The sequence below is a fragment of the Achromobacter spanius genome (assembly GCF_039673305.1).
Lineage (GTDB): Bacteria > Pseudomonadota > Gammaproteobacteria > Burkholderiales > Burkholderiaceae_B > Achromobacter > Achromobacter spanius_F.
The window spans coordinates 1-223,665 of the sequence record NZ_JBDJLJ010000005.1; the positions used below are offsets into that span (position 1 = coordinate 1).

Genomic DNA, 223,665 nt, shown 5'->3' on the forward strand with positions numbered 1-223,665 from the left:
GGGCCCGGATGCCGGCCCCGCCCGCCGGGGCGGCACGCTCGTCGCCACCTGGGGCGGCCTGGAGCCGCAGGCCCTGTTCGTGCCCGGCGGCGGCGGCTCCAGCCCGTTCCAGACGTCGACCAAGATCCTGGAACGCCTGCTCAAGCTGGACGCGGACCTGAAATTCCAGCCCGCGCTGGCCCTGTCCGTCACGCCGTCAGCCGACTTCCGCAGCTACACCATCAAGCTGCGCGAAGGCGTCACCTGGCACGACGGCGCGCCGTTCACGTCGGCGGACGTGGTCTACAACGTGTTGCAGCACTGGAAGCCGATCTCGGCCGGCATCGCGCTGAAGTCGCTGACGGACGCCGCCGCACCGGACGCGCACACCGTCGTGCTGACCTTCAATGCGCCGGTGCCCGAATTCTTCCTGAAATCGACGCTGTCCGGCCAGTATCAGCTGCTGGTGCCCAAGCACCTCTACGACGGCAAGGACCTCATCACCAATCCGCTGAACAACACGCCGGTCGGCACGGGCCCCTGGAAATACGGCAAGTGGGTGCGCGGCAGCCATGTCGAATACCTGCGCAACGACAAGTACTGGAATCCGGCCCAGCCCAACCTGGACAAGCTGGTGATCCGCTGGTGGGCGGACCCCGCCTCGCGCGGCGCCGCGCTCGAAACCGGCGAACTGGGACTGGCCTATTCCAACCCGGTGCCCGCGCGCGACATCGACCGCCTGGTCAAGACCGGCAAGGTCGTGGTGGACACGCGCGGCTACCAGAACACGGCCTGGACGGTCACGGCGGAATTCAATCAGCGGCGCGACATCGTCAACCGCCGCGAGGTGCGCCAGGCCATCCTGCACGCGATCGACCGCCAGTTCATCGTCGACACCATCTACTACGGCCGCGGCAAGCCGGCCATCGCGCCGATCTTCAGCAGCAATCCGCTGTTCTTCACCGAGGACGTGCCGCGCTATCCCTTCGATCCCAAGAAGGCTGCCGCCCTGCTGGACGCGGCCGGCCTGCCGGTCAAGGACGGCAAGCGCTTCACTGTCAACCTGCTGGCCGCCGCCTGGTTCGAGGAAAACGCCAAGCTGGGCCAATACCTGAAGCAGGCGCTGGAAGACGTGGGCATCGCCGTCAAGCTGGATTCCGTGGACCGGGCCACCGCGCTCAAGCGCATCTATGGCGACTATGACTACGACATCGCCGTCTCCAACTTCACGTCGCCGCTGGAGCTGGTGCCCACCGTGACCCAGTTCTTCACCACCGACGGCATCGTGCGCGGCGCCGCCTTCCGCAACGCCACCGGCTATTCCAGCCCCGAGATGGACGCCATCGTCGGCAAGCTCGCGGTCGAGACCGAGCCCGAGGCGCGCCGCAAGCTGGCCACGCAGTTCGCGCGCCTGGCGTCCACCGACGTGCCGATCGTGCCGCTGGTCGAGATCCAGTCGTTCACGCTGGCCGGCAAGAACGTGCGCAACTTCACCACCGGCGCCAACGTGCAGGGCGAAACCCTGGCCGACGTCTGGCTGCAGGCCTGAGGCCGCCATGCCGATCCGCCTGATCTCGCGCCGGCTGCTCCAGGCCATCCCGCTGCTGCTGGGCGTGGTGGTGCTGAACTTCGCCCTGATCCAGTCCGTGCCGGGGACGTTCCTGGACGTCATGACGGCCGAACAGCAGGTCACCGATCCGGCGCTGATCGAACGCCTGCGCGTCACCTACGGCCTGGACCAGCCTCCCGCGGTGCAGCTTCTGAAGTACATCGGATCGGTGGCGCGGCTGGATTTCGGCTATTCGTACCGGCACAACCTGCCGGTGCTGGACGTGATCCTGGCCCACCTGCCGGCGACGCTGGTGCTGATGCTGGCCAGCATCGCCATCGCGGTGCTGGTGGGGGTGGCGGCCGGCATCGTGTCGGCCGTCAAGGTCAACACCTGGTGGGACAGCGCCGTGTCGGCGTTCGCCGTGCTGTGCTTTGCCGCGCCGAGCTTCTGGCTGGGCATCATGCTGATCATCATGTTCTCGGTGAAGCTGGGCTGGTTTCCGGTGGGAGGCATGGTCACCATCGGCCTGGACGGCGGGCTCTGGCGCCAGGCGCTGGACGTGCTGCACCACCTGGCGCTGCCGGCCGTGGCGCTGGGGCTGTTCTATTCGGCGGCCTACGCCCGCGTGATGCGCGCATCGATGCTGGAAGTCAGCCGCATGGACTACGTGCGCACGGCCTACGCCAAGGGCCTGACGCGCGCCACGGTGGTGCTGCGCCACATCCTGCGCAACGCCGTCCTGCCCATTGCCACCCTGCTGGGCCTGCAGCTGGGCGCCGTGCTGGGCGGCAGCATCGTGATCGAGTCCGTGTTCAGCTGGCCCGGCATCGGCGCCGTGCTGTTCGACAGCGTCATGAGCCGCAACTACCCCGTCGTGCTGGGCATCCTGGTGCTCAGCTCGGTCGTGGTCATCATCGCCAACATCATCGTGGACCTCGCCTATACGCGGCTGGATCCGCGCATCAAGGCCGCCTGACATGTCCGCTACCCCCGCCATCCTGTCCCCCGGGGCCGCGGCCCCGGCCCGCCGTCCCGATTCCTTCGCGGCGCGCTTTGCCCGCAACCGCGGCGCGGTGGCGGGCGCCGCGGTCCTGCTGCTGGTGGCGCTGGTGGCCGCCGGCGCCGACTGGCTCTACCCGGTCAACCCGCTGCGCATCGTCGGCGCGCCCGAGATCTGGCCCTTCGAGTCCTGGCGCTTTCCGCTGGGCACGGACTCCATGGGCCGCGACATCGCCGCGCTGATCGCGCACGGCGCGCGCGCCACCCTGCTGATCGGCCTGGTGGCCGCCGCCACCGCCACGCTGATCGGCGTAAGCGTCGGCGCGGCCGCCGCCTGGGCCGGCGGCTGGATCGACGAAGCGCTCATGCGCCTGACCGAGCTGTTCCAGATCATCCCCAACGTCGTCTTCGTGCTGACCGTCGTGTCGGTGCTGGGCCCCCGGATCGAAAACATCACCTTGGCCGTCGGCCTGGTGTCCTGGCCGCCGATCGCGCGCCTGACCCGCGCCGAGTTCCTGTCCTTCAAGGAACGCGAGTTCGTGCAGGCCTGCCGCGCCGTGGGCATGAGCCCGCTGCGCATCGTCGCGGCCGAAGTCCTGCCCAACGCGCTGCCGCCCGTCATCGTGATGTCGTCGCTGGTGGTGGCCGGCGCGATCCTGTACGAATCGGTGGTGTCCTTCCTGGGCCTGGGCGATCCCAACATCGCCAGCTGGGGCCGACTGGTGGGCGAAGGACGCAGCCTGATCCGATCCTCCTGGTACATCTGCGCCGTGCCCGGCGTGGCCATCATGCTTACCGTGCTGTCGCTGAACCTGGTCGGCGACGGCCTGAACGACGCGCTCAATCCCAAGCTGCAAAAGCGCTGAGCCGCAGCCTTTTCGGAAATCCTCTCCATGACGCATTCCCTCAAGAACCTGGGCGACCTGGCCGATCCGCGATTGCCGGCCGACCTGCCCGCCATCGTCGACCTGCGCCAGCCCGACGCGCCCCTGCGCCTGACGCATGGCCAGGCCGACCGCCTGGCGGGCGGCGTGGCCGCGTGGCTGGTCGCACGCGGCCTGGAACCCGGCGCCCGCATCGCCATCGCCGCCCTGAACCGCGCCGAATACCTCATCGCCTATTTCGGCATCATGCGCGCCGGTTTCGTCGCCGTGCCCATCAACATCAAGCAGTCGCAGGAGAACATCGACTACGTGCTGCGCGATGCCGGCATCGCCCTGGCCTTTGTGGACGGCCCGCGCCGCGCCGGGTTCGAGGCCACCGTGCCGGTCCTGGACTTCGACGACGCCGGCCCGCAGGGCTTTGCCGCCCAGATCGCGCCCGCGGACTTCGCGGCCGTCACGCCGGCCCCGCAGGCCATCGCGCAGATGCTGTATACGTCCGGCTCCACCGGCAAGCCCAAGGGCGTGCCGCTGACCCACGCCGGCCAGCTCTGGGCGCTGACGACCACGGCCGGCCCCGCCGCGCCCGCGGACAACCAGGCGCGCTACCTGCTGGCGCAGCCGCTGTTCCACATGAACGGCCTGTTCATGGCCAAGCGCGCCTTCGCCAGCAACAGCCTGCTGGTGATCCAGCCCGCGTTCGACGTCGCCGCCTACGCGGACGCGCTGGAACGCTACCGCATCACCATCCTGACGGCCGTCCCGACCATGTTCGCGCGGCTGGTCAAGGACCCCGCGCTGCTGCAGGGCCGCGACCTGTCGGCGCTGGAACGCGTCATGCTGGGGTCCGCCCCGATGACCGTGGCCCTGTACGAACGCATCCAGCAGGCGCTGCCGCAGGTGCGCATCACGCACGGCTACGGCACCACGGAAGCCGGCCCCGCGGTATTCGGCCCGCATCCCGACGGCCTGCCCACGCCGCCGCTGGCCGTCGGCTACCCGCTGCACAAGGACCAGGTCCGGCTGACGGGCGGAAGCGGTCCCGACGAAGGCGTGCTGCTGATGAAGAATCCGGCGGTGCTTGCCGGCTATCACAACCTGCCCGAGAAAAGCGCCCAGGTGCTGGACGACGGCTGGTACTACAGCGGCGATGTGATGCGCCGCGACCCCGACGGCTTCTATTACTTCGTGGGGCGCGCCGACGACATGTTCGTGTGCTCCGGCGAAAACATCTATCCGGTCGAGGTCGAAAAGCTGCTGGAGTCGCATCCCGACGTGCGCCAGAGCTGCGTCGTGCCGCTGGCCGACGAAGAGCGCGGCAACATCCCCGTCGCCTTCGTGGTGCGGCGCGACGGCAGCACGCTGGACGCCGAAACGCTCAAGCGCCATGCGCTGGCCCATGGTCCGGCCTATCAGCATCCGCGCCGCATCCGCTTCCTGGACGACCTGCCCTGGGCGGGCACCAACAAGGTCGACCGCAACGCCCTGCTGCTATTGGCGCGCGACCTGGAAGCGCGGCAGGACTGGACACAACCCGAGAAGGAGGCCGCATGAGCGCCGCACCCGATACCCTGGCGGGCAAGACCGCCCTCGTCACCGGCGGCAGCCGCGGCATCGGCCGCGCCATTGCGCTGGCCCTGGGCCGGCGCGGCGCGCGCGTCGCCGTGCACTACCACGCGGCGACCGGCGCCGCCGCCGAGGTCGTCGGCCAGATCGAGGCGGCCGGCGGACAGGCCTGGGCCTTGCAGGCCGACCTGGCCGACCCGGACGCAGCAGCCGGCCTTGCTGCGGCCGCCCTCGCATCCCTGCGCGAACGCACGGGAGAAGACGGCCTGGACATCCTGGTCAACAACGCCGGCGTCGGCCTGCGCGCGCGCCTGCCGCAAGTGACGCCCCAGGACTTCGACCGCGTGCTGCAGGTCAACCTGAAAACGCCGTTCTTCCTGATCCAGCACTGCCTGCCTTTCCTGCGCGACGGCGGGCGCATCATCAATATCTCGTCCATGGGCACGCGCGCCGCCTATCCCGAAATGAGCGTGTACGCGCCGGCCAAGGCCGGCCTGGAAGCCCTGACCCTGCTGCTGGCCAGCGAGCTCGGCGCTCGTGGCATCACCGTGAACGCCGTGCTGCCGGGCGCCACCGCGACCGACCTCAACGCGCGCGCGCGGGACCCCGAGCTCAGCCGCGCCATCGCGCAGACCATCGCGCTGGGCCGCGTGGGCCAGCCCGAGGACATCGCCGACATCGTCGCGTTCCTGGCTTCGCACGAAGGACGCTGGGTGACCGGTCAAAGCATCGATGCCACGGGAGGACAGCGCCTGTAGCGCAACGATCTGCCGCGCCCGCCGATGCCCGTGCCGCCCGGGCATACCCATATACATATGTGATATCGGTATTTTTCATGCGGCCCGGGGTCTTTTAGGATTCGAGCGTTGTTGTCCCCTTACGCTGGAATTGCCTTGTCACGCCTGACTCCCCTGGATCCCGCCAAGCTGGATCCCGCCACCGCCGCCCTGTTCAACCAACTGCTGCAGGACTACGGCCCCTATGCCAACATGCTGAGCGCCTTCGCGCCGCGGCCGCCGGCGCTCAAGCATTTCTTCTCGTACCTGGTGCAGTCGCGCGAGGACGGCCTGATCTCGCCGCGCCATCTGGAAATCGCGCTGCTGACGGCCTCCAAGGCCCACGCCTGCCACTACTGCGTCACGCTGCACACGCCCAAGCTGGCCGCGCACGGCATCTCGCAAGAGGCCATCGACCGCCTGCTGGAACCGCAGGTGCCGGGCCTGGACGAGAAGGACCTGGTGGTGCGCGACTACGCGGTCCTTGTCACGCTGACCCCGTCGCAGGTCAGCGACGAGTTCTACCGCAAGCTGCAATCGTTCTTCAGCGAGGAACAGATCGTCGAGCTGACCATCCGCATCGCCCTGTGCAGCTTCTTCAAGCGCTTCAACGAAGCCCTGGAGGTGCCGCACGAAGACGTCGTGGCACTTGAACTGGAGCATGGCGCGGCTTGAGGCGGCGTGCAGTCGTTCCGCCATGAGTCCCACCCCTGCCCTCAAGCTGGAGATCCGCAATCTCTCCAAGCGCTTTCACACCGACACCGGCCCGGTCCAGGTCCTGGACGACATCAGCCTGAACGCGGCCAGCGGCGAATTCGTCAGCATCATCGGCCCGTCGGGCTGCGGCAAGTCCACGCTGTTCAACATCCTGACCGGCCTCCTGGAGCATGACGCCGGCACGATCGCGCTGGATGGCGCGGCCCTGCCCAACCTGCGCGGACGCGTCGGCTACATGCTGCAGCGCGACCTGCTGATGCCCTGGCGCACCGTGCTGGACAACGTCCTGGTCGGCCTGGAGATCCGCGGCGCGCCCAAGGCCGAATCCGTGGAACGGGCGCGCGAATACCTGCACACCTTCGGCCTGCTGCCGTTCCAGGACAGCTATCCCAAGGCGCTGTCCGGCGGCATGCGCCAGCGCGTGGCGCTGGCCCGCACGCTGTTGCCCGACCCGGACGTGCTGCTGCTGGACGAACCGTTCTCGGCGCTGGACTACCAGACCCGCCTGTTCCTGGAATCCATGCTGGCCGACACCGTAAGCAAGCAGGGCAAGACCGTGGTGCTCGTGACCCCCGACATCGACGAGGCCATCGCCTTGTCAGAGCGCATCTTCGTGCTGAGCGCGCGTCCCGGGCGACTCAAGAGCGTACACGAGATCGAACTGGGCACCCGTTCGCCGCTGGAAGCGCGCCACGACAGCCGCTTTCCCGGCTACTTCGACCTGCTCTGCCAGGAACTCGACATACAGACCGCCCGCAAGGACGGCGTCCCCGCATGACCCAGACCACCGCTTCAACACTGCAGGGCGCGCCTGCGTCCAAGCCTGCAACGACCCCGGCCACGGCCCGCAAACCGGGCTTTCGCATCCCCGTCCTGGCGACCCAACTGCTGATTCTTGCCGTGCTGTTCGGCGCCTGGGAAGCCGGCGTGCGGTCCGGCGCCGTGTCGGGCTTCCTGTTCGGCTCGCCCGCGGGCATCGTGCAGGCCGCCTGGAAAATGATTCTGTCCGGCGAACTCTGGGAGCACGCCAACTACACGCTGTGGGCGTCCGCGGCCGGCTTTGTCGTGGGCACCGTCCTGGGCACCGTGCCCGGGCTGGCGCTCTGGTATTCGCCGTACGGCGCCAAGGTGGTCGAGCCCTTCCTGGTGGCGATCAACAGCGTGCCCAAGATCGCGTTCGCGCCGCTGGTGATCCTGTGGTTCGGCACGGGCGTGATCTCGAAGGTGGCGCTGTCGATTTCGCTGACTTCCATCGTCGCCCTGCTGGCCGCCTTCCAGGCCGCGAAGGACACCGATCCCGACATCCAGAAGATGCTGGTGTCGCTGGGCGCGACCAAGCGGCAGATCTTCGCCAAGGTCGTGGTGCCGTCCGCCCTGCCCGCCATCATCGCCACGTTCCGCATCAACATCGGCTTCGCGCTGGTGGGCACGGTCGTGGGCGAGTTCATTTCCTCCAAGTACGGCCTGGGCCACGTCATCTTCGTCGCCTCGTCGCTGTATGACCTGAACACCGTCTGGGTGGGGATCTTCTCGCTGATGCTGCTGGGCTTTGTCCTGTACGCCGGCGTGGACATTGCCGAAAAGCGCCTCCTGCGCTGGAAAGACCAGACCTACGCCACTCAATTCAAACTGTGAAGCGCGCATCCGCGCCGCTGCAAACCATCATGAAAACCCGATTCCCCCTCCGCCTTGCCGCCGCCGCGGCCGTCTCCCTGCTGTCCGTGTCCGCCATGGCCGCCAACGACAAGGCCGTCGTATCCGCCGCCTTCAAGTCCGTGTTCTACCTGCCGGTGTACTTTGCCGAGGAACACGGTTACTTCAAGGACGAAGGCCTGGACGTGCGCATCGACGTGGCCTCGTCGTCGACCAACGCGCTGGCCGCCGTCATCTCCCGAAGCGCCGACTTCTCGCTGCACGGCCCCGAATGGACCGCGATTTCGTTCGGCCGCGGCGCGCCGGTGAAAGTCGTGGGCGGCACGCTGAACCGCCTGGGCGTGTGGCTGACCTGCAAGCAGGACTTCAAGTTCGACGGCTTCAAGAGCCTGAAGGGCGCCACCATCGCCACGGGCGCCATGCCCACCACCAGTTCGTCGGCCTTCATCAAGCTGGTCAAGAACGCCGGCCTGGATCCCAAGCGCGACGTGAACCTGCTGGAAGTGCCGCTGGGCAACGAGATCGGTCCACTGAGTTCGGGCCAGGCCGACTGCGCGGTGCTCTATGAGCCGGGCGCGTCGCAGGCCCAGGCCCAGGGCTACAAGGTCGTGTCCGCGTTCTCGCGCGAGATCGGCCCGTACACGTTCTCGGCCATCTCCACCCGCCAGGACATCGCCCCGCAGGTCTCGCAGAAGTTCGTGGCCGGCATCGACCGCGCGCTCAAGGCCATCCACAAGGATCCGGCGGCGGCGGTGGCCAGCGGCCTGAAGCTCTTCCCCAACCTGGACCCGGCGGTGGTGCGCGCATCGGTGCAGCGCCTGATCGACGACGGCGTGTTCGCGGATTCCGTGGCCGTGCCGGAACAGGCCTTGAAAGACGCCCTGCAGACCCAGATCGACCTGGGCAACCTGGACCGCATTCCGCAGGACGACAAGTGGCTGGACCTGAAGTACGCCGACCAGATTTCCGGCAAGACGTACTGATCGCCCCTCAGTACCGGTGGCGCATCCCCACCGCGTACTGCGACTGGTGCCAGGACGGGTCGTCCCAGGCGCCCCGCATGTAGCCGTAGACGGCGTACAGGTTGGTGCGCTTGGACAGGTCGTACACGTAGCCCGCCGAATAGACCTGCTGGGAATGCGTGGCGCCGTCGCGCTCGAGGACGCCGCCGCCCGGCAGGCTGGCCTGCCACGACGCCATCACCGTTCCCGCGCCCGCCCGCCAGGCGGCGCCGGCCATCACACCATGGACCGTGCTGTCCGGGAAATAGACGCGCTGCCCCGGCGACGGCACGGCCGGTATGGTCGATCCGTTGCGCATCACGGACCAGCCCGCGTACAGCGTGAACGCATCCACCGTCGCACGCGCGGCCAGGGTGTAGGCATCGGGCTGGCGCGCGCCGCCTGCCCGGACCATGGCGGCGGACTGGACCGTGCCGTCCGCCCAGCGCGCGCCTTCGTAGGTGGCGGCGATCGAATAGCCCGCCTGCTCGTACACCAGCGCGGCGCTGTAGAGCTTGTTGGTGGAGGCAGTCTGAAAGCCCCCGCCGCCGTCATAGTCCAGGCTGGCGTCGACACCCACCCGCAGGCCGCCCACGGAAGGACTCCAGTAGGCCACGGTGTTGTCGGCGCGGTTGGCGTTGTAGGGCAGCAGCGTCGTCTGCGCGCCCGTGATGAGGTATGACGCCAGGAAGGCGTCGTAGTCCGCGAGCGTGGCCGACGACGCCGAGGTCTGGCGGCCCAGCCGCAGGTCGCCGAACCCGCCCGATACCCCGACCCAGGCGGCGCGGCCGAACAGGCGCCCGCCCTGCGCGGACCTGCCGTTGTTGGCCAGGATGCCGCTTTCCAGCTGGAAATTTGCCCGCAGGCCATTGCCCAGATCCTCGCTGCCGCGCAGCCCCCAGCGCGAACCGGACTGCACGCCCGACTGCATGTTGATCGCCGTGCCGCGCTCCTGTGTGGAGAAGCCTGCCAGGCTCAGGTCCACGACCCCGTACAGGGTGACGGGGCTTTGCTGCGCGTCGGCGGCCCACGGCGCCATCACCGCCGCGACGCCCGCGGAAAACTTGCGTAACGCCATCGCCGGCCTCACAGGTACTTGAGCCAGGCGATGTCGCGGCGCGCGGCCTTCAGGCGCCCGAACCAGCGCACCGGCAGGTAGAGGGCGGCCGCCAGCAGCACCGAGATCAGCCATACCGAGGCCATGCCGTCCACGCCAAAGTACTTGCCCTGGTTCAGGCCCCAGATGCCCTCGCCCGCCAGGTACAGCGCCTTCAGCACGTACAGGTGCAGCAGGTAGAAGAACATCGGCGCCGCGCCGTACACGCACAGCACGCGCACCCACGTCGCGGACTGGGCGCGCTCGATCAGGACCAGCAGGCACAGGCCCAGGCCGAGCGTCAGCAGCAGGAACATCAGCGACGGCGGGTATTTCGTAATGTTCAGGAAGCTCATCGCCGTGTGCAGCGCGTCGGCCTGCACGGACCACTGCTGGGCCTGGCCATAGCCGTTCAGCGCCCGCAGGGCGACAAAGCCGGCGACCAGGGCAAGGCCCGCCGTCCAGAGCCGGCGCTGGCGCACGGCGGGCTGCACGCCCGCCTGGAACCACGGGCCCGCCGCGAAGCCCAGCGCGATCACGCCGATCCAGGGCAGCAAGGGATACGAGGTCCGCAGGCGCAGCGTCTCGCCCATGTCGATCCAGCCGCGGTCGTGCAGCACCGCCCACGGCACGTGCATGGCGTGGCCCGCCACGAAATGCACGCCGTCCAGCGCATTGTGGCCGGCCACCAGCGCCACCCCCACCACGACCAGCGCCCAGCGCGGCAACCACAGCAGGGCCGCCAGCGACAGCATGGACAGGCCGATCACCCAGATCACCTGCAGGTACACGACCGACGGCGGAAACTGGAACGTCCACGCAAAATTCACGACGATGACTTCCAGCGCGATGAGAAACGCGCCGCGCTTGGCCAGGAACGCCGCCGTGGCGCCGCGGCTGCCCGCCTTCGCGCCATACAGCCAGGCCGACAGGCCCGTCAGGAACACGAACACCGGGGCGCACAGGTGTGCCAGCAGGCGCGAGAAAAACAGATCGGGCGGCGTGGCCGCCACGTCCATCGGGTCGCCGACCTGATGGTGCAGGAAGAAGGTCTCGCGCACGTGGTCCAGCAGCATGATCACGATGACCAGGCCGCGCAGGGCGTCGATGGAACGCAGCCGGGTGCTGCCGGCGGGATTGGGAATGGGAGAAGCCATGTAGGGATACAGGGAGCAATGCCGGCCGGCGCCTGGGCGCCGCGTCGCGTGAAAAAAGGCAGAATAGTAATGTAATAACATTACTATTCCAAGACAAAATTGGAGCCGGATTGATCGGGCGCAGGGCCGCCTTCCGGACGGCAGAAGGGCCGTCAAGCAGCGACGGCCCTCGATGCGCATCAAAGATTGCCGCGGCGGGCGGCATCCCCGAGCCGCGCGGTTGCGCCGCCCCCTACTCGGCCTGGATGCCCGCCTGCCGGACCTTGTCGCCCCACACTTTTTCCTGCTGCACGACGAACGGCCCGAACGCCGAGGCCGGCGCCGGCGTGGGCTCCGCGCCCATCTGCGTCAGCTTCTGCTTGATGTCGTCGGACGAGACGATCTTGTAGAGTTCGTCCCCCAGCCGCTTCGCGATCGGCGCGGGCAGTTTCGCGGGGCCGAAGATCCCGACCCAGGCCGCCAGGTCGAAGCCCGGCTGTCCCAGCGCCTCGGACACGCTCGGCAGGTTCGGCGCCAGCGCGCTGCGCTTCTCGGTGGATACCGCAAGCGCCTTGAGCGTGCCCGCCTGGATGTGCGCCGCCGCCGACGCCAGGTCCACGAACATGAAGGTGGCGCGTCCGCCGATGATGTCCGTCATCGCCTGCGGCGTGCTCTTGTAGGGAATCGCCGCGGCGCCCAGCCCGGTCATCTTGTCGAAGGACGCGGCCGATATCTGGCCGGTGCTGTTGCCGTAGGCGTAGTTCAGGCTGCCCGGATTGGCCTTGCCGTAACGCAGCAGGTCATCCACGCTGCTGATGGGCAATTTGGCGCTGACCGCCAGCACGAAGGGAAAATTGCACACCTGCACCAGCGGCGTGAAATCCTTGACCGGGTTGTAGCGCAGGCTCTTGTACAGGTGCGGGTTCGAGGAATGGGTGGTGTTCGTCGCCAGCATGATCGTGTAGCCGTCGGGCTGGGCGCGCGCGACGAGGTCGGTGGCGACCTGCCCCGACGCGCCGGGGCGATTCTCGACGATCACCGGCTGCCCGAGCGCGGACTGCAGGCGTTCGGCGATCAGCCGGGCGACGATGTCGCTGGCGCTGCCCGCCCCGAACGCCGTGACCAGTTTCACGGGCTGGGCAGGATAGTCCGCCGCCTGCGCAGCGGGCCCGGCCAGGCCGCACGCGAGCAACGCGGCCGCGCATAGCGGCTTGAAGAAAGTACGCATCATGTCTGTCTCCTTGGTGGGACGCCGTCCCTGTGCCGGGCGGTCGATCGGTGGGGGCCTGTGCGGCCAGTCACGGGTAGGTTTTCCGGTCTTCAGCCGCCAGCCGGAACACTGGCAAGAATGCGCAAAGCCTGCTTCACGTGCGCGCGGCGCGGCCCGGGGACGACATGTCAGGCCGCCGCGCCGACCGCCGGCGCCAGCGCGTCCAGATAGCGCCGGATGGCGGCCTCGTCGTAGCCGAGTTCGGCAAGCACCTGCCGCGTATGCTCGCCCACCCGCGGCGGCGGCGACGCGGGCTTCGGGCGCTGGCCGTCAAAGCGCAGCGGCTGCGATACCACGTTCAATTCGCCATGCGCCGAATCGGCGAAGCGATAGATCATTTCGCTGGCGTCCATGTGCGCGTGCGCCAGCACCTCGCCGACGCCCTGGATCGGCGCGCACGGAATGCCGGCGCGCCCCAGCCGGTCGATCCAGGCATCGCGGCTGTCTTCACGCAGCGCATCCGCCACCAGCGCCAGCACCTCGGGGCGGTTGCGCACGCGGTCCGCGTTGGTGGCATAGCGCGGGTCGTCCGCCAGCGACGGCTTGCCCACTTCGTTGCAGAAGGTGCGCCAGAGGGAGTCGTTGGCCACGCCCAGCAGCAAGGGCCGGTCGCTGGCGTCAAACACCTGGTAGGGGCACAGGGATTCGTGGGCCGAGCCCCAGCGCCGCGGCTCGCTGCCCCGTTCCCAGTAGCTCTGCATCACATAGCCCATGAAGCCGACCGAGGTGTCAAAGAGCGACGCCTCGACCTGGCAGCCCTTGCCGGTGCGCAGCCGGCGCACGACGGCGGCCAGGATGCCGGTGGCGGCGTGCATGCCGGTCGCCTGGTCGATGGGCGAGATCGGACTGCGGATCGCCGGCCCGTCCTCTTCGCCGGTGATGGACATCATGCCGCAGAAGGCCTGCAGGATCACGTCATAGCCCTTGCCCCGGTTCAGGGGCCCCTTGCTGCCGAAGCCGGAAATGCTGCAATAGACCACGTCGGGCCGCAGTGCGGCGGCGCTGGCGTAGTCGATGCCCAGCCGAGCCGCCACGCCGGGGCCGAAGCTTTCGACCACGATGTCGGCAGTGGCGATCAGCCGCTGCGCCGCCTCGCGCCCTTGCGGCGATTTCAGGTCCAGCGCCACGCTGCGCTTGTTCCGGTTCACGCTCAGGAACACCGTGCCGTCGTCCTGGCGGAACGGCGGCCAGCGGCGCGTATCGTCGCCCTTGAGCGGCTCGACCTTGATGACCTCCGCCCCCATGTCGCCCAGGTACTGCGTGCACAACGGCCCGGCCAGCACCTTGGAAAAATCCACCACCCGCAATCCCTGCAACGCATCCATCGCGTCTGTCTCCTGGTTGTGTCGGGTCCCGACGACGCGGAACGCGACGTCGGAGTTCCCGCGGCGCAGCTACGTTCAGTACGACTTCGGCAGCCCCAGCACCTTCTCGGCGATGAAGCACAGGATCAGTTGCGGCGACACGGGCGCGATGCGCGGCAGCATGGCTTCGCGGAAGTAGCGCTCCACGTGATACTCCTTCGCGTAGCCCATGCCGCCATGCGTCAGGACCGCGGTTTCGCAGGCGCGAAAGCCGGCCTCGGCGCAAAAGAACTTCGCCGCGTTCGCTTCCGCGCCGCACGGCATGCCCTGGTCGTACATCCACGCGGCGCGGCGGTACAGCAGCTCGGCCGCTTCCAGTTCCACCCAGCGCTCGGCCAGCGGGTGCTGCACGCCCTGGTTCTGGCCGATCGGCCTGTCGAACACCACGCGCTCGCCCGCGTAGGCCGCCGCGCGCCGCAACGCCGCGCGCCCCAGGCCGGTGGCCTCGGCCGCCAGCAGGACGCGCTCGGGATTCAGGCCGTGCAGGATGTACGAAAAGCCCTTGCCCTCTTCCCCGATGCGGTCCTCGACCGGAACTTCCAGGCCGTCGATGAACAGTTCATTGGAATCCACCGCCTTGCGCCCCAGTTTTTCGATCTCGCGCACGCTGATGCGGCTGCGGTCCAGGTCGGTGTAGAACAGGCTCAGGCCCTGGGTCGGCTCCCTGACCTGGTCCAGCGGCGTGGTGCGCGCCAGCAGCAGGATCTTGTTGGCCACCTGCGCCGTCGAAATCCAGATCTTCTGGCCGTTGACCACGTAGCGGTCGCCCTGGCGCACCGCCAGCGTGCGCAGCTTCAGGGTATTCAAGCCCGTGTTCGGCTCCGTCACGCCAAAGCATGCCTTCTGTTCGCCGCTGATGATGGGCGGCAGCCAGCGCGCGCGCTGCGCGTCGCTGCCGTGCACCACCACCGGATGCAGGCCGAACACATTCATGTGGATGGCGGACGCGCCCGACAGGCCGGCCCCGGACGCCGCCACGGTCTCCATCATCAGGGCCGCTTCCAGGATGCCCAGCCCGGCGCCGCCGTACTCGGCGGGCATCGCCACGCCCAGCCAGCCGGCCCCGGCCATCGCGCGATAGAAGTCCTCGGGAAATCCGCCCTCTTTGTCCTTGCGGGTCCAGTAATCGTCGTCGAACCCCGCGCACAGGTCCTGCACGGCGCGGCGGATGGCGTTCTGCTCGTCGGTCAGCGCGAAATCCATGGGCGGCCTCCGGCGTTCAGGCCGCGCGCGCGGCGGGCTGGCGCAGCATCAGCGCCACGCGCCGGCAGGTCGCCACCAGTTCGTCGCGCTGGTTGTAGGCGCGATGGCCGAACACGACGATGCCGTTCCCGGGCCGCGACCGGCTTTCGCGCAGTTCCAGCACGTCGGACTCGACCCGCAGCGTGTCGCCCGCGAACACCGGCGCGGGAAAGCGCACGTCGTCCCAGCCCAGGTTGCCCACGGTCGTGCCCAGCGTGGTGTCGCCCACCGAAATCCCCACCATCAGCCCCAGCGTGAAGGCGCTGTTGACCAGCGGACGGCCGAACTCGGTGGTCTTGGCGTATTCCGCATCCAGGTGGATCGCGGCGGGATTCAGCGTCATGGTGGTGAACAGCACGTTGTCGGTCTCGGTGACCGTGCGGCGCACGTCATGCGTGAACCGCTGCCCGACGTGGAATTGCTCGAAATACAACCCGGCCATCGTTGTCTCCTTTGGCGCTCGCGGGATACTGTTCCCGTCTGGGCATGGGCATCCATGCCTGTTGCGTTAAACTGAACGCTAACATACGGTATGCATGCATACAATATTGGGAACAACCCGAGGAGACGCCCATGCAAGCCCGCAATCCGATCAACCGGCAGGTCGTCCTGAAGGCCCGGCCGATGGGCATTCCGCAGGCCGAACATTTTGAAATCCAGACCGGGCCGGTGCCCGAGCCCGGGAACGGCGAGGTGCTGGTGCGCAATCTGTTCCTGTCGGTGGATCCGGCGATGCGCGGCTGGGTGAACGCCGCCGCCAACTATTCGGAACCCGTCGCCATCGGCGAAGTCATGCGCGCCTTCTCCGCCGGCCGCGTCGTGGCCTCGCGCAATCCGCGCTATCCGGAAGGGAGCCTAGTCATGGGCCTGCTTGGCTGGCAGGACTACGCCATCACGGACGGCAAGGCCATCCGCCGCCAGGTGCTGGAGACCGACCTGCCGTTGTCGCTGTCGCTGGGCGTCCTGGGCCTGAATGGCGTCACCGCCTACTTTGCGCTGAACCACTGCGGCGAGCCCAAGGCCGGCGAGACCGTCGTGGTGTCCACCGCCGCGGGCGCCGTCGGATCCGTCGTGGGCCAGCTCGCGCGCCACCTCGGCTGCCGCGCCGTCGGCATCGCGGGCGGCGCGGACAAGGCGCGCCTGTGCGTGGAATCATTCGGCTTCGACGCCGCGCTGGACTACCATGCGCCCGACATGGCGCAGACGCTGGCGCAGGCCTGCCCCGACGGCGTCGACGTGTACTTCGACAATACCGCCGGGCGCATCAGCGACACCGTGATTCCGCTGATCAACCGGCACGCCCGCATCGTGATCTGCGGCACCGCCTCGGTCAGCAGCTGGGATCCCTGGCCCACCGGCCCGCGCGTCGAACGGCATCTGCTCAACAAGGCGGCGCGCATGCAGGGCTTTCTGGTCTGGGACTACGAGCACCGCTACGAGGAAGCCATCGCCGCGCTCGCGCCGCTGGTGCGGCAGGGCAAGCTGCGCTACCGCGAGGAAATCCTGGACGGCATCGAGGCCGCGCCGGGATCGATCGCCGATCTCTACCAGGGCAAGAACATGGGCAAACGCCTGATCCGGCTGGAGGATGCTTGAATGGCCAAGAAGGTTGCAGCAGATTCGGACGCCCGCGTGCACGACGCGCAGGACATCGAGGTGTCGCCGAAGGGCTCCGCCCAGGAAAACTGGGACCAGCGCCTTGGATTCCTGATGCATGACGTGTCGCGGCTGCGCCGCAAGGTCTTCGATGAAGTCATGAGGCCCGAGGGCATCACGCGCTCGCAGTGGTGGGTCATGGCGCACCTGTCGCGCCATGACGGCATGTCGCAAAGCGACCTGGCCGACGTCCTGGACCTGGGACGCGCGGCGCTCGGCGGGCTGGTCGACCGCCTGGAAGCCCTGGGCTTCGTGCGCCGCGGCGCCGACGAACAGGACCGGCGCACCAAGCTCGTCCTGCTGACGCCGGAGGGCCGCGCCATGATCGAGCGCATGCGGGTCAAGAGCGACGCCATGAGCGAAGCCATCCTGCAGGGCCTGGACGCCGCGCAGCGCCACGAACTCGCCGACATGCTGGGCATCGTCAAGCGCAACCTGCTGGCGTTCGACACGTCCCGCGCCTGATTCGGCCTGCCGCGCCATGCCTTAACAAGATCTTGAGACCCGCCTCGCCAGAATCGCAACGATTCTCACTGAGGCACTCAAGATCACCATGGCGCAATACAGAACACACGGACCGGGCGCGCTCGCCCTGAAGACATTGGGGATGGCGCTGGGCGCCGCCACCGCCCAGGCCCACGGCCAGGCCGCGCCCGCCGAGGGCGCCGTCCTGCTGGCGCCCGTCACGGTGCAGGCCGACGCCCCGCCCTACAAGGCCGACCGCGTGCAGTCGGGCAAATTCACCGAGCCCCTGCTGGACACGCCGCAAAGCATCACGGTCGTGCCGCGCGCGGTGCTCGAGGAGCAGCAGGCCAAGAGCCTGCAGGACGTGCTGCGCAACGTGCCCGGCATCACCTTCAGCTCCGGCGAGGGCAACCTGGGCTGGGGCGACATGTTCACGATCCGCGGGTTTTCCGCGGAGCAAAGCATCACCGTCGACGGCATCCGCGATGCGGGCCTGTCCAGCCGCACCGACATCTTCAACCTGGAACAGGCGGAAGTCTTCAAGGGCACGGGCTCCATCGAATCCGGCGTGTCCGCGGTCGGCGGCAGCGTCAACCTGGCCAGCAAGGAAGCACGCCTGGGCTCGTTCTACCAGATGTCCGGCGGCCTGGGCACGGACCATTACCGGCGCATCACGGCCGACCTGAACCAGGAACTGACCGACAGCTCGGCCCTGCGCGTGAATCTCATGCGCCATCACAACGGCGTGGCCGAACGCGAGGTCACCGAATTCGACCGCTCCGGCATGGCGGCGTCGCTGGCCATGGGGCTGGGTTCGCCCACCCGCGTCACGCTCAACTATCTGCACCAGGAAGACGACAACATCCCGGACGGCGGCGTGCCGATACAGCGCGGCACCGGCGGCCGGCGCATGCCGAACGTGGCGCGCAACGCGTGGTACGGGGACCCCGACCTGTACACGGAACAGACGCGCACGGACCAGGCCACGATGAAGGTCGAGCACGACTTCACGCAGGCCGCGCGCCTGACCAACATCAGCCGCTGGCAGCAGACCGACCGCATCGGCGTGCTGGCGCCGGCGCGCTTCAATTCGACGTCGCGCACCTCGTACGGCTATGCCGGCACGGGCCCGCTGGTCTACAGCGCCGACGGCATCCTGTCGTACAGCGGCGTCGAACCGCTGTCCAACCCGTCGCCCTATGCGCAGCTGCGCGGCAATGACTTCGGCACGTCCAAGCGCTACACCATCCTGGCCAACCAGACCAACCTGAACCTGGATTTCCAGACCGGCGCCGTCAAGCACGCGGTGATCGCCGGCGTGGAGTTCTACAAGGAAACCTACGGCGACCACGCGCGCACGATCCGCGCGCCCTCCTTCAACCCGGTCATCGACCTGCGCGACACCGGCGGCGCGGACATGGGCGGCGTGGACACGCGCAAGGGCGACTCGGGCAACAAGGCCGAGATCTTCAACGCCGGGCTGTACGCCGGCGACACGGTCACCTTCAATCCGCAGTGGATGCTGCAGGGCGCGCTGCGCTATGACCGCTACCGGGTCACGCAGACGACCGGCGCGGCCACGCAGCGCGTGACGGACGGCGCCTGGAGCGGCCGCATCGGCCTGACCTACAAGCCCGTGGAATACGGCAGCGTCTACGTGTCCTACAGCCAGGCGGCGCAGCCGTCGGCCATGGGCGCCTCCACCAACAACAACATCTACGGCGCCACCGGGTCCGACACCTACAAGCCGGCCGTGTCCAGGACCTGGGAACTGGGCACCAAGTGGGACGTGGCGGGCGGCGACCTGTCCTTGACCGGCGCCTTCTTCCGCACGGAACTGACGGATTCCTGGGAATACGGCGACGATGCCACCGACGTGGTGCGCGCCCTGCCCGCCAAGCGCGTGGACGGCATCGAACTGGGACTGTCGGGCAACATCACGCCGCGATGGTCGGCCTTTGCCGGCGCCAGCGCCATGAAAAGCCGCATCACCAAGGGCGCGAACCAGGGCGAAGAGGCCAAGAACGTCCCCGACCTGACCTTCAACCTGTGGACCACCTACGCCGCCACGCAAGACCTGTCGCTGAGCTATGGCGCGCAGTACGTGGGCAAGCGCCGCTATACCGACAACAAGTACGTCGGGGGCAAGAACAACAACAGCGCCACGGTGTCGGGCCCCTACGGCACGCATCCGGTCTGGGTCCGCGACCACGAAAAGGCGCCGTCCTACTGGCTGCATTCGGTCGCCGCGCGCTACCGGCTGAACAAGAACGTGACGCTTGGCGTGAACGTGGACAACCTGTTCAACAAGTTCTACTACAGCCGCGTGGGCGCCTCGCTGGACGGCTTCCAGCTCTATGGCGTGCCCGGCGCGGGCCGCACGGCCACCTTCACCGCCGACGTGTCGTTCTAGGGCGCAGTCGCGCCCAGGCCTGCGTCGCGCGGGCCTGGCCCCGCCGCGGCCAGGTCCACGCGGAACCGGCTGCCCTCGCCCGGCCGCGACGCCAGCGATACGCGCCAGCCCTGGTGTTCGCAGATGCGCTGCACCAGCGACAGGCCCAGTCCCAGGTTGCCGGCGTCGGGTTGTTCGCCGCGCACGAAGGGATTGAAGATCGACGCCTGGCGCTCGACGGGGATGCCGGGCCCGTCGTCTTCCACCTGCATGAAATCCGGCCCGGCCGTGATGACGACCCGCGCCCGCGGACCGGCGTACTGCAGCGAATTGCGGATCAGGTTGGACAGCACGGCGCGCAGCAGCGGCGCGGGAAACAGCAGCGCCGGGGCCGGCTGCCCGGCCGCTTCCGGCGTCGCCAGCGTCAAACGCATGCCGCGGCGCCGGGCGACGGGCGTCCAGGCGGCCAGCTGGCCCTGCGCCGCCGCCACGGCGCTCTCGCGCGCGAACAGGTCGGCGGCGTCGCCGCCCCGGGCCAGCATCAGGTAGGTGTCCAGCCGTTCGCGCATGTCGGACGCCGCCGCCTCAATGCGCGCCAGCCGAGCCAGCCCGGCCTCGTCCAGCGCCTGTTCCTCGCGCAGCAGTTCGCACGAACTGGAGATCACCATCAGCGGGGTGCGCAGCTCATGGCCCACGTCCGCGGTGAAGAGCTGCTCGCGCCGCAGCGCCTGCTCAAGCTGGTTGTAGGTGGAATCGAACGCCGCGGCCAGCTGGCCGATCTCGTCCGGTGGATAGTCCGGGGCCAGCCGGGTCTGCGGCGGCTGCGCCGCGCGCGCATTGACCTGCGCCGCCAGCCGCGCCAGCGGCCGCAGCATGCGCCGCGTGGCCAGGATGCCCAGGATGAAGGCGAGCGCCAGGCTGCCCGCCAGCCCGCTCACGGCGGTCCAGTGCGAGCCCGCCTGGTTCTGTTCGTATTCGGTGTAGTCGCGCAGCAGCATGTAGCGCTGGCCCTTCAGGTCATCGACCATCACATGCCACACGCGGCCGTCGCGCTCGATCTTGTGGAAGCCCGGCGCCAGCGGCCGCAGCCAGGCGGGGAACGCCGCGCTGCCCGGATCGCCGTGAAAGAAGCGGTTCGGCCTGCCCGGATCGATGCCCGCCAGAAAGTCGCCGCGCACCCGCTCCACCGCCATGCCCATGTCGATGCGCTGCAGGTGGGCCTCCAGCTTGCCCACGCTCCAGACCGACAGCCAGGTCAACAGCCCGGCCACCAGCAGCGCCAGCGCCACGTAGGTCAGCACCAGGCGCCGCGCCAGCCCGCGCCGCGCCGCCTGCCTGGCCCGCCTAGCCATCGACGGCCGCCCGCAACTGGTAGCCGATGCCATGCACGGTGTGCAGCAGCGGCGTGGCGTAAGGCTTGTCGACCACGTGGCGGATCTGGTGGATGTGCGTGCGCAGGCTGTCGCTGTCGGGCGGCGAATCGCGCCACAGCGCCTCTTCCAGCCGGGCGCGGTGGACCACGGCGGGACTGGCGCGCATCAGCAGCGTCAGCAGTTGCAGCGGCGACGGCGGCAGGCGCAGCGGCTGGCCCGCCCGGGCCAGTTCCAGCGTGCCGGTGTCCAGCGTCAGGTCGCCCACGCGCAGCACCCGGGCCGCGCCCGCGCCGCTGGCCCGGTGCAGCAGCGCCTTGGCGCGCGCCGCCAGTTCGGCCAGCGCGAACGGCTTGACCAGGTAATCGTCCGCGCCCGCGTCGAAGCCGGCCAGGCGGTTGTCCAGCGTGTCGCGCGCCGTGACCATGATGACGGGCGTGTTGCAGGCGGCCTCGGTGCGCAGGCGGCCGCAGAGCTCGTAGCCGTCCAGGCGCGGCAGCATCAGGTCCAGCACGATCAGGTCGAATTCGCCCGACGCGGCCATGGCGTAGCCGCGCTGGCCGTCCTCCGCGCAGTCCACGATGTAGCCGCGGCGCGTCAGGTGATGGGTGATGTTGGCGAGGATGTCGGGGTCGTCTTCGATGACGAGTACGCGCATGGGGGAGCGATCAGAGAATGGAAATCAATCTCACATTGTATGAGCCACCGGCCGTCCAGGCCCGGCTTGCGGCCTTTGCGCCACAGCTGGCGGCGTCTTAACGAATTCTTGAGACGGGTTGGCGGACACTGCGCGGCGATAGGAATGGTTCGCGTTCCCTGCACCCCTCGCGAGCACCGCCCAAAGGATCCCCCATGCGTACACTTGCCCTTTTCCGCGCGGCCGCAGCCGCGGCCGCCCTGTCGTGCGCCCTGCCCGCCGCGCAGGCCCGGCAGGTCACCGACCTGGCCGGCCGCAGCGTCACGGTGCCCGACCACCCGCGCCGAGTGCTGCTGGGCGAAGGCCGCTTCGTCTTCGCAATGGCGCTGCTGGACCGCCAGGATCCGGTTGCCCGCGTGGTCGGCTGGCAAGGCGAGCTGAAGCAGCAGGATCCGTATTCCTGGAACCAGCTGGTCGGGCGCTACCCCAAGGCGGCCGACGTGCCGCTGATCGGCAAGACCTCCGAAGCCAGCGTCAGCCCCGAGAAGATCGTGTCGCTCAAGCCGGACGTGGCGGTGTTCAGCCTGAGCGGCCACGGCCCGGGGCGCAACAACCCCATGATTTCGGCCTTGCAGGATGCCGGCATCCCCATCGTGTTCATCGACTTCCGCCAGCACCCCGTGCGCAACACCGTGCCCAGCATGCGCATCCTGGGCCAGGCGCTGGACCGCGAGGCCCAGGCCGAAGCCTACATCGCGTTCTACGAATCGCGCCTGGCCCGGGTGCGCAAGGTGGTCGATCCCGTGCCGCAGGCGCAGCGCCCCCGCGTCTTCGTGGAAATGCTGGCGGGCGTCTGGCCGGCCTGCTGCCACACCACGGGCAACGGCAGCTTCGGCGACCTGCTGGAAGCGGCCGGCGGCGTCAATGTGGCGGCGCCCGTGCTGCCGGGCGCGATCGGCGACGTCAGCCTGGAGTTCCTGCTGGACGCCAGGCCGGACGTCTACATCGCCACCGGCAGCCGTTCCGAGCCCGGCCGGCCCGGCCTGCTGGCCGGCCCCGGCGCCGATGCGCAGGTTGCCGCCGGCAGCCTGGCCACGCTGCTCGCGCGCGACGGCATCCGCGACCTGGACGCCGTCCGCAAGCAGCGCGCATTCGGCATCTGGCACGCCTTCTACAACTCGCCCTACAACATCGCCGCCATCGAGGCGATGGCGAAATGGCTGTATCCGGAACGCGCGGTCGCGCTGGACCCGCAGGCCACGCTGGATGCGCTGTACCGCCAGTTCCTGGACGTGGACAACGCCGGCGCCTACTGGACGGCCCCCGCCGCCGCGCCGAAGTAAGCCGCCATGACCGGTATCGCCACGGCCGCCCCCTGCGCCACCACGGCAGCCCCCGAGGACGCCATCGCCGCCTATCGGCGCGCGGTGCGCAAGCGCCTGCTCATCGGCGCCGCACTGGCGCTGGCCATCGTGGCCAGCCTGCTGGCCGACATCGCCACCGGCCCGGCGTCGCTTTCCCTTGCCAACCTGATGGACACGCTGCTGCATCCCGACGCGGCCAGCGCGGGCACCCGCGTCATCGTCTGGCAGTTCCGGCTGCCCTATGCGCTGATGGCGCTGCTGGTGGGCGTGGCGCTGGGCCTGGGCGGCGCCGAGATGCAGACCATGCTGGACAATCCGCTGGCCAGCCCCTATACGCTGGGCGTGTCCGCCGCCGCCGCCTTCGGCGCGTCGCTGGCCATCACGCTGGACTGGCACCTGCCGGCCGTGCCCGCCGGCATGACGGTGTCGGTCTCGGCCTTTGCCTGCACCCTGCTGTCCGTGCTGATCCTGGAGCGCGTGGCGCGCTGGCGCGGCGGATCGACGCTCGGCGTCGTGCTGTTCGGCATCGCGCTGGTCTATTCGTTCCAGGCGCTGGTGATGCTGCTGCAGTTCGTGGCCAGCGAGGAAGCCCTGCAAGGCATCGTGTTTTGGACCATGGGCAGCCTGGCGCGCGCCAACTGGACCACGGTATCGGTCATGGCCGCGGCCCTTGCCCTGGCCGTTCCGTTCTCGATGCGCGACGCCTGGAAGCTCACCGCGGTGCGCCTGGGCGAGGAACGCGCCGCCAGCTTCGGCATCGACGTCAGGCGGCTGCGTCTCGTCAGCCTGCTGCGCGTCAGCGCGCTGGCGGCGCTGGCGGTGTCCTTCGTCGGCACCATCGGCTTCGTCGGCCTGGTGGCGCCGCACATCGCCCGCCTGCTGCTCGGCGAGGACCACCGCTATTACCTGCCCGGCAGCGCGCTGGCCGGCGCGCTGATCCTGTCGCTCGCGTCCGTCGCCTCCAAGACGGTGCTGCCGGGCGCGCTCATCCCGGTGGGCATCGTGACCTCGCTGGTCGGCATTCCCTTCTTTCTCACCATCGTCGTGCGCACGCTCAGGCGCGCCTGACGGCCCTCATTCCAACAAGGAGATATTCCCGATGACCTTCCGCCCGACGCTCACGCTTGCCGCCCTGCTGATGGCTGGCGCGGCCCATGCAGCCCCCGGCGCCGAGTGCGCCATCGACGTCGAGGGACGCCCCGGCAAGCAGTTCAGCCCCGACCACATCGTCGTGCCCGCGACCTGCCAGGACTTCACCGTGCGCCTCATCCACACCGGCAAGAACAGCAAGGAAAAGGCCGGCCACAACTGGGTGCTGACTCGCACGGAGGACATCGACGCCGTGATGGTGGACGGCATCAAGGCCGGAGCCGGCCATGATTTCCTGGCGCCCGGCGATGGCCGCATCCTGGCCAGGACGCCCATGCTGGGCGGCGGAGAGACCGCCACCGTGACCTTCCCGGTCAGCCGCCTGCGCGCGGGCCAGTCGTACACCTACTACTGCTCGTTCCCGGCCCACGCGCAGCACATGCGCGGCACGCTGGTGCTGCAGCCCTGACGATGACGCCGCTTCGCATCCAGGATCTGTCCGCCGGCTATGGCGGGCGGCCGGTGCTGCGCGACGCCAGCGCCGGGCCTATGGCCGCCGGCTCGGTGACCGCGCTGCTGGGCCCGAACGGCAGCGGCAAGTCGACGCTGCTCAAGACCCTGGCCGGCCTGCATCCCGTGATGGGCGGAGCCATCCTGCTCGACGGCGAGGACCTGGCGCGCGCCAGTCCGGCGCGCCGCGCCGAATGCGCCATGTACATGCCGCAGGCCCTGCCGAAGGGCGTGCACATGACCGTCTTCGAATCGGTGCTCGTGGCGGCCCGCTCGGGTCGCCAAGGACATTCGGGGCACACGCTGATGCGGGACGCCATGGCGGTCATCGCGGACCTGGGCATCGCGCCGCTCGCCAGCCGCCACCTGGACGAACTGTCCGGCGGACAGAAGCAGCTTGCCTCGCTGGCCCAGGCGCTCGTGCGGCGCCCGCGCCTGCTGCTGCTGGACGAACCGCTGTCCGCGCTGGACCTGAACTACCAGTTCCACGTGATGGACGTGCTGCGCCGCCAGACGCGCGAGCACGGCCTCATCACGCTGGTGGTGCTGCACGACCTGAACATCGCCCTGCGCCACACGGACCATGCGCTGCTGCTGCACGCGGGCGCCATCGAGGCCGAGGGCCTGCCCGCGGACGTGGTCACGCCCGACACGCTGCGCCGGGTCTATCGCGTACGGGCGCGGGTGGAGCGCTGTCCGCGGGGACAGGCACAGATCCACGTGGACGGACTCGCGGAGCTGTAAGCGACGGAGTTGGCGCGCAAGGTTGGCGCGCAAGCACCGGTATATATTCACCCTTGTACGCCATTCCAGGGAGTCCGCCGATGACGAGCCGCCGCGCCGTGGCATTTCTGCTGAGCCTGCTTGCCGCCCCCGCGGGCGCCGCCGCGATCTACGACAGCCATGGCCTGGTGGTCGACGTCGCGAGCGGCAGCCGCAACGACTGGAACACCGGCCAGCGCCAGAACACCCGCGCCACGACCATCACGTTCCAGGGCAAGGCGCTGTGCGGCAAGGACGTCGGCGCCCTGCTCTATCCCGACGGCAAGGAACCCCAGGCCCGCGCCTTCTTCTGCCCGGGCCCGGCCATCGCGCTGGACACGGACGCGGTGCTGGCCTTCTTCACCAGTTCCAGCGCCAACACCGTGCTTGCGCACCTGCAGGTCGTCAACGGCGCCCTGCGCGTGCAGCGCCTGGCGCTGTCCGGCAAGCCCGACCGCGACCGGATCCACGGCACCCTGTTCCAGGATGCCCGCCTGCCCGGCTGGACGCGCGTCGATACGGCCTGGAACGAAACCGTGATGATCCGCCACGCGCCGCTGGACGCGCTGAACCTGGGGCCGGGCAGACTGCTGGACGTGGCGGGCGACGTGGCTTACCTGGCGGTCCCGCCCGGCCGGGACGTGGTGGTGGTCCAGCCGGCCACCCGCGTCAAGGACGCGCACGGCTATCTGCAATACGTCCCGGAAATCACCAAGTTCGTCGACGCTCCGCTGGCGTTCCGCGCCGTGCGCATGCGCGACGGGCGCGAGCTGGCGCGGCTGGACTTCAAGGACACCTGCCTGCGCCTGCCGGCCATCGCGTTCGACCGGCCCGCCCCGGCGCGCGCCGTCAGCGCCACACCGGACGTCGCGTTCGACGACGTGCCGGCGTGGCGCGCAAGCACATTGGAACTGGTGCAGGCGTCGGGCCGCGCGACGCTGCGCCTGCGTCCCGGCGTCGAACTGCCGCGCAAGCCCGGCTGCGCGCCGGGCTGAGGGGACTTAGATCAGGAACTGCCGGTAGGCCTCGTTGGCGGTTTCCTCCGAGTGCGCGTAGCCAAGCTGACGCAGGAAGGCATCCAGCGCCGCGTCGTCGGCCACCGGCGCCTGGATGCCCACCAGCGCGGAGCTGAAGTCGGCCCCCTGGTTGCGGTAATGGAAGAGGCTGATGTTCCAGTTGGGCGCCATCGCCGACAGGAATTTCATCAGCGCGCCCGGGCGCTCCGGAAACTCGAAGCGGAACAGGCGTTCGCCGCCCGCCAGCGGCGAGCGTCCGCCCACCATGTAGCGGATGTGCTGCTTGGACACTTCATTGTGGGTCAGGTCGCTGGCCGAGAAGCCTTGCTCCTGCAGCGCGGCCATGATGTCGGCGGCCTCTCCGCGGCGCGAGATCTGCACGCTCACGAAGATGTGCGCGGTGCGCGCGTCCGCGATGCGATAGTTGAACTCGGTCACGCTGCGCTGCCCGATCACGCCGCAGAAGCGCCGGAAGCTGCCGCGCTCTTCGGGCACGGTCACGGCGAACACCGCTTCGCGCGCCTCGCCCACCTCGGCCCGGTCGGCCACGAAGCGCATGCGATCGAAGTTCATGTTGGCGCCCGACGTGATCGCCACCAGCGACTGCCCCCGCGCGCCTTCGCGCTCCACGTATTTCTTCATCCCGGCCACCGCCAGCGCGCCCGCCGGCTCCAGCACGCTGCGCGTGTCCAGGAACACGTCCTTGATGGCCGCGCATACCGCGTCCGTGTCCACCAGGATCACTTCATCCAGGTACTCGCGGCACAGGCGGAACGTTTCCTCGCCCACCAGCTTGACGGCGGTGCCGTCCGAGAACAGGCCGACTTCGGCCAGGATGACGCGCTCGCCCACCCGCAGCGACTGCGCCATCGCGCAGGAGTCCTCCGTCTGCACGCCGATGACCTTGACCCCCGGATTGACCGCCTTCACATAGGCAGACACGCCCGCCGCCAGGCTGCCGCCGCCAATCGGCACGAAGATGGCGTGCAGGGGCTCGGGATGCTGGCGCAGGATTTCCATGCCCACCGTGCCCTGGCCCGCGATCACGTACGGATCGTCGAACGCCGGGATGAAGGTCAGGCTCTGTTCCTGGGCCAGCTTTTGCGCGTGGGTGTAGGCGTCGGTGTAGGAGTCGCCGGCCTGCACCACCGTGACGGTCGGGCCGCCGTGCGCGCGCACCGCGTCCACCTTCACCTGCGGCGCCGTCTGCGGCACCACGATGATGGCGCGCACGCCCAGCTTGGCCGCCGAAATGGCGACGCCCTGCGCATGGTTGCCGGCCGACGCGGTGATCACGCCGCGGTCGCGCGCGGCCTGCGGCGTATTGCGCATCTTGTTGTAGGCGCCGCGCACCTTGAACGAAAACACCGGCTGGTTGTCTTCGCGCTTGAGGTGAATGGTGTTGCCCAACCGGGCGGACAGGCCGCGCGCCAGATCCAGTTCGGTCTCGCGGGCGATGTCATAGACCCGGGCGGTCAGGATCTGCCTCAGGTATTCCATGGGCGAGGCGTTGCCGGCCTGGAAATCGGGCGTGTCGGTGCGGGGTGTAGCGGACATGGTTTCTCTGCTTGGGTAGGCTTGCCCGGCAGAGGCGGCCACAAAAAACCCGCCTCGTGGGGCGGGTGGCTGTGACTGTTGTTGCGGTCGCGCGCTAACCCACCATTCCAGGAATGATGGTAATAATCAGCGAAATGCGGACGGCGCGGGAATTCATGGGGGCAAAGCTTGCGCCAAGCGCGGCGCTTTGTCAAACCGGACCTGTGCGCGCGATGTCCGCCGCGCCCGGCGCCGAAGCCAGCACCTCGGGCGGCAGCCCGTCGGCGGCGCGATGCCGGGCCATCTGCGTCGCAATGCCCCGGAACATGCGCTCGCGTCCGGCCGCATCGGGCACGCGCCGCACGAACAGGTAGTCGTAATGGGCCAGCATCCGCCGCAGCAGCGCGGCATCCAGGCCCAAGAGCGCCTGGCGAAGGTCCTCCGGCAACGCCTCGTCCGGATGCGACAGGAACAGCCCGAGCTGCATGCGCGTCAGCGGCTTGGTGCGGTAGAGCTCGGCGTTGGCCGATTCGGACGCGGCGCGGTCGCCCAGCGCCACCAGCGTCGTGCATTTGAGCACCATCAGGAACACCTGAAACTCCGAGCCCGGTTCGGCCAGCTCGATGCCCTGGTCGAAGTCCTCGACCGCCCCGGCCAGCAGGCCGCGGTTCAGCTTGAGCTGCCCCAGCACCGCGAAGGCCGACGCATAGGCGGTGCCCTGCGCGAACGCGTCATCGGCCAGCGCCTGCGCCAGTTCCAGATGATCGCGGCTGACGAAACACAGCAGCTTGGCCGCCGCCAGCATCAGCATGGGGTTGTCGCGGATGTGCGGCAGCGCCTGGAACACCAGGGCCTCAATCCGCGGCTCCAGTTCCGCCGGCAGGCTGGAGATGTCCAGCACCAGCCGCGCGTACAGAAGGGACGCCTCCATCAGCGCGGTCTGCGGATCGTCCGGGTGCTCGGCGCGCAGCTTGTCCAGTTCGTGCGCGGATTCCAGCCAGCTCTGCGGCGTGCGCGACAGCAGCGTGGCGGCCCGGTGCATGCGCAGTTCGAAGGGCTCGTCGGTCGGTCCCGCGTGCCCGCCGCGGGCCCGCGTCAGGCTGCGCCAGATTTCGCTCTTGATCGACGCGGCGCACGCGGCGGCGGCGCGTCCCAGGTCGGGCGTTTCGCCCGGACGGATCACCAGGCGGTCGGCGCGCAGGGCCTGCCCGCCGCCGGCCTCGCGCAATGCGACCGCGCAATGGACGCCCGCGTCGTCCTGGCGCAGGCCGATTTCCACCTGGAACGCCGCCTCGGCGCGCGCGCCCGGCTCCAAGCTGACGGCCCGTTCGCTGGGCAGCCGCTCGCGCAAGGCCTCGGCCAGGGCGGCAAGAAAATCGCCGACCGAGGCATCTTCCCGCAGGCGTTCGGGCCCGGCCACCGGGCCGATGGCCACGTAGACCGCGTCGGGCAGTTCAGGCGCGGCGGCCGCGATCCAGCTGTAGCCTTCGCCGTAGCTGGTGGCGATGTAGCGCGGCGCCCGGGCCGAATCGCCCAGCTTGGCGCGCAGGCGATTGACCAGCAGGTCCACGCTGCGCTCCAGGGCGTCGGCCTCGCCGCGCTGGGTGGCGTCCAGCAGCCGCTGGCGCGGCAGGATCGCCCCGGCCTGTCCGACCAGCAGCGCCAGCGCCGCCGATTCGGCCGGCGTGAACGGCACCACGCGGCCCTGCCCGTCCGTGGCGTAACGGAACCGCTCGTCGAATGTCAGGTCTCCGAATCGCATCTGCCCTCCCTGCCCGTGGCGCCCGGCGGCACGCGCCATCCGCGCGTCTGCCGGCGCGCCGCCAAGACTGCCGGAAAGCCGCAATGCTATTCGATACGCGCCGCAAGAGGCCAGCGCTCCAAGGCCGCGCGCACGGCGATTCAGCCCCGCATTGATACGTCCCTTTTATATTTGGGATAAGCATATGCCTGGGTTGGCATCAAATAGGAAACGTTTCGCGGCGCAATGCGTAGCACGGTATTACAATGGAAGGTTCGTGGCAGCCGCACTTCCCAAGGCGGACCAGGATACGGTTGAGCATCGGACTGATGCATCGCCGGCCGGTCCAGTCAAAAAATAGGGCGGGCGGCGGTCATGTTGGGGGGACGCTCGGCCTGTCGCGTCCGCCCATACGAACCCACTCTCGACAACATCTACCGGCGTACGCCGCTTAGCATGTTCGGGTTTGCGCGATGAGCGCCTGAGCCGAACAGATTCAAGGATCATGTCTCTTACTCCGAAGATTATCTATACCCTCACCGACGAAGCTCCGGCGCTTGCAACCCGTTCGCTGCTGCCCATCGTCCAGGCATTCGCCAAACCCGCAGGCATCACGGTCGAGACCCGCGACATTTCGCTGGCAGGCCGCATCATCGCCCTGTTCCCCGACTACCTCGAAGACAGCCAGAAGCTGTCCGACGCCCTGGCTGAGCTGGGCGCCCTGGCGGTCAAGCCCGAAGCCAACATCATCAAGCTGCCCAACATCAGCGCCTCGATGCCCCAGTTGAAGGCGGCCATCAAGGAACTGCAGGAACAGGGCTACAAGCTGCCGGACTACCCGGACGCCCCCGCCAACGACACCGAGCGCGACGTCAAGGCCCGCTACGACAAGGTCAAGGGCAGCGCCGTGAACCCGGTCCTGCGCGAAGGCAACTCCGACCGCCGCGCCCCGCTGTCGGTCAAGAACTACGCCCGCAAGCACCCCCACAAGATGGGCGCCTGGACCTCTGACTCCAAGTCGCACGTCGCCCACATGAGCGAAGGCGACTTCTACGGCACCGAGAAGTCCGCTCTCATCGCCGCGGCCGGCGACGTCAAGATCGAACTGACCGCCGCCGACGGCAGCAAGACCGTCCTGAAGGAAAAGACCCCCGTCAAGGCCGGCGAAATCATCGACGCCGCCGTGCTGTCGACCGCCAAGCTGAAGTCCTTCCTGCAGGCGCAGATCGACGACGCGCGCGCCACCGGCGTGCTGTTCTCGGTCCACCTGAAGGCCACGATGATGAAGGTCTCCGACCCCGTCATCTTCGGCCACGTCGTGTCCGTGTTCTACAAGGACGTGCTGGCCAAGCACGCCGACGTCCTCAAGCAGGCCGGTTTCGACCCCAACAACGGCATTGGCGACCTGTACGCCAAGATCCAGTCGCTGCCCGCCGACCAGCAGGCCGCCATCACCGCCGACATCGACGCCGCCTACAAGACGCTGCCGCAGCTGGCCATGGTGAACTCCGACAAGGGCATCACCAACCTGCACGTGCCCAGCGACGTCATCGTCGACGCGTCCATGCCCGCCATGATCCGCGACTCCGGCAAGATGTGGAACGCCGAAGGCAAGCTGCAGGACACCAAGGCCGTCATTCCGGACCGCAGCTACGCCGGCGTCTACCAGGCCGTCATCGACGACTGCAAGCGCAATGGCGCCTTCAACCCGGTCACGATGGGCAGCGTGCCCAACGTCGGCCTGATGGCCCAGGCCGCCGAGGAATACGGCTCGCACAACAAGACCTTCGTCATCCCCGCCGCCGGCACCGTGCGCGTCACCGACGCCGCTGGCGCCGTGCTGCTGGAGCAGGCCGTGGAAGCCGGCGACCTCTGGCGCATGTGCCAGACCAAGGACGCCGCGATCCAGGACTGGGTCAAGCTGGCCGTCTCGCGCGCCCGCGCCACCAAGACGCCCGCCGTCTTCTGGCTGGACGAAAAGCGCGCCCACGACGCCCAGGTCATCGCCAAGGTCAAGCAGTACCTGAAGGACCACGACACCAGCGGCCTGGACCTGCGCATCCTCGACCCCGTCGAAGCCACCAAGTTCTCGGTCAAGCGCATCCGCGAAGGCCTGGACACCATCTCGGTCACCGGCAACGTGCTGCGCGACTACCTGACCGACCTGTTCCCCATCATGGAACTGGGCACCAGCGCCAAGATGCTGTCGATCGTGCCGCTGGTCGCCGGCGGCGGCCTGTTCGAAACGGGCGCCGGCGGTTCGGCGCCCAAGCACGTGCAGCAGTTCCTGGAAGAAGGCTTCCTGCGCTGGGATTCGCTGGGTGAATTCATGGCGCTGGCCGAGTCCCTGGACCACCTGGGCCGCACGTACAAGAACCCGACCGCCCAGATCCTGGCCAAGACGCTGGACCTGGCCACCGCCAAGTTCCTGGACGAAAACAAGTCGCCCGAGCGCAAGGTCGGCGGCTTGGACAACCGCGGCAGCCACTTCTACCTGGCCATGTACTGGGCCCAGGCCCTGGCCGCCCAGACCGAAGACCGCGCGCTGGCAGCCCAGTTCGCGGCCCCGGCGGGCGCGTTCTCGGAAGGCGAAGGTAAGATCCTGGACGAACTCAAGGCCGCCCAGGGCAAGCCCGTCGACATCGGCGGCTACTACCAGCCCAACGAAGCCAAGGCCAGCCAGGCCATGCGCCCCAGCGCCACGCTGAACAAGGTGCTGGCCTCGATCGGCTAAGCGCACATCTCGCTGGCCGGCACAACCGGCCTAGCCACAAGCCGGCAGTCCCCATGGGACTGCCGGTTTTTTTTGTTCGTCGCCTCGGCGTCCGCGCACAGCCAAAATCCCGTCCATCCACTGCGGCGCCCTGCGGCAACAAGCCTTTTGACGCGCCGCATCATCGCAAATCCTTGAACCTACCGCGGCGCAGTAGTCCCCTGCCCGCCCGGCCGTTCCTCTGGGCCGCGCCGAATTATCTTCAAAACATATCAACCAAAACTATATTGCTTCAGGGATTCGCGAGATCCAAACTTCTGTCCATGGGCGCAGCATGCCAACCAAGGACAGGAAATGGATGCGAAGAATTCCACGAATCAAAGACAGCTTACGGTCCGCATCGCGCGGGGAACCGAGGACGGAAGCTTCTCCACCTACTCGGTGCCCTGGCGCGAAAACCAGACGGTGCTGGACGTGGTCACCGAAGTCCAGCGCACGCAAGAGCCCACGCTCTCGTACCGCTACGCCTGCCGCGTCGGCGTGTGCGGATCCTGTGCGATGACGGTCAACGGCAAACCGCGCTGGACGTGCCGCACCCACGTCAGCCGCGTCGAAGAAGATGGCGTGATCGTGATCGAGCCCTTGCGCAATATGCCGCGGATCAAGGACCTTGTGGTCGACATGCGCGAATTCTTCCAGAAGTGGGCACGCGCCGGAAACACTTTTGTCGGGACCGCCACACGCAATGATCCGCCGGCACGGGTGTCGCCCCAAAGCAAGAAACGCAAACTCGCGGATGCGGCCATCGAATGCATCAACTGCGGCGTGTGCTACGCAGCCTGTGACGTGGTGTCCTGGGACAAGGACTACCTGGGCCCTGCCGCGCTGAACCGGGCATGGACGCTCTACAACGACGAACGCCATGCCGACCCCAAGGACGTGCTGCACAAGTCCACGTCAGGCAGCGGCTGCAACTCCTGTCACTCGCAGGGCAGCTGCATGAAGCACTGCCCGGTCAGCCTGAGCCCCACTGGCAGCATCGCCGGATTGAAGCGCAGTGCCATCTTCAGCCTGCTCAAGGGAGGCTGACATGGAGGCACGCCTGTTTGCCCTCCAGCGCCTGACGGCAATGGTGATGGCCCCCTTCGTCTTCGTGCATGTCGGACTGGTCATCTATGCCGTCCGCGGCGGCCTGACCGCCGGCGAGATCCTTTCCCGCACACAGGGGAACTGGCTCTGGATCGCCTTCTACGGCCTGTTCGTAATCAGCGTGTCCATCCACGTTCCGATCGGCGTGCGCAACATCCTGATCGAGTGGGTGCGCGTCGGCCGACCGGCGGCGTCCGCCATCGGACTGGCCTTCGGCGCCGCGCTGCTCATCCTGGGCATGCGCGCCGTCGCCGCGGTGGGAGGACTGGCGCCATGAAGTCCGCGCGCAACCACCAGGCCTATTGGGCCTTCCTGGGGCATCGCTTATCCGGCCTTGCGCTGGCCCTTTTCCTGCCCGCCCACTTCTATGTGCTGGCAATGGCGCTGGACCAGGCCAGGCTCGACGCATTCCTGAAGCTTGCCGAAATGCCGGCGATGAAATTTGGCGAATGGGGTCTGGTTCTGCTCCTGACGCTGCACATGTTCTTCGGGCTGCGCCTTCTCGCGCTCGAACTCCTGCCCTGGAATACGCCGCGCGACGCGCGCGTCGCCTGGATCGGCTGGGGCTTTGCGATCTCGATGGCCACCGGCCTGGCATTCCTCGCGGGAGTGATCTGACATGCAAATCGACAACCACAAGACGGACATCCTCGTGATCGGAACCGGAGGCGCCGGCCTGTTCGCGGCGCTGCACGCCAAGAAGGCGAACCCCTCTTTGCGGGTGACGGTGACCGTGAAAGGCCTGCTCGGCAAGTGCGGCTGTACGCGCATGGTGCAAGGCGGCTACAACGTCGCGCTTGCCGCCGGCGATTCGGTCGAGCGCCACTTCATGGATACGATCGAGGGCGGAAAATGGCTGCCGCGCCAGGATCTGGCGTGGCGGCTGGTCGAAGGCGCGGTGGAGCGGGTGCGAGAGCTGGAAAACGAAATCGGCTGCTTTTTCGACCGCAATCCCGACGGATCGCTGCATTCCAAGGCGTTTGCCGGCCAGAGCTTCGATCGCACGGTGCACAAGGCGGATCTGACGGGCATCGAGATCATCAATCGGCTGATGGAGCAGGTCCGCGCGCTGGATGTCGACGAACTCGAGGAACACCGCGCCATCGAGCTCATTCCCGCCGCCGACGGTTCGGGCATCTCCGGCGTCCTGTTCGTCGATATGCGGACGGGCGCGTATCGGTTCATCCAGGCCAAGGCCGTGCTCCTGGCCACCGGAGCCGGTCCGACGATGTACCGGTACCACACGCCCTCGGGCGACAAGACCTGCGACGGCCTGGCCATGGCGTTGCGCTACGGGCTGGCGCTGCGAGACATGGAGATGGTCCAGTTCCACCCGACCGGCCTCCTGGGCGGGCCGGATACGCGGATGACGGGCACGGTCCTGGAAGAAGGACTGCGGGGCGCCGGCGGTTATCTGCTCAACGGCGACGGCGAACGCTTCATGGCCAATTACGACAAGCGCGGCGAACGGGCCACGCGCGACGTCGTCAGCCGGGGCATCTATGCCGAAATGCGCGCCGGGCGCACGGGACCGATGGGCGGAGTCTATATCCAGATGAGCCACCTTGGGCCGGAGAAGGTGGCCAAGACGTTTCCCGGCATGGTCAATCGATGCAAAGACTGTGGATTCGACCTGGCCGGCGGCAAGGTCGAGGTGGTTCCGACTGCCCATTACCTTATGGGCGGCCTGGAGTTCAACGTGGATGGCTCGACCGCATCGCCAGGCCTTTATGCCGCCGGAGAAGACTGCGGCGGCGTGCATGGCGCGAACCGCCTGGGCGGCAACGGCGTGGCCAATTCCACGGTGTTCGGCGGCATCGCGGGAGACTCGATGGCCGCCCATGTCGCCAAAGCCGGCCAATGGCGCGACCCGGACCAGCGCGTCATTGCGCGTGGCGTCGAACGCGCCGAGTTCCCATTTTCCAGGCCGCCCGGACGCATCCATGAACTGCGCGATGCGCTTTCACAGACGATGTGGAACGACGTCGGCGTGTTGCGCACCCGGGGCGCCATGGAACATGGACTTGACGACGTAGCCAGGCATCGCGAGGCCCTTCGGGGCATCGGCCTGGCGGACGGCGACCGGCGCTACAACCTCACGTGGCATGACTGGCTCAACCTCGAAAGCCTGATCGACATCTCGAAGGTCATCACCGTGTCGGCGCTTGCGCGCGAAAACAGCCGCGGCGCGCATTTCCGCGAAGACTTTCCCGAGCCGGGCGACCTGCAAACCAGCCGCTACACGCGCGCGAGCGCGCAGGACGGCGAGGTGCGCCTGGAGATGGTTCCGGTTTCCTTTGACATCGTAAAGCCCGGCGAATCGCTCATCGAAGGCGAAGCGGGCATCCCCCAGAGCTGAGGCACACACCACCATGAGAATCCCCGTTCAGAAAGTTGAAGAGGCAGCGCTGGAAATCATGCGACGCGCGGCAATCGAGATCCCCGCCGACTACAAGCAAGGCATCCAGGCCTTGCAGAAGAAGGAGACCGGAAAGCTCCCGCGATTTGTCATTCACGCCATGGTGGACAACTGGGAGGCTGCCGACCAGGACCGGCGTCCCATGTGCGCCGATACCGGCCTGCCCCGGTATTACGTCAAGGTCGGCAACAACGCCTCCGTGGACGCTGGCTTTGTCGCGGTGGAGCGCGCGCTGCGCCACGCCACCGCCGAGGGCACGGTCACCATTCCGTTGCGCCCGAATCGCGTACACCCGCTCTGGCGCACCGACCACAACAACAATGTGGGCATCAATGCGCCGGAGATCGAATGGTCGTTCGAACCGGATGCGGACTGGATGGAAATCACCACGGTCCACAAGGGCGGGCTGTTCGGCACGGACTACCGGATGCTCTTCCCGGGCGACGGCATCGACGGCATCAAGCGCTTTGTGCTGGACACCCTGATCGCATTTGGCAAGCGCGGGCTGGCGTGCCAGCCGGCCATCGTCGGCATCGGCCTTGGCGGCTCGAAGGACACGTGCATGCAGCTTGGCAAGCAGGCCGCCTGTCTGCGGACGGTGGGCGACCGGAATCCCGATCCCAAGGTGGCGGAGCTGGAGCTCGAGCTGATGCAGCTGGGCAACGCCATCGGCATGGGCGCCATGGGCTTCGTCGGCTCGGGCATGGTGGTCGACTGCCACATCGAGTGCGGCTACACGCATACGGGCGGCATGCCCATCAGCCTGCACACATTCTGCCTGTCTTCGCGCCGCGCAACGGCGCGGATTCATGCCAACGGGGAGATCCAGTACCGCACGGATCCCCAGTGGTTCACGCCCTACATGCGCCGGGAGACGGTCGAATGGTAAACAACGACGACGACATCAAGGTCTTTCACCTGGACTTGCCGGCCAGGAAGGAAGACATCGCCAGGCTCGAACTCGGTTCGGCCGTCTATCTCAATGGCTTGGTGTACACGGCGCGGGAAGGCGTCTACAAGAAGGTGCTGGACGAGGGCCTGCCGCTGCCGCTGGACCTGCGATCCCTCAGCAATGTCAACTTCCATTGTTCGCCGGCTGCCGCGCCGGACGGCCACGGCGGCTTCAACGTAGGCGCCGTCACCGCCACCGCGTCATTCCGGTTCTCGAAATGGATCCCTCGATGGCTGGATGAGACGGGGTGCCGAATCCTGATCGGCAAGGGCGGCATGCCCGCGGACGACTACAAAAAAGTGCTTGCGCCCGGCGGCGCGATCTATCTGACGACGGTCGGCTACGGCACGGGCGCCCTGCTGGGGCGCGGCATAAAGCAGGTGCGCGAGGTGCATTGGCTGGATGAGTTGGGCATCGCGCAGGCGATGTGGCTGTTCGACGTAGAGAACTTCGGGCCTTTCATCGTCGAGAGCGACCTCGAAGGCAACTCGCTCTTCGCGCAACATGCGGAAGTCATCAATGCGGGCATCGAGAAGCTCTACGCCGGGTTGAAACCTCCTGCGCTGCACCGCTATGGCGAAACAGACGACCGCAAGGACGAAGTGATGTAGGGGCGGCGACGCGCCGCGCCCCGCAACCCATACCATTTTGAGAGACTGCAATGATCATCGACTTCCGGCTTCGGCCGCCCGTGGGCGGCTTCCTGAACACCCTGATGTACTCGGCGGGAGAGCGGCGCGACGGCTTCACCCGGACCGTGGGATTCGAGCCGTCCGCGGCGGCGCGGCAGCAGTCGATGGACCTGCTGCTGGAAGAAATGGACGCCGCGAGAATCGATCGTGGCGTGGTCGTCGGGCGGCTGGCGGGGGTGCTGGGAAGCGTGTCCAACGACGAGGTGCGCGGCATTGTGGCCGGCCACCCGAATCGGTTCATCGGCGCCGCCTCGATCGATCCCACCGACCGGCGCAGGGCTTGCCGGACCATCAGCCAAGCCGTCGAAGCGGGATTCCGCCTCATCAACATCGAACCCGGCTCGTATCCGGTTCCGATGTACGCCGATGACCGGCGCCTTTACCCGATCTACGGCCATTGCGAGGACATCGGCGTGCCGGTGATCATGATGGTGGGCGGCACGGCGGGTCCCGACCTGAGCTATTCGGACCCGGTCCGGACCGACCGGGTACTGGCGGACTTTCCCGACCTTAATGTCGTTGTCGCGCACGGCGGCTGGCCATGGGTCAACGAAATCCTGCACCTGGGCTTCCGGCGACCGAATCTGTGGCTGTCGCCCGACATGTACTTTTCGCGCATGCCCGGCTGGGAAGAATACGTGAAGGCCGCCGACGGCTTTCTCTCGGACCGGATGCTCTACGCCAGCTCATTCCCATTCTGCCCCGTGCAAGGGTACAAAGAGTGGTTCGAGCGCTTGCCGATCAGGGAAGAAAACCTGAAAAAGGTCATGGGCGGAAATGCCCGGCGGCTGCTTGGGCTCTAGCGGCCCGCAACGCGCGTTTCGAAACGCCAACCTCTACCAGGACATATCTTGCATGGACATCCGGACACTCTACACGCTGATCGCGATTGCGGACCATGGCAGCTTTGCCGAGGCCGGCAACACCATCGGCCTGTCGCTGTCGGCCGTGAGCATGCAGGTCCGCGCACTCGAGGATGAGCTCGGCATCACGATCTTCGACCGCAGCCGGCGCCCGCCGCTCCTGACCGACACCGGCCTTGCGCTGGTGCACCGTGCGCGCGACCTGATCTCGCATTGGGAAAGCATGAGCGCCTCCCTCAAGAAAGGGACGTCCGCGGGACTGCTCAAGCTGGGCAGCGTCCATACCTGTGTGTCCGGCGTGTTGCCGCTTGCCTTGCGCCACCTGCAGAAGCAGGGGCATGGACTGGAGGTTCACGTCACGACGGGATTGACGCACGACCTGGAGCGGGCCATTTACCATCGCCAGCTGGACGTGGCCATCGTGACGGAACCCGATGCGCCGCGGTCCGGCCTGGACTTCCTGCCGTTCGTCGAGGAAGAGCTGGTCGTCATCGCCCACCGGTCGGTAAAAGGCGCCAGCGATCAGGAGATCCTGGAGCAGACCCCCTACGTCCGCTTCAACCGCTCCGCCCGCGTGGGGCACCTGGTGCAGGAAGAAATGGTGCGCAGGCGCATCACCGTGCGCTCGACCATGGAAATCGACAACCTCGAAGGCGTCATCGCCATGGTGGCCAATGGACTTGGCGCATCCGTGGTGCCGGCCCGGCGCGGCGGCAACGAGTTTCCGCCCGGCATCCGCGTCATCCCATTCGGCTCGCCGACCATCACCCGCCGCCTGGGCATCCTGGCGCCGAAGGAAAACCCCAGGTCCCATCTGTCGCAGTTGTTGCTTGATGCCTTGAAGTCAGTCTGCGCCGGCCAGCACGACATCGCGTAGCAGGCCGGCATCACCCCGTAGTCCGCAGCCCAGCAGTCCTGTAGTCCAGTAGTCCGCACAGACCCAACGCAACGTTCCGAGAAATCGAGCCGATCGGCCCGAGGGGCAGTTGCTGCCTGGCGATCTGCCCGCCGGCCGCAAACCGGCAGGCAGCGCCATCCGCGAACTGAAGGAGACAAAGCCTTGAAAGACGCAAAACAACCTGTCAATGCACGCCGCCGTATCGTCAAAGCCATGGGGTACGGACTGGCGCTTTCCCCCTTTCTGGCGAGGTCCGCGCGCGCGGACTGGCCATCCGACCGAGTCATCCGTATGGTCGTGCCGTTTTCGGCGGGCGGCGCGACGGATCTGCTGGGCCGCGCACTCGCCTCCGAACTGGGCAAGGGCCTGAAGCAAAGCGTCATCGTCGAAAACCGCGCGGGCGCCGGCGGCAGCGTGGGGGCGCAGGCCGTCGCCAGTTCGCCCGCGGACGGCTATACGCTGCTGCTCGCCTCGGGCAGCATGTTCACCGTCAATCAGTTCATCTACAGCAAGCTGCCCTACTCGCTCGACGACTTCACCCTCATCGGCAAAGTCGCGAACGGGCCGATGGTGATCACCGTCAACGCCAGCCTGCCCGTGACCAACACGCGGGAACTCATCGCATACGCCAAGGCCAGGCCAGGGAAACTCAGTTTCTCGTCCGCCGGCGTCGGCAGCCAGACCCATATGGCCGGCGAGGCGTTCACCGATGCCGCGGGGATCGAACTCATGCACGTCCCGTACAAGGGCGAGGGACCCGCCTACACGGACCTCATGGCGGGTGTCATCGAGGTTGCCGTCGGCAACATCAACGCGATCGCGCCGCTGCTCAAGGGGGGCCGGCTGCGCGCGCTTTCCGTCACAGGCAAGGAACGCGCGGCCTTGCTGCCCGACGTGCCGACGACCGCCGAGGACGGCGTGCCAGGCTTCGAGTTCACCGGCTGGTTCGCGTTGCTGGCGCCGGCGGGGACGCCGCAATCCTCGATCGACCGACTCCTGGCGGACGCCACGCGGGCCGTTGAGCAACCGAGCCTGAAGCGCTACCTCGAGGACCAGGGCATGACTGCCACCATCGTGCCGCCCGCGGCGCTCAGGGAGGAAATCGCCAGGGAGTCCGCCAAGTGGAAGGCGTTGGTGCAGAAGAAGAACATCACCACCAGCTGAGCCCGCTCCCAGGCTCTGGGGATCCGCAAGCCCTTTTTCGCCGACCAAGGTTACCCTCTCCCGCATGATGCCCGCCGAATCGCTCGCCATTGTCGCCCCCGTCGTTTTTGTCGCCTACACGGTCTTCGGAATGACGGGATTCGGCGCGGCCATGGTCGCCGTGCCCGTCCTGGTCCAGTTCATTCCGCTGCAGTTCGCCGTGCCGCTCGTCGTCCTGTTTGACCTGGCCTGCACCGCGCTGGTGGGCGGACGAAACTGGCGGCGCGTCTCGCTGGCCGAACTCAGGCGGCTGTTCCCCTGGATGATGCTGGGGATCGCGCTGGGCGTTACGCTGCTGCACGACGCGGGCGCGCGGTGGCCATTGATGCTGCTGGGCGGATTCGTGCTGGTGGTCTGCCTGCGGGGCCTGCGGGGCTCGGCCGGCAACGCCGGGGCGCCGCTGACGGGTTATTGGGCATTGCCATACGGCGTCTTCGGCGGCGTTTTCAGCGCGCTGTTCGGTACCGGGGGCCCCATCTACACCATCTACCTTTCCCGCCGGCTCGACGCGCTGGACCAGTTCCGGGCGACCATCTCGGTCGTGATCCTGCTGAGCGCCGTCGTGCGGACAGCCGCCTTCGCCGCCGCCGGCCTGTATGCGCAACCGGAGATCCTGACGGCCGCCGCCCTGCTGCTGCCCGTCTCCCTTGCCGGCCTGTACGCGGGCTCCCGCCTCCGGACACGCGTTTCTCCCGACTTGCTGAAGCGGGCCATCTTCGTGCTGCTTGCGATTGCCGGCGCGGGCGCCATCTACCGCGGGTGGATGTCGCCCGCCTGAGCCAGACAGCTCAATGCCGTCATGGCTGATCTTGGGATGTCTCCAGTCGTGCTACGGGACGAAACCGGACAGCGGCGGCGCTCGAGGCCTCGAGTTCAATGCCCGGTCGTGGACCGCAATGATGCGCTGAAAACCGGGGCGGCCTCGCCGGCCAGGGAAACATTGATGCAGGCGGGCAGCCCGCTGCCGGCCGCCTGGGTCAGCGCAGTGGCAAGACCCGGGGCGTCGTGCGCCGCGAACCCCGCCCCGCCCAACGCCGAGGCGACGTCGTGATAGCGCGCCGTCGGTGACAGTTCGCAACCGATCAGCCGCTGTGGACCGTAGGTGCGCACCTGGATCAGGTGTACCGCGTTCCAGCGCAGATCGTTGCCGATCACGGCGATGACCGCCGCATTTTCACGCACGGCGGTGTCGAGCTCCATCATGTGAAAGCCGGCGGTGCCGTCGCCCATGAGGACGACCACCGTCGCGTCGGGCCGTGCGATCTTTGCAGCGATTGCGTAGCAGACCCCGGCGCCAATCGCCCCGGACATGCCGTTGATGATGCGTACCGGCGCCCGGCAGAAAGCCTGCGCCCACTGGCCGAATTCACCGCCATCGCAGACCAGGACAGGATCGGGCGCGGACGCCAGGAAGGCCTGTACCGTCTCGCAAAGCGCGCGAGGGTCCATTGCACCGTCGGCGGACGAGGACGGCCCCTTGGCGGAGCGGTTCTTCAGGGCGTCATCCACCTGCGCGCGCCACGACAGGCGTTCCGACGTCGGCTGCGCGGCCCGTATCTGTGCAAGCGCCGCAAATGGGTCTGCCTGGAACGCGAGGATAAGCCGTTCGCCCAGGAGACGTCTCGCGCGCTCGAGCATGGGGCCATCCGGGTCGATGACCACAACCCGCGCATCCTTTCCAAGCGCGCCCGCGCCGCCGAATCCCAGCGTGAAGTCCAGCCGCTTGCCCGCCAGCACGATCAGATCCGCCTGCGGCATGAGTTCGGCCAACGCCCCCAGCGAAGGATCCTTCATGCCGCGCGGGCTTTCCATTGGAATGATGCGCAGCCCCAGCGCCGCCTCGGCCGCAGTCCGGGCCGCAAGCCTGTGCGGCCGCGCGGCGGTCGGCCCCGCCAGCACGAGCGGGCGCCGCGCCGAATTCAACCATTCACCGAGTTTTTCCAGGTCGCCCGCCTGGAGCGGGAGCGCCAGCCGATCCGGCGACATTTCGGGCAGGTCCGCCCTGCCCGTTTCGGCCGTCAGCAAGTCGAAGGGAAGCGCCAGGTGAACCGGACCGCGGCGCGGCGACATCGCCTGCGTGACCGCGTCTTCGAGGGCGGGATAGAGTTCCCCGATGGAGCGCGGCCGGACGGACAGCTTGGTCAACGGGGTGGTGATGGCGATCTGGTCCAGCTCTTGAAACGCGCCCGCGCCGTCTTCAGAGACAGCGGAATCACCCGAGATGACCAGGACTGGGCTTTCGCCTGCGAAGCCGAATACAGCGGCGCGAGGCCGTTGGCGATGCCCGGCGCCGCCGTGAGCATTGCAACCCCGAGCTCTCCTGTGATCTGGGACCACGCATCCGCCATGAAGACCGCGGCCGCTTCATGCCGCACGTGGATGATCCGGATGCCGGCATCGAAGCACGCATCGTAAAGCGGCATGATCTGGTTGCCGGACAGGCTGAAAAGGGTCTTGACGCCCAGCCGGTGCAGCGAACGGATAATCAACTCGGAACCCAGCACGTTTGTCTCCGTTATGGTCGCGCTTGGCTGCGCCGCGACTTTGATTGACCTGCCCTGTGCGATGCAGTTTATCGAGTATCGGCGGCCTTCGAATGGGGCACCGGCGAGCCTCGCCCCGATATGAGCGCCGGCCACACCCGGAATCAGACCAAGGAACATACCCGCGTCCCAACATCGGCGGTACTGCCGACGGTACGCTAGATCCCAGGTTGTCGATAGCAGACACAACTATACCCGTTTCGGGTACACTTTTGGGAACCCCTGACATGGTCGTGCTAAAGCGCAAGGATTTCGCCCGATGGCAGGTTGGAGAAAGACTCTCCGATGCCGCGCTATGCAAAGCCATCCGGCAAATGGAATGCGGACTTATCGACGCAGACCTGGGCGGCTTTCTGTACAAGCTGCGAGTTGCTCGTCCGGGCAGCGGCAAACGCGGCGGATACCGGACGCTGTTATCGGCGCGTATTGGAAGCGGCTATGTGTTTTTGCACGGCTTCCCGAAGAGCGACAAGGCGAACGTCACTTCCGACGAAATAAAAGCCCTGCAATTCGCCGGCAAGGTCTTTCTGGGCTTGACAGCGCATGCCCTGTCGAAGGCTTTGCAGGCCGGCGTATTACTGGAGGTGCTCTGTGAGCAAGATCATTGAATCATTGCGCGGCGACCTCGCTGCGCTTCACAAAGCTGGATCTATCGACAAGATCACGATGCGCGAGTTCGATGCCATCTGTCCGCCCCCCGTGCGCAAATTCAGCCCCACCGACATCAAGCGGCTACGCGAAGGATTGCGATTCAGCCAGCCGGTCTTCGCCCTGCATTTGCACACCACGCCATCCACCGTAAGGAAATGGGAACAAGGCGACACCCACCCCACCGGACCGGCCCTCAAGCTGCTGAACATTCTTGCGGACAAGGGCCTGCAGGCCCTTCTCTGACGCCTCATGTCGGACGCTTGGCCGTCGCCCCTGATTTCAGCCTGTCCAGCCGCAGCCTCCCGCGCTCATCGGTCAGCCGGCGCATGGCGCCATAGGCCGCGCCCATCGCCGCCATGCCGCTGGCCCCGCACAGCAGGAACATCAGCAGGATCTGATACTTGGCGGCGTCCACCGGATCCATGCCGGCGATGATCTGGCCGGTCATGATGCCGGGCAAGGTGATGATGCCCGCGGCCGACATCTGGTTGATGCTGGGCACGATGCCGCGCCGCACGGATTCGCGCAGCAGGGACGAAAACGCCTGGTGCACGGGCGCGCCCAGCGCCAGCCGGGCCTCGATGCCCGATCTTTCCCGGCGTACGCCCGACAGCATGTTGTCCAGCGCCAGGCTGGCGGCGTTCAGCACGCTGCCCAGCACGATGCCGACCAGCGCAATCGTGTAGCGCGGGTCGTACCAGGGATCCGGCCGCAGCGCCGTATTCAGGATGAAGAGCGCCGTGATCAGCGTGGTGGACGCCACCGCCAGCGTGCCGACCCAGCCGTTGCCGTGCCCGGCCAGTCGCGCCTTGGGACGCGCCGCCACCTCGCGCGCGGCCAGCGCCATCATGACCGCCACCACCAGGGCCGTCAGCCATGGCGCGGCATGGGCGAAGACGATGCGCAGGATCTGCCCCACCAGCAGCAGCTGCACCACCGTGCGCACCGCCGCCCACAGCACCTGGCGCTGCAGATTCAGGCGCAGCGCAAACGAGATGCCGGCGCTTAGCAGCACCAGCAGCGAGGCGATCACCAGATCCAGCGCCTGCAGCCTGATTACGTCCATAGCGGCTCCAGGTGGCCTTGCGTCATCCGCCAGCGCCGGCGCGCCAGGCGCGCGGCCTGCTCCGGGCTGTGCGTGACCAGGAGAATGCCGGCCCCGCCGGCCAGGAAGCGCGACAGTTCGGCTTCGACCAGCGCCGTGGCGGCCTGGTCCAGCGCGGCGGTGGGTTCGTCCAGCAGCAGCACGCGCGGGCGTTGCAGCAGCGCCCGCACCAGCCCCATCCGCTGGCGCTCGCCCGTGGACAGCTCATGCACCAGCGCGTCAAGCTTGGCCTCGGGCAGCCCCAGCCGGTTCATGATGGCGAGCGCCGCGGCGCGGTCCCCGTAGTGCGCGGACACGTGATCATCCCACCAGCCGGCTTCGGCCTGGCAATACACCACCAAACGGCGCCACTCGAAGCCGCGCATGGCTGAACGGCGCCGGCCGTCGAGTTCGGCCTCGCCGTGTCCGGGGTCCAGGTCGGCGATCTGGCGCAGCAGCAACGACTTGCCCGTCCCCGATGCGCCGACCACGGCCGCGCACTCCCCAGCCGCCAGGTCCAGGCTTACGGGCGCCAGGCGCTCGCTGTACAGGCCACGCAGCCTGAGCAGCGGCGAAGCGTCAGAAGTGGTTTGCATGGATACGCATCATATAGAAAAGCCCGCGGCTAGGCGGGCTTTGGCGGGCAGAGGCGGCGCGGCTCAGAGCATGTGCGCCAGGAACTCCCGGCTTCGCGCATGCCGCGGCGCGGCGAAGAATTCGGCCGACGGCGCTTCCTCGACGATGCGGCCGTCGTCCATGAAGATGACCCGGTGCGCCACTTCGCGCGCAAAACCCATTTCGTGGGTGACGACCAGCATGGTCATGCGTTCGTCGGCCAGCTGCTTCATGGTGCGCAGGACTTCGCCGGTCAGCTCGGGATCGAGCGCGGAGGTCGGTTCGTCGAACAGCATGATGTCCGGCTCCATGGCCAGCGCGCGGGCGATGGCCACGCGCTGCTTCTGGCCACCTGACAGGCGGGTCGGATAGTTGTCCCGCTTGTTCAGCAGGCCGACCTTGCGCAGCAACTCTTCCGCCTTCGGCACGATCTCGGCCCGCGTCATGCCCTTGACGGTGATGGGGGCCTCGATGATGTTCTGCAGCACGGTCATGTGCGGGAACAGGTTGAACGACTGGAACACCATGCCCATCTTGCGGCAGATGCGGCGCACGTCGGCGTCGCTGGCGTACTGGCTGCGCCCGCCGGCAACGGCGGCGGCCATGGTTTCGCCCTCGATCCGGATGCTGCCTTCGTCGATGGTTTCCAGGTGGTTCAGGCAGCGCAGGAACGTGCTCTTGCCCGAGCCCGACGGTCCGATCACGGCAACCACTTCGCCCTGTCCCAGGGTCAGCGACACGTCGTCCAGCACGCGGTTGTTGCCGAAGGACTTGATGATGTTGCGGGCTTCGATCATGACGGGACGGTCGACCTGCCCGGCCGCGGGATTACTGGTCATATTTGGCATAGCGCTTTTCCATGTGCTGGAAGAACCACGTCAGGAGCAGCGTCATCAACAGATAGAAGGCGGCGGCGACGAGGAACGGCGTGGTCGTGAAGTCGCGCTGCACGATGCCGCGCGCCGTGCGCAGAATGTCGTTGAGCGCCAGCACGTAGATGAGCGAGGTGTCCTTGACCAGCGTGATGGTCTCGTTGCTCATGGGCGGCAGGACGCGCTGCACCATCTGCGGCAGCACGATGCGGCGCAGCGTCTGCAGGTAGGTCATGCCCAGGACCTTGCTGCCTTCGTATTGGCCGCGGTCCACCGACTGGATGCCTGCCCGGAAGATCTCGGCGAAATACGCCGCGTAGTTCAGGGCGAACGCCACCACGGCGGCCGGGAAGTCGGGCAGCCGGATGCCGACCACGGGCACGAACGGCAGCGCGAAGTAGATGAACAGCATCTGCAGCATGAGCGGCGTGCCGCGCATCAGCCAGATATAGCCATTGACCAGCCGGCTCAGCAGCGGCCACTTGGAGATGCGCGCCAGGGCTAGCACCAGCCCCAGCGGCACCGCCAGCGCCAGCGTGATGAAGAACAGCGTCAAGGTGACTTGCGCGCCTTGAGCCAAGGGTCCCAGAAGGGAGAGTACGTAGTCCATGCAGTGGGTTCGCGCCGCGCGGGCAAGAGGGAATCATGGGCAAGCCCGCCTGGCCTTGCGGCGCCGCGGCGGGCTGCGGACTGCAACGGGCGGGCGCCCCGGCCGGCGGGCCGCGGGCGCCTGGCCGCTTACTTGATGATGTTGGCGCCGAACCACTGGGTGGCGATGCGGCCGGCGGTGCCGTCCTGCTTCATCGAATCCAGCGTCTTGTCCAGCTTGCCCAGGAGTTCGGTGTCGTCCTTGCGCACGCCGACGCCGTAGTCTTCCGTGCCGAAGTTCTCGTCCAGCACGCGGTATTCGCCCGGGCGCTTGCTGATCAGGTAGCGGCCCACCACTTCGTCGACCACGATGGCGTCAAGGCGGCCGGCGGCCAGGTCCATCAGGGCGGTGACGTTGTCGCCGAACTTCTTCACTTCCTTGATCTGGGCGGCAACCGGGTCCTTGGCGATGGCGTCGGTGGCGCTGCTGCCGTCCTGCGCGCCGACGACCTTGCCGGCCAGGTCGTTCTTGGCCTTCACGGGCGAGTTGACGCCCACGATGATGATCTGGTGGTTGGCCATGTAGGGCGCGGTGAAGCTGATGTTCTTCTTGCGCTCTTCGGTGATGGTCAGGCCGTTCCACAGCACGTCGACGCGCTTGCCGTTCAGTTCGGCTTCCTTGGCGCTCCAGTCGATCGGCTTGAATTCCACTTCCAGGCCCAGGCGCTTGCTGGCTTCCTTGGCCATGTCGATGTCAAAGCCGACGATCTGGTTGCTGGCGTCGCGGAAACCCATGGGCGGGAAATTGTCGTCCAGGCCGACCACGACCTTCTTGGCGGCGGCCGGCGCCTGGGCGCCCGCGGCGGGCGCGTTGTCGCCGGGACCGCAAGCGGTGAGCATCGTGGTTGCGGACACAAGAAGAACAGCAGTCAGTTTTTTCATCGTTGTGGGTGCGCCGGGCGCAGAATGAAGAATGCCGGAAAGGCTGGGCATTTAGCCGCGAGCCGGTATTTTAGCGTTCTTGCCGGGAAGTGCCGGCGCGGCGCCCGCCTGGACGCCGCGCGCCGCCTGCCGGCCGGGCGCGACATGCTAGGCTGGGGCCCCCCTTCCGAATGGATCCCGCATGCCCCCTGCCATCCGCATTGGCCCCCTGGTGTTTCCCGCCGAACTCGCGGTGCTGGCCGTCGCGGCCGCCCTTGCGCTGCTTGCCGCGCGCGTCCTGGACCGCAGGCCCCGGGCCGAACGCCGCGCCGACGTTTCCGGCGTCCTGTGGGGCGCCCTGATCGCCGGGCTGGCGGCGGCGCGGCTGGGCTTTGTCTGGGAATACCGCGACCAGTTCGCGCAGCATCCGCTGGGCATCCTGGACGTGCGCGATGGCGGCTGGTCCGGCACGCTGGGGCTGGCGGCGGCCTGGCTCTATGGCGTGACCGCCATGCTGCGGCGCACCGTGCCCCGGCCGGCCCTCTTGGGCGCCCTGGCCCTGGCCAGCGCGGCGTGGCTGGTCGGCGGACGGCTGCTCGCGCCCGCGGGAGAGCCCGCGCCTGCGCTGGCCGAACTGCAACTGCAGGCGCTGGACGGCACGCCGGCAGCCCTGTCCGCCTTTCATGGCAAACCGGCCGTGATCAATCTCTGGGCGAGCTGGTGTCCGCCCTGCCGCCGCGAAATGCCCGCCTTCGCCCGGGCGCAGGCCGCCCACCCGGACGTGCACTTCGTGTTCCTGAACCAGGGTGAAACGGCGCCGGAGATCGCCCGGTATCTGCAGGAACACGCCCCCGGGCTGCGCAACGTGCTGCGCGACCCTGCTGGCGCCGCCTCGCTCGACTTGAGCAACCGCGGCCTGCCCGCGACCCTGTTCCTGGACGCAGAGGGGCGGCTAGTCGATCTGCGGGTAGGCGAGCTGTCCGCAGCCACGCTGGCCCAGCGCCTGGTTACGCTGCGGGCGGCGGCGAGCGCTCCTTAGTCCGCAACAGCGGGCGAAGCGCATCCTCGCCCACGCGCCGCAGAAAGTCCGCATCCAGCTCCTGCAGATCCACCACGCCGAGCAGGCCCATATTGCGCCTGACCTCTTCGGCAATCAGCGCAATGGCGTGCGCCACGCCGCGCTGGCCGGCCACCGTCGCCGCATAATTGAACGGACGGCCGACGAACACGCACCGCGCTCCCAGCGCCATCGCCTTCAGCACGTCCGTTCCCCGCCGCACGCCGCTATCCAACATGACTTCCATGTCCCCCGCCGCGTCCACGATGGCAGGCAGGGCGTGCAGGGGCGACATGCTGCCATCCAGCTGCCGGCCGCCATGGTTGGACACGATGACAGCATCCATGCCCAGCGCGCGCGCGGCCCGCGCATCGTCCGGATGCAGGATGCCCTTCAACACCATCGGCCCCTTCCATCGCCGCCGGATGGCCGCCACGTGCTGCCAGTTCAGGTGGCCACGATCCGAGAAGTCGCGCAGCACGTTGGCGGACAGGATGGGGGCGCCGCGCGTCGCATAGTTGTTCTCGAAATGCGGCATGCCATGTCGCGCCAGCGTGCGCAGAAAGGTCCCGGCCAGCCATCGAGGATGCGTCAGCCCCTGCCACGCCAGGCCAAGGCTAGGCCGCAGCGGCGTCGAAAAGCCCGCCCGCACGTTGTTCTCGCGGTTGGCGGCGACCGGCGTGTCGACCGTCAGCACCAGCGTGTCCACCCCAGCCGCGGCGACCCGATCGATCAGCGCGTCGATCTGCGCCTGGTCGCCCGGCAGGTAGGCCTGGAACCAAGTGCCGGGCGCGGCCTCCATCACGGTTTCCAGGCGGATCAGGGAAGAGCCGCTCATGATGCAAGGCACGCCGGCATCGAATGCCGCGCGCGCCAGCACGACGTCGCCGCGATAGCTCGACAGCGCCGAAATTCCCATGGGCGCCACGCCCACGGGCGCGGCATATTCCCGGCCAAGCACCGTGCAGCGGGTGCTGCGGCCGGACACGTCCACCAACACCTTGGGACGGAATTCGTACTCGGCATAGGCGTCGCGGTTGGCGCGCTCGGACTGGCCGTCTTCGACCGCGCCCGACACATAGGCGTAGATGGGCCTGGGCAGCAGTTTTCTGGCGGCGGCTTCAAAGTCGTGCAGGCTGAGCATGCGGCGCAGCGGGTCTGACATGATGTGGCTCCTGGCAGCGCCCGGCGGCGGGGCCGCCGCGCGCAAGACGTCAGTAGAGGCGGATGACTATAGGCGCGGTTGAAGTTTGAATAAAGTGACTTTATTGATCCTGTTCACTACACTTTTATTCGCCCTCAACATCGGTTGGTCGATCCAGCCCGCCCACGCATGACGCTCAAACAGCTCGAGGCCTTCTACTGGGCCGCCACTTGCAAGAACTTTGCCATCGCGGCGAACCGGCTCAATATTTCGGTGTCGTCGCTGTCCAAGCGGATTGGCGAACTGGAATCCTCCATCGGCGCCGAACTCTTCAGCCGCAGCGCCCGCAGCGCCACGTTGACCGCGCTGGGCGAGCAACTCGTGCCGCACGCCAAGGACCTGCTTCGCAATGCCGACCAGTTCATGCAACAGGCCAGCAACAACCTCAGCTATTCCGGCCGCTGCCGCTTCGGAGCAGGCGAGCTGACCTCCCTGACCTGGATGGCCCGACTGATCGAAGTGATTCAGCAAGCGCACCCGAATCTTCTCGTCGAGCCCTTCGTGGGCGTGGGCGAACTGGTGGAGCGCGGACTCGAGGAAGGCGAGCTCGACTTCGCCGTGATCGCCGGCCCCTCGTCCCGGCCGTCGCTCGCTTCACGCGTGATCGGGAACGCACATTTCGAATGGGTGGCCTCGGCGCGGGCCGTGCCCGATCCCACGGCGCTCACGCCCGCCGACCTGCCCCGCCTGACGCTCATCACCCTGCCGCAAAGCTCCGGCGCGATCCGCATCCTGGACGACTGGCTGACCGAACAGCACGTGTCGCCGGGACGAAATCAATGCTGCAACAGCTGGGGCGGGATAGCGGCCATGCTGCGCCAGGGCCTTGGCCTTGGCTTCCTGCCTGCTGCCTGGGCGCGCATCCTGATCCAGCGCGGCGACTTGCAGCCGCTGCCGGGCTTCCCGCCGTTGCGGCCCCTGCTCTATACCTTCCAATGGCGACGCGACGATACGCGCCCCATGCTCGAAAGCCTGCGCGCGCACGCCGAAGCCTGCCTGGATTTCCACGCTCCCGCCGGGATGGTCTAGATCCCGGCAGGAAGCGCCCATTGATTTCCAAAAAGCGAACTTTTTGGCCGAAAATTATTCGCTTTATCTCCGAAAACACCCAGCGTAGAGTCGCCTCGAATCATCACCCAGGAGACAAAGCGCCATGCCGGAGTTCGGATTTACCCTGCAGGACTGCCCCGATGGTCCCAGCCGCGAGACCCTCGCGGCCTATCAAGGACTGGCAGTGGCCAACATCAGCGATGCCATGAGCCGCGGCACGGGCACATCGGCCCTGCGCCCCATGCACCGCACCCGCCGCATCCTGGGCCGCGCCTACACGGTGCGCACGCGGCCGGGCGACAACCTGATGGTGCACAAGGCCATCGATTCCGCACAACCCGGCGACGTGATCGTGGTCGACGCGGGTGGCGACATGAGCAATGCCATCATCGGTGAAATCATGGTTGGATGGGCTGCCAAACGCAGGCTGGGCGGCTTCGTGATCGACGGCGCCATCCGCGACAGCGAAACGATCGGCCAAGGCGATTTTCCCGTCTACGCGCGCGGTGTTGCACACCGCGGCCCGTACAAAGATGGCCCGGGCGCCATCAACGTGCCGGTAACAATCGACGGCATGGTGGTACTGCCCGGCGACCTGCTGGTGGGCGATGCCGACGGACTGCTGGCCATCCGGCCCGACGAGGCGCCCGCCATCGCGGCCCGCGTGCGCGCCATCGCCGAATCCGAAGCCCGCGTGCTGCAGGACATCGAGCGCGGAACGCTGGACCGCGCCTGGGTCGACGCCACGCTCAAGGCGCGGGGCGTACTGTGAGCGCGGCCGCGCCCCACCCGCCAGCCAGGCTCTGCCGCCTGGACCTGTGGCTCAATCCGGTGTTCGACGAGATCATCGGCGGCACGGCGGGTATCTCGCTGTCGGTGCTGCCGGCCAGGGGCGACGATGCCCGCACGCTGGCCGGCTTGAAATCGGCCCATGCCTACCATGTGTCTGCCGCCAAGGACGAGCTCCCGCGTCAGTGGTTCGTCAACGCCGACCTCATCGCGCAGTGCCCCGACCTGGTGTGCGTGTCGTCGGGCGGCGCGGGCTACGACACGATCGACGTGGCGGCGTGCACCGCGGCCGGCATCGCGGTGGTCAATCAGGCAGGCGGCAACGCGGAGTCCGTGGCCGAGCACACATACGCGCTGCTTCTGGCCGTGCAGCGGCGCGTGGTGGAATCGCATGACCGCCTGCGTCACGACACGGGCTTCACGCGCGAGGACCTGATGGGCCATGAAATCCATGGCGGCGTCATCGGTCTGGTGGGCATCGGAAAGATCGGCACGTGCGTCGCCCGCATCGCGCGAGGCTTCGGCCTGCGCGTGATCGCGCATGATCCGCTGCTGGACGCCGACACCATCCGCAGCCGTGGTGCAGAGCCCGTGACGCTGGATGAACTGCTGGCGCAGTCCGACGTCGTGTCGCTGCATTGCCCGCTGGACGCCTCCACGCGCGGCCTGGTCGGCGCGCGGGCCTTCGCGGCCATGAAACGCGGCGCGGTGTTCATTTCGACGGCGCGCGGCGGCATCCACGACGAAGCCGCGCTGTACGACGCCCTGCGCGGCGGGCATCTGCGCGGCGCGGGGCTGGACGTATGGGAACAGGAGCCGCCCGACCGCGCCGCCCCCCTGCTGGGTCTGGCCAACGTCGTCGCCACCTTCCACACCGCCGGCGTAACGCACGAAGCTCGACGCAATGTGGCCCGCTCGTCGGCCACGCAACTGGCCGCGATGCTGCGCGGCGAACGCCCGCCCCAACTCGTGAATCCGGAAGTCTGGCCCCTGGCCGCCAAGCGCATCGCCAACCTGAAATAACAGTGCGGAATGCGCGTCTGTTCGTGCCGAAAGGCCCGACAAACGCCAAGCCGCCAAAACTTACATAGGAGACAACCATGCAACAACAAAACAAGCGCCGGACGCTGCGCGCCCTGGCCACCCTGCTGGCAGGCGCCGCCCTGTTTACCGGCGCCGCGCAGGCGGCCGGCTATCCCGACCGTCCAATCAACCTGATCGTGTCCTACGGCCCGGGCGGCGGCACGGACCTGGTGGCGCGGATGATGGCGCCCTACCTGCAAAAGTACCTGGGCGGCGATGCGCGCATCGTCGTGCTGAACCGCCCCGGCGCGGGCGGCGCCATCGGGTTTGCCGAATTGGCCCGCGCCCAGCCCGACGGCTACACCATCGGCTTCATCAACACGCCCAACCTGTTGACGATCCCCATCGAACGCAAGACCAGCTTCACCTGGCAGAGCTTCGACCTGCTTGGCAATTTGATCGACGATCCCGGCGCCTTCTCGGTCCTGAACGACAACCCGCTCAAGAACTTGGCCGACCTGTCCGCCTTTGCCAAAAAGAATCCTGGCAAGGTCACCGTGGGCACCACGGGCACCGGTTCGGACGATCACCTGGCCATGCTGCGCTTTGAACGCGCATCCGGCACGAAGCTCAGCCATATCCCCTATAAGGGCGCGGGCGAAGTGCGCGGCGCATTGGCGGGCGGTGAAATCACGATCGGCGCCATCAACGTGGGCGAAGCGCTCCAGTACCAGAAAGGCGGCACGCCCCTGCGCTTCCTGGGCCAGATGGGCAAGACGCGTTCGGCGGCGCTGCCGGACGTGCCCACCTTCAAGGAGCAGGGATACGATTTCGAGTTGGCATCACTGCGCGGCCTGGCCGCGCCCAAGGGCCTGCCCGACGACGTGCGCACGAAGCTTGTCTCCGCGCTAAAGCGCACGGTGGACGATCCCGAGTTCCAGGCCAAGGCCAAGGACATGTTCGCCCCGCTACGGTATTTGCCGCCCGCGGATTACGCCAAGGAACTGGCCGCCGGCGAAGCGGCGTTCCAGCAGCTTTGGAAGGAAGCGCCGTGGCTGGACAAGTGATCGTCCGAAGCTGGCCCGGCGCACGCTGACCATGACGCGGGCCGTCCTTGGGCCCGCGCCATGCATCCCTAGCCGATCGCGGCCAGCATCAGATCCAGGTTCTGCACCGCCGCACCGGACGCGCCCTTGCCCAGGTTGTCGAACACGGCCGTCAGCAGCACTTGCCCGTGCTCTTCATTGCCGTAGACGCCCAGGCGCAGGTCATTGGTGCCGTTGAGCGCCTGCGGATCCAGGTGCGTGTGCTGTGCTGCGTCCTCGCGGCCGACCACCTGCACATGGTGCGCGCCGGCGTAGTGCCGCAGCAGGCAATCGTGCAGCGCCGCGGCGTCCACGCCTGCGGGCAGCAGACGCAGATGCAGGGGCACGGTCAGGACGATGCCCTGGCGGAAGGCGCCGTAGGACGGCACGAACACCGGACGCTGCGTAAGGCCCGCATGCCGCTCGATCTCGGGCGTGTGCTTGTGGGCCAGGCCCAGTCCATACAGCTGGAAGGCCGGACCCCGCGCGCCTTCCGGCGCTTCATAGGCGTCCACGCTGGCGCGGCCGCCGCCCGAGTACCCGGACACCGCATGCACGACCAGGGGATAGTCCGCCGGCACCAGTCCGGCCTGCACCAGGGGCCGCAGCAGGGCGATCGCGCCGGTGGGGTAGCAGCCGGGATTGCTTACGCGCCGGGCGTTGGCGATGCGTTCGGACTGTCCTTCGCTCATCTCCGGAAAGCCATACACCCAGCCCGCGTCGGTGCGGTGGGCGGAACTGGCGTCGATGACGCGCACCTTCGGGTTGACCACGGACGCGGCGGCCTGCCGGGCCGGCTCGTCGGGCAGGCACAGGATCGCGATATCGCTCGCATTGATGGCCTCGGCGCGCCGTTCGGGATTCTTGCGGTCGGCGTCGGGCAGCGTCAGCAGGCGCAGGTCGCCGCGCCCATGCAGGCGTTCATGGATCTGCAGGCCGGTCGTGCCCTGGTCGCCGTCGATGAATACTAGGGGTTTGGTCATGATGCTGTCCGCAAAGGTCGGAGTTGCCTGATCCGCTCAGGAAGGCCTTCATCATCGATCCGGCATCCTGATAAGAAAAGTCGAATATCATGACCATCCAGTTCAGCTTTTCTGAATAATGGCGTCTTTTGGCCAAAACGGGGGCACGCTCAGGCCGGTCGGCCCGCCGCCGCTCTGCCCAAGACCGCAGATCCAACCGGAAATTCCCATGCGAGAAATCAGCCTGGACCGCCTGCGCACCCTGGTCGCGATCGCCGACCTCGGCTCGTTCGCCGACGCCGCGCGCGCCCTGCACCTGGCGCCGCCCACCGTCAGCCTGCACGTATCGGACCTGGAATCCCGCGTGGGCGCGCCGCTGCTCACGCGCAGGCGCGGCCAGGTCAGGCCCACCGCCATCGGCGACACGCTGCTGGAACGCGCCCGGCGGCTGCTCGCCGAGGCCGACCAAGCCCTGGACGACGTGCAGCGGCAGGTGCAGGGCCTGGCCGGCCGCGTGCGGCTTGGGGCGTCCACGGGCGCCATCGCGCACCTGCTGCCTCAGGCGCTGGAGACGCTCGGCAGGGACCACCCCGGCATCGACGTGCAGGTGGCGGTGCTGACTTCCCAGGAAACCTTGTTGCGGCTGGCCGATGGCACGCTGGACGTGGGGCTGGTGGCCCTGCCCCAGCCGCCGCTTGACGGCCTGGTGCTGCGCCAGTGGCGGCGGGATCCGGTGATGGCCTTCCTGCCCGCGGCCTGGAAAGCGCCCGCGCGCCTGACGCCGGCCTGGCTGGCGGAACGGCCGCTGATCCTGAACGATGCGAGCACACGGCTGTCGCGCCTGACGGCCGAATGGTTCGCGGCCGCCGGGCTCAATCCCCGCGCCCGCATTCAGCTCAACTACAACGACGCCATCAAGAGCCTGGTGGCCGCCGGCTACGGCGCCACCCTGCTTCCGCACGAAGCCACCGCGCCGCAGCCGGATCCGCGCATCGTCATGCGGCCGGTGCGGCCCGCGCTGTGGCGCCCGCTCGGCATCGCGCACCGCGCCGGACAGGTCGAACGGGCCACGCAGCACGTGCTGGATGTGCTTTGGGAGCTGCGGGCGGCGTCGGCGGGGAATTGACGCGGATTGTTGCGGCATCTGGTGTCTCGATCGGAGTCTGACACCAGATCTTGGCTACCCTGCCTTGCCCACCCGCTTCGCCGCCGGCGCGCCCATGCGGAAGTACGCCGCGCGCTGGCTTTCCTCGCGCAGCCGCCGAGCGCGGGACCGGAACAGGTCCTTGCGGCCCACGATGCCCAGCAGGCGTCCGCTGGCGCGATCCACGATGGGCACCCTGCCCGCGCCGGACAGGGCCATGCGGTCCGCGATCTGGCTGGCCAGCTCGTCGGGATGGCCCTGCACCAGTTCCCGGCCGGCCAGCGCGTCGGCCAGCGTGCGTTCGTCGTGCTCGCTGTCCAGCGCCCACGCCAGAGTGTCGGCACGCGTAACCTCGCCCACCACGACGCCCTGCGCGTCCAGCACCGGGTAGCTCGTGTGCACGGGCTGCGCGGTCGTGAAATGCGCGATGGCCTGCGCCACCGTCAACGTGTCGGGCAAGGTCTGCACGGGCGTCGTCATCACGTCGGCCACGCGCAGCAGATCGAAAGGATCGACCCGATACTCGCGGCTGATATGGTGGCCGCGCCGCGCGATCTTCTCGGTCAGGATGGAACGCTTGAGCAGCAGCACCGTCACGCCGTAGGCGAAGACGCAGGCCGACAGCACCGGCAGCAGCGCGCCGATGTTGCCGGTGAGCTCCACCGCGAACAGCGTGGCGGTCAGCGGGGCGCGCATCGTGCCGCCCATCATCGCGGCCATGCCCACCAGGGCCCAGAATCCCGGATCGGCCTGCGGCAGCCAGGGCGACGCCAGCGCGCCCAGCGCGCCGCCGAAGATCAGCAGCGGCGCCAGCACGCCGCCCGACGTGCCCGAGCCCAGCGCGATCGACCAGATCGCAACCTTGACCACCAGCAGCACCAGCACCGCCTGCAGGGCCAGGTCTCCCGCCAGCATGTGGCGGATGTTGTCGTAGCCCACGCCCAGCGCGGCCGGTTCGATCAGCCCGCCGATGCCGATGGCCAGGCCGCCGATCGCCGGCCACCACATCCAGTGGATGGGCAGTTTTTCAAAGAGGTCTTCGGCCGCGTACACCAGCGACGTCAGCACGCCCGAGCCCAGCCCCGCCAGCACGCCTACCGCCGCGCACGCCGCCAGGTGCCAGGGCGTGAAGGACAGCGCCCCCGCATACGCGAAGATCGGGCCGGGCTCCATGATGAATGCGCGCGTCGCGGCCGCCACCAGCGCCGCCATCGCCACCGGCAGAAAGCTGCGCGGCTTCCATTCGAACAGCAGCAGTTCCACCGCCAGCAGCACCGCCGCCAGCGGCGTCCCGAAAATGGCCGTCATGCCGGCCGCAGCGCCGGCCACCAGCAGCGTCTTGCGCTCGCCGTCGTCCAGGTGGATGGTTTGCGCCAGCAGCGATCCGATGGCGCCGCCCGTCATGATGATGGGCCCTTCCGCGCCGAACGGCCCGCCGGTGCCGATCGACACGGCCGACGACACCGGCTTCAGGACCGCCACCTTGGGCTGGATGCGGCTCTTGCCGATGAGGATCGCTTCCATGGCTTCGGGAATGCCGTGGCCGCGGATCTTCTCGGACCCGTAGCGCGCCATCAGGCCGATGATGAGACAGCCGACGACCGGGATGGCGACCGATCCCGGTCCCAGTTGGCCCGTCGTGATCGGCATGTCCGCGAAGGAAAACACGGCGTGATAGGCCACATTGGTGCACAGCGCGATCAGACGCAGCAGCAGCCAGGCGGCCGCGACGCTGGCCAGTCCGACCGGAATGGCCAGGCCCATCAGCAATACGACGCGGCGGTCGGTGGTGAAGTCGCCCAGCCGCAGGCCGGGACGGCCGGAGGAAGAATTGGAAGGCATGTTCGGGGAAAGGCGGGATCAACCGCGGGAAGTTTGAGAAATGTCATTTATATCGTATCACGACATATATTAGAATCGCGCGGTGACTCCCTCCCGCCCCCCTGCCCGCCCGTCTCCCGCCGACTATGAACTGTTGGCGGACTTCCGCTATGCACTGCGCAAGTTCGCGGCCTTCAGCGAAGGCGCGGCGGCGGAACTGGACCTGATGCCGCAGCAGCATCAGGCGCTGCTTGCCATCAAGGGCACCCGCAAGAGCGCGACCGGACGCCGCGGCCTTTATGTCGGAGAGATCGCCGAGCGCCTGCTGATCCGCCCGCACACGGCGGCGGAACTGGTGGGGCGCCTGGCGCGGCTGGACCTCGTCAGCCGCGAAGCCGATCCCGAAGACGGCCGCCGCGTCGAGGTCGTCCTGACGCCCAAGGCGGAACGCCTGCTGGAAAACCTGTCCGCGTCGCACCTGGAGGAACTGCAGGCCATGCGTCCGCTCCTGACGCGCCTGCTGGCCCGCATGGGCGACGACTCGGACCCGGCCTGACCCCTTTTTTGCGCATAAGCAAATACCTGGAAGCGATTAGCCTCGTGATAAATTGTCGTCCCGCGACATATTTGAGAGCGCGAGGAGAGACGGTTTTGGGAGTTGCAATCAAGCGCTGGCTGGGTTCGTTCGCGCCAGCGCCGGTGGGCGTCAACGGACGCGAAAAGCTTTATGGCGCGGTGGGCGCCCTGCTCGGGCTGTTCTGCACCGAATGGGTGGGCCGCCATGCGCTGGGCTCGGCCAACCCCTGGTTCATCGCCCCGATGGGCGCGTCCGCCGTGCTGCTGTTCGCCGCGCCCGCCAGCCCGCTCGCGCAGCCCTGGTCGCTGATGGCGGGCAACCTCGTTTCCGCGCTGATCGGCGTCTTCTGCGCCCAGTTCATTCCCGTGCCGGGCATTGCCGCGGCCGTCGCCGTGTCGCTGGCGATCGGCGCCATGTTCTCGCTGCGCTGCCTGCATCCGCCCAGTGGCGCGGTGGCGCTGACCGCGGTGCTGGGCGGGCCGTCGGTGGCCAGCCTGGGCTATGGCTTCGCACTGTGGCCGGTGGCCTTGAATTCCCTCATCCTGCTGTGCATCGCCGTGGTGTTCAACGGTGCGCTCAAGCGCAACTATCCGCGCCGCCACGCGGAACCGGCGGCCGGCCACAAGACGCGCGACCCCGTTCCCAGCGCGCGGCTGGGCTTTTCCCGCGCCGACCTGGACGAGGCGCTGAGCCAGCGCGGCGAATTGCTGGACATCAGCAAGGAAGACCTGGAAGAGATCGTGCTTGACGCCGAACTGCGCGCCAGCGTGCGGCGCTTTGGCGACGTGCGCTGCGCCGACATTATGTCGCGCGATGTGGTGTCGGTCATGGAAAAGGATCCGCTGGACTACGCGGTCCGGCTGTTCGACAAGCACCGCCTGCAGGCCCTGCCCGTGCTGGACTCGGCGGGCCGCTACGCCGGCATGGTCGCCCAGGGCGACGTGCTGGCGCGCAAGAGCCGGCTGGCGCCGGTGGCGGCCGCGGGCGAATCCGCGCCGGACCTGCTGGTGGGCGACTGCATGCGCAGCGAAGTGCCCTTCGCCACGCCGGGCCTGCCCGTCATCGAGCTGGCCCGCCCCATGTCCGACAGCCTGCATTGCGTGCCGGTGCTGGACGAGGCCCGCAACCTGCACGGCCTGGTGACGCAGTCGGACCTGGTGGCCGCGCTGTACCAGATGGCGGTGTCCGCCAGTTCCCAGCCGGCCGGCGACGCGCCGTCCCGCAAACTGGCGGCCTGACCCCTCCGTAGCCCTACGGATTCCGGCGCGCGCCGGCCGCAAGGCATAATTTCAGGCGTGAATCCCCTATCGCGCGCGCGCGCCTTTCTCTGCTGGCTGGTCCTGTTCGTTGTCGGCGCCCTATGGATCGGCCGGCAGGAATACGTGGACCAGCACGAGCGCTTTTTCCAGAGCACCAGCGTGGCCCAGCGCATGCTGAGCCAGAAGACGGTGCAGCACGAAGCCGTGCTGGCCACCCTGGCCGCGCTTTCGCACCCCCCGGCTCCCGAACGCCTCTATCCCAGCCTGCAGCCCGCCATGCCGCAGCTGCTGGGCCTGGGCCATCTGCCCGATGGCGTCTGGTCCGGCAGCGTGGCGCAGCCGCAAGGCCTGCCGGCCGCCGTCGAGCGCGCGCGCCAGCTCGGCCGGCCGGTCACCCTGCCCATCGACGACGCGCAGTATTGGCTGGTCGCGCCATCCGGCTGGAGCCTGCTGCTGGACGCGCGCCAACTGGTGCCGGCGGCGGACTTCCCGCCCGGGCTGGCCAACCTGACGCTTACGGTCGACCAGTCGCCCCTGACCTTGCTTGAAAAACAGCCGGACGACGCCGTGCCGGGCTGGACGCTGGCCCTGCAGAAGCCGCTGGGCGCGGCGAGCCAGCCTTTCCAGATGCGCAGCACGCGCACGCTGACGCCCCAGGCCTGGCCCTGGACCGCATGGCTGGCCTGGGCCGCGGCCAGCGCGCTGCTGGTGGCGGGCGCCGCAGCCTGGCAACGCTCGCGCGCCGTGGCGCGCCGCCAGCAGGAGCAGGTGCGCCTGGCGGCCATGGCGCGCCTGAGCACGCTGGGCGAAATGGCCGCCGGCATCGCGCACGAACTCAACCAGCCGCTGACCGCCATCCTGGCGCATACCCGCGCCGCGGAGCGCCTGCTCGACGACGAGGAAGAGCGCCCCACCGTGCGCCATGCCCTCCTGGCCAGCGCCGAACAGGCCCGGCGCGCCGCCGACATCATCAGCCGCATGCGCGCACTGGTGCAGCCCAGTTCCCCCGCGCGGCGCGAGGCCCTGGACCCCGACGCGCTCGTCGCATCGCTGCGCTTCCTGCGCGAGCCCGAACTGGCCCGGCAGGGAATCCGGCTGTCCTGGCACAACGCCAGTCCCGGCGCCCGCCCGCTGGGCGACCGCGTGGCGCTTGAGCAGATCCTGCACAACCTGGTGCAGAACGCCGCCGACGCGCTGGCCGGCGTCCAAGGGGTCCGCCAGATCTCGCTCGAGGGCCGTGCCGTGGACGGGAACTACCAATTCAACGTCAGCGACACGGGTCCCGGCATCGCGGCCGATGCGATGCCGCGCCTGTTCGCCCCCTTCTACACCACCCGCGCGCAAGGCATGGGCCTGGGCCTGGCGCTGTGCGACACGCTGGCCGGCTCCATGGACGGCCGCATCGCCGCGCGCAACCTCAGCCCGGCGGGCGCCTGCTTCACCGTCAGCCTGCCGCGCGCCGGAGCCGCCGCATGAATCCCAACGATCATTCCCCGCTGGTCTACCTGGTGGACGACGACGACGCGGTGCGCGACGGCCTGGCGCTGCTGCTGCGCAGCGTCGGCCTGCGCAGCGCGGGCTTTGCCGACCCCATGGAATTCCTGGACGCCCTGACGCAGTCCGCGATCGGCTGCGTCGTGCTGGACATCCGCATGCCCGGCATCAGCGGCCTGGACGTGCTGGCGCAGTTGGCCGAACGCTCGGACCTGCCGGTCGTCATGCTGACGGGCCACGCCAACGTGGACCTGTGCCGCCGCGCCTTCAAAGGCGGCGCCATGGAGTTCCTGCAGAAGCCGGTGGACGACGACGTCTTCCTGGACGCCGTGCAGGCAGCCGTGCGCACGCACATCGCCAGCCGCGAACGGCTGGCCGTCACGCAGGCGGCGGCCGACCGCCTGGCGCGTCTGTCCGGGCGCGAGCACGAGGTCCTGGAACGCATCGTCCAGGGCATGAGCAACAAGGAAATCGCCCGCGAATTCGACCTGTCGCCGCGCACCGTCGAAACCTACCGGGCCAACGTGTTCGCCAAGCTGGAAGCGGAGTCGCTCGCGCAGCTCATTCGCCAGTACGCGACCCTGCTCGACTGAACCGGCCTCCGTAACGCTACGGAGGCGCGCGCGTAGTCGGGCGTATACCGCCCGGACGGCCTTTTGGCCACACTGTCTGTTCCTATCGCACCACCCCAACAAGGATGCAGACCATGAACAAATTCGCGCTCGCCGCCCTGACCTCCACCCTGGCCTTCGCCGGCGCCGCCCACGCCGCCGTGCTGAGCGAAAGCAATCTGTCGATGGCCGACGCGCAGAAGCTCGCCACCGCTACCGTCGCGGCCTGCCAGGCCAAGGGCTACAACGTCAGCGCGTCGGTCGTTGACCGCGCCGGCCTGCTCAAGGCCTTCGCGCGCGCCGACAACGCCGGCCCGCACACCATCGAGGCCAGCCGCGCCAAGGCCTTTACCGCCGTGTCGGCCAAGACGCCCACGCTGACCATGATGGAAAACGCGCAGAAGAATCCGGGCGCGGCCAACCTGACCGACATCCCGGGCTTCCTGCTGCTGGGCGGCGGCGTGCCCGTCAAGGCGGGCAACAGCGTGATCGGCGCCATCGGCGTGGCCGGCGCGCCCGGCGGCAACCTGGACGCCCAGTGCGCTGACACCGTGCTGGAAGAAAACGCCGCGCTGTTCAAGTAAATCGCCGCGCCGGGGCAAAAAAATAATTGCCCCGGCCTGCATCCAACAGCGGCTCCCGCGTGTAGTACCTGCAACGGCGCGCATTCCGTGCGCCGTTGCCTCAGATTCCTACTCCGCAGGAGACCGCTCATGACGACTCGCCCCACCCCCGCCACCGGCCTTTTCGCCGCCGCCCTGCTGGCCACTTGCGGCATGCTGCAAGCCTCGCCGGCCAAGGCAGCCTCGCAAGATGCCCTGCCCGCCCCCGTCCAGGTACCCGCCGGCCACAAAGTTGCCTGGGAAACCGTGGGCACGGGCGACATCACCTATGAATGCCGCGCCAAGGCCGACGCCAAGGACCAGGTGGAATGGGTCTTCGCCGGTCCGAAGGCGGTCCTGAAAGACCGCCAGGGAAAGCAAGTCGGCACCTACTATGGCCCGCCCGCCACCTGGGAAGCCGCTGACGGCTCCAAGCTGACCGGCACGCAGGTCGCCGTGGCGCCCGCCGGCGCGGGCAACCTGCCCTATCAACTGGTCAAGGCCAACCCCGCCATGGGCGCCGGCGCCTTGACCGGCGTCGCCTACATCCAGCGCACGGCGCTCAAGGGCGGCGTGGCGCCCCAGACGCCTTGCACCAAGGCCGGCCAACGCAGCCAGGTGTCGTACCAGGCCGACTACATCTTCTGGAAGGCTGACTGACACTCGGCGAGTAGCGGCGGCGCTGGTCCGGTGACAATCCCGGATCCGCCGCCGCCCGACGCTTGCCTGCCCGGTCCGTGCCCACCTTCCCTTGCCACGCGCGCATGCCGAACCGAACTGTTCCGGATTTCGATTACGAAGCGGCCCTCGAGCAGTGCGCCGCGGGGCGCCGCTCGGCGCTGGAAGCCCTGTACCGCCATGAAGGTCCACGGCTGCTGGGCGTGGCCCAGCGCATCGTGCGTGACCGCGCCCGCGCCGAAGACATCGTGCACGACACCTTCGTCAATATCTGGAACCGGGCTGGCAGCTTCAACGCCGCACGCGGCTCTGCCCGCGGCTGGCTCTACAGCGTCGCGCGCAACCTGGCGCTGAACGCCGTGCGAGACAGTCGCCACGAAACCGCCGTCGACGACGATACCGCCGCCGCGCTGGATGCCCGCGACGCGATCGACGCCTGGCACGACACGCGCGACGCCTTCGACTGGCGCGACAGCGCCGGGCGCATCGGCCCCTGCCTGGAACAACTGGAACCCGTGCGCCGCAACTGCGTGCTGCACGCCTACGTGGAAGGTCTGTCGCACAGCGAAATCGCACAGCGCGTGGGCGCCCCTCTGGGCACCGTCAAAGCCTGGATCAAGCGCAGCCTGAAAGCGCTGAAGGAATGCCTCGCATGAGCGCCCCGTCTGACCTCCCCGAAAACCTGGACGAACTGGCCGGCGAATACGTGCTGGGCACCTTGTCCGACGCGCGCCGTCGCGACGTCAATGACCGCCTGCCACACGATGCCGCGCTGCGCGCCGCCGTAGACCGCTGGGAAGACCGCCTGCTGCCGCTGACCAGCCTGGCCGTGTCGGTTGAGCCCTCGCCCGGCCTGTGGCCACGCATCGCGCATACGCTGGATCGCCAACATGCTGCCCGGCAAGCCGGGCGGCCGACGCGTCCAGGTTGGTGGGACAGCCTGTTCTTCTGGCGCGGCGTGGCCGCCAGCGGCCTGGCCGCCGCACTGGTTCTGGCGGGCGCCCTGGTGCTACGGCCGGCGCCAACGCCGGGCCCTGTGCAGTACATGGTAGTGCTGGTCGCGCCGCAGTCGCAGACGCCAGGCTGGGTGGTGCAGGCCCAGGCCGGTCAGCGCGAGGTGCAACTGGTGCCGATCGCAGCCATGCAGGTGCCGCCCGATCGTGCGCTGGAATTCTGGACCAAGGCCGATGGCTGGGCCGGCCCGGTGTCGCTGGGCCTGGTCAAGCCGGGCGAGCCGGTGCGCATCCCGCTGGACAAGCTACCCCCACTGGAACCGAACCAGTTATTTGAATTGACGCTGGAACCCGCCACCGGCTCGCCCATCGGCAAGCCCACCGGCCCGATCCAGTTCATCGGCCGGGCGGTAAAAGTGATGTAACCCCGGCGCGACCGCGCCGGCCGGCCGACGTCTGCGGAATGACCTGCGCTTGCCGCAAATCGGATCTGGCGGACGCCAACCGCTCGACGCCCGCGCAACGATCAGCCCTGGCGCTCGCGCGCCACCGAACGGGCCAGCGCCACATGCTTGTCCAGCAGGATCGCATCCGCCACGGCCGGATCGCGGCGCAGCAGGCGGTCGTTCTCGCGCGGTTCCAGGTCCGCGGCCCGCACCAGCGACAGCAGGTCGCGCGTCTTGGTGTCGGACACGGGGATGTTGGTGTCTTCGATCAGCTCGCCCTTCACGTAGGCCTGCATCCGCATGTTCAGGTTGCGCGTGTTGGTCAGCGTCGCCGACGCCAGCGAACCCGCCTCGTAGCGGATGTCGGTCTTGCTGCTGACCTCGTCGTTGATCTGGTAGTAGCGGTAGTTCTGCGAGTCCTTGTCGTTGGTCAGGTCCAGCTGCTGCTGCGGCGTCAGCGCGGTATGGAAGCTGGCGGTCAGGTTGGCGCGCTGCTCCTGCTTGACGGCCAGGTCGAAGAGCGGCCGGCCGCTCACGCTGCTGCTCTGCGAGACCTGATAGGTGAACTGGTCGAATTCGCGGGTCTTGTACGGGTTGCTCGCCTGCATGGTCTGCGAGACCGACGCCGAGAAATCCGCCACACCCGACAGCAGGCTGCGATAGGTATAGCCGGCGGCCACGCGGCTGGGGGCCTGGCTCGACGGCGCGGCGCCCGCCTCGTAGGTCTGGTGCAATTCGGTGAACGCGTCCTTGAACAGCCCCATCAGCGCTTCGTCGCCGCGGCCGCGGGTGCGCGCCGCCTCGAACTGCTGCAGGTAGTCGCTGACGGCCGCGTCGCGCTGCCGCGCGTTGCCGTAGACGGCGGTCTTGCTGATGTCGACATCGACCTTCACCACGCCATCGGCGTTCTTGATCGTGAGCGACCGCTGCTTGCTGTCGGCGGAAAAATCCACGGACTGGGAAATCACGCCATTGGCGCTGGTGGTGGCCTGCAGCGACACCGACGACAGCACCGCGGTGTCGAACTTGGCCAGGCCGGACCAGGCCATGCGCGGCGGCACCGAGGCCAGGCCGTCGACCGCATCCTGGAACGACTTGGACAGGCCGGCGATCGCATTGCGTTCGCTTTCGGACAGTTCACCCTCGGTCACTTCGACCTGCACGCCCAGCCCGTCGGCGCTGTTGCTCAGCGTCACGGCGACCTTCACGCCGCTGGCGGTGGTGATGCGCAGCGTATAGGCGTCATCGCCTTGCGCGGACGCCGGGGCCAGCGTGGCGCCCGTCAGTTCGTCAACCTGCCCTGCCGCGGCCGGCAGCTTCGCGGACTGCGAATAATTGCCGCCGTCGGTCTTGAACCGGTCGAGCAGCGCGGAAGCGACGCCTTCCAAACGGCCGGCAACCGAGCGCGACGAAATGGTGGCCGCGATGGCCGTGGACACCGCATCCACGGCATCCCTTTCCCACGTCACGCCCGCGGCGCCAGCCGCCGACGCGGATTGCGGCGTGTAGGTCAACGGCGTGGTGACGCTCTGTCCCAGGGTGACCGTCGTGGAGGACGGCGTGGTCACCGCGGACACGGGAGCCGCGCGGACGACGCCGGTCGCGGGCTGAACCTGACCGATGGTGGTCGCGGCGCCAATTGGGGCTAAAGATGTCATTGCCTCTATCCCTTCCGGGGGGCCTTGAGCAAGGATTGCCCGTCCATGGCCCCGTCTGTTATGGAATATGTAACGGCAAGACAGGGCCGAACTTAAGCCGGGACCGGTGCGCCCGCGGCAGGCCGCGACGGCGCACCGGCCGGATCATGCATGCGCCGACGCGCCCAGGGCCGCCCGGTTCAGCGCCTGGACCAGGCTTTGCGCGTCCCGCGCGCCGTCGTGCCGCACGCCGTTGATGAAGAGCGTGGGCGTGCCGTTCACGCCGCTGCGCACCCCGCCGCTGAAGTCCACTTCGATCTTGGAATCGAAGGCGCCATCGAAGGCGCGGCGCAGGACCTGCGGGGAAAGCCCGATTTCCTCGCCATAGCGCAGCAGGTCGCGTTCGGCCAGCGCATCCTGGCGTTCGTACAGCAGGTCATGGGCGACCCAGAACTTGCCGGCCTGGGCCGCGGCTTCGGCGAACTCGGCCGCGCGGACGGCATCGGGATGCAGTTCCGAGATCGGAAAGTTGCGGAACACGAAGCGCAGCCGGTCGCCCATGGCGCGCTGCACCGCCTTCAGGACGGGATAGGCCTCCCCGCAATACGGACATTCGTAGTCGCCATATTCCACCAGCGTCACGGGGGCAAGCTCCGGTCCCTCGGCATGGTCCTGGGCGTTCACGGGAATGAAGAGACGGCTCATGCTCGGACTCCTGATGTCGTGGCGGGCGCGGCAAGCCTGTCGAGCGCGTCGAGGATGCCGTCGGCGCCGGGATTGATGCCCAGCGGCGACACGTAGCTCCACCGGATGACGCCTTCGGCGTCGATGACGAACAGCGCGCGATCGGCGATCCCGTCCTGCGCGCGGTAGACCCCGTAGCGGCGGGCCACCTCGCCCTTGGGTTCGAAGTCCGCCAGCAGCGGGAAATGCAGCCTGCGATCGGCGGCGAACGCCGCGTGGCACCAGACGCCGTCCACCGAGATGCCGACGAGCTGTGCGCCCGCCTTGTGGAACTCGGGCAGGATCTCGTTGTACAGCGCCATCTGGTCGCCGCAGACCGGGCTCCAGTCGGCGGGAAAGAACGCCAGGATCAGCGGGCGGCCGCGCAGTTCTTCAAGCCGGACTGTCTGGTCCGGCGTCGCCGGCAGGGCAAATGACGGGGCGGTCGCGCCTGCAGGCAGGGCCGCCGCGGGGTAGTCGTGTGACATGGAAACATCTCCTGGAAGCGCCGGACGGCGCAAGGGACAGGCAGGCCGATGCGCGCGCCTCAGCGGTCGGCGCGGGTGGATTCGTACAGGAACCAGGTGCGGCGCTCGGCCTCGTCGATCCAGTTCTCGATCAGGCTGGTGGACGCCACATCGTTGTGGCTGTCGCACACGGCATGGGTCGCGCGCAGAAAGCCCGTCAGCCGACGGTTGTCGTCGGCAAGCTCGGCCAGCATGTCCTGCGGCGTCACGTAGTCGGCGTCGTTGTCCAGCAGGCGCTGGATGCGGTGGATGTGGCCGATCGAACGCAGCGTGGTGCCGCCCACTTTGCGGGCGCGCTCGGCGATGACGTCGGTGGTGGCATAGATCTGGTCGCCCTGCTCGTCCAGCATCAGGTGGTAGTCGCGGAAGTTCGGGCCCGACAGGTGCCAGTGGAAATTCTTGGTCTTCAGGTACAGCGCGAACATGTCCGCCAGCAGGCCCGTGAGCGCGGCGGCGATATCGACGCGGGCCTCGGCGCCCAGGTCGGAGGGGGTGCGCAGCGGAGCGGTCATGCGGGTTTGAAGCGTAAGGTCGTTCATGGAATTTCTCCTGGTTCGGCTTGCGTGTCGGGCGTCGTTGCCCGATGGAAACCAGAATAGCCACGGCCGCCCGCCAGCAAAATCGGCGGATCGTTTCCTGGCGTCATACCAAGGTTTACCCAGGAAATACGGGTGTTTTCTTTCAAAGATGCCTGATAATGTGCGGGTCTCATTGCGCGCCCGCGTCTTTCCACGCCCGTCCGGGCGCGCCCCTTACCGGAGGTGGAACTTGCTCACGTCTACACTCGGCCGCGCGCCGGGCCAGCCGCCGCGGCAGGCGCGCCCCGAAGCCCTGGAGACGTCCGGCCCGCGCCGCATGCAGCTGGTGTTTCGCCTGGCCGCCCTGCTGCTCGCGCTGGCCATCGCGCTGGTGGACACCTTCACCGCCTTCGACGGCGCGGTCGCGGTGCTGTACGTGGTCGTCGTGCTGCTCGCCGCGCGGACCTCGCGGCGCGCGGACATCATCGTGGCGGGCGCGGGCGGGCTGGTGCTCACCATCGCGGCGTACCTCAATTCACACGGCCTGAACCACGTGGGGTCGCCCACGGCGCGCGCGCTGGTCAGCCTGGCCGCCATCGGCATCACCGCGCTGCTTGCGCTGCAGAACCAGAGCGCAACCCGCCGGCTCGCCTCCCAGGCCCGGCTGCTCAACCTGTCGCACGACATGATCTTCGTGCGCGACCATCCCGGCGTCATCACGTTCTGGAACCGCACCGCCGAAGAAACCTATGGATGGCCGGCGCGCGAGGCCATCGGCCGCGTCGCCGACGACCTGCTGCACACCCGCTACCCCGACCGCCGCGAAACCATCGAGGCCGAACTGCTGGCCACGGGCAGCTGGGACGGCACGCTGGAACAGCAAACCCGATCCGGCGCCACGCTTGTCCTGGAAAGCCGCTGGGTGCTCCAGCGCGACCACCACGGACGCATCACGGGCGTCATGGAAACGCACCGCGACGTCACCGACCGCAAGGCGGCCTACGCCGCGCTGGTCAGCAGCGAACGGCGCTATCGGCGCATGTTCGACGCCAGCCGCATCGGCGTCATCCAGGAGGACTGGCGCGCCGTGCGCGCGGCGCTCGCCGCCCAGGGGCTCATGGACGGCCCCGCGCTCAGCGCCCACCTGGCGCGCCATCCCGAATTCATCGGCCACGCCCGCAAGCTCGCCAAGGTGGACGACGTGAACCCGGCATTCCTGGCGATGGTGGGCCGGCAGGATTCGGCGCAGGCGCTGGACTCCGTCGACGACATCCTTTGCGACGACGACCGCATGTACGCACGTTCGCTCCTGGCCTTTGCGCAGGGCGACGCCTTCCACGAAGGCGAAACCGAGATCGTCCGCGCCGACGGCAGCCGCATCCCCGTGCTCTTCACGATCACCTTTCCCGTCGCGGACGACGTGGACGGCCCCGTGCTGGTGTTCGTGGTGGACAACACCGAACGCAGACAGGCGCAGGACGCGCTGCTGCTGGCCCAGACCGAGCTTGCGCACGCCGCCCGGGTCGCGACGCTGGGCGAGCTCACCGCCTCGATCGCGCACGAGGTCAACCAGCCGCTGATGGCGGTCGTCACCAGCGGCGACGCGGGCATGCGCTGGCTGCGGCGCGAGCAGCCCGACCTGCACGAGGTCGGGTTGGCGATGGAACGCATCGTCTCCGAAGGCCGGCGCGCCAGCGAGATCGTCAAGCGCATCCGGGCCTTCCTGAGCAAGGCGCCGGTGCAGCAGGCGGAGCTGGACGTCGCAACCGTCGTCGACGAGGCCACCCGGCTGGTCGCGCACGAGCTCACGCGCGAACGCGTGGCGCTCCAGGTCGATATCGAGCCCGGCCTGCCGTCCGTCACCGGCGACCGGATCCAGCTCCAGCAGGTGCTGGTCAACCTGATGATCAATGCCAGCCAGGCCATGGCCGGCCAGTCGCAGCCGCGCCGGCTGTCGGTCAGCGCCGCCCGCCACGACGGCGGCATGGTGGCGGTCACCGTGAGCGACACCGGCCCCGGCATCGCGCCGGCAGACCTTGAACGTCTGTTCGACCCCTTCTTCACCACCAAGCCGCAAGGCATGGGCATGGGACTGCCGATCTGCCGGACCACGGCGCAAGCCCATGGCGGCACCCTCACCGTCGACAACACGCCAGGCGCGGGGGCCGCATTCCGGCTCACCCTTGCCGCCACGAACGGGAACACTCCAGCATGAACCTTCGCCCCTCCACGACCGCCGCGCCCGCGGCGCCACAATCCCAGGTCATCATCGTCGACGACGAGGCCGCCGTCCGGGAATCGCTGGACAGCCTGTTCCGGTCTGTCGGGCTGCGCACCACCCTGTGCGCCTCGCCCGCTGAACTGCTGCAGGCGCAGATCCCCGATGCACCGGGCTGCATCGTGCTGGACGTGCGGCTGCCGGGCATCAGCGGGCTCGATTTCCAGGACCAATTGGCCCGCCAGGGCATCGACCTGCCCATCGTGTTCATCACCGGCCACGGCGACATCCCCATGACCGTGCGCGCGATGAAGGCCGGCGCGGTCGATTTCCTGTCCAAGCCATTCCGCGAGCAGGACATGCTGGACGCGGTCTCGGCCGCCATCGAGCGCGACACGCAGCGGCGTTCCCGGGACGCCGCGATGGGCGGCCTGCGCGCCCGCTACGACACCCTGACGCCGCGCGAACGCGAAGTCATGGCGCACGTGGTGTCGGGCCTGATGAACAAGCAGGTCGCGGGGCTGATCGGGCTGAGCGAGATCACGGTCAAGATCCATCGGGGCCACGTCATGCGCAAGATGGGCGTGCGTTCGCTGGCCGACCTGGTCCGCCACGCCGAGGCCCTGGGCATTTCCGCGCCATGACCGGGGTCGGCACCAAACCTCTGTATGATTTTCCTGGCAGCCGCAAAGGTTCATAAGGAAACATGCCGCGCATCGGATGCGCATCGTGATCCGCCCGGCCCGAAGGATTTTCTTACATGAACCACACTCCCACTATTGCTGTCGTCGACGATGACAATGGGGTCAGAATGTCGCTGTCCAGCCTGCTGCGTTCGCTCGGCTACGAGGTCCGGGCCTACGGCTCGGGCCCCGAATTCCTGGACGACCAGGCCGCGGGCGACCCCGACTGCATGATCACCGACGTCCAGATGGCCCCCATGACGGGCGACCAGCTCCAGGGCGCGCTGATCGCCGCCGGGCGCAGATTCCCGCTGATCTTCATGACGGCCTTCCCCACGGAAGCGGCGCGCCAGCGGCTGCTTGGCCTGGGCGCCTGTGCCTACCTGGACAAGCCCGTGGACGGCGAGGCCATGGCCCGCTGCGTGGCCGAGGCGCTGCGGCGCGGACAGGCGGCCCGGTAGCGGTCGATGGCGGGAGGTGGCGCATTGGCCACATCCGCCGCCACGGGGCGCCTATACCTTTGTATGACGCGCCAAGCCCAGCGTAGGATGTCTTTGCTGCACAGAAGGCCCTAGTCTATCCCTGCGGTTCACCTAACCCCCCCGGAGAAACAGACCATGAGCTTCATCACCACCCCCGACGGCGTTGACATCTACTACAAGGACTGGGGCCCCAAGACCGCCCAGCCCATCGTCTTCCACCATGGCTGGCCGCTGTCCAGCGACGACTGGGACGCGCAGATGCTGTTCTTCGTCGCCCAGGGCTACCGCGTCGTCGCCCACGACCGGCGCGGCCACGGGCGCTCCAGCCAAGTCAGCGACGGCCACGACATGGACCATTACGCCGCCGACGCCTCGGCGGTGGCCGAGCACCTGGACCTGCGCAATGCCGTGCACATCGGCCATTCCACCGGCGGCGGCGAAGTCGCCCGCTACGTGGCGCGCCATGGCGAACCGCAGGGCCGCGTCGCCAAGGCGGTCCTGGTCAGCGCAGTTCCGCCGCTCATGGTCAAGACCGACGCCAACCCGGGCGGCACGCCCATCGAGGTCTTCGACGGCTTCCGCAAGGCGCTGGCCGACAACCGCGCGCAGTTCTTCCTGGACGTCGCCGCCGGCCCGTTCTACGGCTTCAACCGCGACGGCGCCAAGGTTTCGCAGGGCGTGATCAACAACTGGTGGCGCCAGGGCATGATCGGCAGCGCCAAGGCGCACTACGAAGGCATCAAGGCCTTCTCCGAAACCGACCAGACCGAAGACCTGAAGGCCATCACCGTGCCCACGCTGGTCATGCATGGCGACGACGACCAGATCGTGCCGATCGACGACGCCTCGCGCCTGTCGGTCAAGCTGCTCAAGAACGGCACGCTGAAGGTGTATGCCGGATTCCCCCACGGCATGCTCACCACCCACGCCGACGTGCTGAACGCGGACCTGCTCGCCTTCATCAAGGGATAACGGGCACGGAACGGCAAAGGAAGGCGCCACGCGCCTTCCTTTTTTTTCGCCCCGGCGCCTGGCGTCAGCCTGCGGCCAGCAGGCGGATGTCCGCGCTGCCGTCGCGCTCCAGCTGCGCCACCAAGCCCAGCTCCCAATCCAGATATTCGCGGAACCCGCGGTCGCGCGCCGATGTGTCGTCGAACAGGTACGGACTGATGCTCTGGTCGTCATCGCCGGTCAGCACCCCTGCCGCACCCGTGCCCACGTCCAGCCCCAGCGCTTTCCAGGCCCGCGTGCCGCCCAGCAGATACTGCACCGGCCGCTTTGCCCGCCAGGCCAGTTCCGCCGCCGCCACGCTGGCCAGCACGCCGTCCGATGATGTCAGCACGATGGTCCGGTCCGCCTGGGCCGGCAGGAACTCCACCAGCCGGTCCGGCGCGGCGAAGCGCGCGCCCGGCACGTGGCCGCGCTCGTAGGCGGCGCGAGAATCCACGTCGAACACCACGGCTGGCCCCGCGTCCAGCGCGGCACGCAGCGCGGACGCGCGCAGCCCTGGGGCATCGGGCCGATGGCGCAGGACGCGCCGCGGCTCCGCACCGCTCTGCAGCGGCGCCAGCGCGGGCGGCTGGTACAGATAGACCTCGACCACGCCCAGTTGCGCCAGCCAGGCGCCGGTCGTCAGCGCACGCACTCCGTCCCAGTCCGCCAGCACCACGCGCGACCTGCGCGTGGCCAGGTATTCGTCCGTGGCCTGCACCAATTGCCCGCCGGGCGCCCAGCGCCAACCCTCCAGGTGCCCGGTCTCGTATTCCTCGCGGGTCCGCACGTCGAACTTGTACAGCGTGCGCGCGTCCTGCTGCGCTTCGAACGCCCGCAGCGTCGCCGTGTCGATGTAGGCGATGCCGGCGCGCCGCGCCACGTCGCGCGCCTGCGCACGCGCGGCGGCCAGCGTGTCCGCGCCCGGTTCCGGCAAAGCCGCATGGCGGCCATAGGCCAGTTCCCGGCCCGACAGCAGCCATTCCATTGTGCCGTTGCGCAGCGAAGCGACCCGGTTGGGAATGCCCGCGTCGATCAGGGTCTGCGCCCCCACGATGCTGCGCGTGCGTCCGGCGCAATTCACCACCACGAAGGTCTTGGGATCGGGCGCAAGCTCGCGAATGCGATAGACCAGCTCCGCGCCCGGCAGGCTGTGCGAGAACGGCAGCGTGAAATTGTGGAATTCCTCGGGCGTGCGGCTGTCGACCACCACGATGTCGTCGCCGCGCGCCACGCGCTCGTGCAGTTCATCCACGTCGATCCAAGGGGTGTGCTTCTCGTGCTCGATGACTTCACCGAACGCCTTGCTATGGACGTTGGTGCCCGAGAACAGCTCGAGGCCCGCGCGTTCCCAGCCGTCCGTCCCGCCCGCCAGCACGGCAATGTCGGTCCACCCCAGCCGCGTGAGCTTGGCCGCGGCCTCGTGCGCCAGGGTCTCGTCGTCGTCGACCAGCACGATGCGCGTGTCGCGGCGCGGCACCAGGCGGTCGGCCAGCAGTTCCAGGCGCCATAGCGGCGCCGGCGCGGCATGCAGCAGGTGCCGGCGGGCATAGCGGCCGGCTTCGCGCACGTCGAGAACGGCGATTTCCTCGTCCCCGCGCAGCGCGTCCCGCAGCGCCCGGGCTGACAGGCGCGTGGCGTGAGCGTGTTCGGTGGGCTTGCTGTCCACCGCGGTGGCAAAGGAGAAGTTGTCCATGATCTGACCCGGCATCGGTGATTGATGAACGGATCAGCCTACGGCGCCGGCAGCGCCCCGCACAACGTAAATATGCATCTATGGATATGCGGCCGACGTTGCGGGCCGGCTTGCATCAGGCGTCGCCCTTCAGTTCACGCTCGACGACCTCGCGCGTCAGCGTGGGCACGAACATCTCGATAAAGTGGAAGGCATAGCCGCGCAGCCAGGCGCCACGGCGGATGGCCAGGCGCGTCAGGTTGATCTCGAACAGGTGGCGCGCGTCGATCGCGCACAGCCGGCTGTCGCGTTCGGCGTCCCAGGCGACGGCTGCCACGATGCCCACGCCCAATTCCAGTTCCACATAGGTCTTGATCACGTCGGCGTCCATGGCGGTCATGACGATGTCGGGCGTGATGCCGGCCCGCGCGAACGCCTCGTCGATGTGCGCCCTGCCCGTGTATCCGCGGCCATAGGTGATGATGGGATAGCGCGACAGCTGCGACAGGCTGACGCCGTCGTGCTGGCGTTCCAGCGGATGGCCACGCGGCACGATGATGCTGTGGCTCCACCGATAGCACGGCAGATTCACCAGGCCTGGATAATCGGCCACCGCCTCGGTGGCCACGCCGATGTCGGCCTCGCCTTCAAGCAGCATCTCGGACACCTGCTTGGGCGAACCCTGGTGCAGATGCAGCACCACCTCGGGATAGCGCTGGCGGAATTCCTTGATGACGGGCGGCAAGGCATAGCGCGCCTGCGAATGCGTGGCGGCGATGGACAGGACGCCGGTGCGGCTGTCGGCGTACTCCGCGCCCGCGTGGCGGATGTTGTCGGCGCATTGCAGGATCTGCTCCACCAGCGGCAGGATCAGTTCGCCGGGCGGCGTCAGGCCGATCAGCCGCTTGCCCGAGCGCACGAAGATGTCCACGCCCACCTCTTCCTCCAGCTCACGGATCTGCCGGCTGACGCCCGGCTGCGAGGTATGGAGGCTTTCGGAAACGTCGGTCAGGTTGAAGTCCTGGCGTACGGCTTCGCGCACGGAACGCAGTTGCTGGAAGTTCATCGCGCGTTCCTCAATCCAGGATGGCCAGTTGGTTTCCCGAGGGATCCTTCACGTACATGACGCGCGGCAGCGCGTCCGGCAGCGAGCAGACGGGATGATGGCCGGCCGTTTGCAGGCGCGCGAGGATGTCGTCGTAATCGCTGGCCTTGATCGCCAGGTAGTCGGGCTTGACCGTGCGGCTGACCTGTTCCACCGGCGACAATGACAGGGTGGCCTCGCCCAGGGCGAAACGCAGCCTGCCGTCGTCGGCGGCGGAGACATCTTGCAGGCCGATCACGCGCTGGTAGAACTCGCGGACCGCATCCTGCCGGTGCGACAGGAATGGAAGTTGTACCGATTCGATGGAAAGAGTTGAAGACATGCCCTGCCGCCAGCAATGGAACCAGGCAAATTCTATTGTGCGCAGCTACAACCGGACAAAGAGGTTGTAATTGCTTCTACATAGCCAGAAACCCTAAAGAGAACGGCTCATTTGCATATGCCCCAGGCCGCCGCTATTTCAGCTTGACGTCCGCCGACGCGATCACCTTGCGGTACGTGGCGATGTCCTCGCGCACGGTCTGGTCCACGGCCTCGGGCGCCGTGGCCGCGATCGTGAAGCCCAGGTTCTCGAGCAGTGCCGCGGTATCGGGCTCTCGCAACACCGCCACCACGTCGCGGTTGATGCGATCCACGATGGCGCGCGGCGTGGACGCGGGCGCGGCGAAGCCCTGCCAGCTTTCCACCACGTAGTCCGGCAGGCCGGACTCCTGGATGGTGGGCACGTCCGGCAAGGCCTTGGACCGGTACGGCGTGGTGACGGCCAGCGCCACCAGCTTGCCGTTGCGCACGTTCTCGGTGGCGGCGGCCAGGGTGATCAGCATCGCGTCCACATGCCCGCCCAGCACGTCCAGCGTGGCGGGACCGCCGCCCGGATACGGAATCTGGTTGGTCTTGGCGCCGATGCGTTCGTTCAGCAGTTCAACGGCCAGATGCTGCAGGCTGCCGGTGCCGCCCGGCAGCGCCATCGAAATCTCGCCCGGCCGCTGCTTCACCAGGGCGACAAATTCCTGGAAGGTCTTGACGCCCAGGCCGGGCCGCACCACCAGCAGCTGCGGATTGACGACGGCCTTGGTCACGCCCTGCAGGTCCCGCACCGGGTCATAGGGCAGTTTTCCCGGCTGCAGCGCATTGAGCGACAGCGCATCGCCGCCCAGCAGCAAGGTGTAGCCGTCGCCCCTCGCATGCGCCACGGCCGCGTTGCCGATGGCGCTGCTGGCGCCCGGCTGGTTTTCCACCACCACGCTCTGCTGCCACTTTTCGCCCAGTTTCTGCGCCACGGTGCGCGCCAGCTTGTCGGCGCTGCCGCCCGCGGACACGGGCACCACGATCTTCACCGGACGGTTCGGGTAGCGGTTGGCGTCTTCGCCCGGCACCGGCGCCGACCCCGCGAAGTTGCTCAGCAGGCCCGCGCCCAGCACCACGCCAACGATCAATCCCAATCCGGCGCGCACGGCCGATTTACGCTTGATGCTCATGCCGCTACTCCGGTTTGCGCGCCGCTTTCGACGCCGAATGCCTCAAAGGGCTTGCCCAGCACGGCGGTCGAATGCCGGCCGTCCACGCCGACTGGCACGTCGCCTTCGAGCGTGATGCGGTACAGCACCCGCTCATCGTCCAGGTAGGCGAAATCGCCCGGCCCCTGGTGCGCGGTCGCACGGTTGTCCCAGAACGCGATGCTGCCCGGCTGCCAGCGGAAACGCGCGGTGTATTCGGGCCGCGTGATCTCATCGAAGAACAGGTTCAGCAGATGCCGGCTTTCCTCTTCGCTCACGTCCTTGATGCGCCGCGTGAATCCGGGGTTGACGAACAAGGCGCGTTCGCCCGTCTCTGGTATCACCCGCACCACGGGATGCTCGGACACCAGCGGGCTGGCCTGCACGCGCTGCGCGTAGACGGTCTGGTTGTCGAAGTCGCCGTTGTAGCCGCCGAACTGGTGCCTGGCCCAGAGGCCGTCGGCCAGCGCGCGCACCGCGGGCGACAAGTGCTCGTAGGCAGCCACGAGATTGGTGAAGATGGTGTCGCCGCCATAGGCGGGAACCTGACGGCCCGCCCGCAGAATGGATCCGGCCGGCGGATTGACCACGCCGGTCACATCGGTGTGCCAGCGTTCGCCGCGGCGGCCCGTGGTCGACTTGGACGAGATGGTGCGTATCTGCGGATAGCCCTCGGGCGGATTCGCGTCATAGGGGTGCGCGGACGTCGGACGGCCGAAAAGCCGCGCGAATGCCAGATGCTGTGCGTGGTCGATATGCTGGTCGCGGAAGAACACGACCTTCCAGCGCAGCAATGCGGCCTTGATCTGTTCGACCTCGGCGCTGCTCAATGGCTGGGTCAGGTCCACGCCGTGGATCTCCGCGCCCGTGAAGACGGAAAGCGGCCGGATGTCCAGGCCCGTGCTTGCGATTGTGGTCATGTGCTGCCCCGTTCTGTGTTGTGTAAAAACAGAATAGGTGCGCCGCGCATGCCCAACAAATACCGATACGCAATGTGAAAATAGCCCGCTACGCGCGCTTTTCCGTCAGGAAGGCCAGCATGCGCCGCGCCAGTTCGCGCGGCTGTTCCTCGGGCAGATAGTGGCCGCAGTCCCGCAGCACGCCGCCCTGCAGGTCGCGCGCCAGGGGCCGCAGCGCCTCGTGCAGATCGGGCGCGCTGCCGCGGTCTCCGCCCAGCGCAAGCACCGGCACCGTCAGCGGCGTGTCGCGCAGGGCGCGGTTCTGTTCAGCGTCCTGCACGGCCGCGCGGTAATAGCCCAGCATGCCGCGCAGGCCCCCAAGCGTCTGGTAGACGCGCTCGTATTCGTCGATGTCCGCGCGGCTGAACACGCCCGGCTTGTTGGCCGTCTTGCGCGAGAAGAACCATTCGATCAGGATGCGCTCGCGCCCTGCCAGCAAGGCTTCGGGCAGGTCCGGCACGCTGTTGAAGAGGAAGTGCCAGCTCTTCCAGTTGTCGGGTCCCAGCTCGATCGCGGGCTTGAGCGTCACGCCGGGAATGTTCGCGTCCAGCAGCACCACGCGCTCGACTTCGTCGGCGTAGCGAGCCGCAAACGGATAGGCGATCCAGGCGCCGATATCGTGCCCGGCCAGCGCATAGCGCGTCAGCCCCAGCGTGTGGAACAACGCACGCAGCCGTTCCCCCGCCGTGCGCGTGTCGTAGCCGTCCAGCGGCTTGTCCGAATCTCCCTGCCCGGGGAGGTCCACCGCAAACACCCGGAAGTGCGAGGCCAGCAACGGCATCACGCGGCGCCATGCGTACCAGCTCTGCGGAAACCCTGCCAGCAGGATCAGCGCCGGGCCCGCGCCGCCCTCCACCACGTGATAGCCCAGGCCGTCGACCGACACGCGGCGGTGCCGGAAAGCCCCATTGTCCAGCGCGAAGGCGCCGACGTCCGAAAGTGCATCCATCGCTGCTTCTCCTTGGTTCAATGCAGCGCGCCGCCGCCCAGCTTGACGTCCTGCGCGACCGCCAGCGACGTGCCCACGATGATCTTCACGCCCTGCACCAGCACGTCCAGCGCCAGGCTGGGCTGGCCAGGGTGCTTTGCGGCCATCTCCGGCAGGTAGGGCACATGAACGAAGCCGCCTCGCAGGCCGGGCTGCTCCGTGGCGATGTAATGGGACAGGCCGTAGAAGATGGTGTTGCAGTTGTAGGTGCCCGCGGTCAGCGACACCGAGGCCGGCACGCCGCCGGCGCGCAGGTCGCGCACGATCGCCTTGATGGGCAGCGTGGAAAAGTAGGCGGCCGGCCCGCCCTGCACCACCGGTTCGTCGATGGGCTGGCGTCCTTCGTTGTCCGGAATGCGCGCGTCGACCACATTGATCGCCACCCGTTCCACCGACACGTCGCTGCGTCCGCCCGCCTGCCCCAGGCAGATCACCAGATCGGGCCGGGTTTCCTCGATGGCCTGGCGCAGTACGCCCACCACCTTGCCGATCACGCACGGCAACTGGCGGGCCGCAATGCGCGCGCCTGCCACGGTTTCTCCGTCCAGGATCCTGGCGGCTTCCCAGGAAGGGTTCAGTGTTTCGCCGTCAAAAGGTTCTATTCCGGTGACCAGCACGGTGCGCATTGCGGCTTCCTTGTCGTGTTCCATGCGGACCATGGTAGAAGCGCAGGCGATGATTCTTGAAATCGATAATCGCTATTCGTATTATTGACGGCATGAATCTGTCATCCGTCGATCTGAATCTGCTGGTCGCCTTCGAGGCGCTGTACGACACCCGCAACGTCACCCTGGCCGGCCAGCGTATCCATCGCGCCCAGCCGTCGGTCAGCAGCGCGTTGAACCGGCTGCGCCGCGTGTTCAAGGACGAACTGTTCCTGCGCACCGCCGACGGCATGCAGCCCACCGCAAGGGCCACGGCGCTGATGCCCACCATTTCGGCCGCGCTGGACCAGATACGGCGCGCGCTCGAACAGGGCGCGGGCTTCGACCCGAAGGCGGCGCAGGGCCAGCGGTTCACCATTGCGGCCAGCGACTACGCCGACGTGGTGCTCATTCCCCACATCGTGGCCCGCCTGCGGCGCGAGGCGCCCGGCGCGAACCTGCGCGTCGCGCGGCTGGACCGCGCGGCCGTCTACGAACAACTGGACAATGGCTGCGTGGACATCGCCATCGGCGGCCACCTGGCGCCGCCCAAGCGCATGCGCGCGACCCGCCTGTATGAAGAAAATTTCGTCTGCATCGCGGACAAGCTGCACCCCGCCCTGCGCGGACGCAAGCTCGATCTTGAACGCTACACCGCGCTGCCGCACGCCTTGTTCGTGCCCAGCGACGACGGTTCGGCGCGGGGCGTGGTGGACGCCAGCCTGGCGCGGTTGGGCCGCAAGCGGCGCGTGGCCTGCACGTTCGCGCATATCGTCGCCCTGCCCCACACGGTGCTTGGCACGGACCTGATCGCCACGCTGGCGCGGCGCGCCGCGCTGCGGCTGGCGGGCAAGGAATTGAGTTTGCGGCCCCTGCCGCCCGAGATCGATCCCGGCCCCTTCGGCATCGACATGATCAGCAGCCGCCGCGCGCCCGCGGATCCGGCGCTGGCGTGGCTGCAGGGGCTGATCGAAAGCGCGGCGCGGGACCTGGCCGGCTAGCCGGCCTGTTCGACGTCCCAGCCGTCAAAGAGCGCGCCGTATGCGTCGGCCAATTCATTGAAGGCCACGCAGCGGCGGAACAGCTTGTCCGACGGCAGGACCTCGACCTTGCTCACGAACAGCGTCCAGCCACCGTCTTCGCCTTCATTCTGGTGGACGCTTTCCACGCGGTAGTCGTGGTCGGCCAGTTCGCCGTAGACGAGCCTGAGCGCGTCCTCCGACGGGGCCATGAAGAAGAAGCCCCACTTCAACGGTCCCGACGTATCCCAACCGTCCTGCGCCATCTTGTTGTACATGCCGTCTATCGACGCCTGGCTGGTTTCCATTGCTGCCTCTGCTCGCCTGGTTTTCAAGGGGCGCGATGGTATCAGAAGGCGCCGTCGGCCTTGCGCCGCCGGCTTTGCTGAAGGCGCGCCCTAATTGGCCTTTTCGTCCTCGCCGGCATAGCCGTCGATATAGGCGCGGCCCGAGCAGCGCACCATGGCCACGCAAGCGGGATTGCCGGTCTTGGCGGTGCAGGCGTTGCGCGATTCGTCGCGCGCCGCCTTCGGATCGGGGTTCAGCGCGGTGAAGCTGGTGCCGCGCCCCTTCGTGCCCTTGGCCCAGGCCAGTCCGACGCAGCTGTCGGTGTAGGTCAGCACCTTCTTGCAGCCCTTGCAGTCGTCCCATTCCAGCAACTGCGACAGCGCGTCCTTTTCGTTGGGGTAGCCGTCCGAATACACCAGGTCGCCCGTGTCCTTTTCGGCGATGGCGCCCCAGTATTCGCGCTGGTTCAGCTTGGCGGACAAGGCTTCCAGTTCACCCGGCCTGACCTTGACCGCCGCCTGCATGTCCCGGTCGCTGTAGCCCGGGCCCACGCACAGCGGCATCGTGGTCAGGCGGCACTTGCCGTCCGGGCTGCCCGCCTCGCAGCGGCGCATGGCCTTCTTGGCGGCCATTTCGGGGGACACGCTATTGCCCGGGAACAGGTCCTGCACCGAATTGCGGGCGTAGACCATGCAGCTGTCCGAGAACCAGCTCAGCTTCTTGCAATCGGCGCCGCCGGCCTTGCGGCATTCCGCCACCGCCGCGGCCTCGGCCTCTTTGCCGTTGGTCTCGGGGAGCACCCAGTAGATTTTCGAATGCTTGCCGTCGGTGGCGATGCCGCCGTAGAGCTTTTCGGCGGCATGCGCGGCGGGCGACGCCAGACCGGCAACCAGGGCTAGTGCGGCGAATGCGGCGCGGATCAGGGGAAGAAAGCGGGCAGGCATCATCGTCGGTGACCGAGTCCAGTGGATTGAGCGGGGACGATCTTAGCAAAGGGCGTCCTCGTTCCGTCCCTCTATGCAAAGGCCGGCCGGGCATATTAAGTAACAAATTTCACATCTGCCTGGACGGACTCCGACCCCGTTTATCGGTAAAAATGGCGAACTTTCTGAAGCGGGCCGTAATAGGCAAGCCTGCCTGCCCACGGACTCGGGACGCCCTGGGACGCCATCGATGTCACGAAGAGAAACAAATCACGTCGAGGCCGCCCAATGCGCTCTCCTCCAGGCGAAGCGCGGGTCCGACCAACAACGGAACACGGACAGCAAACCATGAAGTCGCAACAGCATTCCCACGGTTTCCGCAGGTCGATCCTCCTGCCGGCCTGCGTAATCGTCGCGCTTGGTTTGGCCGGCTGCGCCCCGATGCCGACCGGCGGCAGTTCCACCATGCCGTCGCTGGGTCAGATCTTCAAATCGGGCCTGTCGTTCTCGCCTAGCGTGAACGTGGCCAAGAACATGGAAGGCCGCTCCATCAACGACGCCATCGCGGCGCTGGGCGAGCCGTCCAAGATACGCGCGGTCGGCAACACGATGGAGCTGGAATGGTCCGACTTCCAGACTGCGCCCTATACCGAATGGGTGGTCGACAGCTCCAGCCAGCAGGTGGTGGGCATGATCCCCGCGACCGCCACCACGGCCGCCACCCCCGTGTTCCAGACCAGCAGCAGCGGCCACTATGCGAACCGCAGCCGGGTGTACGAGTGCAAGGTCCTGATGCGAATGAAGGACAGCGTGATCGTCGACACCAGCGTCGACGGCAACGTGTGCCCGGAATTCATTTCGGCGCTGCGCAAGTGGGCCGGCGAGGCCGAGGCCAAGAATTACGTTGTGAAATGAGGAACGGGCGCATGTGCCGCGCCCTTTCTGTCCTGCCCTGACCCAACGCACCACCGGCGCGCCGATCGCGCGCGACGCCGCGGTGATCGAGCTGGGCGTGGGCATCGACGTCAGCAAGCGCACCACGGTGGGCGTGGTCTACGGCGGGCAGTTCGGCGACGGCAACCGCCAGAACTCGGGCACCCTGGACGTGCGCTACCGGTTCTGACGGGCCGCCGTCACGCCCCGGATGCGAGCGTCCGGGGCGCCCATGCGCTGTCCGCGCCGCCGCGCGCCAGCCGGCGGCGGGTGACCCTGGCCATCCAGGCAAAGCCCAGCCCCAGCGCCAGCGCGGTCGCATCCACGCCCAACGCGGCAGGCGACGTGTGCGCCCACAATCCGCTTGCGGGCAACAACGCGCCCAGCAGCGACGTCGCCGGGATCGCCAGCGTCAGGGCGGCGGCCATCCACAGCAGGTGCACGCCCGCCGCCGCGCCGCCACGCAGAAAGGCCCAGGCGATGGCCGCGAAGAACGCCGCGTAGTACAGCCCCTGCAGCCAGCCGTCCAGGTCCCCGACCCGGCCGCTCAGTCCCTTGGCGGCGATCATCATCAGCGAGATGCCGCACACGCTGCCCAGGCACACGCCCACGGTCGCCGACGCCATCAGCCGCGTATCCAGCCGCTGCACCGGCGCCTCGCCCGTGCGCCGGTCCGCGCGCTTGCGGCGCGATTCGATCCAGAGCAGGTTGCCGCTGTAGAACAGCCAGGCGCCGGCCAGCCCCAGCACGAAGTAGAGCCATTGCACGGCCGCGCCGCCGAAGGACGCCATGTGCAGCGCAAAGAAGCTGCTGACCCACAGGTTGGCCGCGTCCTGCTTGCCGGGCAGATAGTCGGTGTTCAGCACCTTGCCGCTGTAGGGGTCGATCGCCACGAAGCCGCCGCGAGCCCGCGGCGACACGGCGGCCGGATCCTTGCCCCAGATGCGCACGATGGCCCTGGGGCCCGTCACCTGCGTGTACTGCAGGGCGAAGGGTTCGAACGACGGCGACAGGCCGCGCGCCCGCGCCAGCAAGTCCTCCGGCGTCAGCATGGCCGAAGGGTCACGCGGCGCGGCGTCCGGCGCCGCCCCGCCCGACCGCTGGAACACCGAGGCCAGCTTGCCGTCGTACATCAGCCGGTCCTGCAGGTCGTAGATGCCGTCATGGAAGGCGAAGACGACGGAACTGAGCGCCATGACGATGTGGAACGGCAGCGAGATGATGCCCACCACGTTGTGCGCGTCCAGCCACATGCGCTTGAGGTTCTTGCCCACGCGCAGCGCAAAGAAGTCCTTGACCAGCGACGGCAGCAGCACGATGACGCCCGACACCAGCGCGATCGCGTACAGCGACGCGACCACGCCCATGAACCAGCGGTTGGGATCGCTGTCCGCCGGCAGTCCCACGACGCGATGGAGCACGTCGATGAAGGCGGCCAGGCCGCTGGGCCGGGTCTCTTCGACCTGCACCGCGCCGTCCGCGTCCAGGCGCGCCAGATAGTGCCGCACCGACGATTCGTCATGGTCGTCGGCCTGCGGGTCGCGTACTTCCCAACCCATGCGTGCGGGGACGTTCTCGGCGTCCTGCAAGTGGATGCTGAACCCCTTGGCCACTTCCGGCCGCGCGGCCAGCGTCCGGGCGATCAGGTCGGGCGCCGTTTCCAGCGGGGCCAGCGCGGCGGCCGGTTGCGGCGAGGCCCAGCGGGCGATCGGCTCCTTGAACACCGTCAGCGCGCCCGCGTAGAAAGCGATGAACAACGCCATGCCCGTCAGGATGCCCGTCCAGGTATGGACCGATTTATAGATGCGGATATAGTCGGCTCGCATGATGGCGGCCCTCCTGCTTAAAGCGCGCCGGCGGCGTACAGCCCGCCGTAGAGCGCCAGGCAGACCCCGCCCAGCCAGCCCCAGGCGCGCAAGCCGCTGCCGAAGAAATAGACGGTGGACAGGATGCCGAGCCACACGGGCGGCACCAGCCACATGGCGAGCTGCGAGCGCGTCGCGAGCGGCACCGCGGACGTCAGCGCCGCCAGGAGCGCGCTGGCTCCCATGGCAATGGCGAAGCCCAGCAGGCCGCCGGCCAGGCTCTTGGACACCCAGTCGCGGCGGATGGGCGCGGGCTTAGCGGGCTTCATCGGGATCTCCCCTGCGCAGCCCCAACAGCACGCCCACGTACGGGATGAGGCAAAAGAACAGCATCAACGCCGTCGCGAACACGAACACAGCCGCAACCGCGGTGAATCCGTGCAGGCAGCCCCAGCCGCCCAGCGCCAGCAGCGCAAAGCCTGTGGTTCGCGCGGGCGCCGTCGGCCAGGGCGCTCTGCCCCAGCGCTGGTTGGGCGACGCGCGATAAATACAGAAACAGCCCAGGAAAAGCGCGATCAGGCTGGAAAGAATCAGCATTGGCATGATCGTCCCTCAGTGAATGGAAGTCGGAACGTTCCGCCCTGCCCTTCGCCCGGCGCCAAGGCGCCGGACAAAGAGCGGGCGGAACGCTGGCTGCAGATCAGAAGCTGATCGTGGCCGACGCCATGACGCTGCGGGCCGGTCCGAGGGTCGCGATCGGGGTCGTGTCGCTGAAGATGCCGGCGTAGTAGTACTTGTTGAACACGTTGTTGACGTTCAGCCTCAGCACCACATCCTTGCCGTTGACCTTGGTGGCGTAGCGCGCGCCCAGGTCGACCTGGCCCCAGCCCGGGATCTCGATGTTGTTGGCCGAATCGGCATACTGGCGCGAGGTCGCCTGCAGGCGGGTGCTCAGCGTCAGGCCGGGCACCCAGGGCGTGTCCCATTCAAGCCCGGTGTTGACCTGCCAGCGCGGCGCGCCAACCGCGGTGTTGCCGTCATAGCGGCCGTACGAGGTCTTGACCTGCGTGCCCTGCGTATAGGTCACGCCGCCCAGCACACGCACGCCCTGCGTGATCTCGCCGAACGTATTCCACTCCACGCCGCGCACGCGCTTTTCGCCGCCGTCCGCGTAGGTGGGGCGCGCCGTCGTGCCTTCGGTCACCAGCATGGGCTTTTCGATCTCGAAGAGCGCCAGCGTGTTGGTGAAGGTGCCGGCGTTCCACTTCACGCCCAGTTCCTTCTGCTTGGTCTTGTACGGCGCGAAGACCTCGCCGAAGTTGGTCGCGGTAGTGTCGGTGACGCTGTCGCCCTTGCTCAGGCCTTCGACGTAGTTGGCGTAGAACGACAGGTCCGGACCCCACGGCTTCACGACGATGGCGACGGCCGGCGTCACGGCGTCTTCGTCGTAGCGCGCCGTCGTCTTGCCCGTCTTGTCGAAGTTGCTGGTCTTCACGCGCTGGTTGCGCACGCCGGCGGTCAGCAGCAGCTTGTCGTCCAGGAACGACATGGTGTCCACCAGGGCCAGGCTGGACAGCGTGTTCTCGCTGGTCTTGGGCGCGCTGCCCGGCACGGCCGGCATGACCGGCGTGATCGGATCGTAGATGTTGGACTTGAAGACCGACGCCGGCCCCGTGGCCGAGCCGTCCTCGAGCTTCAGGTACGAGGCCTGCAGCACCAGTTCATGCCCCACGCTGCCCGTCTTGAAGCGCGAACGCAGGCCGCCTTCGGCGGTGGTGGCGTCCGTGTAGGCGCGCTGGCCGACGATCTGGCCGGTGAAATTGCCGTTGGCGTCGATCTGGCGCGCGTGGGTGCCGTTGATCAGGCCCGATTGGTGGCTGTCGCGCCGGCCCACGCCCGCGAAGGCCGAGATGTGCTCGTTGAACCGGTACTCGGCCTGGCCCATCACGGCGTTGCTCTGGATGTTGCCGTAGGCGGTGCTGAACTGGTTGATGCGGGGATCGGGCGCCACCGGCACCACCGGACCGGCGAACCAGAACATGGCCGGCGTGCCGCCCGTGAACGATTCCTGGCTATGGTAGGCGTCGATGGACGCCGTCAGCGCGCTGCCGCGGTAGTCCAGGCCGGCAGAAAGGAACTCGCGCTTTCTGGACTGGCCGTCCAGCGTGGTGGCGCCGTCGCTGAACGAGCCGTTGACGCGCGCGCCCCATTCGTTGTTGGCCCCGTAGCGCCGCCCGGCGTCGATCGTGGTGCCGAGCTGACCGTCGGACAGCCAGTTCACGCCGAACGTGGCGGTGGGCGTGTCGGTTGCCCGCTTGGTCACGAGATTCACCGTGCCGCCCACCGCGCCGCTGGGCGCCATGCCGCTGAACAGGGAGTTGGGCCCCTTCAAGACCTCCACCCGCTCGACGAATTCCACCGGCGTGCGACCCATGGGCGCCAGGCCGTACATGCCGTTGACGGCCACGTCGTTCTGGTTGACGTCAAAGCCGCGGATGCGGAAGTTCTCGTACGCGTGCCCGCTGGACGTCGTGAACCGCACGGACGGGTCGTTCGCCATCACGTCCGCCAGCGTGCGCGCCTGCTGGTTCTGGATGAGTTCGGAGGTATAGCTGGTGATGTTGAACGGCGTATCCATCACGGACTGGTTGCCCATCAGGCCCAGCCGGGCGCCCTCCGCAACCTGTCCGCCCGCATAGGCAGGCGGCAAGTCCCCACTGCCGATGCCGCCCGCGGTGACGGTCACCGGCTGCAGCGTGGTCGTCTGCTGCGCATCCTGGGCCCAGGCGGCCGGCAGGGGCAGCAACATGCTGAACGCGAGGCATGGCGCCATCCGCCGCGCCCGCGACTCCGTTGAAAAAGGCCGTTCCACAGTCATTTTCCCTATCCCTCATAGCTAATGCAAATGAGAATGATAGTCGGTTATATTGCCTGACATGTAGCTGAAACCGGGGTCGTCGCGTGGCAGCAACATGCCATCGGCTTGCGTTTGGACAAATGCGGGCGCCTCTAGGCGAGCCCCTCTAGCCGAGCGCCTCTAGGCGAGCCCCCCCAATTCCCTCGCCAGGAAATCGATGAACAGACGGGCGCGCGCGGGCGCCTGGCGGCCGAACGCGTGGAGGACCGTAACGGGCACCCGAGGCAGGGGCGCATCCGGCAGGAGCGCGACCAATCGTCCGGCGACGATGTCGTCCCGCACCGCCAGCCCGAGGATCTGGATGATTCCCAGCCCGCCAAGCGCCGCCGCGCGCAGCGCCGTCCCGTCGTCCGTATCGAACACGCCCGGCGGATCCACGACCTGGCCCGAGGCGAAGGTGATGGGAAACGCCCTGCCCGCCAACAGATAGCGCACGTGCCGATGCGCGGACAGATCGTCGATGCCGCGCGGAACCCCGTGACGTTCCAGATAGGCGGGCGACGCCGCCAGCACCAGCGGCAGTTGCGCCAGCTGGCGCGCGTTCAGCTCCGAATCGGCCACGCGTCCCGCGCGTATCGCCAGATCGAAGCCTTCGCGGATCAGGTCCACATGCCGGTCGGCCAGGCTCATTTCCAGCTTCAGGGCCGGATGCGCCGGCAGGAACCGGCTCACGATGGAAGCCATCAGCAGTCGCCCCAGGTCGCCGGGCGCGGTCACGCGCAGGCTGCCCTGGGCAGTCGCTTCCGGCTGCATCACGTCGCCGGCGTCGCCCAGCGCGCGCAGCAGCGGCGCCACGCGTTCGTAGTAGGCCTCCCCTTCGCGCGTCAGCGACAGGACCCGGGTGGACCGCTGGAACAGCCGGATGCCGAAACGCAGCTCCAGGCGCGCAATGGCCTTCGACACGGCGGATGGCGAGGTGCCCAGGATCCTGCCCGCCGCGCTGAACGAGCCCGCTTCCACCGCCGTGGCAAAGGCGACCAGCGCGGAGGCGTCGGGTAGCGCTTCGATCTTTGACATTGAGGAACAGGTGATTGAATCAAGACCATCTATTTAACGCCAATTGGAATAGATAGAGTGGAATTTCCTCATTTACCAGGGAAAAATCATGAACTCACTCTCGGGCAAGGTCGCGCTGGTCACGGGCGGCAACAGCGGCATCGGCCTGGCTTCGGCCACGGCGTTTGCGCGGGCCGGTGCGCAGGTCGTCATCGTGGGCCGGCGACAGGACGCGGTCGACGCGGCCGTGCGGTCCATCGGCCATGGCGCCGTGGGCATCACCGGCGACGTGGCCGACCTGCAGACGCATGATCGCGTCGTGGACGACGTGCTGCGGCGCTTCGGCGGCCTGGACATCTACATGGCGAACGCGGGCATCGCCATCCTGGAGCCGTCGTCCCAGGTGTCCGTGGACCACTACGACCGCCAGTTCTCCACCAACACGCGCGGCGTCTTCTTCGGCGTGACAAAAGCCCTGCCCGCGATGCACGACGGCGCCTCCATCATCCTGGTCAGTTCGATCGCCAGCGCCAAGGTGCTGGAGGGACACGCGGTCTACGCGGCCAGCAAGGCCGCCGTCGAAGCCTTCGCCCGCAGCTGGGCGCTGGAACTGAAAGACCGCCGGATCCGCGTCAACGTGATCAGCCCCGGGCCGGTGGAGACGCCGATCCTGGACAAGCTGGGCATCGGCGCCGACGCGCGCGCCGGCCTGGACGACGCCATGGCCGCCGCCATTCCGTTGGGCCGCATGGGCCAGGCCGACGAACTGGCCCGCGCCGCGCTGTACCTGGCCAGCGACGAAAGCAGCTTCGTCACGGGCGCCAATCTGCGGCTGGATGGCGGCATGGCGCTGACCTAGAGCGCGGTTGGATCGCGCCTGCACGGCAGGGTCAGGCGGCCTCGCCCCCCAGGGTCAGGGCATAGTGCTCGGCCACGTCCACCGCCTTGCGCGAACTCGTCGCCGGCGATCCCTCGCGGGTCCACAGGAACGGATAGAACGAGAAGCACTGGTCCGGCCCCAGCGCCTGCACGTCCGCCTGCCATTGCGGCCAGCGCAGCGACGCATAGAAGTCTTCGATGCGTCCGTCCAGCATCGCCTGCAGAAAACCGGAATAGCCCATCTCCAGGGCCTCCCACGCCAGGCTGTCCGGGGCGCGGTAATAGAGCATGCCCGGGTCGTCCCCCAGCGCCCCGCCGTTCAGGGCGAAGAAGCCGCCGGCCGCGTCATCGGCCACCAGCAGGAAGCCGTCGGCCCTGCCCGCGTTCCAGCCGGCGATGTCGCGGGGCAGCCTGGGATGCCCCGATCCCAATATCCGCAGCCAGCCGCCGTCCAGCAGCAGGCCGCCCGTGCCATGGGCGATGGCGCCCATCGGCGAACGCGTCGTCACCTGCAGCGCCAGCAGGACGTCGTCGCGGCGGGCGGACGGCGGGAGGATTTCGCAGGGAACGGACGCGGCGGCGATCCATTCATGGACCAGCGGCAGGGCCGGGTCCGTATCGTTGATGAGTTCGTTCAAAGGTCGCATGGGGCCGGATGCTGACCGCTTCCGCCGGATCTGGCAAGTTCGGGGGGCCGCCTTCGGGGCGCCAGAGCGGCGCCGGGCGGTCCCGCAATCGGCGCTACAATCCGCGCCGGATTCCCACCGCCGCCGCGCCCGCGCGCGCAGCCCGGCCCGCGCCCAAGCGCATGGCATTGCCCCCTCAAGCCAGGCGAACCATGACGCATTCCCCCCCCAACCCATTGATCGTTTGTCCGGTCGCACCGGATGCTTTTGCTGTTCTGGAAATCGAGGATTTCATGTCTCGGCAGTTGTTGGGCCTGGTGCTCGGGCCCCTTCTCGGCTTGTTCGTTGTCTGCATCGGCAACGCTTTCATCTCTTCCCTTACCACCCTGCAGCTGGACGCGGCCGGAGAATCGGCCACCGTCATCGGCGTCATTTCGTCGTCTTACTTCATCGGCCTGACGCTGGGCGCCATCTTCAACGACCGCCTGATCCTGCGCATCGGCCACATCCGCGCCTACAGCAGCTTTGCCTCGCTCATCGCCGTCACGGTGCTGCTGCAGGGCCTGATCTTCAGCAGCGAAGCCTGGTTCGTGCTGCGCCTGATCAACGGCTGGGCCAGCGTCGGCGTGTTCCTTGTGGTCGAAAGCTGGCTGCTGCTGGCCGGCGATCCCAAGATGCGCGGCCGCCTGCTGGCGCTCTACATGATCGCCCTGTACGGCTCGGGCATGCTGGGCCAGGTCGAACTGGGCGCCATCACCCGGCTGGGCGACATGGCGCCGTTCATGGTGGCCGGACTGCTGGCGTCGCTGTCGGTGCTGCCCATGGTCATCATCCCGCGCGTGTCGCCGCTGGTGGAACGCGTGGAGCCGCTGCTGCCCCAGCATTTGGCGCGCATGACGCCGACCGGCGTGATGGGCTGCTTCGGATCCGGCGTGGCCATCGCCGCCGTCTACACCCTGCTGCCGCTCTACCTGCAGCGCATCGGCCTGGACGTCGCGCAGGTGGGCAAGATGATGGGCGCCGTCATCCTGGGCGCCATGGTGCTGCAGTATCCGGTCGGGCGCTGGTCGGACCTGCGCGACCGCCAGGTGGTGCTGATCGCGCTGGCCGTGTTCTGCGCGGTGCTGAGCCTGCTGATCCTGGCGCTGCCGCCCGCGTCGCCGCTGCTGATGGCGCTGCTGTTCCTGCTGGGCGGCGGCGTGTTCGCGATCTACCCCGTGGCCGTCAGCCACGCCGCCGACCGCGCCCCCGCCGATGCGCTGGTGCGCATGATCCAGGGCCTGCTGCTGATCAATTCGCTGGGATCGGCGCTGAGCCCGCTGGCGATCTCGCCCGTCATGGCGAAGTTCGGTGAGGCCGGCCTGTTCTGGTGCTTTGCCCTGCTGAACCTGGGCCTGGTCAGCTTCTTCGTCTGGCGCCGCAACGAACGTCCGGCGCCGGCCCCTGTCGCCCCGTTTGCCGCCGCCGCGCAGATGTCGCCGGTGGGCGTGGAGCTGCGCGTGACGGAAGACCTGATCCAGGGCGCGCTGGATCACGAGATGACCGAGGACCTGACGAATGCGGTGCCGGGCGCCGAGGCGGCGGAGCCGGTGCTGTCGACGGTGCAGGACGCGTCGCCAACGACCTGAAGGGCCGGATCACGCAGGAGAATCCGCGGTGCCGTCGCCTGGAGGGCGGGCATTGGTACCGGCATGTATCTGCCCCGCCCGCCGCATAGAGTACGACACGAAATTGCGCGTGCCCGGGCGCCGGTTCGGCGGGATGATGCAAGCACCTCCTCAACCTGGTGCAATTCATGCAACACATCCCAACGCTCGACTCCCCCGCCGCGCTCGTATTCGGCGGTTCCCGCGGCATCGGCGCCGCCATTGCCGCCAGACTGGCGCAAACGGGACACGCGGTGGCCCTGACCTACGCCAGCCGCTCAGATAGCGCGAACCAGGTCGTGGCATCCATCGAATCCAGCGGCGGACGCGCGCTCGCCATCGAAGCCGACAGCGCCGACCCGGACGCCATCGCTCGCGCCGTCGAAACCACCGTGCAACGATTCGGCCCCCTCGGCGTGGCGGTCGTCAACGCGGGCATCTACCGCGCCAATCCGCTCAGTGCGGTGCCGCTTGGCGAACTCGACCAGATGCTGGCGGTGAACGTGCGCGGCGTGTTCCTGGCCATCCAGGCGTCAGCCGCCAACATGCTCGACGGCGGACGGATCATCACTATCGGCAGCAACACCGCCATCAGAACCGGCACGCCGGGAAGCAGCGTCTACGCCATGACCAAGGCGGCAGTCGCCGCAATGGTCAGCGGCGCGGCCCTGGACCTTGCCCCGCGGGGGATCACCGTCAACAACATCCAGCCCGGCCCCATACAAACCGACCTTACGGCGGAGTGGACGGCGCAGCTCATCCCGCGAATTCCGCTTGGACGCATGGGGCGATCCAGCGAAATCGCGGGTCTTGCCGCATTCCTGGCGGGCGCCGATGCCGGCTATATCACGGGCGCCAGCCTGACCGCGGATGGCGGATTCGTGCTGTAGCGCCGCGTCGGATGAAGACCGGCTAGCCGCGCTGGCTCAGCGCGCGCCCGATCCGGTTGCGCGCCACCGTCGTGCGCGGCACCTTGAACGGGAACCAGCTGCGCACGTCCTCGTCCAGGCCGATGCCGTGCATGTAGTTGTAGATGGCCTTCTTCAGCCCCTTGCCCAGCGCGTCGTGGTCCACGCCCGTGGGGTCGTGGAAGCCGACGTCGTTCTTGGCGAACGTGACCTCGGGCAAGGGCTTGAGCCGGATGCCGTACTCGTCGGGATTCTGGCCCACCGGCGAATGCACCGTACAGGCGAAGCGGTGAAAGAACCCGCTCTGGATGCAATCGTTCTCGAAGAGCTGGCGCACGTATTCCAGCGCGTCCACGGTGTCCTGCACCGTCTGCGTCGGAAAGCCGTACATCAGGTAGGCATGCACCAGCACGCCGGCATCGGTGAAGGCCCGCGTCACGCGCGCCACCTGGTCGATCGACACGCCCTTCTTCATCAGGTTCAGCAGACGGTCCGACGCCACTTCCAGGCCCCCCGACACGGCGATGCAGCCGCTGTCGGCCAGCAGTTCGCACAGTTCGGGGCTGAAGGTCTTTTCGAAGCGGATGTTGCCCCACCACGAAATGCCGGCGTTGCGTTCGATGAGTTCGGCCGCCAGCGCCTTCAGCGCCTTGGGCGGCGCGGCCTCGTCGACGAAGTGAAAGCCGGTCTGGCCGGTTTCGCGCACGATGGCTTCGATGCGGTCGGCCAGCACCGTCGCCGACGCGCCCTCGTAGCGGCCGATGTAGTCCAGGCCCACGTCGCAGAAGCTGCACTTCTTCCAATAGCAGCCGTGCGCCACGGTCAGCTTGTTCCAGCGGCCGTCGCTCCACAGCCGATGCATGGGGTTCAGCATGTCCAGCAGCGACAGGTAGCGGTCCAGCGGCAGGCCGTCCCAGGTGGGGGTGCCGACTTCCGCGAACGCCACGTCGGGCTCGACCATGTTCACATAGCGCACCGCGCCGGGCTCGCCGTCGCGCAGGAAGGTGCGCACCAGGCGCTGGCGCGAACGCTTGCCCTGCACATGTTCCAGCAGCGCCAGCAAGGGGCGCTCGCCCGCATCGAGCGTGACGTAGTCGAAGTAATCGAACACGCGCGGGTCTTTCAGTTCGCGCAGTTCGGTATTGACGAAGCCGCCGCCCAGCACCGTGACGATGCCGGGGTCACGCGCCTTGATGGCCTGGGCGATCCGGAAAGCCGCGTACACGGCCCCCGGAAACGGCACCGAGATCAGCACCATCGTCGGCTGGTGCCGCTCCAGCGCTTCCATCGTCAGTTCTCGCAGCGTGTCGTCGACCAGGTTCAAGGGCGCCGCCAGCGCCTGCGCCAGCGGATCGAAGGTGGGTTGGCTGCCCGCCAGCGATTCGGCGTAGCGCACGAATTCGAAGCGCGGATCGATGGCGTCGCGCAGCACGTCGGCCAGATCGTTCAGATACAGCGTGGCCAGGTGCTTGGCCCGGTCGTGCAGGCCCAGTGCGCCGAACGCCCAGCCCAGGGGATCGCCGCCGTCCTCGTCCATGTAGACGTCCAGCGAGCTGAACCGCGGCCCCTCGGGCAGGAAATTGCGCCCGACGATGCGGTGCGCCAGCGTGGGATCGCGGCCCTGCAGGAACGCGATGGCCGGGCCGATGGTGGCCAGATAACGGGGCTGCATGGCCACGAAGGCCTGGATCGCCTGTGAGTGCTTCTCGAGCGGCAGCGCGTCGATGCGCTGCGCGACGGCGCGCAGGCCGTCGGCTGACAGCAGGCGCAGCACCAGGGCAAGCGCCAGGTCTTCCTGGAACGACGTGACGTCGCGCGAACGCAGGAAGCCGGTCAGGTAGGCGGTGGAAGGATAAGGCGTATTCAGCTGCGTCATCGGCGGAATCACCGACAGCACGCGCAGGGGCAAGGTGGACATGAGGCACGACGGCAAGGCTGCCGTCAAAAAAAGCGGGGATCGGCGCAATTATAGGCAGCCGGACGAGGGACGGGTCGGCAGACCGGCGGATCGAGCCTCCGCCCGGCACTCCGGGGACAATCAAGGCGTAATACAACCGACTTTGCTGGGCACGCCATGCGCGCGACGATGCCTTCAGCCGTCGAAGACATGGCCGCGAAGACATACCCAATTTGGTGTATCGCGCGCCATGAAAAGTTCAGCAAGGATACGATTTCCGGCTATCGAAGCTCCAGATGGAGCAGATCCGTTCATTGCCACGACAATGACGCGCCCAATGACGCGCCGTCTGGAGTTCCTCGGTAGGGACGTTGTTCAAGCGCCAACCCAGAACTGTACGATGGAGGCAAAGCTTGCGGATGGTGCGATGGACATGCATTGCCGGCTCGATCGCTTTCATGGGCATCGGGCTGCTCATTGCGGGGGCGTCGTCGGCGGCTGTTACGACCGACGCATCGCTTGCGTTCGCGACACCATCAAGCCTGCAATTGCCCGGCGCCCGATTGCAGTTGACACCAGCTGAGGCAGATAAGCTGGCAGACGCCTGGCTCAGGCTACTTGATGAACCCGATCCACGACTTACGGCCGGCGCCCTTACTCTCTTGACAGACGCGCCTGCAGCAGTCATCGACTCCATCGGCAGAAAGCTGTCCGGCACGGACCGTCTCGCACGAGCGTGGGCACGCGCCGATCCGGAGATCCAAGGCCGGATTCGGAACTCCACCGCGATCAGGACCGCGAAGCTTCTGGACTTCGCGGCGGCGGAATTCATCTCAGAGCTCGACGCAGCCCTGGCCACCGGAGACGTGATTTCAGTCGCGAGTGCAGCCTCCACCGCCGGCGGCTTCCGACATCTTCCGGCTGAGGTGGTGAGCAAAATCATGGTCGCCCTAGATGCCGGCAAGCTCGAAGACCAGCAACGACGCGAGCTAGCGGCCGTACTTCGCAACCACCCCGAGGATCTTAAGCCTGTCCAGTCGCAACTTCACGGCTGGCTGAACAACCCATCTTCCGACGCCGTCACGACACAGCAGCGCGATCTCGCACTGATGGTCTTGCTTTCGCTGCGAATTCCGCTTTCCGACAAGCAGGTCGTGACAGCGCTGAAGTCCGGTGACCTCGGCACCTCCAGAGCGGGAATTTCATACCTTCGCGCTGTGGGTGCGGACGCGACGCCATTGCCGCTTCTGACGCCTGCCATATTGGACGAGGTTATCCGCTTGTTTCGCGATGCGGCCCAACTTGGCGACTGGTCGGATATCTATGAGCTGCTGAGGGAACGCAGTCCAGACCTTCTAGAGAACCTGTACAAGACAACGTCGCCAGCCGACATTGCCAAAATCTGGCCGGCCGAGTTGACGGCAGAATGGCTCAAACGATCTCCCGCTGCCGTTTGGACATCGTTGGCCACCGACTTCCCGCTCGATTTATATGCCCCCCCAGCAGGACAACTGGCCGACTGCAACAACCTGCGCTATGAGCTTGCTCTGCTGACCCTGCGAAGCAGCCTGGGGCAACCCACACTGAAGGATTTTTGGATAAATTCCTTCACCAGAACGCACAACTGTCGCGAACGCTTTGGCGATGAAATCAACACCTACTTGGAACAGGCCGGCAAGGATAAAGACATCGGCCCAGACCTGGCTTTGTTGGCTAATAGTGCCGGTGTCGGACAGATGCCCGACTGGCCACTGCGCTCCACGAGCCTGTCACGGCTTCTCGCCCCCGAATTGACGCGCCGGCTGCTGGAGTCCGACTGGAGTGGGGCCAAGCAAATGTTGCGCGCCGGGGTGCGCCCATCATCGACCTCGCTTGAGCAAAATGGGTTCTGGACGAGAACCAAGCCGTCGCCGTCTGGCTTGAACCATGAGTGGTTCTTTCGCATCTTACAGGCCGCTGGATCAGCTCCCGCGCCTATCATGCAGTTTGCTGCCCAAGCTGCTAATGACCCGGGGCTGCAACCCGCCGCACGCGCCACCGCGCTGATCGCCTTAGCTTCGGCGGGCCGTGTCGCCTCGCACCAGGACATTTTCAATACCGCACTCAACGATACCAATGAGCTCGTCAGTCGCGCTGCCTTGGTGCTCTTGGGCCAGGCTTACGACGAGGGACTGCCCAAGAGCGAATTCAAGGGTCCTGACACGGATCTGGTGGAAAATGCCCTCATTCGGCGTGAACTCGCCGACACTGCGGCCAACCTGTTGCCACGCTTGACACGATTCGGTCCCGCCTACGCACAGCTGCACGCAAGACACGCAAATTGGTCTAGTGCCCCGTCCAAGAATTGCTTTTCGCTGGCCCCTGCGAGGCCGTTGGGAACTGCGGCAGGTGTCTCTATTCTCAACGCGATCACGACAAACCCTTCGACCGACGTGCAGCGGGCCTGTGTTGGTCTGCTCTTCGATGCTGACAGCCCAATGGCGCTCGTGGCACGTTCATGGGGCGCTGCGTCCGTAGCAAATCCCGTCGAAGTCACGACCGCGCTTAGAACGCTTTGGCAGTCGCCAGAGTTCAAAGACGCTGGCGCTCCTCTCAAAAAGGTCGTAGGCGAACTGGCGGCGGCGGCCGGGCCGGCCTTGCCATACGAGCTTGAATCCCAAACCGCGCTGTCGTGGTGGAAGAACGCCCTTCTCAACGACCAACCCCAGCTGGCTTCGCAGCTACAGTCCGAGCATCGAAGGCGCATGATATTAAGTGTAATTGTTGGCGTTCCCGCGGTGATACTGCTGCATCTGAGCGTCTGGGCAATCCTGCTCGCGGGATATCCCAGGTCGGCGACGCTGCAGGCGGTGGTCTTCTGGAATCCATTCGTGCGCAAGGTGACCGGTTTTGGCTACATCGATCTGGTATTGCTGTATACCCCTTTCGCGAGGCGAAGATTATTCGCGCCCTTTGCATCGGAATTTTTGCGGGATGTATTGGACACTCGGGCGACGTCCTCACCGGCGCAGGGCTACTTCGATGGAAGCCTGGTTCGACACTGGCCCGCGCACGCGGGCGCTGCTCAGGAATTCCAGGCCCAAGTGCGTCCCCTCAAATCGGCTCTCGCGATCCATCGCGGGCGCATTCTGCTCCTGGGCAAATCAGGACTTGGCAAATCAAGCTTTCTCAAGTTCTGGCTAGGAAAACGAGCCGCCCAAGGCAAGGACATCATGGTCTATCTTCGCGCCGACCAATGCCGCAGCGGCGTCGAGGTGGAGATCGGCAGGCGCATGAAGGGCTTCGGGGCGGACCAGAATCTGCTGCGCTCGGTTCTCTACGCGGGACGAATGTCTGTCTACATCGATGGCTACAACGAAGTGGATTTGACGACCCAGGACTCAATTACGTCTTTCGTCGGTGATTATCCGCGAGGCAATATCCTGGTTACAAGCCAAATCCCGCTGCGCGGCTTCACAGGAATCGAAACCTTTGAACTTTTGCCCCTGGATCGCGTTCAAGTGCGGGATTTCCTGGTGACGCGTTCTGAGGTTCTGCCCGCGGATGCCGTGGTTCGCGATGGGGCATTTCGCCAAGCGGCGAGCGCGTTCCTTGACGATGTCTGGGCCAAGCCAGCTACCGAGGAGGAGCTGCAGGCCTTCGAGGAAGTTCTGGCGAACCCGATGGACCTCACCTCTGTCGCCATGCTCCTGTCGCAAGGAGGGGTTCCAGACTTGTTTGCGCTGGAAAAACAACAGTTCGAGGTCGTACTGCAGCGTCTGCGGGCGAAAGAACTCGCGTTCCGCACGCTAGGATTCTCACGCGCGCTGCTTACCCAAAGGCTCGCCGACCAGGAAGACCTGGGCGTATTGCCCTTCAAACCGGAAGTTTCTGAATTGATCCATGCGAAGCTGGCGCAGGTCCGGACGTTCAGCGAGCCAGCCGGAAAGATATGGGCGCAGGAGATTCGATTCAGGCATGATCGAATAAGGGACTTCTTCAACCATTTCGTCTTCATGGAGATGACTCCGGAAGAGCAAGCCGCCCATGCCAAGGACGCACGGTTTGCCGGTGTTTTTCCATACCTTGCGCGTTCGATGTCACGAAAGAATGCGGAAGATCTGCGCGAACAGCTGATAACCCTTGCAGCGCAGATTGAAGACCACCGGATCAGCGATAGCTTCGTTCGAGAGTTCAGTTGGCGACAACGCTTTGCCTCCCAAGATCCCGATTGGATGCTTTCTCACGACCTGCCGGCTGCGAAGGTCGCCGATCAGGAGTATGCCGAACTGGCACGAACTCGAAGTGACCTGGACCTATCCATGGGACGCTTGCGCGATAAGATCGCTTCTTCGCGCCGGATGACCCGTGTACTGACGACGGCGGATTCCTTGGAAGTGGCGTCGATCGCGCGCGAGATGCTGCTTGCCATCGGCGCAAGCGAAGCCGCAATCCCACATCCGGTTGGCGCAACATTAACGGATCCCGGTGGTCGAGATTTCCTGCTGGTGGCGCTGGCCCAAAGGGAGTTTATCCGTCCTTTCCACATCGATCTGCTGGTCGCTCGGCTCGAACACTGCGAAATGCCCAAGCTCGTCATACTGAACTCGCAAGTGGCGATAGAGCCAGAAGCGCGGGTGGCCAATCTCGCCCCCGACCAGCACGCCGCACTGTACGCCAAATGCGCGGCGACAATGGATAGCGTCGAGCTGTACAGCGCCTACCGGGCCGCCTGGGAAGGCAATCATGACAAAGATATATGGGCGCACTTGGCGAGATGTTGGTCCGTGGCGGCGCAGTCTTCCGGCCCCCGCACCGAGGAGCCTGCATGAATCACATCATCAAGTGGTTAGCTGGCTGCCTTGTTGGCCTGCCTGCCTGCGCCGTAGCGGAGACATTCGAGAACGCCTATATCTCGTTCGACCTTCCTGATGGATGGGAGTGCCAACAGGAAGGCACTGAGTTTGTCTGTCACGCTCCGAGCCCGTCTGGTAAAGACCGCCCTGCGATCATGATCATGACCGCGAAGGAGCCGGGACCGGAAGACACCCTGGCGGCATACATGGAACATCTCAGCAAGGTTCCGCCGGGAACGAACTCCAGCCTCTTCAAGACACCGACCCAGGTAAATGTGGACGGTACCCTGTGGATCGACGCTACGTGGTTCAGTTCGGAGGTCCTGAACTATTACACGCGATACATGGCCACGGTAAAGGACAATCTCGCGGTGCTGTACACCTTCTCGGTACACAAGAGTCACTATCAGGACTTTGCGGGTGTGTCCACGCTCGCCGTGCAGACGCTTCAAGTCAAACCTCAGGCGACACGACACTGAGCCCGCATTGTCCGATTCAAGATGAGCTTCCATCCGCCGTGGTGAATGTTCGCTGATCGTCTCAGGCAGACAACCGCATTGGTCCGCTTGTCCGGAAATGAGAGACAGCATGTGCAAAGACACGTTGGAAATGCTGTCTCGCCACGTCCTCACAACACCCCGTCCAGCCAGTCCAGCACGCGCCGGTTCAGGAGCGACCGGTTGCCCGATTCGCAATGCTCCCCCGCCCCCTCGTCCGCCGAAAACCGCAGCAGTTCCTTGGGGCAGCGCAACTGGTCAAAGAGCGCCTGGACGCCGCCCGCCAGGGGATCATGCTGCGCCTGGGTCAACAGCGTCGGGCACGCGATGTCCTGGACACGACCGTCCAGGGTGAACCGCTCGATGGCGCGCAGGCAATCGCGCAGGTTGTCTACGCCATGGACCCAGAAGCCGCGCTGGACGATTTTCCACCGGAGTCCGGGATCGGCCATCACGAACTGCTCCAGCCGGTCCATCACCGGTGCCTCTAGCTCTCCCAGGTTGCCTGCGGCGGCGGGCGTGGCACCCAGCTTGACGGCCAGGGGACGGAACAGCCCCGCCATGCTCCACTGCCCCGGGTCCGCGATGCAGGCGGCCAGGCGATGCTCGCCGGACGCCGCCCGCGGGGCCAGATGGCCGCCCAGGCTCCAGCCGCTGAGCGCAATGCGGGCCGGATCGACGATCGGAAGCTGCACGGCGCAGTCGATCACCGCCCCCACGACGGTCTCCCAGTCGGGGCGCAGGGGGATGTTCTGTTCATACAGCATCCCGCCCTGGCCCGGGCCGTCGAACACCAAACTGTGGTAACCCCTGCGCGCCGCGGCCACGGCGGACGCGAAGTACATGTCGGTCACGGTCGCGTCATACCCGTTGGTGAAGATGATGAGTGGCCGGACCTCGGTCTCGCGCCCGGCGGCGGGAATCAGGTATGCCGGCATCACGGCGCGCTCGAACGGGATGCCCAGCGGCGCGACCGGATGATCCGCCAGCGCCAGCCCCTGGTCGAACGCCGCGATCTGCTGGCGGAAGGCGGCCACCAGCCGCGGATCCGCCGGCGCGCCGTAGAGCGGCCGGTAGGACGTGGCATAACACGCGCTGGCAAGCAGATACTGTTCGCTGGCGCTGGCGCGCAGCCCGCGCCGGTTGGCGGCGTCGGCCTGTGCCGCGTGCCGGTCGCCCGCGGCCACCCAGGCCTGCAGGAAGGCGGCGTCTTCGCCGTCCCCCACGGCCCGCCCCACGGCCAGGATCTCGCCCAGGTCGGCCCCGCCATAGGGCAGATACGCGACGGGCCGCGTGCCGAAATCATCGTGCAGGGGGTTCTTGAAGGCCAGGCCCATGATGACGCTCCGCAACAAAGGGGTTAGCGCAACGCAGCGGGATTGCCCACGGGGAGCCATCCCGGCCAGGGCAGCCTACCCGACAGGCGACGCCGTGGCGATCCCGTCTATCCCTGATCCCGCAACGCGCGACAGCGCGATCACAATCTTCAAACCGGCGGACTATCGTTCAATACGCCGCGCCGGCCCGCTGGCACATTGGCGGGGTCCCTCACCCCGGCATCCGAAGGAGCCATCCCATGCCCATCACCGCGACCCCCACCCCCGGCGCCAAGCTGCTGTCCCCCAAGGACCACACGCTCATCATGATCGACTTCCAGTCGCAGATGGCGTTCGCCACGCATTCCATCGACGCCGTCACGCTGCGCAACAACGCCGCGCTGGTGGCGCATGCCGCCGCCGGCTTCGGCGCGTCCACCATCCTGACGACCGTCGCCGAAAAAAGCTTCTCGGGCCCCATGTTCGAGGAAGTCACCGCCCCCTTCCCCGGCCAGGCGCTGCTGGACCGCACGTCCATGAACACCTGGGAAGACGCCGCCGTCATCAAGCAGGTCAACGAAATCGGCAAGAAGCGCATCGTGCTGGCCGGCCTGTGGACCAGCGTGTGCATCGTGGGCCCGGCCCTGTCGGCGCTGGACCAGGGTTTTGAAGTCTATGTGATCACCGACGCCTGCGGCGACGTGTCGCTGGAAGCGCACAACCGCGCCGTCGAGCGTATCGTGCAAGCTGGCGGCCAGCCGATCACTGCCCTGCAGTACCTGCTGGAAATGCAGCGCGACTGGGCCCGCACGGACACCTACGACATGACGACCGGCATCGCCAAGAAGTTCGGCGGCGCCTATGGCCTGGGCATCATCTACGCCAAGTCCATGTTCAACGCCCACGAAGGCTGATCGGAGAACGCCGATGAAGGTCTACCTGGTTTCGCTAGGGCTCGGCCTGCTGGTCGGGATCATCTATGCGCTCTTCAACGTGCGTTCGCCGGCGCCGCCGGTGATCGCCCTGGTAGGCCTGCTCGGCATCCTGGCGGGGGAACAGATTCCCCCGCTGGTCAAGCGCCTGCTTGCGGACGAGCCCACCCGCACGTCCTTTATCCACGAGCAGGTCAAACCCCATATGTTCGGCGAACTGCCCAGCTGCCCCAAGCCGGCCGCCGACGCCGCCCGTCAACCCGCCGATGCATGTGGAGACAAGCGCAATGGCTGACACCCCCGACCGCGCGCAACCTGGCGCCCCCGACCTTATCCTGCACCAGGGCCGCTTCACCACCCTGGACCCGGCCAATCCCGTCGCCGACGCCGTGGCCATCAAGGACGGCCGCTTCACGCGCGTGGGCGCGGCCGCCGACATCCTGCCCCTGGCCGGCCCCGGCACGCGCGTGATCGCGCTGAACGGCCGCGGCGTGCTGCCCGGCCTGATCGACAACCACCTGCACATCATCCGCGGCGGCTTGAACTACAACATGGAGCTGCGCTGGGACGGCGTGACCAGCCTGGCCGACGCCATGGCCATGCTGCGCCGTCAGGTCGCCATCACGCCCGCGCCGCAGTGGGTGCGCGTGGTGGGCGGCTTCACCGAGCACCAGTTTGCCGAAAAGCGCCTGCCAACCATCGAGGAACTGAACGCCGCGGCGCCCGACACGCCCGTGTTCATCCTGCACCTGTACGACCGCGCCCTGCTCAACGCCGCCGCCCTGCGCGCCGTCGGCTACGACAAGACCACGCCCGCGCCCCCCGGCGGCGAGATCGTGCGCGACGCCGCCGGCAACCCGACCGGCCTGCTGCTGGCCAAGCCCAACGCGTCCATCCTGTACGCCACGCTGGCCAAGGGCCCCAAGCTGCCGTTCGAGTACCAGGTGAACTCCACGCGCCACTTCATGCGCGAACTGAACCGCCTGGGCGTGACCGGCGCGATCGACGCCGGCGGCGGCTTCCAGAACTACCCCGAGGATTACCAGGTCATCCAGCAACTGGCCGACGCCGACCAGCTGACGATCCGCCTCGCCTACAACCTTTTCACGCAAAAGCCCAAGCAGGAAAAGGAAGACTTCCTGAATTGGACGGCCACCTCGCAATACAAGCAAGGCACCGATTACTTCCGCCACAACGGCGCGGGCGAGATGCTGGTGTTCTCGGCCGCCGACTTCGAAGACTTCCGCCAGCCGCGTCCCGAGATGGGCCCGGAAATGGAAGGCGAACTGGAAGAAGTGGTGCGCATCCTGGCGCAGAACCGCTGGCCGTGGCGCATGCACGCCACCTATGACGAAACCATCTCGCGTTCGCTGGATGTGTTCGAACGCGTGAACAAGGACGTGCCGCTGGCCGGCCTGAACTGGTTCTTCGACCACGCGGAAACCATCTCCGAACGCTCCATCGACCGTATCGCCGCCTTGGGCGGCGGCGTGGCGGTGCAGCACCGCATGGCGTACCAGGGCGAATACTTCGTCGAACGCTACGGCGCGGGCGCCGCCGAGGCCACCCCGCCCGTCAAGCGCATGCTGGAAAAAGGCGTGAACGTATCGGCGGGCACGGACGCGACCCGCGTGGCCTCGTACAACCCCTGGGTCTCGCTGTCGTGGCTGATCACCGGCAAGACGGTGGGCGGCCTGCGCATCACGCCACAGCGCAACTGCCTGGACCGCGACGCCGCCCTGCGCATGTGGACCGAGAACGTCACCTGGTTTTCCAACGAACAGGGCAAGAAGGGCCGCATCGCCGCGGGACAGCTCGCCGACCTGGTCGTGCCTGACCGCGACTTTTTCTCCTGCCCGGAATCGGACATCGCCGACACCAGCAGCCTGCTCACCATCGTGGGCGGCAAGGTGGTGTGGGGCGCGGGCGAATTCGCCGCGCACGACGACGCCGCCCCGCCGCCGGCCATGCCGGACTGGTCGCCCACCCGCCTATTCGGCGGCTACGGCGCCTGGGGCGACAGCGAAGGCAAGCCCCTGCAGGCCACGCTGCGCGAAGCGGCCGCCGCCTGCGCCTGCGCCAACCACTGCAACGTCCACGGCCACCAGCACGCCGGCGCGTGGGCCAGCAAGCTGCCCGTATCCGACCTGAAGGGGTTCTGGGGCGCGCTGGGTTGCGCGTGCTGGGCCGTATGACGGCGCGCCGGCTGTTGACCTCGCCGGCGGTGCGCTGGCTCGCCCTGCTGGCGCTTTGCGGCGCCTACATCCAGGGCGGGCTGGTCAAGCTGCTGGACTTCGGCGGCGCGCAGGCCGAGATGGCGCATTTCGGGCTGCAACCCGCGCCGCTGGCGGCCGCCGCCGTTATTCTTCTTGAACTCGGGGCAAGCGCGCTGGTCCTGTCCGGCCGCCTGCGGTGGCTGGGCGCGCTGGCGCTGGCCGCCTTCACCGCCGCGGCGGCGTTGATGGCCAACCGCTACTGGGAATCTCCCCCCGAGGCGCGTTTCATGAACATGAACGCGTTCTACGAGCATTTCGGGCTGGCCGGGGCGTGGGTCCTGGTCGCCTGGCACGATCTTACGGAGCGCCCGCATGGCCGGAGCTGACCGCACTACCCCCCCGCCCGCCGCCGGCGGCATGGCCCCGCTCAAGCACACGCTGTTCGCGGTGCTGTGGGGCGCCACCATCCTGGGCAACATCGGCAGCTTCATGCGCGACGTGGCCAGCGCCTGGCTCGTCACGGACCTGTCGTCCAACCCCGCCGCGGTCGCCATGATGCAGACCGCCGCCACCCTGCCCGTCTTCCTGCTGGCGATCCCGGCCGGCGTACTGTCCGATATCCTGGATCGTCGCCGCTTCCTGATCATCATCCAGGTGCTGCTGGCCTGCGTCAGCTTCACGCTGCTGATGATGGCCAAGACCAACACGCTGACCGTGGAATACCTGATCGCGCTGACCTTCCTGGGCGGCGTGGGCTCGGCGCTGATGGGCCCGACCTGGCAGGCCATCGTCCCGGAACTGGTGCCCAAGCCCGAACTGAAAGCCGCCGTCGGCCTCAATTCCCTGGGCATCAACATCGCCCGCGCGCTGGGCCCGGCCCTGGGCGGCCTGCTGCTGGCCGCCTTCGGGGCCGCGGCCGCGTACGGCGCCGACGTGCTCAGCTATGTGTTCGTCATTGCCGCGCTGCTGTGGTGGAAGCGCCCGAAGAAAGTCGACGACGGATTGTCCGAGCAGTTCTTCGGCGCCTTCCGCGCCGGCGTGCGCTATGCCCGCGCCAGCCACGACCTGCATGTGGTGCTGCTGCGCGCGGCGGTGTTCTTCATCTTCGCCAGCTCGGTCTGGGCGCTGCTGCCGCTGGTGGCGCGCCAGATGCTGGGCGGCACGGCCGGCTTCTACGGCCTGCTGCTGGGTGCGGTGGGCGTGGGCGCCATCCTGGGCGCGCTGGTGCTGCCCAAGCTGCGCCAGAAGCTGAGCACCGACGGCCTGGTGCTGGCCGCGGCCGTCGCGGCGGCGGTCGTCATGGCCGCCCTGTCGCTCGCCCCGCCCCAGTGGGCGGCCGTGCTGCTGCTGTTGCTGCTGGGCATGGGCTGGATCGTCGCCCTCACCACCTTCAACGGCGTGGCCCAGGCCATCCTGCCCAACTGGGTGCGCGGCCGCGGGCTGGCGATCTACCTGATGGTGTTCAACGGCGCGATGGCCGCCGGCAGCCTGGGCTGGGGCCTGCTGGCGCGCCAGATCGGCGTGCCAGCCACGCTGCTGGCGGGCGCCGTCGGCCTGCTGGTCGCCGGCGTCCTGCTGCACCGCATGCGCCTGCCGCAAGGCGAAGCCAACCTGGACCCGTCCAACCACTGGCCCGAACCGCTGCTGGACGCGCCGGTGGCGCACGACCGCGGTCCCGTCATGGTGCAGATCGAGTACCGCATCCGCATCCAGGACCGTCCGGCGTTCCTGCAGGCGCTCAAGGCCGTGGCCGAAGAGCGCCGCCGCGACGGCGCGTATGCCTGGGGCATCGCCGAACACACGGGCGATCCGGAACGGGTGCAGGAATGGTTCCTGGTGGAATCCTGGGCCGAACATCTGCGCCAGCACCACCGCGTGTCGCAGGCCGACGCCGACCTGCAGGGCGAAGCGCAGCGCTTCCACGTCGGGCCGGACAAGCCCGTCGTGCATCACTTCCTGGCTTTGGATATGAAAGCGCCCGGCTCAGGGAATCCCGGCTCAGGGGCGCCCGGTTGAGGGGCATCCGGTTCAGATTCGGCCACGGCGGAAACCTCCCCGCCGCCTTCCCTGCCTGAGCGACGCCGGCGCTCAGTGCGCCGAGGCGTCCAGGAAGCGGTGCACCACCTGCACCGCGGCCGCGCCCTCGGCGATGCTGGCCAGCACGTGCTTGACCGAGCCGGCGCGCACCGCGCCGACCGCGAAGACGCCCGGCTGCGAACTTTCGTAGGCGCGGGCCTGCATCGAACCCGCGGCGGCGCGACCGGTGTGGATGTAGCCCTGGTCGTCCGTGTCCAGCCAGCCGTCCAGCCACGCCGTGTTCGCTTCCAGGGGCGCGCCCCCCGCCGCGGCTTCCTGCATGCCGGTCGCCACGATCAGGCTGCGCGTCTCGACCATCTGGCCGTCATCCAGCCACACGCGATACGGATAGCAGTCGCCGTCGAACCCGCTGACGGTGCGGCGCGGCAGCACGTGCGCGCCGAATCGGCTGCTCTGGTCCTCCGCGCGGCGCAGCAGGCCGCCGTCGCACAGGCCCGAGATCGTCCCCGGAAATCCCGACAAGGCGCCCAGGCCGGGCGCCTCGCCACAGGACATCGAACCGCCCACCAGCAGCGTCTGCAGCCCCTCGGACGCGGCATAGGCTGCGGCCGCCAGGCCTGCCGGGCCGCCGCCGATGACGGCAAGGTCCATCACCGGATCTTCCCGGCCGTCGCGGGCGGCGCAACGCAGGATGGCCCCGCCATACGGCCGCTGCCGCAGGTAGCCGATGCGCCGCAGGATGAACGCGCGCAGAAGGATCTCGGCCAGCGCGCGCTCGGCCAGGATCAGGTGCTCCAGCGCCGCGCGGCTGATGCGCAAGAGGCGGCTGGCGGAATCGGCGCGCACCGTGACCGCGTTGGGGCGGTCGGTGAACAGATCCAGGCTGCCCGTAAACTCCCCGTCACGATGCACGAGCAGACTGTGCATGGCGCGGTCGCTCTCGCATTCCAGCACCTCGATGTAGCCTTCCAGCACGATGTAGAAGGCCGCCTCGCGGTCGCCGCTGTTGAGCAGCACGCTGCCCGGCGCAACCGAGATCTCCATGCCGTAGGGCGCGGCCCGGTCGATCATGGCGCGGTCGAGCATCGGAAACGCCTGCGCATGCAGGACGGACAGGCTGGGCGGCGGGTTGGACGGCGCGACGCCGGCCGCACGATGGTTCATAAGGGCACTCCCGGATCTCCCGAGGAAAGCGGCAGGATAGCGGACAAGTTAGCGCCGGGCGCGCGGGCAAGTCTTGCGCACTTGCATCCTGGTTTGTATGAAAGAGTAATGATCGCACTATTGCGAAGCCGGCTTCCTGTAGCCTGTTTCCAGGCCCGCAGCGCGCTTTTGTCCAAACCAGCGCACTTGCGTCCAAGCCTTCGAGCGTGTGCGCCCCTAGCATGACGCCGCCCTGCAAACCGCGCCTTGCGCAAACGTAAGCCCACCAGGACACCCTCCCTCGGACCATGCCTGCCCTGCTCGACGCGCCCTCCAGCCTGCACGACGCCTATCCCGGCGCATCGATCCAGGCCATCCGCACCAGCCCTGGCTGCAAGGCCGCGATGGAGATCGCGCGCGTGGGCTATGCGCATCCGGGCTTCGGCACGGCGCGTTCCGACGGGGACGGCGACGGCTTCCTGCTCAGCGTCGCGCTCACTGGCGCCCGGCGCGTCCTGTACGGCGCGGCCCCGCCCCGCGCCCTGCCGCTCGCGCCCGACGAGATCACCATCCGGCCCGCGGACGCGCCCTATCGCGCCGACCTGGACACGCCCTTCGACTTCCTCTATTTCCGGGTGGCTCCTGAATCGCTTCACCGCCTGTCCGAAGACCTGGGCGTCTCCAGCGTCCAGACGCTCTCCTGCGAGCCCGGCAGCGCCGATCCCGTCCTGGCCCGGTTGGGCAATGCGCTCCTGCCGGCGCTGGCCGACCCCGCGCATGCCGACCCGCTGTTCGTGGATCAGCTGGCATTGGCCGCGCAGGTCCACATGATCCAGGCCTACGGCGGCGGCGCGACAGCCTCGCAGGCCGACCCCGCGCCCGCGCGCGGCGGCTTGGCGGTCTGGCAGCAGAAGCTGGCCAGGGACATGCTGGCGGCCGACCTGCTGGCCGACGTGTCGATCTCGGATGTCGCCCAGGGCTGCGGCCTGTCGCGCAGCTACTTCATCAAGGCCTTTCGCCAGACGATGGGCACCACGCCGCATCGCTGGCTTCTGGAATGCCGCGTCGAACGCGCCAAGCTGCTGCTGTTGAATTCGGAAGCGCCGGTGTCGGACGTGGCCCGCGACTGCGGATTCTCGGATCAGGCCCATCTGACGCGGGTCTTCGCTAGCGTAATGGGCGCCCCGCCGGCAGCCTGGCGGCGGCAGAACCGCAACTGATGATGCGCCGCCTCAGGCGGCGTTTTCCCTGCGCCACGCGCCCGGCGACACGCCCACCACGCTGGTGAACACCCGCGTCATGTGCGCCTGGTCGGCAAAGCCGCACAGCAGCGCGACATCGGTGATGGAACGGCCAGGCGCGCGCAGGAGTTCCTGCGCCTTGTGCACGCGCTGCTCAAGCAACCAGCGATGCGGCGTCGTCCCCACCGTCTGCCGGAAGGCCTTGATGAAATAGCTGCGCGACAGATTGCAGGCTTCGGCGATGTCGGCGATGGACGCGTCCTCGCGCAGCGTGGCCAGCAGCATGTCCTTGGCGCGCGCCTCCAGCTTGCGCGACAGGACCCGCGCGCCGCCCGAGTCGGCCCACCCGGAGGTGGCGCCGGCCCCGTAGTGGCCCAGCAGGTGCGTGCCGATGGCCAGGCTCAGGTGGTCCACGAACAGGCTGCTGCTGGTGGCGGGATCGGCCACCACACCCGCCAGCACCTGCGACAGATGCGCCAGCACGGGGTCGCCCTGGCCGTTGCGCGGCAGCAGGCTGCTGACGCGCGGACCGCCCTTTTCGTCATTCACGCGTTCGATGAAAGCGCGCGACAGCTCGATCAGCATGAAGTCGAAGCCGCCCTGCAGGTCCGCCCTGTAGTCGTCGGTGAAATCGCGGATGTAGATCGAGCCCTGGTCGAAATCGTGCGTCGACGCGTGATTGCCCTGCAGGATGCGGCGGCGGTGACCGCCGCGCATCGCCACGCCCACCAGGAACCCGCGATCCGACGCGGGCGTTTCCACATTGCCGAAGCGTTCGTTGTCGGTGCTCTTGCGGTAGAAAGTCAGCCCGCCGCCGTGAAACTCCTGATTCAACACCAGCTTGCTGGCGGAGCAGCCCAACGCATCGGTCGATGGCGCGGGCAATGTTGCAGGAGATAGGCGCTGGTGGGCAGGCATGGAGAGAGTCCGGATCGCGGCGACCGCGTTTCGGACTCGAAGATAGCAGGCCATGCTGCTTCGCAACAAGCAACAATTCGCAAAAATGGCGGGCGCCGGCAGGTCTGCGCCGGCGCCGCCCGCACGACCTCAGCGCCCGTTCGCCGCGTCCACGAACGCCGACAGATCCCGGTTGAAGCGGTTCGCCTCCTCCAGGAACGGCGCATGGCCGGATTGCGCGTAGATCGCGCTGCGAATGCGCGGATTCAAGCCCGTCGCCCGGTCGATCGAAGGACCCGGATTCACCAGCGCGTCCCGTGCGCCATAAATGAGCAGCATCGGCTTGCGCGCGGCGCCCAGGCCTTGCGCGGCGGCGATCGTCATCGACGGAACGGCCGCCTGCATCTCGAACGACGCGAGCGCGGCGTTGGCCAGCAGGCGCTGTAACGTGGCGGCGTCGGGCTGCTGCGCGAAGCACAAACCCAGGAACTCCCGCTCGGCGTCCAGGTGGGTCTTCAGATCCGCCGACGCCATGCCCCGGTACACCTCGGGATGCGCGGCGATCTGCGCGGCATCCAGCTCGATCACCCCGCCCGCATACACCGCCCCGGCGATGGCGCCGTCTCCGTAGGCCGCCAGATAGTTGGTCGTCACGGCCGCGCCCAGCGACCAGCCGACCACCACCGGCGCACGTGCCCCCGTCGCCGCGATCACGGCCGCCAGGTCGTCGGCCCAGCGCCGGCCGTCGGTATAGGCATCCGCGGCCGCCGGCTTGCCGGACAGGCCGTGGCCGCGCAGGTCGTAGGTGATGAGCCGGTAGCGCTGCAGCGCCGGGCTAGCGACCTGCGCCGCCCAGCTCAGATGGCTGCCCAGCAGGCCGTGGACAAAGACCACGGCCGGGCCGTCCGGGTCTCCCGCCTCCTGGACCGCCAGCGCGACGCCGTCGGGCGCGGTCACCGTGTACTGCCTGGCCTGCGCCGACGCCGCCGCCGCGGCCGCCATGAGGATGGCGCCGGCCGCCAGCCGGCGCAGCCGGGAAAGAAAAGGATTGCGTTGCATGTCTGGGTATCCGTTAGTATGGGAAGCGGCAGTTTCAACCCTCACACCAATGTCAGGGTCAAGCGCCATCCTGATATGCGGTTCCCCATGCAAAAAAACACGCCTCCCAGCCCGATGTCCATCGGCCAGCTTGCCCGCGAAACCGGCGCCAGCCTGCGCTCGATCCGCCATTACGACGAGCACGGCCTGCTGGCGTCGGCGCGCGCCGACAACGGCTACCGGTCCTTCCCGGCCACGGCAACCGTGCAGGTGCGGCAGATCCAGCGCCTGATCGCATCGGGCTTCAGCCTGGCGGAAATCCGCGGGTTTCCCGACTGCATGCGCCTGATCGAAGGCGCGGCCGCCTGCCCCGAGACGTCCGAAGTCCAGCGCAAGCGGCTGGCCTCGGTGGAGCGGCAGATCGCCGACCTGGAGCGACGCCGCGCGCGCCTGCGAAAAATGCTGGAACAGACCGACACGCCGCCGCCGGACTAGTCTGCGGGGCAATTCAGCAACCTGCACGGTCACACCACCAAAAGATCCCATGGCCACCGCTACGCCCCGCTCCATCGACAAGCATGCGCCGACCTGGCTGCGCTGGCTTCCCGGCCTTGCGGTCCTGAAGTCCTACCAGGCCGCCTGGCTGCCCAAGGACATTGCCGCCGGCCTGGTGTTGACCACGATGCTGGTGCCGGTCGGCATCGCCTACGCCGAGGCATCCGGCGTGCCGGGCGTCTACGGCCTGTACGCCACCATCATTCCGATGCTGGCCTATGCGCTGTTCGGCCCCAGCCGCATCCTGGTGCTGGGGCCCGACTCCGCGCTCGCGGCGCCCATTCTTGCGGTGGTGCTCAGCGTCTCCAACGGCGACCCCATGCGGGCGGTGGCCGCGGCCGGCATGATGGCCGTCGTCTCCGGCCTTTTCTGCATCGTGCTGGGGCTGATGCGCCTGGGCTTCATCACGGAACTGCTGTCCAAGCCTATCCGCTACGGCTACATGAACGGCATCGCGCTGACGGTGCTGGTCAGCCAGCTGCCCAAGCTCTTTGCCATCTCCATCGACGATGCCGGCCCGCTGCGGGAACTGCAGCAACTGGCGCGGGCCGTGATGGACGGCCAGACGCACTGGTACAGCTTCGCCGTGGGCGCGGGAAGCCTGGCGGTGATCCTGCTGCTCAAGCGTTTCGACCGCGTGCCCGGCATCCTGATCGCCGTCATCCTGGCCACCGCGGCGGTCAGCCTGCTGCGCCTGGACGAGCAAGGCGTGAGCGTCCTGGGCGAAATCCCGCAGGGCCTGCCGTCGCTTGCCTGGCCCTGGCTCAGCAATGCGGACCTGGTCAAGATCGTCCTGGGCGGCTGCGCCGTGGCGCTGATCGCCTTTGCGGACACCAGCGTGCTGTCGCGCACCTACGCCGCGCGCACCAACACGCGCGTCGACCCCAACCAGGAAATGGTGGGACTGGGCGTAGCCAATCTGGCCGCCGGCTTTTTCCAGGGCTTCCCGATCAGCAGCAGCGCGTCGCGCACGCCGGTGGCCGAGGCCGCCGGCTCGCGCACTCAGCTTACGGGCGTCGTCGGCGCGCTCGCCGTGGCCGCGCTGCTGGTGGCGGCGCCCAATCTCCTGCGTTATCTGCCCAACAGCGCGCTGGCCGCCGTCGTGATCGCGGCCGCCATCGGCCTGTTCGAATTCAAGGACCTGCGCCGCATCTACCGCATCCAGCAATGGGAATTCTGGCTGTCCATGCTGTGCTTCGCCGCAGTGGCGGTGTTCGGCGCGATACCAGGCATCTGCCTGGCCGTGGTCATTGCCGTCATCGAATTCCTGTGGGATGGCTGGCGGCCGCACTTCGCGGTGCTGGGCCGCGTCCCCAACCTGCGCGGCTACCACGACCTGAAGCGCTACCCGCATGCGGCGCTGATCGACGGCCTGGTGCTGTTCCGCTGGGACGCGCCGCTGTTCTTCGCCAACGCCGAACTGTTCCAGCAGCGGCTCATGGAAGCCGTGGAGGCGTCTCCCACGCCCGTGCGGCGCGTGGTGGTGGCGGCCGAACCGGTCACCAGCGTCGACGTCACCTCGGCCGACATGCTGCGCGAGCTCTGCCAGAACCTGGCGCAACAGGGCATCGCCCTGCACTTCGCGGAAATGAAGGATCCGGTGCGCGACAAGCTCAAGCGCTTTGAGCTGGCGCGCCTGTTCCCGGACGACCACTTCCATCCCACGGTGGGAAGCGCGGTGGATGCCTATCTGGGTCACGCAGACTTGCGAGACCCCGGCGCCTGAGGCATTCAGCCCGGCGCCATCGCCTTCGCGTGCTCTTTCAGCACCCGCACGAAGCGCTGCACATGCCGGCTGGGGGTGTCGAAGCGGGACCGCACCAGGCTCAACGCCAGCGGGATCGATTCGCGCAGCGGCCGCACCACCACGCCCGGCCACCCGGCCCCGCCAACCGAGAACTCGTCGACGATCGCCACGCCCGCCCCCGCGCGCACCAGCGCGCAGGCAAGTTCCGCGCGCACGATGTCCACCGACGGATTCCAGTCCACGCCCGCCCGCTGGAAGGCCGCGGCGACCAGCCGGCCGAACGGGATATTGCGGCTGTACAGCACCAGCGGCCAGGCCGCCAGCTCGGCCAGTCCCACGTCCGCCTGCGCGGTCAGCGGGTGCCCCTCGGGCAGGATGCAGACCATCTCGCCGGTGGCGAAGGGTTCGACCACCAGGTTGGGATGGTCGATGGGCAGCACCGACACGGCCAATTCCGCCTTGCGCCCCAGCAGTTCGTGCGCCATGTCCGCCAGCAGCGTCGTGTGGAACTTCACCCGCACGTTCGGGTAGCGCTCCAGGTAGCCCGCCATCACGGGCGGCAGAAAATTCAGCGCCAGGCTGGGGCTGGAACACAGCGTCAGCGCGCCTTCGGGCTTGGCCGCCAGGTCGCGCGCGAACTCGTCGATGCGCAGCGCTTCCTCGAACAGGGGGCCCACTTCCTCGAACAGCCGGTGCGCTTCCTGCGTGGGCGTGAGCTTGCCCTTGTCGCGGTCGAACAGCTGCAGCCCCAGGCTTTGTTCCGTGTGCGCGATCAGCCGGCTGACGGCGGGCTGCGACACGAACAGCAGCTTGGCCGCCCCGTTCATGGACCCGGTAATCATCACCGCCCGGAAGACCTCCATCTGCCTCAGCTTGAACCGCATCGTCTCCATCCGATAATCGTTTGTTATATCCCCGAGCCAACTTAGCATAAGAGAAAAGCCAGCCACATCGGTAGCATCCCAGGGTGTCGCCGGGCATTTATCCGGCCGTTTCGATAAAGGAACTGCATGATGTTGAAGCTGGGATTCGTCGGCCTGGGAATGATGGGTCTGCCGATGCTTGAAAACCTGGCGGGTGCGCCCGACATCGCCATCCTGGCCCATGACCGGGATCCGGGGCGGCTGGACCGCCTGAAGGCGCACCCGGCCTGGGGCGTCACGCTGCGCCCCGCCGCCGCCCTGGCCGACCTGGCCGATTGCACCGTGGTCATCACCATGCTGCCCAACAGCGCCGTCACCAACGCGGTCATCGAAGGGCATGGCGACGAACCCGGGCTGGCCGCGCTGCTGCCGCGCGGCGCCACCCTCATCGACATGGGCTCGTCCAACCCCGCCGAAACGCTGCGCCTGGCGCCCCTGCTGCGCGAGGCCGGCATCACCCTGATCGATGCGCCGGTGTCCGGCGCGGTCGCCAAGGCCGCCAATGGCACCCTGGCCATCATGGCAGGCGGCGACGCGGCCGACCTGGACCGCGTGCGGCCCGTCCTGTCGCGCATGGGCGCGACGCTGATCCACACGGGCGCCGTGGGCTCGGCCCACGCCATGAAGGCGCTGAACAACTACGTCTATGCGGCCGGCCTGCTTGCCGCCAGCGAGGCCATGCTGATCGCCCGCGGCATGGACCTGGACCCGGACATCTTCACGCAAGTGCTCAACGCGTCCAGCGGCCGCAATGTCGCCACCGAAACCAAGCTGGCCCAGTTCATCGTGCCGCGCACCTTCAATGGCGGGTTCGCGCTGGCGCTGATGGCCAAGGACCTGCGCACGGCGGACAGCCTGCAGCAGTTGACCGGCACGCCCGCGCCGCTGCTGTCCCTGTGCACCGGCACCTGGCAGCAGGCGCAGCAGACGCTGCCCGCCACGGCCGACAACACCGAGATCTACCGCTACCTGGAGGCGCGGCGCGACGCCGCCTGACACCGCCCGGCCAGCAGGACCACGGATGGACCGGCCGCAAGCCACGCGGACCGCGACACCGATAACGACACCCATCCAGGGGAGACAACCCATGCACAGAACCACCACCTCCATCGCCCTGGCGCTCGCCGCGGCCCTGACGGCCGCCGCCCCCGCGCAGGCGGCCCCTTATCCCGAGCATCCGATACGGATGGTGGTGCCTTTCCCGCCGGGCAGCATCACCGACGTCGTCGCGCGCAGCCTGGGCAAGCACATGGCCACGGACCTGGGCCAGCCCGTCGTCGTGGAGAACAAGCCGGGCGCCAACGGCATCATCGGCACCCACGACGTCGCCCGCAGCAAGGCGGACGGCTACACGCTGGTCGTGGTCGGCGTGTCCACGGCCGCCAGCGGCGTCAGCCTGTTCAAGGACCTGCCCTACAACCCCGCCAAGGACCTGTCGCCCATCGGCGCCGTCGCGGAAACGCCCTACCTGCTGGTGGGCACGCCCAAGGTCGCCGGCGCCAACGTGGGCGAACTCTTTGCCTGGGGTCGCCAGCACCCGGGCAAGCTGACGTATGCCTACGGCTCGGGCAGCGCCCAGGTCTTCGGCGCCAAGCTGGCGGCAATGGGCGACATCAACGTCACCCCGGTGCCGTACCGCGGCGGTCCGCAGGCGTTGACCGACGTCATCGGCGGCACGGTCGACCTGACCTTCACCGACATGGCCAACGGCCTGCAGCAGGCCCGCGCCGGCAAGGTCAAGGCCTACGGCGTCAGCACGCCCGAACGCTTCGCGCTGGCGCCCGACATTCCCACGCTGAACGAAAGCGGCGCGCCCGGCTTCAACCTGACGGTCTGGTTCGGCCTGATGGGCCCCGCCGGCCTGCCGCAGCCCATCACGGACCGCCTGGCCAGATCGCTGAACCTGGCATTGGCCGACAAGGAACTGCAGGAAACCTATGCCCGCCAGGGCCTCACCGTAAAGACCCAAAGCCCGGCCGAGTTCGGCGCATTCATCGGCGCCGAGATCGACAAGTGGGCCGCCATCGTCAAGGAAACCGGCATCCCGCCGCAATGACCCCATAGAAGGAACCGCAATGTCGTTGATCGATATCCGCAAACGCTGCCTGATCGTCGAGACCAGCTTTCACGAAAACGGCCCCGCCCCCGCCCGGCCGCTGAAGCTGGCCGCGTCCTGCGCCGTCATCAAGAACCCGTACGCCGGCCGCTACGAGCCGGACCTGATGCCGTTCATGGCGGAACTGCGCGAACTGGGCACGCTGCTGGCCACGGAACTGGTGGACACGCTGGGCAAGGACAACGTCGAGGTCTACAGCAAGGCCGCCATCGTCGGCCTGGACGGCGAAATGGAGCATGGCGCGGTGTGGCACGAGGCCGGCGGCTGGGCCATGCGCAGCGTGCTGGGCGAACCGAAGGCCATGGTGCCGGCGGTCAAGGCCGTGGCCGTGGCCGGCTACCGGATGATGGTCCCGGTTCACTACATCCACGCCTCTTACGTGCGCAGCCACTTCAACAGCATCGAGATCGGCATCCAGGATTCGCCGCGCGCCAACGAGATCCTGTTCGCCCTGGTGATGGGCACCGGCGGCCGGGTGCATTCCCGGCTGGGCGGCCTGACCAAGGAAGCCGTGTCGGTACACGACGGCCAGCGCTGACGAGGCGGCTGGCCGGACGCGTCACGCGTCGCGCAGATAGGTCTCGGCCAGCCGGCTCCAGAACGCCGCGCCCACGCACAGGTTGTCGTCGTTGAAGTCGTAATTGGCGTTATGCAGCGCGCGCCCGCCGTCGGCGGGCCCGTTGCCAAGCCGCACCAGCGCGCCCGGGACGGCCTGCTGCATGTACGCGAAGTCCTCGCTGCCCATCAGCGCGGGCATGTCGCCCACCACCTGTTCGACGCCCACCAGCTCGCGCGCCACCTGCAGCGCCAGCGCGGTCGGCGCCTGGGCGTTGTCCACGACCGGATAGCCCTCCACGTAGTCGATCTTCACGCTGGCCTCGTGGCTGTCCGCGGTGGATTCGCAGATCTGCACGATGCGCTCGCGCAGCCGCGCCCGCACCTGCGGGCTGAACGACCGCACCGAAATGCCGATCTCGGCCTCGCCCGGAATCACGTTCAGCGCATCGCCGGCCCGCAGCCGGCCCACGGACACCACGGCGGCCTGCGACGGATCGATATTGCGCGACACGACCGTCTGCAGCGCCATCACGATGGCCGCGGCCGCGACCACCGGATCGGTCGCCAGATGCGGCCGCGCGGCATGTCCGCCGTTGCCGATGACCTTCACGAACACCCGGTCGCCCGCGGCCATGAACGGCCCGGTACGCGAGAGGAACTGGCCCACGGGCGCCCCCGGATGGTTGTGCATGGCCAGCACCATGTCGCACGGAAAGCGCTTGAAAAGCCCCTCCGCGACCATGCGCTTGGCGCCGCTGTCGAAGCCGCGCTCTTCGGCGGGCTGGAAGATCAGGTGCAGCACGCCCGAGAAATTGCGCGTGCGCGCCAGATGGCGGGCCGCGCCCAGCAGCATGGCCATGTGGCCGTCGTGCCCGCACGCATGCATGCGTCCTTCCGCCTGGCTGGCATAGGGAAGCCCCGTCGTCTCGGCGATGGGCAGCGCGTCCATGTCGGCGCGCAGGCCCAATCGCCGGGGTGCGGTCCCAAACCCGGAACCGGCACGCAACGTGGCCACCAGCCCCGTGCCCGCCAGGCCCGTGACGACCTCGTAGCCCCATTCCGCCAGCAGCCCGGCCACGCGGGCCGACGTGGCGTGCTCCTGGAACGCCAGCTCGGGCCGCTGGTGCAGCGCGCGGCGCAGCGCGGTAAGCTCGGGCTTCAGGTCCTGCAGGTCGCCGAGCGTGGTGCGCGGGGCGGCGTCGCGGGCGGTCATCAGGCGATCCCGGTGGCGCCGACCAGCTTCACCAGCGCGCCCCACTTCTCGTACTCGCGCTTGAAGAACGCGGCGAGCTCGGCCTGGGACATGGGCGCATACGGCGGCACGCCTTCGTTTTCCAGGCGCGACCGGATCGCGGGATCCTCCATCGTGCCCTGCACCGCCTCGCGCAGCTTCGCGACGATCTCCGCGGGCACGCCGCTGGGCAGGCAGAACGCGTTCCAGGTCACGATGTCGTAGTCCGTCTCCAGGACCTCGGCGACCGTCGGGATCTCGGGCGCGGCCTTGAGCCGCTCCGTGCCCGACACGGCCAGCGCCACCAGCCGCCCGGCCTTGACCTGCGGACCCAGCACCGACCATGCGTCGAAGGCGAACGTGAGCTGGCCGCCCGTCAGGTCGGTCAGCACCTGCGGCCCCTGCTTGTAGGGCACGTGCAGCAGATTGGGCACGCCCATCTTCTGCGCCAGCACGTGGCACGCGATATGGCTGGACGTGCCGTTCCCGTTGGAGCCGTAGCTGGCCTTGTCCGGATTGGCATTGACGTGCGCCATCAGCTCCTTGAGCGTCTTGATTCCCGAGCTGGCCGAGACGACCAGCACCACGGGCACCTGGATGGTGACGGCCAGCGGCTCGAACGCCTTGACCGGGTCAAACGGCAGGTTCGCGTAGATGTGCGGATTGATCGCGTAGGTGCTGGCCGTGCTGTAGAGCACGGTATAGCCGTCGGGCCTGGCCCGCGCCACGGTGGCCGCGCCGATGTTGCCGCCGGCGCCGGCCTTGTTCTCCACCACGATGTTGGCGTCCAGCCGCTTGGCCAGCCCGGTGCCGATCATGCGCGCCACGATGTCGGTGTTCCCGCCCGGCGCGAACGGCACCACGACGGACACCGGCTTGTCCGGATAGCCGGGCGCGGCCTGCGCGCTGCGCCAGGGCAAGGCGCCCGCGCCGGCCAGCGACAGCAGCGGCAGCCCGGCCAGATGTGCGCACAGGGCGCGACGTTTTTCGTTCATGATTTCCCCTTGTCGGTTTATTTGGTGGAATCCGGCGCAAACCGGCCCACGTGCGCGCTGACCTCGAACCGGCCGGCGTTGGCCGATGCGCGGTGATTGTCGTGCAATTGCATCGGCGTCGCCCACCACACGCCTTCGGCGTTGGCGATATGGGCGAAGAACTTGTCCAGCAGGCGCAGGCGCTGCGCCCGGCCCGAGATCCAGTCATGGACGGTGATCATGCACAGTCCGCCCCACTCGCGCACGCCCTCGAATTCCTCGATCCAGCTTTCAAGCACCGCGTTCGGATTGGCCGGATGCGTCTTGTCGCGCGGCCCGTTGGTGTAGCGGAAATACAGCGCGTCGTCGATGGTCCAGGTCACGGGCACCTGCACCAGACCGTCAATCGAGTACGGATGGTCAAAGCCCATCAGCGAACTGTCGTAGGCCACACCCGCCCGGCGCAGCGCCGCCAGGCTGGCGGGCGAATGCTCGAACGACGGCGCGCGATATCCGCGGCACGCCTTCCCGGTCTGCTGCTGGAAGACCTCGATGCTGCGGCCCAGGTAATCGTCCAGCGTGGCGTCGTCCAGCGTATCCAGCCGCTCGTGAAAATACCCGTGGTAGCCGACCTCGTGCCCCGCCTTCAGCAGCGTGGGCAGCAGGTCGGGATAGGTCGCGGCCACCACGCCCGGCACATAGAACGCGCCCTTGATCCCCCACTTGTCCAGCAGCGCCAGGATCCGCGCCACGCCTTGCCGCGGGCCATAGCGGCGCTGCTCCAGCTCGCCCAGCGCCAGGGGCTGCTTGTCGCGCGCGGTCCAGAAATACGGGGATTCGGCGTCCAGGTCCAGCGTGAACGCCACCGCGCAGCGCTTGCCCTCGGGCCATGCGTACGCCGGAAACGAAATGCGGCTGTCTTCATGCATCGTGATTGCGCGCATGGAGGTATCCATCTGTTTTCTCCTTGATGATTCGTCTTCGTTGTTCAGGTCGGAGCGCGCCGGTTGATGCCGCCCCCGCCGTCCACCGACAGCACCTGGCCCGTCGTGAAGGAGGCGGCGTCGCCCGCAAGAAACAGCACCGCCCGCGCCAGTTCCCCGGGCTGGATCATGCGTCCCAGCGGGATCGCGGCCGCGATGCTTTCCAGATGGGCCGGCGGCAGCACGGGGCTGTTTTCGCCTTGCGCCAGGCCCGGCCGGACCGCGTTCACCCGGATGCCATGCGGGGCAAGCCTTACCGCGAGAATGCGCGTCGTCTGCTCCAGCGCCGCCTTGGACGGCCCGTAGATCGCGCCATTGCCTCGGGCCACCTCGGCCGACGCCGAGCTCACATTGACCACCGACCCGCGGATGCCCGCGGCGATCCAGCGCCGGGCCAGCGCCTGGATCAACTGCAGCGGACCCAGCAGATTCACTTCCAGGATGGCGCGGCACAATTCCGGCGGCGCATCCAGGATGTCCGCGAAGGGAAAGATCGCCGCGTTGTTCACCAGCACGCGCGGCAGGGATTGATCGTCCCAGCCCGCGACCAGGCGTTCGATGGCCGCGCAGTCGGTGACGTCCAGGTCGATGTGGCGCCCTGCCCCGGCGTGCGCGCCGTCCCCGGCGCGGTCAGCGCCGGTCACCGTGGCGCCCGCCAGCGCAAAGGCCTGCACCAGCTCGCGCCCGAAGTGCCCGTTGCTGCCCGTCACCAGCACGTGGCGGTCCGAAAAATCGGCTGCGCTCATGCCGCGGTCTCCATCAGCGCATCCAGGTTCGCGTTGCCGAAATCGCGCGTGCCCGCCTCCATCTCGCGGATCATCGCGATCAGGCGCGACACCGTCGGCGTCTCGATGCCGGCCGCCTGCCCATGGGCCACGATGTCCGTGATCTGCGGATCCACCTCGGTCGGGCGTTTGCGCACCGCCAGGTCGCGCCACACGCCGCTGCGCGGCTTGCCCACCCAGCGGCGGCAATGATCCGTGATCTGCTGCATCTGCGCCCAGGCGTCGTCCACGCTGGCCGACGCGGTGAAGGCGTCCGGCGCAAAACCGTCAAACGGCGCCGGGTCCACGCCGCTGGCGCGGGCCACCGTCACCACCTCGCGGCACAGCGCGCGCCACAGCGGCAGATAGCGCCGGTTGCCAAGCTGCTCCACGATCGTGTCGTTCGACATCGCGGTCGTGAACAGCAGCGACCCGATGGCCACCTTGCTCCACTTGTAGCCCATCAGGCGGTCCGTCCAGCCCGACTGCGGATCCACCTGGCGCAGCAGCGCCTCCACCTGGCGCGAGCGGGCCGTATCGGCACCGTCGATCTCGCCCACCCGCAGGCTGCCCAGGCCGCCGAACTGGATGCGGCCCGGCCCCACGTAGTCCGACGCAAAATTCACCAGCGCGCCCAGCGTGCGCTCCTGCCCCACCACGCCGGCGATCGTCGCCTCGGTCAGGCCGTTCTGCAGCGCCAGCACCCAGCCGTCCGCGGCCAGGCGCGGCGCGATCGACGCCATCGCCGGGCGGGTGTGCTGCCCTTTCACCGACAGCATGATCCGGGAATATGTCCCGTCCACCTCGGACGCCAGGCAGGCTTTCATCCGCGAAAACGTGCTCCTGCCGTCCGGACCGACAATCTCCAGCCCGTGCGCGCGCACCGCCTCCACATGCTCGGGCACCACGTCCACCAGCAGCACATCCTGGCCGGCATCCGCCAGCTTTGCCGCCACCACGCCGCCAATGGCGCCGCCGCCCCACACAACAATCGGATCCTGACTCACCGCCTACCACTCCCTTGTTACCCGCGCGCCTTCAACGACGGCGTCAGGGAGAAATTCTGAAAGCAGCGGACATATAATTCAATTTCGAAATTTGATCGAATACTTGCGCCAAACGCATGTATTTCCGCAAGGGGAAACCGGCATGAACTACCGCGCCTACGAAGCGCTGCACGCCTTCGTCGAAGGCGGCAGCGTCGCCCAGGCCGCGCTGCGCCTGCACCGCACCCAGCCCCAGGTCAGCCGCCTTCTGGCCCAGCTTGAAGAAGAAGCCGGCTTCGAAATCCTGCGCAAGACCGGCCGCCGCCTGGAACTGACCGACGACGGCCACGAGTTCTACAAGCGCGTCTACGGCCTGCTGCGCGCCCAGGACGCCGTGGCCGACTATGCCGAAGACATGCGCCAGGGCCGGCGCGACCGCGTCCGCGTCCTGGCCGCCAACCACATCATCGACGGCCTGGCCATCGAGGCCCTGGGCCGCTGCCGCCTGAAGACCCCCGACTTCACCGCCGCGCTCAACGCGCGCATGCCCGCAGAGCTGCAATGGTGGCTGGCGCAGCAGCAATTCGACCTGGCCCTGGTCCAGCTTCCGCTGGAGCACCCCGCCATCGAAACCGAACTGCTGTGCCAGAGCGAAATCGTCGCCGTCATGCATCCCGGCCACCCGTACGCCAGCCGCGCGCAGATCGGCCCCGAAGACCTGCAGACCGAGCCCTACATCAGCCTGGGCCGCCGCAGCATTCTTGAACAGCGCTGCCTGGCCGCCTTCGAAGCCACCAACGCCGCCGCGCACAGCGAACTCGAAGTCTCCTTCAGTACCATGGCCATCCAGCTGGCGGCGATGAACTGCGGCATTGCGCTGGCCGATCCCATGGCTACACTGGCCCAACGGCATCTGGACATCGCCGTCCGACGATTCCGCCCCGCCGTCAAACTGCACTACGGCCTGGTCTTTCCCAAAGGCAAGCGCCGCAGTCCCGCCACCGAGCAGCTGGTCGACGAACTGCGCCACGTCGCCAAGGCCAAGATCGCCGACCTGAAGCGGCTCCTGGACGGGCCCTCACAGGACGAGACATGAGCGAACAGACCCGCAAGGCAGCCTCCCCCCGCAACAAGCCCCCCGCCCCGGCCGGCGACGTCGTCCTGCTGTCCGGCGGCAACCCCCAGATCGCCAAGGGCGACGGCAACGGGCCGGTGCAGGCCTACATCGCGGCCATGCCCGGCTGGAAATCCCACATCGGCCAACGCATCGACGCCCTGGTCGAACAGGCCGTGCCCGGCGTCGCCAAAGCCGTCAAATGGAACTCCCCCTTCTACGGCAACGCCGGCGACGGCTGGTTTCTCAGCGTCCATTGCTTCAACAAATACGTCAAAGTGACCTTCTTCCAGGGCGCCTCGCTCCAGCCGCCGCCCGCGGGAAAATCCAAGTATCCCCAAGTGCGCTACCTGGACATCCACGAAGGCGAATTCGACGAAGCCCGCTTCGCCGAATGGGTCAGCCAGGCCAGCAAACTACCCGGCGAAAAAATGTAGACCGCGCGCCTGCCCGGCGCATGAATCCCACACAAGGCATACCCACGCATGCAATCAGGCAACCTGGAAAAGCAACTGTACTTCCTGCGGGAAATCGACCGTCTCAAGACCGTCATGCGGCAATCCCCCTTGCTGGACCAAAGCCGCAAGGAAAACTCCGCTGAACATTCCTGGCACCTGGCGATGTACGCCCTGGTGCTGAGCGACTACGCCTGTGGCGCCGTGGACGCAACGCGCGTCATCCAGATGCTGCTGCTGCACGACATCGTCGAAATCGACGCCGGCGACGTGCCGATTCACGGCGCGTCCGGCCAGGACCTGCAGGCGCAAAAAGAAGCCGATGCGGCAGCACGCCTCTTCGGCCTGCTGCCGTCGCCGCAGGGCCAGGAATTTTTGCGCTTGTGGCAGGAGTTCGAGCAGGCCGAAACCGACGACGCGAAATTCGCCAAGGCGCTGGACCGGTTCCAGCCTTTGCTGATCAACGTGTTCACGGATGGGGGGACGTGGACGGAGAACGGCGTGTCGATGGAACAGGTGCTGTCGCGTTATGGGCCTGCGATTCAAAAAGGTGCGCCGCAGTTGTGGGCTGTTTGCGAGGAATGGGTCAGGCGGCATTTTTCGGGCGTGGCGTCCGGCGCCGGCGAGTCACGCTGATCACACTGGCGTCGTCAGCGCATTGCGGCGCCCGCAGACCGGTGGCCGCCACCAGACAGGCGGTTGGAGCAGCCTGACAGACGATTGGCGCCGCCACGCCAACCGCTGCCGGCCACGCGCCAGTTAGCCCCCTTCACGGCGTGACTTGATAGCCCTTCTGCTGCATGCAACTGCTGTAGGCTGATGACGCTGCGGCATTCTGCTGCGACTGGTTCGCGCGATCCTGACGCCGATCCTGCCGCTGCCGCGAAGCGCCCACCACCGCCCCGGCCGCAGCGGCATCCTTCGCCTGGTTCTGCCGATACTGCTGCTTGGTGTCGTCGTCCAAGCGGTCATACACCTCTTCATGCTGCTGCCCACGCGCGCCGGCAACCACGGCCCCGGCCGTCGCCCCGGCAGCGGCGCCGCGGGCGCGGCCGCCTACATTCGGACTGTTTGTGCTGGCGCTGCTGGTGCTGCCCGCCTGCGCCTGGCAGGCGGCGATGTCTTGTTGAGTGGTTTCCGGCGACTGGCCTTTGAGCGGCGTCACCGTCTGCGCCGCGGCGGACAGGCAGAATCCGGAAAGGAGAAACGCTGCACAGGGGAAGATGGACTTTTTCATGAAAAGCTCCATTGGTTTTTGGAGACCCTGGAACTTTCAGATTAGCGCTGGGGTGGCGGGTGGGCAAGGTTGGAGGGGGATCGATCCCGTCCATACGCACGGGAATCGCCTTTAGACTTGCCATACACCCGGGGTGCGTCCCCGGCTTTACATCGACTTTGGGCTTGCCCGCCTGACAAACATCATGCCGCTGGCGTGCCTCCCCGAGCTTAGTTAAATATCAAAGCAAACCATGAACGACGGACGCGAACTGGAAAGACATGTTCAGCAGGTTTACTCATTCCTTCTAAACATGAGGGATGAAGGGATAGTTGTCGGGCAAGACGTCCAAATTGTTGATAAGTTTGGTCGATCACATCAGGTGGATGTTTATTATCAATTTGAAAAAGCGGGAATTACCCATAAAGTTGCAATTGAATGCAAAGACCATGGTCGCCCAGTCGACAATGGGCAAGTTGCGAAATTTTTTGGAAAGTTAACGAACGCTGGAAATATACAGAAAGTTATGATTTCCCGGCTTGGCTATCAACAGCTTGCCAAAGACATAGCCCAGGATAATGATGTCCTTCTGTTAACGATTGAGGATCTTCCTAAGTTGAATCAGTTGCTAGCAGCGCGCCTTAAGTCGGTGGCCTTGCCAGATGAAACAACGGTCGGCGAGCCATTTTGGACGATCATGGAAAAACGGAATGGTTCCGTTACAGGCAGCTTCTTTGCCTACCCTCATCCAACCACAAAACGACCTGAAATGCTCTTATTTTACTCGCAGGAGCATGCGCAGAGAGTTTTCAAAGAGGCTGAGTTGGATAGCAATCGCTGGTGCGTTAGAGGCATGCCTCAATATGTCTTTAGAGCTTTTCTTATTCAGCTGGAATGGGCTGAAATGAGAGGATATGGAGCTGCTGTTTTGTTTGCCCCTCCTGGCGCGCTAAAAAGCAAACCGTTTATTACGCTTCCCGCGTCAAGAGAAGATCTCATCGCGGAATACTATAAGGGTAAAATACCAAGCATTTTGGGACAGAAATCCTGAATCGACCGACAGCACCATCAAAAAAATAAGCGGCAGACCACAAATATGCAAGCCAACGTATTTGTACGAAAGTAGGTGTCAGACTGCAATTTCTCAGCCCTCAGGTAACGAAATCGTAGTTTCACACCCATTTTCGCGCGGCGCACGACACCCGAGCGGGTGTAGTTCAATGGCAGGACCGCGGCTTCCAACGCTTCATGCGAAGGTTCGATTCCCTTCACCCGCTCCAATCCCTCTCTTATCACGCCACTTCCCACAATGCCGCTGTCAGACCCAGCAACAGCAGTATCGCCGACGCGATGAACCATCGAACGGTTTTCCGATATTCATCCTCGGTTTCATCCTCCAAACGCAAGGCTCGGTAAAGAGCAATTATCTGCAGCAGGATGGCGACCAACAAGGACAGGCCCGGCAGCACGGACAGCGCGCTCCAATTGCCCGGCGCGTCAAAGCCCCAGTAGCGCAGGAAACCCAGCGAAAAGCCCAGCAATACCGTGATGGCCGTAATCAACCCAGCCCGAAAGCCCTGGGGCAGATCGCGTGACCTGTGGCTGCGGGTCCGTACCAAGTTGTCGTCTGGCGTTTCCGGATTCATCATTGAGATATTCCGCACTGTGTACGCTACGGTCCGCCCGCTGCCGGTTTATGTGGGAGCGAAAACTGAGCTCCTGCCGTCGCGCGGGGCCAGGTTGAATTGATTATGGCTAATATCGCGGCACACAGGGCTGCTGCCCCGTCGTGCTGCAGCCCTGTGCCTTGTCGCCTTGCTTGCCGGCTGCTCATCGACCATTTCCACCAACGATGCTGGGCCCGGGTGGGCGCGGATCTGTCCGCGGGGTTGCTCTCCGTGCAAGAAAAGGTGTCAGGCTACGATTTCGCTACCTCGATGCTGAGAAATTGTAGTCTGAAACTTTATCTCTTGAGGCATCTAACGCCCCAGACAGGGGATTTTGCCTCCTCACCTTCGTGGTACACCTTCATCAACCATCCTCGACGAGTGTGCATTTGCTGCCGGCTCGTTGCACTTCCATGCTTGAGGACGGAAGCCACCGACTACTTACGCAATTTATTGCGCGTCGCCAGAAATACTCAATTTTAAGTATTCCATCTCCACCCCCCCCTCCATAGAATTCTTTACAAAGCGACACCGCGAAAGACCAATTTTTGCACACCACAAGCCCATCAAAAAGTTGACTACAACTGAACTCTTCCCAATAAAAATGGGGTTGTATTTCACCATTTTATGTCGCAAAAATACAAAAAAATGGAAAACAATAGCTCCGAAGTTTCCGAAAGGGAAAAATGGGAAACTGAGAAGAGTTTTCGGCAACGGGAGATGCTACTTCGCGAAGTCCAAATTGAAATTTCTAGGCGAGAAAGTATGCAATCCCAATGGAAAAATCCATTGGTCCTCGCAATACTCGCCGCGTCAATAGCCGCAGCTGGCAATGCCGTTGTGGCGGTTGTCAATGGGAATCTTCAACGAGATTTGGAAGAGCTAAAGTCCGAGCAAACACGCATACTGGAAGTTATAAAAGTGGGAGGCAACCCGGACAAAGCTGCTGAGAATCTCGACTTCTTGCTGAAATCCGGGCTGATTCGGAACCCAGTCCAAGTCAGCTCCCTTGGCAAATTCCTCTCTCAACGAGTGCCAGGAACCGGCCCTTCTCTTCCAAGCGCCGGAGTAACAAATACATCAAGCACTGAAACAGCGAACAAAAATGCTGCCGAGAAAAGTGCAACGATCATAATATCTATGCTTGAAAAAGCACAATATTCAGATTTGTGGGACTTCAACACCAGTGATTGGTTCAAAAAGCTAACGACTAAGGACGCATTCATAGCCAACATGACATTGAGTCGGGCGAGATTAGGTCGTCTAATTGAAAGCAAGGTCGTAAGTAACGACTTCTCAAATTTCGATCCGAGCAGCGGCTACACGGGCCCTATTTACGCCATCACATTTGTAAATGCGTACGCCGGCAGCAGAATCTTCGAGCGCATTGTTGTGATCCAAGAAAAGGATGGCAATTTTCGTCTCAGCGGGATATGGACTGACCAAGCAGACAAGAGACGTTAGTTAGATTTAGGTATCTGGGCATGAGGAACTAATCGCGTGAGAACTTGCCGCACGGCCGCAGGTTCGAAAGAGACCTCCACACAGGGAAAGCGGCTATGTTTACTTTCTTTAAAAGCACCCCCTTACTAGCCCTCTCGATTTATCTGCTGGCTGGCCCGAGCAATGCACAGCAATACAATCCCCCCAGTTTCGATTACAGCAGATATCCACCGATTCACCATGCCGTGCCATTTCACCAGCAGCAAACTATGGTTTGGTGCTGGGTTGCCGCTGCGAAAATGGTGGCAGAGTATTATGGACGCCGGCCCGTCCCAGATCAGTGTTCAATGCTCCAAATGCAATATGGTGCACCTTGCTGCCAAAATCCACAGTTGTGTTCCCGCCCGGGGCACATAACCGAAGTGCAAGCTTTAATTGGCAGATTTGGCGGACGGTTTTCGACTATTTCTCCGCCGGCCAACGGTTTCGCGCTATATGACATATTAAAACATGGCCCCATAGTGATGCATACTAGACAAGGCGCCGGGCATTTCGTGATTGCGACCGGGATGAGAGTGGTTCCATCCTCCATCGGGCCGCTTGGACGGGTGTCGATCAACGACCCTTTTTTTGGCCAATACGAGGTTGATTTTCCGAGCCTAATGCAAGCATGGACCGCTGCATTGGTTGTCTATTGAAGCGGTCACCAAATCAGTGAGCCGTACAGTGCATTACCTGCTTCTTGCACCGATTTCCAACACATAAAATTGTGCACTTATTGATTCACCGATCTACCAACAGTAAGCTCATAATGGATCGCGGGAAACCAATGCCGTGATGTTCCTTTCCTTGTATTTTCCTGCGACTATTTCGCCACCGAGGAAGACTGCCGTGGATGAGGATGAAGCAAGAGATTTAGTCTCGACTGCAATCATTTCTGGGCTTCGCCCCCTTGACCTGAAGTTGCCCAAAGCACAAATCGAGGATCTCGCTGCGGAGTTGCTCCCCCTTTGGATGGAGCAACCTTCGGCAGCACCTGGGCCTGGCACCCTCGGGGCCCTCCTCCCGTGCAGATATGTCATACGAAATCAAGATATCAACGTCGTAGAGACTTGCTATTCTGTGTTGATGGCTGCGGCAAACGCTGGCTTTTTTTTCCTGCACGCCGGTGGTTCCGTCAGAGAGCTATTAGTGCCAGTCACGGGCATCATCGGGGCGGCGCTTAAGCTTGTATACAGCTTACGACTAGCAGCTCGGCTAGATCCACGCGATTACGCTGTCATTGCATTGCTGTCGAAGGCTCGGACTGATGGTATGCCGATCGCAGCGCTTCTTGAAGCTCTTCGCCCTTCCTATCCCGATCTATCCCAGCAGGAGCTCGAAAGCAGCTTAAAGGCAATGACCGCCTGCGTGACGGTGTCTGGAACAAAGACCTCGCTTGTATGGAAGGATGAGGCCGGCATCTGGCGCACGGATGGAGTTTGATGATGTTCTACCGGAGACAACTTGCCGCACCACGGTCGGCTCTGCGGCTGGCAATCGACCCAATTTCGAACGCCGTCGCCATCAGCGCGGCGAATCCGGCTTATCCGCCCAAACAGCCAAATACTACGCTCCAAACGCCCGACATGTGGGCCGCTGCTCTTGCCGAAGGCGTACTTGCTGATGACTTGTTGTGGCCAATTGTCCATGAACTTACGCATCACGCGAGCCTAAACACTCCCGTTGGGGTCAGTCTATCGGCGCTCGCTGTCTCGCATACCAGTTTATTGGGTGTTCAGAGTGAGAAAAGTGGCGTCTCCTGGATCGCCAAAGATGCCGTTCGGCACGCTCTCACGGAGCGTTTGCTGCGACCAATATTGGAGGGCCTAGCACTCTTTGCCGAATTCGATGCGATTTCGCGAGATGCTCCGATAGCCACTTGGAGCATGCAGACCGCCGCTATACTTTTCAGCAAGAAAGAGATGTATGCCGCCATGACGCGGGGGGAAGACTGCCTTGGTCCAATTACTCGCAAACTCGAATCATTGCGCGTGAGTGCGCCAATAGTGCGGAGAAAAAAGGAATTGCTTTATCGCAGCCTGGCTGACGATGAAGGCTATTTGCTTGGGTACTTGCTAATCAAGATGATGTGGAACGATCTCGTCGCACGTTCTCGCATGTTTAGCCACTCTGATATTTTCCTCGCGTTTCTCAACGACTATTTCTTTGACGATTTTCGGCTCGCGGAGCTGCTGGTTCCCATGTCTCCACCAGAGCACGACGACGATTTGGATATGCTACCTATTTATCTACACAATCGCCTCGTCCTGCTGTCCGGGAACTGCACTTCCTACATCCAAGAATTCTTGCTCTGGATGGAGGATCCTAGAAAACCACGACCAAACTATCAGGGGCACAGCGCGGCCATTGAAGATCGACTGAAACTGTGTTGGACAGCCAGGACGCTTCGACAGCTTCATTGGCACACTCCAGATTTCATAGCGAGTCGCAATATCCCGAGAATCCTTGTCGCGCCGGCCAAAGTGACGATTGCGACCGGCGGACGTTTCGAAGCGCGGTTTGACGACGGGAGTCCTCCGCTGACAGGCCCCGCATTGGATGCTGCGAGGCCCATCAACAGAGGAGAGACGCTGGGCGATGGCTCGGTCGAGGCCCTACTTCTCTTGCCTGACGAGACCCGTGGGGTGGCTGGCTTGATTCTGTGCGTATTCTTGGACAAGGACTTGGTGGCGACTTTCAATCCAGTGACTGGAACGTTCAACGAACCTGATATGGCACAGGCATGCGACAAGATGGCCTCGTTCCTCGCGCTGGAGTCCTTCTGCAAGATGGTGGAGAGCGAACGCATACTGGCCGACGGAAGCGAAACGCAACGTCTAGTCGATGAACTCCGTGGGTGTAAGGGCCTCCGCAAGATGTTGGATTTGTGGCTTCCGTTTGCATTAATTCCCGAGCTCACACAACCCGATCGACCTCGGTCCCTGGACCTATTCGTATCAGCCGGCCTGAAGCGCACCTTATGTCTTGCGGACTCGCAGATGCGCCTATTGAGCGCGGCATCCCTCACCCCCATGAACTCTCAGGCACAGTTAGATTCGCCGATCACTGCGCAAGATGCTCAGGACATTGCTGCGATCAACTCAACTAGCCGGGAACTCCTGGGGTTCTCGCTACTTAACATTAAGGATCAGACCCTGCTGCCTAGCCGTATTTAGCGACCGAGAGCGGGGCGTCCAAGGAAAACTAAACGGTTGATCCAAGCGCGAAGGAATCGACTTCTCAAAGTTCAAGCCCATGCAAGACGGGTAAGACGCGCCCCGACAACCCCTCTCCAACGCCTTACTGTTCGCTGCTTCGCCCCTTCGCGCTGGCCTCAAACTCATCCGCCAACCCCATAAGCTCCCGCTTATAGTCATCCAACGTCCCCGCATACTCCTCCAAATACAAATCCCGCCGCGCCTTATCCATCGCCTCCGACGCAACCGCCTGCTTCACAAACTCCGCCAGCTTCGTCCTGACCGGTTCCGGCGTACCACTGCGCACCGCGACGCTATAGCTGCTGTGAAACACCATATCCGGCACGCCAAGCTCGGCAAACGTCTTGACGCCAGGCAAATGACTGACGCTCCCCGCCCGCCCGCTATAGGCCAGCACCTTGACGTGCGGATTGTCCTTGACGCTTTGCGTGGTGCCGATCGTGGTGAAGTAACCGTCGATCTGCCCGCCAAGAATGGCCGTCAGCCCTTCCGCGCCACCCTTGAACGGAATCGGACGGTATTGCGTGTGCAGCCCTGATGCGAGTCTCGCCGCCAGCGTCGAATACGTGCCCACGCCCAGGTCTGCGACGCCGATGTCCAATTCCCGGTTCAAGCCCTTCAGGTCTTCCAGGCGATTCCAGCCCTGGTCGGCCGGGACGATGAAGGCGTAGCTGCTCTGGCCCAGCGGCGCCAGGATTTCGAAGTCGGAAAACTCATAGCCCGCGCCGGGTGTCGTGATTTTTGCGCTGTAGAAGCCTTCGGCGTGGACCAGCAAGGTGTACCCGTCGGCGGGCCTGCTTTTGACGGCCATGATGCCGATGGCCGAGCCGGCGCCGGGGCGGTTTTCGACGACCACGGGCTGGCCCATGATCGTTCCCAGTTGCTGGGCGAAGGCGCGCGAGATGGCGTCGGTGGCGGCGCCCGGGGGATACGGGACGACAAGGCGGACGGGTTTCGATGGATAATCGGTTTGCGAGGCTGCCCCGAACGAGAACAGGGCGCTGAGGACTGCGCTGCCCAGCAGCAGGCGACGGCGTGTGGCGAAAGGCATGTGTTGCTCTTTTTCAGTTGTCTCCGCCTGAAAGTGTATCGATCGCCCGGCCGCCGATTCCTCGATATTCCGAAGAACTCTTCTGCAAAAAATGAAGCATGCAGGCATCGGCATTGCCCACGGCGATGTCGGCGACTCCTTCGATTCGTGCAGTTCTGATCTGCGGGATCAGCTATAGCCAATCCGTTTGCGCTACCTAGAATTTAGAGCTTTCCAATAACTCAAAAATTCTGGAGACGCTGACATGACCCACCCCCTACCCACGCGACGCGCGATCCTGCTTGGCGGCATGCTGCTGAGCCTGGGCGTCAACGCTTTTGCCGCCCCGGGCAATTGGCCCGAGCGCCCGATCCGGCTGGTGGTTGCCGGATCGTCGGGCGCGGGCGGCGACATTTTTGCGCGGCTGATTGCCGCTCCGCTGGCGAAGGCGCTGAACCAGCCGGTGGTGGTGGAAGCGAAGCCCGGCGCCAACGGCATGATCGCCTGCGAGACGGTGGCCAAGGCCACGGCCGATGGCTACACGCTGCTGTTCGCGCCGTCGTCCGCGATCCTGCTGAATCCCGTGGTGCTCCCTTCCCTGCCCTACGACCCGGAGAAGGACCTGCTGCCCATCGCCCAGGTCGGCGCGGCGGGGATTTTGCTGGTGGCCAACCCGAGCACGGGCTTCAAGAACCTGGCGGATATGGTCGCCTATGCCAAGGCCAATCCCGGCAAGCTGGCATACGGTTCGTGGGGCACAGGCTCATCCGGCAATCTGGCCATGGAAGGCATCAAGGCCCACTATGGCCTGGACATGCCGCACGTACCCTACAAGCAGTTGGTCACCGAAAGCACGGACCTGATCGCCAACAACATCAGCGTCGGCTTCATGGACATCGCCTCGCCCATTCCGCACATGCGCGCCGGCAAGCTGGTGGCGCTGGGCCAGACGGGGTCGCGGCGCTGGCCTGCGTCGATGGACGTGCCCACGCTGGCGGAACAGGGCTACAAGTTCGAGGCCGACGGCTGGTATGGCGTGTTCGCGCCGGCGGGAACGCCGCCCGAGATCATCGACCGGCTGAACGCCGAGATCTACCGCGCGCAGCATTCGCCTGAAGTCCGGGAGAAGATCGAAGGCCAGAACATGATCGTGCCGGCGGACATTTCAGCGAAGGAGTTTGCGGCGTCGATCAAGCGCGATGCCGTCGTCTGGCAGGGCCTGGCGAAAGTGGCTGACCTGAAGAACAAGTAGGGAGAACGCTTGGAAACTTCGTTCAATCTCCCTTTTGCGCCCGACGCCCTGCAGGGCCGCGTGGCGGTGGTGACCGGCGCGGCCGGCGGAATTGGCCTGGCCATATGCCAGCAGCTGCGCTCGATGGGCGCGGCGGTGGTGCGGGTGGACGTCAACGCGGCTGGCGTCGCCGCCGATGCGGATGAGTTGCTGGATGTGCGCTGCGACATCTCCGATCCCGACTCGGTGGCCGCTATGGCCAATCAGGTTCGAGCGCGTTTCGGGCGTTGCGACGTGCTCGTCAACAATGCGGCCGTCAGCGCGGCGCCGGTGGCGCTGGAGGAATTGCCGGTCGACCTGTGGGACCGCATCTTCCGCGTCAACCTGCGCGGCGCGCTGCTATGTGCGCAGGCGGTGTTTCCGCTGATGCGGGATCGGCGGGCGGGCAGCATCGTCAATGTGGCGTCGATCTCGGCCCAGTCGCCCACCCGGGTGGGCGCCTACGGCTCAACCAAGGCTGCCCTGCAGGCGTTAACCCGCCAGATGGCCGTCGAATGGGGGCCGCGCGGCATCCGCGCGAACGCCATCAGCCCGGGGATGATCCGCACGCCCTTGTCGGAAGCGCATTACCGCGACGAATCGGTGCTGCAAAAGCGCGTGGCGCATATTCCCGCAAGGCGCATCGGCCTTCCGGCGGACATTGCGGGCGCGGTGGCGTTTCTGGCCAGCGATGCCTCGCAGTATGTCAACGGGCAGGACATCGTGGTGGACGGCGGGTTTCTCAAGGCGTCGCTGAGCAATCTTTACAGCGTTTGATGACACCCGTGATCGCCGGAGATGACGCCTTCCGCTTGGGACTGTCGCCCTTGTCCTCTCAGCCCTTGAGACGCGCCGGAACGTGCTCCATGAGCCAGTCGATGAACACGCGCAGGCGCTGCGTGACATGGCGATTGTGGGGGTACACGACGTGGAAGGGATACGGCTGCGGCCGCCAGGGTTTCAGGATTTCGACGAGCGCCCCGCTCTTGAGCGCGGCGCCGGCTGCATACGTGAAGGTCTGGACGATGCCCAGCCCAGCCAGCGCGGCGGCCAGATGGGCGTTGCTTTCGTTGACGCCAACGCGATGTTCGACCTTGATCTCGAATTTTTCACCGTCGCGCTCAAAACGAAACGGAAACGCGCGGCCGTTCTGCGGCGACAGGTAGCTGACCAGCTTGTGGCCGTTTTTCAGCTCATCCGGATACGCCGGCGTGCCGAACTGTTTGAGGTAGGCCGGCGCGGCGCAGGTGATCAGATCTGCGGTGCCGATGTGCCGCGCCACCAGGGACGAGTCGTTGAGCGGACCGCCGCGGATCACGCAGTCGACGTTATCGCTGATCAGGTCGACGGCACGGTCGGACACGCCCAGGTCGATCCGGATGTCGGGATAGCGTGCCAGGAAATCCGGCATGGCGGGGATCAGCACATCGCGCGCGGTGGATCCGCCGACATCGATGCGCAGGTGGCCTTTGGGCCTGCCGGGCGCGGCGCTGAACGAGCTGTCGATGTCTTCCAGGTCGCGCACGATGCGCAGGGCTTTTTCGTAGTAATCGCGTCCTTCCGGCGTGACCGTGACGCGCCGCGTCGTGCGCTGCAGCAGGCGCACGCCCAGGTGCGCCTCCAGGTCTTGCACCACCTTGCTGAGCGTGGCGTTGGGCATGTCCAGCGAGTCCGCCGCGCGGGTGAAACTGCCTGCTTCCACCACACGGGCAAAGCCGCGTATGGCCGTCAACTGATCCATGCCGGGTGCTCCTGAAGGCCGCCATTATCCATAAAGCTGGATAGTTATTTCAATTTTACATGGTTTATCCAGAATAAATGCGCCCTTAAAGTTGCTCCATACCCAGTCGACAACGGCATTTCACGAGAAATGAGTCCGGTGAAGGCCCGACTGACAAACCACCCATCAAGGATTTGGAGCACATCATGAATCAGCAACTCAACGGCAAGGTCGCACTCGTTACCGGAGGCACCACGGGCATCGGCCTGGCAAGCGCGCAGGAATTGGCCGCACAAGGCGCGCGCGTCTTCATCACCGGGCGGCGTCAGGCCGAACTCGACGCCGCCGTCGCCAGCATCGGCAGCGCGGCAACCGGCATCCGCGCCGACGCGTCGGTCTTGAGCGACCTTGACGGCGTCTACGCGCAGATCGCCAAGAGCGCCGGCAAGCTCGACATCCTGTTCGCCAATGCCGGCGGCGGCGACATGATGCCGCTGGGCGCGATCACGGAAGAACACTTCGACCGGATTTTCGGCACCAATGTGCGCGGCACGCTGTTCACCGTGCAAAAGGCCCTGCCGCTGCTGGTCGACGGCGCCTCGGTGATCCTGACGGCGTCGACCGTTTCGATCCAGGGGACGGCGAACTTCAGCGTCTACAGCGCCAGCAAAGCGGCGGTGCGCAACTTCGCGCGTTCCTGGGCGCTGGACCTGAAGGAACGCGGCATCCGCGTGAACGTCGTAAGCCCGGGCCCGATCCGCACGCCGGGACTGGGCGGCCTGGTTGCCGACGAGGCCCGCCAGGGACTGTTCGACTACCTGGCCGCGCAGGTGCCCCTGGGCCGCCTGGGCGAGCCGCAAGAGATCGGCAAAGCGGTGGCGTTCCTGGCGTCGGACGCGGCCAGCTTTGTGAACGGGATCGAGTTGTTTGTGGATGGGGGGATGGCGCAGGTCTGAGCTGCGACGGAGTGTGATGCCAGCCGTCAGGCTGCAAATCCGAGGCAGGGATTTGCAGTCCGACGCCTGCATGCGCCATGCCAATAGGTCGGCGCCCCAGGTTCGGACCGATCATGCCCGCCGCGCCCGCATCGGCCAGGGTACGGCACACCGCACAGGCCGGGGTGGTGGCTTTCAGGAAGAGCGCGCGACCGGCTCCCGGGCGACCGGCATCGGCGTCGCCCGCTTCCGCGGCAACGACCGACGTGCACCCCTAGCCGTTCTTTAACAGGAACAGGGCCAATCCAAGAAGATCCGAAACGGCACCATACACAACGGCCAGAATTGCGAGCACGCCACACAAAACAGCTGCATACGGAGCAACAGCATCAAGCAGCCGATGGGGCGTGAAACCAACTTTGGCATACCAGCTAAAGAAGAGACCTGGAAAACCAAATCCGCAGAACGCAAGCATTACGATTGAGAAACCAGTCCACGCCTCCCGCCCGGCAAGCGCCGGGTACATGCCTATTCCGGCAAGGAGCATAAACATGGTGATAAGAAACGTCCCGATTCCCCTGGTAAGCATGGACGCGTATCCGAGGCACGCGTTAAGGTCGCTCACTCTGTCCTTGAACCTGCTGTAAGCGCCGAAAGCACACGCCCATACTGTAAAAAAAACGGCGGAATGTCGGACAAGTTGATCAATTATCCAATCTCCCGGATCCAGTATATGGCGCACGAGAGGATCGGAGGCTGCATGTTCGAGAAACGATTGGAACGCAGCAGAACTAAGAAACGGACCAAATATGCATAATCCGATGAACGAAGCCGTCAGGTATATTGTCCACCGAATAACTCGTCCCACAATCGAGCGAGCCGAGTGGACTGTTTGCAGTAGCAAGTTCATGTATTGCATTCTTGACGGAATCCAACACCCCACGCCAAGTGAGTCAACGTCAGAAAACCCCATGATCAAACATGGACGGTCACAAGATGTTTGTCAGCCGGCCTTTTTGGAAACCTGTTCATATAATATTCAAGTCGCTTTTGCTCGAGCGTTAAATTCATCGTCTGGTTTTTTACCGAAATAGAAATAATGGGCTGTTTTGCTCCCCGTACATGGCTAAACCGTTTCAGTTGTGGAGTGTCGGTGTTTGTCTCACGGTAGAGCGTCAGACGCCAGTGCTTGGCCGATGGCATTTGCACGGCCAGGCGGGGAATATCCCAATTAGGAGGTTCACCTTCATATAAAAGAGGCTTCACCTTGTAGAAATCAAATTCGGTCATATCGACCCGAACCGTCTGGCCGGCAATGAGCCTGCGAGGTTCTCCGGACAGGGAAATGATGAACAGCCAGTCATCCGCATAAAGGTGAAAGAACATCCGCCTCAACTCAACGTGAACGTCTTTACCGTTGGTCTCGAGCGAAGCGAAGACCGTGAGCACCGCATCCTGGGGGTACAAGCCATTTTTATCCACCTCGAACGATTCATAGTAGCCACCCACGCCGTTATTGATCGTCTTTAGCGATTCCCGCGTGTCTTCTTCAAGCAGCAGAGAGGGAATAAGGTTTAGAACTCGAAAGCGCTTTACCTCAGTTGTCTCGCCTACCAGAGCGGGATGATCCAGGTACTGCTCCCCACGCTGGCAAAGCCAGCGAGACAAGTCGCTGGCGCCGCTACCCGCGAACAGAGTCTCGCCAAAATATGGAGCCACGTCGAAGCGTCGGTTTACATCGTAGCGTGTATCCAGACGCCGCGCCTTATGAAACGCGATGAACTCAAATTCGGAATATCCACCCAAATCGGTGACCACACTTGCGGTATGCAAGACACTGAGAGGGTCGGATTCATTCAGGGTGGCGGCCAATCGAGGTGGGAGCTTATATCTTCCAGCTCGTATCAATTCAAAAGAATCGACCAATTTCTTAAGATGAGATACGGTACCGGCAATAAGCATGACAACTTCGCCCCTACCGTGCTTCAGTCGATGAATCTTCCGGACAAGGTTTGTAGGGGATAGCGATAAATCTTTCAGGTTGTACGTGCTTCCGATGCTCGGTAGCTGAACGGGCGCCCCACCTGGTCTATCCATGCTCAGCAGCAGATCTGACGCCGCGATAGAAAGGTCGGGAAAATAGGCGATAACCGTCATATAGCTTTCCGGTAACGTGGGTATCGCTCCCCTCGCATTACGCGCGACTCCTGACTAAGCATCAGCAAGGATATCCGCAGCACATTGCACCCGACCCGACTGGATCAGGTGAAAAAGGCCTCGCTCGATGTCCACTACCCGCAGGCTTGGAAGGTAAAGCCCCTGGATCTGCGCCAACCTTGCGCACCATGCCTCATACGCTGCGGAGTTGCGCGTATTGACAGGAATGGTGTTCCTCAAAGCCCGCACGGCAGCAAGTACGGTAGTTTGTCGCAGCCCATGAATCTTCATGATCTGTTTGTCAAGCGTGGCTGAACCATTTGGGTCCAGGAACATTCGCACCTTGCTGACAAACGAGACACCGGAAAACTGCGGTAGTTTAAGACGCGCAATGGACACAAGACTCGGACATGGGCTGACGGAAAATAATTGCGTCGCCGAGGCGAGCTGGTCTTGGGTAACCGACGAGCGGAAGCGGTCTGCGCGAATGGGGGCCAATCCACCCATTTGGGCAAAGCCCCAGTAGAGGACGTTCGACAAGCCGTCTTTCACCCCCGTCTCGCTGAGTAAATCCTGCCGAATTCGGCTTTCCACCTGCGCCATGGTCAATCCCATGACCGGGCTATTCATCGAAAAGTCATAGTACGCAGGAGGGAAAGCGTAAGCGTCCGCGGCTGCACTTAGGGAAGCTACCTGAGTCGGAGTAAGTGGCATGATCCGCAATCATTTTACGTTGCAATTGTTTCAAATAGTATAAACTGAATACTAAGCTACGGCCATGAAGCGATTTGGCTCAAGATCAACTTCCCCTCGCAATGAAGTATGTGCACGTGCCACGGATATCTCTACCTGCTCGTCCAGCGTGACAGCGGAGTGTTCAAAGTCGGAATCAGCGAGGTGCCTGCCAGGCGTCTGTATAAACACGATCGCCAAGGTTTCGACATCGCTGAGGGCGCTCTGTACAAACTGCCAAGCATGCAGGCAGCACGTCACATAGAATCGCTGATTCTGCGCTCACTACCCAACGCACGAGGCAAGGGTGCCAGCCACATCGCTGATGGCAGTTCGGAGTGCTTTCGCCTCGGCTATTTGAACCTTGTACGCAGAATTCTACTCGCAGCGCTGGAATCTCCATTGGGCGAGGGCTACGAGGAGTGCGACATCGATGGCCACGTTAAGGTTCGGTCTGCGATGAATGGATGGGACATTCCGGAAGTGCGAGCGGCACGCCGGGACAGCCCGCCATGCCGAGTGAACGGAGTGACGTACAAGTCCTTTCGAAGCGCCTGGATCTCCCTATTTGGCGATACCATTCCAGGCCGTCAAACTGCCCGGATCAAGTGGAAAGAGGCTGGGAAACTGGAAATCCGAGGCCTGTTGTTCGAAAAAATCTGAGGCGCTTGGAAGAGCTTTTCCATTTCTGGCTCGTAGTGCCGCAGTCATACATTCGTCCAGCCCCCCCTACCTACTGCCCTCCCGTCACCCCCGCCACATACTTCGCCAACGCCTGCACGTCCGCATCGCTCAGCGCATCAAACGCCGGCATGACGCGGACGCCATTGCGAACCGCCTGGGCGACCCGATTGGCGTCCGGCTTCAGTTCATCCAGATTCGGACCAATGGTCCCCGCCGCGCGCGCATCGGCCAGGGTGTGGCACACCGCACAGGCCGGGGTGGTGGCCTTCAGGAACAGCGCGCGCCCGGCTTCGGGGACCAGCTTCGACGTCGCCCGCTTCCGCGGCAACGACCGAAGCCCCGCCAGGGACAACAGGCCCGCCGCGGCGATGGGCAACAACCGCCGCCCCACCGGGCGGCGGCGCACAACATACGACAACAAGGCGCTACGCATCGACACCGCCATGACTAGGACACGTTGACCGTCAGGCCGTGGTCGCGCCAGCTGCTGTTGACGTAGCCATCCGCGTTCTCGACCCGCGCTTCCACCTGCACGTTGCCTTGCGAGTCGTCGACCCGGCTGACCAGCACATGTTGGCCGGCGGACAGTTCCACCGGCAGGGCGAACTGGCGCCAGGCGTATTTGCCCAGGTCGGGTCCGATCAGGGCGGCCTGTTTCCAGGTCTGGCCTCCGGCGATGGACACGTCCACCCGCTTGACCGCGTGCATGCCGCCAAAGGCCACGCCGCGCACCACGGCGCGTCCCGCCTTGACCGGCTGACCATCCGACCCGGGGGTGGTGATCCAGGACTTGGGCTCCATGCCCCACACCGACGGGTTGTCGGGGCCCGGCTTGGAGCCGATGGCCGCCATGCGATAGCTGGTCTGCTGGATCTTCGCGGGGCTTTGTTCGGCGGTGAAGGCCAGGCGCTTGATGTACTTGACGTTGTTCACGCCGGTGTACCCCGGCACGATCAGCCGCAGCGGGCCGCCGTGGGCCAACGGCAGGGGCTCGCCGTTCATCTCCCAGGCCAGCAGGGCGTCCTGCATGGCCTCGCGCGGCACCGAGCGTTCCACCAGCAAGGTCTTGGGGTCCAGGCCTTCGGGCAGCGTCTCACCGCCGGTGCCCGTCATGTAGCCGGAGAAATAGTAGTCCGACACAGTTATTCGGTGGAATTGCAGACTTGGACGGCATGTTCAGAACTGCAGGGTCATCACTATCGGGCAATGATCCGAAACTGCGAGCAGCGGCTCCGCTTTTGCTTCGGTTGGCCCTTTGCTGCCTCCCATTCGCCCGATCGACAACTTTTCGGCAGACGTGACCTTCGAAGCAAGGGAGTTCGAGATCACGAAGTGATCCAGACCGATGGGATTGCGACAGCCCAGCGCATTGAAACCAGACAATAGTTTGATCTCATCCTTGTTCAAGACCCGCGTCTTCGCCGCATCACAAAGAGCCTGATTGGCTGCATCTTGCGTGCAGGCAAGCGACACCAGCGTTACCGGACCGCCCGGCTGCCCATCGAAGACTTCTTTGAACAGACTCTTGCTCAAAACGCCAGTAGGCATGGGTCTAGCCAGCTGACGTTCTCCATCGGAACGGACCGCCTCGGAACCGGTCACTTCATAGAATTCGTGCCACAAGTTCCGGTTGAAATCGCCCAGCACCACAAAATGGTCTGCCCCTGCAGATAGCGACTCAACGCCAGATTCCAATGGACGAATTTGGCGCTGCAGCAGCGTGCATGCCTCTTGCTTGCCATCATCGAGTTTTCCCTTCTCCAGAGAACTCACACAGGATGATTTCAGATGCACGTTCATGAACCGCACCAGCTTACCGCCCACAAACAGGCCCATGGTCAAGGCCGGCCGGACCTGATTCTCCTCGGCTTCCTGCGGCAGCGACACGGGTATCACGACTTTGCAGTCCTCCACTGGATCGCCAAACTGCTTGCGCCATGCGAACGCAAGGCGCTGCACCTTGAACTGGCCATCGAAAGAGCAGATGTTGTACTGATCGGCGATGGTGCCCAGTGCCTCGCGGACGGCAGCGGTACCGGAGACTTCCTGGAACGCAATGACATCGGCGTGCACCGCCACCGCCATCAATCCGGCAAGCTGCCGGACGCGGTTCGAATAGGCATTTGGAGTGACGGCAATGCCGTTGAAACGGCCGTCCTTGTAGACGCCGCAAGGCGGGATCGTGGAAAGGTCGACACCTTCAAGATTGGCCCTGGACTCTTTGATGAACCAGCCCACAGTGGTGCCGGCTGTGTCGCCATCTGCCAGGTCCCAACGTTTGGTTGCCGGATTTTTCTTGAAACTGCGACTGCACTTGTCAATCCAGTTGGATACCTCCGCAGTAGAAACGTGCCATCCCAGGTTCCAACTTGCGACACGTACTGTCTGCGCCTTCCCTAACGCAGGCATTGAGAAGAGTGCAGCTAGCAAGACTCGGGTACATATTCCCATAGGTCCCTCTGTGGCAGAGCTGTCGGAATTCAATACTGGAAAATGCGCTTTAACGCTGCTCACCACTCCATGGTCCGGCGCCGCAACCACGCATGGATCAGGGCCGCTGCCAAACCCTGTCGCGCCAAAGGTGCTAGCGACGGTTTCCGGCCATCGGACTTGGCGAACCAGAGGATTGCGCGGACCGAGACGAACGCCATGTCAGCATATTTGTTGGCGACAACATTATCAGGATGCCGCCGGCTTAACATCCTTCAAATTGGGGATAGCGGTCAACCGATTTGCGCTAATCCACCACCTGACTGCGCCTGCCGCCTGGAAATACGATCCGCCGCCTGGACGCCGCGCGACAGCTCGCTGAGCGCCGAGTTTGGAAACGATAGCAATGACTTGCCTATGCCGGCACGGTGCTTGTATTTTTCGAAGATCAAATGCCCCGGCCCATTGAACACTTCTTCGTACGTTCCGTCTTCATAGAGCTTGAAGCCCAAGAAGTAGTCTGGCGTCGTCTTGAACGTCAGGCTGTCCTTGAATGTCGCCTTCACTTGGACACGGCGACCATCTGACGTGACTCCGTCGTAGTCTGGCTGCGAGACTTCATGGAGGGCAATGTCGTATTCGAGTTCGGCAATGACTTCTCCAACATCGCCCACAAGGCGCCCGTCTATGGTGAAACGGCGACTGGGGAAAGCACGGCCCAGACGTTCGATTCCCTGGAACACAAGAGCGAGACCTTCAGTAAGTGCTAGACGTTGAGGCATGCGAGTGAGAAATAACCTGAAAAGGACTATGGGAAACCGCAGGCCACACCCGGCGCAACGGTTTGATGGGGGCAAAAGAAACACGCCGCAAAACTTATGCAGACTCTCTTTGCGGCATATGGGCTTAGCAAACGCACGTGCTTGGGTCTGTCGTGAAGCCCACCTCACAACCGCTCTAGCGCGGCGGCCGAGGCAAGCGGGTCGGGTTTGACGAGGGTGCCCACGCCATGCTTTGAGCGCAACTCGTCCCACCAATGGCGCAGCAGGCGCTCGCGATACTCCACCGCTTTCGGATCTACCTTGACCAGCATCTGCTCATCGGTGATGCGCAGTTCAGAAAGATAGTCGTCGATTTCCAGTCCGGCATTGTGGCCTATATACACCGCCAAGTAGTACGGATAGGGGGACTTCCGAAACACCTTGTCCTCCACGGCGTCGGGGTCAATATTGTCGGCCTTGGCCATGCGAGCGATCGCCCCATCGACCGCCGCGTAGAAGCGCTTGCGCAGGTCGCGATTGTCCGACCCGCCGAAGTTAACGAAAACGACCCCTGCCGCATATTCGTGCGCAAAAAACCACTGGAGCTCCTGGTCGCGGGGAAATGCCTCGAATACTTCGTCAAAAACCGTGGTTGTGGATGGAACGCCGGTTATGTCAGAGCGGTGCCGGACAAGGGCGGGAAGGCCCAGCATGTTGTCCTCGACGACATGCACGCTGAACCGGCACATGCGCAGGTCCCGTTCTCGCTGTTCGACGATTACGTATTCGCCATCGCGCAGCACGCCGCCGTAGCGCTTTTCATCCACGGCCGCGATCCGCGATTGATATTTCGCCAATTTCTCGTCGGCGGGCAATTGCGCAATAACTTCCTTCGACAGCCACACATCTCCCGCGCGGATACCATCAACCGTCGTAGCATAGGGGGCAACCCAGTCCACCTGAACGACCAGTATCTTGGCCTTCCCCTTATCCAGTTCCATGCTGTGGCGCATCAACGTCGACGCACCGGAGCTATTGAACTCATACAAGCCACCCCAGCACATGGGCGCTGCAGCGATCGACAAGCGCGTACTGAATGCGAAGGACCAGTTGAATGCCGTCAAATGGCGCAAATACGTGCCTTTGGGCTGGGTCCGCACAGGCGGCGTCACGTCCGGGAAAAAGTCACGCAGCGCAGAGGGATCGACCCGCGCGGCCTCTGCCCGAGCCGATGGCGCGTCATAAGGCTTGCTCATCAAATCGCGGCGCACGGCGGACAAGTCCGAGCATCCGCCCAACGCCAAGACCGACAGCGCTAAACAAATTCTGCGACTGGAACACTCAAATGAACGAGCGAGATTGCGACGGAACCGCATATGGAGGGCGGCAGGACCAACTGTTCACTGGCCGCCCGCCCCTTCGCCAGATGCGAAGGCGCTTAGGCTAAAACCCATATCGTAACTTATCGCACACTTCTGTTACTTATACATAGCCGTAGTTGCACCGCCTACCCTTTCCAGCCTGGCCGTCGAGTCGATTCGGGATGATCGTGGATCATGCTTTCTTGGAATATGTCTTCGTTTCGTCGGGCTACCCGAATTTGAAGCTTGGTGCCTAACATGGCGCTCGGCCAAGGCACGCGATTGCTTTATGTATATCCCCTGGAAACCATTAGGCGAGCTATTTGCAGGCGACTTTCCAAGTCTGGAGCTGGCCGCAAAAGGCCGTAGTCTGACGCTTGACCGCTACGTATGGCGGGATCAAGTTTGCGTCAGTGGCATACGCATTCAGTTCGGTCAAGACATCGCCGGCATCTACGTCATCGATGAGCGCGTTGAAATCACGACAAATTACTCCACGCGTCCCTCGGAGTTCGATAATTCTGACCCCGCCTGGCGCGGATGCGAAATGTGGTTTGAGCAGAATAGTTCGCGTATCGAGCTGTATGGAGAGATGGCGAAAGCAATTTATGTTTGCTTGAACAGTTATTGCCTCATCGGACAGAATGTCGTGATTGTCGTGGACGCGGAACACGAACCCACAGTGGTTGAGCTCTCCGCCCGGTCGTTACGACCTCGCGCTGACTCACAGGCGTTGTTCCTGTGACGGCCCGCCCTACTGCCCCCCCGTCACCCCCGCCACATACTTCGCCAACGCCTGCACATCCGCATCGCTCAGCGCATCAAACGCCGGCATGACGCCAATGCCATTGCGAACGGCCTGGGCGACCCGATCGGCGTCCGGCTTCAACTCATCCAGGTTCGGACCAATTGCGCCCGCCGCGCCCGCATCGGCCAAGGTATGGCACACCGCACAGGCCGGGGTAGTGGCTTTGAGGAACAGCGCGCGCCCGGCTTCGGGGCGACCGGCTTCGACGTCGCCCGCTTCCGCGGCAACGACCGAGGCCCCCGCCAGGGACAACAGGCCCGCCGCGGCGATGGGCAACAGCCGCCGCCCGACCGGGCGGCGGCGCACAACATACGACAACAAGGGACTACGCATCGACACCGCCATGTCTAGGACACGTTGACCGTCAGGCCGTGATCGCGCCAGCTGCTGTTGACGTAGCCGTCCGCGTTCTCGACCCGCGCTTCCACCTGCACGTTGCCTTGCGAGTCTTCGACCCGGCTGACCAGCACGTGTTGGCCGGCCGCCAGTTCGACAGGCAGCGCGAACTGGCGCCAGGCGTACTTGCCCAGGTCAGGCCCGATCAAGGCGGCCTGCTTCCAGGTCTTGCCCCCGTCGATGGACACGTCCACCCGCTTGACCGCGTGCATGCCGCCAAAGGCCACGCCGCGCACCACGGCGCGTCCCGCCTTGACCGGCTGACCATCCGACCCGGGGGTGGTGATCCAGGACTTGGGCTCCATGCCCCATACCGACGGGTTGTCGGGGCCCGACTTGGAGCCTATGGGCGCCATGCGATAGCTGGTCTGCTGAATTTTCGCGGGGCTTTGTTCGGCGGTGAACGCCAGGCGCTTGATGTACTTGACGTTGTTCACGCCGGTGTAGCCGGGCACGATCAGCCGCAGCGGGCCGCCGTGGGCCAGCGACAGGGGCTCGCCGTTCATTTCCCAGGCCAGCAAGGCGTCCTGCATGGCCTCGCGCGGCACCGAGCGTTCCACCATCACCGACTTCGGGTCCAGGCCCTCGGGCAGCGTTTCACCGCCGGTGCCCGTCATGTAGCCGGGCGCCCCTTCGATGCCGCCCAGGTAGTCGACCAGGGTGCGCACCGGAATGCCCGTCCACATGACGCAACCCGCCGCGCCAACCTCCCACGGCGTGCCGCTGGGTTTGTGGGGAAAGAACTTGCGGCCGTTGCCGGAGCATTGCAGCACCGTGGCCAGCGTCTCGACGCCCAAGGTCTTGAGTTCGCCGACCGTCAGGGTGCGCGGCTGTTTGATGCCTGCGACCTCCACGGTCCAGGCATCGCGGTCGTCCAGGATGGACGGGTTGGGCGGCGGCAGGTTGTTGCGCACGTACAGCTGGCGCGATGGCGTGATGACCCCGTCGCCAAAGGCGCTGCGCCGGGTTTCGATGGTGTTGGGGGTGTGGACGATGACGCTGTCGGCGTCTTTCCAGGCCGCATAGGGCGGCAGCGGCTTGGCCGCCGGGGCGGCCGGTTTGGCGGGCGCGTCGGCGGCGTGCGCGATGCCCGATGCGCCCAGGCCGGCCGCAGCCAGGGCGCTGGCGCTGCCGGCCAACAGGCGGCGCCGCGCGGGGTTGTGGGGGGTTGTCTCCATGGCATGCCTCTCTGGTGGCCGCACAGTTGCGCAGCGGACGCGGCGCTGTGCTTATCTTGGCCCGCGGGGGTGCGGGCCACTGCATGATCGGCAATGCCTTTCTTTATGTCAACAAGTTCTAAAGAACTATAGATTTAGGGTCTGTTCAGATATAAGAAATTCGGATATCGATCTGAGATGCCGTGGGACTCAATCTGCCGCACCCGCCTGCCATTCGGAACGCAACAGCCCCATCATCCCCGTGTCCCAACGCGCGTCGCCCGCGCGTGTGGAGGAACGCCGCACGCCTTCCAGCGTGAAGCCCAGGCGTTCGTAGGTGCGGATCGCCGGCGTGTTGAACATGTAGACGTTGAGTTCCAGCCGTTCGATGCCGGGCATCCGAAAGGCTTCGTCGATCATCAGCGCGACCATGGGCCGAGCCTGTCCACGTCCGCGCTCCGTGGGCGCGACCGCGACCCGGCCCAGACGGGCGTTGCCATCCTGCCAATCGTAGGCCAGTTGCGCATGGCCCACGGCGGAGCCGTCCCGGCAGGCCATCCAGCAGCGCCGCTCGGGCGGCTCTTTCTGACCTTGCGCCAGCATCGCCGACAGCTGGTCGTCGGTAAGGGGAAATGACAAGTGCGAGCCGCCCCATTGCACGACGTCGGGCAGGCTCTTGAACCAGCTGGTCAGCAGGGAAAAATCGGAAGTCGCGAAGGGGCGCAGGGTCAGCATTCGGGCAGTCTCTCAAGCAACGATCGGGTGCCCGGGATGGTAGCGCGGGACAGCCTGCACAGGCATGCAGGCGCAACGCCGCTCACCCCGCCAACGCAGGCCGGGCGATCTCGACCACCCATTCCACGAACGCCTTCACCGCCGCCGTGGCCCGCGCGTGTGGATAGACGATGGAGACCGGCACCGGCTCGCACCGCGCCTGCGCCAACACCTCGCGCAGGCGTCCGCTGCGCAGGTAAACGGAAGCGGCCAGTTCCGACAGCTGGATCAGGCCCAGCCCTTCCAGGCCGCAATGCAGATACGCTTCGGTTTCGTTGACGGCGTAGCGGCTGGGCAGGGTCAACGACACGGTCTCGCCGCCGACACGGAAGCGCCAGTCCAGCGGCCGGCCCGTGGCGTTGGACAGATAGTTGACCACCCGATGCGCCTGCAGGCTGTCCACCGATTCCGGTTCGCCGAAGCGGGCCAGGTACATGGGCGAGGCGCAGGTCAGCCAGGCCAGTTGGCCCAGGCTGCGCGCCACCAGCGTCGAGTCAGCCAGTGCGCCGCTGCGGATGGCGCAGTCGATGCCTTCGTAGATCAGGTCGGCGGGACGGTCGCTCAGGCCCAGCACCACGTCGATGTCCGGATAGCGCGCCTCGAATTCGATCAGCCGCGGCACGACGATGGCGCGCCCGATGATGCCCGGCATGTCCACGCGGACCCGGCCGCGCGGCGCCTGGATCGTGGCTGAGACGTCGCTTTCCGCGCTGGCGATCTCCGCCAGGATCGCCTGACAGGCCTGCAGATAACGCGCGCCCGCGTCGGTCAGGCTCAGGCTGCGGGTGCTGCGCCGAAGCAGCGGCGTGCCCAGATGCGTCTCCAGGTTCTTGATCAGCGTCGTCACCGACGAACGCGGCATCGCCAGGGACTGCGCCGCCTTGCTGAAGCTGCGCGCCTCGACGACCCGAACGAACGTCGCCATCGCTTGAAGTTTGTCCATGAGCCGGCCCTGCCGATAGTGCGTGCGCCACGTGGGGCGGGAAGGTCCCGATATTACCAACGCCGATGGCCCGCAGGCGCGCCGCCCGCGCGTTGTGAATTCACGCGCGGCGAACAATGGCCGCCCTGCCCGCTCCTACACTGCAAGCCATTGCGGGACCACACCGATACGCGTCGCCGTCCGTGGTCCCGCCACACACATTCATCTCATCGAAGGCATCCCATGATTCACCACAACGCAACCCTCGTCCTGGGCGCAGGCCAGCTCGGCATGGCCATGCTGCGCCATCAGGCGCGCGGCGCCGGCGGCGGCCCGCTGTCCGTCCTGCTGCGCCCGTCGACCCAGGCCTCTGCCGACCCGGCAAAGCAGCAGGACCTGGCCGAGCTGCGCGCGCTCGGGATCGACATTGTCCTGGGCGACCTGGCCGCGCAATCCGGCGAAGCGCTTGCCGCCACATTCAGCCGCTACGACACCGTGATCTCCTGCACCGGCTTCGTCGGCGGCCCGGGCGTCCAGCGCAAGATCGCCCGCGCCGCGCTGGACGCCGGCGTCAAACGCTTCGTGCCGTGGCAGTTCGGCGTGGACTACGACATCATCGGCCGAGGCAGCCCCCAGAACCTGTTCGACGAACAACTGGACGTGCGCGACCTGCTGCGCGCGCAGCAGGCCACCGAATGGATCATCGTGTCGACCGGCATGTTCACCAGTTTTCTTTTTGAGCCGGCCTTCGGCGTGGTCGACCTGGACGCCAATACCGTCAACGCGCTGGGAAGCTGGGACAACGCCGTCACCCTCACCACCGCCGACGACATCGGCGCCCTCACCGCCCGGATCCTGGCCGCCGAGCCGCGCATCGCCAATCAGGTGGTGCATGTCGCGGGCGATACCGTGACTTATCGGGAGGTGGCCGATGCGCTGGACCGGTTGCGTGGCGGCGCGGTCCGCAGGCGCGTATGGACGCAGGAGGAGCTCGAGCGTCAGCTTGCCGAACAGCCGGAGGACTCGATGCGCAAGTATCGGGCCGTGTTTGCCCAGGGACGCGGGGTGGCCTGGGACAAGGCGCGGACGTTCAATGGCGAACGCGGGATTGCGGTTTTTGGGTTGGACGCCTGGATGCAGGCGAATCTGGCAGGTTGAATCCAGAGACGAGCCGCCGTTCCGCTGATATGGGATGGGGCTATCCGAGTGCACGCGCCCGGCGCACCCGGATTGGCGGTGTTTCCGTCTTCAAGGCGCCGAACGCCTGATCGCCGGTCAGACCGCGCCTGTTGACGGAATGATCCTGCGCTCCATCAGCACCTGCAGCCAGTGCTTGACGCATGCCTCGGTGTCGTACGTCTGCGTGAAGCCCGCCTGCTTGATCTTTACCGTGCTGACAAAGGCCGGCGGAGGTGGCGTCTTCAGGCCGTATCCGAAGCGGGCATCGGCGGAATAGTGGGATTCGCCCAGGATCTGGGCCATGGTCAGGGACCGCAAGCCATGCTGCCTGACGATCCCGTCCCACAGGGTCGCGCGACTGGGCAGGTATTCGGCGAGGCGCAGGGGCTGGTCCGGACCCGGTTCGACGTGCAGGAACTCCGCCAGCGACGGCCACAGGTCACGCCAGCTGAAGACTTCGCCGTTGGTCAGGTTGTAGTGTTCATTCCAGGATTGCGGATTCTCCGCGGTCCAGACGCCCGCATCGCCGATCAGTCGCACGTCCACGGCTTCGCGCGGGTAGGAAATGTGCCCGGGATAGCTGAACGGTTTTCCTTCGGCGCGGCACAACGCGGCGTAGACGCCAATGACGGGCACGGTGTTCATGGCCACGCCCACGTTGGGACCGACCACGATGGTGGGACGGAATATCGTCCAGCCGAAGCCGCACTGCGCGGCCCTTTCCCGGATGTAGTCTTCCTGGAACCAGTAAGAGTTCGGATGATCGTCCCGGGGCTGGCGTTCACGCGCCGGAATGCGGATGGGGTGCAGGTGTACGCCATAGGCCTTGGTGCCCTGCAGCACCGTGACATGGCGCAGCGCGCCGGCGCGGGCCAGCGGCTCGATGACGTTCCTGATCATGCCCAGGTTGGTGCTCATCTGCTCGGGGTCCTGCCAGCCCGCAATGAGACCGGCCTTTTCATAGACGGCCGCATAGAAGACATGCGTGACTTGCGGCAAGGACTCGAAGGCGCGGCGGCAGGCTTCGGCGTCCTGCAGGTCCACCTGTAGATGGGTGAACGGCCGCTGGCTGATGATTTCCGGGCGCCGCCGCGAGACGGCGATGACGTCCCAGCCCGCGTTCAGGAAGGAATCGACGGCAGCGGAGCCGACCAGCCCGCTGGCGCCAGTGACGATAACAGTGCGCGACATGATTCCCTCAGTCCATGACAAGGTTGATCTGCTTGAACAGCGCCTTGAAGCGTTCGTGCTCGTCCGTCATGCGCTTGCCGAAGTCCGCGCGGCTGTCCGTGGACGGCACAATGCCCAGGCCGGCAAACTTCTCCTGCGTTTCCGGGTTGCTCACCGCCTTGACGATCTCGTCGTGCAGGCGGTCCAGGATGGCCTGCGGCGTACCGGCGGGCGCCACGAGGCCGTACCAGGCGACGCTTTCGGCGCCCGGCAGGCCGGCCTCGCCGACCGTGGGCACGTCCGGCAGCAGCGGCGAGCGTTTGGTGTCGGCCACGGCCAGGGCGCGCAATTGGCCGGACTTCACGAACGACAGGATGGGCGGAACACCGCTGATGACCATCTGCGTGCGCCCGCCCAGCGTATCGGTGATGGCGTCGCTATTGCCCTTGTAGGGCACATGCAGGATTTCGGTCTTGGACAGATGCTGGAACAGTTCGCCCGCGATGTGGCCGCTGGTGCCGACGCCCGCCGAGGCGTAGTTGACCTTGTTCGGATTGGCCTTGATATAGGCGATCAGTTCCTGCAGGTTCTTCACCGGGATGGAAGCGTTGACCAGGATGACGTTCGGGCCCGTCGCCACCAGGGCTACCGGCGCCAGGTCCTTGAGCGGGTCATAGGGCATTTTGCTGCGGGCATTGGGATTGACCGTGATCGGGCCGGCCGAGGCGAAGCCGATGGTGTAGCCATCCTTGGCGGACTTGGCCACAAGGTCGGTGCCCAGGTCGCCGCCGGCGCCGGGCTTGTTCTCTACGATCACCGGCTGGCCGAGCTGCTCGCCCAAGGGCTTGGCAACCAGGCGCGCGATGATGTCGATGGAGCTGCCCGGGCCGAAAGTGGCGATCAGGCGGATGGGGCGCGCGGGGTAGGCATCGGCGGCCTGTGCGCTTGTGAAGGCGGCCAGGCTCAAGGCCAGTCCGGCAATCAATCGGGAAGAAATCATGATGTTGTCTCCGGTGTACGGTGATTTTTATGGTGTGAACGGGATGCGTGGCGCGCGGGTCAATCCACGTGCGAATACATCGGCTTGCCGGGATGCGGCAGGCGGGCGCGCAGGATGACGCCCTGCTCCGCTTCGGTGATGTAGAGGCTGCGCATGTCCTCGCCGCCGAAGGCGACGTTGGTGGTGCGCATGCCCGCGCACGACCGGATGCGGTAAAGGGGTTCGCCCAGCGGGCTGAACAGCCACACGGTGCCCGCCTGGGCATGGACGATGGCCAGGTTGCCGGCGCTGTCGATGGCCATGCCGTCCGGCCCGGCAGTGCTGCCGGAAAGCTGGATGAAGCGGCTGGCCTTCTTCATCTGGCCGTCGGGTTCGAGGCGCAGCGCATAGATCGCGTTGTCGTGCGTGATGGCCACATAAAGCACGTTCTCGGCCCGGTTCATGACCAGGCCGTTGGGGCCGGCCAGGCCATCCATCAGCAGGTCCACGGTCTTGCCGTCGGCCCGCAGGCGGAATACGCGGCCGGTCGGGTTCTCGAGGGCGCTTTCGCCCTGGTCGGTGAAGTACAGATCGCCGTTGGACGCGAAGAACAGATCGTTCAGGCCCTTCAGGCCTTCGCGCTGCACGTGCTGCAGGCAAGGCCGGATGGTGCGGGCTTCGGGATCCAGCAGCATCAGCCCGTGCAGGTGGTCGGCGACGAAGATGCGCCCGTCGCGGTGGATTTTCAGGCCGTTGGGCTCGCCTTCGTAGCTGACGATGACCTCGAAGTTGCCGGCCGGGTCCACGCGCAGGATGCGCCCATGCGCCAGGTCCACGCACCACAGATTGCCGGCGCGATCAAAGGCAGGCCCTTCCAGGAAGGAGTGCATCTTCACGTGGCGCGCGGCCAGCCAGGTCGACGGCTGTTCGGTCAGATGCAGGGACTCGGGCAGCCGGGCGAAAACCTCGGTACCCATGGGTTCAGCGGGAGGATACATTGCGGGTCCTTTCAGGATTGCGGTTGACTGGCCGGAAGCTCGATTCCCAGCATCAGCGAACTGAGCGACTTGCCGTGCGGATCCAGGCGCAGCGAACGCGTGACGCCGCCCGACAGCACGTTGGGGATCACGAAGTTCAGCGCCCTCAGGCTTTCCACCTCGTAGCGTCGCACCGTCCCAGCTCCCAGATGGGCAAAGGCCTGCTCGACGCGTTCGGCGGTCAGCGCCTGGCGCAACACCCGCCAGCCGTCCTCGTCGTAGGCAATGACGGCGATGCTCGAGGTATTGCCCTTATCGCCGGCGCGCGCATGCGCAAGGTCGTAAACCAGGATGCTCATCGTCCGGCTCCCAAAGTAATCACTTCCGGGGTGACCCAGCCGCGCGGAATCAGCAACGCGTCCACGGCGATCACCTCCTTGGCGCCCAGGTTGACGGGGCCGCCAGCGCCATAGGGACCCTGCATGTTCAGTTGCCGCACGTGGTCGCCCAGCCGGTGGGCGCTTTTCTTGTCGGGGCAGCGCGCGGCGACGCGCAGCCGGACCTCGTACGGATGGCTCGCCAGCGCCTGCGCATGGTCGCCATGCAGGCTGCTGATGCCGATCAGGTCGACCTGGATCTCGCTGGCCACGCCGCCATCCAGGCGAAACCGTTCCTTCACCGTGTCCGCCGCCAGCCGGGCGCGGGCGATGGCGTTCACGCCCGCATAGGCGACCTCGCCCGTCCCTATCCAGCCGTCGAAATAGCCGACCACGACCTTGTAGCTGTCGGTGCGGGGCGCGGCCTGAATGCCGCGCACGGCAACCCGGTCGGCGCCCTGTTCTTCAAAATGCAGGCCTTCCAGGTTCAGCACGCAATCGGGTGTGACATAGGCCCGCGGATCGTGGATTTCGTACAGCGCCTGCTCGGTGCAGGTCATCCGGTCGAGACGGCCGCCCGAGCCGGCGGGCTTGCCGATGTAGAGCTCGCCGTCGCTGTAGAGATCGGCATAGGGATACGCCAGCTCGGCCAATCGCGGGACATCCTTCTTGCCGGGGTCGGCGAAGTAGCCGCCGGTGATCTGGGCCGAGCACTCCAGCAGATGGCCCATGATCGTGCCGGCCGCCAGCCTGGGCAGGTCGTCGTCGCGCCAGCCGTGATGATGCAGCGCCACCCCCAGAAACAGCGAGGGATCGGCGACCCGGCCGGTCATCACGACGTGCGCGCCGGTGGCCAGCGCATCGCGGACGACATCGGCGCCCAGGTAGGCGTTGGCCGAGGCCAGCTGGGGCAGGATCGATTCCAGCGGCTGGTCACGGTCCATCAGCCGCAGCTCGGGATGCTGGCGCACCCGGTCGGCCACATCGTCGCCGACGACCGCGGCGCATTTCAGTTCATGCCACCCCAGCTCGCGGCCGATGTCGAGCGCCGCCTGGGCGGCGCCGGCCGGATTGGCCGCTCCCATGTTGGACACCAGCCGCACGCCCTTCTCCCGGCATGCGGGCAGGAAGGCGCGCATGCGCTCCTGCAGCATCGGGTTGTAGCCGTGCGCCCCGTCGTGCTTGCGCGACAGCGTTTCGCGCGCGATGGTCCGCTCGGCCAGGCATTCGCACACCAGGTAATCGATGTCGCAGTTTTCCAGCAATGGCATGGCGGGGCCGATGCGGTCGTCGGCCATGCCGGCGCCGACGCCGATGCGCAGCCGCTTGCGCGGGTCATTCATGTCTGTCTCCGTCCGTGTTTACGGTTCGGACCAGTATGGGGCGACTTCCCTGATCTGGAAATTGATATATTTACATCTTGGTGATAATCCAAACGCATCAGGCAAGCGATGACCCTGACCATTTCCGAACTCGAGGCCGTGCTGCTGGTGGCCGAGACCCTCAACTTCCGCATGGCCGCGGAACGCGCGCACATCTCGCAGCCCGCGCTCAGCCGGCGGGTGCAGGCCGCGGAACAAAAGCTGGACGCCAGGCTCTTCGACCGCGACAAGCACGGCGTCGCGCTCACCGCCGCCGGCGCGGAACTGGTGCCCATCGCCATGCGCATGCTGTCGGAATTCCGCGATTCGCTCAGCGATCTGTCGGAGTTCATCGCAGGCCGGCGCGGCAGTATCAACATCTGGGCCCTGCCCTCGGTCGCGTCCGCCCTGTTGCCCGCGGCGGCGCGCGCCTTCCAGAAGTCGCATCCCCAGGTGCGCCTGAATATCCACGCGGTCTCCGCGCGCCAGATCACGCAGGCCGTGTCCGAAGGCAACGCCGACATCGGCATCTCCATCGAAGTGCCCGACCAGCCGGCGAGCGTGACCTTCTCTGCGCTGCTGCAGGAGAAATTCGTGCTCATCTGCCCGATCGACGATCCCCTGGCGCGCAAAAAGCGCGTGGACTGGAGCGTTTTTGCCGACCGCCCCTATATCGCGAGCGGTCCGGCCAGCAGCATCCGCCAGGTGACCGACCGGATTCTTGCCGCCTCCGGGCGGATGCCGCAAATGAACTACGTCTCGGACAATATTTCCGTGGTGGGCGCGATGGTGGCCGCCGGCGTGGGCATCGCGGCGGTCCCGCAACTGGCCCTGCGCCTGATGGACGCCACGCGCCTGAGCAGCGTGGCGCTGCACGCGCCGACGGCATCGCGGGAAATCGGGATATTGCTCAAAAAGCAGCGGTCTTTGTCGGCAGCAGCGCTGCATTTCCTGGATACGTTGCGCCGGACGGAACCGGACTAGGAAGCGGGTCGCTCCAGCGGCCAAACCTCCACCACCCCATGCGCAACCGCGCACGGCGTGCGCGACACTTTCTCTATCGCGTCGGCCATGTCCGCCGCTTCAATCACCGCGAAGCCCGCCACGGGCAATGGCGACGCCATGAACGGTCCATCGGCCGTTTCAACGCCGGACGCGTCGGGATTGCGTACCTGAACCGGGGCGCCCGCAATACCCATTAGCACCCCGGCCTTCTGCAGCGCGGCATCGTGCGCATGTGCGGCATCCCGGACCGCTGCCGCGGTTCGGTCGTACCCTTCCTGGTCTCCGTATCCGATCGTGATGAACAGGGGCATGATCGTCTCCTTGGGTTGGCTGACAGCATGACTACCCACCGATGGTACGGCCTTGCCTGCGCCGAAAGCGTGACCGTTCTTGACACTCAACCGACCAACTAGTAGATTGGTTTGGTTTGTCACGCTAGAACCAGGCGGAATTGCCATGACTTCCTATGCAGTCGACCCCATCGGCGCGGCCGGCATCGATGATGTCCGCGATCCCTACCGTGCCGAGCGCCTGCGCGAGCAGATGCGCGCCGGTCACGCCGCGCGCCCGCAAGCCGCGCAGTTCCAGCGCTTGCAGGCCGCGCGCAAGCCGGCAGCGGCGGCCCCTGGCCAGAGGCCGGAGATCGCGCGCACGCACGGTCCCGCCACGTCCGCCAACGCGCTGCGCGACGACTACACGGCCCATTGCCTGAAGGCGGCCATCCAGGCGTTCCACGATCAGCAGGCCAGGCTGGATGCCCGCGCCATTGCGCTCAATCAAGCCTTGAAGGACGAGCAGACCTTGCTGCAGGCGCGCGCCGAAGCGGCCAATGACCTGGGCACGATCCAGGGCCTGCTCCCGCAGCAAGCCTATCGCTACACGGCGGGCGTGCCGCCTTTTCTTGCGCAGCAGATGACAGGCACGGCGGGCGCCGCGCAGATGATGGTGGGTCCGGTTGCCGAAGCCGCCAAGCCACGCGGCAGCACTGACGACGCGTTCGGCGCCGGTTTGCCTGATCGCCGGCCGCGAAAGACTGCTGCCTGATGGCGGCTTCTGTACACTCGGCCTATTCATTGCCACGCCGACGCCCATCGCCCATGCTCGAACTCCCCCGCACAGCAACCATCGAAGGCAACGCCATCCGCTGGGGCAAGCTCGGCCAGGGGCCCGCGCTGGTGGCCATCCACGGCACGCCGTTCTCGTCCCAGGTCTGGCGCCGGATCGTTCCCCTGCTCGCGGATCGCAGGACGGTCTATTACTTTGACCTGGCGGGCTATGGCGCATCCGAGATGCGCGACGGCCAGGATGTGTCGCTGGGTGTGCAGAACAGGATCCTGGCGGCCTTGTTCAAGGAATGGGGCCTGGACCGCCCCGACGTGCTGGCCCACGATTTCGGCGGCGCCACGGCGCTGCGCGCCTATTACCTGGACGGGCTGCGCTATGGTTCGCTGACGATCTTCGACGCGGTGGCGCTGGCGCCCTGGGGATCGCCCTTCGTGCAGCATGTCCGCCAGCACGAGGCCGCGTTTTCCGGCATGCCCGACTACATGCATCGCGCGCTGCTCAAGGCCTATTTGCAGACCGCCGCGCACAATCCGCTGTCGGATGAAGCCTTGGAGGTTTACAGCGCCCCATGGCTGGGCCCCGTCGGCCAGCCCGCCTTTTACCGGCAGATCGCGCAGATGGACCAGAAATACACGGACGAAGTCCAGCAACTGTATGGGCGCATGGATTGCCCGGTGCAAGTGCTGTGGGGCAAGCAGGACCAGTGGATTCCGCATGACCGCGGAGAAACCCTGGCGGCGTTGATTTCCGGGCAACCGCTGGTGTCCGTGGAGAACGCGGGACATCTGGTGCAGGAAGACCGGCCCGAGGCCATCGTGGCGGCGGTGTTGAGGCAGATTGCCGCAAGCTGAAGAATGCCGAACTGCGATTTCTACGCCACGCCGCAAGACCACGCTTGCCTGCTGGATTGGCTGTTTACGGATGCGGCGTGCCACGCATACGGCGTCTGAATCGGCAGATCAGCATACGAAGCGCCGGCAAGCTGGGCAGCCGCCCGGTGCTGCCCGGCGCACTTCAGCTCTGGGAGCAAGGCATTTCGCTGTCGCCCTACTTGCCGGGCAAGGATGCGCTTCGGGTCAAGAAGTAAGGCCGGCCCAGGCGATCTCGGCACAATGCGCAACGGCCGATCGGCGGCGCGATCATTGTCCGCGGCATCGCGCACACACGGCCGCCATCAACGGCTGCCCGGCGCCTGCCGCCCCCAGCCCAACCGCCTGACCGACAACACGACGCCCGTGGCACACAACGCCAGGCCGCCCAGGCTGAGCAGGATGATCGCCAGATCCCTGCCCGCCCCCGCCTGCAACAGCATCGGCGTGTCCCAGCTGTGCAGGAAGTAGAACAGCCAGCGTCCCACCCGCTGGGCGCGCGAAAGGCTCAGGCTCGCCTCTCCGGAGCGCAGGTCGACATAGACACGGTCGCGCGCGGGCGTGTCAAAGTCCAGCCGCAGCACGGGCAGGCCGCGCTCGGCCCCGCCGTTCATGGCTTCGGCGTGGCGGGCGTAATAGTAGGCGTCGTAGTGGTCAAGCACGCTCGCCTGAAAAGGCGCGCCCGGGAACAGCGCGCGCGCCGCCTCGATGACCGGAACCCGATCCCAGGCCGATTGGACGATGAGGCCATTGGCGCCCGCGCGGACGATGCGGCTATCCGCCTCTGCATTGCGAGCCAGCACGTAGTCTTCGCCGCCCATGCCGCGCCACGTGAGTTCCACCGGCAAGAAGCGCGCATCGTGCAATGCCCGCAGCACCGGCGCCGGGTCGGCCAGGCGGGCGGCGGGCGCCGGCCCCGCCATGGCTTGCCGATCCGGTCCGGGGCCATCGGCCGAGAAGATTCCGCCCGGGTTCATGGACATGAGCCCGCTGAAGATCCAGGTGCAGACAAAGGCGCTGAACAGCAGGCCGGCGATATGGTGCCAGCGCATCCAGGATTCCCGGTACGGCGTGCGCGCGCCCGATTTGTAGCGCCCGCGAAAACGCCAGCGCCACACGCCCACGACCACGCCGCTGACCGCCAGCAGGGTGCAGGCGGCCGACGCGATGATCACGATCCAGCTCCAGCCGGGGTCGACGGAGCGGTCCCGCACCAGGTACAGCCAGTGCAGCCATGCGCCCACGTAGTTCCATCGCTGCTGGACCAGCGGCGCATCCAGCACGACCTCGCCGGTCGCCGAGGAGATGTACAGCGTTCCCGCCGGATCGCCGTCCATCCGCACTTTGTGCAAGGGGCGGTGCCGGTCCAGGCCGCGCGAATGCGTCCACCGGTCTTCCGTAACAAGCGCCTCATACCGCGGTGTCGCGCCGGGCCAGAAGGCATGGGCCGCGGCGACGGCCATGTCGGCCGTCACGGTCCCGTATGGGGCGCCCGTCAGCGCGTCATAGGCGCGCGGGCCGTCCTTCGATGCCATCACATAGGTGGGCTGGCCGCGCACCGACGTGAGCACGCGGCCCTGCCCCGGCGGCCCCTCCGGAGTCGGGTAGGCCTGCGGCGCCAGGACCGGCAGCCCGGCCAGGCGCTCCGCAGGCGTCAGCTTCGGGTAGCCGACATACAGCATGACGACGCCGCTGAGAAACCACAGCAGCATCAGCAGGCACCCCGCCACCCCGAGCCAGCGGTGGGCCAGATAGGTCAGCCTTCGGCATCGCGTCCGCAGGTTCATCGGCGCGATTCCTCAGAAGCGGTGATTCAAGGTCAGTTCAAACCGCCGGCTCGGTCCATACAGCCATTGCGTGGTCGTGTAGTAGGCCGTCGTGAAGTAGGCGCGGTCGAAGACGTTGTAGCCGCGCGCGGTGATGGTGGTGTCTTTGTTCACGTCCCAGCGCAGCGCCAGGTCGGTGGTGGTGTACGACGGCAGTTCGATCGTGTTGGCGCTGTCCGCGTAGCGCTTGCCCACATATTGCACTCCGCCCATCGCCGTCCACCCGGGCTGGAAGTTCCAGCTCAGCCACAGGTTGGCCAGGCGCTGCGGCACGTTGGGCGGCACGTTGCCCGCGCGGGACACGGCGGCGCCCCCGGCCGATTCGGTGAAGTCGTCGTACTTGGCCCGCAGCATGGCCGCGTTGGCCTCGATCTTCCAGCCGGGCGCGAAGGCCAGGGACAGCGAGGTCTCGATGCCCCGCGTGGACTGCTCGCCGACCTGCACGCGCAGGCTGGGATCGGCCGCGTCCCGCGACAGCAGGTTCGACTTGCGGATCTGATAGGCCGCGAGCGTCCATTCGCCGCGGTTGTCCAGGAAGGCCTGCTTCAGGCCGACTTCGATCTGCTTGCCCGTGGACATGTCGAACTTGCCATTGGCCGGGCTGATCATCAGGAGGCCGCTCACGGGGTCGGCGGCCTCGGCGTATTGCGCGTACACGGCCAGGTCCGGCGTCACGTCATAGACGGTGCCGATGCGCCAGCCGACGTCCGAGTAGGTCTGCGACATCGCGCGTTGGTTGGTCACCAGGTCGTCGCGGGTTACCTTGGCGTGGTCGTAGCGCAGGCCGCCGATGACGGACCAGCGCGACGTGAGCGCCAGCCTGTCTTCCAGGAACAGGGCGAACTGGTCCGCCTTGTTGCGGTAACGGGGCAGGAACGGCGCATCGCTCTGGAACCGGCCGTGATCCGGGTCATAGGGGTCGACGGGCCCGGAACTGCCGGCGTACGTGTTGTTGATGTGCTCGAAACTGGCGTGGTTGACGTCGAACCCCACCGACACGGAATTGTCCAGGCCGGCAAGCCTGCCCTTGAAGACCGCGCTGGTGGTCAGCCCGGTCTGCGTCTGGTCGTGCGTGATCTGGGTGTTGTCGGACCGGTCGATCAGGCCGCTGCCGGGGTTGTAGACGTACCGCTCGGCATTGCGCCAGTCGCGGTCGCTCTGCACGTGGTACAGGCGCGTGCGCACGGTGGTTGCGTCGTTGGGGGTCCATACGGTGTCCAGCTGCGTCCACTGGTCGCGAAAGCGCATGAAGCTGTCGCCGACGTTGTAGTTCTGTTTGCGGATGGCGTCGTCCTGTTCCCCATTGATCAGCGGTGTGCCGAAATACCGCATGGGGCGCTGATAGCCGTAGGCGTAGCTGAGCGTGACGTTCAGGTCCGGCGTGGCGTCCCAGCGCAGCGCGCCCGAGAACGTCGCGTCGCCGGACTGGCCGCGGTCGACCCAGCCGTCCGTGTAATTGCCGCTGACATCCAGGCGATAGGACAGCGTGTCGCTGAGCGAACCGCCGCTGCCCAGGCCAAGCCTGGCGGTGTCCTGCGTGCCGATGGTGGCCTGGATCTCGTTTTCGATCGGGCCGCGCGTGGGGCGCTTGGGAATCACGTTGACGACGCCGCCGATGGCGCCGTCGCCGTAGATGACCGACGCGGGACCGCGCAGGACTTCGATGCGCTCCACCGACCAGGTGTCGAACGGAAACGTCAGGCCGACGCCGCCGTATTGGCGCAGGCCGTCGTACAGCCGCATGACGGACGTACTGTCCGTGAAGCCGCGCACGGACAATGCGCTGTTGCCGTTGCCGGGATGGGGCAAGGCCGAAAAGCCGGGCGCACGCGTGATGGCAGTGACGACGCTGGCGTCGCCGCGCGCTTCGATCTGCTCGCGCGAGATGATGTCCACGCTGGCGGGCGTCTCCATCGGCGTAAGGCCCAGATTGGAGCCGGTGCTGGCCGGGGTGGCCAGTGCCGTGTCGGCGCCGCCCGTGACGGTAATGGGCGCCAGCGTGGCGGGAACGGATTGGGCGGCGGCATGGGATGCCGCCAGAACCAGGAGCGTGCTCAGGCACGCCTGCGAGCGAACGATGGCCAAAATGACCCCTCTTCTGTGTCTGTCTTGTCTTGGTCAGCCCGCGGCGCATGGCCGCATGGCGGAGCGGAAAACGAAGAGGGGAAGATCGTGCTGGCGGCGCGGGCGGCATGCCGACGCCTGATGGATGACGTTGCGCGGGCTCCCTCTCTTCGTTGCCATGGACGGCGCTACGCGCGCGCCGATGGCAGATCAGGCAGACAGCGAAGGAGGCGCTCTGGAACCTAGCGGGGGGCCAAGCGGCGGCAGCGGCGGCGCCGCGCGGTGGACGGCCGCACGCGGCGCGTCGTAGGCGGCATGAGCGGCCAGCGCGGGCGCCAGGGCGGCCTCTGGCAGGATTGCATGGGCCGCCAGCGCGCCGAAGGCGCAGGCATCGGCCGGCGCGTGCTTGGCGTCGGACTGTCCCGGCAGGTCGAAGGAAACGTTCATCGTTCCCCCGGCCTCGCACAGGGTGAGCATCAGGGACGTCGTCGAAGGCGCCGCCATGAAGCCGTTCGGAATGACCGCGCGCAGCAAGAAAGCGGCCAGCGCCAGGCAGATGAGAATCCGCCAAGGCAGGCCGCGAGGCTTGATCGCAGGGTACCGGAGTCCAGGCATGGGCCGGATTCTATTACATCGTTTCACTTGCGCTATCAGATTTGACGCAAGTGCGGCAATCGGACGCAGGCGCGGCGCCTGCCTGTCTTCAGGCCTTTAGCGCGATGTGCCGCAACGCCGGCGACGGCTGCCCTACCCCCGCACCCGCGCCGGATTGCCGACGGCCGTGGCGCCCGCCGGCACATCCCGCGTGACCACGCTGCCCGCGCCGATGATGGCGCCGTCTCCGATGGAGACGCCCGGCAGGATGATGGCACCGCCGCCGATCCACACCTGGCTGCCGATGCGCACGGGGCGCCCGGATTCGAGCATCGCGTGGCGCAGCGCCGGATCATGCGGATGGTCGGCGGTGTAGATCTGCACGGCCGGGCCGATCTGCGTGCCGTCTCCGATGATCACCTGCACGACGTCGAGAATGACGCAGTTGAAGTTGATGAAAACGCCCGCGCCCAGCGAGATGTTGTAGCCGTAGTCGCAATGGAACGGCGGCCGGATGATGGCGCCCTCTCCGACGTGCGCGAAGCGGGCCTTGAGCAAGGCATGCCAGCGCGCCGGAGGTTCGTCCAGCATGGCGTTGTACTGCTTCATCCATACCCCGGCCGCCAGCTGGTCCGCCTGGAGTTCGGCGTCTGCCGCGGTGTACAGCTCTCCCGCAAGCATCTTCTGCTTCTCCGTCCGTGTCATGGCGATCTCCTTGTCATCCAGGCCCAGGGTAGCCCGAATCACGTCCGAATCGCGCCCGAATCGCGCCCATTACGCGCCCTTCACGCGCCGGCGGCTTGCCTGCTACGCGCCCTGCGGGGCTATCCCCACGTACCGCCCCCTGGGCCGTATCACCTGCGCCACGCTCAGCTGTTCCAGGCTGTGGGCCAGCAGGCCGATGCTGCGGGCCGTGGCGAAGAGGCCGAACGCCGCGTCGTCCGGCAGCCTGCAATGCGCGGCCAGCGCGGCCAGCGCCACGTCGATGTTGGGATGCAGGCCGGTGAGTTGCGTCGCCTTGTCGATGAAGCGCGTGATCACCTCGGCCGGTTCGAAGAGCGCCAGCAGCGCGGCCGCGCGCGGATCGCCATCCGGGTACAGATGGTGCCCGAAGCCGGCCAGCGGCAGGCCCGTGGACAGGTAGTGGGCGATGACCTGGTCTTCGCCCTGGCGTTCGACGTCGTTGAACAGCGCCTTGACGCGCCCGGAGGCGTCGCCGTGCAAGGGCCCCGACAAGGTGGTCAGCCCGGACAGCAGGCAGGCGGGCAGCGACGCGCCCGTCGACGCCGCGATGCGCGCCGCGAAGGCGGAGCTGGTGAGTTCGTGGTCGACCAGGAGGACCATGGCGGTGCGCAGCAGCTCGGCCGCCTGTTCGGATTGCTTCCAGCCGCGCGCAAAACGCAGATGCAGCGGCTGCTTGCCGTGCTGCGCCCCGAAGGCGCTGGCCAGCTGGCCGACTAGGCTCTGGCATTCGCCGTGCAGGACGCGCGTCATGCGTCCGTGGGTGGAGTGCCCGGTGGCCGCCAGGCCTGCCAGGGTGGTAAAGGCGGCCACGCGCCCCGGCGTGGGCACCCGCGACGCGGACGAGAAATCCGCCGCCTGCCCGGAGTCCCACAGTAGCTGCGCCACGTCTTCCAGGCTGGCCGAGCGCGCAAGTTCCACGGCGTCTTGGCCGCGGTAGTACAGCCGCTGGCGGTGGAAGGTGGAAATGGCGGTGGGAATGCTGGGTTCGGCGCCGAACAGCGTGTTGGCGGCCAGCGTTTCGTGCTTGCGGCCGGCCTGCTTGCGCTTGGCCAGCCCGGCGACGTCTTCCGCCCGATAAAGGCTGCGGCGCGTGTCGGCGGGATCGGGCATGACTTCGAGCTTGCCGCGGCTGACGTAGGCGTAGATGGTCTGCGGCCGCACGCCTAGCCGGCTGCAGGCTTCGGCCATGGTTATCCAGGAAGCCATGATCTCTTGTAGCAAAGTTTATATATTGATTTTATAGATCAATATTGCCTTGCAAATCAATCATTAAATACGATGGACCTATCGTCAACGCGGACCTCAACCCGGTCCGAACTTCAGAGCCGAACCGACATGAAGCCTCAGGTCCTGCAACTCAATCCCATCCTGGTCCCCGCGGTCAACGACCAGCTCGCCTCGCTGTACCAGGTGCACAAGTTCTTCGAGATTTCCGACCAGGCCGCGTGGCTGCGCCAGCACGGCGCGGCGGTCGATGCCGTCATCACGGGCGGCCACACGGGGATTTCGCGGGCCATGCTGGAGCAGCTGCCCCGCGTCAAGGTCGTGGCCGTCAATGGCGTGGGCACCGATGCCGTCGACCTGGCGTACTGCCGCGGCCGCGGCCTGCCCGTCACGGCCACGCTGGGCGCGCTGACGGAAGACGTGGCCGACCTGGCGATCGGACTGCTGATCGCCGCTTGCCGCAACCTGTGCGCCGGTGACCGCTTCGTGCGCGACGGGCTCTGGGAGCAGTTTCCGTCGCCCGGCGCCATTCCCCTGGCCCGCCGCTTCAGCGGCATGCGCGTGGGCATCGTGGGCATGGGCCGCGTGGGCCGCGCCGTGGCCACCCGGGCGGCGGCATTCGGATGCCCGATACGCTACACGGACCTGCGCGCCATGGACGACGTGCCGCACGAATTCGTGCCGGCGCTCGCCGACCTGGCCCGCGCTTCGGATGCGCTGGTCCTGTGCGCGGCGGCGGACAAGGCCGAGGGCATCATCGACGCCGCGGTGCTGGACGCCTTGGGCCCGCGCGGCTTCCTGGTGAACGTGGCGCGCGGGCGCCTGGTGAACGAAGCCGACCTGACGGCGGCGCTGACCGCGGGCCGCATCGCCGGCGTCGGCCTGGATGTGTTCGTCGACGAGCCCCGCGTGCCGGCGGCGCTGCGCCAATCCGACCGCGCGACGCTGCAGGCGCACCGCGCCAGCGCCACCTGGGAGACGCGCGCCGCGATGGGGCAGATGGTGCTGGACAGCCTGGCCCAGGCGCTGGCGGGCCAACGCCCGTCGATGAGCCTGACCACCTGATCGCGGGCCAGACTGCCATGACGGACTTTGCCTTTCCCGCCCCAGCCCCGGTCGCCTTGCCGATCGCCGGCAGCGCGGCCCGGTTTCCGGTGGCCCGCGTCTTCTGCATCGGCCGCAATTACCGGTGGCAGCCCGACGAGCCGCCGCCCAGCGCCCTGCCCGCCTGGTTCATGAAGCCGGCCAGCGCCGTGGTTGCGGCCAGCGGCGATCTGCCCTATCCCCCCGGCACGTCGGACTTCTGCCATGAGATCGAGCTGGTGGTGGCGATCGGCCGGGGCGGCCGCGACATCGCGCCCGAGCACGTCCAAGACCGGCACATCTGGGGCTACGCGGCCGGGCTGGACCTGACGCGGCGCGACCTGCAGCGCGAGGCCAAGCAGGCGGGCGGCCCGTGGGAACCCGCCAAGGCCTTCGACCGCTCGGCGCCCTGCACCCCGATCGTTCCCGTCGCCGATTGCGGCCATCCCCGCCAGGGAGCGCTGTGGCTCACCGTGAACGGCGTGGAACGCCAGCGCGCGGACCTGTCGGACCTGTTGTGGCCCGTGCCCGAGCTGGTGGCGATGCTGTCGCGGTCGGTCGCGCTGGTGCCCGGCGACCTGATCTACACCGGCACGCCCGCCGGCGTGGGCCCGCTGGCGCCCGGCGACACCGTAAGCGCCGGCGTGGCGGACGTCGGGCAGTTCACCCTGACCGTGACGGCCGGCCGCGCCGGCTGACGCCAGCCCCCCCTTTCATTCTTTGCCCTATCCCATCCGAACCAAGGAGTCTTCCCTTGAACGCAAGCGCTACCCCGAAAATCGCCCTGGTCACGGGCGCAGGCAGCGGCGTCGGCCGCGTCACTGCCATCACCCTGCTGAACGACGGCTGGACCGTCGTGCTGGCCGGCCGCCGCGCCGATCCGCTGCAGACGCTGCAGGCCGAGGCCGCCTCGCGCGGCCACACCGCGCTGGCGGTGCCCACCGACGTCACCAGCCCCGACAGCGTGCAGGCGCTGTTCGACACCATCGAAAGCCGCTTCGGCCGGCTGGACCTGTTGTTCAACAACGCCGGCGTGAATGCGCCCGCCGTGCCCATGGACGAGCTGCCGCTGGACAAGTGGTTCAACGCCATCAACACCAACGTGACCGGCGTGTTCCTGTGCGCCCGCGCGGCCTTCGGGCTGATGCGCCGCCAGTCGCCGCAGGGTGGCCGAATCATCAACAACGGATCGATCTCGGCGCACACGCCGCGCCCCTACACCGCGCCCTATACCGCCAGCAAGCATGCCGTCACGGGCCTGACCAAGTCGCTGGCGCTGGACGGCCGCGCCTTCAACATCGTCGCCGGCCAGATCGATATCGGCAACGCGTTGACCGAGCTGTCCGAACGCATGACGCGCGGCGTCCTGCAGGCCAACGGCACGACCGCGCCGGAACCCATGATGGACGCCGTCCACGTCGCCAACGCCGTGCGCCACATGGCGTCGCTGCCTTTGGACGCCAACGTCCTGACCATGACCGTCATGGCCAGCGCCATGCCCTACGCCGGGCGCGGCTGAGGCCCCACCGCGCCAGCGGGGCCAGCCCCCGCTGGCGCATCACAGAGTTGACAGAAGTTGACCACCCCAAGGAGACAAGCATGACCTTCACCACGCTGGCCAGGACCCTGGCCTTGACCGCGGCAGCCGTTGCCGCGGCGCCCGGCCTGGCCGCGGCGCAGAACTACCCCGCCCGCCCCATCAGCATCATCGTGCCCGCGCCGCCGGGCGGCGGCATCGACATGATCGCCCGCGTCGTCGGCGAGAAACTCTCGGTGTCCCTGGGACAGCCGGTGATCGTGGACAACCGCCCCGGCGCTTCCAACAACCTGGGCACCGCCCTGCTGGCCAACGCCAAGCCCGACGGCTACACCATCGGCATCGTGGGCGGCAGCCACAACATCAACAAATACCTGTTCAAGAATCTGGGCTGGGATCCGCAGAAGAGCTTCGAACCCATCGTCTACACCCACGAGATCCCCCTCGTGTTCTCGGTCTATCCGAAGATTCCCGCCAAGACGCTGCCCGAACTGGTGGACTGGATGAAGGCCCATCCCGACGACGCCAAGGTCGCCACGTCGGGCCGCGGCAGCGCGCAGGAAATGGCTGCCGAGATGTTCCGCATGGTCAGCGGCGCCCCCATGCTGCTGATCCCGTACAAGGGCTCGTCGGCCGCCCACCCGGACCTGCTGGCCGGACGCACGGTGCTGTACATCGACACCCTCAGCGCCATGCAGGAACAGGTCAAGGCCGGCAATGTGCGCGCCGTGGCAATTTCCACGGGCAAGCGCGCCAAGGCGCTGCCCGACGTGCCCACCGCGCAGGAACAGGGTTTCAAGACCTACGACGCCAACACCAACGGCGGCTTCCTGGCGCCCGCCGGCACGCCCAAGGAGATCATCGCGAAGCTCAACGCCGAGATCAACGCGGCCCTGAAACAGCCGGCGGTGCGCGCCAAGCTGGAAGCCGCCGGCATCGAAGTCCAGGGCGGCACGCCGCAGGACTACGCGGCGCTGATCCAGTCGGATCTGGACAAGTGGGGCAAGGTGGTGAAGGAGGCGGGGATACAGCCGGAGTAAGGGTTGGAGAGGCAACGGCCGAGAATTGGGCCTTCGACCGTTGCCTTGAATCAGTATCCCAGCTATCACGACAAGCCGGAGAGGTCGGACGGCGCCAAGGTCGCGGCTGTGCACAGTTCCGAGCAGCTCCTCTCAACGACGCGGGTGACTATCGACGGACGAGGGAGTTCTCGGCCTGCAGACAATTGACTTTTCGTGGTCGATCTCCCGTGTTCCAGGGGTAACAGTATCCTCGAGAATAGATCTCACCAGGTCGTAGTACAGAATATCGAGGCGCTGAACGCGCTCTTCGGTAAAGTATGCATTCCAGTCGCCATCCCACCCCGACTTACTGCCGGCAACTTTCTCTGCCTTGAAGGATCTGATTCTTGCCTCCGGCCATTCGTACGTTTTAAACGCGCCTCCCGTAAAGGCCGCATAACGCATTTCTGTATTTTCGGACCAGTACGGCAAGTAACTGCAAAATTGGCGGTCGACTTCACGCTTGAATTCGACAATTTGGACGGGGTTGTAAGAGCGAAAATCGCCCACGTCCGACACATACACAAATATGATGTTTAGCTTGCGTCCCATGTCCTGGTAGATTTTTTGCTTCTCCGCCAGAACCTGCTTCTCCCTATCCAAAGCCCCTTCGCGCTCCTGGAGCGCATTGTTTACCACCCAGGTGAGCATGAGCAAGACCAGTGGCACCAATGCAGAAAGAAAGAACTTCCACCGCTCGATCCGTAGTTCCTGCTCCCGGAAGCGCATTTCGTCGGGATCCATTGGTGCCTCTCATTCTCCCTCCGGGCTGTGGAGGAAGGTCAACGGCTCGCAGCATCGATCAATGCCTGATTCAAGAGCGAACCACGAGGATGCGCCGTTCGCAGTCTTGTCGGCGCATCGCGTACACCTGTTACCTTCGTAGGATTATTTGATTTCGCGCACGTCTGCGCAATAGTGAATCTCTACTAATTAAATCCCGTGGTTAGCAGCGCTGAGAAATGGCCCACCCTGCCTCACGCATACCGTTCCAGCCGGAACGGCCGCACATCCACCGGCGCCGGCCGTCCCTGGATGATCGCCGCCATGGTCTCGCCCACCGCCGGCCCGATGCCGAAGCCGTGCCCGGAAAAGCCCGAGGCCAGGAACAGCCCGGGCGCCTGGTCGACAGGCGCCATGACGGGCATGGCGTCGGGGGTGACGTCGATGTATCCACCCCACGACTGCGCGACGCGCGCCTGGCGGAATACCGGAAAGGCGTGCAGCAGCCGGTTCCAGGCTTGGTCGATGCCGCGCGCGTACGGCGCGGGGTCCAGCACGCGGCAGCGTTCATAGGGGGTTTCGCGGTCTGCCGGGAAGCGGCGCGGAATGGCCAGTTCCTCGAAGAAGCGCTTGCTGAACCGCACCCGGACCAGCGCGTTGTTGGCGATCCAGGTGCGCAGGAACTTGCTCATCAGGCGGAAGCTGTCCGGCACGACCTCGGCCAGCGATGCCGAGAATTGCGATACGGTGTAGCCGCCGTCGGCGCGCTTGCGGCAGGTGAAGTCCTTGCCGTTGATGGCCAGCGATACGCCGGCATCGAAGGGCTCGGTGCGCAGGGCCGACCCGCGCACCTTGAGCTGCGGGAAGTCCACGCCCAGGTTGCCGCAGAACAGGCGCGACCAGCCGCCCGCCGCCACCAGCACGGCCTGCGCGCGCACGGCGCCGCGCTCGGTGATGACCGTGTCGACCCGGCCGGCGGTCTTTTCCACGCCGCGCACCGCACAGCCTTCGTAGATCATCGCACCGGCCTCGCGCGCCAGGGCCGCCACGCCCTGCGTCGCGATCTGCGGCTCGGCCACGCCGTCGCCCGCGCTGTACATGCCGCCCGTCCAGGCGCGCTCCGTGCGCGGCAGGAGGCGCAGCGCCGCGTCTCGGCCCAGCATTTCCGCCTGGACGCCATGGGCGCGCGCCTCGCGCAGCCAGGTCTCGTTGGCCGCGGCGTCGGCCTCGTTTTCGTGCAGGTACACCAGCCCGTTGCGGCGGTAGCCGACCTCGACACGCGCCTGGATGTCGCTCCAGAGCTGGTGCGCCCGCACGGCCAGCGGCACTTCGGGCAAGTCGCGGCCCAGCGTGCGCACCCAGCCCCAGTTGCGCGAGGACTGCTCGCAGGCCAGCGTGCCCTTTTCGAACAGCGCCGTGCGCACGCCGGCGCGCGCCAGCGCAAGCGCCGTGCTGGCGCCAATGATGCCGCCGCCGATGATCGCCACGTCCACGGTGGCGGGAAACTGCGTTTCAGTAGTCATGACGTTAGGAAAATGGCGGCATTCATGCGGGGTAGCCCAGCGCGTCGCGCAGGCGGTACCAGTTGATGGCCAGCGCGGCGCCGAACTGCCGCGCCGGATAGAACGGCATGCGCGCAACGGGGGTGACGGGGTAATCGAGCTTGTCCTGCGCCACGCCGCGAACGGCGTCCGTGAGCACGCGGCCCAGCGCCGTGCCCATGGCCACGCCACGGCCGCAATAACCGTAGGCCGTCCAGATGCCCGGCGCCAGCCGATGCAGGTGAGGCAGGTCGTCCATGGTCATGCCCACCCGGCACGCCCAGCCATGGCGCCAGGCAGCGTCGGCCAGCTGTGGGAAACGCGCCACCGCGGCGCGGCGCAGCTGATCGCTGGTCGACGGGTCCAGCCGTTCAGACGAATGGCCGCGTCCGCCGATGACAAAGCGGCCCTCGGGGTCGATGCGGCAGTAATAAGTGATCTTGCGCGTTTCCGAGACCCCGGCGCGCAGCGGCATCAATTGCTGCTGCAGCGACGCGGGCAGCGGGTCGGTGGCGATCTGCGCGCTGGCCACGTTGACATAGGACTGCGCCACGGCCGGCCAGAGCCGGTCGGTGTAGGCGTCCGTGGCCAGCACCACGTGGCGCGCCTTGACCGGCACGCCGTTCACGGTAAGCGTGGCGCCGCCGTCCGCCGCCGGGGCGATGGCCGACACCGGCGAATGGTCATGGATCGCCGCGCCCGCCTCGACGGCCGCGCGCGCAAGGCCCCGCGCGAACGCCAGCGGATGCACCGAGCCGGCGCGCTTCTCGCGCAGGCCGGCCGGCCAGAAGGTCGAGCCCGTGGCCGCGCGCATCGCATCGAAGTCCAGGTATTCGACATCGGCGCCGTGCGCGTTCAGTTCGCTTGCCCGTCGCTTCACGTAGTCGCCCGAAGCGGCCGAGAACGCGCCCTGGATCCAGCCGTTGCGCGTGGGCGCGCAGTCGATGCCCAGGCGCTCGACCAGTTCGAACAGGTAATCGGCGTTGCCATAGGCAAAGCGCATCATCCGCCCGGCCGCGTCGGCGCCGAACCGGCGGATCAGGGCCTCGGGCCCGGGTTTGACGCCCGGCACCACCTGGCCGCCATTGCGCCCGGAGGCGCGGTGCGCCACTTCGTGCGCCTCGAACAGCGCAACGTTGAAGCCGGCCTGCGCCAAATGCAGCGCGGCCGACAGGCCGGTGACGCCGCCGCCGACCACGGCCGCGTCGACGTCCAGCGGCCGGTCCAGCGCCGGCGACGCGGGGCGCGGCGGCGTGGTGGCGGCCCACAGCGACGCCGCGGGCGAAAACAGATCGTTGTTCATGGGGCCGGTGTCATTGAACGTGAGTGACGCGTTTGAGGAAGTCGCGCATGCGATCGTTGCGCGGATTGGTCAGCACTTCGCGCGACGGGCCCTGTTCCGCGATGCGCCCGTGTTCAAGGAACAGCACGCGGTCGGACACGTTGCGCGCGAAATCCATTTCGTGCGTGACGATGACCATGGTCATGCCCTTTTCGGCCAGCGTGCGCATGACCGCAAGCACCTCGCCCACCAGTTCCGGATCCAGGGCCGACGTGGGCTCGTCGAAGAGGATGGCCTCGGGCTCCATGGCCAGCGCGCGGGCGATGGCCACCCGCTGTTGCTGGCCGCCGGAAAGCTGCTGCGGATAGTGGTTCATCTTTTCCGCCAACCCGACGGACGCCAGGATCTCGCGCCCGCGCTCGGTGGCCGACGCCAGGCTTTCGCCCTTGACGTGCACGGGGCCTTCCACGACGTTCTCGAGCGCCGTGCGGTGCGGGAACAGGTTGAAGCGCTGGAACACCATGGCCACCCGCTGCCGGATGTTCTGGATGTCTTTCCGGCGCGCATCCACCGTGACGCCGTCGACCGTGATGCGACCGCCTTCGTAGCGTTCCAGGCCGTTGATGCAGCGCAGGAGCGTGGACTTGCCGGAGCCGGAAGGCCCGATCAGGCAGACGACTTCTCCCTGGTTGATCTGGGCGTCGATGCCGTCCAGCACCCGATGGCTGCCGTACGACTTGCTGAGGTTTTCGATCTTGATCATTGGCGGCGTCCCAGGCGGCGTTCGAGTTTGCCGATGAAATACATCATGGGCAGGCTCATGGCCAGGTACATCAGGGCGACCAGCGTGAAGATGGTGGCGCTCTTGAAGGTGGCCGAGGCGATGAGCTTGCTTTGCATGGACAGCTCGACCACGGTGATGACCGCCGTCTGCGAGGAGTCCTTGAGCATCATGACGACGTTGTTGCCGTAAGGGGGCAGCGCCACCTTGAACGCCTGCGGTAGCACCACGCGCCGCATCAGCTTGGTGCGCGACATGCCCAGCGACTGGGCCGCCTCGAACTGGCCAGGATCGACCGCGTCGATGCCGGCACGGAAGACCTCGGACATGTACGAGGAATACGCCACGCCCAGGCCCAGCGCCCCGGCCTGGAAGGCAGTCAGGCTGACCCCGGCCTCCGGCATCACGAAGTACATGTAGAACAGCACGACGATGATCGGCACGCCGCGGATGAGGTTGGTCAGGATGCGGCTGGCGTGCGACAGCGACGCAATGCCGCTGACCCGCAGCAAGGCCCAGAACAGGCCCAGCGCCGTGGCGATCACCAGGGCCGCGGCAGTGATGGCGATGGTGGTCATCACCCCCTGCATCAGCACCGGGAAGAACTCCGAGGCGTCACTGAAGAAAGATTGGAACATCTTGGGAAACCCTGTTTGGCTGGGCGCCGCCGCGGCCGGGCCGGGCGGCGCGCGGGATCAGTGCGTGACGCCCCACTTCTTCATGATGGCGGCGATGGTGCCGTCCTGCTTGAGCGCGTCGATGGCGGCATTGAGCTGCTTGACGCGGTCGGCGTCGCCCTTGCGCACCGCCAGCGCGATGTTGGTCGGCATGGCCGGCTGGTAGCTGTCGACGTAGCGCACATTGCGCACGCCCTGGGTGCGCACCTGATACGAGATCACGGGACCATCGCCGAACGCGGCGTCCAGCCGGCCGAGCGCGACGTCGCGCACCAGGTCGGCCATGGTCTCGTACATCTTGACTTCCTTCAGGCCCGCGGCGGACTTGAGGGGTTCGACGTAGAGCGTGCCGATCTGGACGCCCACGGTCTTGCCCTTCAGGTCGGCAATGCTCTTGTAATCGGCCTTGTCCTTGTCCGGCACGATCAGCGCCTCGCCGTATTCGAGCACCACCTGCGTGAAGTCGACGACCTCGGCGCGCTGGGGCGTCTTGGCGAATGCCGAGGCGATCATGTCGATCTTGCTGGTCTGCAGGGCCGGCACCAGCGAGGCGAACGGGATGGGCATCACTTCCGGCGTGAATCCGGCCTTTTTGCCGACTGCATCAGCGATGTCGATCATCACGCCCTTCAAGGTGTTGGTCTTCGGGTCCAGGAAGTTGAACGGCACCGCGGTGGGCGTGGCGCCCACCTTGACGGTCTGGGCATGCGCACCCGAGAGCACGGCAGCGCACAGCGCCGTGGCCAACAACGATTTCAGTGTCTTGTGCAGCATCGGAATCCCCTTGGAAGCCGGAATCGCGCGCTGTTACGTCGGTTGGACGTCCGATTTCGTCCCGTTTCGGCGCGCATCATCATATCGAATAGCGATATGGCTATATCGCATGTAGATTTTATAAGCGCTGCGGCCAACCGCTGTCAACACGGGTCTACCCACCCATAAGACCTTATCAATTAAGGGTTTTCCCGAAACTTCCGAATGACCTTCCGCAAGAATTTCTGTAATTCAGCCTGCTTTTTCTTGCTTTCATTCGCATTGGAATGCAATCTGTGCCTATCGCAATTTGTAAACGGCGGCCGCGGCTGCCCCTTCCCATGAATCCGGAATCTTCTTCGCTGTATGTGCAATCGCTGGCCACGGGCATCGCGGTGCTGGACGCCTTCACGGCCGAACGCGCGTCCATGAGCCTGCCGGACATCGCCGCGGCGGCCGGCATCACCCGCAGCGCCGCGCAGCGCTTCGCCTTCACGCTGGAAGCGCTGGGCCTGCTCAACAAGGATCCGGTCACCAAACGCTATTCGCTGTCGTCGCGCACCCTGGACACGGGCTGCCGCTATCTGGAATCGCATCCGCTGCTGGACCGCGCCAACCCCTTTCTGCTCGAGCTCAACCGCAATGCGGGCGAAACGGTCAACCTGGCCGAGCCGGCCGGCCAGGACATGATCTACATCGGCCGTTTTCCCAGTCCGCTGCGCCTGCTGGTGCACATGCCGGTGGGCCGCCGCATCCCGCTGTACTGCTCGTCCACGGGGCGGGTCTATCTGGCGGGCATGAGCGATGACGACGCCCGCGCCGCGCTGGCGGCCTGCGACCGCGTGAAGTACACGCCCAACACGCTGACCGACCTGGATGCGCTGATGGAGCAGGTTCGGATATCGCGCGAGCAGGGCTACGCCTGCTGCCTCGAGGAGTACTACCGTGGCGACCTGGCGCTGGCCGTGCCCATCTACGACCTGAGCCAGCGCGTGGTGGCGGGCCTGCAGTTGTCGGTGTCGGCCACCAAATGGACCGCGAAACGCGCCATTTCGCGCTTCATCCCGATGATGCTGGAAACGGCGCGGCAGATATCCAACTCGCCGTCCACGCCGCGCCCGCTGGCCCCCTATGGCGGCGGGGCGGCGCGCGACCTGCACGCGCAGCCGCCTGGCCGGCCGGCCGGACGCAAGGCCTGAAAATCAGGCTGGCGCGCCGGCGCTTTCTTCCAGCAGCCAGTCCCGGAACGCCGCCACCGCCGGGATCGCCAGCTTCTCCGGCGGCGCCAGGAAGAAATATCCCGCGCCGGTGTTGAACGTTTCGTCCAGCGCCGGCGCCAGCACGCCTTGCCGCAGTTCGTCTTCCACCAGGAAAGTGGGCAGGAGGCCGATGCCGATGCCCGACGCCGCGGCCTGGATCAGGTGCGTGGTCAGCTCGAACTGCGGCCCCCAGCGCATGGAGCGCAGGGGCAGCCCGTGCGCCTCGAACCAGCGCTGCCAGACTGACGGACGCGCGGCCACCTGCAGCAGCATGTGGCGGGCCAGGTCGGCGGGCTGGCGCGCCGGATGGCTGGCCGCCAGTTCGGGGCTGATCACCGGGATGACCTGCTCGTCCAGCAGGCGGTGCGGGACGAGTCCCGGCCAATCGCCGTCGCCCACGGCGATCACGGCGTCGATGCCCGCCAGGTCCAGGTCGAATCGGTACACCCGCGAATGCAGGTGCACCAGGATGCCGGGGTGGCGCGCGTAGAAGCGATTGAGCCGCGGCATCAGCCATTTCGCGGTAAAGGTGGGCAGCGCGGCCAGATGGAAGGCGCCGCGGCCCGTGCGATGCGAAATCGCCTGCAGCGAGGCGCTACGGATGCGCTGCAGCGCGGCCGCCAGCTCCTTCTGGTAGCCCACGCCGGCTTCGGTCAGCAGGATGCGCCGCTTCTCGCGCCGGAACAGCGGAACCTCCAGCAGGTCCTCCAGCGCCTGCACCTGCCGGCTGACGGCGCTTTGGGTCAGCGCCAGCTCGGTCGCGGCCCGCGTGAAGCTCAGGTGGCGCGCGCTGGCCTCGAAAGCCAGCAGCAGGGACATGGAGGGGGTCAGGCGGCGCGGGTTCATTCTATAAACACATGAATTCGACCGGGCCACTATACCGTGCCGGGCCGGAACTCCCATTTCCTTGCAGACGGATAACCCGCTCCGTAGGCGCAAGTTCATTCATAAAGTGAATGACGTGCCTGAATATTTTCCGCTTTTTCCAACCCGGCCCGGCGGCGGACAATAGCCCCGAAGATTGCGATTGCGCAGCGGACCAAGGACGCGGCACGCGCAAGATGAGGACGGACGGCGCGTGTTCCGGCCGTCCGGGTTTTATTCCGTGGAGGTAAAGATGGATCTGGGTATCGAGAACAAGACCGCGCTGGTGCTGGGCGGCGGCGGCGGACTGGGCGGCGCGATTGCGGCGTCCCTGGCGCGTGAAGGCGCGAAGGTGGTGGTGGCGGACCTGAATCTGGACGCCGCCGCAGCCACGGCCGACAAGATCAAGGCCGACGGCCTGGCCGCCCATGCGCTGCAATGGGACCTGCGCGCGCTGGACGCCTTCGACAGCCAGGTGGGCTGGATCGAGTCCAACGTGGGCCCCGTCGACATCCTGGTCAACAATACCGGCGGCCCGCCGCCCACGCCCTCCTCCGGCCAGTCCGCCGACCTGTGGCGCGAGCATTTCGAAGGCATGGTGCTGTCCGTCATCAAGCTGACCGACCGTGTGCTGCCCGGCATGCGCGAACGGCGCTGGGGCCGCATCATCACCAGCACGTCGTCGGGCGTGATCGCGCCGATCCCCAACCTGGGCATCTCCAATGCCCTGCGCATGTCGCTGGTGGGCTGGTCCAAGACGCTGGCGCGCGAAGTCGGCAAGGACGGCGTCACGTCCAACATCGTGCTGCCGGGCCGCATCGCCACCGCGCGCATCGCCTTCCTGGATGAAGCGCGCGCCAAGCGCGAAGGCCGCAGCAAAGAGGACGTCAGCCGAGAAAGCACGGAATCCATACCCGTGGGCCGCTACGGCGACCCGGCCGAATACGGCGACGCCGTCGCCTTCCTGGCCAGCGCCCGCGCCAGCTACATCACCGGATCGACGATCCGCGTGGACGGCGGCCTGATCGCCAGCATCTGAACGCGGCAACCACCACGACCGCATTTTCAAGGACATCGACCATGAAACTGACTGCCGACGCCAAGGGCGTCTTTCCCATCGCCCCCACGCCGTTCTTCGACGACGGCGCCGTGGACTACGCGTCCATCGACCGCATGATGGATTTCTACCAGGCTTGCGGTTCGACCGGCCTGACCGTGCTGGGCCAGCTGGGCGAGGCCCCGAAACTGGACTTCTCGGAATCGCTGGAGATCGCCTCGCGCGTCATCGCCAAGTCGGGCGGCATGCCCATCGTGGTGGGCGTGTCCGCGCCCGGCTTCGCGTCCATGCGCTCGCTGACCCGCGAAGTGATGGACCGCGGCGCCGCCGGCGTGATGATCGCGCCACCCAACACCCTGCGCACCGACGACCAGATCGTCACGTATTACCAGCAGGCGGTCGAGGCCATCGGCGCCGACGTGCCCTTCGTGCTGCAGGACTATCCGCTGACCTTTTCCGTGCAGATGGCGCCGTCGGTCATCCGCCGCATCGTGACCGACCTGCCGTCGTGCGTGATGCTCAAGCACGAGGACTGGCCCGGCCTGGAAAAGATCTCGGCGCTGCGCCGCTTCGAAGCCGACGGCTCGATGCGCCACATCTCGATCCTGTGCGGCAACAACGGCCTGTTCCTGGACTACGAGATGGCGCGCGGCGCCGACGGCGCCAACACCGGCTACTGCTTCCCCGACATGCTGTGCGACTTCGTCAAATGGGTGGGCGAAGGCAAGACCGAAGAGGCGCACGACCTGTTCGACGCCCACCTGCCCCTGCTGCGCTACGAGCAGCAGCCGGGCGTGGGGCTGGCCGTGCGCAAGTACGTGATGATGCGCCGGGGCATCCTGGCAAGCGCCGCGCAGCGCCGGCCGGGCGGCGCGCTGACGCCGCAGGCCAAGTCCGAAGTCGACCACCTGCTGGGCCGGCTGGGGCGGCGCGATCCCCGGGCGAAGATACTCGATTGATCCAGCAATAACCCGGAGCAAGAGGCGGTAGTATCCGTCTCTTGCCCGCTTTCTTTTCAAGGACCGCGGAGCCCTAATTCTTTTCTGCAACCGACGCAATACGGTCCATGCCATCCGAAAACAATCTAAGAATCAGCTTTCTCGCTGTCGGAAATGGTGACTGCGCCCTAATTCAGTTCAATAGCGGCCAGTACAGTATCTTGGTTGATTCAGGCCCCAGCCGCTCAACCGTGGCGCAACGAACTGTTTCGCAGCTCAAGCAATTGCTGCCCAACTCCAAACCCGTCGATTTGGCGATCCTGACACATCACGACGATGACCACATCGGCGGATTTCTTGAGTTTTTTAGATCTAACGATATTCCCATTCATCAGGCTCTTTTCAATTCTCCAGCCCTGCTCGCCGCTTTGCTGGCTAACGACGACCCTCAAGAAATATCCGTGAAGCAAGCCAGGTTGCTGCAGGATATGAAAGCGCCCTGCAACACCCACGTTATTTGTTCCGGAGAGACGATCAAAGTGTTCGGCGGCAAGGCGGAACTGCGGATCCTGACCCCGTGGAAACGTGACATCCTGCAGTACGGCCGGTCGATTCTTGAGGAACTCACGCCTCCTCAGCCAATATCCGTAAAGAAGCCCTTCCGACGCATCGACGAGGTTCTTTCCGGCGTCGACACTTTCGAACAAGATTCGTCAAAATCGAACCTGCTCAGCATTTCTTTCATTCTCAATTACATCGGTAGATCATGGCTCTTCCTGGCTGATGCTTGGCCGTCTCGAGTTGTGCGCGCACTGAAAACAATCGATGCAAGCAACTCTCCCGAGTTTGCGCTAACGAAAATTGCCCATCACGGCAGCCAGGGAAACACGGACAAACAACTGGCAGAACTATTACGATGCTCCGATTTCGTGGTCCCCGCAGCTGGCGGGCGGCATCCCGACGAACAGGTTTTCGGTCGCATCGTGGCCGGCACTGGCAACCGCCGGGCCAGATTCCATTTCCCGGAAAAAACGCCTGACCTTGCCAGGCTCACGGCGGAAAGCGATTTCTGCTTCCAATTCCCTGATAACGGCAGGATGCTGGATTTCTATTACGACGATATTGAAAAATGAGAGACACAATCCTTGAACTGGTCGACATGATCGCACCCAAGATCGAGTCGTCCATATTGCCGATTAAGCTACTGAAAGATGGCGTACCAGCCGAAATCATCGGGACCGGATTTCTTGCGGTCTTTGAGGACGCTCCATGCTTGGTAACTGCGGCGCATGTCATTTCCGAATACGGACAAGCGAACTTGTGCTTAGTCCTGAATGACATAGTGCATGGCCTGTCCAGTTGGACTTTCGCCTCGAGTAGGGAAGACGACTTGTGCGTTGCCGGCTTGAGCCCAGAATTCAGCGAGCTTGTGCGAGGGAATTACAAGATTCCAATTGTTCGCAACTTAGGGCCATTGCGGAACTCATGCATGGGCGTGGTTGTCTTGGGATTCCCGCAGCATTTCATCGTGGACGGAACGCAATGGGCTCTGCCGATTTCAACCCATCTGGAACATCGGGACATCAGCACCAGCACCAAGATTCACTCTCCAATTATCTACTATCTGAACGATGAGGAGCTGGCTAACCGGATTGGCACACTGACCATCCCATCCCCGGACATGCCGGGCATGAGTGGATCCCCCGCAATGGCATGGACATATATTTTTTCCGGCCCAGAGGAAGGAAATTTGAGCGTTGCGCTGCAATCCGTATTGGTCCAATGGCACTCCGGTGATGGATATCTGGTCGGATCAGCCACTGGCAGACTGGTCGACCTTCTCGACACCGCCAGATAGGAATCGCGCCGCTTAGGTAACGGCGACTATTTCCAAGGTAACAGCAAGTTAATTCCCGGCATTCGCTCATGCGGCGTTTGCCGGCCCGCCCGCGAGCGGCCACCGCCCTCGAAAGCGCCCTCGCCGGCGGCATTTTCCCGGCCGCTTGCGCACCCGGCACGGCCCGTCTCCCCTCGCGATGTCCCCTGCGCGCGCCGCAATACTTGTGTTGACACCATCGGAACGCAGCAACTATGTTCTGTGCCGCCGATGATTCGGCACCAATAACCCCCCCTCTGGAACCCGCCTCGCGTCGCCATTCGGCGTGACCCCAGGCGGCTTGCGCACGCGGCGTTCACACGACGCATCCGACGCGCTTTTAAACACTGAGAGACGAGTCCATGGCTTTTTCGCGAAAGTCCCACGCAAAGGTTTGGCCCGCCCGCAAGACGGCGGCCGGCATGCTTGCCGCCGCCACCCTGGCAGCCACGTCCGCGGCCTATGCGCCCGCGCGCGTGAACGCCGCGCCGCAAGAAGCGGCCCAACCCCAGGGCGCCATTGCGCCGCCCGACGGCGGCACCGTCCTGTACTTCATCCATCAGATCGACGGCAAGGGCGCCACGTCCTACGAAGTCGCCAACCGCAGCATCGCCACCTACTGGTTCGGCCATGCGTTCGAACTGGAAGGCACCCGGTATTTCACCGGCTTTGCGTGGGAAACCGCGGAGCGCTACGGCAAGCCCGGCGAAGACGATATCGCGCCCACCACGCCCGTCAACCTGTCCGAGGCCACCTTCATCCTGGCCAACCCCACGTCTGACCGCCCCTGGAAGTTCCGCGGCATGGAACCCACCATCGGCGAGTTCGGCGCGTACGAACGGGCGCCAGAGGTCGACACGACCCGCAAGCCGCTCGAGTACCGCACCGCCTCGGGCAAGCTGGTGCTGGCCGTGCCGACCGAGACCTTCGAGAACGGAATCACCATCGGCGCCTACACGCTCCTGGTCTTTACGCCGCCAGAGAAGCGGCAGGACGAATCCAAGGACAAGGTCTGGGCCTATGCCGGCAACGTCCTGACGGGCGAGGACAATGGTCCGGCCTGCGCCGACGGCGACGTCATGCCGTGTACCCACAGCGACGGCGCATTGACCTTCAGTGCGAACGGCAACAACGAGATGCCGCTTGTGACCGTCCAGTTCACCGGCACGACGATCTCCGGGCCGGGCAAGACCCGCAAGCTCGGCGCCGCCGACGCCGTCACCTATGCCTATGACGCCACGCGCAAGGAGTTTGTCGCCCGATAGGCGCAGGGAAAGGCCAGGCCGCGGCCGACGCTCAGACGACGGCAGGCGCTTGCGCCTGCGCCAGTTCCAGGCGGTTGCCGCCCAGCGACTTGGCGCGGTAGAGCGCCTGGTCCGCGATGGCGAGCGCATCCATGATGGTGGGCGCGTCGCCCTGGAAGCGCGCAAGGCCGATGCTGACGGTAGCCGCGATGCCGACGCCGTCGATCCGGTTCGACACCGTAACGGCGAAGCGCTCGGCGACCGCCTTGCCCAGTGTCTGCGCGAGCGGGGCGTCATCGCCCCACAGCAGCGCGGCGAACTCCTCGCCGCCAATCCGCGCAAGTATGGCGTCGGGCCCCAGCACCTCGCGCGCGATTTCGGCAAAAGCCTTGAGCACTTCATCGCCCGCCTGGTGGCCGTAGCGGTCGTTGACGGACTTGAAGTGGTCCAGGTCGAACGCCAGGACCGACACCGCCCCCCGCCCTTCCTTGCCGTTGAAGATGCGCGCGCCCTGCTCGAAGAACCAGCGCCGGTTGCCCAGGCGGGTCAGGTAGTCGGTCTGGGATTCCTGCAGCAGCTGGCCGTGGGTTTCGTCGCGGATGAGCTTGAGCAGCGTCATCGGCAGCACCACGGAATACAGCACGCCTTCGTAGATGGTGAGTTTGCCCACCAGCGCCTGGATCTCCTGGCCGGGCTGCGTCGCGAACCAGGGCAGGATGAACGCGCGGGCGGCATATAGGGCGGTGTGCACGCCGGCCACCGCCACGACGATGTAGCGCGACTGCAGCGGCTTCATTGCCCGGCACCGCAACATCTCCCAGGCCGTCAGGCCGCTGATGAGCGCGATCGGCACCGAGCTGACGTAGGTCCACATGACGTCCAGCCAGCGTACGCCGCCGACGCCCCACACCAGCGCCATGCCGGCCAGGATGACCAGCGAGGTGCGCCGGTAGTGCCGGCCGCTGAGCGCGGCCACGCCATTGAGTATCAGCATATACCCGCCCAGGATGACCAGGTTGCTGAGGGCCGAGCCTGTCACGCCGGGCAGATCGCGGCGGTACAGCGCCGCAGCGCAGCCGATCGCCAGCGTGGCGAATCCTGAAGCCAGGATCCGCAGTTCCTTGCGGCGCTTGGGATTGGCCCGCAGCTCCCAGAACATCATTCCGGCGCTGGCGAGCAGCGTTCCGATGGCCAGGAAATAAAGGGTGAGAAGATCGACGTACATCTCGGCAGTGAGGAGATTGCGCCGAAATATCGCGGCGGCAGCCGGATTTTACGGGGAAAACGCGGTTGCTCCTCCTTCCGGATTGCGCGGGCCCGGCCGCCCGGGGGCAACCCAGGCGGCAGGTACAGTTGTCTCAGGCAGTCATCAAACCGCAGGATTTCCGGTTTAAGGAACTCGGCGTCCCCAATGGGATACGCGTTCCGGCACCGCCGTCAGCCCCGCCGCGCCGCCAAGATCGCCGCGATGTCGATCTTCTTCATGGTCATCATGGCCTCGAACGCCCGCTTGGCCGCGGCCTGGTCCAGGTCGGTGACCGCCTCCATCAGGGCGCGGGGCGTGATCTGCCATGACACGCCCCATTTGTCCCGGCACCAGCTGCATTCGCGTTCTTCGCCGCCGTTGCCGACGATGGCGTTCCACAGACGGTCGGTTTCGGCCTGGTCTTCCGTCAGGACCTGGAACGAGAAGGCCTCGTTGTGCTGGACGCCGGGACCGCCGTTCAGGCCCAGGCAGGGAATGCCCATGACCGTGAATTCCACCATCAGGACATCGCCCTGCTTGCCGGCGGGATAGTCGCCGGGCGCGCGATGGACCGCGCCGACCGCGCTGTCCGGAAACGTCTTGGCATAGAACGTGGCGGCGTCGAGCGCGGCGCCGTCGTACCAGATGCAAATCGTGTTTTTGCTGGCCATCCTGGTTCTCCTGAAAGGGAAAGTGATGCGCTCAAACCCTGATGCAATGCGCGACGTTCAAGCATAGACCACGATGCGCCGCGCGGAAAACCCGTTGCGACGGACGTGCGGGCCGCTCAGGTGAGATTCAATCCGCCGTCCGAGAGCAGGATCTCGCCGGTCAGATAGTCCGAAGCCACCAGCATGGCGACGGCCTGCGCGATGTCTTCGGGGGTAGCCGCCCTGCGCATGGGGGACCGCTCGTTCCAGAGCTTGCGGGCATCGGTCCAGTCTGCTGTCAGCGGCGTGTCCACCAGGCCGGGCGCGATCGCGTTGACGCGGATGTCGGGCGCCAGGGACAGCGCGAGCAGGCGCGTGACATGGTTGAGCGCCGCCTTGGTGGCCGAATACGGAATGGACGCGCCCTTGGGGCGCACGCCGGCGTGGGAGCTGACATTGACCACGCAAGCCGGCCTGCCGCGCGCGGCGGCCTCGCGCAGCGCGGGCTGTGCTTCGGCCACCAGCCGGAACGGCGCGACGACATTGACCTCGTGCAGCGCCTGCCAGATTTCGGGCGTGGCCGCCATGAGATCCGCGTGCGGAATCACGCGGCTGATCCCGGCATTATTGACCAGGACGTCCAGCCGCCCCCAGACGCCGGTGGCTTCCCGGATGAGCCTGACGCGGTCGGCGTCGTTGGCAAGGTCCGCCTGGACGTAGGCCGCGGCGCCCAGCTCCTGCGCCAAGGCCTGCCCGGCCTGCACGGACGTTCTTGAATGCACGACGACGGCGTATCCGTCCCTGGACAGACGCCGCGCGATCGCGGCGCCGATGCCTGACGTGGAGCCGGTGACCAGCGCGACGGGAGTCTCGGTTCTCATGGCGCCTTTCAAACGACGATGTTTCCGTCGATGCACGTCACTGACTGTCCGCCCACGCGTATCGTGTCCGCGCCGTCGAACGAAATGCGCAGCCTGCCCGACCGGCCGACGACCGCGCCCTGCGTGCTGAGATACTCGGTTCCGAACTGCGCGATCTGCCCGGCGTCGCGAATGAACGCCGCGACCGAGCCATTGCCGCTGCCGCAGACCGGGTCTTCGTTGGCGCCCAGGCTGGGCGCGAAGGCGCGCACCTCGATGGCGGATTCCGCGCCCTCGCCGTATGCGCCATACACCACGATGCCCGCGGCCTGGTTGCCGCGGTCGAACTCGGCCATGCGGGCGAAGTCGGGCTTGAGGGTCAGCACCGCCTGCGCGCTGGCCATTTGCGCAATCGTCCATACGGGGCCCACATTGACCCGCTTGGGAACCGGGTCTCGCAGCACCGCGGCGCCCAGGATGGCCTCCAGTTCGTCCACCTGCGCGGGGTCGAGCGGCGCCAGGCTTGCCTTGGGCAGCGTGAACGCGATCAGCGGGCTGGCGCCGTCCGAGGCCGCCACCGTCAATTCGATCAGCCCTGCGGCGCATTCCTGCACCACCCTGCCGTTGCGCGCCGCGACGCGGCCGGCCTCGAGCAGCGCGTGCGCCGTGCCCAGCGTGGGATGGCCGGCGAAAGGCAGCTCGGCCTGCGGCGTGAAGATGCGCACGCGGTAGTCGGCGCCCGGCTGCGTCGCCGGCAACACGAACGTGGTTTCGGACAGGTTCGTCCAGTTGGCGATGCGCCGCATCTGCTCGTCCGAGAGGCCCTGCGCGTCCAGCACCACGGCGACGGGGTTGCCCCGGTACGGTTCGCTGGTGAAGACGTCCACTTGCTTGAATGCCACGGTCATGATCAGGTCCTTGTGTTCAGGCGCTTGCCTAAGCGCTAGGCGCGGGCGCTGCCGCTTGCAGTCGGCGCGCCGCTGTCGGTTGGCTGATATTACGAGCCCGTCCGCCTGCGGTACAGTGACAATCCTTGCGGTCTTTATCGTTACAGTTGACGTCGCCCCCACCCGGAACGCCTGCCGCCTCCCCAGGAGACTCCATGCCGCCAAGCACTGCGATCGACCCGAAAAAAACCGCCCTGCTGGTGATGCATTACCAGACCGACATCACACGCCTGTTCTCCACCGCCGCGCCCGCCCTGCTGTCCAACACCCGCCAACTCTGCGATGCCGCGCGCCGCGCGGGCGTCCTGGTCTGCTTCGCCCAGATCCGGTTCAGCCCGGGCTATCCCGAAGTCAGTCCCTTGAACAAGAACGGCCTGGGCATCCGGGATCTTGGCCTGTTCACCGCGGACGAGATCGCGCCCGAACTCGGGCGGCGCGACAGCGAACCGCTCATCATCGCGCACCGCGCCAGCGTGTTTTACGGCACGGATCTCGACGTGCGGCTGTCGGCCCGCGGCATCGACACCCTGATCATGGTGGGCATTGCCTCCACCGGCGTGGTCCTGTCGTCGGTCGCCTACGCCAGCGACGCGGACTACCGCCTGTACACGATCAAGGATTGCTGTTTCGATCCCGACGAGGTCGTGCACGAACACCTGTTTTCCACGGCATTCGCGTCGCGCACCACGGTGCTCTCGCTGGCGCAAGCCCTGGCCTTGCTGGCGTAGCGCGACACCCGCGCTCATTCGATGTCGGGATGCCGGTCCGCCAGGCGTTGGCGGCGCACTCTCAGGGCCTCGAGCTTCTCTTCCAGCGCCGCGATCTCGGCGTCGACATCCTGCACGCTCTGCTCGATGTGCTCGTAGGCCTGCTGCAGCAGCACCTTGGCCTCGCGGCGGCTGGACGCGGTGGGCGTTTCGCCGCGCAGCGGCCGGTTGGCCGTCTCGGGCAGGAAGAACGATGTGATCAGCCCGATCACCGACGCCGCCATCAGGTAGTAGGCCGGCATCATCAGGTTCTCGGTTTCTTCCACCAGCCACGCGGCCACCGTGGGCGTGAGCCCGGCGAAGATGATGGCCACGTTGAACGAGCTGGCCAGCGCGCTGTAGCGGATGCGCGTGGGAAACAGCGCCGGCAGCGTCGCCGCCATGATGCCGATCAGGCAGTTCAGGAACACGGCGATGAGCAGCAGGCCCAGGAAGATCAGGCCGGTGTTGTCGCTGCCGATGAGCCAGAACGCCGGGATCGCCGACACCAGCAGGCCCAGGCTGCCCGCCAGCAGAAAGGGCTTGCGGCCGATCTTGTCGCTGATGAAGCCGACCACAGGCTGCACGAACAGCATGCCCACCATGACCACCACGATGATGAGCACGCCGTGGCCCTCGGTGTAGCCCAGGCTGCCCGACAGGTACGTGGGCATGTAGGTCAGCAGCATGTAGTAGGTGATGTTGGTCACCAGCACCACGCCGATGCTGACCAGCAGCGCGCGCCGGTACTTGGCGAAGATCTCGCGGAACGACACCGTGGGCTTTTCCTGCACGGCGTCGCGGTCTTCCTTTTCCATGCGTTCGAGCTGCTGGGTGAAGGCCGGCGTTTCCTCGGCCGCATGGCGCAGGTACAGGCCCAGCAGGCCCAGCGGCCCGGCCACGAAGAACGGAATGCGCCAGCCCCAGTCCAGGAAGGTCTGGTCGCCCAGCATGGTCTGCAGCAGCACGACCATGCCGGCGCCCACCACGAAGCCGGCGATGGAGCCGAAGTCCAGCCAGCTGCCCAGGAAGCCGCGCTGCCTGTCGGGCGCGTACTCGGCCACGAAGACGGCCGCGCCGGTGTATTCGCCGCCCACCGAGAAGCCTTGCGCCAGCTTGCACAGCAGCAGCAGGATGGGCGCCCACAGCCCGATGGTCTCGTACGACGGAATCAGCCCGATGCAGAAGGTGCTGATCGCCATGATGATGATGGTGAGCGACAGCACTTTCTGCCGCCCGAAGCGGTCGCCCATGACGCCGAAGAAGATGCCGCCCAGCGGCCGCACCAGGAATGGCACCGAGAACGTGCCCAGCGCCGCGATGGTCTGCACCGCGGGAGAAGCATCCGGAAAAAACACCTTGCCCAGCGCGAAGGCCACGAAGCCGTAGACGCCGAAGTCGAACCATTCCATCGCATTGCCAAGCGCCGCGGCCGTCACGGCCTTCTTCAGCTTGGTGTTGTCGATGACCGTGATGTCGCCGATCTCGAGCGGCCGGACCTCTTGTGCCGCTGGTGTGGTTTCTGCCATGGCTCGCCATCCATAAACTCGACATGCCGATTATGGACCTGAAATCCCCGACGGTCATCGTCCCCGCCCGCGCGGCGCGCAAACCGGGCGCCGCGCGCCGCGTTGCGCGCCGCAGGGCGTGCGCACATAATTCGTCCACGCAGACACACGCCTGGAGCCCCGGCATGCAAGAAAACCTGAACCCGCCGCTGATCTACCTGGAAGACCTGGCCGTCGGAGACGTCTTCGTCAGCAAGACGCATGCCCTGGATGCCGCGCAGATCATCGCCTTCGCGTCCCAGTTCGATCCGCAGCCTTTCCACCTGGACGCGCAGGCCGCGCGCGACACGCTGTTCCAGGGCCTTGCGGCCAGCGGCTGGCACACGGCGGCCCTGACCATGAAGCTGCTGGTCGAAAGCTTTCCCGTCGCCCAGGGCGTGATCGGCGCGGGGGCCGAAGTCGCCTGGCCCCAGCCCACCCGCCCCGACGACGTGGTCAAGGTGACGAGCACCGTGCTGAGCATCACGCCGTCGCGCTCCAAACCCGACCGCGCCATCGTCGTGGTGGAATCCGTCACGTCGAACCAGCGCGACGAGGCCCTGCAGAAGCTGACGAGCAAGGTCGTCGTGTTCCGCAGGCCGTGACGCGATCGGCGGGCCGCCAGCGTGTTTTTCGCCGGGTCACGCCGCGGCGCCCTCCGGCAGTTTGGCGATCACCTTGATCTCGAACTGGAAACCGTAAAGCCACGTCACGCCCACGGCCGTGATCGTCGGATGCGGCGCGGCGCCCCAGAATTCCGGCACCACTTCCCACATGGTTTCGAACTGCGACTGCGGATCGACCATGAAGACGGTCACGTCGACCACATCGTCGAAGGTGATGCCCGCCGCCTCCAGGATGGCGTTCAGGTTCTGGAACGCCAGCCGGACCTGCTTGCGCAGATCGGGTTCGGGCGATCCGTCCTCCAGGCTGCCGACCTGGCCGGATAGGAACAGGAAGCCATTGGAACGGACCGCCGGGGAATAGCGGTTGCGCTCGTAGAGCGCGTGGCGGGTCGGGGGAAACACAACATCGCGGGTCGTCATCAGGAATCTCCAAGTGTGGGCCGAAACCAGCCCGTATTGACCATGAGGAAACTCTAAAGGCCCCCGCCCGCCGGATAAACGGCCGACTTCACCCAGCACTATTTGTAGAATCCAAACAATCACCGAACGCACTGGAGCCGCCATGGACCGTTTCGATGCAATGACCGCCTTCGCGCGCGTGGTGGAGACCGGCAGTTTCACCAAGGCGGCCGAGACCCTGCGCATGAGCAAGACCACCGTGACGCAGCTAGTGCAGCAGCTCGAGGCGCGGCTGCGCGTCCGGCTGCTGAACCGCACGACGCGCAAGGTCAACGTCACCGCCGACGGCGCCGCCTATTACGACCGCGTGATACGGCTGCTGGCCGACATGGACGATGCCGAGACCAGCCTGTCCAGCGCGTCCGAGGCGCCGCGCGGCCGCCTGCGCGTGGACGTGCCCAGCCCGCTGGCGCGCATGGTGCTGGTGCCGGCCTTGCCGGCCTTCCACGCCCGCTATCCCGACATCCAGCTGGACATGGGCGTCAGCGACCGCATCGTCGACCTGATCGGCGAGAACGTCGACTGCGTGGTGCGCGGCGGCGAGCTGGCGGACCAGTCCCTGATGGCGCGCCGCGTCGGCGACCTGCGGCTGGGCGTCTACGCCGCGCCCGCCTACCTGAAACGCGCGGGAACGCCCGCGCACCCGCGCGACCTTGAAGATTCGCACCACCGCATCGTCGGCTTCCTGTGGGCGCGCACCGGCAGGGCCCTGCCCTACGCCATGCGCCGCGGCGACGACAGCGTCAACGTGCATGGCCGCTACATCCTGGCGGTGGACGACGGCAACGCCTACCTGGCCGCCGGCCTGGCGGGCATGGGCGTGATATGGCTGCCCGACTACATGGCCCGCGACCACGCCGCGCGCGGCGAGCTCACGCCCGTCTTCGAGGACTGGCAGCTCGACCCGATGCCCATGTACGTGGCGTTTCCGCCCAACCGCCACGTCAGCGCCAAGCTGCGCGCCTTCATCGACTGGATCGTCGAACTGATGGGGACCTATGCGCCCCCGCGCGCGCAGTAGGCGCTGACGGCTCGGCTGCGCCGGGCCTGCCCGTTCAGCGCGGCGGGCGCTGCGGGAAGCTGCGCTCGAAGACCCCTTCCGCGATGCGGTTCTTCAGGATCTCGATCGATCCGCCGGCGATCATCCAGCCCCGGCAGCGGCGCACGCAGTATTCAACCAGGGACTCGCGGCTGTAGCCCAGACCGCCCAGCACCTGCAGGGCGTCGTTGGCGACGTCGAAGCCCACCTGGTTGCAATAGGCCTTGGCGATCGCGGTTTCCGTGGCGGACGGGAAACCGGTGTCCGCGCCGGTCGCAGCCCGGTACAGCAGCAGTTGCGCGGCGTCCAGCTTGATGCGCATGTCCGCGAACTTCCACTGCAGGCCCTGGAATTCGCACAGCAGGCGCCCGAACTGTTTGCGCTGCAGGGCCCAGTTGCGCGCTTCCTCGAACGCATAGCGGCCCAGCGCCAGCGAGCGCGCGGTATTGCCGATGCGCTCGACGTTGAAGCCCGCGATCTGCTTCTTGAAGCCGCCCTCGCCCAACACGACCATGTCGTCCGGCACGAACACGTTGTCGAAGAAGATCTCGACCCATTCCTCGCCCGACATGAAGGCCGAACGCTTGCCCAGCTTCACGCCTTCGTCCCGCGTGCCGATCAGCACCGAGCCGATGCCGCCCGTGCCCGGCCCGAAGCGCACGTAGGCCAGGATCACGCTGGCGTGCGGGCCATGGGTGGTGAAGATCTTGGTGCCGTTGATGCGCCAGCCGCCGTCGGCGCGCGTCGCGCTGGTCTTCAGTTCGGTCACGGCCGAGCCGGCGTCCGGCTCGGTCATGCCCACCGAGATCAGCCCTTCGCCGGCCAGCAGGCCGGTCAGGTACTTCTGCTTTTGCAGCGGACTGCCGTACTCGGCCAGCACGCGGATGGCGCCGAAGTTGCCGGCCTGCACCACGTCGGCGCTGCGCGGACACACGGACGCCACGGTCTCGATGGCGATGACGGCGTCCATCAGCGAGCCGCCGACGCCTCCGTCTTCCTGCGCGACGGTGATGCCCAGCAGTCCCTGGCCGGCCATCTTGCGGGCGATGTCCCAGGGATAGTCGTCGGAATGCGCGCGCTCCACCGCGCCGTCGCGCAGTTCGCGGTCGGCAAAGCGGCGCACGGCCGTCTGGAAGTCCTGTTGTTCCGGAGTCAGTTTGAAGTCCATCTTATGTTTCCTGTGGCAAGAATGGGAATGCGGACGGCCTGTCAGGCCAGGCGGACCAGGCCGTCCACGGCGACCACGCCATCGGCGCGGACGAACAAGGGGTTGATTTCGGCTTCCTCGACACGCGCACCGGCGATCAGCGCCAGCCGCGAGAACGCGGCAATGGCGTGGGCCAGCGCTTCGCAATCGCCTTCGGGCAGGCCGCGGAAGCCGCGCACCAGCCGGGTCTGGCGCACGTCGAGGATCATGCCCCGAGCCTCCTCCACGCTGACCGGGGCCAGGCACAGGGCATAGTCGGGCGCCAGTTCGGCGGCGATGCCGCCGGCGCCCAGCAGCACCGTCGGTCCGACCAGCGGGTCGTGCCGGTAGCCCAGGATCAGTTCGATCAGGCGGCTCTCCATGGGCTGGACCAGGATGCCGTCCACCGCGGCGTGCGGCGCATGCCGCAGGACCGCCGCGCGCATCTCGTCCACGGCCCGAGCCAGGGCCGCATCGTCGGCGATGCCGACGCGCACGGCGCCCAGCTCGGTCTTGTGGGCCAGGTCGCGCGAGCAGACCTTGGCGACGACCGGGTACGGAACGGCATGGGCCAGCGCACCGGGCGCCAGCAGCTCCCCCTGCGCGACGGGCACCCCCAGGCTGCGGAACAGCGCGCCGGCTTCAAATTCGCTGAGCATGCCCCGGCGCGGCAGGCCGTCCGGCCAGGCCACGCCCGCGCCCTGGACGGGCGGCGCGCCGGCGGGCATGAAGAACACCGACAGCGCGTCGGCGCAGGCTTCCGGCGTGCGAAAGGCCGCGATGCCGCCCTGCCGCAGCAAGGCCAGCGACTCGGGCGCTTCCGGCGCCAGGAATACCGCCAGAGGCTTGCCGGCAGGCTTGTCGGCCTCCAGCAGAGGCTGCACGGCCAGGCCCGGATGGAACTGCGCCGAGGATCCGACGACGCTCAGCACGGCGTCGCACCAGTCGGCGCGCAGGAGCGCTTCCAGCAGCATTTTGTATTGCGCGCTGGTGGCCGCCAGCGTCAGGTCGATGACGGGCGTCTCGCGGATCTTCAGGCCCTGCTCCGCGATCATGCGCACGAAATCGGGCGGCGGCGCCACGGCCGCCAGGCCGCGCAGGCCCAGGTTGTCGACGACCGTCGCCGCGCCTCCACCCGTGGTGGTGATGACCGCCACCCGCGCCACGGCATCGTCCGGCGCATGCGCGCGCGGGCGACGGGCGTAGCGCGCGGCCAGGGGCGCCATCTCGAACAGGGTCTCCAGGTGCTGGACCCGCATCACGCCGTGCGCCTTCAGGAAGGCATCGACGGCCGCGTCGTTGCCGGCCATGGCGCCGGTGTGCGATTGCGCCAGCGCGTCGCCCTGCTCGGAACGGCCCAGCTTGTAGGCGATCACCGGCTTGCCCGCGTCACGCGCGCGCGCCAGCGCGCGGGCCAGCTCGGGCGCATCGCGCAGGGTTTCCAGGAACAGCAGGATGACTTCGCTCTGCGGGTCGTCCACCAGCGCGCCCACCACGTCGCCGACCGTGATGTCGCTTTCATTGCCCACGGACACCGACTTCGAGAATCCGAAGCCGCGCGCGGCGGCGCGTGACAGCAGCGATCCCATCATCGATCCGCTCTGGGACACCAGCGCGATGTTGCCGGGCAGCAGCGTGTCGGCCTCGAAGGCGGCATTGACGGACAGGATGCAGCCGGCATGCAGGTCGGCCAGGCCGATGCTGTTGGGGCCCAGCAGGCGCAGGCCCAGTTCGCGGGCCTGGCGCACCAGGTCCGCCTGCCGGGCCAACCCGTCCGGCCCGGTCTCGCCAAAGCCGTCGGAATAGACCGTCACGATGCGTGCGCCGGCCCGGGCGCAGTCCGGCAGCAAGGCGGCGACGCCGTCGCCCGGGATCATGATGAAGACGTGGTCGACCGGCCCGGGCAGCCCGGCCAGCGACGGATAGGCGCGCTCGCCCAGGATGTCCGCGCGCGCGGCATTGATGGGATAGATGGCGCCGGTGTAGCCGTGTTTGCGCATGAACCGCAGCGGGCGCGCGGTGTTCTTGCGCGCGTCGCCCGAAGCGCCCACCAGGGCGATGGCGCGCGGGGACAGCAGCGCGTCGGCGAAGGAAGTGGAAGACATGGAGGTGGCAGTCGTCATAAAGGCCGGAGGGAGTGGGAATTCAAGGCTGGGGCATGTCGGCCGCCAGGCGCAGCGCGCGCACCGGCATGGCGTCAAGGCGCCAGACCGCGTCGCGCAGCGCGTGCGCGCGGGCGCGGCCCAGCACGGGGCCGGCGAGTTCGGCGAACTTGTCGTTCAGGTCCGCGTCCGACAGCGGCGATTCGGGATCGCCCTTGCGGTAAGGAGCATGGTGTTCCAGCACCTTGCCGCCGTGCGTCGTGGCAGTCAGCCGGGCGGCGCGCATCTTCGGAAATCCGGCGGTCAATGCCGGGTCTGCCCGCAGATCCAGCCGCTGCATCAGGGCGCGCACCTGCGGGTCGCGCAGGCGCTCGTCGCCAAAGGCGTCCAGCCTTACCGACCCGTGGACCAGCGCATGCGCCACCACGTACGGCAGGCTGAACTTGGCCTCGAAGGCGGTTGCCGGCTGGAAATTGCCCGTGACGTCCAGCGCCGTCTGGTAGGCGTCCACGCGCAGCGAGGCCACGTCCTGCGGCCGCAGCCCGCGTTCGCGCAACGCCAGCGCGGCGTCGATCGCGGCGAAGGTGTGGCCGCAGCAGCCGTGGTTTTTCTGCGTGATGGACAGGATGTTGTAACGCTCGCCCAGCCCGGCCGTGGCGACGGACCAGTCGGGGTCCCGCGCCAGGGCCGCACCGAAGCCGACCTCGCCTTCCAGGATGTCCGGCACCCCCGTGATGCCGTGCGCGGCGCCCTGCCCAGCCCGCACGCCGACCTCGGCGGCGTGGCCCGCATGCAGCGCCTTGCTCATGGCATCCGACCGGAAGGCCTGCTGCAGGCCGCTGGCCAGGGTGCCGGCGGTGGCCAGCGCGTGCAGCATGACCTGCGCGTCGCCCGGCGCACACAAGGCTGCCGCGGCGGCGGCGCTGCCAAAACAGCCCACGGTGCCCGTCGTATGGAAATACCGGTAATGGGCGGGCTGCACCGCCGCGCCGATGCGCGTGGAGATCTCGTAGCCCACCACGATCGCCTGCAGCAGCGCAAGCCCGCCGGCATCGTGCTCCTCGGCCAGCGCCAGCGCCGCGGCGATGGTCGGGCAGCCCGGGTGGTAGATCGCGTCGCGGAAGATGTCGTCGAATTCCACCGCATGCGACACGCTGCCGTTGATCCAGGCCGCCGTGGCGGCAAAGGCGGTGGTCGCGCAGCCCGGCAGGCTGGACGCGCCCGAACCGAGTTCGGCGCCGTGCGCGCCCAACAGTTGCTGGCATGGCGCGGCGCGGGTGCCGGGATACAGCGCCGACAGCCAGTCCAGGAAGGCGCGCTTGGCGTAATGGATGACCTCGTCGGGCAGCGCGCCCACCGCGTCTTTGGCGCCGTAGGCGGCGATGGAGTCCAGCAGCATTTGTCTCTCCGGAGTTATTGCGGCGCAACAAACGGGCCGCGATGTTCTGCCGATCACTCTAGGCGGCCCCGCCGTCCGAGGATTGATAAAAAGGAAAACGAGCGTTCTTGATACGCAGGGGACGGAATTGGAGAAACTTGCTTTGCCAATTTTTCATACCGGCGCTCGGGCGCAGTCCGTAAGCTGCATGGCAAGACCAAAAAAACAGACGCAATCCCAAGGAGGAAGTAATGAGCGAGACCAAGACCCCGCTGGGTTTCATCGGCCTGGGCGTCATGGGTGAACCCATGTGCGCCAACCTCGTGCGCAAGTCCGGGCACCCGGTTTACGTGACGGACATCAGCCCCGAACCCGTGGCCCGCATCGGCGCATTGGGCGCCCATGCCTGCGCATCCATCATCGAGGTGGCGCAAAGCGCCGAGATCGTGTTCCTGTCCCTGCCCAGCATCGTGCAGGTGGAACAGGTGTGCACCGGGCCGGGCGGCCTGGTCGAGGCCGCCGGCCGCGTGCGCATCGTCGTGGACATGAGCACCAGCGACGTCACGCGCACCCGCCAGCTGGCCGAGACGCTGCGCGGGCACGGCATCCTGCTGATCGACGCCCCCGTGGCCCGCATGCGCGAGGCCGCGCGCCTGGGCACCCTGATGATCACCGTGGGCGCCACCCGGAAGGACTACGACACGGTCCTGCCCTACCTGTCCTGCATGGGCACCGACGTGCTGCTGTGCGGCGGCACCGGCAACGGGCAGGTGGTGAAGATCATGAACAACATGGTGGTGTTCATGACCGTCCATGCGCTGGCCGAGGCCATCACCATTGGCCGCAGCGCCGGCGTCGACGGCGCGCTCTTGCTGGACGCGCTGAGCAAGGGTTCGGCCGACAGCTTCGTGCTGCGCAACCCGGGCCAGAAGGCGCTGGCTGCGCAGGCCTTCCCCGAGAAGACTTTCCCGACCGAGTACGCCATCAAGGACATCCTGCTTGCGCTGGAACTGGCCAGCCAGGGCGACGTGGACGCCCGCGCGGCCAAGCTGACCCACGACCTGCTGGAGCGCACCCGTGCCGCCGGCTACGTCAAGGAGTACTACCCGGTGATGGTCAAGCTGATCGAGCGCGGCTACGCGTAAGCGCCCCCCGGCGCTTCATGCGCCGCCCCTTTCCTGTCCGAGACAACCATGACACCCATGCTGCGCAGGTGGGCTTTGCCCCTGCTTGCCGTCACGATCGGCTTCAATGCCGCCGCGGCGGATTACCCGACAAAACCGATCACGCTCGTGATCGGCTTCACCGCCGGCGGCCCGACCGACGCCGTCGGCCGCTACCTGGCGCGCCAGCTTGAGACCGAGCTTGGCCAGACCATCGTCGTCGAGAACCGCGCCGGCGCAAACGGCGTCGTGGCCGTGCAGGCGGTCAAGCGCGCCCCCGCCGACGGCTACACCCTGATGCTGGGCAGCAGCGGCACGCTCTCCATCGAGCCGGTCTACAAACAGAAAGTGGACTACCAGGTGCTGAAGGACTTCCAGCCCGTCGCCCTGGTGGCCAGCTATCCCTATCTGCTGGTCGTGCCGGCGAGCTCGCCGTACCACAGCGTCCAGGAACTGATCGCCGGGGCGCGCAAGAAGCCCGGTGCGCTGACGTTCGCGTCCGCGGGCAGCGGCGCGGTGAATCACCTGGCCGGCGAATGGTTCAAGAGCGCCACCAAGGCGGACATCACCCATGTCCCCTACAAGGGGGATTCGGCGGCCATCGCCGACCTGGTGGCCGGGCGCGTGGACATGGCGTTCCTGAGCGCGATCGCCGCCATGCCGCAGGTGCAGGCCGGCAAGATGCGCGCCCTGGGCATCGCCGCGGCGCAGCCCTCCTCCGTGGCGCCGGGCGTGCCGACGGTGGCGCAGGCGGCGGACATCCCCGGCTTCACGGCCGAGCCCTGGAACGGCGTGCTGGCGCCCGCCGGCGTGCCGCCCGCGGTGACGCAGCGCCTGAACGCCGCGATCAACAAGGTGATGAGCACCCCTGACGCGCGCGACGCGCTGCTCAAGCTGGGCCAATACCCCATGACCGGCAGTCCCGAGGACTTTGCCAAACACATCGGCACGCAGACCGAGCGCTGGGCGCAGGTCATGCAGGCCAGCCACATCGCAAAGGCGGACTAGATGGAATATCCCGAACTGACCCTGCTCATCGGCGGCCGCGCCGTCCCCGCCGGCCAAAGGCCCGGCCTGGAAGTCGTCGACCCCGCCACGCAGGAGGTGCTGGGCCGCCTGCCCGTGGCGTCGACCGACGACATCGACGAAGCCCTCGAGGCCGCGCTCCGCGCCTTTCCAGGCTGGCGCGACACCGCGCCGCTGGAACGGGCGGCGATCCTGCGCCGCGCGGCCACGCGCATGCGCGAGCGCACGGCGCGGCTCGCCTGGCTGATCACGCGCGAACTGGGCAAGCCCCTGGCCGAATCCGAAAAGGAAGTCGCCACCGCCGCCGAAATGTTCGAGTGGAGCGCCGAGGAAGCGCGGCGCACCTACGGCCGCCTGATCCCCGGCCGGGTCGGCGGCATCCGCCAGATGGCCATCCCCGAGCCCGTCGGCCCGGTCGCGGCCTTCTCGGGCTGGAACGCCCCGGCGATCACGCCGTCGCGCAAGATCGCCGGCGCCCTGGCCGCGGGCTGCTCCATCGTCATCAAGCCCTCCGAGGAAACGCCCGCCATCGCCCTGGAGATCGGCCGTGCGCTGACGGATGCCGGCCTGCCGGCCGGCGTGCTGAACATGGTGTTCGGCGACCCCGGGGAGATTTCCCGGCGCCTGATCGCGTCTCCCGTCATCCGCATGGTGACCTTCACCGGCTCCACGTCCATCGGCCGCGAACTGGCGGTGATGGCTGCCAGCGGCCTGAAGCGCGCCACGCTGGAACTGGGCGGCCACGCGCCCGTGCTGGTGTTCGGCGACGCCGATCCGGCCAGCGCGGCGGACGCCGTCCTGGCCGCCAAGCTGCGCAATTCCGGGCAGATCTGCACATCGCCCACCCGCATGTACGTGCACGAAAGCGTGTACGAGCCCTTCGTGCAGCGCCTGGCCGACCGCGCCCGTGGCTGGCGCGTGGGCAACGGACTGGACGCCAACGTGCAGATGGGCCCGCTGGCCAACCCCCGGCGGCTGGCCGCCATGGAAACGATGGTGGCCGATGCGCTGCGGCATGGCGCGCGGCTTGCCGCGGGCGGCCAGCGCCTGGACCTGCCCGGCTGGTTCTGGGCGCCGACGGTGCTGCGCGACGCGGGGCCGGAATGCCTGGCCGCCAACACCGAGCCCTTCGGTCCGTTGGCGCTGGTGCAGCCCTTCCGCGACACGGACGAGGCCCTTGAACAGGCCAACCGCCTGCCCTTCGGGCTGGCCTCTTACGTATTCACGCGCGACGCCGCCACCGCGCGGATCGCCTCCGAACGCATCGAAAGCGGCGTCGTCTGCATCAACCACTGCCAAGCCTCGCTGCCCGAGACGCCCTTTGGCGGCGTCAAGGACAGCGGCCTGGGCAAGGAAGGCGGCGTGGAAGGCCTGCAGGAATTCATGCAGGTCAAGTATGTGAGCCAAATGTAGCCACCCGGCGGCCCCTCGCGGCCGCCGGCGTTACGCGAGCGGCGCGGCGATCGACCGCGCCGCCGGACCATCCAAAGGAGAAGACCATGCATAAGAAGATCACGGCCGCCATCGCGATGGCCGCCATGGCCGGCGCGGCGCAGGCGTCGGACGGCATATCCGACGGCGTCGTGCGCATCGGCGTGCTGACCGACATGTCGGGCGCGTATTCCGGCAACGTTGGGCCGGGGTCGGTCCTGGCGACCAAGCTCGCGATCGAGGAATTCGGCGGAAAGGTGCTGGGCAAGCCGGTGGAGATGCTGTCGGCCGACCACCTGAACAAGACCGACGTGGCCGCCAGCCGCGCCCGCGAATGGATGGACCGCGAGAAAGTGGACGTCGTGACGGAACTGGGCAACAGCGCCGTCGCCCTGGCCGTCATGAACATCGCCCGCGAAAAAGGCCGCATGACCATGGTGACCGGCGCGGGCGCCACCCGGATCACGGGCGAGGACTGCTCGCCCAACAACGTCCAATGGGTCTATGACACCTACGCGCTCGCCAAGGTGGGCACCCTGCCCCTGGTCGAGGCTGGCGCGAAGAAGTGGTACTTCGTCACCGCCGACTACGCCTTCGGGCACTCGCTGGAAAACGACGGCATGCGTTTCGTGAAGGACGGCGGCGGCTCGGTGGCGGGTTCCTCGCGCTATCCGTTTCCGGGCAACGACTTCGCCTCCTTCCTGCTGTCGGCGCAGTCCAGCAAGGCCGACGCGGTGGCGTTCGCCAGCGCGGGCGCCGACCTGCAGAACGAGATCAAGCAGGCGCGCGAATTCGGCCTGGCGGCCAGGCAGAAGCTGGTGGCGATGCTGATGAGCATCACCGACGTGCACGGCGTCGGCCTGGACGCCGGCCAGGGCATGACCTTCGCGGAAACCTTCTACTGGGACATGGACGACGAAACCCGGGCCTTCGCCCAGCGCTTCTTCAAGGCGTCCGGCAAGATGCCGACGGCGCTGCAGGCCGGCCAGTACTCCGCCGTGCTGAACTACCTGCGGGCGGTGGAGAAATCGGGCTCCGACAACGTGGACACCGTCATGAAGACGCTGCGCGGCATGCCGATCCATGACGCCTTCGCGCGCAACGCCCGCCTGCGGGAAGACGGCAAGCTCATCCACGACACCTATGTGGTGGAGGTGAAATCGCCCCAGGAATCCAAGGCTGCCTGGGACTACTACAAGATCGTCAAGACCGTGCCGGGCGACCAGGCGTTCATGCCCCTGTCCGAAAGCCAGTGCAAGCTGGTCAGGCAATGACGCCCGCGCCGCAGGCGGCGGGCGTCCTGCCCGCCTACGAGGCCTACGCGATCCGCTACGCCAGCGTGACGCGGCGCGCGGCCGACAATTTCCTGTCGCGCGCGGATATCCACGACGGGCCGATGCCCCTGGACTTCTATTGCTGGCTGCTGCGGGGTCCGGCGGGCAATGTGCTGGTGGACACCGGGTTCAGCGCCTGCTCGGCACGCGCCCGCGACCGGGCGTTCACGCTGGCGCCCGACGCGGCGCTGGCGCGGCTGGGGCTGGCGCCCGGGGACATCGGCGACGTGGTCCTGACCCACCTGCACTACGACCATGCCGGCAATGTCGAGGCCTACCCCAACGCCCGCGTCCACCTGCAGGAGGCCGAAATGCACTACGCCACCGGCCGCTACATGTGCTTCGAATCGATGCGGCATTTTTTCTCGGTGGACGACGTGCAGTCGGTGGTGCGCCAGGTGTACGCCGGGCGCGTGCGCTTCCATGACGGCGACGCGGCGCTGGCGCCGGGGCTGGAGCTCTACCGCGTCGGCGGCCACACGCCCGGCCTGCAGGTGGTGCGCGTGCACACCGCGCGCGGGTGGGTGGTGCTGGCGTCCGACGCCCTGCATTACTACCGCAACTACACCGACAGCAATCCTTTTCCCGCCATCTTCCACCTGGGCGATATGCTGCAGGGCTATGCGCGCATCCGGACCCTGGCGGATTCCGAGGCGCACATCGTGCCCGGCCACGATCCCGCCGTGGCCGAGCGCTATCCGCGCGCCGGCGATGGCGACGGCATCTACCGCCTGGACGTACCGCCCTTGTAAAGGACAGCACCATGCAAGACGACGATTTCATTCTTCACCGCCTGGCGGACGCCGTGAACCGGCGGGAACGCCTGGTGTGGCGGGGCCGGCACCTGAACACCGTGTTCCTGCTGGAGTGCGGCGACGCCGCCTACCTGATCACGGTGGCCTCGGGCCGCATACAGGACGTGCGCCGCGGCCCCTTCGTCATGCCGCGCTGGCAGTTCGCCCTGCGCGCGGCCGCCGCCGACTGGGCGCAGTTCTGGCGCCCCACGCCGCCGCCCGGCTTTCATGACCTGATGGCGCTGGTGAAGTTCCGCCGCCTGCGCGCCGAGGGCGACCTCTATCCGCTGATGTCCAATCTCTTGTATTTCAAGGACGTGCTGGCCTGCCCGCGCGCCGAAGGAGCGACCCTGTGAATGCGCGACCCGCTGTCTTCGAGCCGATCGTCGGCCGCTATCTGCAATTGACGCTGGGCGGACGCCCGCATCGCGTGTACGTCGAGGAAGCCGGCAGCGGCACGCCGCTGCTATGCCTGCATACCGCCGGCGCGGACTCGCGCCAATATCGCGCGGTGATGAACGACCCCGGCATCCTGGAATCGTTCCGCGTCATCGCCTTCGACCTGCCCTGGCACGGCAAGTCCTCGCCGCCCGAAGGCTGGCACGAGGAAACCTACCGGCTGACGTCGCAGGACTACGCGCAGGCGATCATCGCGGTGGCCGATGCCCTGGAACTGGACCGGCCGCTGGTCATGGGCTGCTCCATCGGCGGGCGCATCGTGCTGCATCTGGCGCTGGAGCACGCAGACCGCTTCGGCGGCGCGATCGGCCTTCAGTCCGGCGCCCATGTGGATCCGTACTACGACCTGGAATGGCTGAACCGGCCCGACGTGCACGGCGGCGAAGTCTGCGCCGGCATCGTGTCGGGCCTGGTCGGCCCGGGCAGCCCCGACAAGCATCGCTGGGAAACCCTGTGGCACTACATGCAGGGCGGGCCGGGCGTGTTCAAGGGCGACCTGCATTTCTACACGGCCGACGGCGACATCCGCGACCGCGTGGCCGGCATCGACACCCGGCGTTGTCCGCTTTGGCTGCTGACCGGAGAATACGACTATTCCTGCACGCCGCAGGACACCGAATTCCTGGCCGGGCGCATCCAGGGATCGCAATGGCAGATCATGGAAGGCATGGGCCACTTTCCCATGAGCGAAGACCCGGACCGCTTCCTGGGCTACCTGCGCCCGGTGCTGGCGCAGGCGGCGCAGGCCCGCCGGCCCAGGTAGCCGCTGCGCGCCGCGGGGCCCCGGGTCAATCCGCCTGCGGCTCCGGCGCCAGCAGCGCCTGCAGCAGTTCATCCACCGGCCGTGCAAGCTGGGCGCTATCGCGCACGCACACATAGAACTGGCGCTCGGCCCAGTCATCGCGCAGGCGCAGCAGCGCCAGACCCATCGACGCCAGGTAATGGCGCGCGATGCCCTCGGGCACCACGCCGATGCCCAGGCCCTCGCGGATCATGCGGCAGCGGGTCTCGAAGTTGGACACCTGCAGCTTGACGTTGGGCGGCCGCGACAGCGTCTGCCCCGCATAGGCCAGGAACTGGTCCAGGGAATGGCGAGGGAAATAGCCCAGCAGGTCGTAGTCCAGCGCCTCTTCGAGGTACAGCTCGGACCGGTCGGCCAGCGCGTGGCCCAGCGGCACCACCAGGCCCACCCGGTCGCGCCGGAATGGAAACGAGGCCACGCCCGGCATGGGATGGTCCGCGTGATAGATGCCGATATCCACCGAGGCCTCCGCGACCATGCGCGGAATGTCATAGCTGTGACCCTCCAGCAAATCCACGCTGACGTCGCTGCGGTCCGCCAGGAACCGGCCCATCACGCCTGGCAGGAACTGCAGGATGGTCGACGGATTGGACGCCAGGCGGATCTTCGCCTGGCCGTTCAGGGAATAGCCGTTGATGGCCTGCTCGGTCAATTGCACGCTGCGCAGGATGGCCTTGGCGCGCTGGTACAGCAACGCGCCCGCCGGCGTGGGCTCGACGCCGCGCCCGTGGCGGTGCAGGAGCGTGCGGCCCAGGTGCCGCTCCAGCTCGGCCACGCGCTTGCTTGCCGCGGAAGTCACCAGGTTTTCGCGTTCGGCCGCTTTGGACAGGCTCTTTTCCTCGACGGCCGCGACGAAGATTTCCAGCGCTGGGATGTCTAGCTTTTTCATGGGGGCAATATACCGTGGCGGGCACTGTCGCCGTGCGGCCGGATGTGCCGGCGGACCAATTCCAGCATCGGCGCGAGCAGCGGCCCGTCGGCCGTCAGCGAATACATGCACTGCACATGCGCCGCGATATCGGTGGCAATCGGCCTGAAGGCGACGCCATGCGTGCCCGTGCGCGCCAGGCACTCGGGCACGACCGCGATGCCCATTCCGATGGACACGAACGACACCGCGGTCAGCCATTGGCTGACCTGGTGCTCGATGCGCGGCACGAATCCGGCTTCCGCGCAGATCGACAGAATCGTGTCGAAATAGAACGGCGACGACTCCCGGTTGAAGATGATGAAGTTCTCGTCCCGGAAGCTTTCGATGCGCACCGGCCCGTCCGGCACCCGGTATGACGAAGGAATGCAGACCAGGAACTGCTCGCGAAAGAGGTTGACGCAGCCGATGCGCGGGCTGTCGTGCTGCACCAGCGAATGCGCGAACCCCATGTCCAGGTCGCCGCGCTGGATGCTGTCGCGCTGGCGGATGGTCGACATTTCGTGCAAACAGACCTGCACGTCGGGATGGGCCTGGCCGAATGCCTGCATCAGGTCGCCCAGGCCTCGATAGATCATCGATGCATGGAAGCCGACGTTCAGCCGCCTGCGCAGCGCGCCATCGAAGGCGCGCATTTCGTCGAAGGATTGGGAGGCCTGCGTGATCAGGTTGCGGGCGCGGAAATGGAAAGCCCGGCCTGCATCAGACAATTCAACATTGCGGCTGTTGCGCAGGATGAGCTTTTGGCCGAGGAACGATTCCAGTTGCTGGATGGCCACGCTGAACGGCGGCTGCGACACGTTGCAGCGCGCGGCCGCCCTGCTGAAGCTCAATTCTTCGGCCAGCGCCACGAAGTACCGCAGGTGGCGCAATTCAATCGCTTCTTTGTGCATGGCGGATCAGGCTTGGGTCAGCATGAAAACGCCATTGGCAATGGCGATCTTGTCTCCTTCGGAATCATAAACCACCCCGCTCGCGAAACAGGTGCGGCTGCCGCGGTGTTCGCAGCGGCACTCGGCGATCAACGTCGAGCGTCCGGGCTTGAGGAACTTGGTCGACAGATCCAGGGTGGCCACGCGCCAGCGCAGCGGATCATGCGCCCGCACCGCGGCCGCCAGCGTGAAATCCAGCAACGCCACGATGGCCGGCCCGCTGATCGTTCCCGCGGCATTCAGGAAGCGGTCGGACCACGGCAGGATGGCGGTCGCCGCGTCTTCGGACAGCGCGTGCGCCCGCAGGTCGAACAGGTCTACGAGCGGCGCGCGCACGCCGAAGAAGGTGCCGTCGTCCAGGTTCATGGCACGGGGTATCCGTAGTATTTCAGCACCTCGGGCGGCCGCGCCGGCCCGGGTTCGAAGAGCTCCAGCAATACGCGGTCCGGCGCTTCCAGCATGAAATAGCCTCCCCCGTCGGACTCCCGTATGCCTTTGGGGATGTGCAGGCCCGCCTGCACCATGCGCTGGTACAGGTCCCGCAGGCCCGCGACCTGGATGCCCAGATGGTGGACCGCGTTGCGCGGCGCCGGGTCGATCTGCTTTTCGTAGAGGTGCATGGCCCCCACCCCGATCTTCATGAATACGTTCCGGGTGCCCGCGAATACACCGTCCCAGGCGACCTCCGCGTCGAACCAGCGCCGGTAGAACGCCACGGCCACGTCAATGTCCGCGCAGATCACGTGGGGATGGTGCATGTGATACCGCTTGGCCGAGCCATAGGGATAGCGCAGCGCCTGCGTCGAGTCGGTCATGGCGTCAGGCTCCGGGAAAAACCGGCGGCGCATGCCGGTACGTTGCGGGCGTGTCCGACAGGCGGATCGGCGATGCGATCCCCTGATAGCCCTGCTCCATCTCGACCAGCAGCCCCATGTGGCGCGTGTGCGGGTCCTCCAGCACGTCCTGGACGCTGCCGATGGGCGCGGCCGGCACGCCGTCGTTGACCAGCGCGCGCACCAGCGCACGCCCGTCGGCGGCCTGAAGCGCCTGCGCCAGCAGCGGCCGCAGCAGCGCCCGGTGCACCGAGCGCGCCGGGTTGGTGGCATAGCGCGGGTCCGCCGCCAGCGCCTGCAGCCCGAGATGCCGGCACAGCGTGCGGAATTGCGCGTCGTTGCCTACCGCCAGGTAAATGCTGGCGGTGGCGGTGTCGAAGCTGTCGTAGGGATAGATGTTCGGATGCGCGTTGCCGGTCGGCGCCGGGCACACGCCCGCGCCAAAGAAATTGGACGTGTGCGGATGCAGCATGGAGATGGCGTTTGCATACAGCGTGGTCTCGACGAACTGTCCGAATCCGGTGACTTCCCGCGCCCGCAGCGCCAAGAGGACGCCGATGGCCGCGTTCAGGCCCGTCGTCATGTCCACGACCGGAAGCCCGACGCGCAGCGGCCCCGATTCGGCGCTGCCGTTCACACTCATCAGTCCGCATTGGGCCTGGATCGCCGTGTCATACGCCGGCAGGCCGCCATAGGGGCCGTCCGGCCCGAATCCCGACACGCGGCAGTGCACCAGGCGCGGAAAGCGGCGGACAAATTCGTCCGGCTGCCAGCCCCATTTTCCGAGCGTGGACGGTTTGAAGTTTTCGATCAGGACGTCCGCGTCCGCGAGCATCCGCAGGAAGCGGTCCCGCTCGGCGTCGATCGTCAGATCGAGCACCACGCTGCGCTTGTTCCGGTTGGCGCCGGCAAAGTACGCCGCGTTCGGCCCCAGGTCTGGCGGCCCCCACTTGCGCGTGTCGTCGCCCGACGGTCCCTCCACCTTGATGACGTCCGCCCCGTGATCGCCAAGAATCTGGCCGCAATACGGGCCTCCCAGCACGCGGGAGGCGTCGATGACCTTGATGCCGGTCAGTGCCCCGAAGCGCAAATCCATACAGTTCCTGTGTCGAGTTCGTTATCAGCCGCCAAAGCCGGCGCTTCGGAAAATTCTAGGATTGGCGCGGCGCCGTTCGATACGAACTGCGTATGGCTGCATTCGAAGATCGAATCATTGACCACGCGGGGCCTGCCTATCATTCATCACCACACATGGTGAGGAGACAAAAAATGAAAAAGCGCTTGATGGCCCTGCTCTGCTGCGCGACGGCCGCTGCCGTTCCCGCGGCCCATGCCGAGGCCCGCTTTCCGGCGCGCGCGGTGACCTTCGTGGTGCCGTATCCGCCCGGCGGCCCCGCCGACCTGCTGGCGCGCGCCGTCGCGAACAAGATGAGCGAGCTTGCCGGACAGTCGGTGATCGTCGAGAACCGGGCGGGCGCAAGCGGCAACATCGCGGGCGACTATGTGGCGCGGGCGGCGAAAGACGGCTACACCCTGCTGTTCGGCTCCTCGCCGGTGCTGGTGATCAATCCCGGCCTGTACCGCAACCTGAAGTTCGATCCGCTGAAAGACTTCGAGCCCATTGCCGACTTCGGCAGCCTGCCCAATGCGGTGCTGATCAACCAAAGCCTGCCGGTATCGTCCGTCCAGGAGCTGATCGCCTACAGCCGCAAGGACAACGCGACATTCGCGTCGGCCGGCAGCGGCGGCACCACCCACCTGGCGGGCCTGCTGTTCGCCCGCTCGGCCGGCGTGCCGCTCACCCATATTCCGTACAAGGGGTCCGCTCCCGCGCTGCAGGCGCTGCTGGGCAACCAGGTGACGATGACGTTCACCGACGTCTACACCGCCTTCCCGTACATCGAAGCGCAGAAGCTCAAAGTGCTGGGCGTGACGTCGGCCAGCCGCTCCGACCTGCTTCCCCAGGTGAAGACACTGCAGGAGCAGGGCATGAAGGACATGGATGTGAATGTCTTCTTCGCGCTGGTCGCGCCCAAGGGCATTCCCGAGGAAGCCCGCCAGCGGCTGGAGCAGCTGTCGCGGGACGTGCTGGCCGACAAGGCGGTGCGGACGCAGTTCCAGTCGCGCGGGCTGCTGCTGCCCCAGGACCCGTCCGGAGCGGCCCTGGGCAGGAAGATGACGGCGGAAACGGCGACGTGGAAGAAGCTGATCCAGGAAACGGGTGCGGCGATTGACTGACGCTGCAGCTTTTCCGCACGCGCCCCCCGACCACGAGCGGCGCCGCGCCCTGGTGCACACGCTTGCGCAGGCCCGCCGTCTGGGCCGCCAGGTGCAGGACGTGGAGGATCTGTATCCGATCGCCGGCGAGGAGCAGGCGTTTCGCCTGATGCTGGACGTCGCGCGCGAGGTCGGATGGGAAAGGCGGGGCTGGAAGATCGCGGCGACCAATCCCCTGCTGCAGCAGAAGCTGCGCACCAAAGGTCCGGTGTGCGGCGCCACGTTCAGCCGATTCCATGTGCCCGCCCCGGCCATCCTGCGCCGCGACGAACTGCTGGACCCGGTCATCGAATGCGAGTTCTTCTTCACGCTGGGACAGGCGCTGCCGCCGCGGCCGCTTCCCTACGCCGAGGACGAAGTCGCCGCCGCCGTGTCCGCCGTGAACCTGGGCATCGAAGTGGCGGAATGCCGCTACCCGCGACGCGCGCTGCCCTCTGCCTGGCACGTCTACGCAGACGGGTTTGCGTCGGGGCGCTACCTGCACGGTCCGGTCCTGCCCCGGTGGCGCGCCCGCCTGGACGCGGGCATCGGCGTGACTTTGCTGCGCAACGGCGTACCGCTCGGACAAGGATCCTCGCATGATGTCATGGGGCATCCGCTGCGCGCGGTCGTGTGGCTGGCAAACCGGCTGCGCCTGGCGGGCATTGCATTGCACGTGGGCGACACCATCAGCTCCGGCTCGTGCAACATCCTGGCCTCGGCGCGCGCAGGCGACCGGTTCACGGCGCAATTCCACGGAGCGGGAGACGTCTGCCTGGAGGTGGTGTGAAGGGCTTCGGACCGCGATCCTGACCAAGCTGCGTTAAGCTCCCCGCCTCGCATCCCTGACGGACCCCGCCCGATGACCAAAACCTGCGCCCTGCTCTGCGCGCTGTTCCCCGCCCTGGCCCACGCGGCATACGTTCCCGACCCGACCGAAGCGGCAGTGCTGGAGGCGGTCGTGCGCGACGAGGTCCGGGCATTCCTGCGCGGCGAGGGCAGCGTCATCGCCGGTTCGCCCGAGCTCGCCACGGTCCGGCCGGACCGGCCGGAAGCGGCCGCTGCCGCAACGCAGGCGGCAGCCCGGCTGAAGTCGGACATCGCGGCGTTTCACCAGGGCAAGCCCACCGATATCCGGGTGTCGACGCTTGCGGTCAACGTGGCCATGTATTCCCGCCTGCTGCCGGCCGACCATGGCTGCCCCGACGACATGGACAAATGCCGGCAGTCGCTGCTGGCGACAAACGGGTCCGGCAAACGCAATGAAGTCCTGGCAAGCGTCTTGAAGCAGTTCCAGGCCGCCGGCCTGGACCTCAGCCCCTTTGAAGCGCTGCGCCAGCCCGCCAGCCAGGGCCGCTAGGGCCGCGCCAGGGACTCGGCCAATTCCAGCGCGCGCGCCAGGAATGCCGATGCGTCATCCTTGCGGTAACTGACAATCACCGGCGACACGAATGTGTCGGCCTCGATCCGCACATGGGCCACGTCCTGGCGCTGCAGCCGATGCACCGACGCCGGCACGACGGTCACGCCCAGCCCCGCCGCCACCAGCCCGATTGCGGTCTGCAGTTCATTGGCCTCCTGGACCACCTGCAAAGAATGGCCGGCGGCGCGGAACAGGCCCAGCACGTGGTCCGCGTAATTCGGCCGGGGCCGCGCCGGATACAGGACGAACGGTTCGCGCGCCAGGCGTTCGACCGTGACGCTGCCCGTGCCGGCCAGCGGGTGATGCAAAGGCACCGCGGCCAACAGGGGTTCGGTCATCAGCACCCGGCGTTCAATGGCGGGATCATCCAGCAGGATGCGGCCGATGCCCAGGTCGATGCGGCCGGCCTTCAGGGCCTCGATCTGCGGCGAGGTGTTCATTTCGGTAAGGCCCACCTCGACCAGGGGATCGGCGCTGCGCAGAAGCCGGATCAGCTCCGGCACGAACCCATAGAGCGTGGACGGCACGAAACCGATGCCGAACCAGCGGCGCTGCGTCTGCCCCAGCCGGCGCGTGCCTTCCAGCACTTCTTCCAGCCGGGCCGTCAGCAGGCGCGACTGTTCCAGCAGGAAGCGGCCCGCTTCGGTCAGGCGCAGCGCGCGCGTGGTGCGCTCGAAGAGCACGACGCCCAACTCGTCTTCCAGTTGCCGGATCTGGCGGCTGAGGGGCGGCTGGGCGATGTGGAGCCGGGCGGCGGCCAGCGTGAAACTGCCTTCCTCGGCCACCGCCTGGAAATAGCGCAGATGCCTGAGTTCCATGATTGATTCAGACCCAAAAGGTATCAATAGAGACCCATATAGTCTTGGACTGCCTGGAAAAAGGCAAGCGATACTGCCGTCATCGTTCAACCCCCGGCCATGAAAGTATGAATGCGGTCATTGGCGTCGCGGTCCAGGCCTTACGGGCAAACCCGCCGGCAATCCCCGCCCATCGACTGGCCGGCCAGCCCTGACGGCCGCTCCCCTTTGCCGGACGCGGCCCACAATAATTCAAGAAAAGACGGAGACAACCATGCGCATGCGCCATGTATTCAATCCCTTTGCCCGGGCGCTCGTGGCCCTGTCGCTGCTGGGCGGCGCGGCCGCCGCGCACGCGGAGGGCTACCCGGACCACCCGGTCAAGTGGATCGTGCCCTTCCCGCCCGGCGGCGCCATGGACAGCATCGCCCGCACGCTGGGCGAGTCGATGGGCAAGCAGCTCAACACGTCTTTCATCGTGGAGAACCGCGCGGGCGCGGGCGGCAACATCGGCGCGGCCAGCGTGGCGCGCGCCAAGCCGGACGGCTACACCATCCTGATCGTCGCCAACGGCATGGCGGTCAACCCGGCGCTGTACGCGGACCTGAACTACGACCCCATCAAGGACTTCGCGCCGATCTCGCTGCTGGCGGTGGTGCCCAACGTGCTGGTCACCAATCCTGCCCGCACCGGCGCCACCAGCGTGCAGGACGTGATATCCAAGGCCAAGGCCCAGCCCAACCACTACACGTACGCGTCGGCCGGCGTCGGCACGTCCATCCACCTGGCGGGCGAGCTCTTCGTTTCCATGACGGGCGTGGACATGCTGCACGTGCCCTACAAAGGCAGCGGCCCCGCCGTCGCCGATCTGCTGGGCGGCCAGGTGGACTACATGTTCGACAGCATCACGTCGGCCAAGCCGCACATCGCGAGCGGCAAGCTGCGCGCGCTGGGCGTGACGACCGCCAAGCGCTCGCCCGCGCTGCCCGACGTGCCGACCCTGCAGGAAGCCGGCGTGCCGGGCTACGAGCTGATGCCCTGGTTCGCCGCCTTTGCCCCCGCCGGCACGCCGCCCGAGGTGGTGGCCAAGCTGAACGAAGCCATGCGCAACGCCCTGGCCGAACCCAAGGTCAAGGCCACGCTGGACTCGATCGGCGCGGAATCCATCGGCAGCACGCCGGACGCGCTGCGCGATCACCTGGCCAAGGAAACGGCGCAGTGGAAGGACCTGGTCAAGGAACGCGGCATCAAGATCAACTAACGTGCCGTTCCAACGATGCGGCGGCATGGCGAAACGTGCCGGCGCATCCCTGGGCAGCTGACCGGGCCAGCCGTGCCCGGCGCGGGGATGCGGTATCGTCTGAATCACCCCCTCTTCGCGCAGGAAGCTCCATCATGGCTCTCAAGCATGCGGATCCCGGGCAGGTCATCGACCTGTCGCCCTACGGCGGCGATCTTGCCCGGAAGCAGTCGATAGCGCTCTTCAAGTCCCAGGACCTCGAGGTCATGCGGCTGGTGCTGCTGGCCGGCAAGACGATGCCTTCCCACGACGTCGCCGGGGAAATCACGATCCAGTGCCTGGAAGGCAGCGTGGAAGTCGCCGCGGAAGGCGCGACACAGGTGCTGTACCCCGGTCACCTGATGTACCTGCCAGGCCGCGCGCCCCATGCGCTCTTTGCGCTGGAGGATGCGTCGGTGCTGGTGACAGTGGCGCTCAGGCGCGAATAGCGGCTGGCGGCCACGGCCGGTTGCCGTGCGACCGGCCGCCGGACTCCCGCCCGGTCCGCCGCTAGACCGCGTCCGCGCGCGGTTCAAGCATTCTTTGATACGCGTTGTAGTAGCAGGCGGCCGCCGCGCGGGCATGGCCGAGCATGCGAGCGCGCACGAGCTCGGTGTCGCCGGACAGGAACGCTTCATACAGCCCCCGCATCCCGTCCAGGATGATGCTGCGCACCTCCTGGTCGCCCATCGTGACCAGGCGCACTACCTGCACGTGGTCGATGTAGCGCGAAATCGTCCCGGCAAGCTCGCGGTTGGGCACCATGGTCAGCCAGACCCACCGGAATTGCGCATTGCTGCGCATGAATTCATCGAGATCGCCGGCGGCGTGCGCGGCTTCGGCGTGCTCCAGCGCGGACTTCATGTCGGACAGCCCCTTGGGGTCCGCATGCACCGACGCCGAGGCCGCGGCGGCGGGTTCGAGCAAGGTGCGGATCTCGAAGATCTCGTTCATCTCGGCCAGCGTGAACCTGCGCAGGACAAAGCCACGCGCGGTGCCTTCGAGCAGGCCCTCGCTCTTCAATTGCATCAGGGCTTCGCGGACCGGCATGCGCGAGACATGCATTTCCTGCGCGATGTCGTGGTCCACCAGGCGGTCGTCCAGGCGGATCAGTCCCATCTGGATGCGCTGCCGCACGATGCCGTACACCCGTTCGCGCAGGTTGGGCTTGCGCGCTTCGTTGCTGATGTTCTTGTTCTTTGACTTCATCTCCGCCTGCCTGCACTTATTCGTTCTTTGCCTGGAATTCACAACAGGGCGCGCCCATGCTGGCGCAGCGCACTTCACGATAGGACCGCGATTCGCCCGTCACCAGCGCGCTTACGGCTTCGAGCATACCCGTAATCGCATGGCATACCGGGCTGTCGCGCGTGGCCGCGGCCACCGCGAAGGGGCTGCTGTCGACAGCCAGCGTCAGCGCGCCGGCAGCGTCGTTTCCGAAGCGCCAAACGCCCCATCCCAGATCGGCCGCCGACTCGGCCATGACCCGCAGCAGGCCGGCCGCATCGGCGGCGCCGCCGGCCTGGTAGGCACGCGCGGAGGCGCCGCCGTTCGTGCGCACCGACGTCTGCAGGCTGTCCAGCGCCTGCCCGCGCTGTCCGGGCGGCAGGCGGGCGAACAGCCCCATCAGCACGTCTGCGCGGAGCATGACATAGCGGCGGTCGGCGTCCAGGATGGCGCCCGCGTCCTGGTCCCATTTCAGGCGTTCCTGCAGCTTTCCCATTCGATTTTCTCCTGTCGCGCCCAGGCCCCTGCCGCGGAAACCCGCTAGGGTTATCCCTGAACAATATATTTATTTCTTAGCCACTAACTCGCTGATATTAGGGTAAATAATTAGTTTAAATATCAAATGTTAGTGATTAAATCGCCAACAGTATACTGTTTGCACCCGGCTTGGCCGCGTGCTTTTGCAACGATTCCGACATCGGAGGCCGTTCATGGTTGACGCTTGGTGGGTACGATGGTTTGGCAGGGTCTTCGCGGCCTGTCTCTTGTCTGTGTGGGGCGGCCTGGCCGCATCGGCGGCGTGGGCGCAGGCGGCACCCGCCCAGCCGCCCCAGGAACTGAAAATTGCGTATCCGGTGGACGTTCCGTCGTGGGACCCGACCGCCGTCACTTTCCCGGCCGGCCAGTCGCTGTTCAAAGCCGTCTTCGATTCGCCGCTCTTCATCGATGGCGACCTGAAGCTGCAGCCGGCGCTGGTCAAGAGCTGGCGCTGGGTGGATGACAAGAACATGCGCCTGGCCATCGTGCTGCGCGACGGCGTGACGTTCCATGATGGTTCCCCGCTCACCACGGAGGATTTCAAGTTCAGCTTCCTGGATCGTCCCAAGCAGGACAAGCGCCTGGCGATCAACGGCTTCTTCGGCTCGTTGCAGGACGTGGAGATCAGCAGCCCGACCGAAGCCACGATGGTGTTCTCGGCGCCCACGCCCACCGCGCCCAACTACCTGGGCTTCCTGACCTCTTACATCCTGCCCAAGGCCTACCTGCAGAAGGTGGGCGAGGACGGGTTCCAGGCCGCCCCGATCGGCGCCGGCCCCTACAAGATCGCGCGCTATGAACGCGGATCGCGCGTCGTCCTGGAGGCCTACGACAAATACTGGGGCGCCCAGCCCGCGATCAAGCGGGTGGTGTTCGAGTTCGTGCCGGACACCTCCGCGCGGGTGGCGATGCTGGAATCGGCCAGGGCCGACGTGGCCGTGCAGATCCCGCTGCGCGAGGTCAACCGCCTGAACAAGCAGCCCGCGCTGAAGGCCGAGGTCTATCCCTACAGCGAAATCTTCATCCTGCAGATCCCCAGCTATGTTCCGGAATTCCAGAACGAGCATGTGCGGCGCGCCCTGCATCTGGCGATCAACAAGCAGGCCATATCCAAGGCTTTCTATGCCAATGTGGCCAAGCCGATCTCGGTGCTGGCCACCCCGGGTTCGCCGGGCGACGTGTCCGGGTACAGCTACGCCTTCGACAAGGCGGCCGCCCAGGCCGAGCTGGCCAAGGCCGGCTACGGGCCGGACAAGCCCCTGAAGATCCAGTTCCTGTCGACCAACAACACCTTCCCCAGCGACTACGAAATGGCCCGCGCCATCGTCCAGATGTGGTCGCAGATCGGCGTGCAGGCGGACCTGCAGGAAATCACGCTGGCCAAGTACCTGGAGCTGAGCCATTCGTCCAAGGTGCCCGGCGTGATGTTGTACAGCTGGGCCAACGCGACCGGCGACCCGGAAATTTTCGCCGGCAAGATCCTGGATCCCCGCCTGCGCTTTTCCACGTGGAAGGAGCCCGAGCTCGCCAAGACCATCGATGCGCTGGCCGCCCAGGCCGACCCCGCCAAGCGCTTCGAGGGTTACCGCGACCTGGCGCGCCAGGCGACGGAGCACGCATGGAGCCTGCCCCTGCTGCAATCCGTGGCCACGGTGGCGTCCAAGAAGGCCGTTGACATGCAGGTCTACCAGACCGGATACATCCTGCCCGCGGCCTATCGCTGGAGCCACTGATGTGGGTGGCGCTGCTGTCCCATTTCACGCGCCGGCTGGCGGTCGCCGTGCCGACCATGCTGGCGCTTTCCATCGTGGTGTTCGTCGTGCTGCGGCTGTTGCCGGCGGATCCGCTGGGGATGATGCTGCCGCCCAGCGCCACCAGCGCCGAAGTCGAGGCCCTGCGCCACGCCATGGGACTGGACCGGTCGCTGCCCACGCAGTACGCCATCTGGCTGGGACAGGTGCTGCACGGCGACCTGGGCCGTTCCATCAGTTCGGGCGCGCCGGTCACCCAGCTGATCGCCACGACGCTGCCGGCAACGCTGGAACTGTCGTTCGTGGCGCTGATCATGGCGCTGGCGATCAGCGTGCCGGGCGGCCTGCTGCTGTACGTGCTGCATGACCGCCGCGGCGAGATGGTCGCCGATGCCGGCCTGGTGCTGCTGATTTCCATCCCCGGCTTCCTGTGGGGAATCTTCCTGATGCTGGCGTTCGGCGTCCATTGGCCCATCCTGCCCTTCTCGGGCCGGTTCAGCTCGGATGTCTACACATCGGGACCGTCGGGTTTCGTGCTGCTGGACTTCCTGCTGCAAGGCCGCTGGCAGGCCTGGGCCGACGCGGCGTCCCACCTGGTGCTGCCCGCCCTGGCGCTGGCGCTGGGCTTCAGCCCCCTGATCGTGCGGGTGCTGCGGGCAAGCTTGCTGGAAACCAGCCACGAGCAGTACGTGACGGTCGCGCGGCTGCGCGGACAACCGGAATGGCGGGTGATCCTTCGCCACATGCTGCGCAACGCCTTCCTGCCCACGCTGACGCTCATCGGGGTCCAGTTCGGCTTCCTGTTCGGCGGCACCCTGCTGATCGAAATGATCTTCTCCTTCCCCGGCCTGGGCAACATGATGGTCCAGGCCGTGCGCAACCACGACCTGCCCCTGATCCAGGGTATCTCGCTGGTGTTCTGCGCGGTGATCCTGCTGATCAACGCCAGCGTGGACTGCCTGTACGCCGTGATCGATCCCCGCCTGAGAGAATCCTGATGACTACGCTGAATGTACGCGCGGCGCCGTCCGCCTTCCGCGTTTCGGCCATGTGGAAGGCCTTGCGCGCGTCGCCCAAGGCCGCGCTGGGCGGGGCGATCGTGCTGGCGCTGCTGGCGATCGCCCTGTTCGCCCCGGCCATCGCGCCTAACGATCCGCTGGCCCAGGACCTGCTTTCGCCATTGCTGCCGCCCGCCTGGGCGCCCGATGGCATGGCGCAGTATCCACTGGGCACGGACAGCCTGGGCCGCTGCGTGCTGTCGCGGCTGATCTTCGGCACGCGCGTCGCGCTGTGGGTGGGCCTGTGCGCGGCGATGGGCGCGATGCTGGCAGGCACCGTGCTCGCGCTGGTCGCCGCCTACTTCGGCGGCCGCGTGGACAAGGGGATCGGGTACCTGGTGGACCTGTGGATGTCGTTTCCGCCCGTGGTGCTGTCCCTGATCCTGATGGTGGGCCTGGGAACCGGCGTGGGCAATGTGATCCTTTCCATCGTCCTGGTCGACTGGACGCGCTTTTGCCGGGTGGTGCGGGCCGAGGCGCTGAAAATCCGCCGCAACGACTATGTCACGGCGGCACGCCTGATGGGCTTCGGCCACATGCGCGTGATGCTGCGCGAAATGCTGCCCGGCCTGGTGCCGCTGATCCTTACCCTCTTCAGCCTGCAGATCGGCATCGCCATCATCGTCGAGGCCATTCTCAGCTTCGTCGGCCTGTCGGTGCCCGCGGACGTGGTGGCCTGGGGCGTGATGATCGCCGACGCGCGCACCACCATGCAGGAGGCGATCTGGACCCTGATCGCGCCGGTGACCGGCATCGTCCTGACAGTATTTGGATTCAACCTGCTCAGCGACGGCATGCGCCAGTTGCTGGACCCCCGCAAGCGCGGAAGGAACTAAGCCCATGTCGCTGTTGAGCTTGCGGGACCTGACCCTTACCGTGGACGTGGATGTGGACGGCCGGCGCCTGCCCGCCGCCGTGCTGCGCGGCATAGACCTGGATGTGCCGGAAGGCCGGATGCTGGGGCTGGTCGGCGAATCCGGCGCCGGCAAGAGCATGGTGGGCCGCATGGTGGCGGGCACCCTGCCGCCGGGGTTCCAGATCACCCGGGGAACGATCCAATTCCGCGGCGCGGACCTGAACCAGCTGGCCCCGGCGCAACGCCGCGACCTGCTGGGCAGGCAGATCGCGTTCATCCCGCAGGAGCCGCTTTCCGGCCTGAACCCGGCCCTGACGGTGCGCCAGCAGCTGTTCGAGCATCTGCGCCACGTGGGAATACCGGCGGCGCAACACGAAAGCTACGCCTGTGCGCGCTTGCAGGAAGTGGGCCTGGGCGACGCCGCCGCCATGCTGGCGCGATATCCGCACCAGATGTCGGGCGGCCAGTGCCAGCGCATACTGATCGCCATGGCGTTCTGCGGCGATCCGGCGCTGATCTTCGCGGACGAACCCACCACCGCCCTGGACGTCATCACCCAGGCGCAGATCATGCGCGTGCTGGCCGAACAGCAACGGCGCCACAAGACCTCGGTCGTGCTGGTCACGCACGACCTGCGGCTGGCCGCCCACGTCTGCGATGCCATCGCCGTGCTCTATGCGGGCGAAGTCGTGGAGTTCGGCCCGGCGCGGCAGGTCCTGGACGACCCGCTCCACCCCTACACGCGCAGCCTGAAGGAATCCGCGCCCGGGATGGAAGCGCCCACCAGGGCCCTGCGCACCCTGCCCGACTTCATGCCGGGCCTGCGCGACTTCGCGACGCTGCGCGGCTGCCGCTTTGCGTCGCGCTGCCCCTCGCGCCAGCCGGCCTGTTCCGAAAGCGGCATTCCCTTGCGGGACCGGGGCGGCGAACGCGCCGCGCGCTGCCTGCCCGCCATTCCCGCCTTGCGCGGCGTGGCCGACGACGACAGCGCGGCCTTCGCCGCCATGCGGACCGCTCCCGCCGCGTCCGGACGCGAGCCCGTGGTCACGCTGGACGGCGTCGCGCTGAGCTATCCCGGGCGCCCGCGCCTGCTGCGCCCCCGGACCCGGCTGCAGATCCTGGAACCCGTGTCGCTGTCGGTCGAGCCTGGAGAATTCCTGGGTATCGTCGGCGAAAGCGGCAGCGGCAAGACCAGTCTTGCCCGCCTGATGGCCGGCATGGTCGCGCCCACGGCGGGACGCATCGCCTACCCCGGTTCGACCGCCGCTGCGCGGCGCCCGTCCGGGACCGCGCCCTTGGCCGATCCGCGCGACGTGCAACTGGTGTTCCAGAACCCCGATTCGGCCTTGAATCCCCGTCGGCGGGTGGGATCGCTGGTGACGCAGATCCTGGAGGCGGCGCGGGGCGACGCGAACCCGGCGCAACGCCTGGCGCGCGCGCAACGCCTGCTGGCGTCGGTGGGCCTGCCGCCCGAGGCCGTGGACCGATTGCCTTCGCAATTGTCTGGCGGGCAGAAGCAGCGCGTGAACATCGCGCGGGCGCTTTGCGTCACGCCCCGCCTCATCGTGGCCGACGAGATCGTGTCGGGCCTGGACGTATCGGTGCAGGCGCTGATCCTGAACCTGCTGCTGCGGCTCAAGCAGGAATTGGGCATAGCGCTTGTCTTCGTATCGCACGACCTGGCGGTCGTCCGGTACCTGTGCACGCGCGTCCTGGTGCTGCACCGGGGCCGGGTCGTGGAACAGGGTCCGGTCGACCAGGTGTTCGACCGGCCGCAGCACGCCTACACCCGGGCGTTGATCGCGGCCGTGCCGCCCGATTCGGCGGGCCAGGACTGGGCGCCGATACCGCCATCCGCCGCCGCGCCCGCGGCTGCGCCCGCCACCGCATAAACCGAACATTGAAACGCATTGGAGACAGCATGACGGACGAATTTTCCCCGGAAGGCGTGGGGCGCCTGGTGGAACCGGATCGCGTGCATCGCGACCTGTACACCGATCCCGCGGTGTACGCCGCCGAACAGATGCGGTTGTGGACCCGTGCGTGGGTCTACGTCGGCCACGAAAGCCAGGTCCCCGCCGTGGGCGACTACTACACTACCGAGATTGCCGGCCAGTCGCTGGTCCTGCTGCGCAAGAGCCCCGACGAGGTCGTCGTGCTGATGAACCGGTGCGCCCACAAGGGCAGCCAGCTCGTGCACGAGCGCCAGGGCAACTGCGGAAAGGTGCTGCGCTGCCCCTACCACGCCTGGACCTACCGCCTGGATGGCTCGCTGCTGTCGATCCCGCTCAAGAACGACTACGAAGGCACGAACCTGGCCGCCTGCCCGTCCGGCAAAGGCCTGTCGTCGCCCGGCGGATTCATGAACTACAAGGGATTCGTGTTCGTGCGGATCAGCGAAGACGGACTGGATTTCGCCACCTATTTCGGCGAGGTCCTTGCCACCCTGGACAACATGGTGGCGCGGGCGCCCGACGGCCAGCTGTCGGTCCTGGGACCGCCCCTGCGCAACCGGATCGCCTGCAACTGGAAGCTCTACCTGGAGAACGTGAACGACACGGTGCATCCGATCTCCACCCACGAGTCGGCCGCCAGCGCCGCGAAGCAGGTTGCGGAAACCGTGCCCGAGGGCGCCGACACCGTGCTGGCCATGGAGCAGCTGCTGCCCTTCGGCGCGGGCTACAGCTTCTATTCGGAGATGGGCGCGCGCGTGCTGCCCCATGGGCACAGCGTATTGGGCACCAAGTTCAGCATCCACACCGGCTACGCGCCCCTGCCCGACTACCAGCAGGAACTCGAAGCGCTGCACGGCAAGGAGGATGCGCAACGGATCCTGCAGTTTTCGCCCCAGAACACCGTGCTCTATCCCAGCCTGGCGGCCAAGGCCTCGCCCATGATTCTTCGCGTAGTGCGGCCGCTGGCGGTAAACGAAACCCTGATCGAGATCTGGGCCTTTGCGCCCAGGACGGCGCCGGCGCGCCTGCGCCAGCGCGCCGCGTCGTACGCCCGGCTGGTGTTTTCGCCCATGTCCGTCGTCGCCCACGACGACGTCCATCTGTTCGAGAGCCAGCAGCGCGGCCTGCTCTGCGACGGCAACGAATGGCTCAGCCTGCACCGGGGCTACCGCGACGGCGAAATCGAGGCCGGCGCCGCATCGATGGACAGCGGCAACAACGAATGGGTCATCCGCAATCAGCATCGCGGCTGGTTGAACCTGATGGGAGACGCCGCATGAACACGACGCCGATGCCCGCGGATTGCGCAACAACGCCGGATGCCTTGAAGGCGTTCGTCTACCACGAAGCCATGCTGCTGGACACGCAGCGCTATGACGAGTGGCTGTCCCTGTACGCTGAAGACGGCCTGTACTGGATGCCGCTCGCGCAGGACCAGCCGCCAGGCGACCTGGCGCCTTCGCTGCTGTACGAAGACCTGCTGCTCTTGCGCCTGCGCATCCAGCGCTACGGCAATCCGCGCGCGCACTCCCTGCACCCGGCGGTGCGCGGGCTGCGCATCCTGCAGGCGCCCCAGCTGCTGGCAAGCGACGCCGACACTGGCCAGCACCAGTTGCGCACCCCGTTCCTGTATGTCGAAACGCAAGGCGATACGCAGCGGATGCTGGCGGCGACGGCCATCCACACGATTGAAGGCCGCCCTGGCCAGTTCAAGCTGCGGATGAAGAAGGTGGTGCTGCTGAACGCCGACGCCAGCCTGCCGGCATTTCAATTGCTGCTGTAGGGCACGTCAGGCGCGACGTATCATTGCGCCCATGACCGCCACCCTCGCCAACACCAGCAAGTTCCTCAGCTACGTCCTGCGCCACGCGCCGCAGGACATCGGCATCGCGCTCGACACCGAGGGCTGGACCGACATCGACACCCTGCTCCTGCAGGCCGCCGCCCATGGCCGCGAGATCAGCCGCGCGCAGCTCGATGACGTGGTGCAGACCAGCGAAAAGAAGCGCTTCAGCATCAGCGCAGATGGCCGCCGCATCCGTGCGGCCCAGGGCCATACGACCCAGGCCGTCGCTCTGGAACATCCCGTGCGCACGCCGCCCGACACGCTTTACCACGGCACCGCCACGCGCTTTCTCGACGCCATCCTGCGCGAAGGCCTCAAGCCGGGACAGCGCCACCACGTGCACCTGTCGGCCGAGATCGCCACCGCCACCGAGGTCGGCCGCCGCTATGGCACCCCGGTGATCCTGCGCGTCGATGCGAGAGCCATGCGGGCGCAGGGGCACAGCTTCCAGCAGGCCGACAATGGGGTGTGGCTGGCGGCGGCGGTTCCGCCCCAGTTCCTGGGCGAAGACGGGCAAGCTGGGCCAGGCTGAAATCCGGCCTCGGTTGGCGACTGCCCTACCCGCGCTTGCCCGCGTCCTGCAGCAGCTGGATGAACGCGCGGGTGAAGGCGGGAATGTCATCCGGCTTGCGGCTGGAAACCAGGTTGCCGTCGACGACAACCTCTTCATCCACCCATTCGGCTTCCGCGTTGCGCAGGTCGTCCTGCAGCGACGGCCAACTGGTCATCCTGCGCCCTTTCACCAGGCCGGACGAGATCAGCAGCCATGCGCCGTGGCAGATCACCGCGACCGGCTTGCCCGCATCGAAAAAGGCGCGAACCAGCTCCTGCGCCTTCGGCTGCATGCGGATCTCGTCGGCGTTGACCACCCCGCCCGGCAGCAGCAGCGCATCGAAGACTCCCGGCTCCGAGGCCGCTTGAAGAAATGTCAGGTCAACCGGAAACCGGTCGCCCGGCTTGTCATGATGCATCCCGAGGATCGGGTCCGTGCGCGCGGACACCAGCACGGTGCGCGCGCCTTCCTCATGCAGTCGATCACGCGGACCGGTCAGTTCCACCTGCTCGAAACCGTCCACGGCAAGAATTGCCACATTCACGTCGTCCAGTGTTGCCATGTCTGCTCCCGTTGCCGCCCCCCGCACCTGCGGCGCGCCGCGATCCGGGGCCCAGGCGCGCCGCACTGTCGCAGCAAGCGCCATGCCCGCGTCAAGGCGATACCCGGCCCCGGCGCAGCGGGGAAATCATGGGGCGCCGAGCAATCCGGCGCAGGCGGCCGGCAGGTCGTCGAAGCGAGACAGCAGCACGTCCGGGCCGAGTTCGGCCGCGGGAATTTCGGTGTAGCCAAAGTCCACCAGTACCAGCGGCGTGCCCGCGCCCCGGGCGGCGCCCGCGTCCGTGTCGGCGTCGCCGACCATGACCGTGCGGGCCAGGTCGCCGCCGACGGCCTGCACGGCTTCGATCAGGTGGGCAGGGTTCGGCTTCGCCGCCGAAACGGCGTCGATGCCGACCACGCCGTCGAACAGGCCCGCCATGTGCAACTTGGCCAGCAGGCTGCGCGACAGGCCGGTGGGCTTGTTGGTGCAGACGACCAGCAAGGCGCCGGCCGTCCTGAGCGTCTTCAACGCGTCGATCACGCCCGGGAACGGCCGGGTTTCGTCCGCGATATGGTCGCTGTAGTAGGCGATGAAGCTCCCGAACAGCGCGGCGGTGCGCGCCGCCGGTTCGGGTTCGCCGGCGGTTTCCAGCCCCCACTGCAGCAGCCAGCGCGCGCCCCGGCTGACATAGGGCCGGCCCCGGTCATAGGGCAAGGGCTGATAGCCGTGCGCGACCAGCACGGCGTTCACCGCGCCTATCAGGTCCGGCGCGGACTCGACGAGCGTGCCGTCGAGATCAAAGGCGATGGTGGCCCCGTCCAGGGCGGCAAGATCGGTCATGGTGGGACGCTCCTGTTCAGGCCGAAAGATCAGGCCGGGTGCGATAACCCCTAGCTTAGCGCCGAGCGGACTCGCCCCGTGCGCTGCCGCATCCATGGAAGTGGTCTTGCCGGCCCTGACCAGGAAAGGCAGAAAAATCCTTCCCCAAAACCTACCAATCGTAGGTTACCATTGGTAGGTATCAATTCACGCACGGAAGACCTTAGCCATGCACGCGCTCATCGTTGTCGCACATCCCGACCCGGCCTCCCTGACGCACGCCATCGCCAATCACGTGGCCCAGGGCGTCACCGCCTCCGGGCCGCAGCATTCCTTTGAAATGGCGGACCTCGCCTCGGAAGCGTTCGATCCAAGATTCACGCAGGCCGACGTGGCCCTGCACCTGACCAAAGAGCATCCGCCCGCGGACGTGGCCGCCGAGCACGCGCGCATCGATCGCGCCGATGCGCTGGCGCTGGTGTATCCCGTCCACTGGTGGTCGTTCCCCGCCCTGCTGAAGGGCTGGATCGACCGCGTGTTCACCAACGGCTGGGCCTATGACGCCAACCCGGACGGCGGCGTCGTCAAGAAGCTGCAGCGCCTGCAGGTGCACCTGATCGCCAGCGGCGGGGCCGACATGCGCACCTACGCCCGCCACGGCTACTTCGGCGCGATGAAGACGCAGATCGACCACGGCATCTTCGGCTATTGCGGGGCGCGCGTGGCCACGTCGGATTTGCTGGTATCGTCCGACGCCGGCTACCCGGCGGCGCATCTGGACGCTGCGCAGGCCATCGGCAAGCGGATCTTTGCCGCGCAGCCGTGAATCCGAACAAAGGACTGAACCCGATGCCCTCCCCCCCTGCCCCGCGGCGCCGGCTGTCGAAGGAAGAACGCCTGCGCCAGCTCATCGACGTTTCCTGGAAGCTGATCCGCGATGAAGGCACCGACGCCCTGACCCTGGGCCGGCTTGCCGAAGCCGCCGGCGTCTCCAAGCCCGTGGTCTACGAACACTTCGGCACCCGCAACGGCCTCCTGGCGATGCTCTACCAGGACTTCGACCTGCGCCAGACCGCGATCATCGACGACGCCATCGCCGCCAGCAAGCCCACGCTGAAAGACAAGGCCGGCGTCATCGCCACCCGGTATGTCGAATGCGTGTCGACGCAAGGGCGGGAAATCCCCGGCGTGCTGGCGGCGCTGACCGGATCGCCGGAACTTGCCGCCGTGAAGGCGCAGTACCAGCGCGTGTTCATCGAAAAGTGCCAGGCCATCCTTGCGCCTTTCGCCGGCCGCGAAGGCGTGTCGCCAGCAAATCTGTGGGGAATGCTCGGCGCCGCGGATGCGTTGTCGCAGGCGGCGGTGGATGGCGAAATCACGCAGGCGCAAGCTTGCGAGGAGCTGTTTCGGATCATTGTGGATATGGTCAAGCGCAGCCGCCAAGATCATCGCACCAGTATTTCCTGATCATTTCCCTGCCGGACGGCGGACAGGCGTCCGCTGATCCTGCCCCGCTCCAAATTGGGGCTGCATACGATGCGCGAGCGCTTCGTTGGCAGCGCCGACGCTGCCGCCACGGGCAGCGAAGGGTCCGTGGACATAAGCGCCTGAACGTTCGACAATCGTCGAGTAGTCACCCAGGTACCGGCAACGCCCATACCCCCGTCAGTTGTCCAGGAAAGGAGCGCGCCATGGCGACGCTGTCCCATTCAAGCGGTACGACAATCGACGAGATTGCGGACCGCATCTATCGCATCTCCACCCCGGTCGAGATCCCCGGCGGCGGATTCTCTTTCAACCAGTATCTGATCAACGACGATGCGCCGCTGCTGTTCCACACCGGCTTGCGCAAGCTGTTTCCCGTCGTCAGCGCGGCGGTCGGGCGGATCCTGCCGATCGATCGCTTGCGTTATATCGGGTTCTCGCATTTCGAGTCCGACGAATGCGGGGCGCTCAATGACTTTCTAGCCGCCGCGCCGCATGCGGAGGCGCTTTGCGGGCGGGTCGCGACCATGGTGTCGGTGGGCGACTTTGCCGACAGGCCGCCCCGCGCGCTGGACGATGGCGAGACGCTGTCCCTCGGGCAGCATCGCGTGCACTGGCTCGATACGCCGCATCTGCCGCACGCGTGGGAATGCGGGTTCCTGATGGAGACCGAATCGGCCACGCTGCTCTGCGGCGACCTGTTCACCCAGGGCGGTTCGCATAATCCTGCGCTCACGGAGTCCGACATCCTGGAACCCAGCGAGGCTTTCCGCCGCCAGATGGACTATTTTTCACACACCAGGAACGCCCGCGCAATGCTGGAACGGCTTGCGGCCTTGCAGCCGACGACGCTGGCCTGCATGCACGGCAGCGCGTGGCACGGCGATGGCGCGGCCCTGTTGCGCGCGCTGGCCGACAGCGTGGAACGGGATCAGGCGCCGCACTGAAGGGGCTTCAAATCAGCACGCATACGATGAACATCACCCAGCGCCTGAAGCAGTGGGCCAGGAAAACCAAGCGAGACGGCGTCACCCTGTGGTTTGCCGGCAGGCATCCCCTGACGCCCTGGTATGCCAAGGCCTTGGGAGTGCTTGTCGTCGCCTACGCGCTGAGCCCCATCGATCTGATACCCGACTTCATCCCGGTGCTGGGCTACGTCGATGACGTCCTGCTGTTGCCCGCCTTCATCTGGCTGAGCATCAGGCTCCTGCCGCCCGACGTGCTGCTGGAATGCAGGGGCCAGGCGGACGAGTGGATGGATACCCGCCGCGCAAAGCCGCGCAGCTGGGTTGGGGCCGCGCTGATCGTGGCGATTTGGGTGATTGTGGCGGCGTTGGCTTGGCGTTACTACCATCGAGTGTGACGCCCCCGGGCCGCGCCGGCGCACCTTATGAAAATGCGTCAGGCACCCTTCTAGCATTCATGACGACTCGTATTCTCCAGTTGGCCGTTCAGCAGGGTCGAACGGATAGGGATCAATCAGTGCCGACACGGTCGGGTCTAGTTTCGGTTTGCGAAGATAGCTACGCCAACTTTCGCTAGCTTGTTGCAGGTTGATTTCGGAGTTCACCGGCAGTTGCCGGCATGCGTCCATGCGCCCTTCGATAACGTGTTTTTCACGGATAAAGGACGCCAATTGTTCTTCATCGAAAGAGCGAGCAAGATACGGATAATTAATTTCCAGCTCGGCTTTGCCGTGACGTTCCAACTCCGAGTTGACCCTACCGAACAGCCTGTCTATCCGTCCCACCCGCTGCTCGTTATCACCCGGCGTCCACGCTATTCCATAGTGATGCACCTTACGGCACTGCAGATGCAGGTTCACCCCCTCCTGGAGTACCGATGTGGCAACCAGCACATTAGGATAGAACGGCGAGTTAAAACCCTGTATCAGCCGCTGTCGATCCTTGACCGCGCCACTGGCATAAAACGCAGGACTGGTTAGTCCAGCCAGTTTGTGCCAATCCTGGCGGTCCTCATCCGGGACGTTCTCGCACAACACCTCGAAAGTCTCCAGCGCCGCGCGGAAATAGGCGAAAGCGAGCGAACCTTTCAAAGACCGGCCGAGATAATCCAAGAACGCCAGATACCGTTGCTGCACATCCCCGTTAACACCGCGCCGGCGGAACTCCACATACTTGCAGTACAGGTCCACCATCACCGGACTTGCGAACAAGAAGCCGTTCTTCAGATAGCGGCTGAAGCTTTCCGCCTGACTCCCATTTTGCGCAAGCCGTTCTATGCGCTCTTGATCGGCCGGCTCCAATAAGCAATACATCCGCCCCCATAGAGTGGGCATGGGCTTATCGAAGTCCATCTTCGAATCTGGAATCACACTGACACTTTGCCTTGCATCGACGCCACGAGCTTCAAGTGCGGCAGCCGCATACTCCTCACGCGTCCTATCACCCGAATGCCTTCGGTAGTGATAGTTGTAGGTCCCCATTCGATAGTCGCGGGCTGGCTCGAGCAGAAGCGAAAAAAGACTCTCCGGCTTGCGCAGGCGCAGGCTGAATTTCGAACAGTCCGTAGTGCGATGGGATCCCGACTTCTTGACCACGAAAAGGTTAGCTACGTGCGAATGGACGTCGGCGTCGGAATCGACGTGATCGTCTGACACGGGATCATCGCCTTCGGCCAGAGCCGCATCGTCATCCTGCCCGCTGTCCGCAAAGAGTCTATTGAATACTTCACGTGACCAGTGGCTTCTTTCCCACTTTTCCAGGAGACCCGTCTTGTCATCCGGTGCCAGCGCTCTCACGATTCTGGACGCCATCTGTCTGTCATAGGATGCATTCACGCGCTTTGCGATCTCCCGAACCGAAGGAATTCGCCGCACGAAAACCAGATGCTTCAGTTCGTGGACATCAACATCCGTTCGGAAAATATCTGCGGTTACACAGGCGCGCAACAGACGGTCGTACTTGGGATGCGCTGGCAGGCCTCCCAAGCTGTCATGCATCCGGGCAAGCCGCCGCAGGATTTCGGTGTCAGGCGCGCCCTGAAAATCCCTTTTGGCGCCGTCCTCTTCCGTCTCCTGCTCAGCCTCCGGAGCCGCCACTTGAAATGACTCAAAGCCCTCCAGATAGCCATAGAGGAACCGCCGGCCATCCTTTACCTGCTGCTGGACCAGCAGCTTCTGGTACAGAGCAAAGAACAATTCGGCCGCAGAATCATCCCCGAAATCCGCGGTCAACGCCTGCTCGTGACGGTAGCCGTACTTGTCGTAGCTT

Annotated in this window: 223 protein-coding genes and 2 pseudogenes (1 of these 225 only partly in view); 121 read left to right on the top strand and 104 right to left on the bottom strand. The window is 66.5% G+C overall.

Going from position 1 to position 223,665, the window contains the following annotated elements:
• The 9 genes from ABE485_RS06625 to ABE485_RS06665 all read left to right on the top strand — a co-directional run.
• On the top strand, positions 1–1,528 hold a 1,528-nt coding region (locus ABE485_RS06625; protein ID WP_346514374.1), incomplete at its 5' end, for an ABC transporter substrate-binding protein.
• Positions 1,529–1,535: 7 nt separating this feature from the next.
• Positions 1,536–2,507 carry an ABC transporter permease gene (locus ABE485_RS06630; protein WP_346514375.1) on the top strand — a complete coding sequence of 324 codons (972 nt, stop codon included), beginning with the start codon at positions 1,536–1,538 and terminating at the stop codon, positions 2,505–2,507.
• A 1-nt stretch (position 2,508) separates the two neighbouring features.
• The gene (locus ABE485_RS06635; protein ID WP_346514376.1) at positions 2,509–3,396 is read left to right on the top strand and encodes an ABC transporter permease; all 888 of its coding nucleotides are present in this window, start codon (positions 2,509–2,511) and stop codon (positions 3,394–3,396) included.
• 27 nt (positions 3,397–3,423) lie between these two features.
• Positions 3,424–4,965 (top strand): class I adenylate-forming enzyme family protein, encoded by a 1,542-nt coding sequence (locus ABE485_RS06640; RefSeq protein WP_346514377.1) that lies wholly within the window; start codon positions 3,424–3,426, stop codon positions 4,963–4,965.
• Complete coding sequence (locus ABE485_RS06645) at positions 4,962–5,735, top strand: SDR family oxidoreductase (protein WP_346514379.1); 774 nt, start codon at positions 4,962–4,964, stop codon at positions 5,733–5,735. Before ABE485_RS06640 ends, ABE485_RS06645 begins: the two co-directional genes overlap by 4 nt.
• 135 nt (positions 5,736–5,870) lie before the next feature.
• Positions 5,871–6,428 (top strand): carboxymuconolactone decarboxylase family protein, encoded by a 558-nt coding sequence (locus tag ABE485_RS06650; protein WP_346514380.1) that lies wholly within the window; start codon positions 5,871–5,873, stop codon positions 6,426–6,428.
• A gap of 22 nt (positions 6,429–6,450) precedes the next feature.
• Positions 6,451–7,248 (top strand): ABC transporter ATP-binding protein, encoded by a 798-nt coding sequence (locus ABE485_RS06655; protein ID WP_346514381.1) that lies wholly within the window; start codon positions 6,451–6,453, stop codon positions 7,246–7,248.
• On the top strand, positions 7,245–8,105 hold the full coding sequence (locus ABE485_RS06660; RefSeq protein WP_346514382.1) for an ABC transporter permease: 861 nt from the start codon (positions 7,245–7,247) through the stop codon (positions 8,103–8,105). Before ABE485_RS06655 ends, ABE485_RS06660 begins: the two co-directional genes overlap by 4 nt.
• A gap of 29 nt (positions 8,106–8,134) precedes the next feature.
• Positions 8,135–9,106: an ABC transporter substrate-binding protein gene (locus tag ABE485_RS06665; RefSeq protein ID WP_346514384.1), complete on the top strand. Its 972-nt coding sequence runs from the start codon at positions 8,135–8,137 to the stop codon at positions 9,104–9,106.
• Positions 9,107–9,113: 7 nt separating this feature from the next.
• On the opposite strand, the gene ABE485_RS06670 is transcribed toward ABE485_RS06665, so the two are convergent.
• The 6 genes from ABE485_RS06670 to ABE485_RS06695 form a co-directional block, all read right to left on the bottom strand.
• Positions 9,114–10,202 (bottom strand): porin, encoded by a 1,089-nt coding sequence (locus tag ABE485_RS06670; RefSeq protein WP_346514386.1) that lies wholly within the window; start codon positions 10,200–10,202, stop codon positions 9,114–9,116.
• 8 nt (positions 10,203–10,210) lie between these two features.
• Positions 10,211–11,377 (bottom strand): DUF1624 domain-containing protein, encoded by a 1,167-nt coding sequence (locus ABE485_RS06675; protein ID WP_346514388.1) that lies wholly within the window; start codon positions 11,375–11,377, stop codon positions 10,211–10,213.
• A gap of 232 nt (positions 11,378–11,609) precedes the next feature.
• On the bottom strand, positions 11,610–12,587 hold the full coding sequence (locus ABE485_RS06680; RefSeq protein ID WP_346514390.1) for a Bug family tripartite tricarboxylate transporter substrate binding protein: 978 nt from the start codon (positions 12,585–12,587) through the stop codon (positions 11,610–11,612).
• A gap of 167 nt (positions 12,588–12,754) precedes the next feature.
• A complete protein-coding gene (locus ABE485_RS06685; protein ID WP_346514392.1) occupies positions 12,755–13,951 on the bottom strand; it encodes a CaiB/BaiF CoA transferase family protein in 1,197 nt (398 codons plus the stop codon).
• A gap of 75 nt (positions 13,952–14,026) precedes the next feature.
• Positions 14,027–15,193: an acyl-CoA dehydrogenase family protein gene (locus ABE485_RS06690; protein ID WP_346514394.1), complete on the bottom strand. Its 1,167-nt coding sequence runs from the start codon at positions 15,191–15,193 to the stop codon at positions 14,027–14,029.
• Between the two features lie 16 nt (positions 15,194–15,209).
• The gene (locus ABE485_RS06695; RefSeq protein ID WP_346514396.1) at positions 15,210–15,674 is read right to left on the bottom strand and encodes a MaoC family dehydratase; all 465 of its coding nucleotides are present in this window, start codon (positions 15,672–15,674) and stop codon (positions 15,210–15,212) included.
• Between the two features lie 131 nt (positions 15,675–15,805).
• Between ABE485_RS06695 and ABE485_RS06700 the strand changes: the two genes are divergently transcribed.
• The 3 genes from ABE485_RS06700 to ABE485_RS06710 all read left to right on the top strand — a co-directional run bounded on the left by ABE485_RS06700 (position 15,806) and on the right by ABE485_RS06710 (position 19,766).
• Positions 15,806–16,828, top strand: coding sequence for an NADP-dependent oxidoreductase (locus tag ABE485_RS06700; RefSeq protein WP_346514398.1), 1,023 nt, complete (start codon positions 15,806–15,808; stop codon positions 16,826–16,828).
• Complete coding sequence (locus tag ABE485_RS06705) at positions 16,829–17,353, top strand: MarR family winged helix-turn-helix transcriptional regulator (RefSeq protein WP_346514400.1); 525 nt, start codon at positions 16,829–16,831, stop codon at positions 17,351–17,353.
• Positions 17,354–17,441: 88 nt separating this feature from the next.
• The gene (locus ABE485_RS06710; RefSeq protein ID WP_346514402.1) at positions 17,442–19,766 is read left to right on the top strand and encodes a TonB-dependent receptor; all 2,325 of its coding nucleotides are present in this window, start codon (positions 17,442–17,444) and stop codon (positions 19,764–19,766) included.
• Here ABE485_RS06710 and ABE485_RS06715 read toward each other — a convergent pair.
• Positions 19,763–21,130 (bottom strand): sensor histidine kinase, encoded by a 1,368-nt coding sequence (locus tag ABE485_RS06715; RefSeq protein ID WP_346514403.1) that lies wholly within the window; start codon positions 21,128–21,130, stop codon positions 19,763–19,765. The genes ABE485_RS06710 and ABE485_RS06715 overlap by 4 nt on opposite strands.
• Positions 21,090–21,773, bottom strand: a complete 684-nt coding sequence (locus ABE485_RS06720) for a response regulator transcription factor (protein ID WP_346514405.1) — start codon at positions 21,771–21,773, stop codon at positions 21,090–21,092. Before ABE485_RS06720 ends, ABE485_RS06715 begins: the two co-directional genes overlap by 41 nt.
• Positions 21,774–21,967: 194 nt before the next feature.
• Here ABE485_RS06720 and ABE485_RS06725 point away from each other — a divergent pair, with 194 nt between their 5' ends.
• The 5 genes from ABE485_RS06725 (at position 21,968) to ABE485_RS06745 (ending at position 26,472) form a co-directional block, all read left to right on the top strand.
• Positions 21,968–23,095 carry an ABC transporter substrate-binding protein gene (locus ABE485_RS06725; protein WP_346514407.1) on the top strand — a complete coding sequence of 376 codons (1,128 nt, stop codon included), beginning with the start codon at positions 21,968–21,970 and terminating at the stop codon, positions 23,093–23,095.
• A 6-nt stretch (positions 23,096–23,101) separates the two neighbouring features.
• Positions 23,102–24,184, top strand: a complete 1,083-nt coding sequence (locus tag ABE485_RS06730; protein WP_346514408.1) for a FecCD family ABC transporter permease — start codon at positions 23,102–23,104, stop codon at positions 24,182–24,184.
• A 31-nt stretch (positions 24,185–24,215) separates the two neighbouring features.
• On the top strand, positions 24,216–24,674 hold the full coding sequence (gene azu / locus ABE485_RS06735) for an azurin (RefSeq protein WP_346514410.1): 459 nt from the start codon (positions 24,216–24,218) through the stop codon (positions 24,672–24,674).
• A gap of 2 nt (positions 24,675–24,676) precedes the next feature.
• A complete protein-coding gene (locus tag ABE485_RS06740) occupies positions 24,677–25,459 on the top strand; it encodes an ABC transporter ATP-binding protein (protein ID WP_346514412.1) in 783 nt (260 codons plus the stop codon).
• Between the two features lie 80 nt (positions 25,460–25,539).
• Complete coding sequence (locus tag ABE485_RS06745) at positions 25,540–26,472, top strand: hypothetical protein (RefSeq protein ID WP_346514414.1); 933 nt, start codon at positions 25,540–25,542, stop codon at positions 26,470–26,472.
• A gap of 6 nt (positions 26,473–26,478) precedes the next feature.
• On the opposite strand, the gene ilvA is transcribed toward ABE485_RS06745, so the two are convergent.
• Together ilvA and ABE485_RS06755 are read right to left on the bottom strand one after the other, a co-directional pair.
• Positions 26,479–28,050 (bottom strand): threonine ammonia-lyase, biosynthetic, encoded by a 1,572-nt coding sequence (gene ilvA / locus ABE485_RS06750; protein ID WP_346514415.1) that lies wholly within the window; start codon positions 28,048–28,050, stop codon positions 26,479–26,481.
• A gap of 190 nt (positions 28,051–28,240) precedes the next feature.
• The gene (locus tag ABE485_RS06755) at positions 28,241–29,791 is read right to left on the bottom strand and encodes a winged helix-turn-helix domain-containing protein (RefSeq protein ID WP_346514416.1); all 1,551 of its coding nucleotides are present in this window, start codon (positions 29,789–29,791) and stop codon (positions 28,241–28,243) included.
• A 484-nt stretch (positions 29,792–30,275) separates the two neighbouring features.
• Here ABE485_RS06755 and ABE485_RS06760 point away from each other — a divergent pair, with 484 nt between their 5' ends.
• From ABE485_RS06760 to ABE485_RS06810, 11 genes are all read left to right on the top strand, one after another.
• Positions 30,276–32,504 carry an NADP-dependent isocitrate dehydrogenase gene (locus ABE485_RS06760; protein ID WP_346514418.1) on the top strand — a complete coding sequence of 743 codons (2,229 nt, stop codon included), beginning with the start codon at positions 30,276–30,278 and terminating at the stop codon, positions 32,502–32,504.
• Positions 32,505–32,837: 333 nt separating this feature from the next.
• Positions 32,838–33,572: a succinate dehydrogenase/fumarate reductase iron-sulfur subunit gene (locus ABE485_RS06765; protein WP_346514419.1), complete on the top strand. Its 735-nt coding sequence runs from the start codon at positions 32,838–32,840 to the stop codon at positions 33,570–33,572.
• Position 33,573: 1 nt separating this feature from the next.
• On the top strand, positions 33,574–33,909 hold the full coding sequence (locus ABE485_RS06770) for a succinate dehydrogenase (RefSeq protein WP_346514420.1): 336 nt from the start codon (positions 33,574–33,576) through the stop codon (positions 33,907–33,909).
• Positions 33,906–34,250, top strand: coding sequence for a succinate dehydrogenase (locus ABE485_RS06775; protein WP_346514421.1), 345 nt, complete (start codon positions 33,906–33,908; stop codon positions 34,248–34,250). Before ABE485_RS06770 ends, ABE485_RS06775 begins: the two co-directional genes overlap by 4 nt.
• A 1-nt stretch (position 34,251) precedes the next feature.
• Positions 34,252–35,991: an L-aspartate oxidase gene (locus ABE485_RS06780; protein WP_346514423.1), complete on the top strand. Its 1,740-nt coding sequence runs from the start codon at positions 34,252–34,254 to the stop codon at positions 35,989–35,991.
• A 13-nt stretch (positions 35,992–36,004) separates the two neighbouring features.
• Positions 36,005–36,940 carry a fumarate hydratase gene (locus tag ABE485_RS06785; protein WP_346514424.1) on the top strand — a complete coding sequence of 312 codons (936 nt, stop codon included), beginning with the start codon at positions 36,005–36,007 and terminating at the stop codon, positions 36,938–36,940.
• On the top strand, positions 36,934–37,614 hold the full coding sequence (locus ABE485_RS06790; RefSeq protein ID WP_346514425.1) for a fumarate hydratase C-terminal domain-containing protein: 681 nt from the start codon (positions 36,934–36,936) through the stop codon (positions 37,612–37,614). The genes ABE485_RS06785 and ABE485_RS06790 overlap by 7 nt, the downstream gene beginning before the upstream one ends.
• A gap of 50 nt (positions 37,615–37,664) precedes the next feature.
• Positions 37,665–38,498 (top strand): amidohydrolase family protein, encoded by an 834-nt coding sequence (locus ABE485_RS06795; RefSeq protein WP_346514426.1) that lies wholly within the window; start codon positions 37,665–37,667, stop codon positions 38,496–38,498.
• A gap of 52 nt (positions 38,499–38,550) precedes the next feature.
• Positions 38,551–39,435: a LysR substrate-binding domain-containing protein gene (locus ABE485_RS06800; protein ID WP_346514428.1), complete on the top strand. Its 885-nt coding sequence runs from the start codon at positions 38,551–38,553 to the stop codon at positions 39,433–39,435.
• 183 nt (positions 39,436–39,618) lie between these two features.
• Complete coding sequence (locus ABE485_RS06805; protein WP_430795401.1) at positions 39,619–40,620, top strand: Bug family tripartite tricarboxylate transporter substrate binding protein; 1,002 nt, start codon at positions 39,619–39,621, stop codon at positions 40,618–40,620.
• 64 nt (positions 40,621–40,684) lie between these two features.
• Positions 40,685–41,437, top strand: a complete 753-nt coding sequence (locus tag ABE485_RS06810; protein ID WP_346514431.1) for a sulfite exporter TauE/SafE family protein — start codon at positions 40,685–40,687, stop codon at positions 41,435–41,437.
• Positions 41,438–41,532: 95 nt separating this feature from the next.
• Here the strand turns inward: ABE485_RS06810 and ABE485_RS06815 are convergent, their stop codons facing one another.
• Both ABE485_RS06815 and ABE485_RS06820 read right to left on the bottom strand, forming a co-directional pair.
• Positions 41,533–42,804 carry a thiamine pyrophosphate-dependent enzyme gene (locus ABE485_RS06815; protein ID WP_346514433.1) on the bottom strand — a complete coding sequence of 424 codons (1,272 nt, stop codon included), beginning with the start codon at positions 42,802–42,804 and terminating at the stop codon, positions 41,533–41,535.
• On the bottom strand, positions 42,801–43,163 hold the full coding sequence (locus tag ABE485_RS06820; protein WP_346514435.1) for a thiamine pyrophosphate-binding protein: 363 nt from the start codon (positions 43,161–43,163) through the stop codon (positions 42,801–42,803). Before ABE485_RS06820 ends, ABE485_RS06815 begins: the two co-directional genes overlap by 4 nt.
• 266 nt (positions 43,164–43,429) lie before the next feature.
• Between ABE485_RS06820 and ABE485_RS06825 the strand changes: the two genes are divergently transcribed.
• Together ABE485_RS06825 and ABE485_RS06830 are read left to right on the top strand one after the other, a co-directional pair.
• Complete coding sequence (locus ABE485_RS06825; RefSeq protein WP_346514437.1) at positions 43,430–43,810, top strand: type II toxin-antitoxin system RelE/ParE family toxin; 381 nt, start codon at positions 43,430–43,432, stop codon at positions 43,808–43,810.
• Complete coding sequence (locus ABE485_RS06830; protein WP_346514439.1) at positions 43,794–44,096, top strand: helix-turn-helix domain-containing protein; 303 nt, start codon at positions 43,794–43,796, stop codon at positions 44,094–44,096. Before ABE485_RS06825 ends, ABE485_RS06830 begins: the two co-directional genes overlap by 17 nt.
• 4 nt (positions 44,097–44,100) lie before the next feature.
• Here ABE485_RS06830 and ABE485_RS06835 read toward each other — a convergent pair whose 3' ends face one another.
• The 5 genes from ABE485_RS06835 to ABE485_RS06855 form a co-directional block, all read right to left on the bottom strand.
• A complete protein-coding gene (locus ABE485_RS06835; protein ID WP_346514440.1) occupies positions 44,101–44,919 on the bottom strand; it encodes an ABC transporter permease in 819 nt (272 codons plus the stop codon).
• A complete protein-coding gene (locus tag ABE485_RS06840) occupies positions 44,910–45,533 on the bottom strand; it encodes an ABC transporter ATP-binding protein (RefSeq protein WP_346514442.1) in 624 nt (207 codons plus the stop codon). Before ABE485_RS06840 ends, ABE485_RS06835 begins: the two co-directional genes overlap by 10 nt.
• Positions 45,534–45,596: 63 nt before the next feature.
• Entirely contained in the window at positions 45,597–46,349 is a 753-nt protein-coding gene (locus ABE485_RS06845) for an amino acid ABC transporter ATP-binding protein (protein ID WP_346514732.1), read from the bottom strand.
• A 31-nt stretch (positions 46,350–46,380) separates the two neighbouring features.
• Positions 46,381–47,034, bottom strand: a complete 654-nt coding sequence (locus ABE485_RS06850; RefSeq protein WP_346514444.1) for an amino acid ABC transporter permease — start codon at positions 47,032–47,034, stop codon at positions 46,381–46,383.
• Positions 47,035–47,162: 128 nt separating this feature from the next.
• Positions 47,163–47,954, bottom strand: a complete 792-nt coding sequence (locus tag ABE485_RS06855) for an amino acid ABC transporter substrate-binding protein (RefSeq protein ID WP_346514446.1) — start codon at positions 47,952–47,954, stop codon at positions 47,163–47,165.
• A 181-nt stretch (positions 47,955–48,135) separates the two neighbouring features.
• On the opposite strand from ABE485_RS06855, the gene ABE485_RS06860 reads away from it, so the two are divergent.
• Positions 48,136–48,972: a TlpA family protein disulfide reductase gene (locus ABE485_RS06860; RefSeq protein WP_346514448.1), complete on the top strand. Its 837-nt coding sequence runs from the start codon at positions 48,136–48,138 to the stop codon at positions 48,970–48,972.
• Here the strand turns inward: ABE485_RS06860 and ABE485_RS06865 are convergent.
• Positions 48,941–50,155, bottom strand: coding sequence for an alpha-hydroxy acid oxidase (locus ABE485_RS06865; protein ID WP_346514450.1), 1,215 nt, complete (start codon positions 50,153–50,155; stop codon positions 48,941–48,943). The genes ABE485_RS06860 and ABE485_RS06865 overlap by 32 nt on opposite strands.
• A gap of 168 nt (positions 50,156–50,323) precedes the next feature.
• On the opposite strand from ABE485_RS06865, the gene ABE485_RS06870 reads away from it, so the two are divergent.
• The 4 genes from ABE485_RS06870 (at position 50,324) to ABE485_RS06885 (ending at position 54,123) form a co-directional block, all read left to right on the top strand.
• Positions 50,324–51,223, top strand: a complete 900-nt coding sequence (locus tag ABE485_RS06870) for a LysR family transcriptional regulator (RefSeq protein ID WP_346514452.1) — start codon at positions 50,324–50,326, stop codon at positions 51,221–51,223.
• Positions 51,224–51,347: 124 nt separating this feature from the next.
• Entirely contained in the window at positions 51,348–52,016 is a 669-nt protein-coding gene (locus ABE485_RS06875; protein WP_346514453.1) for an RraA family protein, read from the top strand.
• Positions 52,013–53,056 (top strand): hydroxyacid dehydrogenase, encoded by a 1,044-nt coding sequence (locus tag ABE485_RS06880; RefSeq protein ID WP_346514454.1) that lies wholly within the window; start codon positions 52,013–52,015, stop codon positions 53,054–53,056. Before ABE485_RS06875 ends, ABE485_RS06880 begins: the two co-directional genes overlap by 4 nt.
• A 77-nt stretch (positions 53,057–53,133) precedes the next feature.
• Positions 53,134–54,123: a tripartite tricarboxylate transporter substrate binding protein gene (locus ABE485_RS06885; RefSeq protein WP_346514455.1), complete on the top strand. Its 990-nt coding sequence runs from the start codon at positions 53,134–53,136 to the stop codon at positions 54,121–54,123.
• Between the two features lie 68 nt (positions 54,124–54,191).
• Here ABE485_RS06885 and argC read toward each other — a convergent pair whose 3' ends face one another.
• Positions 54,192–55,124 carry an N-acetyl-gamma-glutamyl-phosphate reductase gene (gene argC / locus ABE485_RS06890; protein ID WP_346514457.1) on the bottom strand — a complete coding sequence of 311 codons (933 nt, stop codon included), beginning with the start codon at positions 55,122–55,124 and terminating at the stop codon, positions 54,192–54,194.
• Positions 55,125–55,332: 208 nt separating this feature from the next.
• Here argC and ABE485_RS06895 point away from each other — a divergent pair, with 208 nt between their 5' ends.
• A complete protein-coding gene (locus tag ABE485_RS06895; protein ID WP_346514459.1) occupies positions 55,333–56,229 on the top strand; it encodes a LysR family transcriptional regulator in 897 nt (298 codons plus the stop codon).
• 54 nt (positions 56,230–56,283) lie between these two features.
• Here ABE485_RS06895 and ABE485_RS06900 read toward each other — a convergent pair whose 3' ends face one another.
• On the bottom strand, positions 56,284–58,089 hold the full coding sequence (locus tag ABE485_RS06900) for a chloride channel protein (RefSeq protein WP_346514460.1): 1,806 nt from the start codon (positions 58,087–58,089) through the stop codon (positions 56,284–56,286).
• A gap of 82 nt (positions 58,090–58,171) precedes the next feature.
• Between ABE485_RS06900 and ABE485_RS06905 the strand changes: the two genes are divergently transcribed.
• The 8 genes from ABE485_RS06905 to ABE485_RS06940 all read left to right on the top strand — a co-directional run bounded on the left by ABE485_RS06905 (position 58,172) and on the right by ABE485_RS06940 (position 64,667).
• Positions 58,172–58,624: a MarR family winged helix-turn-helix transcriptional regulator gene (locus tag ABE485_RS06905; protein WP_346514462.1), complete on the top strand. Its 453-nt coding sequence runs from the start codon at positions 58,172–58,174 to the stop codon at positions 58,622–58,624.
• A 95-nt stretch (positions 58,625–58,719) separates the two neighbouring features.
• Entirely contained in the window at positions 58,720–59,883 is a 1,164-nt protein-coding gene (locus ABE485_RS06910) for an HPP family protein (protein WP_346514464.1), read from the top strand.
• A gap of 57 nt (positions 59,884–59,940) precedes the next feature.
• On the top strand, positions 59,941–61,380 hold the full coding sequence (locus ABE485_RS06915; protein ID WP_346514466.1) for a sensor histidine kinase: 1,440 nt from the start codon (positions 59,941–59,943) through the stop codon (positions 61,378–61,380).
• Complete coding sequence (locus ABE485_RS06920; RefSeq protein ID WP_346514467.1) at positions 61,377–61,991, top strand: response regulator transcription factor; 615 nt, start codon at positions 61,377–61,379, stop codon at positions 61,989–61,991. The genes ABE485_RS06915 and ABE485_RS06920 overlap by 4 nt, the downstream gene beginning before the upstream one ends.
• 113 nt (positions 61,992–62,104) lie before the next feature.
• Positions 62,105–62,593 (top strand): GlcG/HbpS family heme-binding protein, encoded by a 489-nt coding sequence (locus ABE485_RS06925; RefSeq protein WP_346514469.1) that lies wholly within the window; start codon positions 62,105–62,107, stop codon positions 62,591–62,593.
• Positions 62,594–62,722: 129 nt separating this feature from the next.
• Positions 62,723–63,271, top strand: a complete 549-nt coding sequence (locus ABE485_RS06930; RefSeq protein ID WP_346514471.1) for a DUF3455 domain-containing protein — start codon at positions 62,723–62,725, stop codon at positions 63,269–63,271.
• Positions 63,272–63,375: 104 nt separating this feature from the next.
• Positions 63,376–63,945, top strand: a complete 570-nt coding sequence (locus ABE485_RS06935; RefSeq protein WP_346514472.1) for a sigma-70 family RNA polymerase sigma factor — start codon at positions 63,376–63,378, stop codon at positions 63,943–63,945.
• The gene (locus tag ABE485_RS06940; protein WP_346514474.1) at positions 63,942–64,667 is read left to right on the top strand and encodes an anti-sigma factor; all 726 of its coding nucleotides are present in this window, start codon (positions 63,942–63,944) and stop codon (positions 64,665–64,667) included. The genes ABE485_RS06935 and ABE485_RS06940 overlap by 4 nt, the downstream gene beginning before the upstream one ends.
• A gap of 101 nt (positions 64,668–64,768) precedes the next feature.
• On the opposite strand, the gene ABE485_RS06945 is transcribed toward ABE485_RS06940, so the two are convergent.
• The 4 genes from ABE485_RS06945 to ABE485_RS06960 all read right to left on the bottom strand — a co-directional run bounded on the left by ABE485_RS06945 (position 64,769) and on the right by ABE485_RS06960 (position 68,114).
• A complete protein-coding gene (locus ABE485_RS06945) occupies positions 64,769–66,346 on the bottom strand; it encodes a hypothetical protein (RefSeq protein ID WP_346514475.1) in 1,578 nt (525 codons plus the stop codon).
• Positions 66,347–66,490: 144 nt separating this feature from the next.
• Positions 66,491–67,030, bottom strand: a complete 540-nt coding sequence (locus ABE485_RS06950) for a DsbA family protein (RefSeq protein WP_346514476.1) — start codon at positions 67,028–67,030, stop codon at positions 66,491–66,493.
• On the bottom strand, positions 67,027–67,536 hold the full coding sequence (locus ABE485_RS06955) for a redoxin domain-containing protein (RefSeq protein ID WP_346514478.1): 510 nt from the start codon (positions 67,534–67,536) through the stop codon (positions 67,027–67,029). Before ABE485_RS06955 ends, ABE485_RS06950 begins: the two co-directional genes overlap by 4 nt.
• A gap of 59 nt (positions 67,537–67,595) precedes the next feature.
• Complete coding sequence (locus ABE485_RS06960) at positions 67,596–68,114, bottom strand: Dps family protein (RefSeq protein WP_346514480.1); 519 nt, start codon at positions 68,112–68,114, stop codon at positions 67,596–67,598.
• A 229-nt stretch (positions 68,115–68,343) separates the two neighbouring features.
• Between ABE485_RS06960 and ABE485_RS06965 the strand changes: the two genes are divergently transcribed.
• The 4 genes from ABE485_RS06965 to ABE485_RS06980 all read left to right on the top strand — a co-directional run bounded on the left by ABE485_RS06965 (position 68,344) and on the right by ABE485_RS06980 (position 72,448).
• Positions 68,344–70,308 (top strand): PAS domain-containing sensor histidine kinase, encoded by a 1,965-nt coding sequence (locus tag ABE485_RS06965; protein ID WP_346514481.1) that lies wholly within the window; start codon positions 68,344–68,346, stop codon positions 70,306–70,308.
• Positions 70,305–70,955, top strand: a complete 651-nt coding sequence (locus ABE485_RS06970; RefSeq protein WP_346514483.1) for a response regulator transcription factor — start codon at positions 70,305–70,307, stop codon at positions 70,953–70,955. The genes ABE485_RS06965 and ABE485_RS06970 overlap by 4 nt, the downstream gene beginning before the upstream one ends.
• 116 nt (positions 70,956–71,071) lie before the next feature.
• Positions 71,072–71,455, top strand: a complete 384-nt coding sequence (locus ABE485_RS06975; RefSeq protein ID WP_346514484.1) for a response regulator transcription factor — start codon at positions 71,072–71,074, stop codon at positions 71,453–71,455.
• 156 nt (positions 71,456–71,611) lie between these two features.
• Positions 71,612–72,448 carry an alpha/beta fold hydrolase gene (locus ABE485_RS06980; RefSeq protein WP_346514485.1) on the top strand — a complete coding sequence of 279 codons (837 nt, stop codon included), beginning with the start codon at positions 71,612–71,614 and terminating at the stop codon, positions 72,446–72,448.
• 64 nt (positions 72,449–72,512) lie between these two features.
• Here the strand turns inward: ABE485_RS06980 and ABE485_RS06985 are convergent.
• The 7 genes and pseudogenes from ABE485_RS06985 to pcp form a co-directional block, all read right to left on the bottom strand.
• A pseudogene (locus ABE485_RS06985) lies at positions 72,513–74,099 on the bottom strand (rhodanese-like domain-containing protein); the annotation flags it as partial.
• A gap of 178 nt (positions 74,100–74,277) precedes the next feature.
• The gene (locus ABE485_RS06990; RefSeq protein WP_346514487.1) at positions 74,278–75,207 is read right to left on the bottom strand and encodes a CysB family HTH-type transcriptional regulator; all 930 of its coding nucleotides are present in this window, start codon (positions 75,205–75,207) and stop codon (positions 74,278–74,280) included.
• Between the two features lie 10 nt (positions 75,208–75,217).
• Positions 75,218–75,568 (bottom strand): VOC family protein, encoded by a 351-nt coding sequence (locus ABE485_RS06995; RefSeq protein WP_346514489.1) that lies wholly within the window; start codon positions 75,566–75,568, stop codon positions 75,218–75,220.
• Between the two features lie 133 nt (positions 75,569–75,701).
• Positions 75,702–76,724: a Bug family tripartite tricarboxylate transporter substrate binding protein gene (locus tag ABE485_RS07000; RefSeq protein WP_346514491.1), complete on the bottom strand. Its 1,023-nt coding sequence runs from the start codon at positions 76,722–76,724 to the stop codon at positions 75,702–75,704.
• Positions 76,721–77,662: a TauD/TfdA dioxygenase family protein gene (locus tag ABE485_RS07005; protein ID WP_346514493.1), complete on the bottom strand. Its 942-nt coding sequence runs from the start codon at positions 77,660–77,662 to the stop codon at positions 76,721–76,723. The genes ABE485_RS07000 and ABE485_RS07005 overlap by 4 nt, the downstream gene beginning before the upstream one ends.
• Positions 77,663–77,750: 88 nt before the next feature.
• A complete protein-coding gene (locus ABE485_RS07010) occupies positions 77,751–78,650 on the bottom strand; it encodes an alpha/beta fold hydrolase (RefSeq protein WP_346514495.1) in 900 nt (299 codons plus the stop codon).
• A 17-nt stretch (positions 78,651–78,667) separates the two neighbouring features.
• Entirely contained in the window at positions 78,668–79,315 is a 648-nt protein-coding gene (pcp, locus tag ABE485_RS07015; RefSeq protein ID WP_346514733.1) for a pyroglutamyl-peptidase I, read from the bottom strand.
• A 92-nt stretch (positions 79,316–79,407) separates the two neighbouring features.
• Between pcp and ABE485_RS07020 the strand changes: the two genes are divergently transcribed.
• On the top strand, positions 79,408–80,334 hold the full coding sequence (locus ABE485_RS07020) for a LysR family transcriptional regulator (RefSeq protein WP_346514497.1): 927 nt from the start codon (positions 79,408–79,410) through the stop codon (positions 80,332–80,334).
• Here the strand turns inward: ABE485_RS07020 and ABE485_RS07025 are convergent.
• Complete coding sequence (locus ABE485_RS07025; RefSeq protein WP_346514499.1) at positions 80,331–80,660, bottom strand: ribonuclease E inhibitor RraB; 330 nt, start codon at positions 80,658–80,660, stop codon at positions 80,331–80,333. The two genes, ABE485_RS07020 and ABE485_RS07025, sit on opposite strands and share 4 nt — an antisense overlap.
• A gap of 90 nt (positions 80,661–80,750) precedes the next feature.
• Complete coding sequence (locus ABE485_RS07030) at positions 80,751–81,587, bottom strand: DUF4189 domain-containing protein (protein WP_346514501.1); 837 nt, start codon at positions 81,585–81,587, stop codon at positions 80,751–80,753.
• Between the two features lie 324 nt (positions 81,588–81,911).
• Here ABE485_RS07030 and ABE485_RS07035 point away from each other — a divergent pair, with 324 nt between their 5' ends.
• The gene (locus ABE485_RS07035; RefSeq protein ID WP_346514503.1) at positions 81,912–82,478 is read left to right on the top strand and encodes a hypothetical protein; all 567 of its coding nucleotides are present in this window, start codon (positions 81,912–81,914) and stop codon (positions 82,476–82,478) included.
• Between the two features lie 13 nt (positions 82,479–82,491).
• Positions 82,492–82,686 carry an autotransporter outer membrane beta-barrel domain-containing protein gene (locus ABE485_RS07040; protein WP_346514505.1) on the top strand — a complete coding sequence of 65 codons (195 nt, stop codon included), beginning with the start codon at positions 82,492–82,494 and terminating at the stop codon, positions 82,684–82,686.
• 10 nt (positions 82,687–82,696) lie between these two features.
• Here ABE485_RS07040 and ABE485_RS07045 read toward each other — a convergent pair whose 3' ends face one another.
• From ABE485_RS07045 to ABE485_RS07065, 5 genes are all read right to left on the bottom strand, one after another.
• Entirely contained in the window at positions 82,697–84,322 is a 1,626-nt protein-coding gene (locus ABE485_RS07045) for a PepSY-associated TM helix domain-containing protein (protein WP_346514507.1), read from the bottom strand.
• Positions 84,323–84,339: 17 nt separating this feature from the next.
• Complete coding sequence (locus ABE485_RS07050; RefSeq protein ID WP_346514509.1) at positions 84,340–84,630, bottom strand: hypothetical protein; 291 nt, start codon at positions 84,628–84,630, stop codon at positions 84,340–84,342.
• Entirely contained in the window at positions 84,617–84,898 is a 282-nt protein-coding gene (locus ABE485_RS07055; RefSeq protein WP_346514511.1) for a hypothetical protein, read from the bottom strand. Before ABE485_RS07055 ends, ABE485_RS07050 begins: the two co-directional genes overlap by 14 nt.
• Before the next feature lie 103 nt (positions 84,899–85,001).
• Positions 85,002–87,110 carry a TonB-dependent receptor gene (locus tag ABE485_RS07060; RefSeq protein WP_346514513.1) on the bottom strand — a complete coding sequence of 703 codons (2,109 nt, stop codon included), beginning with the start codon at positions 87,108–87,110 and terminating at the stop codon, positions 85,002–85,004.
• A 228-nt stretch (positions 87,111–87,338) separates the two neighbouring features.
• A complete protein-coding gene (locus tag ABE485_RS07065) occupies positions 87,339–88,235 on the bottom strand; it encodes a LysR family transcriptional regulator (protein WP_346514514.1) in 897 nt (298 codons plus the stop codon).
• 88 nt (positions 88,236–88,323) lie between these two features.
• Here ABE485_RS07065 and ABE485_RS07070 point away from each other — a divergent pair, with 88 nt between their 5' ends.
• Entirely contained in the window at positions 88,324–89,073 is a 750-nt protein-coding gene (locus ABE485_RS07070) for an SDR family NAD(P)-dependent oxidoreductase (RefSeq protein WP_346514516.1), read from the top strand.
• Positions 89,074–89,104: 31 nt separating this feature from the next.
• On the opposite strand, the gene ABE485_RS07075 is transcribed toward ABE485_RS07070, so the two are convergent.
• Entirely contained in the window at positions 89,105–89,740 is a 636-nt protein-coding gene (locus ABE485_RS07075; protein WP_346514517.1) for a DUF2625 family protein, read from the bottom strand.
• 272 nt (positions 89,741–90,012) lie between these two features.
• Between ABE485_RS07075 and ABE485_RS07080 the strand changes: the two genes are divergently transcribed.
• The gene (locus ABE485_RS07080) at positions 90,013–91,347 is read left to right on the top strand and encodes an MFS transporter (protein WP_346514518.1); all 1,335 of its coding nucleotides are present in this window, start codon (positions 90,013–90,015) and stop codon (positions 91,345–91,347) included.
• A 167-nt stretch (positions 91,348–91,514) separates the two neighbouring features.
• Complete coding sequence (locus ABE485_RS07085) at positions 91,515–92,255, top strand: SDR family oxidoreductase (RefSeq protein ID WP_346514519.1); 741 nt, start codon at positions 91,515–91,517, stop codon at positions 92,253–92,255.
• Between the two features lie 22 nt (positions 92,256–92,277).
• Here the strand turns inward: ABE485_RS07085 and ABE485_RS07090 are convergent, their stop codons facing one another.
• On the bottom strand, positions 92,278–94,191 hold the full coding sequence (locus ABE485_RS07090) for a B12-binding domain-containing radical SAM protein (protein ID WP_346514521.1): 1,914 nt from the start codon (positions 94,189–94,191) through the stop codon (positions 92,278–92,280).
• A gap of 437 nt (positions 94,192–94,628) precedes the next feature.
• On the opposite strand from ABE485_RS07090, the gene ABE485_RS07095 reads away from it, so the two are divergent.
• Positions 94,629–98,981 (top strand): hypothetical protein, encoded by a 4,353-nt coding sequence (locus tag ABE485_RS07095; RefSeq protein ID WP_346514523.1) that lies wholly within the window; start codon positions 94,629–94,631, stop codon positions 98,979–98,981.
• Positions 98,978–99,484 carry a hypothetical protein gene (locus tag ABE485_RS07100; protein WP_346514524.1) on the top strand — a complete coding sequence of 169 codons (507 nt, stop codon included), beginning with the start codon at positions 98,978–98,980 and terminating at the stop codon, positions 99,482–99,484. The genes ABE485_RS07095 and ABE485_RS07100 overlap by 4 nt, the downstream gene beginning before the upstream one ends.
• 149 nt (positions 99,485–99,633) lie before the next feature.
• On the opposite strand, the gene ABE485_RS07105 is transcribed toward ABE485_RS07100, so the two are convergent.
• On the bottom strand, positions 99,634–100,839 hold the full coding sequence (locus tag ABE485_RS07105; protein WP_346514525.1) for an alpha/beta hydrolase family protein: 1,206 nt from the start codon (positions 100,837–100,839) through the stop codon (positions 99,634–99,636).
• Positions 100,840–101,078: 239 nt separating this feature from the next.
• Between ABE485_RS07105 and ABE485_RS07110 the strand changes: the two genes are divergently transcribed.
• The 5 genes from ABE485_RS07110 to ABE485_RS07130 are packed head-to-tail and all read left to right on the top strand — an operon-like array spanning position 101,079 to position 105,982.
• Positions 101,079–101,732: a hydrolase gene (locus tag ABE485_RS07110; protein ID WP_346514527.1), complete on the top strand. Its 654-nt coding sequence runs from the start codon at positions 101,079–101,081 to the stop codon at positions 101,730–101,732.
• Positions 101,733–101,745: 13 nt separating this feature from the next.
• Positions 101,746–102,045 carry a XapX domain-containing protein gene (locus ABE485_RS07115; RefSeq protein WP_346514529.1) on the top strand — a complete coding sequence of 100 codons (300 nt, stop codon included), beginning with the start codon at positions 101,746–101,748 and terminating at the stop codon, positions 102,043–102,045.
• Positions 102,038–103,945, top strand: coding sequence for an amidohydrolase (locus tag ABE485_RS07120; protein ID WP_346514531.1), 1,908 nt, complete (start codon positions 102,038–102,040; stop codon positions 103,943–103,945). The genes ABE485_RS07115 and ABE485_RS07120 overlap by 8 nt, the downstream gene beginning before the upstream one ends.
• The gene (locus ABE485_RS07125; RefSeq protein WP_346514532.1) at positions 103,942–104,352 is read left to right on the top strand and encodes a DoxX family membrane protein; all 411 of its coding nucleotides are present in this window, start codon (positions 103,942–103,944) and stop codon (positions 104,350–104,352) included. The genes ABE485_RS07120 and ABE485_RS07125 overlap by 4 nt, the downstream gene beginning before the upstream one ends.
• The gene (locus ABE485_RS07130; RefSeq protein ID WP_346514534.1) at positions 104,339–105,982 is read left to right on the top strand and encodes an MFS transporter; all 1,644 of its coding nucleotides are present in this window, start codon (positions 104,339–104,341) and stop codon (positions 105,980–105,982) included. The genes ABE485_RS07125 and ABE485_RS07130 overlap by 14 nt, the downstream gene beginning before the upstream one ends.
• Before the next feature lie 72 nt (positions 105,983–106,054).
• On the opposite strand, the gene ABE485_RS07135 is transcribed toward ABE485_RS07130, so the two are convergent.
• Entirely contained in the window at positions 106,055–107,167 is a 1,113-nt protein-coding gene (locus ABE485_RS07135; RefSeq protein WP_346514535.1) for a cyclic nucleotide-binding domain-containing protein, read from the bottom strand.
• 287 nt (positions 107,168–107,454) lie between these two features.
• On the opposite strand from ABE485_RS07135, the gene ABE485_RS07140 reads away from it, so the two are divergent.
• On the top strand, positions 107,455–108,366 hold the full coding sequence (locus tag ABE485_RS07140) for a helix-turn-helix domain-containing protein (protein ID WP_346514537.1): 912 nt from the start codon (positions 107,455–107,457) through the stop codon (positions 108,364–108,366).
• A 12-nt stretch (positions 108,367–108,378) separates the two neighbouring features.
• Here the strand turns inward: ABE485_RS07140 and ABE485_RS07145 are convergent, their stop codons facing one another.
• A complete protein-coding gene (locus ABE485_RS07145; protein ID WP_346514538.1) occupies positions 108,379–109,305 on the bottom strand; it encodes a helix-turn-helix domain-containing protein in 927 nt (308 codons plus the stop codon).
• Between the two features lie 129 nt (positions 109,306–109,434).
• Complete coding sequence (locus ABE485_RS07150) at positions 109,435–110,343, bottom strand: alpha/beta fold hydrolase (RefSeq protein ID WP_346514540.1); 909 nt, start codon at positions 110,341–110,343, stop codon at positions 109,435–109,437.
• Positions 110,344–110,430: 87 nt separating this feature from the next.
• Between ABE485_RS07150 and ABE485_RS07155 the strand changes: the two genes are divergently transcribed.
• Positions 110,431–110,817 (top strand): MerR family transcriptional regulator, encoded by a 387-nt coding sequence (locus ABE485_RS07155; RefSeq protein WP_346514541.1) that lies wholly within the window; start codon positions 110,431–110,433, stop codon positions 110,815–110,817.
• 49 nt (positions 110,818–110,866) lie between these two features.
• Positions 110,867–112,603 carry a SulP family inorganic anion transporter gene (locus ABE485_RS07160; protein WP_346514543.1) on the top strand — a complete coding sequence of 579 codons (1,737 nt, stop codon included), beginning with the start codon at positions 110,867–110,869 and terminating at the stop codon, positions 112,601–112,603.
• 5 nt (positions 112,604–112,608) lie between these two features.
• On the opposite strand, the gene ABE485_RS07165 is transcribed toward ABE485_RS07160, so the two are convergent.
• Positions 112,609–113,508, bottom strand: a complete 900-nt coding sequence (locus ABE485_RS07165) for a LysR substrate-binding domain-containing protein (RefSeq protein WP_346514544.1) — start codon at positions 113,506–113,508, stop codon at positions 112,609–112,611.
• 126 nt (positions 113,509–113,634) lie between these two features.
• On the opposite strand from ABE485_RS07165, the gene ABE485_RS07170 reads away from it, so the two are divergent.
• The 3 genes from ABE485_RS07170 (at position 113,635) to ABE485_RS07180 (ending at position 116,201) form a co-directional block, all read left to right on the top strand.
• Entirely contained in the window at positions 113,635–114,543 is a 909-nt protein-coding gene (locus ABE485_RS07170) for an NAD(P)-dependent oxidoreductase (protein ID WP_346514545.1), read from the top strand.
• 91 nt (positions 114,544–114,634) lie between these two features.
• Positions 114,635–115,603 carry a Bug family tripartite tricarboxylate transporter substrate binding protein gene (locus ABE485_RS07175; protein ID WP_346514547.1) on the top strand — a complete coding sequence of 323 codons (969 nt, stop codon included), beginning with the start codon at positions 114,635–114,637 and terminating at the stop codon, positions 115,601–115,603.
• A gap of 19 nt (positions 115,604–115,622) precedes the next feature.
• Positions 115,623–116,201 carry an amino acid synthesis family protein gene (locus tag ABE485_RS07180; protein WP_346514549.1) on the top strand — a complete coding sequence of 193 codons (579 nt, stop codon included), beginning with the start codon at positions 115,623–115,625 and terminating at the stop codon, positions 116,199–116,201.
• A gap of 21 nt (positions 116,202–116,222) precedes the next feature.
• On the opposite strand, the gene ABE485_RS07185 is transcribed toward ABE485_RS07180, so the two are convergent.
• The 5 genes from ABE485_RS07185 to ABE485_RS07205 are packed head-to-tail and all read right to left on the bottom strand — an operon-like array spanning position 116,223 to position 121,180.
• Positions 116,223–117,434: a M20 aminoacylase family protein gene (locus tag ABE485_RS07185; RefSeq protein ID WP_346514550.1), complete on the bottom strand. Its 1,212-nt coding sequence runs from the start codon at positions 117,432–117,434 to the stop codon at positions 116,223–116,225.
• Complete coding sequence (locus tag ABE485_RS07190; protein ID WP_346514551.1) at positions 117,434–118,447, bottom strand: Bug family tripartite tricarboxylate transporter substrate binding protein; 1,014 nt, start codon at positions 118,445–118,447, stop codon at positions 117,434–117,436. The genes ABE485_RS07185 and ABE485_RS07190 overlap by 1 nt, the downstream gene beginning before the upstream one ends.
• A gap of 17 nt (positions 118,448–118,464) precedes the next feature.
• Positions 118,465–119,382, bottom strand: coding sequence for a polysaccharide deacetylase family protein (locus ABE485_RS07195; RefSeq protein ID WP_346514553.1), 918 nt, complete (start codon positions 119,380–119,382; stop codon positions 118,465–118,467).
• 32 nt (positions 119,383–119,414) lie between these two features.
• Positions 119,415–120,155, bottom strand: a complete 741-nt coding sequence (locus ABE485_RS07200) for an SDR family NAD(P)-dependent oxidoreductase (protein ID WP_346514555.1) — start codon at positions 120,153–120,155, stop codon at positions 119,415–119,417.
• Complete coding sequence (locus tag ABE485_RS07205) at positions 120,152–121,180, bottom strand: ketopantoate reductase family protein (RefSeq protein WP_346514557.1); 1,029 nt, start codon at positions 121,178–121,180, stop codon at positions 120,152–120,154. The genes ABE485_RS07200 and ABE485_RS07205 overlap by 4 nt, the downstream gene beginning before the upstream one ends.
• 142 nt (positions 121,181–121,322) lie before the next feature.
• On the opposite strand from ABE485_RS07205, the gene ABE485_RS07210 reads away from it, so the two are divergent.
• From ABE485_RS07210 to ABE485_RS07220, 3 genes are read left to right on the top strand one after another with little or no spacing between them, the layout of a single operon-like run.
• Positions 121,323–122,255 (top strand): LysR family transcriptional regulator, encoded by a 933-nt coding sequence (locus ABE485_RS07210; protein ID WP_346514559.1) that lies wholly within the window; start codon positions 121,323–121,325, stop codon positions 122,253–122,255.
• Entirely contained in the window at positions 122,252–122,710 is a 459-nt protein-coding gene (locus ABE485_RS07215; protein ID WP_346514561.1) for a DUF1801 domain-containing protein, read from the top strand. The genes ABE485_RS07210 and ABE485_RS07215 overlap by 4 nt, the downstream gene beginning before the upstream one ends.
• A 48-nt stretch (positions 122,711–122,758) precedes the next feature.
• Entirely contained in the window at positions 122,759–123,364 is a 606-nt protein-coding gene (locus ABE485_RS07220) for an HD domain-containing protein (RefSeq protein ID WP_346514562.1), read from the top strand.
• A 133-nt stretch (positions 123,365–123,497) separates the two neighbouring features.
• Here the strand turns inward: ABE485_RS07220 and ABE485_RS07225 are convergent, their stop codons facing one another.
• Positions 123,498–123,965, bottom strand: coding sequence for a hypothetical protein (locus tag ABE485_RS07225; protein WP_346514563.1), 468 nt, complete (start codon positions 123,963–123,965; stop codon positions 123,498–123,500).
• 232 nt (positions 123,966–124,197) lie between these two features.
• On the opposite strand from ABE485_RS07225, the gene ABE485_RS07230 reads away from it, so the two are divergent.
• Entirely contained in the window at positions 124,198–124,995 is a 798-nt protein-coding gene (locus ABE485_RS07230; protein WP_346514565.1) for a restriction endonuclease, read from the top strand.
• Positions 124,996–125,236: 241 nt separating this feature from the next.
• On the opposite strand, the gene ABE485_RS07235 is transcribed toward ABE485_RS07230, so the two are convergent.
• Positions 125,237–125,593, bottom strand: a complete 357-nt coding sequence (locus ABE485_RS07235) for a hypothetical protein (RefSeq protein WP_346514566.1) — start codon at positions 125,591–125,593, stop codon at positions 125,237–125,239.
• Positions 125,594–126,238: 645 nt separating this feature from the next.
• Between ABE485_RS07235 and ABE485_RS07240 the strand changes: the two genes are divergently transcribed.
• From ABE485_RS07240 to ABE485_RS07255, 4 genes are all read left to right on the top strand, one after another.
• On the top strand, positions 126,239–127,075 hold the full coding sequence (locus ABE485_RS07240) for a DUF4019 domain-containing protein (protein WP_346514567.1): 837 nt from the start codon (positions 126,239–126,241) through the stop codon (positions 127,073–127,075).
• Between the two features lie 95 nt (positions 127,076–127,170).
• Complete coding sequence (locus ABE485_RS07245; protein WP_346514569.1) at positions 127,171–127,752, top strand: papain-like cysteine protease family protein; 582 nt, start codon at positions 127,171–127,173, stop codon at positions 127,750–127,752.
• Between the two features lie 136 nt (positions 127,753–127,888).
• Complete coding sequence (locus ABE485_RS07250) at positions 127,889–128,539, top strand: hypothetical protein (RefSeq protein WP_346514570.1); 651 nt, start codon at positions 127,889–127,891, stop codon at positions 128,537–128,539.
• Entirely contained in the window at positions 128,539–130,272 is a 1,734-nt protein-coding gene (locus ABE485_RS07255; protein ID WP_346514572.1) for a hypothetical protein, read from the top strand. The genes ABE485_RS07250 and ABE485_RS07255 overlap by 1 nt, the downstream gene beginning before the upstream one ends.
• A 124-nt stretch (positions 130,273–130,396) precedes the next feature.
• On the opposite strand, the gene ABE485_RS07260 is transcribed toward ABE485_RS07255, so the two are convergent.
• Complete coding sequence (locus ABE485_RS07260; protein ID WP_346514574.1) at positions 130,397–131,365, bottom strand: Bug family tripartite tricarboxylate transporter substrate binding protein; 969 nt, start codon at positions 131,363–131,365, stop codon at positions 130,397–130,399.
• Between the two features lie 244 nt (positions 131,366–131,609).
• On the opposite strand from ABE485_RS07260, the gene ABE485_RS07265 reads away from it, so the two are divergent.
• On the top strand, positions 131,610–132,596 hold the full coding sequence (locus tag ABE485_RS07265) for a Bug family tripartite tricarboxylate transporter substrate binding protein (protein WP_346514576.1): 987 nt from the start codon (positions 131,610–131,612) through the stop codon (positions 132,594–132,596).
• Between the two features lie 60 nt (positions 132,597–132,656).
• Positions 132,657–133,391, top strand: coding sequence for an SDR family NAD(P)-dependent oxidoreductase (locus ABE485_RS07270; protein ID WP_346514577.1), 735 nt, complete (start codon positions 132,657–132,659; stop codon positions 133,389–133,391).
• Positions 133,392–133,449: 58 nt separating this feature from the next.
• Here ABE485_RS07270 and ABE485_RS07275 read toward each other — a convergent pair whose 3' ends face one another.
• Positions 133,450–134,355: a LysR family transcriptional regulator gene (locus ABE485_RS07275; protein WP_346514579.1), complete on the bottom strand. Its 906-nt coding sequence runs from the start codon at positions 134,353–134,355 to the stop codon at positions 133,450–133,452.
• Between the two features lie 185 nt (positions 134,356–134,540).
• Here ABE485_RS07275 and ABE485_RS07280 point away from each other — a divergent pair, with 185 nt between their 5' ends.
• Positions 134,541–135,290: an SDR family NAD(P)-dependent oxidoreductase gene (locus ABE485_RS07280; protein ID WP_346514580.1), complete on the top strand. Its 750-nt coding sequence runs from the start codon at positions 134,541–134,543 to the stop codon at positions 135,288–135,290.
• Positions 135,291–135,543: 253 nt separating this feature from the next.
• On the opposite strand, the gene ABE485_RS07285 is transcribed toward ABE485_RS07280, so the two are convergent.
• The 3 genes from ABE485_RS07285 to ABE485_RS07295 all read right to left on the bottom strand — a co-directional run bounded on the left by ABE485_RS07285 (position 135,544) and on the right by ABE485_RS07295 (position 138,056).
• Entirely contained in the window at positions 135,544–135,858 is a 315-nt protein-coding gene (locus ABE485_RS07285; protein ID WP_346514581.1) for a hypothetical protein, read from the bottom strand.
• Positions 135,859–136,244: 386 nt separating this feature from the next.
• Complete coding sequence (locus ABE485_RS07290) at positions 136,245–137,426, bottom strand: hypothetical protein (RefSeq protein ID WP_346514583.1); 1,182 nt, start codon at positions 137,424–137,426, stop codon at positions 136,245–136,247.
• Between the two features lie 54 nt (positions 137,427–137,480).
• The gene (locus ABE485_RS07295; RefSeq protein WP_346514585.1) at positions 137,481–138,056 is read right to left on the bottom strand and encodes a hypothetical protein; all 576 of its coding nucleotides are present in this window, start codon (positions 138,054–138,056) and stop codon (positions 137,481–137,483) included.
• 192 nt (positions 138,057–138,248) lie between these two features.
• On the opposite strand from ABE485_RS07295, the gene ABE485_RS07300 reads away from it, so the two are divergent.
• Positions 138,249–138,821 (top strand): GIY-YIG nuclease family protein, encoded by a 573-nt coding sequence (locus tag ABE485_RS07300; RefSeq protein ID WP_346514587.1) that lies wholly within the window; start codon positions 138,249–138,251, stop codon positions 138,819–138,821.
• A gap of 70 nt (positions 138,822–138,891) precedes the next feature.
• Here ABE485_RS07300 and ABE485_RS07305 read toward each other — a convergent pair whose 3' ends face one another.
• From ABE485_RS07305 to ABE485_RS07325, 5 genes and pseudogenes are all read right to left on the bottom strand, one after another.
• Positions 138,892–139,287 carry a c-type cytochrome gene (locus tag ABE485_RS07305; protein WP_346514588.1) on the bottom strand — a complete coding sequence of 132 codons (396 nt, stop codon included), beginning with the start codon at positions 139,285–139,287 and terminating at the stop codon, positions 138,892–138,894.
• A 2-nt stretch (positions 139,288–139,289) separates the two neighbouring features.
• Positions 139,290–139,958 (bottom strand): annotated as a pseudogene (locus ABE485_RS07310) (molybdopterin-dependent oxidoreductase); the annotation flags it as partial.
• Between the two features lie 60 nt (positions 139,959–140,018).
• Complete coding sequence (locus ABE485_RS07315; RefSeq protein ID WP_346514590.1) at positions 140,019–141,272, bottom strand: hypothetical protein; 1,254 nt, start codon at positions 141,270–141,272, stop codon at positions 140,019–140,021.
• 293 nt (positions 141,273–141,565) lie between these two features.
• Positions 141,566–142,054 carry a DUF6998 domain-containing protein gene (locus ABE485_RS07320; protein ID WP_346514591.1) on the bottom strand — a complete coding sequence of 163 codons (489 nt, stop codon included), beginning with the start codon at positions 142,052–142,054 and terminating at the stop codon, positions 141,566–141,568.
• Positions 142,055–142,218: 164 nt separating this feature from the next.
• The gene (locus ABE485_RS07325) at positions 142,219–143,313 is read right to left on the bottom strand and encodes a hypothetical protein (RefSeq protein ID WP_346514592.1); all 1,095 of its coding nucleotides are present in this window, start codon (positions 143,311–143,313) and stop codon (positions 142,219–142,221) included.
• A 370-nt stretch (positions 143,314–143,683) separates the two neighbouring features.
• Between ABE485_RS07325 and ABE485_RS07330 the strand changes: the two genes are divergently transcribed.
• Complete coding sequence (locus tag ABE485_RS07330; RefSeq protein WP_346514594.1) at positions 143,684–144,139, top strand: hypothetical protein; 456 nt, start codon at positions 143,684–143,686, stop codon at positions 144,137–144,139.
• 9 nt (positions 144,140–144,148) lie between these two features.
• Here the strand turns inward: ABE485_RS07330 and ABE485_RS07335 are convergent, their stop codons facing one another.
• The 4 genes from ABE485_RS07335 to ABE485_RS07350 all read right to left on the bottom strand — a co-directional run bounded on the left by ABE485_RS07335 (position 144,149) and on the right by ABE485_RS07350 (position 147,472).
• A complete protein-coding gene (locus ABE485_RS07335; protein WP_346514596.1) occupies positions 144,149–144,547 on the bottom strand; it encodes a c-type cytochrome in 399 nt (132 codons plus the stop codon).
• 2 nt (positions 144,548–144,549) lie between these two features.
• The gene (locus ABE485_RS07340) at positions 144,550–145,776 is read right to left on the bottom strand and encodes a sulfite oxidase (protein ID WP_346514598.1); all 1,227 of its coding nucleotides are present in this window, start codon (positions 145,774–145,776) and stop codon (positions 144,550–144,552) included.
• A gap of 189 nt (positions 145,777–145,965) precedes the next feature.
• Positions 145,966–146,490, bottom strand: a complete 525-nt coding sequence (locus ABE485_RS07345) for a GNAT family N-acetyltransferase (protein WP_346514599.1) — start codon at positions 146,488–146,490, stop codon at positions 145,966–145,968.
• A gap of 82 nt (positions 146,491–146,572) precedes the next feature.
• Positions 146,573–147,472, bottom strand: a complete 900-nt coding sequence (locus ABE485_RS07350) for a LysR family transcriptional regulator (RefSeq protein WP_346514600.1) — start codon at positions 147,470–147,472, stop codon at positions 146,573–146,575.
• A 222-nt stretch (positions 147,473–147,694) separates the two neighbouring features.
• Here ABE485_RS07350 and ABE485_RS07355 point away from each other — a divergent pair, with 222 nt between their 5' ends.
• A complete protein-coding gene (locus ABE485_RS07355; protein WP_346514601.1) occupies positions 147,695–148,609 on the top strand; it encodes an aromatic alcohol reductase in 915 nt (304 codons plus the stop codon).
• A gap of 117 nt (positions 148,610–148,726) precedes the next feature.
• On the opposite strand, the gene ABE485_RS07360 is transcribed toward ABE485_RS07355, so the two are convergent.
• From ABE485_RS07360 to ABE485_RS07380, 5 genes are read right to left on the bottom strand one after another with little or no spacing between them, the layout of a single operon-like run.
• A complete protein-coding gene (locus ABE485_RS07360) occupies positions 148,727–149,821 on the bottom strand; it encodes an SDR family oxidoreductase (protein ID WP_346514602.1) in 1,095 nt (364 codons plus the stop codon).
• Between the two features lie 7 nt (positions 149,822–149,828).
• Entirely contained in the window at positions 149,829–150,800 is a 972-nt protein-coding gene (locus tag ABE485_RS07365; protein ID WP_346514604.1) for a Bug family tripartite tricarboxylate transporter substrate binding protein, read from the bottom strand.
• A 59-nt stretch (positions 150,801–150,859) separates the two neighbouring features.
• Entirely contained in the window at positions 150,860–151,777 is a 918-nt protein-coding gene (locus ABE485_RS07370) for an SMP-30/gluconolactonase/LRE family protein (RefSeq protein ID WP_346514606.1), read from the bottom strand.
• An 11-nt stretch (positions 151,778–151,788) separates the two neighbouring features.
• Complete coding sequence (locus ABE485_RS07375; protein ID WP_346514608.1) at positions 151,789–152,115, bottom strand: AtuA-related protein; 327 nt, start codon at positions 152,113–152,115, stop codon at positions 151,789–151,791.
• Complete coding sequence (locus ABE485_RS07380; RefSeq protein ID WP_346514610.1) at positions 152,112–153,476, bottom strand: acyclic terpene utilization AtuA family protein; 1,365 nt, start codon at positions 153,474–153,476, stop codon at positions 152,112–152,114. Before ABE485_RS07380 ends, ABE485_RS07375 begins: the two co-directional genes overlap by 4 nt.
• Before the next feature lie 108 nt (positions 153,477–153,584).
• Here ABE485_RS07380 and ABE485_RS07385 point away from each other — a divergent pair, with 108 nt between their 5' ends.
• Positions 153,585–154,478, top strand: coding sequence for a LysR family transcriptional regulator (locus ABE485_RS07385; RefSeq protein ID WP_346514612.1), 894 nt, complete (start codon positions 153,585–153,587; stop codon positions 154,476–154,478).
• On the opposite strand, the gene ABE485_RS07390 is transcribed toward ABE485_RS07385, so the two are convergent.
• The gene (locus ABE485_RS07390; protein ID WP_346514614.1) at positions 154,475–154,810 is read right to left on the bottom strand and encodes a YciI family protein; all 336 of its coding nucleotides are present in this window, start codon (positions 154,808–154,810) and stop codon (positions 154,475–154,477) included. The genes ABE485_RS07385 and ABE485_RS07390 overlap by 4 nt on opposite strands.
• A 145-nt stretch (positions 154,811–154,955) precedes the next feature.
• Between ABE485_RS07390 and ABE485_RS07395 the strand changes: the two genes are divergently transcribed.
• The 3 genes from ABE485_RS07395 to ABE485_RS07405 all read left to right on the top strand — a co-directional run bounded on the left by ABE485_RS07395 (position 154,956) and on the right by ABE485_RS07405 (position 156,651).
• Complete coding sequence (locus tag ABE485_RS07395; RefSeq protein WP_346514616.1) at positions 154,956–155,543, top strand: hypothetical protein; 588 nt, start codon at positions 154,956–154,958, stop codon at positions 155,541–155,543.
• 53 nt (positions 155,544–155,596) lie between these two features.
• On the top strand, positions 155,597–156,415 hold the full coding sequence (locus tag ABE485_RS07400; protein WP_346514618.1) for an alpha/beta fold hydrolase: 819 nt from the start codon (positions 155,597–155,599) through the stop codon (positions 156,413–156,415).
• A gap of 77 nt (positions 156,416–156,492) precedes the next feature.
• Positions 156,493–156,651, top strand: coding sequence for a hypothetical protein (locus ABE485_RS07405; RefSeq protein ID WP_346514619.1), 159 nt, complete (start codon positions 156,493–156,495; stop codon positions 156,649–156,651).
• Between the two features lie 87 nt (positions 156,652–156,738).
• On the opposite strand, the gene ABE485_RS07410 is transcribed toward ABE485_RS07405, so the two are convergent.
• The 5 genes from ABE485_RS07410 to ABE485_RS07430 all read right to left on the bottom strand — a co-directional run bounded on the left by ABE485_RS07410 (position 156,739) and on the right by ABE485_RS07430 (position 162,867).
• Complete coding sequence (locus ABE485_RS07410; RefSeq protein WP_346514620.1) at positions 156,739–158,220, bottom strand: PepSY-associated TM helix domain-containing protein; 1,482 nt, start codon at positions 158,218–158,220, stop codon at positions 156,739–156,741.
• A gap of 12 nt (positions 158,221–158,232) precedes the next feature.
• Positions 158,233–160,344, bottom strand: a complete 2,112-nt coding sequence (locus ABE485_RS07415) for a TonB-dependent receptor (RefSeq protein WP_346514621.1) — start codon at positions 160,342–160,344, stop codon at positions 158,233–158,235.
• Positions 160,345–160,533: 189 nt separating this feature from the next.
• The gene (locus tag ABE485_RS07420) at positions 160,534–160,938 is read right to left on the bottom strand and encodes a DUF2946 family protein (RefSeq protein WP_346514623.1); all 405 of its coding nucleotides are present in this window, start codon (positions 160,936–160,938) and stop codon (positions 160,534–160,536) included.
• 132 nt (positions 160,939–161,070) lie between these two features.
• Positions 161,071–161,622 carry a sugar O-acetyltransferase gene (locus ABE485_RS07425; protein ID WP_346514625.1) on the bottom strand — a complete coding sequence of 184 codons (552 nt, stop codon included), beginning with the start codon at positions 161,620–161,622 and terminating at the stop codon, positions 161,071–161,073.
• 102 nt (positions 161,623–161,724) lie between these two features.
• Entirely contained in the window at positions 161,725–162,867 is a 1,143-nt protein-coding gene (locus ABE485_RS07430) for a citrate synthase family protein (RefSeq protein WP_346514627.1), read from the bottom strand.
• A 129-nt stretch (positions 162,868–162,996) separates the two neighbouring features.
• On the opposite strand from ABE485_RS07430, the gene ABE485_RS07435 reads away from it, so the two are divergent.
• From ABE485_RS07435 to ABE485_RS07450, 4 genes are all read left to right on the top strand, one after another.
• Positions 162,997–163,950, top strand: a complete 954-nt coding sequence (locus ABE485_RS07435) for a 2-hydroxyacid dehydrogenase (RefSeq protein ID WP_346514629.1) — start codon at positions 162,997–162,999, stop codon at positions 163,948–163,950.
• Between the two features lie 17 nt (positions 163,951–163,967).
• Complete coding sequence (locus ABE485_RS07440) at positions 163,968–164,666, top strand: fumarylacetoacetate hydrolase family protein (protein ID WP_346514631.1); 699 nt, start codon at positions 163,968–163,970, stop codon at positions 164,664–164,666.
• A gap of 56 nt (positions 164,667–164,722) precedes the next feature.
• Positions 164,723–165,487, top strand: a complete 765-nt coding sequence (locus ABE485_RS07445) for an SDR family oxidoreductase (protein ID WP_346514633.1) — start codon at positions 164,723–164,725, stop codon at positions 165,485–165,487.
• Positions 165,488–165,567: 80 nt separating this feature from the next.
• A complete protein-coding gene (locus tag ABE485_RS07450; protein ID WP_346514635.1) occupies positions 165,568–166,545 on the top strand; it encodes a Bug family tripartite tricarboxylate transporter substrate binding protein in 978 nt (325 codons plus the stop codon).
• Between the two features lie 132 nt (positions 166,546–166,677).
• On the opposite strand, the gene ABE485_RS07455 is transcribed toward ABE485_RS07450, so the two are convergent.
• The 6 genes from ABE485_RS07455 to ABE485_RS07480 all read right to left on the bottom strand — a co-directional run bounded on the left by ABE485_RS07455 (position 166,678) and on the right by ABE485_RS07480 (position 172,344).
• Entirely contained in the window at positions 166,678–167,310 is a 633-nt protein-coding gene (locus ABE485_RS07455) for a hypothetical protein (protein ID WP_346514637.1), read from the bottom strand.
• Positions 167,311–167,543: 233 nt separating this feature from the next.
• A complete protein-coding gene (locus tag ABE485_RS07460; protein WP_346514639.1) occupies positions 167,544–168,812 on the bottom strand; it encodes an NAD(P)/FAD-dependent oxidoreductase in 1,269 nt (422 codons plus the stop codon).
• Between the two features lie 22 nt (positions 168,813–168,834).
• A complete protein-coding gene (locus ABE485_RS07465; protein WP_346514641.1) occupies positions 168,835–170,133 on the bottom strand; it encodes an NAD(P)/FAD-dependent oxidoreductase in 1,299 nt (432 codons plus the stop codon).
• Between the two features lie 10 nt (positions 170,134–170,143).
• Positions 170,144–170,875, bottom strand: a complete 732-nt coding sequence (locus ABE485_RS07470) for an amino acid ABC transporter ATP-binding protein (RefSeq protein WP_346514643.1) — start codon at positions 170,873–170,875, stop codon at positions 170,144–170,146.
• The gene (locus tag ABE485_RS07475; RefSeq protein ID WP_346514645.1) at positions 170,872–171,531 is read right to left on the bottom strand and encodes an amino acid ABC transporter permease; all 660 of its coding nucleotides are present in this window, start codon (positions 171,529–171,531) and stop codon (positions 170,872–170,874) included. The genes ABE485_RS07470 and ABE485_RS07475 overlap by 4 nt, the downstream gene beginning before the upstream one ends.
• 57 nt (positions 171,532–171,588) lie before the next feature.
• Entirely contained in the window at positions 171,589–172,344 is a 756-nt protein-coding gene (locus ABE485_RS07480; protein ID WP_346514647.1) for a substrate-binding periplasmic protein, read from the bottom strand.
• A gap of 320 nt (positions 172,345–172,664) precedes the next feature.
• On the opposite strand from ABE485_RS07480, the gene ABE485_RS07485 reads away from it, so the two are divergent.
• Entirely contained in the window at positions 172,665–173,522 is an 858-nt protein-coding gene (locus ABE485_RS07485) for an IclR family transcriptional regulator (RefSeq protein ID WP_346514649.1), read from the top strand.
• Positions 173,523–173,525: 3 nt separating this feature from the next.
• Here ABE485_RS07485 and ABE485_RS07490 read toward each other — a convergent pair whose 3' ends face one another.
• The gene (locus tag ABE485_RS07490) at positions 173,526–174,428 is read right to left on the bottom strand and encodes a LysR substrate-binding domain-containing protein (RefSeq protein ID WP_346514651.1); all 903 of its coding nucleotides are present in this window, start codon (positions 174,426–174,428) and stop codon (positions 173,526–173,528) included.
• Between the two features lie 271 nt (positions 174,429–174,699).
• Between ABE485_RS07490 and ABE485_RS07495 the strand changes: the two genes are divergently transcribed.
• From ABE485_RS07495 to ABE485_RS07515, 5 genes are all read left to right on the top strand, one after another.
• The gene (locus tag ABE485_RS07495; protein ID WP_346514653.1) at positions 174,700–175,485 is read left to right on the top strand and encodes an SDR family oxidoreductase; all 786 of its coding nucleotides are present in this window, start codon (positions 174,700–174,702) and stop codon (positions 175,483–175,485) included.
• Between the two features lie 41 nt (positions 175,486–175,526).
• Complete coding sequence (locus tag ABE485_RS07500; protein WP_346514655.1) at positions 175,527–176,462, top strand: dihydrodipicolinate synthase family protein; 936 nt, start codon at positions 175,527–175,529, stop codon at positions 176,460–176,462.
• A gap of 107 nt (positions 176,463–176,569) precedes the next feature.
• Positions 176,570–177,574: a ComEC/Rec2 family competence protein gene (locus ABE485_RS07505; RefSeq protein WP_346514657.1), complete on the top strand. Its 1,005-nt coding sequence runs from the start codon at positions 176,570–176,572 to the stop codon at positions 177,572–177,574.
• The gene (locus tag ABE485_RS07510) at positions 177,571–178,299 is read left to right on the top strand and encodes a hypothetical protein (protein WP_346514659.1); all 729 of its coding nucleotides are present in this window, start codon (positions 177,571–177,573) and stop codon (positions 178,297–178,299) included. Before ABE485_RS07505 ends, ABE485_RS07510 begins: the two co-directional genes overlap by 4 nt.
• 440 nt (positions 178,300–178,739) lie before the next feature.
• Positions 178,740–179,582 (top strand): hypothetical protein, encoded by an 843-nt coding sequence (locus ABE485_RS07515; RefSeq protein WP_346514661.1) that lies wholly within the window; start codon positions 178,740–178,742, stop codon positions 179,580–179,582.
• A gap of 31 nt (positions 179,583–179,613) precedes the next feature.
• On the opposite strand, the gene ABE485_RS07520 is transcribed toward ABE485_RS07515, so the two are convergent.
• The 4 genes from ABE485_RS07520 to ABE485_RS07535 form a co-directional block, all read right to left on the bottom strand.
• Positions 179,614–180,786, bottom strand: a complete 1,173-nt coding sequence (locus tag ABE485_RS07520) for a GGDEF domain-containing protein (RefSeq protein ID WP_346514663.1) — start codon at positions 180,784–180,786, stop codon at positions 179,614–179,616.
• Between the two features lie 212 nt (positions 180,787–180,998).
• The gene (locus tag ABE485_RS07525) at positions 180,999–181,478 is read right to left on the bottom strand and encodes a VOC family protein (protein ID WP_346514665.1); all 480 of its coding nucleotides are present in this window, start codon (positions 181,476–181,478) and stop codon (positions 180,999–181,001) included.
• 116 nt (positions 181,479–181,594) lie between these two features.
• Complete coding sequence (locus tag ABE485_RS07530) at positions 181,595–182,338, bottom strand: SDR family NAD(P)-dependent oxidoreductase (RefSeq protein ID WP_346514667.1); 744 nt, start codon at positions 182,336–182,338, stop codon at positions 181,595–181,597.
• A gap of 8 nt (positions 182,339–182,346) precedes the next feature.
• A complete protein-coding gene (locus tag ABE485_RS07535; RefSeq protein WP_346514669.1) occupies positions 182,347–183,225 on the bottom strand; it encodes a PhzF family phenazine biosynthesis protein in 879 nt (292 codons plus the stop codon).
• Between the two features lie 194 nt (positions 183,226–183,419).
• Here ABE485_RS07535 and ABE485_RS07540 point away from each other — a divergent pair, with 194 nt between their 5' ends.
• Positions 183,420–183,992 carry an isochorismatase family cysteine hydrolase gene (locus ABE485_RS07540; RefSeq protein ID WP_346514671.1) on the top strand — a complete coding sequence of 191 codons (573 nt, stop codon included), beginning with the start codon at positions 183,420–183,422 and terminating at the stop codon, positions 183,990–183,992.
• Positions 183,993–184,006: 14 nt separating this feature from the next.
• On the opposite strand, the gene proP is transcribed toward ABE485_RS07540, so the two are convergent.
• The gene (gene proP / locus ABE485_RS07545; RefSeq protein ID WP_346514673.1) at positions 184,007–185,539 is read right to left on the bottom strand and encodes a glycine betaine/L-proline transporter ProP; all 1,533 of its coding nucleotides are present in this window, start codon (positions 185,537–185,539) and stop codon (positions 184,007–184,009) included.
• 164 nt (positions 185,540–185,703) lie between these two features.
• Between proP and ABE485_RS07550 the strand changes: the two genes are divergently transcribed.
• On the top strand, positions 185,704–186,162 hold the full coding sequence (locus tag ABE485_RS07550; protein WP_346514675.1) for a MaoC family dehydratase: 459 nt from the start codon (positions 185,704–185,706) through the stop codon (positions 186,160–186,162).
• A gap of 36 nt (positions 186,163–186,198) precedes the next feature.
• On the opposite strand, the gene ABE485_RS07555 is transcribed toward ABE485_RS07550, so the two are convergent.
• Positions 186,199–186,603, bottom strand: a complete 405-nt coding sequence (locus tag ABE485_RS07555) for a RidA family protein (protein ID WP_346514677.1) — start codon at positions 186,601–186,603, stop codon at positions 186,199–186,201.
• 142 nt (positions 186,604–186,745) lie between these two features.
• Here ABE485_RS07555 and ABE485_RS07560 point away from each other — a divergent pair, with 142 nt between their 5' ends.
• Positions 186,746–187,663, top strand: coding sequence for a LysR family transcriptional regulator (locus ABE485_RS07560; RefSeq protein WP_346514679.1), 918 nt, complete (start codon positions 186,746–186,748; stop codon positions 187,661–187,663).
• Between the two features lie 34 nt (positions 187,664–187,697).
• Here ABE485_RS07560 and ABE485_RS07565 read toward each other — a convergent pair whose 3' ends face one another.
• The 3 genes from ABE485_RS07565 to ABE485_RS07575 are packed head-to-tail and all read right to left on the bottom strand — an operon-like array spanning position 187,698 to position 192,368.
• On the bottom strand, positions 187,698–188,849 hold the full coding sequence (locus ABE485_RS07565) for an acyl-CoA dehydrogenase family protein (RefSeq protein WP_346514681.1): 1,152 nt from the start codon (positions 188,847–188,849) through the stop codon (positions 187,698–187,700).
• 41 nt (positions 188,850–188,890) lie between these two features.
• A complete protein-coding gene (locus ABE485_RS07570) occupies positions 188,891–190,972 on the bottom strand; it encodes an acetate--CoA ligase family protein (protein ID WP_346514683.1) in 2,082 nt (693 codons plus the stop codon).
• Positions 190,973–191,012: 40 nt separating this feature from the next.
• Complete coding sequence (locus ABE485_RS07575; protein ID WP_346514684.1) at positions 191,013–192,368, bottom strand: MmgE/PrpD family protein; 1,356 nt, start codon at positions 192,366–192,368, stop codon at positions 191,013–191,015.
• A 230-nt stretch (positions 192,369–192,598) separates the two neighbouring features.
• On the opposite strand from ABE485_RS07575, the gene ABE485_RS07580 reads away from it, so the two are divergent.
• The 7 genes from ABE485_RS07580 (at position 192,599) to ABE485_RS07610 (ending at position 199,317) form a co-directional block, all read left to right on the top strand.
• On the top strand, positions 192,599–193,492 hold the full coding sequence (locus ABE485_RS07580; RefSeq protein WP_346514685.1) for an NAD(P)-dependent oxidoreductase: 894 nt from the start codon (positions 192,599–192,601) through the stop codon (positions 193,490–193,492).
• A 48-nt stretch (positions 193,493–193,540) separates the two neighbouring features.
• Positions 193,541–194,518, top strand: a complete 978-nt coding sequence (locus ABE485_RS07585) for a Bug family tripartite tricarboxylate transporter substrate binding protein (protein WP_346514686.1) — start codon at positions 193,541–193,543, stop codon at positions 194,516–194,518.
• Entirely contained in the window at positions 194,519–195,949 is a 1,431-nt protein-coding gene (locus ABE485_RS07590; RefSeq protein WP_346514687.1) for an NAD-dependent succinate-semialdehyde dehydrogenase, read from the top strand.
• 86 nt (positions 195,950–196,035) lie between these two features.
• Positions 196,036–197,241 (top strand): ABC transporter substrate-binding protein, encoded by a 1,206-nt coding sequence (locus ABE485_RS07595; RefSeq protein WP_346514688.1) that lies wholly within the window; start codon positions 196,036–196,038, stop codon positions 197,239–197,241.
• Positions 197,238–198,053 (top strand): N-acyl homoserine lactonase family protein, encoded by an 816-nt coding sequence (locus ABE485_RS07600; protein WP_346514689.1) that lies wholly within the window; start codon positions 197,238–197,240, stop codon positions 198,051–198,053. The genes ABE485_RS07595 and ABE485_RS07600 overlap by 4 nt, the downstream gene beginning before the upstream one ends.
• 11 nt (positions 198,054–198,064) lie before the next feature.
• Positions 198,065–198,451: a hypothetical protein gene (locus ABE485_RS07605; RefSeq protein WP_346514690.1), complete on the top strand. Its 387-nt coding sequence runs from the start codon at positions 198,065–198,067 to the stop codon at positions 198,449–198,451.
• Positions 198,448–199,317 carry an alpha/beta fold hydrolase gene (locus ABE485_RS07610; protein ID WP_346514691.1) on the top strand — a complete coding sequence of 290 codons (870 nt, stop codon included), beginning with the start codon at positions 198,448–198,450 and terminating at the stop codon, positions 199,315–199,317. The genes ABE485_RS07605 and ABE485_RS07610 overlap by 4 nt, the downstream gene beginning before the upstream one ends.
• A gap of 25 nt (positions 199,318–199,342) precedes the next feature.
• Here the strand turns inward: ABE485_RS07610 and ABE485_RS07615 are convergent, their stop codons facing one another.
• From ABE485_RS07615 to ABE485_RS07635, 5 genes are read right to left on the bottom strand one after another with little or no spacing between them, the layout of a single operon-like run.
• Positions 199,343–200,245, bottom strand: a complete 903-nt coding sequence (locus ABE485_RS07615) for a LysR family transcriptional regulator (protein WP_346514692.1) — start codon at positions 200,243–200,245, stop codon at positions 199,343–199,345.
• Complete coding sequence (locus ABE485_RS07620) at positions 200,242–201,177, bottom strand: LysR family transcriptional regulator (RefSeq protein WP_346514693.1); 936 nt, start codon at positions 201,175–201,177, stop codon at positions 200,242–200,244. Before ABE485_RS07620 ends, ABE485_RS07615 begins: the two co-directional genes overlap by 4 nt.
• A gap of 6 nt (positions 201,178–201,183) precedes the next feature.
• A complete protein-coding gene (locus ABE485_RS07625; RefSeq protein WP_346514694.1) occupies positions 201,184–201,582 on the bottom strand; it encodes a PaaI family thioesterase in 399 nt (132 codons plus the stop codon).
• The gene (locus ABE485_RS07630) at positions 201,579–202,031 is read right to left on the bottom strand and encodes a VOC family protein (protein ID WP_346514695.1); all 453 of its coding nucleotides are present in this window, start codon (positions 202,029–202,031) and stop codon (positions 201,579–201,581) included. The genes ABE485_RS07625 and ABE485_RS07630 overlap by 4 nt, the downstream gene beginning before the upstream one ends.
• A gap of 4 nt (positions 202,032–202,035) precedes the next feature.
• Entirely contained in the window at positions 202,036–203,145 is a 1,110-nt protein-coding gene (locus ABE485_RS07635) for a CaiB/BaiF CoA transferase family protein (RefSeq protein ID WP_346514696.1), read from the bottom strand.
• A gap of 173 nt (positions 203,146–203,318) precedes the next feature.
• On the opposite strand from ABE485_RS07635, the gene ABE485_RS07640 reads away from it, so the two are divergent.
• From ABE485_RS07640 to ABE485_RS07650, 3 genes are all read left to right on the top strand, one after another.
• Positions 203,319–204,287, top strand: a complete 969-nt coding sequence (locus tag ABE485_RS07640; protein WP_346514697.1) for a Bug family tripartite tricarboxylate transporter substrate binding protein — start codon at positions 203,319–203,321, stop codon at positions 204,285–204,287.
• Positions 204,280–205,095, top strand: a complete 816-nt coding sequence (locus tag ABE485_RS07645) for a 2-keto-4-pentenoate hydratase (protein ID WP_346514698.1) — start codon at positions 204,280–204,282, stop codon at positions 205,093–205,095. The genes ABE485_RS07640 and ABE485_RS07645 overlap by 8 nt, the downstream gene beginning before the upstream one ends.
• 72 nt (positions 205,096–205,167) lie before the next feature.
• Positions 205,168–205,665: a hypothetical protein gene (locus ABE485_RS07650; RefSeq protein WP_346514699.1), complete on the top strand. Its 498-nt coding sequence runs from the start codon at positions 205,168–205,170 to the stop codon at positions 205,663–205,665.
• Here ABE485_RS07650 and ABE485_RS07655 read toward each other — a convergent pair.
• Positions 205,662–206,546 (bottom strand): LysR family transcriptional regulator, encoded by an 885-nt coding sequence (locus ABE485_RS07655; protein ID WP_346514700.1) that lies wholly within the window; start codon positions 206,544–206,546, stop codon positions 205,662–205,664. The genes ABE485_RS07650 and ABE485_RS07655 overlap by 4 nt on opposite strands.
• Positions 206,547–206,799: 253 nt before the next feature.
• Here ABE485_RS07655 and ABE485_RS07660 point away from each other — a divergent pair, with 253 nt between their 5' ends.
• On the top strand, positions 206,800–207,786 hold the full coding sequence (locus ABE485_RS07660) for a tripartite tricarboxylate transporter substrate binding protein (protein WP_346514701.1): 987 nt from the start codon (positions 206,800–206,802) through the stop codon (positions 207,784–207,786).
• Positions 207,787–207,920: 134 nt separating this feature from the next.
• Positions 207,921–208,253: a cupin domain-containing protein gene (locus ABE485_RS07665; RefSeq protein ID WP_346514702.1), complete on the top strand. Its 333-nt coding sequence runs from the start codon at positions 207,921–207,923 to the stop codon at positions 208,251–208,253.
• 61 nt (positions 208,254–208,314) lie between these two features.
• On the opposite strand, the gene ABE485_RS07670 is transcribed toward ABE485_RS07665, so the two are convergent.
• Together ABE485_RS07670 and ABE485_RS07675 are read right to left on the bottom strand one after the other, a co-directional pair.
• On the bottom strand, positions 208,315–209,013 hold the full coding sequence (locus ABE485_RS07670; RefSeq protein WP_346514703.1) for a GntR family transcriptional regulator: 699 nt from the start codon (positions 209,011–209,013) through the stop codon (positions 208,315–208,317).
• Positions 209,014–209,029: 16 nt separating this feature from the next.
• Positions 209,030–209,527, bottom strand: a complete 498-nt coding sequence (locus tag ABE485_RS07675; RefSeq protein WP_346514704.1) for a 4-vinyl reductase — start codon at positions 209,525–209,527, stop codon at positions 209,030–209,032.
• A 214-nt stretch (positions 209,528–209,741) separates the two neighbouring features.
• On the opposite strand from ABE485_RS07675, the gene ABE485_RS07680 reads away from it, so the two are divergent.
• From ABE485_RS07680 to ABE485_RS07710, 7 genes are read left to right on the top strand one after another with little or no spacing between them, the layout of a single operon-like run.
• The gene (locus ABE485_RS07680) at positions 209,742–211,301 is read left to right on the top strand and encodes an ABC transporter substrate-binding protein (protein ID WP_346514705.1); all 1,560 of its coding nucleotides are present in this window, start codon (positions 209,742–209,744) and stop codon (positions 211,299–211,301) included.
• A complete protein-coding gene (locus ABE485_RS07685; protein WP_346514706.1) occupies positions 211,301–212,317 on the top strand; it encodes an ABC transporter permease in 1,017 nt (338 codons plus the stop codon). Before ABE485_RS07680 ends, ABE485_RS07685 begins: the two co-directional genes overlap by 1 nt.
• Positions 212,317–213,213, top strand: a complete 897-nt coding sequence (locus ABE485_RS07690; protein WP_346514707.1) for an ABC transporter permease — start codon at positions 212,317–212,319, stop codon at positions 213,211–213,213. The genes ABE485_RS07685 and ABE485_RS07690 overlap by 1 nt, the downstream gene beginning before the upstream one ends.
• A gap of 4 nt (positions 213,214–213,217) precedes the next feature.
• Positions 213,218–215,125 (top strand): ABC transporter ATP-binding protein, encoded by a 1,908-nt coding sequence (locus tag ABE485_RS07695; RefSeq protein WP_346514708.1) that lies wholly within the window; start codon positions 213,218–213,220, stop codon positions 215,123–215,125.
• Between the two features lie 29 nt (positions 215,126–215,154).
• Positions 215,155–216,468: an aromatic ring-hydroxylating dioxygenase subunit alpha gene (locus ABE485_RS07700; RefSeq protein WP_346514709.1), complete on the top strand. Its 1,314-nt coding sequence runs from the start codon at positions 215,155–215,157 to the stop codon at positions 216,466–216,468.
• A complete protein-coding gene (locus tag ABE485_RS07705; RefSeq protein ID WP_346514710.1) occupies positions 216,465–216,971 on the top strand; it encodes an aromatic-ring-hydroxylating dioxygenase subunit beta in 507 nt (168 codons plus the stop codon). Before ABE485_RS07700 ends, ABE485_RS07705 begins: the two co-directional genes overlap by 4 nt.
• Before the next feature lie 31 nt (positions 216,972–217,002).
• Positions 217,003–217,566, top strand: coding sequence for an RNA 2'-phosphotransferase (locus ABE485_RS07710; RefSeq protein WP_346514711.1), 564 nt, complete (start codon positions 217,003–217,005; stop codon positions 217,564–217,566).
• Positions 217,567–217,591: 25 nt separating this feature from the next.
• Here the strand turns inward: ABE485_RS07710 and ABE485_RS07715 are convergent, their stop codons facing one another.
• Together ABE485_RS07715 and gph are read right to left on the bottom strand one after the other, a co-directional pair.
• Positions 217,592–218,149, bottom strand: a complete 558-nt coding sequence (locus tag ABE485_RS07715; RefSeq protein ID WP_346514734.1) for a type 1 glutamine amidotransferase domain-containing protein — start codon at positions 218,147–218,149, stop codon at positions 217,592–217,594.
• 126 nt (positions 218,150–218,275) lie between these two features.
• Positions 218,276–218,968, bottom strand: coding sequence for a phosphoglycolate phosphatase (gph, locus tag ABE485_RS07720; RefSeq protein ID WP_346514712.1), 693 nt, complete (start codon positions 218,966–218,968; stop codon positions 218,276–218,278).
• A gap of 208 nt (positions 218,969–219,176) precedes the next feature.
• Here gph and ABE485_RS07725 point away from each other — a divergent pair, with 208 nt between their 5' ends.
• The 4 genes from ABE485_RS07725 (at position 219,177) to ABE485_RS07740 (ending at position 221,795) form a co-directional block, all read left to right on the top strand.
• A complete protein-coding gene (locus ABE485_RS07725) occupies positions 219,177–219,773 on the top strand; it encodes an NAD(P)H-dependent oxidoreductase (protein ID WP_346514713.1) in 597 nt (198 codons plus the stop codon).
• Positions 219,774–219,796: 23 nt separating this feature from the next.
• Positions 219,797–220,414, top strand: a complete 618-nt coding sequence (locus tag ABE485_RS07730) for a TetR/AcrR family transcriptional regulator (protein ID WP_346514714.1) — start codon at positions 219,797–219,799, stop codon at positions 220,412–220,414.
• Between the two features lie 224 nt (positions 220,415–220,638).
• Positions 220,639–221,379, top strand: a complete 741-nt coding sequence (locus ABE485_RS07735) for an MBL fold metallo-hydrolase (RefSeq protein WP_346514715.1) — start codon at positions 220,639–220,641, stop codon at positions 221,377–221,379.
• Between the two features lie 26 nt (positions 221,380–221,405).
• Positions 221,406–221,795, top strand: coding sequence for a YkvA family protein (locus ABE485_RS07740; protein WP_346514716.1), 390 nt, complete (start codon positions 221,406–221,408; stop codon positions 221,793–221,795).
• Between the two features lie 57 nt (positions 221,796–221,852).
• Here ABE485_RS07740 and ABE485_RS07745 read toward each other — a convergent pair whose 3' ends face one another.
• A protein-coding gene (locus ABE485_RS07745) for a DEAD/DEAH box helicase family protein (RefSeq protein ID WP_346514717.1) crosses the window boundary here: on the bottom strand, positions 221,853–223,665 show its 3' portion. The gene runs 857 nt beyond the window's last position; the window shows 1,813 of its 2,670 coding nt (coding positions 858–2,670); its start codon lies off the right edge, out of view — the gene reads right to left on this strand; the stop codon is at positions 221,853–221,855.

Bases quoted from the DNA above. Each gene is read 5' to 3' on its own strand.
- ABE485_RS07080 (WP_346514518.1), top strand. From the start codon at position 90,013: ATGTCTCGGCAGTTGTTGGGCCTGGTGCTCGGGCCCCTTCTCGGCTTG.
- ABE485_RS07320 (WP_346514591.1), bottom strand. From the start codon at position 142,054: ATGCCTCAACGTCTAGCACTTACTGAAGGTCTCGCTCTTGTGTTCCAG.
- ABE485_RS06920 (WP_346514467.1), top strand. From the start codon at position 61,377: ATGAATCCCAACGATCATTCCCCGCTGGTCTACCTGGTGGACGACGAC.
- ABE485_RS07070 (WP_346514516.1), top strand. From the start codon at position 88,324: ATGAACTCACTCTCGGGCAAGGTCGCGCTGGTCACGGGCGGCAACAGC.
- ABE485_RS06635 (WP_346514376.1), top strand. From the start codon at position 2,509: ATGTCCGCTACCCCCGCCATCCTGTCCCCCGGGGCCGCGGCCCCGGCC.
- ABE485_RS07005 (WP_346514493.1), bottom strand. From the start codon at position 77,662: ATGACCACAATCGCAAGCACGGGCCTGGACATCCGGCCGCTTTCCGTC.
- ABE485_RS07580 (WP_346514685.1), top strand. From the start codon at position 192,599: ATGAGCGAGACCAAGACCCCGCTGGGTTTCATCGGCCTGGGCGTCATG.
- ABE485_RS06875 (WP_346514453.1), top strand. From the start codon at position 51,348: ATGCCGGAGTTCGGATTTACCCTGCAGGACTGCCCCGATGGTCCCAGC.
- ABE485_RS07235 (WP_346514566.1), bottom strand. From the start codon at position 125,593: ATGATGAATCCGGAAACGCCAGACGACAACTTGGTACGGACCCGCAGC.
- ABE485_RS07440 (WP_346514631.1), top strand. From the start codon at position 163,968: ATGACGGACTTTGCCTTTCCCGCCCCAGCCCCGGTCGCCTTGCCGATC.
- ABE485_RS07340 (WP_346514598.1), bottom strand. From the start codon at position 145,776: ATGGAGACAACCCCCCACAACCCCGCGCGGCGCCGCCTGTTGGCCGGC.
- ABE485_RS06675 (WP_346514388.1), bottom strand. From the start codon at position 11,377: ATGGCTTCTCCCATTCCCAATCCCGCCGGCAGCACCCGGCTGCGTTCC.
- ABE485_RS07435 (WP_346514629.1), top strand. From the start codon at position 162,997: ATGAAGCCTCAGGTCCTGCAACTCAATCCCATCCTGGTCCCCGCGGTC.
- ABE485_RS06700 (WP_346514398.1), top strand. From the start codon at position 15,806: ATGCAAGCCCGCAATCCGATCAACCGGCAGGTCGTCCTGAAGGCCCGG.
- ABE485_RS06945 (WP_346514475.1), bottom strand. From the start codon at position 66,346: ATGACATCTTTAGCCCCAATTGGCGCCGCGACCACCATCGGTCAGGTT.
- ABE485_RS06670 (WP_346514386.1), bottom strand. From the start codon at position 10,202: ATGGCGTTACGCAAGTTTTCCGCGGGCGTCGCGGCGGTGATGGCGCCG.
- ABE485_RS07640 (WP_346514697.1), top strand. From the start codon at position 203,319: ATGAAAAAGCGCTTGATGGCCCTGCTCTGCTGCGCGACGGCCGCTGCC.
- ABE485_RS07535 (WP_346514669.1), bottom strand. From the start codon at position 183,225: ATGACCGTGGCATTCAAGCAAGTGGACGTCTTCACCAGCGAACCGTAC.
- ABE485_RS07085 (WP_346514519.1), top strand. From the start codon at position 91,515: ATGCAACACATCCCAACGCTCGACTCCCCCGCCGCGCTCGTATTCGGC.
- ABE485_RS06980 (WP_346514485.1), top strand. From the start codon at position 71,612: ATGAGCTTCATCACCACCCCCGACGGCGTTGACATCTACTACAAGGAC.
- ABE485_RS07305 (WP_346514588.1), bottom strand. From the start codon at position 139,287: ATGGCGGTGTCGATGCGTAGCGCCTTGTTGTCGTATGTTGTGCGCCGC.
- ABE485_RS06690 (WP_346514394.1), bottom strand. From the start codon at position 15,193: ATGGATTTCGCGCTGACCGACGAGCAGAACGCCATCCGCCGCGCCGTG.
- ABE485_RS07630 (WP_346514695.1), bottom strand. From the start codon at position 202,031: ATGACCGACTCGACGCAGGCGCTGCGCTATCCCTATGGCTCGGCCAAG.
- ABE485_RS07660 (WP_346514701.1), top strand. From the start codon at position 206,800: ATGCGCATGCGCCATGTATTCAATCCCTTTGCCCGGGCGCTCGTGGCC.
- ilvA (WP_346514415.1), bottom strand. From the start codon at position 28,050: ATGTCCGCTACACCCCGCACCGACACGCCCGATTTCCAGGCCGGCAAC.
- ABE485_RS07460 (WP_346514639.1), bottom strand. From the start codon at position 168,812: ATGACTACTGAAACGCAGTTTCCCGCCACCGTGGACGTGGCGATCATC.
- ABE485_RS07335 (WP_346514596.1), bottom strand. From the start codon at position 144,547: ATGGCGGTGTCGATGCGTAGTCCCTTGTTGTCGTATGTTGTGCGCCGC.
- ABE485_RS07110 (WP_346514527.1), top strand. From the start codon at position 101,079: ATGCCCATCACCGCGACCCCCACCCCCGGCGCCAAGCTGCTGTCCCCC.
- ABE485_RS06895 (WP_346514459.1), top strand. From the start codon at position 55,333: ATGCGAGAAATCAGCCTGGACCGCCTGCGCACCCTGGTCGCGATCGCC.
- ABE485_RS07170 (WP_346514545.1), top strand. From the start codon at position 113,635: ATGATGTTGAAGCTGGGATTCGTCGGCCTGGGAATGATGGGTCTGCCG.
- ABE485_RS07685 (WP_346514706.1), top strand. From the start codon at position 211,301: ATGTGGGTGGCGCTGCTGTCCCATTTCACGCGCCGGCTGGCGGTCGCC.
- ABE485_RS07675 (WP_346514704.1), bottom strand. From the start codon at position 209,527: ATGGGAAAGCTGCAGGAACGCCTGAAATGGGACCAGGACGCGGGCGCC.
- ABE485_RS07135 (WP_346514535.1), bottom strand. From the start codon at position 107,167: ATGAACCATCGTGCGGCCGGCGTCGCGCCGTCCAACCCGCCGCCCAGC.
- ABE485_RS07150 (WP_346514540.1), bottom strand. From the start codon at position 110,343: ATGCAACGCAATCCTTTTCTTTCCCGGCTGCGCCGGCTGGCGGCCGGC.
- ABE485_RS06655 (WP_346514381.1), top strand. From the start codon at position 6,451: ATGAGTCCCACCCCTGCCCTCAAGCTGGAGATCCGCAATCTCTCCAAG.
- ABE485_RS07155 (WP_346514541.1), top strand. From the start codon at position 110,431: ATGCAAAAAAACACGCCTCCCAGCCCGATGTCCATCGGCCAGCTTGCC.
- ABE485_RS07220 (WP_346514562.1), top strand. From the start codon at position 122,759: ATGCAATCAGGCAACCTGGAAAAGCAACTGTACTTCCTGCGGGAAATC.
- ABE485_RS06865 (WP_346514450.1), bottom strand. From the start codon at position 50,155: ATGTCAGACCCGCTGCGCCGCATGCTCAGCCTGCACGACTTTGAAGCC.
- ABE485_RS07625 (WP_346514694.1), bottom strand. From the start codon at position 201,582: ATGAACCTGGACGACGGCACCTTCTTCGGCGTGCGCGCGCCGCTCGTA.
- ABE485_RS06810 (WP_346514431.1), top strand. From the start codon at position 40,685: ATGATGCCCGCCGAATCGCTCGCCATTGTCGCCCCCGTCGTTTTTGTC.
- ABE485_RS07025 (WP_346514499.1), bottom strand. From the start codon at position 80,660: ATGGAAACCAGCCAGGCGTCGATAGACGGCATGTACAACAAGATGGCG.
- ABE485_RS06665 (WP_346514384.1), top strand. From the start codon at position 8,135: ATGAAAACCCGATTCCCCCTCCGCCTTGCCGCCGCCGCGGCCGTCTCC.
- ABE485_RS07465 (WP_346514641.1), bottom strand. From the start codon at position 170,133: ATGAACAACGATCTGTTTTCGCCCGCGGCGTCGCTGTGGGCCGCCACC.
- ABE485_RS07420 (WP_346514623.1), bottom strand. From the start codon at position 160,938: ATGCCTGGACTCCGGTACCCTGCGATCAAGCCTCGCGGCCTGCCTTGG.
- ABE485_RS07605 (WP_346514690.1), top strand. From the start codon at position 198,065: ATGCAAGACGACGATTTCATTCTTCACCGCCTGGCGGACGCCGTGAAC.
- ABE485_RS06970 (WP_346514483.1), top strand. From the start codon at position 70,305: ATGAACCTTCGCCCCTCCACGACCGCCGCGCCCGCGGCGCCACAATCC.
- ABE485_RS06740 (WP_346514412.1), top strand. From the start codon at position 24,677: ATGACGCCGCTTCGCATCCAGGATCTGTCCGCCGGCTATGGCGGGCGG.
- ABE485_RS07710 (WP_346514711.1), top strand. From the start codon at position 217,003: ATGACCGCCACCCTCGCCAACACCAGCAAGTTCCTCAGCTACGTCCTG.
- ABE485_RS06710 (WP_346514402.1), top strand. From the start codon at position 17,442: ATGGCGCAATACAGAACACACGGACCGGGCGCGCTCGCCCTGAAGACA.
- ABE485_RS07265 (WP_346514576.1), top strand. From the start codon at position 131,610: ATGACCCACCCCCTACCCACGCGACGCGCGATCCTGCTTGGCGGCATG.
- ABE485_RS06640 (WP_346514377.1), top strand. From the start codon at position 3,424: ATGACGCATTCCCTCAAGAACCTGGGCGACCTGGCCGATCCGCGATTG.
- ABE485_RS07650 (WP_346514699.1), top strand. From the start codon at position 205,168: ATGACCAAAACCTGCGCCCTGCTCTGCGCGCTGTTCCCCGCCCTGGCC.
- ABE485_RS07735 (WP_346514715.1), top strand. From the start codon at position 220,639: ATGGCGACGCTGTCCCATTCAAGCGGTACGACAATCGACGAGATTGCG.
- ABE485_RS07140 (WP_346514537.1), top strand. From the start codon at position 107,455: ATGCCTGCCCTGCTCGACGCGCCCTCCAGCCTGCACGACGCCTATCCC.
- ABE485_RS07065 (WP_346514514.1), bottom strand. From the start codon at position 88,235: ATGTCAAAGATCGAAGCGCTACCCGACGCCTCCGCGCTGGTCGCCTTT.
- ABE485_RS07510 (WP_346514659.1), top strand. From the start codon at position 177,571: ATGAGAGACACAATCCTTGAACTGGTCGACATGATCGCACCCAAGATC.
- ABE485_RS07680 (WP_346514705.1), top strand. From the start codon at position 209,742: ATGGTTGACGCTTGGTGGGTACGATGGTTTGGCAGGGTCTTCGCGGCC.
- ABE485_RS07240 (WP_346514567.1), top strand. From the start codon at position 126,239: ATGTCGCAAAAATACAAAAAAATGGAAAACAATAGCTCCGAAGTTTCC.
- ABE485_RS06760 (WP_346514418.1), top strand. From the start codon at position 30,276: ATGTCTCTTACTCCGAAGATTATCTATACCCTCACCGACGAAGCTCCG.
- ABE485_RS07185 (WP_346514550.1), bottom strand. From the start codon at position 117,434: ATGACCGCCCGCGACGCCGCCCCGCGCACCACGCTCGGCGACCTGCAG.
- ABE485_RS07480 (WP_346514647.1), bottom strand. From the start codon at position 172,344: ATGCTGCACAAGACACTGAAATCGTTGTTGGCCACGGCGCTGTGCGCT.
- ABE485_RS07575 (WP_346514684.1), bottom strand. From the start codon at position 192,368: ATGCTGCTGGACTCCATCGCCGCCTACGGCGCCAAAGACGCGGTGGGC.
- ABE485_RS06845 (WP_346514732.1), bottom strand. From the start codon at position 46,349: ATGATCGAAGCCCGCAACATCATCAAGTCCTTCGGCAACAACCGCGTG.
- ABE485_RS07485 (WP_346514649.1), top strand. From the start codon at position 172,665: ATGAATCCGGAATCTTCTTCGCTGTATGTGCAATCGCTGGCCACGGGC.
- argC (WP_346514457.1), bottom strand. From the start codon at position 55,124: ATGACCAAACCCCTAGTATTCATCGACGGCGACCAGGGCACGACCGGC.
- ABE485_RS07375 (WP_346514608.1), bottom strand. From the start codon at position 152,115: ATGAGCATCCTGGTTTACGACCTTGCGCATGCGCGCGCCGGCGATAAG.
- ABE485_RS06755 (WP_346514416.1), bottom strand. From the start codon at position 29,791: ATGCGATTCGGAGACCTGACATTCGACGAGCGGTTCCGTTACGCCACG.
- ABE485_RS07715 (WP_346514734.1), bottom strand. From the start codon at position 218,149: ATGGCAACACTGGACGACGTGAATGTGGCAATTCTTGCCGTGGACGGT.
- ABE485_RS06900 (WP_346514460.1), bottom strand. From the start codon at position 58,089: ATGCCTTCCAATTCTTCCTCCGGCCGTCCCGGCCTGCGGCTGGGCGAC.
- ABE485_RS06860 (WP_346514448.1), top strand. From the start codon at position 48,136: ATGCCCCCTGCCATCCGCATTGGCCCCCTGGTGTTTCCCGCCGAACTC.
- ABE485_RS07515 (WP_346514661.1), top strand. From the start codon at position 178,740: ATGCTTGCCGCCGCCACCCTGGCAGCCACGTCCGCGGCCTATGCGCCC.
- ABE485_RS07120 (WP_346514531.1), top strand. From the start codon at position 102,038: ATGGCTGACACCCCCGACCGCGCGCAACCTGGCGCCCCCGACCTTATC.
- ABE485_RS07540 (WP_346514671.1), top strand. From the start codon at position 183,420: ATGCCGCCAAGCACTGCGATCGACCCGAAAAAAACCGCCCTGCTGGTG.
- ABE485_RS06925 (WP_346514469.1), top strand. From the start codon at position 62,105: ATGAACAAATTCGCGCTCGCCGCCCTGACCTCCACCCTGGCCTTCGCC.
- ABE485_RS07060 (WP_346514513.1), bottom strand. From the start codon at position 87,110: ATGTTGCTGCCCCTGCCGGCCGCCTGGGCCCAGGATGCGCAGCAGACG.
- ABE485_RS07030 (WP_346514501.1), bottom strand. From the start codon at position 81,587: ATGATGCCTGCCCGCTTTCTTCCCCTGATCCGCGCCGCATTCGCCGCA.
- ABE485_RS07670 (WP_346514703.1), bottom strand. From the start codon at position 209,013: ATGAAGTCAAAGAACAAGAACATCAGCAACGAAGCGCGCAAGCCCAAC.
- ABE485_RS07350 (WP_346514600.1), bottom strand. From the start codon at position 147,472: ATGGACAAACTTCAAGCGATGGCGACGTTCGTTCGGGTCGTCGAGGCG.
- ABE485_RS07365 (WP_346514604.1), bottom strand. From the start codon at position 150,800: ATGATTTCTTCCCGATTGATTGCCGGACTGGCCTTGAGCCTGGCCGCC.
- ABE485_RS06795 (WP_346514426.1), top strand. From the start codon at position 37,665: ATGATCATCGACTTCCGGCTTCGGCCGCCCGTGGGCGGCTTCCTGAAC.
- ABE485_RS07055 (WP_346514511.1), bottom strand. From the start codon at position 84,898: ATGCTGATTCTTTCCAGCCTGATCGCGCTTTTCCTGGGCTGTTTCTGT.
- ABE485_RS06835 (WP_346514440.1), bottom strand. From the start codon at position 44,919: ATGGACGTAATCAGGCTGCAGGCGCTGGATCTGGTGATCGCCTCGCTG.
- ABE485_RS06935 (WP_346514472.1), top strand. From the start codon at position 63,376: ATGCCGAACCGAACTGTTCCGGATTTCGATTACGAAGCGGCCCTCGAG.
- ABE485_RS07145 (WP_346514538.1), bottom strand. From the start codon at position 109,305: ATGCCTGCCCACCAGCGCCTATCTCCTGCAACATTGCCCGCGCCATCG.
- ABE485_RS06995 (WP_346514489.1), bottom strand. From the start codon at position 75,568: ATGTCTTCAACTCTTTCCATCGAATCGGTACAACTTCCATTCCTGTCG.
- ABE485_RS07600 (WP_346514689.1), top strand. From the start codon at position 197,238: ATGACGCCCGCGCCGCAGGCGGCGGGCGTCCTGCCCGCCTACGAGGCC.
- ABE485_RS07695 (WP_346514708.1), top strand. From the start codon at position 213,218: ATGTCGCTGTTGAGCTTGCGGGACCTGACCCTTACCGTGGACGTGGAT.
- ABE485_RS07180 (WP_346514549.1), top strand. From the start codon at position 115,623: ATGTCGTTGATCGATATCCGCAAACGCTGCCTGATCGTCGAGACCAGC.
- ABE485_RS07280 (WP_346514580.1), top strand. From the start codon at position 134,541: ATGAATCAGCAACTCAACGGCAAGGTCGCACTCGTTACCGGAGGCACC.
- ABE485_RS06745 (WP_346514414.1), top strand. From the start codon at position 25,540: ATGACGAGCCGCCGCGCCGTGGCATTTCTGCTGAGCCTGCTTGCCGCC.
- ABE485_RS06975 (WP_346514484.1), top strand. From the start codon at position 71,072: ATGAACCACACTCCCACTATTGCTGTCGTCGACGATGACAATGGGGTC.
- ABE485_RS06645 (WP_346514379.1), top strand. From the start codon at position 4,962: ATGAGCGCCGCACCCGATACCCTGGCGGGCAAGACCGCCCTCGTCACC.
- ABE485_RS06825 (WP_346514437.1), top strand. From the start codon at position 43,430: ATGGTCGTGCTAAAGCGCAAGGATTTCGCCCGATGGCAGGTTGGAGAA.
- ABE485_RS06870 (WP_346514452.1), top strand. From the start codon at position 50,324: ATGACGCTCAAACAGCTCGAGGCCTTCTACTGGGCCGCCACTTGCAAG.
- ABE485_RS06780 (WP_346514423.1), top strand. From the start codon at position 34,252: ATGCAAATCGACAACCACAAGACGGACATCCTCGTGATCGGAACCGGA.
- gph (WP_346514712.1), bottom strand. From the start codon at position 218,968: ATGACCGATCTTGCCGCCCTGGACGGGGCCACCATCGCCTTTGATCTC.
- ABE485_RS07045 (WP_346514507.1), bottom strand. From the start codon at position 84,322: ATGCGAGCCGACTATATCCGCATCTATAAATCGGTCCATACCTGGACG.
- ABE485_RS07000 (WP_346514491.1), bottom strand. From the start codon at position 76,724: ATGAGCATCAAGCGTAAATCGGCCGTGCGCGCCGGATTGGGATTGATC.
- ABE485_RS06850 (WP_346514444.1), bottom strand. From the start codon at position 47,034: ATGGACTACGTACTCTCCCTTCTGGGACCCTTGGCTCAAGGCGCGCAA.
- ABE485_RS07200 (WP_346514555.1), bottom strand. From the start codon at position 120,155: ATGAGCGCAGCCGATTTTTCGGACCGCCACGTGCTGGTGACGGGCAGC.
- ABE485_RS07595 (WP_346514688.1), top strand. From the start codon at position 196,036: ATGCATAAGAAGATCACGGCCGCCATCGCGATGGCCGCCATGGCCGGC.
- ABE485_RS07050 (WP_346514509.1), bottom strand. From the start codon at position 84,630: ATGAAGCCCGCTAAGCCCGCGCCCATCCGCCGCGACTGGGTGTCCAAG.
- ABE485_RS07705 (WP_346514710.1), top strand. From the start codon at position 216,465: ATGAACACGACGCCGATGCCCGCGGATTGCGCAACAACGCCGGATGCC.
- ABE485_RS07225 (WP_346514563.1), bottom strand. From the start codon at position 123,965: ATGAAAAAGTCCATCTTCCCCTGTGCAGCGTTTCTCCTTTCCGGATTC.
- ABE485_RS07390 (WP_346514614.1), bottom strand. From the start codon at position 154,810: ATGCCCCTGTTCATCACGATCGGATACGGAGACCAGGAAGGGTACGAC.
- ABE485_RS06680 (WP_346514390.1), bottom strand. From the start codon at position 12,587: ATGATGCGTACTTTCTTCAAGCCGCTATGCGCGGCCGCGTTGCTCGCG.
- ABE485_RS06730 (WP_346514408.1), top strand. From the start codon at position 23,102: ATGACCGGTATCGCCACGGCCGCCCCCTGCGCCACCACGGCAGCCCCC.
- ABE485_RS07495 (WP_346514653.1), top strand. From the start codon at position 174,700: ATGGATCTGGGTATCGAGAACAAGACCGCGCTGGTGCTGGGCGGCGGC.
- ABE485_RS07190 (WP_346514551.1), bottom strand. From the start codon at position 118,447: ATGAACGAAAAACGTCGCGCCCTGTGCGCACATCTGGCCGGGCTGCCG.
- ABE485_RS07230 (WP_346514565.1), top strand. From the start codon at position 124,198: ATGAACGACGGACGCGAACTGGAAAGACATGTTCAGCAGGTTTACTCA.
- ABE485_RS07725 (WP_346514713.1), top strand. From the start codon at position 219,177: ATGCACGCGCTCATCGTTGTCGCACATCCCGACCCGGCCTCCCTGACG.
- ABE485_RS06695 (WP_346514396.1), bottom strand. From the start codon at position 15,674: ATGGCCGGGTTGTATTTCGAGCAATTCCACGTCGGGCAGCGGTTCACG.
- ABE485_RS06930 (WP_346514471.1), top strand. From the start codon at position 62,723: ATGACGACTCGCCCCACCCCCGCCACCGGCCTTTTCGCCGCCGCCCTG.
- ABE485_RS07355 (WP_346514601.1), top strand. From the start codon at position 147,695: ATGATTCACCACAACGCAACCCTCGTCCTGGGCGCAGGCCAGCTCGGC.
- ABE485_RS07585 (WP_346514686.1), top strand. From the start codon at position 193,541: ATGACACCCATGCTGCGCAGGTGGGCTTTGCCCCTGCTTGCCGTCACG.
- ABE485_RS07330 (WP_346514594.1), top strand. From the start codon at position 143,684: ATGTATATCCCCTGGAAACCATTAGGCGAGCTATTTGCAGGCGACTTT.
- ABE485_RS07655 (WP_346514700.1), bottom strand. From the start codon at position 206,546: ATGGAACTCAGGCATCTGCGCTATTTCCAGGCGGTGGCCGAGGAAGGC.
- ABE485_RS07345 (WP_346514599.1), bottom strand. From the start codon at position 146,490: ATGCTGACCCTGCGCCCCTTCGCGACTTCCGATTTTTCCCTGCTGACC.
- azu (WP_346514410.1), top strand. From the start codon at position 24,216: ATGACCTTCCGCCCGACGCTCACGCTTGCCGCCCTGCTGATGGCTGGC.
- ABE485_RS07470 (WP_346514643.1), bottom strand. From the start codon at position 170,875: ATGATCAAGATCGAAAACCTCAGCAAGTCGTACGGCAGCCATCGGGTG.
- ABE485_RS07020 (WP_346514497.1), top strand. From the start codon at position 79,408: ATGAATCTGTCATCCGTCGATCTGAATCTGCTGGTCGCCTTCGAGGCG.
- ABE485_RS07260 (WP_346514574.1), bottom strand. From the start codon at position 131,365: ATGCCTTTCGCCACACGCCGTCGCCTGCTGCTGGGCAGCGCAGTCCTC.
- ABE485_RS07410 (WP_346514620.1), bottom strand. From the start codon at position 158,220: ATGAACCTGCGGACGCGATGCCGAAGGCTGACCTATCTGGCCCACCGC.
- ABE485_RS06940 (WP_346514474.1), top strand. From the start codon at position 63,942: ATGAGCGCCCCGTCTGACCTCCCCGAAAACCTGGACGAACTGGCCGGC.
- ABE485_RS07010 (WP_346514495.1), bottom strand. From the start codon at position 78,650: ATGGATGCACTTTCGGACGTCGGCGCCTTCGCGCTGGACAATGGGGCT.
- ABE485_RS07740 (WP_346514716.1), top strand. From the start codon at position 221,406: ATGAACATCACCCAGCGCCTGAAGCAGTGGGCCAGGAAAACCAAGCGA.
- ABE485_RS07285 (WP_346514581.1), bottom strand. From the start codon at position 135,858: ATGCTTACCAGGGGAATCGGGACGTTTCTTATCACCATGTTTATGCTC.
- ABE485_RS07455 (WP_346514637.1), bottom strand. From the start codon at position 167,310: ATGGATCCCGACGAAATGCGCTTCCGGGAGCAGGAACTACGGATCGAG.
- ABE485_RS06765 (WP_346514419.1), top strand. From the start codon at position 32,838: ATGGATGCGAAGAATTCCACGAATCAAAGACAGCTTACGGTCCGCATC.
- ABE485_RS07165 (WP_346514544.1), bottom strand. From the start codon at position 113,508: ATGCGGTTCAAGCTGAGGCAGATGGAGGTCTTCCGGGCGGTGATGATT.
- ABE485_RS07125 (WP_346514532.1), top strand. From the start codon at position 103,942: ATGACGGCGCGCCGGCTGTTGACCTCGCCGGCGGTGCGCTGGCTCGCC.
- ABE485_RS07210 (WP_346514559.1), top strand. From the start codon at position 121,323: ATGAACTACCGCGCCTACGAAGCGCTGCACGCCTTCGTCGAAGGCGGC.
- ABE485_RS07385 (WP_346514612.1), top strand. From the start codon at position 153,585: ATGACCCTGACCATTTCCGAACTCGAGGCCGTGCTGCTGGTGGCCGAG.
- ABE485_RS07175 (WP_346514547.1), top strand. From the start codon at position 114,635: ATGCACAGAACCACCACCTCCATCGCCCTGGCGCTCGCCGCGGCCCTG.
- ABE485_RS07520 (WP_346514663.1), bottom strand. From the start codon at position 180,786: ATGTACGTCGATCTTCTCACCCTTTATTTCCTGGCCATCGGAACGCTG.
- ABE485_RS07430 (WP_346514627.1), bottom strand. From the start codon at position 162,867: ATGGCTTCCTGGATAACCATGGCCGAAGCCTGCAGCCGGCTAGGCGTG.
- ABE485_RS07620 (WP_346514693.1), bottom strand. From the start codon at position 201,177: ATGCACAAAGAAGCGATTGAATTGCGCCACCTGCGGTACTTCGTGGCG.
- ABE485_RS07095 (WP_346514523.1), top strand. From the start codon at position 94,629: ATGGGCATCGGGCTGCTCATTGCGGGGGCGTCGTCGGCGGCTGTTACG.
- ABE485_RS07090 (WP_346514521.1), bottom strand. From the start codon at position 94,191: ATGTCCACCTTGCCCCTGCGCGTGCTGTCGGTGATTCCGCCGATGACG.
- ABE485_RS07475 (WP_346514645.1), bottom strand. From the start codon at position 171,531: ATGTTCCAATCTTTCTTCAGTGACGCCTCGGAGTTCTTCCCGGTGCTG.
- ABE485_RS07380 (WP_346514610.1), bottom strand. From the start codon at position 153,476: ATGAATGACCCGCGCAAGCGGCTGCGCATCGGCGTCGGCGCCGGCATG.
- ABE485_RS06630 (WP_346514375.1), top strand. From the start codon at position 1,536: ATGCCGATCCGCCTGATCTCGCGCCGGCTGCTCCAGGCCATCCCGCTG.
- ABE485_RS07245 (WP_346514569.1), top strand. From the start codon at position 127,171: ATGTTTACTTTCTTTAAAAGCACCCCCTTACTAGCCCTCTCGATTTAT.
- ABE485_RS06950 (WP_346514476.1), bottom strand. From the start codon at position 67,030: ATGAGCCGTCTCTTCATTCCCGTGAACGCCCAGGACCATGCCGAGGGA.
- ABE485_RS06885 (WP_346514455.1), top strand. From the start codon at position 53,134: ATGCAACAACAAAACAAGCGCCGGACGCTGCGCGCCCTGGCCACCCTG.
- ABE485_RS07525 (WP_346514665.1), bottom strand. From the start codon at position 181,478: ATGGCCAGCAAAAACACGATTTGCATCTGGTACGACGGCGCCGCGCTC.
- ABE485_RS07160 (WP_346514543.1), top strand. From the start codon at position 110,867: ATGGCCACCGCTACGCCCCGCTCCATCGACAAGCATGCGCCGACCTGG.
- ABE485_RS07290 (WP_346514583.1), bottom strand. From the start codon at position 137,426: ATGACGGTTATCGCCTATTTTCCCGACCTTTCTATCGCGGCGTCAGAT.
- ABE485_RS07400 (WP_346514618.1), top strand. From the start codon at position 155,597: ATGCTCGAACTCCCCCGCACAGCAACCATCGAAGGCAACGCCATCCGC.
- ABE485_RS07035 (WP_346514503.1), top strand. From the start codon at position 81,912: ATGAAGTCGCAACAGCATTCCCACGGTTTCCGCAGGTCGATCCTCCTG.
- ABE485_RS07100 (WP_346514524.1), top strand. From the start codon at position 98,978: ATGAATCACATCATCAAGTGGTTAGCTGGCTGCCTTGTTGGCCTGCCT.
- ABE485_RS07255 (WP_346514572.1), top strand. From the start codon at position 128,539: ATGATGTTCTACCGGAGACAACTTGCCGCACCACGGTCGGCTCTGCGG.
- ABE485_RS06720 (WP_346514405.1), bottom strand. From the start codon at position 21,773: ATGCGCGTACTCGTCATCGAAGACGACCCCGACATCCTCGCCAACATC.
- ABE485_RS07115 (WP_346514529.1), top strand. From the start codon at position 101,746: ATGAAGGTCTACCTGGTTTCGCTAGGGCTCGGCCTGCTGGTCGGGATC.
- ABE485_RS07635 (WP_346514696.1), bottom strand. From the start codon at position 203,145: ATGGATTTGCGCTTCGGGGCACTGACCGGCATCAAGGTCATCGACGCC.
- ABE485_RS07530 (WP_346514667.1), bottom strand. From the start codon at position 182,338: ATGAGAACCGAGACTCCCGTCGCGCTGGTCACCGGCTCCACGTCAGGC.
- ABE485_RS06840 (WP_346514442.1), bottom strand. From the start codon at position 45,533: ATGCAAACCACTTCTGACGCTTCGCCGCTGCTCAGGCTGCGTGGCCTG.
- ABE485_RS07075 (WP_346514517.1), bottom strand. From the start codon at position 89,740: ATGCGACCTTTGAACGAACTCATCAACGATACGGACCCGGCCCTGCCG.
- ABE485_RS07590 (WP_346514687.1), top strand. From the start codon at position 194,519: ATGGAATATCCCGAACTGACCCTGCTCATCGGCGGCCGCGCCGTCCCC.
- ABE485_RS06770 (WP_346514420.1), top strand. From the start codon at position 33,574: ATGGAGGCACGCCTGTTTGCCCTCCAGCGCCTGACGGCAATGGTGATG.
- ABE485_RS07665 (WP_346514702.1), top strand. From the start codon at position 207,921: ATGGCTCTCAAGCATGCGGATCCCGGGCAGGTCATCGACCTGTCGCCC.
- ABE485_RS06685 (WP_346514392.1), bottom strand. From the start codon at position 13,951: ATGGATGCGTTGCAGGGATTGCGGGTGGTGGATTTTTCCAAGGTGCTG.
- ABE485_RS07560 (WP_346514679.1), top strand. From the start codon at position 186,746: ATGGACCGTTTCGATGCAATGACCGCCTTCGCGCGCGTGGTGGAGACC.
- ABE485_RS07555 (WP_346514677.1), bottom strand. From the start codon at position 186,603: ATGACGACCCGCGATGTTGTGTTTCCCCCGACCCGCCACGCGCTCTAC.
- ABE485_RS07570 (WP_346514683.1), bottom strand. From the start codon at position 190,972: ATGTCTTCCACTTCCTTCGCCGACGCGCTGCTGTCCCCGCGCGCCATC.
- ABE485_RS07450 (WP_346514635.1), top strand. From the start codon at position 165,568: ATGACCTTCACCACGCTGGCCAGGACCCTGGCCTTGACCGCGGCAGCC.
- ABE485_RS06785 (WP_346514424.1), top strand. From the start codon at position 36,005: ATGAGAATCCCCGTTCAGAAAGTTGAAGAGGCAGCGCTGGAAATCATG.
- ABE485_RS06955 (WP_346514478.1), bottom strand. From the start codon at position 67,536: ATGTCACACGACTACCCCGCGGCGGCCCTGCCTGCAGGCGCGACCGCC.
- proP (WP_346514673.1), bottom strand. From the start codon at position 185,539: ATGGCAGAAACCACACCAGCGGCACAAGAGGTCCGGCCGCTCGAGATC.
- ABE485_RS06960 (WP_346514480.1), bottom strand. From the start codon at position 68,114: ATGAACGACCTTACGCTTCAAACCCGCATGACCGCTCCGCTGCGCACC.
- ABE485_RS07360 (WP_346514602.1), bottom strand. From the start codon at position 149,821: ATGTCGCGCACTGTTATCGTCACTGGCGCCAGCGGGCTGGTCGGCTCC.
- ABE485_RS07370 (WP_346514606.1), bottom strand. From the start codon at position 151,777: ATGTATCCTCCCGCTGAACCCATGGGTACCGAGGTTTTCGCCCGGCTG.
- ABE485_RS07215 (WP_346514561.1), top strand. From the start codon at position 122,252: ATGAGCGAACAGACCCGCAAGGCAGCCTCCCCCCGCAACAAGCCCCCC.
- ABE485_RS06660 (WP_346514382.1), top strand. From the start codon at position 7,245: ATGACCCAGACCACCGCTTCAACACTGCAGGGCGCGCCTGCGTCCAAG.
- ABE485_RS06775 (WP_346514421.1), top strand. From the start codon at position 33,906: ATGAAGTCCGCGCGCAACCACCAGGCCTATTGGGCCTTCCTGGGGCAT.
- ABE485_RS06855 (WP_346514446.1), bottom strand. From the start codon at position 47,954: ATGAAAAAACTGACTGCTGTTCTTCTTGTGTCCGCAACCACGATGCTC.
- ABE485_RS07500 (WP_346514655.1), top strand. From the start codon at position 175,527: ATGAAACTGACTGCCGACGCCAAGGGCGTCTTTCCCATCGCCCCCACG.
- ABE485_RS07730 (WP_346514714.1), top strand. From the start codon at position 219,797: ATGCCCTCCCCCCCTGCCCCGCGGCGCCGGCTGTCGAAGGAAGAACGC.
- ABE485_RS07490 (WP_346514651.1), bottom strand. From the start codon at position 174,428: ATGAACCCGCGCCGCCTGACCCCCTCCATGTCCCTGCTGCTGGCTTTC.
- ABE485_RS06715 (WP_346514403.1), bottom strand. From the start codon at position 21,130: ATGGCATCGGCTACCAGTTGCGGGCGGCCGTCGATGGCTAGGCGGGCC.
- ABE485_RS07275 (WP_346514579.1), bottom strand. From the start codon at position 134,355: ATGGATCAGTTGACGGCCATACGCGGCTTTGCCCGTGTGGTGGAAGCA.
- ABE485_RS07565 (WP_346514681.1), bottom strand. From the start codon at position 188,849: ATGGACTTCAAACTGACTCCGGAACAACAGGACTTCCAGACGGCCGTG.
- ABE485_RS07550 (WP_346514675.1), top strand. From the start codon at position 185,704: ATGCAAGAAAACCTGAACCCGCCGCTGATCTACCTGGAAGACCTGGCC.
- ABE485_RS07615 (WP_346514692.1), bottom strand. From the start codon at position 200,245: ATGAAAAAGCTAGACATCCCAGCGCTGGAAATCTTCGTCGCGGCCGTC.
- ABE485_RS07395 (WP_346514616.1), top strand. From the start codon at position 154,956: ATGACTTCCTATGCAGTCGACCCCATCGGCGCGGCCGGCATCGATGAT.
- ABE485_RS07300 (WP_346514587.1), top strand. From the start codon at position 138,249: ATGTGCACGTGCCACGGATATCTCTACCTGCTCGTCCAGCGTGACAGC.
- ABE485_RS07195 (WP_346514553.1), bottom strand. From the start codon at position 119,382: ATGGATACCTCCATGCGCGCAATCACGATGCATGAAGACAGCCGCATT.
- ABE485_RS06705 (WP_346514400.1), top strand. From the start codon at position 16,829: ATGGCCAAGAAGGTTGCAGCAGATTCGGACGCCCGCGTGCACGACGCG.
- ABE485_RS07130 (WP_346514534.1), top strand. From the start codon at position 104,339: ATGGCCGGAGCTGACCGCACTACCCCCCCGCCCGCCGCCGGCGGCATG.
- ABE485_RS07505 (WP_346514657.1), top strand. From the start codon at position 176,570: ATGCCATCCGAAAACAATCTAAGAATCAGCTTTCTCGCTGTCGGAAAT.
- pcp (WP_346514733.1), bottom strand. From the start codon at position 79,315: ATGCGCACCGTGCTGGTCACCGGAATAGAACCTTTTGACGGCGAAACA.
- ABE485_RS06790 (WP_346514425.1), top strand. From the start codon at position 36,934: ATGGTAAACAACGACGACGACATCAAGGTCTTTCACCTGGACTTGCCG.
- ABE485_RS06990 (WP_346514487.1), bottom strand. From the start codon at position 75,207: ATGAACTTCCAGCAACTGCGTTCCGTGCGCGAAGCCGTACGCCAGGAC.
- ABE485_RS06725 (WP_346514407.1), top strand. From the start codon at position 21,968: ATGCGTACACTTGCCCTTTTCCGCGCGGCCGCAGCCGCGGCCGCCCTG.
- ABE485_RS07690 (WP_346514707.1), top strand. From the start codon at position 212,317: ATGACTACGCTGAATGTACGCGCGGCGCCGTCCGCCTTCCGCGTTTCG.
- ABE485_RS07425 (WP_346514625.1), bottom strand. From the start codon at position 161,622: ATGACACGGACGGAGAAGCAGAAGATGCTTGCGGGAGAGCTGTACACC.
- ABE485_RS07700 (WP_346514709.1), top strand. From the start codon at position 215,155: ATGACGGACGAATTTTCCCCGGAAGGCGTGGGGCGCCTGGTGGAACCG.
- ABE485_RS07105 (WP_346514525.1), bottom strand. From the start codon at position 100,839: ATGGGCCTGGCCTTCAAGAACCCCCTGCACGATGATTTCGGCACGCGG.
- ABE485_RS07295 (WP_346514585.1), bottom strand. From the start codon at position 138,056: ATGAATAGCCCGGTCATGGGATTGACCATGGCGCAGGTGGAAAGCCGA.
- ABE485_RS06800 (WP_346514428.1), top strand. From the start codon at position 38,551: ATGGACATCCGGACACTCTACACGCTGATCGCGATTGCGGACCATGGC.